This is a genomic window from Arthrobacter sp. P4_H3, from assembly GCF_056400885.1.
On record NZ_JBFUKK010000007.1, the window covers coordinates 1 to 230,686 of the forward strand.

Genomic DNA, 230,686 nt, shown 5'->3' on the forward strand with positions numbered 1-230,686 from the left:
GTCAAGAGCCTTCGACAGCTGCGACTTCTGCTTCTCAATCTCGGACGAACCAGCCTGCAGCTTGGTTCCGAGCGCCTTGAGCTGAGCAATGTCTGCACCCCAAATAGCCATTAGTTATCTCCCTTTAGTCAACGGACCCGATCCGATCGGCTCCCCAGCGGCCCCCGGCTCATCCGGAAGATCCATTACCTAGAACCTATCCCGCGGTCCAACCCATCGTCGATGGGCACCGCTCCCCATGCACCACTCACCGTGCCGCTCCCACGCGGCCCAGGTCCGGTTCGGTCTGGTTGCGGTTCTCAGGGGGCAGCGCGATTTGCAGCTTGCGGACCTTGCCCCGGCCCACAATGTAACCGCGCCCCGGAATGAAGTCCGAACTGATCTTGCCCAGTGAGGTGTTGAGCAGGCTGTCGCCTTCGATGTCGCCGGGGTTGATCAGCAGTCCCCGCCGGCCGGATTTGAACGGCTGCGACAACGACCAGGCCGAGGACCAGGTGGAGGTTTCAGACTCTCCCACCACCCACTGATCGGACTTGATGGACGTGGTGACAAGCCGCTCGATGCCGGACTCGGCGCCGGTGTCCGTGAACTCGGTAAGACCCTCGATGAAGATGGCAAGCCTGCCGGGGTTCTCCGCGGAGTAGTCCACCAGTCCGTCAATGGCCTCCTCGACGTCATCAGGGCCAACGAGTGACCGGTTCCATACCTTCAGCGACGCCACGGCGGACCGGCGGGAGCCGATGTAGATCAGTTCGGCGCCGGGGTTAGACCGGCGCAGGGCGTAGGCCATGGTGACCAGGGCAACTGTCCGGCCGGCACCTGGCGGACCGGCAACGAGCAGCGGGCCCTTGGCCATGATCTCGGCCGGCTGGAGCGTTTCGTCGTCCACACCGATGACCGGAAGGTCCTGGCTGCCGGCCGGAAGAATGTCCAGGTCAACCTGTTCGGGCAGCCGTTCGATCTGCGGCGCCTTATCCATGCCTTGGCGCAGCATGGCCTCGCTGAGCTTGTGCACCTCGCGCGCCTGCAGCGCCAGGTTCGAGTCGCCGCCGAGCACGGCAAGCTGGACCTCATGGGCTCCGAGCAGGCCGCGGCCCGGGGGCGACGCCTGGCTCAGGACGTCCTTCGGTACATCCAGCGAAATGTAATCGTCTTCGGACGAGAGCCGCAGCACCAGGCGCCGCTGGATCGACGCCAGCAGCGAGGCCGGGACGGAATTGGGCCGGTCGCCGGTGACTACCAGGTGGATGCCCAACGGCCGGCCGTCCGTGGCCAGTTGCAGGAAAATGTCCCACAGTGCGGAGAGGCGGCTGTATTCATAGGCTTCGCGGAAGCTGGACATGCCGTCCACCAGGATGAAGATCCGCTTCTCTTCCGGGTCGTTGGCCAACTTCCGGTATTCCACGATGGTGGAGGCGCGGACTTCGGAATAGCGGGCGGCGCGGTCATCGGCCACGTCGCGCAGCCACCGGAGCAGCCTTCCGACGCGTTCGACGTCGTCGCCATTGATGATCTCGCCCACGTGCGGCAGGCCGTCGAGCATCTTCAGTCCGGAGGAACCGCAGTCGATGCCGTAGACGTGGACAGGGCCTCCGCGCGGAGTGATTGCCGCAGCGATGGCGATGCCCCGCAGGGCGGCTGACTTACCCGATCCGCCCGTTCCGTAGATGGCCATGTTGCCGTCTTTGTCCGGCTCGTAGAAGACGGTGGGCTGGTCCTGGTGGGCGGGGTCGTCGGCCACACCCAGGAGGAGGCGTTCGTCCGTCCTGGGGTTGGGCAGCTTGGAGAAATCGTAGGTCTTCGCCAGCTCGTTGAGCCACGGTTTACGTGGCGGCTCGATGGAAAGCACCCCGGCTGCCTTGATGATGTTGGCCGTCATCCGCGCAATGTCGTTGGGGCCGGCAGGTTCCTCCCGCACGGGCTTCTCAGGCGCGGGCGCGGCCCAGCTGGGCCCCGATCCGAACGCCATTTCCACGATGTCCATCTGCGGAGCCTGCGGTTTTTCCGTGGTCCAGCCGCCGGCGTAGCCGGTCTGGAAGCCCTGGATCCGGCCGGGGCCGGTCTTCGCGGCACCGCGGCCCGGGATCGAGGGATCGAAGTAGGCCGCCGTGGGAACGCCGAGAATGTCCGTGGCATCCTCCTCGTCGGCCATGCGGAGCGCCACCCGCAGGTTGGTATTGGCGCGCAGGCTGTCCTTGATGACGCCGGCGGGCCGCTGGGTGGCGAGGATCAGGTGGAGGCCCAGGGAACGGCCGCGGGCTGCCACATCCACCACACCGTCCACGAACTCGGGGACTTCGGTGGCGAGGGCAGCGAACTCGTCCACGATGATGATGAGGTACGGCGGGGCCTCGGGATCCGCCTCGCGCTGGAGGCCCAGGAGGTCCTTTGCCTTCTTCCGGTTGAGCAGGTGCTCCCGGTAGTGCAGTTCGGCCCGGAGGGAGGTCAGGGCGCGGCGCACCAGGTGCTGCGAGAGATCGGTTACCAGGCCCACGGTGTGGGGCAGGTGCAGGCAGTCGGCAAAGGCGGCACCGCCCTTGTAGTCCACGAACAGGAAGCTCACCCGGTCCGGGCTGTACGCGGCCGCCATGCCCATGACCCAGGACTGCAGGAATTCGGATTTTCCGGCGCCCGTGGTTCCACCCACGAGTGCGTGCGGACCCTCGTTCTTCAGGTCGAGGTACAGCGGTTCGACGCCCTTCGATCCGACCAGGGCACGGAGCGTGCCGTTGTCCTTGCGGTTGGCGACGGCGGTGGCACGGACCGAGTTGTTCTCTTTCCAGCGGTCCGCCACCGCCTGGGGGTTGTCCATGAAGTCCTTGCCGATCAGGCTCACGTAGGACACAGCGCGGGGCAGGTCGGAGTCGTCGTCAACAGGCTTGCCCACATCCACCACCGGGGAGAGCATCCGGGCCAGTTGGGCGGCCAGTTCGGCGTCGAGGCTTTCGCAGCTGACCGGGTAGGTGTGGCGGCCCAGCCGGACCTGGCCGGTGGTGGTTCCATGGTCGCCGTCGACCACCATGAAGTCGCGGCACGCGGCCGGAAGGGACTGCGCGCTGGTGGCAACCCACATGACATGGACGCCGGAATCCGGCCCGCGTTCCACGAGCCGTGTCAGCCGTCCGCGGTCAACGGGAGCATCGTCTTCGACGATCACCAGCACGGACGGCAGGACCGGGGCAGGGATGTCGCCGTTCTCGCTGTCGACGCCTGGCCGGGGCGCGGGACGCGGCGACTGCGCGCCCGCTTCGCGCTGGTCAACGAGGTCCTCCAGCCGTGCGAGCAGTGAGGACCCGCCGGCCGGTCCCGCCGCGAGGTGGTCGCCGCTGAGCGGGCTGTGCCCCGAGCCGACGTGGGGCAGCCACTGAAGCCAGTTCCAGCGTTCCCTGGACTGGGCGGAGGTGATTGCCGTAACCACCACTTCGGCCGGGGAATGCAGCCCCACCGTCTGCAGCACCATGCCGCGCGCCACATCGTCCACCAGGCCGCGCCCGCCTGCGAGACCAAAGGCGCCGGAGGAGCGGAGCTGGGACACGATGGGAACACCTTCGATGTCCTGGAACTGTTTGAGGCAGGCCTGGATTTCCTGCATGTACTCGGCTTCGGTTTCGTTGTTGCCGGGCTCTTCGAACGCAATGCGCGACGGCGCCGTACCCAGCCCGAAGCGCAGGCCCAGGAACCCCTTGTGCTCGGGCCGGTGCGTCCAGAGCAGGGGTCCCAGTTTGTAGATGGAATCCACTGTGTCGCTGACGGAGGGAGCCTCCTGGAGGCGCACGGAACGCTCGATGTGCTGAAGTTCCGTGATGTCCTTGCGGAACACCGCCATTGCTTCGCGGAACTGCTTCAGCTGCTCCTTGCGTTCCCGCTTGCTTTGCATCTTGTGGTCCACGTAGTGGCCGATGATGAACAGCGGCATCATCATCATGAACAGCACCGACAGCACGTTGCCCGTGACGGCAAACAAGATGGCGCCCATCATGAGCGGCGCGATCAGCATGATGTAGGGGAACGGGTGGTGGTCCTGGCGTTTGGGTCCGGCCGGGAGCACGCGCTTGGGCGGAGCGAAGCGCGGCACCACACGGGGCGAACGGTTGAAGTCCACCAACGGCGACGTCGGCGCACCCCCGTGGTGGCCAAGCCCCACAACGGAAACGGTCGTGTCGCCCAGCGTCACGGTGTCCGAGGAGTTCAGGGTTGCCCGGGTGACCGGCAGCCCGTCCATGATCAGCCCGTTCGCGGAATTTGTGTCCACGATTTCCACGGTTTCCCCCACCGTGATGCGCGCGTGCCGCTTGGACGTCATGGGGTCCGACAGCCGGATGTCGACGTCACGGTCCCGGCCGATGTAGCTGGTGCCGGACGGCAGCGAAAATTCCTGCCCGACGTCGGGCCCGGACAAAACACGGAGTGTCGCCGCGGCGGGTCCGCGGCTCGCTCCGGGGGCGGCAAACTGCTCGCTGACCTGCGTCAGCGAGACGATGGATCCGGGCCGGAGCCCCGATTCAAGCAGGTTGTCCGCGCGGTTGAGGATGTTGCCGCGCATCCCGCCGGCCACGAACGCCTCATCGATGCAGAGCGAGAGGTTCTCCGGCGGCTGGGTCCCGCGCCGTTCGGGATCGGCGGCCCACAGCTGGGTGGCGATGTCCGCCACGGTTGCCAGGCCGTCAACGGTGACGGCGAGGTCTTTGGCCTCGGCCGGATCCCGGCGCAGTGTCAGTCGGATTTTCACCCTTCGTCGACCCCCCTCATTTGCTCGATCAGGTACAGGTCGTCCGCCGTCACCAGGTGCGACGTCACGGCGTGTTCAACCAGCCGCGCGCGCCGGTTGGTGGCCAGCTTCCCGCCTCCCCCGCGGAGCCCGGCCACACCGACGCGGTCCAGTTTGTCGCACACGTTGTCCAGCTTTCTGTTGAACCGGGTCAGTGCCCAGCCCAGGGTCTTGGCAGCGGCGGCCGACGACGGGATGGCACTGAAGCCGGTGCCGTCGCGCCGCAGCATGGGCTCGGCGAGCGCGACGATGAGCGCTTTTTGGGAATCGGTGAAAACAACAGGTCCGATGGTCGTGTCCCCGCCGCTCTCGTCACCGGGGACCTCCTGCCGGAAAGAGGGCGTCTTGAGGTGGACGGCAAACTCGTAGGTGGTGGGACCGGCAGTGAAGATCACGTTGGTGTGGCTGAAGACGAGCGGAATCCGTGCGCCGGGTGACAGCCAGGCCTGCATCCCGCCGGTGCCGTCCGCCACCGTCGCGGACAGCATGCTTCCGACGTTGCTGAGCCACCAGATGCCGTCGTACCGGGCAATCTGGAGGAACCGCCGATGCAGGTACGGGTTGTCGTCGACTTCGAGGTCACCCTCGCGTCCGATGCTGAAGACGTCCTCGTCCGACGGGTCGTACCACTCGCCACAGAAATCTATTGCTAGATCCCCCATTTTCCGTGCCTCCTCAGTCGGCTGTGCATTTGTTCCATGTGGCGGCTACGAGCCAAAGCAAGCAATGGAGTCAGGCCCTCCCGGTGAAGCGGCACCGTCGGCGCGGACGATGATGACCTGGACGCAGACCGGCGGGTTAAGCCCGGAAACAACGATGTTCAACGCACGCTCGGTCTCATAGGTGCCGTCGGATTGGGCGGTCTTGATTCGCCACTTGTACGTGTCGCCGTCCTTGGGCTGCGGGTTCCTCCACCTGAAGACGACGAGTCTCCCTGCCGGGTCATCACGCGCCCCGGCAAGGCCTTCGACGTCTGGAACAGTACCGCTGTCCAGCGGATCAGCGGGTGGCTTGCTCACCGTTTCGGTCGGCACCGTTTTCGGCACGGCGGAATTTGCCAGGACAATGCCGATGACGACGGCGACGGCCAGCACGGCAGCACCCGCCACCGACAACCAGAGGTTCCGCTTGCTGTGGTCAACGGGGGCCTCCGCAGGTACCTCATGCACCGGCTGCGGCCTGTTGACCGTGGCGGCGATGTCGGCGTCGCTGCGGTAGTCCCGGACCGCCGGACCGCCCTGCCAGCCTCCCTGCTTCCCCGCGGAACCCCGGTGGACCGTCGCGTCGTCGGTGACATCAGGTCCGGCGCCGGCCGGCGGTGCTGCCGCGATGCTGCCGCGCAGCATGGTGCCCTGCGCCCAGTCATCGTGTTGATCCGGACGTGCGGCCGGCCCCGGAACCGGCCCCGAAGGTGCCGGTGGTGCCGAAGGCATGACAGGAGTGAACCCGGAAGGGGACACAGGACGTGCCCTGGCCGGGAACGTCGGGGCGTGTCCCGTCTGGTCCGGATCCACGGAGGCGATGCTCCGCACCCTGGTTTCCTCGAAGCCGTCGTCCGGGTGGCTGTCGTCGCCGTGAGCCTCCTCCAGGACCTCGAAGGGGGTGACTGAAAGGTTGAGCTCCGCCTGCGTGCGCTGCAATGCCAGGGCGAAGGCATGGGCCGAGGAGTACCGGGAGGCGGCCGACTTGGCCATCGCCGTCGAGAGCGCCAGCTCCAGTGACTCGGGGACGTCCGCACGCCCCAGCCGGGGCACCGGTGAGTTGGTGATCCGGGAAATCAGTTCGCGCTGCGAATTGTCGGCACCCGGCAGGACGAACGGCGACCGTCCGGCCAGAAGCGTGTACAGCGTGGCACCTAGCGCCCAGACGTCCACCATCACGCCGTCCACCGGGCCGTCCCGGAACTGTTCGGGCGGGGACCACGGAATCGACATCCCGGCGTCCTCGTCCGCATCGCTGCCGAGGGTGCCGGAGATGCCGAAGTCCGTCAGCGCCGGACGGTTGTAGTCGGTGACCAGGATGTTGGCCGGTTTGATGTCCCGGTGGGCAATGCCGGCCCGGTGGGCGGTCTCGACGGCGGATGCCACCTGGATCCCGACGGCCAGGACTTCATCCACGCTGAACCGCTGCCGGCGGTAGCGGACGTCCAGGCTTGGCCGGGAGCAGTACTCCATGGCCAGGTAGGAATGGCCGTCCTCGGTGACTTCGGCTTCGAAGATGGTGACGATGTACGGGTGCGAGGACAGCTGGGCCATGAGGTTCGCTTCGGATTCGAAGCGGCGCCGGGCACCCTCTGTCTTCAGGTCGGACAGGAGCACCTTGACGGCAACCTTGCGCCGCGGTCTGTCCTGTTCGTACAGATAGACGTCGGAGAACCCGCCCGAACCGAGCAGGCTGATGTACGTGAAGCCGGGAATGGGCGGCGGCGGGGCTACGGGCCGCTTGGAACTCATAGAATCTCCTCGAACCGCAGCGATACATCGTCGCCGAGTTCTGCAATATCACCGTCTAGCAGGATGGCCATCTCGTTCTGGGCAAGGCGCCGGGGCGGCTGGCCTTCCCGGACCAGGACGGTGCCGTTGGTGGCCTTGAGGTCGCACAGCATCACATGCCAGCCTTCAAGGCGCACTTCAACATGTGACCGGGAAATATCGCCGCTGGGGCTTGCCACCTGGACGAGCCGCGGCATGCCGCCGCCCTGGACCCGGGACACGGAAGGCTGGCGGCCGATCACGAGCGACTGGTCCAGGTCGATCAGTTCGCCGGTGGACACCCGAACGCGCCCCAGCCGTGGGCGCCGCACCTGTACGGCGTCGGAAGCCAGGGCCATACCGCAGCCGGTGCACTGCGCGTGCGTGGGCGGGTTCGCGTGGCCTTGCGCGCAGACACGGGCCAGGACCATGGGGCCGGTGGCCGGGCCGCTTCCGGCGGCAGGGGCCGGCACCTGCGGGGCGGTTCCGAGCCCGAGGTCGCTTTTCATGATCGTTTCGCCGTCGTGGTCGCCTTCCGGCGCGGGCACAGCTGACGGGCTTTGCCGGTCCGGCGTTTCGCCTGACGACGGCGGAACGAACGACTCCGGAACGAACGACGGCGGCCCGGCCGGCCGGGCCGGCATGTCGCCGCCGGTGTTCCACGGGACGGAGTCGATCAGCCCGCCCTGCTGGGCAGGGATCAGGGGCGAAGCAGGCATGCTTGGGTGTGCGGGCACGGGCAACTGTGCACGGAAGGACGGCTGGGCGTCGACTTGCGCGGGTTCCTCCGCTGCTGCCTCCTGCTGATCGCGGTGCCCGTCGGAAGATTCCTCCGGGCCGGCCGGTTCCACGCCGGACTGGTCCCCCGGCTCCTCCTGGGGCTCATCACGCACCGCGGCGTCCTCAATGCGACGCATAACGGTCTTGTCCCACAGATGGTCGTAACTTCCCGTCAGCTCGTTCGCGGGAACCGCTTCCGGAGCCTCCGTTCCGGGGGCGGCGTCGGCAACCTCCGTGCCTGCGTCTTCCTTGGCTGCATCTTCCGTGCCCGCGCCGTCCGTGGCAGCGCCGTCCGTGGCAGCGCCGTCCGGCAGGCCGGCCCTTCCGTGGTTCGTGTAGTCGAGGTCGTCATCGGGAAGACCCATCACGGTTTCGGCGGACGCACCGTGTTCAGCAGACACCTCGCGAACGGGTTCCGGGGCGTGCGCAGGGGCTTGCGCAGGTTCCACCGGCTCCAGGGCCCCCGGCACCTCAGCGGCTGGCTCTGCCACCGGGACTTCCGCGACGGGAACTTCCGCGACGGGGACTTCCGCCGGCCCGCCCTCTTTCGTTCCGGACGTTTCCGGCATCGGCGCCTCCGGCATCGGCGCCAGGGCCGCGGCGACGCGTCCCACGGTGAGGCTCTGCAACAGCACAACGCCCTCAGCCAGCGGGAGTTCGGCTGCCCCGGCCGCGTCGCCGGGAACCGAGACCTTATAGGATTCCGGTGCGCTGAGCCTGCGCTCGGTCCAGGTGGTCACGTCGCTGCCGTTCAGCTCCACCGGTCCTGCGGCAAGCTGGGCCGTCAGCTCAATGTCACCGCGAAGGAACACCCGGAGGGAATCCCGGAACTCCACGATGCCGAACCACGGAATCTGTGCCAGCGAACCGGAGGAGGCACTGGTTACCGCGTGCAATACTTCGTGGACTTCAGGATCGCGGGCCAGCAACTCCCAGAGCGAGTCCACAAGCGCAGGCGGCGTCGCGGGCGCCAGCAACACAGCTGTCCCGGACCGGACCACCCCAAGCCAGGTTCCCGGGGTGTAGCTACTTGAGACCATCGTGGCGGTCCTCGTTTTCGTTTACGGCATCCGGAGCGTCCCCGGCCGGCGCCGGGTCCGCAGAGTCCGGTGCATCGGCAGGCTGCGCGGAACCGGGAACCTCGGGAAGTTCCTCCGTGTCCACGGCCGCGCTGTCGAGCACTTCGGTGCGCGGCAACGTGTCCTCGTCTTCGACCGCCGGACGGGGCGCGGTGTCCGTTCCGGCGTCGTTCATGACATTCCTGGCATCCACGACGATCACGGTGACGTTGTCACGGCCGCCGCTGCGGAGTGCCGCCTGGATGAGGGCGTCCACGGCGTCCTGGGGGTGGCCCACCGTGCTCAGGATCCGGAACATGTGGTCGTCGGTGAGCTCGGCGTTCAGGCCGTCCGAGCAGACCATGATGCGGTCGCCTTCCTCGACGGGCAGCAGCCAGTAGTCGGCTTCCGTCTCGTCGCCGGTCCCGAGGGCGCGGGTCACGACGTGCCTGCGGGGATGGACTGCCGCCTGCTCCTTGGTGATTTCGCCCGCGTCGACTAGCTCCTGCACTTCGGAATGGTCAACGCTGACCTGCACGAATTCGCCCTGGCTCAGCCGGTAGGTCCGCGAGTCGCCGATGTTCATGACCAGCCAATACGGGACACCCATTTGTTCCACCACCACAACACCGGAGAGGGTGGTGCCGGCGCGCGAGCCCGTGGCGGTGCGGATGCGTTCATCGGCACTGACCAGGTACTGCTGTACGACGTCGGCCGTGGCCGTCCGCTCCCCCGTGGCCAGCTGCGGCATTCCGGCGAGTGTCCGGACACAGATTCCGCTGGCGATCTCGCCGGCTTCGTGCCCTCCCATGCCGTCCGCGACGGCGAACACCGGATCCGAGGCGATGAACGAATCCTCATTGAGTTCCCGGCGCAGGCCACGGTCCGTGCCGTAGCCGCAGCTCAATTGGAGTCCGGGCTCCCGGCCCATGTCAGAGGTGGCGGCTGCCGGCTGGGAATTCATGCCTGTCCTAGGTGGAAGGTGCGGTCACCGAAGTGCACGGTGGACCCTGGGCGTACAAAGGCGGGTTCCCCGGCCTGCAAAGCAGTACGGATGCCGTCCGGTGTGGTGACGGCGCTGCCGTTGGTGGAGTTGCGGTCGGTAACCCAGACGCCGCCGTTGTCCTCGAGCAGGTGCAGGTGGGTCTTGGAGATGGAACGGCCGGGGTCGGCGACGGCGAGCAGTTGCGAGATCTGTTCGCCCGGAAGGCCGCTCGGATTCCGCCCGATAAGGACGGTTCGGTCAAGCTGGAAGTCGCGGCCATCGTCCAGCCTGATGCGTAGCACAGCCACCGGGGCCGGCACGGTTTGCCCGCGCATCTGGGTCCGGTCGTGGTCGTCGTCCGGGTGGAAAGCCCACGCCGGAACCGTCTGCGCCGGCGTGCCAGGTGCCCGCGCCGTCAGATCCTGGGCCGGCAGTGGCTGCGCAGCCGGGCCCTGGACGTCCGGGTCCGGCAGCGGCCTGGTCTGGACCGGGGCGGGCCCGGCAGGTGCCGCCGGTGGAACAGGCGCAGCGGCGGCAGGGCCGGCCCACGGCTGGGGCGCTGCCGGAGGCTGCCACTGGTTCGGGTTCAGGGGCGCCTGCGGAATTGCCACAGGAGCGTTGTCGCCCTGCACCGTCGCGCCCTGGGGGTTGATGACCTGGGCACTCGCGGGTGCTTGCGCAGGAGTTCCTTGGGCCGGCCTGCTGGCCGCGCCCGCAATCGGTGAGGAAACCTGTTGCACGGGAGGCAGGTCCACCGGGGCAAAGCTGTACGGGCCCTGGATCCCCCCGGTTGTGATGGGGTTGCGGCCGGCGTTGACGTCGAACACGAGGGTCTTGGCTGCAGTGTCGTGCCAGCCTTTGAGCCTGCCGTTCCTGTCCCAGGCGTTGGAAGCCACGACCACGAATGCCCAGGCGATGCCGAGCAGGCCCAGGGGCGCAAGGATCCACAAGGCGGCTTCGAACCATTTGAAGACCACCACGAGCACCGCTGCGGCCACCGTCAGGAGGAGACCGGCCCCGGTGATGAGGCCCCGCAGGAACACGGCTCCGCCGCCCGGGGCGTAGCCGTCCGGGTCCGTGCTGCGGATGCCCATGAGCCGGTTGCCGATGGTGTTGCCGGAGCGGCCTTCGATTCCGAGCTGCACCAGCATGTAGACCACGGTAATGCCAACGGCGATGCCGCCAAGGAGCACCAGCATCGCTGTGTCGTAAACGATGAAGCCGCCGCTCTGGGTGCGGGTGACCGTGGTGAACCCGATGGTCAGCATCACCACCAGCAACGCGGCCGGCCCCACCCAGTCGAGCACGGCGGCGCCCAGGCGTTTGCCGGGCGCCGCGGGAACCAAGTCCAGCTTGCCACCCATTCCGGTACCTCCCCCTTGTCCGTCGGCGCCTTGTACATAGGCGCCTGGCGCGTGGGCTCCGTGTACCTGGATCCCCCGTCCGTGGGCTGCTTGCCCGAAGGCGCCCGGTCCGGCGGCGTCCGCCCCCGCCTGTGCTACCGGGATACTACCGGGAATCGGGCTGCCATGCGCGGCAGACCGCTCCATCAGCTCCCGCTGCGAGTGGTCGATGTTCCGGACGTTACGGGCGGCCCTGTTGGTCAGAGGGGCACCACAGGCCGGGCAGAACGTCGCTCCGGGACGTATCAGTTGCTGGCAGCGCTGGCAGCGCTCGGCGTCGTGCATCATGGTTCGTTGCGGTTCTCTCTCAAATCGCGCCGCAGCACGGTCTGTTCGTCGTCCGTCCCGGACGCGGCCGGGCCCGACGGTGGCGGGCCCGACGGTGCCGGACCGCCATCCACCCTACCCGCGGGGTCCGTTTTCGCCGGCCGGACAGGCCGGAGTCCCCTCAGTTTGAGTGCGGTCCTGCCGTCCGACAAGAGGGAACGCGGCGAGAAACGGGCAGCTTGCCGGCCCCAGAAACCCACCGTGGCGGTCATTTCCCTGAGCGAGCCGTCCACGATTGTCCAGTACTCCTGAACGTCCGCTTCACTGGGCTGGCCGGCCCCGAAAATGGAGGCATCGGCACGGTGCGCCAGCAGCGTGGTGGTGCCCGCCGTTCCCGGGAATGCCTCGCCAAGGACGACGGCGGACTCCCGGCGCGTTGCCCGGGTATCCACGGCGGCGCCCATGTCCGTTGCGAGGCTGACTACTTCGTTCCAGCCGCCACCAACCCGTTCGGCCGGGTGTCCGTTGGAGAACCGGGCCTTGCGGCGCCTGCCCTTGAGCAGCGCGATGAGCAGCAGTGGCAACGCCAGGATCCCGATGGGGATCAGGGCGATGCCGATTGCGGTGAGGATGGGTCCCCAGAACAGCCACGGGTTGTTCTTCTTCTGGTCAGCGTCAAGCGCGTCCGGGGAAGAGTCCGGGGGCAGGTCGGCCGGCTCCTGCGGCGGGGGCGGCGGCTGCAGGACCTGGGGTTTGGGCTTGGACTTGTTTTCCGGGTCCGGCGGGATCGGGACGTTGTCCTTGGGCGGTGTGGGGTCGAAGGACACCCAGCCGACACGGTCGAAGGCGACCTCCACCCAGGCGTGGACGTCCTTGCCGGTGATTTTCACTTCTCCGGCACCGTTTTCCGGGCTCTTCGGATCCGGGTAGAAGCCCATCACCACCCGTGACGGGATACCCAGGTGCCGGAGCATCAGGGACATTGCCACGGCGTACTGCTCATCGTCGCCCAGCATCTGCTTGGCGGTCAGGAGGCTGCGGATGCGCGCTGAACCGTGCCCGGACACGCTTGGCAGTTGACCGTCGTCGATCAGTCCGTTGCTGAAGGCCCCCTTCTTCTGGAAATGGGCCTCGATCTGCCGGACCCGGTCGATCGCAGTGGGAGCATCGGCCGACAAATCGTTGGCCTGCGAACCGACCACGGGCGGCACTTCCGAAGCGTCCGGAAGGGCCACTTTGGCGAAGTCGTACTGCGTCAGCTGGCCGTGCTCAAGCTTGGCGGGGTCGGATACCTGGACGCTGTACGCATCGCCCTTCGCGAGGCCCTTGGTGGTGACCGCAGTGTCCGTCCCGGAGTTGAAGTACAGCCCCGAAGCAGCGCTGGAAGAGTCGCCGGTGAAACTGATTCCGGTGGTACGGCGGCCACCGGGCAGGAAGTACCCCTGGTAATCCTCGATGGTGATGTCCAGCGTGTAGTCGTTGCTGGGGACTATGCCGTCGGAGTCAGCAAGCGTGTTGAGGGACTTGGCATCCCCCACCTTGCTGAAGTTTCCTGAGCTGTCCGGGTCCATGTTGTAGTTGGTGCCGTTGAACGCGTCCAGCGCAGCAAGCCTGACCCGTCCGTCCCGGGGCAGGCCCTTGACGATGAAAAGGTTGTCGTCCTTCTTGTCCTTGACGAAGTTGCGGAAGCTCGCCAGCGGGGTGATGTAGTCCTTCGGGTCGAACGGGGGAACGATCGTGTTGCGGAGGACCGTCCTGTCGTCGCTGGCGGTGACCAGCGGCGAGGCCACGGCCGTAATGGCGACGCAGGCAGCGATGACCCCGGCAGCGGATCCCAGCCGGCGGACCTTGGCGCGGCGGGCGGTGGCCGCGTCCGACTCCGGCCGGTTGACGGACACTTTGCGGGTGTCGCGGCGCCGGTGCGCGTCCCGGCGGAAGGTGGCCCAGGCCACGGCCACCACCGTCAGGGAGATGCCGCGCTCCACGTTGAGGAAGCCGGCGTTGGTGCTGAACGCGATACCGGTGACAAAGAGCACGAGTACGGGCAGGAGCGGCCAGTACGGGCTCTTCAGCCGCCATGTCATCAGTCCTGCGGCCAGCGCCGTGATGAGTGCGCTGAGGAACGGGACAATAAGCATCCCGCCGGCGGTTCCCACCGGGACACCGACGGTGAGCATGTCCTTCCACGAGAAGACGACGCCCAGCAGGAGGGTCCGCAGGGACTCCAGCGTGGGCACAAAACCGGCGATGGCAGCATCCGGCACGGCAAGCACGGTGCCCAGAACCAGGTACGAGCCGAGCGCGGCGGCCGCGGTGATCAGCGTCCCGAGCCTGAGGTGGGCGTTGGCCGCGGCAATGCCGAGGCCGAGCAGGATGCCGCCGAATCCGGCGATCAGATAATACGGGTCGCCGCCGAAGCTGAGGCTGTACCCGAGGACGCCGAGCCCCAGCAGGACAACCAGAGCACCGGCGTCGAGCGCAAAGTGCCAGGCCGGCTGGCCGTCGCTGAAGACGGACGGCTGCGGCTGCGCGGGCTGCCTGCGTGGCCGGGAAGCGGGTGCGGAGCTCATGCAGCCGCCTTTCTGAGGATGATGGCGAGGTCGGACAGGTCCCCGAGCGTCAGGACTGTCAGGTCCGCGATGTTGGCGCGGGCCGGTGCTGCCCCCGCCTGAATGCGGACGGCGAGGCTGCGCACTCCCGGCGCTACCGAGGCGGCCGCCGAGCGGAGCTGGGCGGGGGTAACCCGGCTGCCCACAACGAAGAAGACCACCGAAGCATTCGGAATGGTGTCCGCCAGCGACCGGGCCAGGTCGACGGCGGTCTTCCGCAGCGGTGAACCCACGATCCGGGTCATATCGTCCAGCATGTTCCGGCCGGTCTCGCAGCGGAGGGGGCCCTTCTGGGTGAGGACATCGAGTTCGCGCTGCTCGCGGATTGCCTGGCGGCCGATGGAAGCGGCAGCGGAAATGGCCAACTCGAATTCATGCTCGGTCTCGTACTCGTCCGTGTTGATGGAGAGCGAGATGGCAAGGTGGGCGCGGCGTGTCTCTTCGAACTGCCGCACCATGAGCTTGTTGGTCCGCGCTGTGGTTTTCCAGTGGATGTGGCGGCGGTCATCGCCGGGCACGTAGTCGCGGAGGGCGTGGAACGACACGTCCGCGCTGGACAGGTCCGTGGTGGGCATGCCTTCAAGGTCCCGGATGAAACCGGCGGCGGACCCGGCCAGGGCAACGGTCCGCGGATGGACGTAGAGGTCCTCCGGCTCGGTCCACAACACTTGGCGGCGCAGCAGGTGCAGGGGGTCGGCGCGGACCGACCGCACCGGACCCACCATGATGACCGCCCGCCGGGCGGTGGGAATCGTGAACAGGTCCTCGTGGACCTGCTGCGGTTTCATCCGCGGCAGGTGGAAGACGGCGGTCGCGGCTCCCACGGGGAGCTCAAGCGCTGCCGGCAGGAGGGGACGCGTGGAGGTGTTGGACACCGCGATGCTGCCGACAGCGCTGTCCCCCACGGCAACCCTGGTTCTGGCGAGGTCCAGCACCACGCCATATGAGGAGCGGCCCAGGATGAAGCCGACGGCGAGGACGAACAGGACGAAGGCTGCCACGGCGGCGGCCTTCGCCTCCTGCCAGCCATAGGCCTGGCCGACGCTCCAGAGCAGGATGGACGCGGCGAGGACGGACCAGCCCAGGACGCTGACCACCGAGAGGACCGGCCAGGCGTACTTCAGCCAGGCCCAGCGGACTTTGGACCAGGCGGGCGCCAATGCAAGGCCTGCCGTGCTGACGGCTTCGGACCACATGGCGGCCGGGCGCAGGCGGGACGCCGCCCCTTCACCGGAAAACGGCCTCTTCAGGCGTTCAGCAAGCCGGGTCAACGGAGTGCTGCTGGACATATCTGTGCCTTTGTTCGCGCGTGGGTCTTGCCGGGATGGTGAGCGGGCACCGCTTAGACGCCGGCGCGCTGCTGCGGGGCAGCGACCTCGGTCAGGACACGGGCCAGCACGGCTTCAGCGGTGGCGCCGGAGAATTCCGCTTCCGGGTCCATCACAAAACGGTGGGTCCAGACCACGCTGGCCAGGTCCTTCACGTCATCCGGAAGAACGAAGTTGCGGCCTTGGCTTGCTGCCCAGACTTTGGCGGCACGGACCATGGCCAGGGCACCGCGGACAGAGACACCGAGCCGGGTCTCGGGGGCGTTGCGGGTTTCCTCGCAAAGCCGCGAGATGTATTCCAGGACGGCGGTGTCCACGTGGGTCGTTGCGGCCAGGTCAGCCATGTCGCCGATCGCCTGGGTGGTGATGACGGCAGTGATCTCCTTGGACCGGTCCTTGAGGTTGGCGCCGCCGAGCAGCTTCACGGTGGACGCGTGGTCCGGGTAGCCGATGGAGGTCTTGATCAGGAAGCGGTCCAGCTGGGCTTCGGGCAGGCGGTAGGTGCCGGCCTGCTCGATCGGGTTCTGCGTGGCCATCACCATGAAGGGGCGGCCGGCTTCGTAGGTGGTGCCGTCGACGGTGACCCGTGATTCCTCCATGACCTCAAGAAGCGCTGACTGCGTCTTGGGCGAGGCCCGGTTGATCTCGTCGGCCAGCACGATGTTGTTGAAGATGGGGCCCTTGTGGAACTCGAACTTCTGCGTCTTCTGGTCGTAGATTGTTACGCCCGTGACGTCGGAGGGCAGCAGGTCCGGAGTGAACTGGATGCGGTTGTTGGACCCCTGCACCGTAGCTGCCAGGGCGCGTGCCAGGGAGGTCTTGCCGGTCCCGGGCGCATCCTCGAAGAGGACGTGTCCTTCGGCCAGCATGGCCGTGAAGGTCAGGCGGATGACGTGGGCCTTGCCAAGCACGGCCTGCCCTACGTTGGCAACGAGCTTCTCGAATGTCCCTGCAAACCAGGCGGCCTGCTCAGTTGTCATAGTCATGGGTGAATCCTCTTCCGGGTTCGGGTGAAACTTCGGGCCGTTGCCCGCTTCGTCCAGCGATTAGTCTATTTGTTTTGGTCAGCATCCGGCGGGCCGGGACCCGTAGAGATCCACCGTGGTGGACTTCACGTACCAGCCGGACTTTGCCGACTCGGTCAGCCTGTACCAGGGTGTTCCGTTGCCGTAGATGTCCTTGGTGCAGTCAATGGACAACTTGCCCCAGGACCGCTCCACCCAGCCGACGCCGCAACTGGCGGGCGAGCCGGGGGTATAGCTGTCGCTCTGGCCCGGTTTCCCGGGACAGGTGCGCACGCTGCTGGCATCCACCTGGATCTGCGAGGCAGGAGGCGGCGGCGTGGGGTCAGCGCCGGAGGTTGCCCTGGCGGACCCTGCCGGGCCGGTCACCACGGTCACCGCACGTACCTCAAGGGTCCGGGTGTTGCTCCAGCCGCCGCCAGCGGCGTCGAAGCTGTTGGCCTTGCCCACGTTCTGCCAGCCGCCGCCGTCAACTCTGACCTGGTAGTGGTCCAGCGGCCGGCCGTTGGTGGGCGGGTTGTTCCAGGTCCAGTGCACCTGGCTATCGCCCTTCGCCGACGTCCCGCCATTGACGTTCGGGGCGTTCGGCGGCCCGTAGGGGTTGGCCGTGCCGATGGCCTTGGCATCCCCGGCGGTGTTGTTCTTGATGGAGGTCGCGATGATGTTGATGGTCACGTTGGTTCCGTTGGGAAGCCCGTTGATGTTCCCGCCGCCGGGGTTGATGGCGCCCTTCTGGCCGCTGGAGGCGCTGTAGCTGTAACGGATCTCATCGGCCGTGGAGCCGTTGCGCTGGGCCGCAGTCAGTTCGGTGAACGTCACCTTCAGCTGGCCGCTGACGCCGGTATCCGCCACCGTGCCGCTGTTGACGGACCCCGGCTTTCCGGCTGCCCGGATGGGGGCAGACTGGGCACTGGTGCCGCTGGTGCCGGCCTTGTTGGTGGCTGACACCGTGAACGTGTAGTTCGATTCCGAGTTGCTGACGGTCACGTTCTGCGACGTTCCGGCCGTCACCTGCTGGGTTGCCACGGCGGCGCCGCCAAGGTACGTGGTCAGCGTGTACGCCGAGATGGCGTCGCCGTTGTTGTTCGGCGCGTTCCAGCTGACCTGCAGCTGGCTCTGGTTGCCGACGGAGCCGGCGCCGGAGACGCTTGGCGCAGCCGGGGTCACGGGCACTCCGGCCGGCGTTTCCGCCGCGGAGTAGGCACTCCACTCGGACGGCTCCTTGGCATCGTTGCGCGCCAGGACCCGGACCTTGTAGGCCACGCCGTTCTGCAGGCCCTTCCAGACGTAGCTGAGCGACGTCAGGTTCTGGATCTGGGCGTTCTGCCCGGCGGGTGCCGGGGAGATCTCCAGGTCATAGGACTTGACCGGCGAGCCCTTGCTGGCCGGCGCGGACCACGCCACGGTGAGTTGCTTGTCGCCGAACTTCAGCGCCGGGGCAACAGGAGTGTCGGGTTTGACGTCCGGGCGGACCTCGGCGGAGACCGGAGACCTGTCCGATTCGCCGAACTCGTTCGTGGCCGTGACCTGGAAGTGGTACTTGGTGTTGTTGACCAGGCTGTTCAGGGTGCAGGAGTTGGCCGGGCAGTCCTGCTGGTAGCCGCCCTCGCCGTATACCGTGTACTTGGTAATCGGTGAACCGCGGTCCGCCGGTGCAGTCCAGTTCAGCAGGGCCGTCTGGTCACCGACGCTTTGGGCCTGCGGTGTGGCGGGTGCCAGCGGCTTGTCCTTCACCGTCAGGCGGATCCGGGCGGTGGCGTTCCGGGACGCTTCCCCGGTCTTGTCCTCAACGGTGTAGGACACAATCAGGGTTCCGGTGAAGCCGGAAGCGGGCGTCACATTGATGTTGCCTCCGGCCACCTCAACGCTGCCGCTGCCGGTCTCCGTTGCGGCCGAGACGATCTTCAGCGGCGTTTCCGGGAACGGGTTGGAATCGTTGGCGAGCACATCCACGGACACCGTCTTGCCGGCGGCCGCGTTGGGCTCGATATCGTCGCTGGCCACCGGCTTGGGGCGGTTCGACGCGGTGACGGCGAGCTGGAATGTGGCAGTGGTTTCCAGTCCCCGTGGATCCTTCGCCTTGACCTGGACCGCTCCGGTCGTGCCGGTGGCCGTTGACCCGTCGACCGACGTCTTCAGGGTCTTGCCGTCGATGCGGGCGCTGAAGCCGGCCGGGCTGTCCCCCACCAGTTCGTACTTCATGTTCTCCACGTCATCCCGGTCCGGGTCCGCGGTCAGCCGGCCCAGGTCGGTGTCCGCGGATTCACCCTTGGGAACGTCCACCGCGCTCCCCAGCAGGGTGGGCGGGTTGTTCCGGTTGGGGTCCGGCAGCACCTTGGTCCGGATGCTGAGGGTCGATTTCAGGCCGTCCGCATCGTCCGGGCCGGAGCCGTCGGTGACTTCGAAGCTGATGGAGCCGGGGCCCACGTAGTCCTGGCCGGCCGTGTAGTTGATCGCCGTGCCGTTTCCGGCCACGGGGTCACCGCCGTCGGCGCCGATCAGCTTGATCCGGTCGGTCTGGGTGAGGCGCGGCGAGCGGCCGTCGCGGACCTTCACCCATTCCTTCAGGTCCACAGCCACCGACTGTCCGGCAATGACTTCGAGGACCTCGTCCTTAGCCAGTGTGGGCACCTGCTGGCCGACGCCGGGCACCCAGATGATGGCGGTCGACTTCTGGCCGTCCACATCCTCGACGCTGTACGGGATCAGCTGGGGCTGCTCCGTTAGCTCCACGATCATGTTGCCGTCGGTACCTGGCCGGGCGGTGGTGGCGTCCGTCGCGATCTTGAGGTTCTCCCCCACACCGTCAGGATCCTCGTCGTTTTTCAGCACGGGAACGTCGACGGCGGTCTTGCCCATCGTCTGGGCGGAGGTCACGCGGTCATCCCTGGCGATCGGTGCCTGCAGCGGTACGTCGTTCCGGACCTTCATCCGGATGGTCGCCTGGGCCGAGGCGCCGCGGTCATCGGCAACCGTGTAGCGGACGTTGACGGTGCCCTCGCTGGCCGGAGCCTGCAGGATGATCCGTCCGCTCGCCTTGCTGACGGTGGCCTGGAGTTCCGCGGGCGCCTCGATGCCGTCGCCGGCAATGCCGATGGGATCGCCGTCGGGGTCGGTGTCGTTTCCGGTGGCGTCCACCGCGATCTGGCGTCCCGGACGGACCTGGACGTCGTCGTCAACGGGTGTTGGTTTCTGGTTCGCGTCGCCGCGCGGCGCGATGCCCACGGTGACCGTGCCGGTATTGACGGCGCCCTGCCGGTCCACCACCTTGTAGCGGAAGGTGTCGGTGCCCGCGCCGTCGCCGGCCGCAGTGAAGTCGATGAAGTTGCTGCCGACGGTGGCGGTGCCCATGTTAGGGGTGCTGTCGATGCCGGTGAGCTGGACCGAGTCGCCGTCGGGATCGATGCCGTCCAGTTCCACCGGGATGCGGACCGAGCCGGCTGCCACCACCCTCGCCGTCAGGTTCTTCGGCTGCGGCCGGGAGTTCTCGGCACCTTCCAGCGGGAGGATGTGGATGGTGACGGCCGCGGCGCTCTTCTGGCCCTGCGGGTCAACGGCGTTGTAGATGGCGCGGACCGTCTTCGGCTGCGGACCGGCGATGAACCGGAGGGTGTTTTCCGAGACGAAGCTCCTGCCGTCCGCTTCCGCCACGGCCTGCGGCAGCACCGGATCAACGGTCAGCTTTTCACCCTGCGGGTGGGTGTCATTGGCCAGCACCGGAATGGTGACGACGTCGTTGACGCGGACGTTCACTTCGTCCGGTTTCGGCTGGGGCGCCTCGACGACGGCGGGTGCCGGCACCGGCACCACGGAGACGCTGCCGGTGGCGGACTTCCGGCCGTTGGACATCGTGTACTGGAAGGTGAAGGGATCCTTCGTCCCGAGGACGTCGGTGATCCGCAGCACGCTGTGGTCGATCACGCTCACCGATGCGGTGGTGTTTTCCGGAAGCTGGACCGACTGCAGGACCAGCACTCCTCCGGAGGGATCGGAGTCATTGACCAGCGGGTCGAGGAGGACGCTTCCGCCCGTCGGCATGAGCGCCACGTCGTGGACTGCCACGGGATCGCCGGTGTCCTTGCCGGATTCCACGTCAACGCGGATGAGGCCCTGGCTGCTTTGCGGACCGTTGCTGGCGATATAGGTCAGGTAGACGGGGCCGGCAGTTTCGCTGCGGAAGGTGAACGTTCCGCCGTCGGTGACGGGGCCGAGCTCGGCAGGTCCGGATGCTTCCACCTGGGCGAGCCGCAGGGCGCCGCCGTTGGGATCGACGTCGTTCTTCAGCGGTGCGATCACAAGATCCTGGCCGACGACGGCGGTGACGTGGTCGGCGTTGACCACGGGCGCCAGCGCCCCGGGCGGCTGCACGTTGACCACTACTTTGCCGGTGGTGGTGTCGCGGCCGTCCCAAACGGACACGGTGACGGTTTTCTTGCCGGGCGCGGCCCCGGAATCCTGGTAGGTGAGCAGCCCGTCGCGGCGGACCTTGACCTGGTCCTGCTCGTTGTCTGCCTTGGCCTCCAGGAGCACCAGGTCGTCGCCGTCGGGGTCGGTCCAGTCGGTGAGGATGTTCTGGCTGACGGTTTTCCCCTGCTCCACCAGCATGGTGGTGGGATCGCCGCGTTTGAAGACCGGCGGTTTGTTCTCGTCCGGACCAACCACGTTCAGGGAGACCTGTCCGCCGGCGGAGAGCCCACGGCCGTCCGCCGCGTTGTAACTGAACGTTTCGGTGCCGGGTTTGGCGTCGGCCGGCACGGTGATCTGGAAGGCCGTGCCCCCGTAAATGTTCTGGAGCGTGCCCGAGGTGGGCCCGGAAGTGCCGACGGACGCCGTCAAAACGTCGCCGTCGGGGTCGGAGTCGTTGTCCAGGACACTGAGGATGGTGGTGCGCCCCGGCCGCACGCCGACGGCGTCGGGCTTGGTTTCCGGCGGCCGGTTGGGCTTGGTGCGGTCCGGCAGGATGTTGATGGTGTTGTTGTCCGCCGACTCCTGGTCCTGGTCATTGGACTGGTTCTTGGGCGGGACAACATCGTCCCAGTTGTTGACCAGCTGCATGTTCTGGTTCACCAGCCACACATTGCCCGAGTTCACGTCGTTCAACACCACCAGGTCCCGGTTCACCCGGAACACGTACGACGGCGACGCACTCGCCTTGGGCACGTCCACGTTCTTGTCATCGGCATCGTTCGCACAGTCGCGCACGTACTTGTTCGCCCCGGACCACGCCGCATGAATGCACCCGGCCAACTGCACCGGCGCCGCCGGAACACCCTCACCGCCAAACGACACAGTCTTTGCCGTGGAACCGTCCAGCGGCTGCTTCAGCAACGCCTTCGGCGTCGCCACAGCCACCGCGTCCGAAGCCGGACCGGACTGCTGCAGCTTCGCATCCCGCGCATCCGCCAGATCCAGCTCACGCCCGCCCGGCAGGAACAGCTTCCCCCGGCCAGCATCCAACACCACCGGCTTGTCCCCCACCACCGCCAGCTGCAGATCACCCGCACCCTTGAGCCCGCTCCAGGTGTTGGACTCGGTGGCCGTTGTCTCACCGTTCGCGTCCACGGTCGTGACGGTCACCGCGCCCGACTTGGGATCGGCACTGTAGATCCGGTTGTCGGAACCGACAGCGGACACCAGGCCTTCCGAACCGACCAGGGCGGGCTCGGTGGCCTCCTCGTCAAAAGCATTGACGGTGGACGGAGACAGGGCCCAGACCTTGCCCTTGGCTGCGTCAGTGACGGAAATAACCTCGGAACCGAAACTCACATCCGCCGAACCCGGCAGTTTCTTATCCCCGCCCAGCTGCATGTTGGCCGGAGAAACCTGGTTCAGCGTGGACCCGGTCTCGTCGTCGACGAAGACGTCACCGGCGTCCTGCAGGATGTCGAAGGTAGTGCTCGCGGGAGTCACCGCACCGTCAAGGACCCGCGACGGGTAATTCAGCCGGCCCACAGCATTCCTGGCCTTGGAGACGACCCACACGCCGCCGTCGTTCAATTCCACCTCAGTGGTCTTGAACCCGGGATAAATCACCGCACCCGCCACCAGCGCAGCACCGGCCACCGCAAAAACGGTGCCCGAAACCAACTTCCTGCGGCGCTCCCTGAGACCCAGCTTGCCGAACAGAGTTGTCACAAGTTTTCAATTCCCTCAAAATCGCAGCCGCCCCCAGGGCAGCGTTTCCAAAGACCCGGTACCGGGCTCTCTGTTTCCCGCGACAGCCTACCCAACCAGCCGCCGGACCGCGATGGGGAGCTCTCCCCAACCGCCTGACCTGCGGTTCCTTCCGTCATAGGGATCAGCATTGCGGAATCCCATGGGAGTACGGCTGACCGAGCTGTGAATGTCCCGCGACCATGTAATACCCGACGTTCCGGTTCGATCCGGGTTCAACCCGGTAGAACGGCTGATCCGGGGTGTTGGTCCACTGGTCGTTCATCATCACATAGCAGTGGACCACAATCCGCTCGCCGCTGTTGACGTAGAACCACGGCGGTGTATCGCCGTTGTTGATCCCCTGGCAGTCGAAGTAGGGTTTCGGCCGGTAGCTGGCCTTGCCGTATTCGAACGTGCAGGTGCGGACCAGATCCGTGCCCTTGACGACGGTCGTTATCCACTCTCCTTGCGCACCGGATTTGGCGGACGCCGAAACAACGCCGCTCTCTGTCCCCAGGGAGTTGACGGTTTTCACGTCGATTCGATGGGACTCACCGAATCCGCCGGTGTTGATGACCCTGCTGCCGGCTGCGGCAACGTCTTCCCAGCCGCCGTTGTCGATCCTGATCCTGGTCAAAGCAACGTCGTTGGTCGTGGTCGACGGGGAGGACCAGTTCAGGGTGAGCGACTTCTGGTTCATCGCGCCGTCCTGCCCCGACGCCGACGGTGTACCGGGCGAACCGTAGGGGGTGGCCGAAGCTCCGGTACTGGCGTTGGAGCTCGGCGCCACGGTGGAGTGTGCGATCACCGTGATGGTGGTCGCCGTGCCGTTGGCGAAGCCGCCGACCGTCTGGCCCGGCTTGACGGGACCGCTCTGGCCGGTGCTGGCGTTGTAGCTGTAGCTCACCTCGCCCTGGGCCGAACCGTTGCGTTCGGCGGCGGTCAGTTCCTTGAAGTTGATGGTCACCTGACGCCCGGCTCCCCCGGTGCCCGCGGCTGTGGCAGTAACACCGGAGACCTGGCCAAGCTTGCCGGTGGCGCGCCTGGGCGCGGACGGCAGACTGACGGCACCCTTTCCTGCTTTGTTTTCAGCCTGGACGGTGAACGTGTATTCGGCCTCGGAATTGTTTGCCGTGAAGTTGGCGGTGCGTACAGTACCGGCGATGGCCTGGGTCTGCGGGGCTCCGCCGCCTCCGCTCATCGTGACGTAGTAGTTCCTGATCGCGTCCCCGTTGGTGTCCGGTTCCGTCCAGTTCACCCGCAGCTGGTTCGTGGCTCCCACCGCGGAGGCCACGGCGGAGGTCGGGGCTGCCGGTGCGGCCGGCACTCCGGCCGGGTTGTCTTCGGAGGAGTAAATGCCCCACTCCGACGGGCCAAGCTCGTTGACTGCCTGGGCGCGCACTTTGTAGCGGACGCCGTTGGTCAGGCCCGGCCAGCTGTAGGTCAGGCCGGTCACACCGTTCTTCACGGCGACTCCGCTGGCCGGCGACGGCGAGATCTCGAGGTTGTAGCTCTTGACCGCCGAGCCCTCGGTCTTGGCCGGCGGCCAGTTAATCACCATGTTCTTATCGCCCGCCTTCACGGCAGGCGCTTCCGGCGGGGACGGCTTCTCGTCCGGCCGGATCTCATTCGAGGGCGGTGAGGTCTCGGACTCATTGACTTCATTGGTGGCGGTGACGGTGAAGACGTACTTAACGTTGTTCGTCAGGCCATTGAGCGTGCAGGTGGTGGTGGGGCAGTCCTGGCTGAAGCCTGCGGAACGCACCGTGTATTTGGAGATGGGTGCCCCATTGTCCGCGGGCGGAGCCCACTTGAGCACGGCCGTCCGGCTGCGCACGTCCGTGGCGGCGGGTGCAGCGGGTGCGTCCGGCTTCTCCCGGACCGTGATGCGGACCCGGCCGTTCGCTTGGCGGGACGGGTCGTCCGTTTTGTCCGAGACCGTGTACCGGAGCACCATAACGCCCTTGGATCCGTCCGCCGGCGTAACGGTTATGGAATCCCCGCTGATTGCCGGCTGCCCGGCGGCGGAGCCTGTTTCCACGGCGACGGAGACGATCTTCAGCGGGGCATCACTGAAGGGGTTGAAGTCGTTGGCGAGGACGTTGATGGTCTCGGCCCGGCCGGCGTTCGCCTTTTCGATGACGTCCTCGTTGGCGGTCGGGAGCGGCCGGTTGGAGGCGACGACGGCAGCCGTCACCGAGGCCTTGACCGGTCCGGAACGGCCGTCGGTGACCTTCAGCGGGATGGTTCCCTTGCGGCCGGCAGCCATGGCGGACTCGGAACTGACTTTGAGAGTTTGCCCCTCAATCGTGGCTGTGAAGCCTTCCGGCAAGGCTCCGTCGAATTCGAACTTGAGCTTCTCCTGGTCCCCGGAATCCACGTCCTTGGCCAGGTTGCCCAGCTCCAGGCCCGCAGTTTCGCCCTTGGGCACCTCAAGGTCGGTTCCGCTGAAGGTGGGCTCATGGTTGGCGTTCGGGTCCGGAATCACCCGGGTGATGACGGTCAGCGTGGATTTCAGGCCCTGCGGATCGTCCGGACCGGAGCCGTCCGTCACTTCGAAGGTGACGGAGCCGGGGCCAACGTAGTCCTTGAGCGCGGCGTAGCGCAGGGCGTTGCCGTTGCCGGCGATGACGTTTTGGGCGTCCGCTCCCTGCACCCGGACTTTGTCCGTCTGGGTGATCCGGGCTGTGCGGCCGTCCCTGACCCGGACGTACTCGTTCAGGTTCAGGGTGATTTCCTTGCCTGCCATCACTTCAACGACGTCGGCGCGGGCCAGGGTGGGGTGCTGTTCGCCCTGGCCGGGCACCCAGATGACTGCCGTGGCGCTCTGGCCGTCGACGTCGGTGACAGTGTATGGGACCAGCTGGTCCGCCGATGCAAGGCTGACCATCACGTTGCCGTCGCCACCGATGCGGGCGTTCGGATTGCCGTCCGGCAGGCTGATCTTGAGTTCGGAGGCCACGCCGTCGGGGTCGGAATCGTTCTTCAGGACCGGGACGTCGACGGCGGATTTCCCGAGCGTCTCGGCGGGGGTGATGACATCGTCCTGGGCGGCCGGTGCCTTGAGCGCGGCATCGGGGCTGACCCGGACCCGGACCACCGCACTGCCCTGGGCTTTCTTGTCGTCCTGGATCTTGTAGCTGACGCTCTCGTTGCCGGCGGCACCCGGCGCGGTGAACAGCACTTTGCCTCCGTCGGCTGACTCGACGCGGAGTTCGGGACGGGCTTCGAAGGCGTTGGAAACCAGCCCGATCGGGTCCCCGTCAGGGTCCGAGTCGTTGCTGAGGGCGTCCACAGCGATCTTGCGCCCGGGGCGGACGTCCACGGCGTCGTCCACCGCGATGGGTTTCTGGTTGTTGGCTTCCGGCGGAGCGATGCCCACAATCACAGTGCCGGTATTTTCGGCGCCGATCCGGTCCCGGACCCGGTAGGTGAAGGTGTCGGTGCCGGCAGCAGTTCCAGCGGCGGTGAATTCAAGGTAGCCGTCCTTGACCACGGCCGTGCCCATGGCGGGGGCCTTGTCCACCCCGATCAGCTGCACGGAGTCGCCGTCGGCGTCGATGCCGTCGAGCGGAACGGGGATCCGTACCACCATGCCGGAGACTACGCGAGCGGTCAGGTTCTTCGGTTCCGGACGGGTGTTCCGTTCGTCATCGCGGGCGCGGACGCGGATGGTGACCTGTTGCGAGTCCGACTGCCCTGATTCATTGGTGACCTTGTAGATCGCGTAGACCGTCTTGGGTACGTCCCCGGCAATAAAGCGCAGGGTGCCACCGGAGCGGAAGATGCGCCCGTCGGCGTCGTCGGGCTTTTGCGCCAGTTCCGGCTCGAGGGTGAGCTTGCCGCCGTTGGGGTCGGTGTCGTTCCCGAGGACCGGTATGGTGACGACGTCGCCCGCCCGCACTGACACCTCGTCCGGCTTTGCCTGCGGGGCCTGCAGCTTGGCCGGCGCGGGCACCACCAGGACTGCGATGTCGCCGCTGGCCGAGGACTTGCCGTTCGAAATCGTGTACTTGACGTTGAGCTGGCCCTGCGCCCGGATGTCGGTGATCCGGACGACGGAGTGGTCCAGCACCGAGGCACTGATCGGTTGGCCGTCGGCCGCCGTGACGGACTGGACCACAAGGACGCCGCCGGAAGGGTCTGAGTCGTTGCCGAGCACGTCCACCAGGACGCTGCCGCCGCTGGGCAGCAGGGCCGTGTCCCGCACGGCGACGGGGGCGCCGTCTCCGTTGCCGGGGACCACGTCCACGCGGACCAGTTGCTGGGCGCTGGCCGGACCGTTGGTTACGAGGTACGACACATAGTGGGCACCCTGGGCGGCAGAGTTGAACGTGAAGGTCTGCTGGTCCGCCCCCATGATGGCTGTGGAATTGCCGTCCGGCGAGACCTGGGCAAGGCGGAGCGCACCGCCCTGCGGGTCCGAGTCGTTCTTCAGCGGTGCGATGACCGTGTCCACACCGGCGACGGCGACGATGTGGTCCGCGTTGGCAATCGGCGGAAGCGCACCGGGGGCGCGTACGTCCACCGTGACCTTGCCCTCGGCGGTGGATTGGCCGTCGGAGACTGTCAGGGTGACCACCTTGCGGCCGGGTTCCGAGCCGGCGTCCTGGAAGCTGAGCAGGCCGTCGGGCCGGGCCTTGACCTGGTCCCGGGGGTCGCTGCCGGTGGCACTGACCACGTAGAGGTCGTCGCCGTCGGGGTCGGTCCAGTCGGTGAGGATGTTCTGGCTGACGAGCTTGCCGGCCTGCACCACGAGGGTGGTGTTCCGGTTCGGCTTCTGCCGCGGGGCGGAGTTCTCCCCCGGCGGAATGATATTGAGGGTGACGTCGGAGGAGGCTGTGAGGCCGCGGCCGTCGTCCACTGAGTATTTGAAGGTTTCCGAACCGGTCTTGTCGGCAGGGACGCTGACCTGGAAGCCGGTGGAACCGTAGATCGGGGCGAGGAGCCCGGACTTGATCGGATCAGGGGCACGAACGGTGAGGATGTCGCCGTCGGGGTCGGTGTCGTTGTCCAGGACGGGGAGGATGGCAGTCTTTCCGGCGCGCACCCCGAACGTGTCCGGTTTGGCGACCGGTGCGCTGTTGGGCTTGGTCCGGTCCGGCAGGACGGTCTGCTGGACTTCGTCCGCGGAGTCCTTGTCCGCGTCGTCGGAGGTCTGTTGCGGCGGGATCACGTCGTCCCAGTTGTTGACCAGCTGCATGTTCTGGTTCACCAGCCACACATTGCCCGAGTTCACGTCGTTCAACACCACCAGGTCCCGGTTCACCCGGAACACGTACGACGGCGACGCACTCGCCTTGGGCACGTCCACGTTCTTGTCATCGGCATCATTCACACAGTCGCGCACATACTTGTTCGCCCCCGACCACGCCGCATGAATACACCCGCCCAGCTGCACCGGCGCCGCCGGAACACCCTCACCGCCAAACGACACAGTCTTTGCCGTCGACCCGTCCAGCGGCTGCTTCAGCAACGCCTTCGGCGTCGCCACAGCCACCGCGTCCGAAGCCGGACCGGACTGCTGCAGCTTCGCATCCCGCGCATCCGCCAGATCCAGCTCACGCCCGCCCGGCAGGAACAGCTTCCCCCGGCCAGCATCCAACACCACCGGCTTGTCCCCCACCACCGCCAGCTGCAGATCACCCGCACCCTTGAGCCCGTCCCACGTGGTGGACTCGGTCGCCGTCACCTCACCGTTCGCATCCACGGCCGTGACAGTCACCGCGCCCGACTTCGGATCAGCACTGTAAATCCGGTTGTCGGAACCCACCGCGGACACGGTGCCCTGCGAAGCGGCCAGCACGGGTTCCGTGGATTCCTCGTCAAAAGCGTTGACGGTGGACGGAGACAGGGCCCAGACCTTGCCCTTGGCTGCGTCAGTGACGGAAATAACCTCGGAACCGAAGCTCACATCCGCCGAACCCGGCAGTTTCTTATCCCCGCCCAGCTGCATGTTGGCCGGAGAAACCTGGTTCAGCGTGGACCCGGTCTCGTCGTCGACGAAGACGTCACCGGCGTCCTGCAGGATGTCGAAGGTAGTGCTCGCGGGAGTCACCGCACCGTCAAGCACCCGCGAGGGATAATTCAGCCGGCCCACAGCATTCCTGGCCTTGCTGACCACCCACACGCCGCCGTCGTTCAATTCCACCTCAGTGGTCTTGAACCCGGGATAAATCACCGCACCCGCCACCAGCGCAGCACCGGCCACCGCAAAAACGGTGCCGCGGAGAATGCTGGCGCGCCGGCTGCCCGGCTTCGATCCTGAATCGGGCCGCACGGAACCCCGTAGCCGTTTCATTACCAGTTTTCCCCCACAAAAAATGCATTCCGGGCATGCCAGGACCCGCTGTGCGAAATAGCCGGATCAGTCCGACTATGTCATAAGACCATCAATTTTAGAAACTCACGCCGCGGTTCCCTGCGGCGGGAACCCGGGTTCGGGCATCAGTCCAGGATCAGGCCCCGGCCACTGCCGCGCTGCAGCAGGAAAGGGTGGATTTCCCCGAAGCCGCGGACCTCCTCGGCCTGCTGCGGCTCCAGCACAAACCGCTCGTCGTTTTCCAGTGCCGCGGCAGTCATCGAATCGACCAGGACGGTACCGGGATCGGCCAGCGACGTCAGGCGGGCGGCCAGGTTAACGGTGGGGCCGTAGATGTCGCCCAGGCGCGAGAGTATGCGGCCCCACACCATGGCAACCCTCGCTTGCGGAAGGATCTCATCCTCGGTGAAGGCATGCGACAGGGCGAGCGAAATTTCGGCGCCGGCCGCGGGAGTCTCGGCAATGTAAAGGACTTCGTCCCCCACCGTTTTCACCAGCCTGCCGCCACCGACCGAAATGATCTCGGCGCATTTGTTCTCAAAGCGCTGCACCAGCTGCGCGAGCGTCTTCTCGTTCATGCGCCGGGAAAGGCTTGTATAGGAAACCAGGTCCGCAAAACCCACGGCCCGTGCAAGGGGCAGCGGGGCGTCATCCTCGTCGCCCTCACGGCCCTCTTCACTGGCCTGCAGTCCGGCCTCTGCCCGCACGGCAAGACGCTGGACACCGGCATTGAGCTGCCGTCGCCAGGAGTACGTCAGCATTTCCTCAAGGGCATCCACCAGCGACGGCAGCTGGTTGACCAGCATCTTGCGGGCCACGGCGTCCGGCACACCCTGCTGGTGGACCAAATCCTCCACGAGCGCCTCGATCTGCCAAACCACCATGCGGTCAGTCATTTGCCCGATGGCACGGGTAACGGAGATGGCGGCCTCTTCGGTGAGCTTCCCCGTCCGGACAAGGTCCACGATGGTGGACAGTGCCGCCTGGTCACGTTCCGTGAAGGCGACGTCCTCATCGCCGAGGTTGGGAAACCCCAGGGCACGCCAGAGCTTGCGGGCGGACAGCAAGGACAGTCCGGCACCGGCCGCCACCTCGCGGCGGCGCAGCTTCCGTTCTCCGCCAAGGAGCCTGGCTTCGAGCGCTTTGGCTGCGAGCCGTTCGGCGGAGAGGGTTCCGGTGGGAGTGGCTTCGACAGACTCGGCGGACCGGCTTGCGTGTGCTGGATCATACGGCGCGGGGTCGTGGGGTATCGGGTGGTGCACTGCCGGCCGGGCATCGGCCGGGCGACCGGGCAGGGCTGCTCCGAGCAGCGGATCCCCCACGGAGGCAGAATCGAGCGAAACCGGATCAACGGAGGCACGGTCCACCAGTCCCGGAGCCGGGTCCAACGAGACCTGTTCGAGGGTTGCCGTATCCAGGACAGCGGCTTCGAGCGTGACGGATTCCACTACGGCGTCCGGCGGTGAAGGCAGCACAGAGGGCTCGGCCTCGTTCACAGCCCCGGCATTCTCAGCGCTCATCTCTTCCACCTTCTCTCGTATCCCACTGCTCCCCCATATCCCACGGCCGGTACTGCGACGCGTCCCCGGCGTTTCCCTGCGCCCGGTCGGCCTCAAAAACCGCGCCGTCCGGCAGCTCATCGATGGCGTCGAGGACGAAGTTTCGAAACTTCGCAGCCTCCGGAACGTCCGGGATCACGGCATCCACACCGTGCCCGGTATCCAACGATATATTCCCGGAACGCAATATGCGTTGCCACAGCGACTGGCTGACCCCGACGTGCCGCACCGATGCGAGCGAGATCTGCATGTCCCGCCTGCGCAACATGCCGTAACGGGCAACTATCCGCCTGCTGGTCAATACGTACTGGGTAGCGTGCCATCTCAGCACGCGCGGCAGGCAATACCCCAACAGTATCCACGCAACTCCGGCGACGCACACTGCGACAAGCCAAAAGGTCCATTCCCTGGTAATCAGCGGCACCAGCCTGGCCGGTTCCCCTTTCACAATCCAGGCACTCGCGAAGGCCCCCAAAGCGGGCGCCACGATGAACAGCAACCCCGGGAAAGCCAGTCTCCGGGGCTGGGGCCGGGTGACAGTGATGACCTGTTCGCCCGGCAGGAGGTCTTTACGCATATCCGCTTTCCGCGGTTCCGGTTCCCGCGCCCGGCGCGCCCGGCGGCGTCCATGGCCGGAGGTGAACCACGTCCCCGGCGGTCACCACGTGCTCGTGCTTGCCCGCATCGACCACCAGGAGGGAGCCGTATTCGTCCAGGCGGGATGCGTGGCCGATGATTTCGTGGTCCCCCGGCAACTGCGCGCGGACCTGCTTGCCGAGCGTGGACATCACCGATTCGACCCTCTTGTGCAGCGACGGCCCGCCGGCCATCCCGGCGGCGGGGTCGCCGTCGGCATTGCAGAAGTTGCGGTACAGGGCGGCAAAGCGCGAAAGGTAACTCTTGAGCAGCGTGGTCCGGTCGACGGTCCGGGCGCTCTCCAGCAGCACGGACGTCGCCGTGGGAACAGGGAGCTCCGATGCGGTCAGTGTCACGTTGAGACCGGTGCCAAGGATCACGGGCGGAACGGTTCCGTCCCCCATGGGGCCCAGCTGCGCCAGGATGCCCGCGATCTTCCGGCCCCGCACCATAACATCGTTCGGCCACTTGATCTCGGCCGGGATCCCGGCCGTTTCCAGGAGTGCCTCGCGCAAGGCAAGGGCCGCAAGCAGCGAGAACCAGGAGTAGCTGTGGGTGGGCAGCGGCCGCCCTTCCGAGTTGACCGGCCGGAGGACCACTGAGACAGACACGGAGCTCAGCGGCGGCGCCTCCCAGTGGCGGTCGAGCCGGCCGCGCGCTGCCGTTTGGTGCTCTGCCGTCAGCACGGAGAGGTCCGGCCAGGCGTGCGGGTCCACGGTCACCCCCTGCAGGAGGTCCGCGTTGGTGGACCCTGTCGAGTCCACCACAATGAGCTGCGCTATCCCGTTGGCCGCCAGGAAATCCTCGCCACTCAACTCGTTCCTGTTGAGTCCGACCCGGGCCGCGGCCTCCGGCCGGGCCGCGGAAGGCAACTCCGGCTTACTCTCGGGAGAAGGCACGTTGCTCGGGTCCTGGCCGTCGGCAGGCTGTGGGGCGTCCATAGTTGAATCCTACCGAGTTGCCGCAGCTGCGGCGGCGGCCTGCGGGGTTCTCAGAGGAAAATGTCAGGGACCAGCCGGCCCTCCGGCGCCCCGAGGCTGTACGGGGAGAAATCGGTCACGCCCGCCGCGGCGAGCACCTGTTCGTCCGTGTAGAAATTGCCGCTCCGGGAGCCGCCGGCGCTAACTGCATGGCTGCGCGTCAGCACCGCATGGGCCGCATCCGCCACGATCTCCGGACCGCGTGCGGCCTTGACCATGTTCTCGCCTCCGGGCATGTTGCGGATGGCGGCGGTATCGATCAGGGTGCAGGGCCACAGCGAGTTCACGTCGATGCCGTCTTTCCTGAGTTCCTCGGCCAGTCCGAGCGTGGTGAGGCTCATTCCGTATTTGGCCATGGTGTAGGCAAGGTGCATTCCGGCCCATTTGGGGTCCAGGTTCAGGGGCGGCGAAAGGGTCAGGATATTGGCGGCCGATGAGCGGCGAAGGGCGGGCAGCGCGAGCTTGGACAGCAGGAAGGTGCCGCGGACATTGATGTCCTGCATCAGGTCATAGCGTTTCATGTCCACGGCGTCGGTCTTGGAAAGGTCAATGGCCGAGGCGTTGTTGATCACGGTGTCGATGCCGCCGAATTGTTCGACGGCGGCGGCAACCGCACCGGCGACGTCGTCGTCATTGCGCACGTCCCCGACGATCGGGAGCGCCTGGCCGCCGGCCGCCTCCAACTGTTCGGCGGCGCTGTAAACCGTTCCTTCGAGTTTCGCGTGCGGCTGGCCGGTCTTGGCCATCAGCACGATGTTGGCGCCGTCGCGGGCGGCGCGGAGGGCAATGGCCAGTCCGATACCGCGGCTGCCGCCGGACATCAGGATGGTGCGGCCCTGAAGGGAACCGGCGGCCTGGTACGGCCCTGCGGCGGTGCCCGAAGCATCATTGCTTGAAGTCATGAAGACACTCTAGCCGAACTATGTTACTGATGGGTAACATAGCGGTCAGTGTCACTCAAAGGCAGAAAATTGTAGGGTTTCTACAGCGGTCCGGGCGAATAGCGTCACTAGACTAGCCCTCAGGGTCCTGTTTTTGTGCGGAAGCTACTTAAGCGCCGAAGCACAACGGGACCAGCGACTATCAGCTACAGAGCCGGAGACACTTGATGAGCCACGATCTGACAACGACAGCGGGCAAGATTGCAGACTTCCGCGACCGCCAGGCTCGTGCCGAGCAGCCTTCCGGCCCGGAAGCAATCGAAAAGCAGCACGCACGCGGCAAAAACACCGCGCGTGAACGCATCGACCTCCTTTTGGACGAGGGCTCCTTCGTCGAGTTCGACGCCCTTGCGGTGCACCGCTCCACGGCCTTCGGCATGGAGAAGAAGAAGCCGCTCGGCGACGGGCTTGTCTCCGGCTACGGCACGGTGGACGGCCGCCCCGTGGCGGTCTACAGCCAGGACTTCTCCGTCTACGGCGGCTCGCTGAGCCAGGTCAACGGCGAGAAGATCGTCAAGGTCCAGGAGTTCGCGCTGCGCAACGGCTGCCCGGTGGTGGGCATCCTCGACGGCGGCGGTGCCCGCATCCAGGAGGGCGTCGCGTCCCTGGCAATGTTCGCGGATATCTTCCGCAACAACGTCCACGCTTCCGGCGTCGTCCCGCAGATTTCGCTCATCATGGGCCCCTCCGCCGGCGGCGCGGCCTACTCCCCCGCCCTGACCGACTACGTGGTCATGGTGGACAAGACCTCGCACATGTTCATCACCGGCCCTGACGTGATCAAGACCGTCACCGGCGAGGACGTGGACATGGAGACCCTCGGCGGCGCCCGCCAGCACAACGCCACCACCGGAACCTCCACCTACCTGGCCTCCGACGAAGCGGACGCCGTCGAATTCGTCCGCGAGCTCCTGGACTTCCTGCCCTCCAACAACCTGGCCGAGGCCCCCGTCCTGGAGCACCAGCAGGAGCTGGAAGTCGACGACGACGACCTCACCCTGGACGCGCTGATCCCGGATTCCGCCAACCAGCCCTACGACATGCGCAAGGTCGTTGAGCAGATCGTGGACGACGGCCACTTCCTGGAGATGCAGGCCCTCTACGCGCCGAACGTGATGATCGGCTACGGCCGTATCGAAGGCCACACCGTGGGCATCGTGGCCAACCAGCCCATGCAATTCGCGGGCACCCTCGACATCTCGGCCTCGGAAAAGGCCGCGCGCTTCGTGCGGCACTGCGATGCCTTCAACATCCCCATCATCACGCTCGTGGACGTCCCCGGCTTCCTGCCCGGCAAGGACCAGGAATTCCAGGGCATCATCCGCCGCGGCGCCAAGCTCCTGTACGCCTACGCCGAGGCCACGGTTCCCAAGCTCACCGTGATCACCCGCAAGGCCTACGGCGGCGCGTACATCGTGATGGGGTCCAAGAAGCTCGGCGCCGACCTGAACCTGGCCTGGCCCACGGCTCAGATCGGCGTGATGGGCGCACAAGGCGCCGTCAACATTCTGTACCGCCGCGAGCTCGCCTCCGTTGCCGAGGCCGGCGGGGACGTCGAGGCGAAGCGCGCTGAGGTCATCCGACAGTACGAGGAAGAGCTGCTGAACCCGTACCAGGCGGCCCAGCTTGGCTATGTGGACGCCGTCATTGCCCCGTCCGAAACCCGGGTGCAGATCATCAAGGGCCTGCGCGCCCTCCGGGACAAGCGCGCCAGCCTTCCCGCCAAGAAGCACGGAAACATCCCGCTGTGACGCCGGAAGTGGAGCCAGCCGCTAACCCGGCCGGGAACGAAACGGCACCTGGCGAAACGACCGCCCAGGAGCCGCTGTTCTCCGTGGTCAAGGGCGAACCGACGGACGTGGAACTGGCGGCCCTGGCCGCCGTCGTACTGTCCCTTGGCACGTCCGTGGCAGAGGGAAAGTCGAAGCCCAGCGTCCGCCAGTGGGTCCGCCGGCAGCAGCTGCGGCTGGCCCCCACTCCCGGGCCGGGCGCCTGGAAGCGCAGCCGGGGCTAAGCGAAAAGTTCAGTGAGTCTTTCATAACTGGGATTGCCCCGTTAGTCTCGTGGGGTGACTACCGAACCCGCAGCCTCCGCGCGCCCCCACACAGCCATCGACGCCGTCGCCGACGCCTATACCGAAACCCTCATCAGGCTCGACCCGAGCCTCGCCACGACACTCGGGGTGCCGGGCAGCGAAACTGAATTCCAGGACTTCTCGCCGGCCGGATTAGCGGAGTTCGACGCCGCAGCGCGCGAAACCCTGGCGGCCTTGGACGGGCTGGAGCCGAAAGACGACGTGGACGCCGTCACGCTGGACGCCATGCGCGAACGGCTGGGACTGCAGCTGGAAATCCACGCGTCCGGCTGGGATGCCGCCGCACTGAACAACATCGAGTCGCCGGCGCAGAATATCCGCGCCATCTTTGACCTGATGCCCACCGATTCCGCGGAACACTGGGAGCACATCGCCGGCCGCGCCCACAGCGTCCCCGGAGCGATCGACGGCTACATCGAGTCGCTGCGGTCCGCCAGGAAGCAAGGAAAGGTCTCCGCTGAGCGGCAGGTGTCCATCGTCATCGAACAAGGCGCCAAGTACGCAGCCGAGGACGGCTTCTTCGCCAAAATGGCCTCCGGCGCAAAGACCAAGGAAGGTCCGCTTTCCGCGGACCTTCAGGCAAAGCTCGACGACGGCGCTGCCGCGGCCCGCGCGGCCTATGCGAAGCTGGCGGATTTCCTGTCCACTGAGCTGCTGCCCGTGGCCCCGGCCAAGGATGCCGTGGGCCGCGACCGGTATGCGCTGGCATCGCGGGAATTCCTCGGTGCCACCGTGGACCTCGACGAAACCTACGCCTGGGGTGTCCAGGAACTCGAACGGCTCATTGCCGAACAGGAACGCGTGGCCGCCGAAATCCACCCGGGCGCTTCGGTGGAGGAGGCCAAGGAGATCCTGAACAGCGATCCCGCACGTCAGCTCCAGGGCACCGACGCGCTCAAGGCCTGGATGCAGGGCCTCTCGGACAGGGCCGTGGCGGATCTCGCCGGCGTGCACTTCGAGATTCCGGACATCATGAAGACCCTTGAATGCCTGATCGCCCCCACCGACGAGGGCGGCATCTACTACACCGGACCCACCGACGACTTCAGCCGGCCGGGCCGGATGTGGTGGTCGGTCCCCGCCGGTGAGGACACTTTCACCACGTGGGCCGAGACCACCACGGTGTTCCATGAAGGAGTCCCGGGACACCACCTCCAGATCGCCACGGCCATCTACCGCCGCGAGCTGCTAAACAAGTGGCGCCGCAACGTTTGCTGGACGTCGGGGCACGGCGAAGGCTGGGCACTTTACGCCGAGAAGCTGATGCAGGAGCTGGGCTACCTGCAGGACCCGGGCGACCATATGGGCATGCTGGACATGCAGCGCATGCGTGCCGCGCGTGTGGTGTTCGACATCGGCGTCCACCTGGAGCTGGAGGTTCCGGAACGCTGGGGCAACGGAACCTGGACGCCGGACAAGGGCTACGGCTTCCTGAAGGAGAACCTGGCCATCAGCGAGGGCCAGTTGAACTTCGAGTTCGCCCGCTACCTGGGCTGGCCGGGCCAGGCACCGTCCTACAAGGTGGGCCAGCGCCTGTGGGAGCAGATCCGCGCCGAACTCGAAGCCCGCCCCGGCTTCGACCTTAAGGAATTCCACACCAAGGCCCTGAACATCGGCTCGGTTGGCCTCGACACCCTCAAACGCGCGCTGCTGGGGTAGGGCCCCGCGCACGTGGGCGAGATGTTTGCCACATGGTTGCGGGGAATAACTTCATAAACGCGCCTAAATACGCCGTTTTTCGGGGGCGCCCACCGCTGGTGACGCTTTTATTCCCGTAACATTTCTCAACGTGCGTTCGTGATGGTATGAAACCTGCGCCTAGCGTGTTCGGGTGAGCACTCAAACCAGCACCCCCTCCCCCGCAGGAAACACCGGCTTCCGGCTGCCCAAATGGGCCGGTTCGTTCGGCTTCCAGATCATCGCGGCCCTGATCGTGGGCCTTGGCCTTGGTCTTTTGGCCAAGTACACGGGCAGCACCAAGGCGAGCCCGAATGCCCTCGGCGCCACCCTGCAGACCATCGGATCGAGCTACGTCTCGCTGCTGCAGACCGCCGTGGTACCGCTCATCTTCACCGCCGTCGTCAGTTCCATCTCGAACCTCCGGCAGGTATCCAACGCCGCGAAGCTGGCGTGGAACACGCTGCTCTGGTTCGCCATCACGTCACTGATCGCCGTGCTGATCGGCATCGGCCTGGGCGTGCTGCTGCAGCCGGGTGCCAGCACCGGCATCACCCAGGAAGCCAAGTACTCGGGCAAATCCGGTGACTGGTGGGCCTTCCTCATCGGCCTCTTCCCCAAGAACTTCCTGGGCCTGGGCGCCAGCACCACCGTCACCGAGGGCGTGGCCACCACCGCCGTCAGCTTCAACGTCCTGCAGATCCTGGTGATCGCGATCGCCGTCGGTGTGGCCGCCCTGAAGGTGGGCAAGGCCGCCGAGCCGTTCCTGAACCTCAACGCCTCAGCCCTCGCCGTCATCCAGAAGGTCCTTTGGTGGATCATCCGGATCGCGCCGCTGGGTACGGTAGGCCTCATCGGCAACGCCGTAGCCGTGTACGGCTGGGACACCATCGGTTCGCTGGGCAAGTTCACGTTCGCCATCTACGTCGGCCTGGCCCTGGTCCTGTTCGTGGTCTACCCGGTCCTGGTCCGTACCCACGGGCTCTCCGTCAAGCAGTATTTCTCCGGCGTCTGGCCCGCCGTGCAGCTGGCATTCGTCTCCCGTTCCTCCGTGGGCACGCTGCCGCTGACCCAGCGCGTGACCGAGCGCAGCCTGGGCGTCCCCCGCGCCTACGCTTCCTTCGCCGTGCCGCTGGGCGCCACCACCAAGATGGACGGCTGCGCCGCGATCTATCCCGCCATCTCCGCGATCTTCGTGGCACAGTTCTTCGGCATCCAGCTCGACTTCAGCCAGTACCTGCTGATCGCCCTCGTCTCGGTACTGGGCTCTGCCGCGACCGCCGGAACCACCGGCGCCGTCGTGATGCTGACCCTGACCCTCTCCACGCTGGGACTGCCGCTGGCCGGCGTCGGACTCCTGCTGGCGATCGACCCGATCCTCGACATGGGCCGCACAGCGGTCAACGTCGCCGGACAGGCGCTCGTCCCCACTATCGTCGCCAAGCGCCAGGGCATCCTGGACGAGGCTCTGTACAACGCCCCGCGCAATGGTGATCCTTTCGCGGACGATGACGCCGACGCAGCGGCGGGTTCGGTTGCCGATCCGACGGCGGCCGCTTCCGCCGAGGACCGCCCGCTGGCAGGCGCAAGAGCCTAGTATCCGGCGTCGTCAGAACGCAGAAGTCCCCCGGGAATCTCCCGGGGGACTTCTGCGTATTGGCGTCTTCGCCGATCTCTGCGGGAGCCCGGCGGCACTGCAAGGACGGACGGGCCTAGCGGCCTCCGCCGCCGATCACGCCCTGCTCAACGGCCTTGGTGACAGCGTCCGCTTCGGCCTGCGTGAGCTTACCGTCCGCCACCGCTCTATCCAGCCGGGTCTTCAGGGCGGCTGCGCGTTCTGACTGGGCCTCGTTGCGCAACTCCTCAAGGGCGGCAGTGACCTTCGCCTCGTCGATGCCCAGGGACTCCGCGAGGGACTTGGCCAGCGCGGCTTCCATGGCGGCCCGGTCCGGCTTCGTGCCCTCGGCAGGACGCCCGGATGGCTTGTTTGCTTCACGGAACGCCTTCAGCGCGTCAGCGACCTTTGCTTCGTCGACACCGAGCTTGGCGGCGAGCTCCGATGCCCGCACACCACCTTCGTGCCCGTGCCGTCCACCTTGGTGGCCTCGGTTGTGCCCGCCAGTGCCGGCGTCAGGCGATGCACTGGCTGACGGTGTGGGCGTCGGCGTAGTGGCGGCCGACGCAATTCCGCTGACACCAATCCCGGCCCCCACAACCAGGGCCGCAGCGCCCAGGCCGAGGCCCAACTTCTTTCTGCTAGACATGGCACGTCTCCTCGATCTGCCGCGGGAACACGGCTGCTTTCCGATGGTAGTTACAGTTCGCCTACCTTCCCTAAGGCTGCGGCATCAGCATAAGGATGAGCTGTCACCAAGCTGTTAGGACGCTGTGAATCCGGCCTCTGCAGAAACTTGCACAGAGTGTAAATATGCACGTAGTGTAAGCGCATGCCCACAACCCATACCGGCGGTACCGTTCCTGATCCGCCCGCGCCGTCGCGCCGGGAACTCAACAAGGCCGCGACCCGGCAGGCCATCACCGACGCCTCCCTGCGGCTCCTGCGCAGCAAGGGACCGGGGAACTTCACCGTGGAGGACATTGCCGACGCCGCAGCAATCTCCCGCCGCACCTTCTTCAACTACTTCGGCAGCACGGAGGCGGCGCTGGCCTCCATTACCCACGGATTCCTGGACAACGCCCTGGCGCAGTTCCGGCTGAGGCGCGCCGACGAGCCCATCCTCGAATCGGCGCGCGCGGCACTGGTGCAGCTGGCCGACCCCATGACGGTGGCCCCTATGGCCGAGCTGTACAGCCTCTCGCAGTCGAATCCGCAGCTGAACCGCTCCGAACTTGAAGCCTGGGACCACTGCACCGGGCAGATCATCGAAGCGGCCCGGGAGCGCTTCGCCGGGACCCCCGGCGCCGAACTCGACGAGCTCTACCTGCGCGCACTGGCCGGTTCCGTGATCTCCTGCGGCAAGGCCGCCATGGACGTCTGGTTCGCCCGGTGCGGCGCCGACCTTTCGGCCAAGTCCCTGTCAATACTCCGTCAACTCCTGATCGACGCCATGGGCCTCCTCGGCTCAGGCTTCATGCCCACCGCCACCCCCTCCACAGATCGGCACTGACATGGCCCTCTTCCTCTACCGGCTCGGCAAGTTCTCGTACCGCCGCCGCTGGCTGGTCATATCCCTCTGGCTGGCGGTGCTTGTGGCCGTGGGCGGATCTGCCGCCGCCTTCCACGGCACTATGTCCAACAACTTCCAGATCCCCGGTACCGAAACCCAGCAGATGGCGGACAAGCTCAAGAAAGAGCTCCCCAACGCCTCCGGCGGCTCAGCGACCATTGTCTTCGAGGCCCGGGACGGCCAGTTCAGCCAGGCCGGCAAGGATGCGGTTTCCGCCGCGCTGACCAAGCTCAAGACCCTTCCCGATGTCCAGGGCACAGTGGATCCGTTCGCGACGCAGGCGCAGCTCGACAAGGCAGCCGCCGACCTCGCGGACGGCGAGCAGCAGGCCGCAGCGGGCAAGTCCCGGCTGGATCAGGCCGCCGCCGAGCTGGCTGCGGGGAAGGCGCAGCTTGAGGCCGCAGAACAGCAGATGGCCGCCGCCGGCATGCCCGCCGCAGCGATCGAGGCGCAGCTCGGGCAGCAAAAGGCGGCCCTCACCGAAGGCCAGGCAAAGCTCGACGCCGGCGCCAAAGAACTGGAGGCGGGCGCCGCGAAGCTTGCGGCCGGCAAACGCCAGCTGGAGGCATCGCAGGGAATGCGCTTCGTGTCGGAGGACGGCAAGGCCGCCATCGCCCAGGTGCAGTTCAAGACCTCTATCAACGGGCTGACCCCGGAGGCACGGCAGCAGGTCCAAGACATCGCCCGGGAAACCTCCTCCGCCGGCGTCACGGCCCTGGCCAGCAAGGAAATCACCGAAGACATCTCCGAGCTCTTCGGCATTTCGGAGATCCTCGGCATCGCCATCGCCGCCCTCGTGCTCATCGTGATGCTGGGTACCCTGATCGCCGCGGGGCTTCCGCTGCTGATGGCCGTGGTGGGCGTGGCTGTTGGGGTGGGCGCCACGTTCGCCCTCAGCGGCGCCGTGGACATGAGTTCCATCTCCCCGATGCTGGCACTCATGCTCGGCCTCGCGGTGGGCATCGACTACTCACTGTTCATCGTCAACCGGCACCGCAGCCAGTTGCTGACCGGCATGGACCCTGAGGAGTCCGTGGCCCTGGCCACCGGAACGTCGGGCAACGCGGTGTTGTTCGCAGGGCTGACCGTCATCATCGCACTGGCCGCCCTGGTGGTTCCGGGGCTGCCGTTCCTGGCAGTCATGGGCCTGTCCGCCGCCGCAACGGTGGCGGTCGCCGTCGTCGTGGCCCTGACCCTCACTCCGGCCGTACTCTCTCTGGTTGGCCGGAAACTGATCTCCAAGCGGGCGTGGGCGAAGGCCGAGCGGCACAACGCCGCCCCAGGCCACGAGACCGAGGACCGGGCACGGGAAGAACACCGCAGCAGCCACGGCTGGGGCGGCCTGGTCACCCGGCACCCGGTGATGGCACTGCTGGCAGGTGTGGCACTTCTGGGCGTCCTGGCGCTGCCCGCCAGCCAGCTCCGCCTTGCGCTTCCCGACGGCGGTTCGGAACCGGTGGAGTCCCAGGCCTTCAAGGCCTACGACGTCACCGGCCGCAGCTTCGGCGCAGGCATGACCGGCCCCATCGTGGTGGTGGGCGACTTCCCGGCCGGACTCACCGAAGCGGAAGCCCGGGCCAAACAGTTCGACGTGGCGGACATCCTCCGCGGCGTGGACAACGTCACCGCCGCGGTGCCGGTTGCCCTGAGCGAGGATCGCCGCACCGCAGTGTTCCAGGTGATTCCGAAGGAGGGCCCGGCAAGCGCCAGCACCGTTCAGGTAGTCGCGGAACTGCGGGCCAGGAACGCCGAAATCCAGGACACCACGGGCGTCGGCATCGGCCTTACAGGCCAGACGGCGGGCAACGTGGACGTCTCCACCAAACTCGGTGATGCCCTGCCTCCGTACCTGGCCATCGTGGTGGGACTGTCCCTGATCCTGCTGCTGCTGGTTTTCCGCTCCATTGTTGTGCCGCTGCTCGCCACCGGAGGCTTCCTGTTGTCCCTCGCCGCGGCCTTCGGCGCCGTGGTGGCCGTCTACCAGTGGGGCTGGCTGGGGGCGGTATTCGGCGTCGAAAATCCGGGCGCAGTACTGAGCTTTCTGCCCATCATCCTGATCGGCGTGCTGTTCGGACTGGCCATGGACTACCAGGTGTTCATCACCTCCGGCATGCGCGAATCGTTCATGCACGGGGAATCAGCGAAGCACGCCGTCCGGAGCGGGTTCAGCCATGCCGCCGCTGTGGTGACGGCGGCCGCCATCATCATGGTCAGCGTGTTCGCCGGCTTCATCTTCTCGCACCTGAACATGGTCCGGCCGCTCGGCTTCGCCATGGCCTTCGGTGTGCTGGTCGACGCCTTTGTGGTGCGCATGACAATCGTCCCGGCCGTGATGTACCTGCTCGGCGGCAAGGCCTGGTGGCTGCCGCGCTGGCTGGACCGCGTCCTGCCCGACGTGGATGTGGAGGGCGCGAAGCTGCGCAAGGATACGCCGGCCGCGGTCTCCCCGGCCGAACCCGAGGACGCGGTGGTCCCTGCCCGTTAGGCGCAGCGGCCCCGACAGGCCAGCACGCCGCACCGACCGTTTCCCGCGCCGAGCTATGCCGCGAGAGGGTCATCACTCCGTGACCGGAGGGCACGCCGGTGAATCTTGGCGTGGTGGCGGATCTCTTTCCGTTGGCGGATCTCTTTCGGATGCCCGGACTCTGTGTGGTGAAAGGAGTCTGTGGCCGGGCTACCGCGTTGAGTCCCGGGCAGCGGCGGTGCGGTGGATTGGTAGCTGTGGCCGGTGGGGGTTGTCAGTTGGATGGCATGCCTGGTTCCACCGCCGGCGCTGGTTCCGCCGAGTGCGTTTGGTCCGTTGGGCGGGTGTGCTTTCCAGCCCGGCATTTCCTTCGTGTGGTTGCAGGCCTCGCAGAGCCCGGCGCCGTTGGCCTGTGTTGTGGCGCCGCCGCCGCGCCAGGGGACGATGTGGTCCAGATGCCGGATGGGGGCGTCGCAGTAGGGTGTTCGGCACGTGTCGTCGCGCGCCTCGATGAAGCGGCGGAGCCCCGCCGGGAAAAGCCGGGCCCGGGAATCCATCCCCACCAGCTCACCCGTGGCGGGGGCCGTGTACAGACGACGGATCCACGTGTTGAACGCCCGATCAGCTGCCGCTCCTGATGGCAAAGCGCCTGGCAGGGGTCCGGCCGGCGCGGGAGCGCCGGGCAGCGAACTTGCCCGCGCCGAACCGTCCCGGCCAATGATGCTTCTGGCCCAGCCGCCGGGAACCACCCCGTAGCCGGGGAGGCGTGCGGGTTCGCTGTCGCCTTGGAAGAGGGTGCGGTCGGTCATGACGAGCTGAATTTCAATGCCGCTGATCCCGCCCGGCGTGCCCGTGATCCGTTCGACCAGGTCGTCGGCCATGATCTGCCCACTAGAGCGGGGATCCCCGCCGGCACGGAGGGAGTCCGCGTTCCGGATGAGCGCAGCCTGAACGGAGACACCGGCTGCAACGGGCAGCAGGGCAGTCAGGCAGCACATGGTGTCAGGGGCGGGACGGAGACTCACGTGCCTGCCCGTGGCGGCCTGTGCGGCGCGTTGCGTCACCGAGCGAGGATCCAGGCGGTAGGCAGCGGCCCTAGCCGTGCCAATAAGGGTCCGGTCGCCGGCTGCGGCCAGTGTCCCGGTATCCGCAGCGAGTCCCGCATCGACCGCGCACCGGTCCGCCGCGGACAGGCACGCCGTTTCCCGCACCAGCAACGTGGCCCGCCACTCATTCAGCTGACCGGTCTCCAAGGCAGCGAGCGTGTGCGGCATCTCCGTCACCAACGCCTTGGCCAGGCCCAACAACCGGCTCCCCTTCGCCGGGGACTCCCGACGGGCGAGGGCGATCTGCGCTCCTACGCCGACTCCGGGCTGGTCAGTGGGGATCCCGACGTCGGACTGCTGCCGGCGCTGCAACTGATCAAAGGCGACAGACAGCCGGGCCTGACGGGCAGCCAAAGCGGACTTCCTGTCCTCCAAGACCCGGATCTCATCAATCAACCGGGCACCGTCGTGCTCAGACGAGTCTCCGCACAGGGCGTCTCCGCATAGGGCAACGACTGCCGCATCATGCAGTGCCGGCCCCTGACCGCAGCAGCAAGCGCAACCGCGCTGCGCTGCTGCTGCCAGATCCGCTTCGGACCCCCAATTGCCGTCCATGGCTCAAGTGTCCCTCTGGGCTCTGACATTTTTGGGCACCCTCGTCCGGCTTGGGCCGTGGCCTTTCACTCCCAACGGAAGGCTCTAATGGCACTGCCAACCGGGCCGAAGGGAACTAGGCTGGAGCGGTGACCCGCCTCATCCTTGCCTCCCAGTCCCCCGCCCGCACCAAACTGCTGAGCCACGCCGGCATCCGGCACGAGATCCTGGTCTCCGACGTGGACGAAGACGCCGTCCAGGCCCGCTATGGCGTGACGGATCCGCACGACACCGCCCTGCTGCTGGCGCGCGCCAAGGCTGAGGCCGTCGCCTCACTGCCGGACGCGGACGGCGCCCTGGTGCTCGGCTGCGATTCCGTCTTCGAGTTCGACGGCGAGGCGCACGGCAAGCCCTACACGGCGGAGGTGGCAAGGGAACGGATGCGGCGGATGAGCGGCAGCATGGGCATCCTGCACACCGGCCACTGGCTGGTGGACTGCCGCGACACCGACCCCGACTCGTCGGAGAACAGCGGAGGCGAACGCGCCGGTTCCGGCGCGACGCTGGGCGCCGTGACCTCCGCCGAGGTCCATTTCATGGAGCTGAGCGGCGAGGAGATCGAAGCCTACATCGCCACGGGTGAACCGCTCCAGTGCGCCGGCTCCTTCACGATCGACGGCTACGGCGGGGCCTTCATCCGGAAGGTCGACGGCGACCCCCACACCGTTGTCGGGCTCTCCATATCCACCCTCCGCGGCCTGCTGGGGCAGGCGCAGGTGGGCATCACGGAACTGTGGACCGGCGGGGCCATTGACCCCGCTGAGGTCCGAGCTGAGTGAACCAATTCGCAGCTCTTTGTAGCTACCCTACAAAGGTTGGAAGCTTTACGCGCGGAATCCGCAAGTAATATCGGCGGAACCCTCAAAATCGCGCTAGGCTCCCTGAAGGAAAGAAGGAGACGCCTTGTCAGCAAATTCGGAGCAGTCCGCAAGTCCAGAGCAGTCCGCCGCCCCAAGCCACGCAGGTGCCGCCCTGACGAGCTCCAAGCGGCTGAGCAAAGTCCTGATCGCCAACCGCGGTGAAATCGCTGTGCGCATCATCCGCGCCGCCCGCGACGAAGGCATCACCTCGGTGGCGGTCTACGCCGACCCGGACCGCGATGCCCTGCACGTGCGCCTGGCGGACGAAGCCTACGCACTGGGCGGGAACACCGCTGCCGAGTCGTACCTGGTCATGGAAAAGCTGATCGAGGTCGCCCACCAGTGCGGCGCCGACGCCATCCACCCCGGCTACGGCTTCCTGGCCGAGAACGCCCAGTTCGCTGCCATGGTCATCGGGGCCGGCATCACCTGGATCGGGCCCTCCCCGGAGGCCATCTCCGCCCTCGGCGACAAGGTCCAGGCCCGCCACATCGCGGAGAAGGTGGGCGCACCGCAGGTCCCCGGCACCGCCGATCCGGTGGAATCCGCCGAAGAGATCCTCGAGTTCGTGGACAAGTTCGGCCTGCCCGTGGCCATCAAGGCTGCCTTCGGCGGTGGCGGCCGCGGCATCAAGGTGGCCCGCACCCGTGAGGAAATCCCGGAACTCTTCGAATCCGCCGTCCGCGAGGCTGTCGCTGCCTTTGGGCGCGGCGAATGCTTCATCGAGCGCTTCCTGGACGCGCCCCGGCACGTCGAAACCCAGTGCCTGGCAGACGCCTACGGGAACGTCGTTGTGGTTTCCACCCGCGACTGCTCCCTGCAGCGGCGCAACCAGAAGCTCGTGGAGGAGGCGCCGGCACCGTTCCTCACCGAAGAGCAGAACCGCCGCCTCTACGAGTCTTCCAAGGCCATCCTCAAGGAGGCCGGCTACCTCGGCGCCGGAACGTGCGAATTCCTGGTGGGCCAGGACGGCACCATCTCCTTCCTCGAGGTCAACACCCGACTCCAGGTGGAGCACTGCGTCTCCGAAGAAGTCACCGGAATCGACCTCGTCCGCGAACAGTTCCGGCTGGCCCGCGGTGAGAAGCTCGGCTACGACGACCCCGAGGTGCGCGGACACTCGATCGAGTTCCGCATCACCGGCGAGGACCCGGGCCGCAACTTCATGCCCGCTCCCGGCACCATCACCACATTGAAGAACCCCACCGGCCCCGGCATCAGGATCGACTCCGGCGTGGAGCAGGGCGATGTCATCAGCGGCAATTTCGACTCAATGCTCTCCAAGCTGATCGTCACCGGCGCCACCCGCGCCCAGGCACTGCAGCGTTCCCGCCGCGCCCTGGAGGAAATGGTGGTGGAGGGCATCCCCACCGTCATCCCCTTCGACCTCGCCGTTGTTACCAACCCCGACTTTGCCCCGGCAGAGGGACCGTTCAAAGTCCACACCCGCTGGATCGAGACGGCGTTCGTCAACGACATTCCCGCCTGGACCCCGACCGGCACCGACGTCGAAGCGTCCGAGGCCGGCGATCGCCAGCGCGTCGTCGTCGAGGTCGGCGGCAAACGCCTGGAGGTCGTGCTGCCCGCGTCACTCGGATCGTTCAGCACCGGTGGCGGTTCCGCCAAGCCGGCCAAGGCCAAAAAGCGCTCACGGTCCGGCGGCGCGGCTGCAGCTGCCGGCGGCAACGCGCTGACGTCCCCCATGCAGGGCACCATCGTGAAAGTGGCCGTCGCCGAAGGCGTCGTGGTTGCCGAAGGTGATCTCATCGTCGTACTCGAAGCGATGAAAATGGAGCAGCCGCTCACGGCGCACCGGGCGGGCACCATCACGGGCCTGGCCGCCGTCGCCGGCGAGACGGTGTCCGCCGGAGCCGTGATCGCAACGATCGAAGACTGAACCCGGAGCGGTCTCAGCCCACCGCTACACAGCAATGCCCGTCGCCCCCGGCGCGCCCATGGCGCACGGGGGCGGCTCCATGCAGACTTAGCGTGTGAAGCCATTTCTACTGCTAGCATCGCGCGCCGAAGACAAGGCTGCCGAGGAAGAATACGAGGCCTACCTGCGCTATGGCGGACTCGACCCCGCGCAGCTGCGGCGAATCCGGATGGAAGCCGGGCCCCTGCCCGAGCTGGACCTCTCCGATTACTCTGGGGTGATCGTGGGCGGCAGCCCTTTCACTTCCAGCGATCCTGCGCATCACAAAAGCGCGGCCCAGCACCGGGTGGAGCGTGAGTTGTCCCTGCTGCTGGACCGCATCGTGCCGGCCGATTTCCCGTTCCTCGGAGCCTGTTACGGGGTGGGCACGCTGGGCCTGCACCAGGGCGCGGTGATCGACCGGACCTATGGCGAGGGCCTGGGCGGTGCCACCATCAAGCTGACCGCCGAAGGGCTGCAGGATCCCCTCCTGCGCGGGCTGCCGGAGACCTTCACGGCCTTCACCGGCCACAAGGAAGCCTGCACCGTCCTCCCCTCGCACGCCGTGGTCCTGGCCAGCTCCGCGGCCTGCCCGGTCCACATGTTCCGCATCAGGACCAACCTGTACGCCACCCAGTTCCACCCGGAGCTCGATGCGGACGGGCTGGTCACCAGGATCGACATCTACCGCCATGCAGGCTACTTTCCGCCGGAATCGGCCGAAATCCTGATGGAGAACGCCCGGCAGTTCACCGCGACGGAACCCATGAAGATCCTGGGCAACTTCGTGGAGCGCTACGCACGGTAGCGGCGGGATACAACAATGCCCGGCACCCCGCGAAGGGGTACCGGGCATTGTGGTGAAGGGCGAAGGCCGGGTCAGGCCACGTTGTTCTCGTAGTCCAGGTCCCGGGTTTCCTTGCTCAGGAACAGCGCCACCAGGGTGAGGACCGCCATGGCGGTCAGGTAGATACCGACCAGGACGGGGCTGCCGTCAGCCTGTTCCCAGAGTGCGACGGCGATGAACGGCGCCACAGCCGCGCCCAGGATGCTGGACACGTTGTAGCTGACAGCAGAGCCGGTGTACCGGACGTTGGTCGGGAACAGTTCCGGCAGCAGCGCACCCATCGGCCCGAACGTGAGCCCCATCAGGGAGAACCCGATGATGAGGAGTGCCATGGTGCCGATGAACCCGCCGCCGAACAGCGGCACGAACAGCAGCCCGAACACGAAGATTCCGCCGGTCACCACCAGCAGCATCTTGCGGCGGCCGTACTTCTCGGCCAGCGGACCGGAAACCAGGGTGAAGATGCCGAAGAACACGACGCCGGCAATCAGCATCCAGAGGAAGTCGTTGCGGGTGAAGCCCAGCCCGGGAACGAACGCCGCGGCGGCTGCCTCGGTCATCGGCTTGCCGGCCTTCTCCGCAGCGGCCTTGGCGGCATCCAGCGACGCGGGCCGGGTGCCGTAAGTCAGCGTGAACGTGGTCATCAGGTAGAAAAGCACGTAGGTGGCGAGCATGATGAACGTGCCCAGGATGAGCTGCCGCCAGCTCGACTTGAAGACCCGCGCAAGCGGCAGCTTGGCCACCTCGTTGGATTCGAGCACCTTGGTGAAGGCCGGCGTTTCAATGAGCTTGAGGCGGACGTAAAGGCCGATGATCACCATGACGGCGCTCAGCAGGAACGGAACGCGCCAGCCCCAGGCCTCGAAGGCTGCCGGGGTAAGGACGTAGCTGGCCACCAGGAAGATCACGTTGGCGATGATGAAGCCGATGGGCGCACCGAGCTGCGGGAACGTCCCGTAGATCGCCCGCTTGTTGGCGGGTGCATTCTCCGTGGCCAGGAGGGCCGCTCCGCTCCACTCGCCGCCGAGCGCTAGGCCCTGGGCGAAGCGCATGACCACCAGGAGGGCCGGAGCCCAGAAGCCCCAGCCCGGGACCAGCGCGGTGGGAAGGCAGCCGATCAGGAACGTGGCAATGCCCATGGTGAGCAGCGAGGCCACCAAGGTGCCCTTGCGGCCGAACTTGTCCCCGAAGTGCCCGAAAACGATGGACCCGAGCGGGCGGGCGATAAACGCGACGCCAAACACCGCGAAGGAGCTCAGCAGCTGGGTGGTTTCATTCTGTCCCGGGAAGAACAACCGGGGGAACACCAGTACGGCCGCCGTGGCGTAGACGTAGAAGTCGTAGAACTCCACGGTGGTGCCGATCAGGCTGGCGACGATCACGCGCCCGCGCGAGTTAACCTGCTTGGCTGACCCCGGCTGCGGCGAAGTGGCAGTGGATGACATGTAGTAACACTTTCGTGAGAACCGGGCGTCCATCCCCAAAAAGGCTGCCCGGCTAAGGGATACATAGGTCTCAATAATAGTTCCGGAAGTCCATCGACTGGACAAAGGGTCCACCATGCGGACTTCTGAAATTGTCTCACTAACGGCGCCTCACGCCGTCGTAAAGGCCACGATAGGCAAACTTCACAGCACGTTAACAAACGGCGACGCTTCACGAAACGCGCCGACTCTACCTTGGAAGGACAACAAACCCCCAAAGGAGGTACACCGTGACTGTTGACCGCAACGCAGATGCCGGAGCCGGCAATTCCCCTGAGACTGGCTCCGAGCCGTGGCACGGAAGTGTTGCCACTTCATCCAGCGCGCAGCCCGGCACTACCCGCACCGCTGACGCCCCCGCCCTTGAAGTCCGCCCCGGCCGCTGGATCGCCAACTGGGATGCCGAGAACAAGGAGCAGTGGGAATCCCAGGGCCGTTCCATCGCCCGGCGCAACCTGAACTGGTCCATCTTCGCCGAATTCCTCGGCTTTGTCGTCTGGCAGCTGTGGTCCATCGTGGTGGTCCAGCTCCCCGGAGCAGGCTTCACGTTCTCCACCTCTGAAATCTTCTGGCTGATCTCCATGCCCAGCCTGGTGGGTGCCACACTCCGCATCCCCTACACGTTCATGGTCCCGAAGTTCGGCGGCCGCAACTGGACCATCGTTTCGGCCCTGCTGCTCCTGATTCCGTCCATCGGACTCGCACTGTGTGTCTCCAATCCTGAGACCCCGTTCGGCGTCATGCTGCTGGTGGCAGCACTTGCCGGCTTCGGCGGCGGAAACTTCGCCAGCTCCATGGCCAACATCACGTTCTTCTACCCGGCCCGCGAAAAGGGCTGGGCCCTGGGCCTGAACGCCGCCGGCGGCAACATGGGTGCCGCCGTCGCACAGCTCGCCGTCCCGATCGCCATCACACTCCTGGCCGCCGGAACCGTCAACCTTCCGGTCGCAGGCCTGATGTGGGTTCCGCTCATCCTGCTCGCAGCGTTCGGTGCCTACAAGTACATGGACAACCTCACCAGCGCCAAGGGTGACGTGGCAGGCTCGATCGCTGCGCTCAAGGAACCGCACCTGTGGATCATGGCCCTGCTGTACATCGGCACGTTCGGTTCCTTCATCGGCTTCGCCGGTGTATTCCCGAAGCTCATCAAGGACTACTTCCCCGCCTTCTCTTCCATCGGAGTGGGTACTGTGGCTCTTTCGCTGGCCTTCCTCGGCCCGCTGGTCGGCTCGCTGGCCCGTCCCTACGGCGGACGCATGGCGGACCGGATGGGCGGCGCCCGTATGACAGTTGCCGCTTTCGCCTCCATGGCGGTCATCACCCTCACCATGATCTGGACCCTGCCGCTCAAGAACTTCTGGCTCTTCCTGGTCCTCTTCCTGATGCTCTTCACCGCCAGCGGCTTCGGTAACGGTGCCACCTACCGGATGATCCCCATCATCTTCGCCACCAACAGCCGGGCAGCACGCAAGGGCGCCAGCACGGTGCAGACCCAGCGCCTGGCCTCCTCGGCCCTCGGCCTGATCTCCGCAATCGGCGCCTACGGCGGGTTCGTTATCCCGCAGGTGCTCAACGCCTCCAACACGGCCAGCGGTTCCTACACCCCCGCTTTCTACGGCTTCGTCGGGGCATACGTCCTGATGCTGGTGGTCTGCTGGGCCTGCTACATCCGCAACGCCAACCGAAATGCGATGGGACACGTCTAACATGACCAAAAGCGCCGATACGCACTGCCCTTACTGCGCCTTGCAGTGCGCCATGACGCTGAAGTCCCCAGCGGCTCTGACCCCGGCTGTCCAGCCGGGGTCAGACCCCGTGCCGGCTCCACCCGCTCCGAACGTACCCGCTGCCGCCGTTGATGCCGGCGGCGCAGCGGCTGCGCCCGTCCTGGAAGTTTCCGGACGCGACTTCCCCACCAACCGCGGCGGCCTGTGCCGCAAGGGCTGGACCTCCGCCTCGCTGCTGAGCCACCCCGGACGCGTCACCGAGCCCATGCTGAAGGGCTCCGACGGCGTCCACCGTCCCGTCAGCTGGGATGATGCCCTGAAGCTCATCACCGCTGCCGTCAAGGACACCCGCGCCCGCTACGGCGCGGACGCCGTCGGCGTCTTCGGCGGCGGCGGCCTGACCAACGAGAAGGCCTACCAGCTGGGCAAGTTCGCCCGACTGGCCCTGGGCACGTCCCGGATCGACTACAACGGCCGGTTCTGCATGTCCTCCGCAGCCGCCGCCGGCATGAGGGCCTTCGGGGTTGACCGCGGCCTCCCGTTCCCGCTGGAAGACCTCGACGGCGCCAGCACCATCCTGATGCTCGGCTCCAATGTCGCCGAGACCATGCCGCCCTTCGTGCAGCATCTCCAGGGAGCGCGCGACGCCGGCGGGCTGATTGTGGTGGATCCCCGCCGTTCCGCCACCGCTGCCTTCACGTCCGACGGCGGCGGCCTGCACCTCCAGCCCCTGCCGGGCACCGACCTCACCCTCCTGCTGGGCCTGTCCCACGTAGTCATCCACGAAGGCCTGGCGGACACCGACTTCATCCAGGCGCGCACCAGCGGCTTCGATGCCCTGGTCCGCAGCGTCAACGCCTTCTGGCCCGAACGCGTCCAGTCCCTCACCGGTGTGCCCGCGGACCTGATCCGCGAGACGGCCCGCCGCCTTGCCCACGGCGCCACCAAGGGCGGCAGCTACATCCTGACCGGCCGCGGCGTGGAGCAGCACGTGGACGGAACGGACACCGCCACCGCCGCCATCAACCTGAGCCTGCTGCTCGGGCTGCCCGGTTCCGCCCGCAGCGGCTACGGCACGCTGACCGGCCAGGGCAACGGCCAGGGCGGCCGTGAGCACGGCCAGAAGGCCGACCAGCTCCCCGGCTACCGCAAGATCACCGACCCCGCCGCGCGAGCGCACATGGCGAAGGTCTGGGGCGTGCCGGAATCCCTGATTCCCGGCCCCGGCCTCCCCGCCGTCCAGCTGCTGAAGTCCCTCGGACAGCCCGACGGCGTCCGCTGCCTCTTCGTGCACGCCTCGAACATCGCGGTGGCCTCCCCCGATGCCAACGCCGTCATCAAAGGGCTCCGCAGCCTGGACTTCCTGGTGGTCTGCGACTTCTTCGTCTCCGAGACAGCGGCCGAAGCCGACCTCATCCTGCCGGTTCTCCAGTGGGCCGAGGAGGAAGGCACACTGACCAACCTCGAAGGACGCGTCCTCCGCCGCCGCCGCGCACTGCAGCCGCCGGCCGGCGCCCGCAGCGAACTCTGGATCATGGCACGGCTCGCCGAGGCGCTCGAGGCTCCGTCCACCTACAGCGAGGATCCCGAGACGGTCTTCGAGGAACTCCGCCTGGCTTCCGCGGGCGGCCTCGCTGACTACTCCGGCATCAGCTACGCCATGCTGGACCGCGGCGAAGCGGCCTACTGGCCGTACCCCGTGGGCAGCAGCGGCACGCCGCGGCTCTTCCTCGACGGCTTCGCCCACGCCGACGGCAAGGCGGTCATGACCCCGGTGGCGCCGCGCCGCCGTCGTGCTCCTGCTGCGAACCCCGGCAGGGATGGCGCAGACCCGGCCGCCAAGACCATGACGCTCATCACCGGCCGCCTGCTGGAGCACTACCAGTCCGGGGCGCAGACCCGCCGTGTGTCCGAGCTGCTGGCTTCCCAGCCGGAGGCGAAGATGCAGATCCACCCTGCCGCCGCGGCGTCCATGGGCATCACCGACGGTTCGTTCGTTTCAGTGGCCAATGAGCGCGGCGAGGTGGTGTGCCGGGCCGAACTCAGCACGGCGATCCGGCCCGAGACGGTCTTCCTGCCGTTCCACTTCCCGGAGCTCGAGAGCGCCAACCGCCTGACGGAAGCCGCCACCGATCCCATTTCCGGGATGCCCGAGTTCAAATTCAACAAGGTGTGGGTCCGCGTGGCTGCCAACGGACTCCAGCACAGCGTTCTTCAGACATCGGAGGCCTCATGAGTGAGCAGATTGTAATTGTGGGCTTTGGTCCGGTCGCCGCGCGGCTGATCGATGAGCTGCTGCCGGCAGTGCGCAGCGGGCTCGCCCACCTGACAGTCATCGGCGAGGAGACAGACGCCGCGTACAACCGCGTGCTGGTGGCCGACCTCGGCGTGGGGCGGACGACGGCCTCAGCGCTGGCCCTCTCCGATGCCGCCGCGCTGATCGCCGACGGCGTGGACGTCCGGCTCGGCGTCCGTGTCCGACGGGTGGACCGTGCCCGCCAGCAGGTCGTCCTCACCGACGGCACGAAGCCGCACTACGACCGGCTGGTGTTCGCCACCGGTTCCCGCCCCGTGATCCCCAACCTGACCGGCCTCAACCCGGACCCGGCCCACCCCGTGCTGCCAGCCGGAGTGACCGCATTGCGCGACCTGCGCGACGCCGAGGTCCTCCGCCAGGCCGTCGCCGGCGGCAAGCGCGTGGTGGTGCTGGGCGGCGGCGTCCTTGGCCTCGAGACGGCCCTGGCGGCCGCCGAGGAAGGCGCCACGGTGACCGTGGTCCACAACGGCCCGCATCCGCTGGGCCGGAACATCGACCGCGGCGGCGGTGCGGTGCTCGCCGCCAGCATGCGCAACTGCGGCGTCCGGATGGCCGGCAACGCCCGCTCCACGGGGGTGGAACACAACGCTCCCGACGGCGGCTTCTCCGCCTTGCTGCTGGATGACGGTTCGGCGATCGACGGCGACCTGCTGGTGCTGTCCTGCGGCGTCCGTCCGCGCGTGGAGCTCGCCGAAGGCTGCGGGCTGTCCACCGCCACCGGCATCCTGGTGGACCACAAGCTGCGTGCCCACCACGAGCCGCACATCTTCGCGATCGGCGACTGCGCCGAGGTCCGCTGCCCCGATCCTTCCTGCAGCGACTGCCGGGCCGCACGCGGTCCGTCCGGCCTGGTGGGGCCGGGCTGGCGCCAGGCGGAGTGGTTAGCGGAGTACCTGACGCTCCTCGCCGAGGGATCCGCTGACGGCACCGTCGACGGTCCACCCACCGGCGATTCCGTGGACGCAGCCGAGTCACTGCCCGAGCTGCCCATGGAGAAGCCGGGCGTCGTTGTCCTCAAGGCCCGCGGCATGAACATGGCAGTGGCCGGGGACAACGCCGCGGAACCCTGGGATGAGGAAGTGCTCACCGCCGGTGCCGTGAACGGGCGCCCGCGGCTGCAGATTGCGCAGTGGGCCGATCCGGAACACGGCCGCTACGTCAAGATGACCACGCGCGGCGGCGTGCTGGAAGGCCTCGTGGCCGTAGGCATGCCGCGCACGGCTGCGGAGCTGGTATCCCTGTTCGAGCGCGGCGACGAGCTCCCCGCCGACAGGTCGCTGCTGCTGCGCCTGGACGGACCGGACCAGCTGGCTGCCGCCGGCAACAACGACCCGGAGCGCACCGTATGCCGGTGCGCCGGCGTCACCGGCACCAAGATCCAGGACGCCGTTGTGGACGGCTGCTCCACGGTGGCCGAGGTGTCCGGTGCCACCCGCGCGGGCACCGGCTGCGGCGGCTGCCACTCCGACATCAAGGACATCATCGAAAAACACTTCCAGGCGGCAGCAGCCGCCTGACATCATGTGACGCCTGGCCGGGCGCTTAGTCGGTCCCGGGCCTGCTCATGGGCGGGTGGATGTGGCGTTCCGTGGCCGTGAAAAGCGCTGCTGGCGCCCCTGTTGCGGCTTTGGATTTCCGCCCGGTGTCGTGAAGGTGGGGCAGCATCTTGCGGGTGAAATTTCCCGCTGCCAGGCGCGTGTTCCAGGTTGCCTCATAGACGGTGCGAAGCTGTGTCATGGTGAACTCTTGCGGCACCAGCCGGGCGGCGACGGTGGTGTATTCCAGCTTCCCCGAAAGCCGTTCCAGGCCATCGCCGAGGATTGAAGCATGGTCGAACGCCATCGGACTTTCCAGCGCCTCATGGACGGGATGCCACTCCGCGGCCGCCGCGTCGGAACCGGCGGACAGTGCCGGCAGTGCCTGGCCGTCGGTGGCCAGCAAGGCCAGATGTGCGACGGAGACCACCCGCATCCGGGGATCGCGGTCCGGGTCGCTGTAGGTGGCCAGCTGTTCAACGTGCACCGGCAGCCGGCCGAGGTCCAGGCCCGTTTCCTCTGCCAGTTCACGGAAGGCTGCCTGCTCTGCCGACTCCCGGACGCCGACGAACCCGCCGGGCAGCGCGAGGCCGCCCTTAAACGGGTGGACACCGCGGCGGACCAGAACCGAGTGCAGCACTCCCCCTGCCACTGCGAGAACCACCAGGTCCACGGTGAGGGCAACGGACGGGTAATCCTTTGGCGTGTAGGCGTGGAGAAATTCCTGCTCACCATTGGGTGTCCTGTTCATACCGCTGCGCCTTCCAGGACGGTGCGGGTGGCCCACGGCGGCGAGGTGAAACCGTGCTGCCGGGCCAGGATTGCGTCGATGACTTCAACCGCCGTACGCATCCGCCGATCGGGATCACCTGTGACCAGGATCCAGGAGTGCCCTTCCTCAGTGAGGGTCTCCTTGAACCATTCGGTCATTTCGGCCCGGCGGTGTTCACCTTCCCGCCAGCCGTCGTCTTCGAATGCAACACCCTCGTGATCGGTGACAAGGTACAGGTCGCGACGGGGCAGGCCCGAAGCGGCGGCAAAGGCGCCGTAGCTGCGTTCGCCCAGGTAGAAGCGTTCCCAGAGTGTGGTGGCCAGGGCATCGGTGTCGGCAATGACCAACGGACAGGCATCGGCGGCGGCGTTCTCCATCCCGTTCTGCCGGCTGCCGATGAGCCCGAAGTCGGCGGCGGTCCAGACCATCTCCTCCAGCACGGCGTCCGGCTTGTCCGCGCGCAGGGCATCGAACTTCTCGTAGGTGTACTGCCGGCCGAATTCGGGGACGTCGGCGATGCGCGGGAACCGGGGCCGGTAGTAGTCGGTAAGTGCCCTTGCCAGGGTTGTTGTGCCCGTTGATTCGGCGCCGACGACGATGATGCGGGTGCACATCTGCTGCCGGGCCGGGGCGATGATGTTGGGCCACGCAGCCCTGAGGTCGTCGCGGCACTGCGTCCCGCTAACCGGGTACGCGGACCGTGCCGGGTCAACGAGGACGTGTTCAGCACCGAAGGCGGCCGCAAGCCTGGATCCGTAGGCCTCGGAGCTGAAGACCGCGTCAATGGCTCCGACGCCGCGGGTCTTCAGGGCAAGGCGCATCAGCTCGCTTTGGGCTTTCCAGATCTCGTCGGACCCGTAGTCCTCCGGGCAATCGTTGCGCATGCCGATGACCTGCACGCCGGCGTGGCCGGAGAATTCTTCCGCGAGCCACCGCGTCCGCTCCGCGACGTCCACGGACTCAAACCGGCTGCCCAGGACCAGGACCGAAACCCGCTCCGCCTGCGCTGCGGCCGTCGCGATGAGGTGGGCGTGTCCGGCATGGGGCGGGTAGAACTTGCCGATGACCATGGCGTTCTTGTACATGTCAGGCTCCTGCGGTGACGGTCGCTGGGAAGGCATCGGGCGCTTCGGCTGTGCGGGTGCGCTTCCAGTCGATGAGCCCATAGACGCAAATGCACAGGAATCCAAGGTACAGGATGGCGGTCAGCGTCAGCCCGCGGCTGAAGTACAGCGGGATGGAGACCACATCGATGAGGATCCAGACGTACCAGTGCTGGAAAATCTTCCTGGCCTGGCCGTAGGTTGCCGCCAGGGAAGCAGTCAGGACGAAGGCGTCCGGCCAGGGCACCTGGGAGTCGGTGCCGTGGGTGAGGACCATGGCGACGACGGCGGTGCCGGCGGCCGTAGCGCCGAGGCCAATGAGCGTCTCTTTCCGTGAGGCGTCCCGGATGGGAAGGTCGTTCCTACCCACGGTCCTGGCGTTACCGCGCGCCCAGTTGTACCAGCCGTACAAAGCGACGGCGGCGAAAATCAGCTGGAGGACTGTTTCGCCGTAGAGGCCCGCACCCAGGAACAGAACGATGAAACAGATGTTGTTCAGGATGCCGAGGGGCCAGTTCCACAGTTTTTGCCGGGCGACTCCGTAGACGCACGCCGCGCCGGTCACAAAGCCGATGACCTCGATCCAGCTGACCGGAGTATCGAAGAGGGCGAAGGCTGGGGAGTTCATCCAGGCGATCAGGTGGTTCATGGCGCTTCCCGTCTTTATTATCAAGCTGATAACAAAGACGCTACCACCATTTTTATCAATCTGACAATAACTGCTTCCGGTTCCTCCGTGGGACTTTGGCCCCTTGCCTCGCCCGCGGAGCGAGGGTGTCATGGAAGCTACGGTCGGTGACGACGGAGGAGGGTTGGCATGTTTGCCGTGACGATCTTCCTGGCCGCGGCCGCACTCATCCTGGCTGCCGGGGCCATGGGCATCGTCTCCCTGCGGCAGCCCGACCGTTCCGCAAGGGCGCGCGCCCTCGTCTGGACCGCAGCCGCGATCATGGCTGCCTTCACCGTACTCGCCGGCCTGTTCATCAGCGGCTACGCCCTGGCTGATCCCGGCGGAATGGACGGGGTCATCCTGATCGTGTCGTGGACCGTTCCGATGGCCGCACTCGCTGTGCTTGCATGGCTTCGTCCCGTGTGGGCTGCACCTGCGCTGACCATGCTGACCGCATTGCTCATCGCTGCGGGCATCTGGTTCGCCGTCGACTCGGCATCGTGGCGTGCGTTTGAGAACGCGAACGGGCCCTTCCGGGCGGTGGCCGTCCTGGTCCTGGCGTTTCCGGCAGCCGTCCTGGGCCTCAAACGGACACCCGATGCGGGCTGGCTGCTGGTGGCACTCGGACTGGGACCCGTCGCGTTCTCGGCACTGGGGAGCCTCGCCGGAGTGGTGTCCCTCTCCGCCGTCAGCGTGATCCCGCTGATCACCGGGCTGCTGTATCTCGTGGCCGCCCGGGTGAGCCGCAGCCTGCTACATGTGGACGTGCAGGCGCCGGGCCGCTTCGGAGATGGAGCCGCTGAGTGACGGGTACACCGTAAAGGTGCTGGCGACGTCGTCGACGTGAAGCTTCTGGGTGACGGCGATGGAAATCGCGAAAATCAGTTCGGAGGCGTTCGGACCCACCACAACGCCGCCGATCACGGTGCCGGAACCCTTCCGGGCGAAAATCTTGACGAACCCGTCACGGTGGTTGCGCATCTTGGCCCGGGCGTTGCTGCGCAGCGACAGCTTCACCACGTCGCCCTGGTATTTGCCGGAATCGATCTCCGCCTCGGACACGCCCACGGACGCAATCTCCGGCGACGTGAAGATGTTGGAGGCCACCTGGTGCAGCTTGAGGGGCATGACAGCGTCGCCTAGGAAGTGGGCCACGGCGATGCGGCCCTGCATGGCCGCGACCGATGCGAGGGCAAGGACGCCGGTGCAGTCACCGGCGGCGTAGATGTTGGGGGCGGTGGTGCGCGAGACGCCGTCCACCTTGATGTGGCCGCTCTCGGTGACCGCCACGCCGGCTTCCTCCAGGCCGATGCCTGCCGTGTTGGGGATGGAACCGACACAGACCAGGCAGTGGCTGCCGGTCACCTTGGAGCCGTCACCCAGGGTGACGACGACGCCGTCGTCCGTCCGTTCCACCGTTTCGGCGCGGGAGCGGGAAAGCACTTTCACGCCGCGGCGTTCGAAGACGCCTTCCAGGACCTCGGCGGCGTCGGTGTCCGAGCCCGGCAGCACGCGGTCGCGGCTGGAAATCAGGGTGACCTTGGAGCCCAGGCCGTTATAGGCGGAGGCAAATTCCGCGCCGGTGACGCCGGAACCGACCACGATGAGTTCCTCGGGGAGCTCGTCCATGTTGTAGATCTGCGCCCAGTTCAGGATCCGGTCGCCGTCGGGCCGGGCGGTGGGAAGTTCGCGGGGATGGGCGCCGACCGCGAGCAGGATGGTGTCCGCTTCCACGGTCTCCGTGCCGTTAACGGTGAGGACCTCGATGGTGTGGTTGTCCAGCAGCCGGCCGGAGCCGATCAGGATGCGCACGCCCTGGTGCTCGAGTCCGCTCCGGATGTCCTCGGACTGCTTCCGCGCCAGGCCAAGCAGGCGGTCGTTGATGTGCTTCAGGTCCGCGCGCATCACCGGGGCGAAATCGCCGCCGTCGACGTCGAACTTCACGCCCAGCTCCCCCGCTTCACCGACGCGGGTCATCAGGTCCGCCGTCGCGATCAGGGTCTTCGAAGGGACGACGTCGGTGAGCACCGCGGAACCGCCGAGGCCGGCGCGTTCGATGATGGTGACTTGCGCCCCCAGGGACGCGGCCACCATGGCGGCTTCATAGCCACCGGGCCCTCCGCCAAGAATTGCGATGCGAGGTGAGCTGAAATCCGGATGCGTAGTCACAAAGATCCATTCTCTACCATCCGCCGCCGCACACCAATAAAAGGGACCTGCGCCACTGCTGGGCAGCGAACCGCAGGCACGATAGCTTGTACCAGTGAGTAATACAGAATTCCTGAACACGGACCCTTTTGATGCCGCCCGCGCGGCCGCCGATTACATCGCCGAGGAGACGGGAGTGGACAGCCACGACGTCGCGCTGGTGCTCGGTTCAGGCTGGGGCGACGCCGCCGACCTGATCGGTGAGACCACCGCCACGCTGTCCGCTGACGAGGTCCCAGGCTTCTCCGCGCCGGCAGTAGAGGGCCACGTCGGCACCATCCGGTCCGTCCTGACCAAGGAAGGCAAGCGCGCGCTGGTGCTCGGTGCCCGGACGCACTATTACGAAGGCAAGGGCGTCCGCGCAGTAGTGCACGGAGTCCGCACGGCGGCAGCGGCAGGCTGCAGGACCCTGGTGGTCACGAACGGCTGCGGCGGCCTCAATGAAAGCTGGACCCCCGGCACTCCCGTTCTCATCAAAGATCACATAAACCTCACCGCCACGTCCCCGCTCGAAGGCGCAACCTTCGTTGACCTGACAGATCTGTACTCCGCCCGGATCCGGGGGCTGGCCCGCGAAGTTGACCCATCCCTGGACGAGGGCGTCTATGCGCAGTTCACCGGCCCGCACTACGAAACGCCGGCGGAGGTACAGTACGCCAAGCGGATCGGAGCCGACCTGGTGGGCATGTCCACAGCGCTCGAGGCAATCGCTGCCCGCCATGCAGGCATGGAGGTCTTCGGCATCTCACTGGTGACCAACCTCGCCGCAGGCATCAGCCCGGTGCCGCTGAGCCACCAGGAAGTGCTGGAAGCCGGCCAGGCCGCCGGACCGCGCATCTCCAAGCTGCTCGCGGAAATCATCGCCAAGCTCTGATTACTGCTTCCTGGCGGGCATCAGCAGGCGAAGCGTGTCTTTGCGGGATCCGGGAAACTTCCGCTCAACTGAGGCGGCGATGCCTGCCACAGTCTGCCGGGACAGCGTCTGCCGCCAGGCAAGCTCGGCCTGGCGCATGGTCTGGGATACCAGGCAACTGCGGAGGTAGTCTTCGGCGGGATCCGAACCCGGCGCGTTCGCGAGGATGGACTCGCAGCGGAAGGCCGGTTCCGGACCTTCGATGGCCAGGACGACGTCCAGCACGGTGATCCTTTCCGCGGGTTTCGCTAACTGGAAGCCGCCGCGGGGCCCGGACACGGAGGAGAGGATGCCGGCCCGGACCAGTGCCTGCAACTGCTTGTTCAGGTAGGCGGCGGGCAGTTGATACAGTTCCGCGAGCCGGGCGCTGTTCACGGCCTCCCCGGCGGGGGCCCAGGACATGTTTACGCAGCAGTGCAGCGCCCACTCGACCCCCTGGCCCATCTTCATTTTTCAGACATTACGTGTCCAGAAAATTTACTGTCAAGGACTCCCCGCGGTGCTTGTCGGGCAGCGGATACCGGCGGATAGGCGATAGCTTGTTCCTATGACGTCTTCCGATGCCGAATTTCCGCAGCTGCTGAGCGACGCCCGGGACTGGGCCGCCCAGGACCCGGATCCCGCCACTGCCGCCGCTTTGACAGAACTCATCCAGCTCTCCGAGGACGGGGTTCCCTCTGCGCGCCAGGATCTGGAGGACAGCTTCAGCGGAACGCTGCAGTTCGGCACCGCCGGCCTGCGCGCGGAGCTTGGCCCCGGACCCAACCGGATGAACCGCGTTGTGGTGCGGCGCGCTGCCGCAGGCTTCGCCGCGTTCCTGACCGCCGCCGTCGCGGAGGCCTCGCCGGGCACCCGGCCCCGCGCCGTCGTCGGGTTTGACGCCCGCTACAACTCGGATATCTTCGCCGAGGAGACCGCCGCGATCTTCACGGCCGCCGGTATAGAGACCTTCCTGATGCCGCAGGCGCTCCCGACGCCACTGCTCGCCTATGCGGTGCGGTCGCTGGATTGTGACGGCGGTGTGATGGTGACTGCCAGCCACAACCCGTCGCAGGACAACGGCTACAAAGTGTACCTGGGCCGGCACGCGGTGGAGGAAAGCGGGCGCGGGGCGCAGATCGTGGCACCGTACGACGCCCGGATCGCCGCCGAAATCGGCCGGGTGGGTGCGCTGGACTCCATTGCCCTTGCCCCCACGGGCTGGACCGTTCTGGAGCCGTCCATCAGCGCCGGATACCAGGCCGCGGTGGCTGGCCTGGCACTGCCCGCGCAGTTCCCGGCCCGCGACCTGAAGATTGTCCTGACCCCCATGCACGGCGTGGGCGGCGACACCGCGGTTGCCGTGCTGAACGCGGCGGGCTTCACCGACGTAACACTGGTGGCCGAACAGGCCAGGCCGGACCCGGACTTCCCCACGGTGAACTTCCCCAATCCGGAGGAGCCGGGCGCACTGGACCTGGCGCTGGAAACGGCGGCCCGGGTGGACGCTGACATCGTGCTGGCCAACGACCCCGACGCCGACCGCGCTGCCGTTGCGGCCAAGGATCCGGACACGGGTGCCTGGCGCATGCTGCGCGGGGACGAAGTGGGCGCCTTGCTCGGTGCCCACATTGTGGCAAGGCTCGCTGCAGGCGGAGGCAGCACCACCCAGGGCGTTTTCGCGAATTCAATTGTTTCCTCGCGCCTGCTCGCGCGGATCGCGGCTGCGGCGGGGTATTCCCATGAGGAGACCCTGACCGGGTTCAAGTGGATTTCCCGCGTTCCCGGCCTGCTCTACGGCTACGAGGAAGCGCTGGGATACTGTGTGGCCCCGCAACTGGTCCGGGACAAGGACGGTATTTCCGCCGCCGTGCTCATCGCGGAACTCGCGGCAGCGGCCAAGGCGGACGGCAAGACTATTTTCGATACCCTCGACGAGCTGTACCTGGTGCACGGGCTGCATGCCAGCGACCAGCTCAGCATCCGCGTGGCGGACCTGGGCCTGCTGGACGCCATGATGAACCGGCTCCGGGTCAGCCCGCCGGAATCCTTCGGCGGCTCGGCCGTCGAAACCTTCCGGGACCTGGCCGAGGGCAGCGAGAACCTGCCGCCGACGGATGGCCTGCTCTACCTCACGAGGGACCTGAGCAGGGTGATCATCCGCCCCAGCGGCACCGAACCGAAGCTCAAGTGCTACCTCGAAGTCATCCGGAGCGTGGGCTCAGCCGCGGAGCTGCCCGAGGCGCGGCAGGCGGCCCGGGCAGCGCTCGACGGCGTGCTGGGAGATGTACGGGAGGCGCTGGGGCTTTAGCCCGGGGTGCGTTGGCAGGCACGCCCTGACTGGCGTGCTTTGGTAGGCGTGCTTAAGCGCTAGAGCTCAACCTCGACGTAACCGCCAACAACGCGGGTGCGGAACGTGGGGAGGCGGAGTTCAGCGGTGCCAAAGCACTCACCGGTTTCCAGGTCGTAGACCTCCTTGTGGAGCGGGGACGCAATGGTCTGCCGCGTACCGCGGGATCCGACGATGCCGCGGGCCATCACATGGGCGCCGGTGGCGGGATCTTCCTGGGCCACGGCAAACACCTCGGCCGGCGCGGTGCGGAACAACGCAACCTGGCGGCCCGCGATCAGTGCTGCCTCACCCCAGGCCAGCTCCAGTTCCTCCACGGCGCAGACGCGGTTCCATCCCGTCGCAAATCCGGTGGTCTGGTCATCAAGTTCAAGTATTGCGGTCATTTCCGGCCCCTCTCGCATTGCCTGCGGCCCGGCGCTCTTTGGAACGGCTGCCGGGCCCGGACCGCCGACGCGGCCACATATCCAAGCTAGGGCGGCGGTGTTTCAGCGGCGTGCAGTGAATGTGTCCGGGACGTAAAAGGCAACTCACCTGTCCCGAAATCCATTCGTGATGCAGAAGTTAAGTTCACGAAACATAAGGGAAACTGAAGCGAAACTGCGGGTACCTAGTCTGGATGGACAAGCTGCAGAGCACCGTCTGCGGCCCATGCGAAAGGCCCACAGTGACCGAACAGACTTCAAGCACAGAGACTCCGCGCCGCATCGTCGTCGCCGGCGGCGGCCCGGCGGCCCACCGTTTTGCGGACGCAATGCATGCCCGTGGCCTCGAAGGCTGGCATGTCACGGTCCTCACTGAGGAAGCCCACCTCCCCTACGACCGCGTGGCACTGAGCAAGGCCCTGACCGTCATGGACTACGACCTCACCCTGGGCGAGGCGAACATGTGGGACCACGAGGCCCTGTCCCTGAAGACCGGCGAGCGCGTCGTCAAAATCAACCACGAAGCCAAGTCCGTGGAGACGGCAGCCGGCAGCATCTTCGAATACGACCACCTCGTGGTCGCGACGGGTTCCAATGCCGCCCGCCTGCCGATCCCCGGCGCCGAGCACACACACGTCTACCGCACGCTCGAAGACGTCTGGGCCATCAACAAGGCCATTGCCGAACTCACCGAAAAGCTTGGCCGCCAGGTCAACGCCGTCACCATCGGCGGTGGCCTCCTCGGCCTCGAATCAGCCGCCGGCACGGAGCAGCTCGGCGCCAACCCGATCGTCATCGACGGTTCGCAGTGGCTGATGGCCACGCAGCTGGATGAAGGCGCGGGCCAGGCAATGGGCCGGCTCATCAAGGCCAAGGGCTTCGAAGTCCACGGTGGCGTGTTCCCCTCCGAGGTGCTGTCCGACGACAATGGCCAGGTCACCGGCGTCCTCATGGCCGACGGCCGCATCATCGACGCCGACCTCGTGATCGTCGCGATCGGTGTCCGGCCGCGCGACGAACTCTTCCGCGCAGCAGAGGGCGAGGAGCAGATCTTCTCGCTGGGCCAGCGCGGCGGCGTGGTCATCAACGACTACTGCGCCACCGAGGTCGACGGAATTTGGGCCATCGGTGAAGTGGCCAACTTCGGCGGCATGTGCCTGGGCCTGGTCGCCCCCGCCAACACCATGGCGGAGATCGTCGCTGACCGCCTCCACGGCGGAGAGGCCACCTTCCCGGGCTTCGACACCGCCACCAAGCTCAAGCTGTCCGGTGTGGACGTTGCCAGCTTCGGTGACGCGTTCGCCAAGACCGAGCACGCCCTCGAAATCGTCTACGCCGACCCCGCCCGCGGCGTGTACCAGAAGATTGTCACCACGGACGATGCCAAGACCCTCCTGGGCGGCATCTTCGTGGGCGACGCCACCCCCTACACCAGCCTGCGCCCGCTCCTGGGCCGCGAGCTCAGCGCCGAGCCCGGCGCGTACCTCACGGCAGCCGGCGGCGGCGACGCCCCGGACACCGAACTCCCGGACGACGCCATCCTGTGTTCCTGCAACAACGTGTCGGCCGGAACCATCCGCGACACCGTCAACGGCTGCGGGGCCTGCGACGGCAACGCCCCCGTCCAGGAACTCGGCGAACTGAAGGGCTGCACCCGCGCCGGCACCAGCTGCGGCTCGTGTGTCCCGATGCTGAAGAAGCTGCTCGAAACCGAACTGACCAAGTCCGGCGTCGAAGTTTCCAAGGCCCTCTGCGAACACATCGAGCTGTCCCGCCAGGAGCTCTTCGAGACCATCCGCGTCCTGGAACTCACCTCCTTCGAGGAGGTCATGGCCAAGTACGGCACCGGCGCAGGCTGCGACATCTGCAAGCCGACCATCGCCAACATCCTGGCCAGCCAGAACAGCGCCTACGTCCTGGACGCCGGCCGCGGCACCCTGCAGGACACCAACGACCGCGCCCTCGCCAACATGCAGAAGGACGGCACCTACTCGGTGGTTCCCCGCATCGCCGGCGGTGAGATCACCCCGAAGAAGCTCGGCGTCATCGCCGCCGTGGCCGAGAAGTACAACCTGTACACCAAGATCACCGGCGGCCAGCGCATCGACATGTTCGGCGCCCGGCTGGAGGAACTTCCGGAAATCTGGAAGGAACTGGTGGATGCCGGCTTCGAATCCGGCCAGGCATACGGCAAGAGCCTCCGCACGGTGAAGTCGTGTGTCGGTTCCACCTGGTGCCGCTTCGGTGTCCAGGACTCGGTGGCCATGGCCATCCAGCTCGAGCTCCGCTACCGCGGCCTCCGCAGCCCGCACAAGCTCAAGATGGGCGTCTCCGGCTGTGCCCGCGAATGCGCCGAAGCCCGCGGCAAGGATGTTGGCGTGATCGCCACCGCCGACGGCTGGAACCTCTACGTCGGCGGCAACGGCGGTGCCACCCCGGCCCACGCCCAGCTCCTGGCCAAGGACCTCGACGACGAGACACTGATCAAGTACATCGACCGCTACTTCATGTACTACATCCGCACCGCAGACCGCCTGCAGCGCACGGCGCGCTGGCAGGAAGAGCTCGACGGCGGCATCAAGCACGTTGAGGACGTTGTGGTCAAGGACACCCTGGGCATCGCCGAGGACCTCGAGGCCGCCATGGCCAAGCACGTTGACACCTACGTCGACGAATGGGCCGACACCCTGAAGGATCCCGAGCGCCTGCGCCGGTTCCGCTCCTTCGTCAACGCTCCCGACCAGAAGGACGACTCCATCACGTTCGTCTCCGACGAGCGCGGCCAGATGCGTCCGGCCACCCCTGAGGAAAAAGGCAAGGTCCTGATCGGCGCTTCCATCCCCATGAGGCCCCGCGACGAGAACGAGGTATAGGCATGCAGCTCAGCATTGATCTCACCGGCCGTGAAGTCCTGGTCACCGGCGGGGACCACGCCGCCCGGCAGGCGGTCCGCCGCTATCAGGCCGCCGGCGCCGTCGTCTCCCGCCTCAGCACCCCGCAGGGTGCGAGCCATGACGGGCCGCTGCCCGAGCGCCCGTTCCTCGTGGCTGCCGTCGACGACGGCCAGCCCGGTTGGGAGGCGCTGCTGGACCGCTGCCGCGAAACCGGCATCCCCGTTTCGATGGAACCGGCTGCCGGAGCAGTGGGCCACGTGACCCTGGTGGGCGGCGGCCCCGGCGTCAGCGAACTGCTGACCGTGGCGGCCGTGAAGGCCCTGCGCGATGCCGACGTCGTCTTCTACGACCGGCTTGCTCCCTACCAGGAGCTGCCGTCCCTGACCTCGGCCGAACTGGTGGATGTGGGCAAGCAGCCCGGCCACCACAAAGTCAGCCAGGCCGACATCGAGAAGCTGATGGTGCAGAGCGCACTGGCCGGCAACAACGTGGTGCGCCTCAAGGGCGGCGACCCCTACGTGTTCGGCCGCGGCGGCGAAGAGGTTGCAGCCTGCGTGGCTGCGGGCGTGCCCGTCAAGGTCATTTCCGGCGTCACCAGCGCCATCTCCGTCCCGGCGGCGGCGGGGATCCCCGTCACACACCGCGAAGTCAGCCACATGTTCACCGTGGTCTCCGGCCACGCCCCGCTGACGGAGAAGGAACTCACCCACCTCGCCGGTCTGGGCGGCACCATCGTGGTCCTGATGGGCATCGGAACCCTGCACCACCTCGCCGCCGGCCTGCGCCGCGCCGGGATGCGGGCAGACATGCCGATGGCCGTCGTCGAACGCGGCTACCGCCCCGGCCAGCGCACCACCATCGCCCAGCTGGGTACGATTGTCACAGCGGCCGCCGATTGCACTAACCCGGCAGTGCTGGTCATCGGCGAGGTGGTGCGGGTGGCTGAAGCCAACCGCGGGCACGCTGAGGCGGCGGCCGATCTCAACCGCCTTGCAGCGTCACTGATGGGATCGTGAAAGTAACACCATGAGCGCCATGAACACTATTGCCACCTCCGGCACGCAGGACACCCCTGTTGCCGACGCCCCCGATTCGCCCCTGGAGGGGTTCCGGATCGGCGTGACGTCGCACCGGCGTTCCCAGGACCTGATCGAGGCCCTGGAACGGCGCGGTGCCGAGGTGCTGCACGCGCCTGCACTCAAGATCGCGCCGGTGCAGGAGGACATGCGGCTCATCGACGACACCAAAGCCATCATCGCCGCCAAGCCCGATCTCTGCATCGCCACCACCGCCTACGGCATGCGCCGCTGGTGCGAGGCGGCTGACGCGTCCGGCATCGGCGATGAACTGCTGGAGACCCTCGGGGCATGCCGGATGTTCGTCCGCGGTCCCAAGGCGCGCGGTGCCGTCCGCGCCGCCGGCCTCGCCGACGTCGGGATCAGCAGCGACGAAACCACCGCCACCCTGGTGGACATGCTGCTGAAGGAAGGCGTCCGCGGCAAGACAGTGGCCGTTCAGCTGCACGGCTACACGGACGTCCGCCAGCTTGAGCGCCTCAAGATGTCCGGTGCCACCGTCCTCACCGTTACGCCCTACCGCTGGGTCAAGCCCGACGGCGAGGACAAGCTGCCGCGGCTGATCGAGGCCGTCTGCAGCGGCAACCTGGACGTCCTGACCTTCACGAGTGCCCCGGCCGTCGACGCCATGTGGAGCACCGCCCATGAGATGGGCCTCTACAAGCAGCTCGTCGAAGCCCTCAAAACCACGGTCACCACTGCCGTCGTCGGCCCCATCACGGCGCAGCCGCTGGTCGACGCCGGGCTGTCACCGCTCGTTCCGGAACGCTTCCGGATGGGTGCCCTCATCCGGCTGGTCTGCGAACACCTTGCCCTGAACCACGTGCGCCGCCTGGACACCCGATCCGGCAACGTGGAACTCCGCGGACGGTCCCTGCGGATCGACGGGGAACCTGTCGAAATGGCCCCGGCGCCGCTCCTGCTGCTGCGCGCACTCCTGGGTGCCGAAGGCGCCGTCCTGTCCCGGGAATCACTCTCCGACCTGCTGGAACTGCGCGGCTCGGTGCACGCGCTGGACATGACGGTCAGCCGGCTGCGCTCCTCCCTGCCGGACGGCCGGATGGTGGAAACCGTGGTCAAGCGCGGGTACCGGATCCGCGTCTAGCGGTTCCCGGCCCCTGCCGGTTACCCCGTATTTCGTGGACAGACCCGGTCCGCAGTGGGAACATGTCGCTAGGGTTTGCGTTTGACCGCCCCGCGGCCGCTTCCGCACCGTTCAGGTGCGCGGCTGCAGGGGCGTTCGGCGAGTCAGCTCTTCCGAGAGGAATTGCGTGGAACCGGTGGTGGAAGGCGACGATGATCCCGCGGAGTCTGTGGACGCCGTGGTGGTCGGATCCGGCTTTGGCGGTTCGGTAGCGTGCTACCGCTTGGCGGCCGCCGGCCAGTCCGTGGTCCTGATGGAACGGGGCAAGGCGTATCCGCCGGGAAGCTTCGCCCGGACGCCATCGGAGATGGGCCGCAATTTCTGGGATCCGGACAAAGGGCTCTACGGGCTGTTTGACGCGTGGACCTTCCGCGGCCTGGAAGGAATCGTCTCCAGCGGCCTGGGCGGCGGTTCCCTCATCTACGCCAACGTGCTGCTGCGCAAGGACGAGAACTGGTTCGTCCAGGAATCCCCGGTGCCCGGCGGCGGCTACGAAAGCTGGCCGTTCAGCCGGCAGGACCTCGATCCTTACTACGACGCCGCCGAGGCCATGCTCCGCCCGGTGCCCTATCCCTACCAGGACACGCCGAAGACAGTGGCCATGGAAACGGCAGCCCGGGCCCTCGGACTCAGCATCACCCGGCCGCCCATCGCCGTCACCTTTTCCCCCTCGCCCGGCGCCGCCCCCGGCAGGAACCAGGCGCTGGCCCCCGCGCCGTACGGAAGCATCCACGGGGACGGCACCGTGCGCACCACCTGCACGCTCTCCGGCGAATGCGACATCGGCTGCAACACCGGCGCCAAGAACACGCTGGACCACAACTATCTGTCCGCGGCCAAGGCCGCCGGAGCCGACATCCGGACCCGCCACGACGTCCGGGGCATCAGGCCCCTGCCCGGAGGCGGCTATGAAGTCCGCTACGTCATCCACGATCCCGACGACGGCGCACCCGGGCTCCTGCAGGAACGGGTGATCCGCTGCCGCCGGCTCATCCTCGCCGCCGGAACCTTCGGCACCACCTTCCTGCTGCTGCGCAACCGTGCGTCGCTGCCCGCGCTCAGCGCGGCGCTGGGCACCCGGTTCAGCGGCAACGGTGACCTGCTGGGTTTCGTCCTGGACGCCAAGGACCCCGACGGCGTCACACGCACCCTCTCGGGCAGCATGGGACCGGTGATCACCACGGCCATCCGCACCGCCGATTCCAGCGACGGCGGCAAGGGCCGCGGGTACTACATCGAAGACGCCGGCTACCCCTCGTTCATGAACTGGCTCCTGGAGACCGGACAGTTCCGCCAGGTGGCCAAGCGCGCCGGCAAAGTGATGGTCCAACTCCTCAAGGACAGGCTCTTCCACGCCCAGCGCTCCAACATCTCCGCCGACCTTGCTGCCGCCCTGGGCGACGGCCGGCTCTCGGCGTCGTCCGTGCCCCTGCTCGGCATGGGCCGGGACATACCGGACGGCGTGATGACCCTCCAGGGCGGCCGGCTGGCCATCAACTGGACCCTCGCCACCTCGGCTGCGTACTTCGGCCGGATGCAGGCCACGATGCAGGCGATCGCCAAGGAACTGGGCGGCAGCTTCAAGCAGAATCCGCTCTGGTGGAGCAAGCGGGTCATCACCGTGCATCCGCTGGGCGGCGCTCCGGCGGGCCGGAACAGCAGCGAAGGCGTGTGCGATCCGTACGGCGAGGTTTTTGGATACCCGGGCCTGCACGTGGTGGACGGCGCCGCGATGCCCGGACCGGTGGGGGCCAACCCTGCCCTGACCATTGCAGCCTTTGCCGAACGTGCCTGCCACCGGATCCTCGAGGGAGCCGGCGGGGACGGACAGCGGGACATGGCGCCGGGCGGGCCGGATGCCGCAGGCCTCCCAGCTCCCGGCTACGCTGCTTCCCCCTACGGCCCTGGCCCACTCCGCGCCCTGGTGCCGGACGCGACCAAGGGTGCCAGGGCGCCGGAAGAGGAACGCACGTTTGTCCCCCGCGTCGCCAGCCGCGGGCTGGGACTGCCGGGAGCCGCCGGGCCCACCGCCAGCGAAGCCTTGCAGGAGGCCGAAATCGAGGAGGAAGCCGAGGCCGCCGAAACGGGCCCCACATCCGTCAGCTTCACCGAACAGATGCACGGATGGTTCAGCGCCGGAGTGGCCGAACCCGTGACCGGCGGCAGCCTGGGCCGCGACCGCAGCCGTCGGATGATGTTCGAACTCACCATTACCGCCACGGATATTAAGGCGTTTGTCCGGGACCCGCTCCATCCGGCCACCGCGGAAGGGTATGTCCTCGCCGACCAGTTCGGCGGCCGCCTCCCGGTGGAACGCGGCTGGTTCAACCTCTTCGTCAAGGACGGTCCTGAACCTGCCGGCCGGAAGATGCTCTACCGGCTCTGGCTGCGGGATCCGGGCGGCACTCCGCTGACCTTTGTGGGCTACAAGGACGTCCGCAACGATGCAGGCTTCGACGTCTGGGGTGACACCACCACGCTGTACGTCACCGTCCTGCGCGGGCATGTTCCGCCTCCGGACCCGGTCGCTCCCACTGCCACTGCCCCGAGTTTTCGTCCAGATAACGAGACTTCCGCGCCCCGGAACCCCCTCGATGTGGACAAAAACTCGGCCACGGTGGCGGGGGCTGGAATGCTGTACATCCGACCATGGGATTTCGCCCGCCAGCTGACCACATTCCGCGCGGTGGGTCCGGCTCCGGCGAGCGCCCTTGCCGCCTTCGGCAGGCTGTTCCTGGGTGAACTCTGGCGGGTCTACGGCCGTGTCCCGTCTCCGCTGCGGGCCGGCAGGCGTTCCGCCGGCAAGGTTCCCGGCCGGCGATGAAGGGCCATGGGGCATGAAGCGGAGTGAGCTGGCGCAGCACAGCAACGGACTTGGCTTCACTCCCCGGGACGCCGTGCGCTGGCTCGCCCCGGCCCAGCTGGGCAGGACCGCGGTCAGGGTTGTCCTGGCATCCGTCTTCGCCGACTTCGGCGACAAACGCGAACTGGAGGGCGGCTTTCCCCGGTACGAACTCGACCTGGACAGACTGCCCGCGCCCGGCCAGCCCGCGCAGCCCGTGGTCCGGGACCTTGGCCTGCCCGGATCCCCTGCAGCGTTGTGGCTCGATTTCACGGCCGACCTCGGGGACGGCTTTGATTCCACCTACACAGTGGCGTCGTTGCTGGCCGAAAAGTCGCTCGTTGTGGAGGGACATGAACTGCCGCGCGGCACGGTGCTGGTACTCGGCGGCGACGAGGTGTACCCGGTGGCGTCGCCGGCCGCCTACGAGGACCGCATGGTGGGGCCCTACCGGACGGCGCTGCCCGGCGGTCGTTCCCCCGGCGGCGCCGGCGTGCTCCTGGCCCTCCCCGGCAACCATGACTGGTACGACGGCCTGACATCCTTCATCCGGCTGTTCACCCGGCAACGGAAAATCGGCGGCTGGCGGACCGTCCAGACGCGAAGCTACTTTGCCGTCCGGCTCACCGGCGGCGATGATGCCCCCGGATGGTGGCTCGTGGGACTGGACAGCCAGCTGGGCCAGTACATCGACGAGCCGCAGCTGGATTACTTCTACAACACGGTGACCACACGGCTACTGCCGGGCGACGCCATCATTCTGTGCGTGGCCGCCCCGTATTGGGTGCAGGGCGCCGAAGACTCCGATGCGTTCCGGCAGGTGCATTTCTTCGAGCAGGACTACCTCCGCCGCCGCTTCAACCGGCGTGCCGGCACCTTCGAAGCAACCGGGGCCGCGGTGCGCCTGTGGCTCACCGGGGACCTGCACCACTACTCGCGCTATGAGGAAACGACGCACGGCCAGAACCCTGAAGACGGCCCGGCCGCCGCCGCAGATCCCCGCCGGACCCAGCTCATCACCTGCGGCCTGGGCGGTGCGTTCCTGGCCGACGCGCAGGGGCTCCCGGCTGAGCTGACGCTTCCCGCCGCGGTACCGTCGGTTGCGTCGCCACCCCCGGTTCGTGCCCCTGGCACCGGCCGGCGCTTTGTCCTGGCTCCCGGGACGTTTCCGGGCCGGGCGGAGTCCCGGCGCCTCCGGGGACGCCTGGCCAATCCCCTCTCCCCGTTTTGGCTCCCGGTGCGGAACCCGGGGTTCGGCTCGGCGCTCGGCACTGCGCACGTGGTTGCTGCCCTGACGCTCTGGACTGTCTTCAGCGCGTTCCGCGGCCTGTCCTTCGTAGAAAGCCTGCTCAGCCTCAGGGCAGGCAACACCGGATTCCTCGCGCTGGCCATCACCGCCGTCCCGTTGCTGCTGCTTCTGTTGCTGTCCACCCTCGGCGCTGCACTCGGCTTCGGCCGGGAACCGCAGGAAAACGGCGCCGGGTTCACCGTTTCCCGTGGTGCGCTCTGGCAACTTTCGGCACTCGCGGCGGGGATCGCCGTCGTACTCCTCATCCCCTGGCCCGGAGACTGGCCGCCATTCCTGAGTCTCGGGCTGGTGCTCGCCATCATCTATGTTGTTGGTTTCGCGGCAGGCAGCGAGGCGTTCGCCTTCTTTATCCTGGGCACGCCCGGCGGTGAGGTGGCCGCGTGGGCAATGTCCGGCCAGGCCATCGAGGACCATAAAGGCTTCCTGCGGATCCGGATTGCCGCGGACGGCACGCTGACGGTTTATCCGGTGGCGGTGGACCGCATCTGCCGGGACTGGACCCTGACGGAAAACGACGACGGCGGCCTCCGCCCGGTGCCGGCAGCCGGCTTGCCGCCGCTCCGGCTTTTCGAACCGCCGGTGACCATTGCCAGGGAGGGATTTCCGCCATGAACAGCCCCCGCACCGTCACCCGGGCGGACCACGTCACGGAAGTCATCCCGTTTCCTGCCCGGGACGGCACGCCCCTGACTCTGGTGCACGTCACCACGGCAGTGCCGCCCGACGCCGGAGCCCCGGAGAAGGGGCCGGTGCTGCTGGTCCATGGGGCCGGGGTCCGGGCCGAGCTGTTCCGCCCGCCGCTGCCGCGGACCCTGGTGGATGCCCTGCTCGAGGACGGCTGGGACGTCTGGCTCCTGAACTGGCGGGCGTCCATCGACTTTGAACCGCTCTCCTGGACGCTCGGGGATGCCGCCGTGTACGACCACCCCGCCGCCGTCGACTACGTCCTGCAGGCGACCGGCGCCGAAACCCTGAAGGCGGTCATCCACTGCCAGGGGTCTGTCTCCTTCACCATGGCAGCCGTTGCCGGCCTCCTCCCCCGGGTGGACACCGTGGTCTCCAACGCCGTGTCCCTGCATCCCGTGATTCCGCTGTGGTCGGTGGTGAAAATCACCTACCTGGCGGAGCTGCTGAAGCCGTTCACGCCGTACCTGTCCCCGGCGTGGGGTTACAAGTCCAACGGGTACTTCTCCCGGGTCCTCAGGTCCATGGTCAAGGCCACCCACCGCGAATGCGACAACCTGGTCTGCCGGCTGGTGAGCTTCACGTACGGCAGCGGCCGGCCCGCACTGTGGTCACACGAGAACCTGGACGAGGCCACCCACGACTGGATCAGCGGGGAGTTTGCCGAGGTCCCGTTCACGTTCCTGTCCGAGATGGGCCGCAGCGTGCTGGCCAGGCGCATCGTGGCCGCCGGGAACCACCCGGAACTGCCCGCGAACTTCCTGGCCGAAGCCCCGCAGACGGACGCCAGGTTCTCCTTCCTGGCGGGCCGCAACAACCGCTGCTTCCTGCCCGAAAGCCAGGAACGGACCTTCAGCTTCTTCCAGGGCCACCGTCCCGGCAAGGACTCGCTGCACCTGCTGTCCGGCTACGGGCACCTGGACGTCTTCTTTGGGGCCCGCGCCTGGGCGGACACCTATCCCATCATCATCAAGGAGCTGAACAGATGAACAAACTCATCGGACTGGCTGCATCCCTGCTAAGGCTGGCGCCCTCCCCCGTGCCGCACCGCCAGGAGCGCCTGCGCGGACAGCATGCCACGGTGGACGGCATCAAGTACTCCATGCCCGTCAATTCGGACGATTCCCCGGTGCTGATGGCCGCATTCCCCATCAACAAGCGGGCCGCCGCGGCAATCCTGCCGGGCACGGAACTGCGGCCGTTCAGCCTCGGCGGCAAGGGTCTGCTGGTGGTTACCGTGGTGAACTACAGATCGACGGACATCGGCAAATACATCGAATACTCCTTGGCGATCGCCGTCACGCACGGCTCCCGCGCGGTGCCCCCGCTCCTGCCGCTCGTCTTCCAAAAGACGTTCGGGCTGGGCCAATATGTGGTGGACCTGCCGGTCAGCACCGAGGTCTCCGTCAAAGGCGGCAAAGGCATCTGGGGCATGCCCAAGCACCAGGCCAACCTGGACTTTGTGGTCACCGACGCCGCCGTTTCCGCGCAGTACGACGACGGCGGAAAGCTGGGCTGTTTCATCGAGATTGAACGCCCCAAGCCGATGGGCCTTCCGCTCAAGCTCGCCGCCTCCAACTACTGCGCCTTCCGCGGGATGCTGATGAAATCCGACATCTATTTCGAAGCCACCGGGGACATCGCGCTGGGAGGCGACGCCAAGGCCCGGCTGGTGCTGGGCGATGCGCCCGGTGTGGCCGCCCTCAGATCCCTCCAGCCGGCGGACAAACCGGTGTTCACCGCCTACCTCCCCGAAGCACACGGTATCCTGGACGACCACTACGAGGCGTGGTTCCTGACCGCCCCAACCGCCGGGGACGCCGCCAGGATCCCCGGCGGCGATCCCCTCGAATCGGTGGCTGGGCTGGGCCAGGGCCAGGAATGGCTGCCCGCCCCGGACCGCAGCGTCACCGCCCGGGGCGGTGGGGCCCGCGGCGAAGACACCGCCCGCAGCGGAGGCACGCCGTGAACTGGCTCCTGCTGCTGAACGCGCTGTATTTCCTGTTCGGCGCCACCATGTATGTAGGGACCATGTGGGTCCTGAAGTTCTTCCTTTATCCCACGTGGGAGTCCCTGGACCGGGGCAACGTGGACATGCACTTCGGCATCCCCACCCGCCAGGCCACCAAGTTCTTCACCGTGGTGGTGCCGCCGATGTTCATCTCCGGCATCATCCTGGTCTGGTCGGAGTGGGGGACGGTTCGGCTCATCCCGGCGGTGCTCTGCCTCGCCGGGATCATCGTCCTCACCGTGGTGGGCCAGGCACTGATCATTCCCATCAACGTCAGGATCCGCGGCGGGACCTTCGCCGACGACGCCGAGCTGCGCTCCCTGCTGCGGCGGTGGATGCTGCTCAACGACATCCGCTTCTACGTCTCCACGCTCACCTGGCTGGCCATCGTCTGGCTGCTCGTGGACAGGGGCCGGCTGTGGGAGGCCTTCGCATGAGCGGGGCTGCCCGCCCGTCCGGGGCGCACGTCCCCGGCATCGGCACGTGGATCGCGGCTGATCCGCTGCGCGCCGTCCTGGCCGCGATCGCCGTCGTCACCGTCTTTTCCGGTGCGGTCCAGATACCGTTCGGGGGCACCGTCCTGGAGTTGCTGGGAGCGGAGCCGACGACGGCGGCGCGCCAGTTGTTCGCCACGGTGGGTATGTTCATGGTGGTGGTGGGCGGACTCCTGCTGCACACGCTGCTGCGCCCGAAGCCGGCCCGGGAAGTGCTGCTGTGGTCCGGCATCCAGAAGGCGGGGGCCTGCGCCGCCGTCGCGGCCGGCGTCCTGAACGGCGTGTTCGCGGCGGTGGCGCTGGGGGTGGCGGCCTTCGACCTGGCGACGGCGGCACTCTGCCTGATCTACCTGCGCCGGATCTACTGGGAAGACGGCGCCCGTGACCACGGACCTGGGAGCCGGCAGTGAAGCGCTCGCTGGTCCTGGCGGGCGGCGGAATGCGCGTGGCCTGGCAGGCGGGGGTGGTGCGCGCACTCGCTGAAGAGGGGCTGCACTTTGACCACGTGGACGGGACGTCCGGCGGCATCCTGACGGCGGGCATGCTGCTCTCCGGGGTCTCCCCCGAGGACATGTGCCGGAATTGGTCGGGGGTCAACGTCAAGGACTTCGGCTCCGCATTGCCGCTGGGCGAGTACGTGAAGGGGCCGTGGTCCCTGCCCGCAATCGGCGACGCGGACGGCCTGCTCGGCAAGGTCTTCCCGGCCCTCGGCATCGACGACGGCGAGATCCGGCGCCGCGCCGCCCTGCCGGGCGCCGTCGAAGGCACCTTCAACGTGGTGGAGTTCACCGGGAAACGCTGCCACGCCATCGACGCACGTGACGTGGATGCCGAGCTCATGGCGGCGGGGATGTCACTGCCCATCTTCCTTACGCCGCTGCGGCGCGACGGGAAGATCTGGACGGATGCTGTCTGGGTCCGGGACGCCAACGTGGCCGAAGCCCTCCGCCGCGGGGCCGATGAGGTGTGGCTGGTCTGGTGCATCGGAAACACGGGATACTGGGGCGACGGTCCGCTGGAACAGTACGTCCACATGATCGAGATGAGCGCCATGGGCGCCCTCCTGGCCGACTTCGAAGCCGCGCAGGCGGCAGGCCGGGACTTCACCCTCCACGTGGTCAAGCCGGAGAATCCCCTGCCCCTGGATCCGGAGTTCTACCTGAACCGGATCGATGCGGACACGCTGATCGGGATGGGCTACCGGGACGCCCGCAGCTACCTCAAGGGAATGACCGCCGAAGGCCTGCCCAAGGACCCCTCCTGCACGGCCATGGCCGAACCGCCGGCCGGCATCCGCTTCACGGAGCGGTTCGGCGGCCGGGACGCTCGGCTCACCGTCACGGTGGCACTCCCCCTCGACCCTTCAGCGGCACCGGCCAGGCTCACCGGTTTCCTCGACCACGCGCCTTTCGGACCGAGGGTTTTCCTGGCGGGCGGAAGCGTGGACGTCCGGGGCGGGTCGGTGACCTACCGTGCTTCCGTCCGTGCCGGCGGCGCGTGGCACCGCTTGGCCCTGGCCCGGGTCTTCCACGACGATCCGGGGCCGGACGCTTGGGAAGACACCAGGCAGGCCCGGCTCACTGTGGGATCGCTGCTGGATATTCCGGTCACCATGGGCCTGGCGGACGCGGCTGCCCTCATCGCCTCCGTGGAGCCGGCCGGTGTCCACGGGCCCGGCGACCGGGCCGCCGTCGTCGCGAAAGTGGCCGCCGGAGGACTCCGGGAGGCGTTCCGCCGCTATGGCTGAATTGTGTGGCCGGACACGTTTGTTACCGCCCGGTAAACACCATCGAACGTAGAGGGACATTCCGGCAACAACCGGGAAACACCCGCGAAAAACCGTCAGCCTACGCTGGATCCCATCACCAACACCAGGCCAAACAAGGGTCTCACCAGCGAAAGGGCCTTCACATGTCCGCTCCGGCAGCGTCCACCTCCTCCTCCGCCACGTTCCAGGCGTCGTCCGCGTCGCCGCGGGTGGTCATCGCCGGCGCCGGACCGGCTGCCCGGGCCTTGGTGGGCCAGCTGGACCGGTCCCGCTTCGCAGGCAGCATCACGGTGCTCAGCAACCGCGACGACGCCCCGTCCGAGCTCCTGGAACTCGCGGCGCTCCCCCAGGTTTCGATCCGTTTCGGCCAGCCGGCCAGCTTCATCGATGCAGCCAACCGCATGGTGGCCACCGCGGACGGCATGGAATTCAGCTACGACCAGCTGGTGATCGCCACCGGCTCCGCCCCGGCCCTGTCTCCCGTGGACGGCGCCAGCCGCTGCCTCAGCTACTCCACCATCGACGACGCCGCCCGGATCGGCGACGCCGTCAAGGAAGTGACCCGGGTCCTAGGCCGGAGGCCGCTGGGAATCCTGGTGGGAACCGGCCCCGAGGCGGGCCAGGCGGAAGCGGTCCTGCGTGCACGGGGGGTGCGGCCCATCCGCACCACTCTCCGGCCTGCATCGGTGGTTCCGACGCTGGCCGGCTCCGCACTCCCCGCCGCCGGAATTGTCTTCGACGACGGCAGCAGCATGAACGGCGACCTGGTGGTCCTCGCCGAGGAGCGGGTGGCTCGGGACGGGCTGGCAGCCAGCGCAGGCCTTGCCACCGCAGCAAACGGCGGGATCGCCATCGGACAGGACTTCCGGACGTCCGTGCCGGGAATCTGGGCCATCGGCGATGCCGCCTCGTTCGACGGCGTACGCCTCGGGCTCCTCGTCGCATCCGGCTCGGCGGCGGGCGCCTGCGCGGCCCAGCTCATGCAGGCAACCCTGCAGGAAGCTGTCCCCGCTGCCGCCTAACGCCGTTATGGCAAGATGGTCACCTGAGAAGCCACGCCGAACACGGAGCCTGTTGCCCACGAGGCCCGGCAGGCCCACCCAGGAAGGACCACCATGAGCAACGACGCCACCGCGCCCGGAATGCCTGACGCAGCAGCAGGGGCGGCCACCGCCCCGGCAGAAATAGCCTCCTTCATCGACCACACGCTGCTGAAGCCGGAGGCCAGTGAAGCGGAGATCCTCAAGGTCTGCTCCGAAGCTGCCGAATACCATTTCAAGTCCGTCTGCGTGAACCCGGTGTGGGTCAAGACCGTCACCACCGCGCTCAAGGGCTCGGGCGTGCTGACCTGTTCGGTGGTCGGCTTCCCGCTGGGTGCAACGCCCAGCGACGTCAAGGCCTTCGAAGCCCGGGGCGCCGTGCTTGACGGCGCCGACGAGGTGGACATGGTGATCAACATTGCCGCCGCCCGCGCCAATGACAAGGGTGCGCTGGTGGACGACATCAGGGCGGTCGCCGAGGCTGTGCACGCCAGTGACGCCATCCTGAAGGTGATCATCGAGACCGCACTGCTCAGCGATTCCCAGAAGGTCCTCGCCTGCGAGGCGGCGGTGGAGGCCGGCGCGGACTTCGTGAAAACGTCCACGGGCTTCAACGGCGGCGGCGCCACGGTTGAGGACGTGGCCCTCATGCGCCGGACTGTGGGTCCCGATGTCGGGGTCAAGGCCTCCGGCGGCGTGCGTTCGCTGGCCGATGCTCAGGCTATGATTGCAGCAGGTGCAACACGTATTGGCGCCAGCTCCGGCATCGCGATCGTCAAGGGCGAACAGGGTTCGTCCGCGTACTGACAGATCCGGCTGCGCCACAGTTTATGAGCCCTTCGGGGCGTTTTGAGCCCTGCGGGGCCGAGGAGGAATGAATGTCCAAGACCGTTGATAGCCCCAAGACCCCTCAGAACGAGAACAACCCTGCAGTCAGCATCGTCATTTTCGTGATCATGATGGCCCTGTTCCTCGGCTCCATCTACTCGCTGTCCTTCCTCACGCTGGGCAACCCGTGGCCGATGGCTGTGTGCCTGGGCCTCTTCGCCGCGGCGTTCTGGATCCCGCAGACCGTCCTGGGCCGTTCGGATTCGGCCGGCGAGCACTAGGACCCACGACTGAGACAGCTGAAGCCCCCGGATCTTCCGGGGGCTTCAGCCATTTAAGCGGCAGCCAGTTCAGCGGCCAGGCAGTTGACCGGCTAGCCGGCGCCGAACAGGCCGCTCACCAGGGTGCTTCCGAACGCAAGCGCTGCCGGGTAGTGCGACTTGGCCAGTGCCCAGCCCGCCACGCACATTCCCACCATGGCGTAGGCGCTGACCGGGATCAGCACGAGCCATTCCCGCTTGGAGCCGGCCCGCCCCAGCAGCGGAATCGAAAAGGCCCCGTTCGCCTTCCAGACGTCGTTGAGCACCGGCAGTTTCCGCAGGAACTTTGGCGGCTTGATCACGATCGGCCACAACAGCGGCACTCCCCCGGTGGTGATCATGTCTCCCACGATGTGCACCACGACGCCGGTCAGCATCGAGACAGGCAGCCAGGTCCACTGGTCCGGCGCGAACCAGGTCACCAGCCCGGCCATGGCCAGGGCGAAGAGCCAGTTGCTGATGAAGCCGGCCTTCGGGAACATTTTGAGCGCCTTCGCCGCGATGTTGATCATGAACATGCAGAGCAGGCCGGCGCCCACGGACAGCAGTCCCCAGTCCGTCTGCAGCTGGATCTGCCCGGCCAGCATGGCGAGCAGTACGAAGAAGGCCGCCCCGAGCACCGAGTGTGTGCCCTGCCGGTGCCCGCCGCTGGCGTTTTCAATGCCCACGGCAATCACGTTGGACAGCGGCGGCAGCGAGTTGGCCACGGTGCTGTGCCGGTGGTCCCAGTCGCACACCAGCGCCGTTCCCGCCGTCGCCATGCCGCCGATCAGGATTCCGGTGGCGTCCAGCGGGTACCAGCCCAGGGTGTACGGCCCCGTGGACGCAATAGCTACCCACGCCGCGGCTCCCGACGCGGCGTGATGTCCTCCCATCATTCTTTTATTTCACCGCCGGTGTCGCAGATACAGGGGTATCAGCGAAGATGTTCCGGATGACGCCGTTGGCCCACTCCAGGATCTCTGCGTCCTGCAGGTCCCGGCCGCCGATTTTGGCGGTCTTCGGCTTGGGGATGAGCACCGCGTCGAGGGCAGGCTTGGACTGCGCACCGGGGTACATGCGGTTGAGCCGCATGGTCTTCGATTCGGGCAGCTGCGCCGGTGAGAACTTGATGAAGTTTCCCTGCAGGGCGACGTCGGACAGCCCGGCTTCGCGGGCTCCCACCCGGAAGCGGGCGACGGCGATCAGGTTCTGGGCGGGCAGCGGCGGTTCGCCGTAACGGTCCACGAGTTCGGCCAGGACCTCGTCGATGGCCTCGTTCGTGAGCGCGGCAGCCAGTTTGCGGTAGGCCTCGAGGCGCAGCCGCTCGCCTGGCACATAGTCGTGCGGCAGGTGGGCGTTGACGGGAAGCTCGATCTTCATTTCCGCGGCCTTTTCCTCGGCCTCGCCGCGGAAGTCTGCCACGGCCTCGCCCACCAGGCGGATGTAGAGGTCGAAGCCCACACCCTGGATGTGGCCGGACTGTTCACCGCCGAGCAGGTTGCCGGCGCCGCGGATCTCCAGGTCCTTCATGGCCAGCTGCATGCCCGCGCCCAGTTCGTTGTGCGCGGCCACGGCCTTGAGCCGTTCCAGCGCCACCTCGCCCAGGGGCTTTTCCGACGGGTACAGGAAGTACGCGTAGGCGCGTTCGCGGCCGCGGCCTACTCGTCCGCGCAACTGGTGGAGCTGGGAGAGCCCGTATTTGTCCGCGCCGTCCACGATCAGGGTGTTGGCGTTGGAAATGTCCAGGCCGGTTTCGATGATGGTGGTGCACACCAGCACGTCGAAACGCTTCTCCCAGAAGTCCACAATGATCTGTTCCAGCCGGCTTTCGGACATCTGCCCGTGCGCCACCTCCACCCGCGCCTCCGGGACCAGTTCCCGGATCTTCGCCGCGGTACGGTCGATCGTGGACACCCGGTTGTGGACGAAGAACACCTGGCCTTCGCGCATCAGTTCGCGGCGGATCGCCGCGGAGGTCTGCTTGTCCGTGTAAGGGCCCACGTAGGTCAGCACGGGGTGCCGTTCCTCCGGCGGAGTGGCCAGCGTGGAGGTCTCGCGGATCCCGGTCAGGGACATTTCCAGGGTGCGCGGGATCGGAGTTGCGCTCATGGCCAGGACGTCCACGTTGGTGCGCATCTTCTTGAGCGCCTCTTTGTGTTCGACGCCGAAGCGCTGCTCCTCGTCCACGATCACCAGGCCGAGGTCCTTGAAGCCGAAGTCCTTGGACAGCAGCCGGTGCGTGCCGATCACGACGTCCACGGAACCGCTCTTGACGCCGTCGGCGGTTTCCTTGGCCTCCTTGCCGCTCTGGAAGCGGGACAGCGGCTTCACCACCAGCGGGAAGCCGGAGAACCGTTCGGTGAACGTCTCGTAGTGCTGCTGGGCGAGCAGCGTGGTGGGCACCAGCACGGCGACCTGCTTGCCGTCCTGCACGGCCTTGAACGCGGCGCGGACCGCGATCTCGGTCTTGCCGTAGCCAACGTCGCCGGAGATCAGCCGGTCCATCGGGATCTCGCGCTCCATGTCGGCCTTGACCTCATTGATGGTGGTCAGCTGGTCCGGGGTCTCCACGTACGGGAAGGCCTCCTCCAGTTCCCGCTGCCACGGGGTGTCCGGGCCGAAGGCGTAGCCGCGGGAGGCCATCCGGGCGGAGTAGAGCCGGATCAGCTCGCCGGCGATCTCCTTGACCGCCTTGCGGGCCTTGGACTTGGTGCTGGCCCAGTCCGCGCCGCCCATCTTGCTCAGCGCCGGGGTGTCCCCGCCGACGTACCGGGTGACCTGGTCCAGCTGGTCGGTGGGCACAAAGAGCCGGTCACCCGGGGCTCCGCGCTTGGACGGGGCATATTCCAGGACCAGGTATTCGCGCACCCCGTCACCTCCGCCGGCCACCCGGCGCTGGATCAGCTCCACGAACCGGCCGATGCCGTGCTGTTCGTGCACCACGGAGTCCCCGGCCACGAGCTGCAGCGGGTCCACGGCGTTCCGCCGTTTGGACGGCATGCGGCGCATGTCCTTCGTGGAACCGGCGGACGTGCGCCCCAGCAGGTCCGCTTCCGTCAGCAGTCCCAGTTTGAGACCGTCCAGGACAAAACCGCGTCCGACGGCGGCGGTGGTCACCTCGATGATGCCGGCCTGGGGTTCGTCAGTGAGCGAGTCCACCCGGGCGCACGGGATGTCGGCGTCGTGGAAAAGTTCGGCCAGTCGCTGCGCCGGGCCGGGGCCCTCCGTGGCCACCACGATGCGCCACTGGTCCCGGACGTGCGAGCCGATGAACTCCATCATCTCGGCCACGTCGCCCTGGTAGCCGCGGGGCTCCCGGGCGTGCAGGTTGAGCACGTTGATGTCCGGTGTCAGCTCTTCGTCAGTGGCCAGCGATGTGATGGACCACCACGAGACTTCCTGGCCAAGGGCGGAGCTGCGGGTTTCAGTCAGCGAGCGGAAGCTGGCCGAATGCAGCGCGGCCGAGGCCTGCGAAGTCAGGACGGTGTCCAGCGCCAAAGGCGCGACGCCGCCGTCGGACGCCGTGGACCACGCCGCCTCGAGGAATTCCTCGTTGGTGGCCGCGAGGTCATGGGCGCGGGTGCGGACCTTCTCCGGTTCGATCACCACGGAAATGGACCCTGCGGGCAGCTGTTCCACGAAGGGGACCATGGAATCAACCAGGACGGGGGCCAACGATTCCATGCCTTCCACCGTGATGCCGCCGGCGATCTTCTCCAGCATGTCGGCAGCGGCGGGCAGCTGGGCCTTCAGCGTCGCGGCCCGGGACATCACGGAGGGGGTGATCAGGATTTCGCGGCACGGCGGGGCATGCAGTTCCGTGGGGTGGTGCAGGCCGGGCGAGGAGAGGGACCGCTGGTCGGCGACGGCGAACCAGCGCATCTGGTCCACCTCATCACCGAAGAACTCCACCCGGACCGGGTGGTCCTCGGTGGGCGGGAAGACGTCCAGGATGCCGCCGCGGACCGCGAACTCGCCGCGGTGCGTCACCATGTCCACCCGGGCGTAGGCGGCGTCGGCGAGGCTGCGCACCACGTCGCTGAAAGGGACTTCCTGGCCAACCCGCAGCGTGACGGGAACCAGTTCGCCCAGTCCGGCCACGATCGGCTGGACCACCGCCCGGACGGGAGCAACCACCACGCGCAGCGGTCCGCCGGAGGCTGTCTCGGGGTGTGCCAGCCTGCGCAGTACGGACAAGCGGCGGCCCACGGTGTCCGAGCGCGGGGACAGCCGCTCGTGCGGAAGGGTTTCCCAGCTGGGGAATTCAGCCACCGAATCGGCCGGCAGATAGGCCCGCAGGGCCGCGGTGAGGTCTTCCGCCTCGCGACCGGTGGCGGTGACGGCCAGCACCAGGGGCGCACCGCCGTCGTGGGTTCCGTCCGGGGTGCCGAGCGCCGCCAGGCCGTCGGACATTTCCGCCAGCAGGGCCGCCCGCAGGCCGGCCGGCGCGCTGATCTGGTAGTCCTCGCTGCGGGATCCAAAGCTCCGGGACGCTTCAGCCTGCACCCGGGCGAAGGTCTGGTCTCCGGCGAGCGCACGGCGCAGCCCTGTGAGTGACGGGCCGTTGAGGCTCATGGCGGAAGCTCCTGAATGATCACGGGAAAGCAGGCAACACGAAGACCCGAAATTCGCAAAGAATCCCGGGTCTTCCCAGCCTACCGCGACCGCGGAGCCGTGAGCACGTGCCCGACGGGCTTGGATTGCTAAGCTGGCTTTCCATCGATGCTTTCCAGGTACGTTCCGAGGAGATCCAATGAACGGCACCCCCAAAACAGTGCTTGTCACCGGTGCCACCGGCTATATCGGCGGCCGGCTGGTTCCCCGGCTCCTCGAGGCCGGGCACACGGTGAAAGTCGTCGTGCGGACTCCGGCCAAGATCGCCGGCGTGCCGTGGCTGGAGCAGGTTGAAGTCATTCCCGGCAGCCTCGACGACGGCGACGTGCTCCGCGCAGCGCTGGACGGCGTCGACGTGCTCTACTATCTGGTCCACTCGATGGCGGCAGGCGCCGGGTTCGAGGCCAAGGAGAAGACCATGGCCGGGATCGCCGCACAGGCCGCAGCTGACGCGGGCGTAGCGCGAATCGTCTATCTCGGCGGCCTGCACCCGGAAGGCGCCGAACTCTCAACTCACATGCGGTCCCGGGAAGCTGTCGGCAAGGTCTTCCTCACGGGTCCGGTGGATGCGGTCGTGTTCCAGGCAGGCGTCGTGATCGGGTCAGGGTCGGCGTCCTTCGAAATGATCCGGCATCTCTCCGAGACGCTTCCCCTCATGCCGGCGCCCAGCTGGGTGCGGAACCGGATTGAGGCCATCGCCGTCCGGGACGTGCTGCACTACCTCGTCGCCGCGGCATCCCTGGAAGGGCCCATCAACCGCACCTTCGACATCGGATGCCGCCAGGTGCTCTCCTACGCGGGGATGATGAAGGAGTACGCCGCCGAGGCGGGACTGCCTCGCCGCGTGGTGCTGGCGCTGCCCATCCCCGCACCCAAACTCGCTGGCATGTGGGTGGCCCTGACCACGCCCATCCCGCTGTCCATGTCCCTGCCGCTGGTCCAGTCGCTCCAACACGACGCGGTGTCAAGGGAGCACGATATCGACAAGTACATCCCGTTGCCGGAAGGCGGCCTGACCCCGTACCGGCGCGCCGTCGCGCTCGCCCTCGGCAAGGAACGCGACGCCCAGGTGGAAACCACCTGGGCCAGCGCCGGCGCGGACGCCGACCCGCTGCCGAGCGACCCGGACTGGGCCGGGCACCGCGTGTTCGTCGACGAACGGAGCTATGCCAGCCCGGTGGACCCCAAGTATGTCTGGACCATCATCGAGGGCATCGGTGGCCGCAACGGCTGGTACTCCCTGCCGCTGGCATGGCGGGTCCGTGGATGGCTGGACAAACTGACCGGCGGGGCCGGTCTGCTGCGCGGCCGCCGGCACCCGCACCTGCTTGCCGAGGGCGAGGTGGTGGACTGGTGGCGTGCCGAGCGGATCGACCGCGGCCGGCTGCTGAGGCTGCGGGCCGAGATGCGCGCGCCGGGCCGTGCCTGGCTGGAGCTGTCGGTGGAACCTGACGGCACCGGCAGCCGGTACCGCCAGCGCGCCATCTTCTTCCCGAAGGGCCTCAGCGGCCGGCTGTACTGGCTCGCCGTGCTCCCGTTCCACAGCGTCATCTTTCCGGCGATGTCGCACAACATCACGGCCGCGGCGCAAAAGCTGGAGGCGGCCGAATCGGAGGACGCGGGGCGCGCAACGTAGGATGTGTGAGGCAAAAACCATGGCCCATACCCCCAACCTATGGAGGAACAATGGCACTGAGTGCTTCCACCACCCTGCCGCACAGCGTCGATCGCGTAGCGGCGGTATTCGCCAACGAAGATTTCCAGCGCCACACCAGTGAACTGGTTGGCGGAACCCTTGAATCGTTCAAGGTCGACGGCGATGTCGCCGGCGCTTTCAGCACCACTTCGGTGCGCACCCTGCCCACCACCCGGCTGCCGGAGATTGCCCGGAAGTTCGTGGGCGACAGCCTCACCGTGACCCAGCTTGAGACCTGGGAAGCCCCCGCCGCGGACGGCTCCCGGCAGAGCAACATCAGCCTGAAGATTTCCGGTGCACCGCTGGACGTGAGCGCTGTGCAGCGGCTCGTCGCCGAGGGCGGCAGCACCCGCGTTGAGCTCGAAGGCAGCGTTACGTCCTCGGTCCCGTTCCTCGGCGGCAAGATCGCCGACGCTGCCGAGCCCATGGTGGGCAAGGCACTGAACATCCAGTCGCAGCAGGCGCAGGCCTGGCTGGAAAGCCACTAATCCCGTGCAGCTCCCGGTAGCACTTGCCTGGATCCTGATCATTGCCGGCATCTGGTCCCTGGTGGTCTGGCCCCAGTTCCTCCGCCGTGTGATGAAGGATCCGCGGGCCCGCGACGCAGCAGGCAAGGCCACAAAGTTCCTGACCGTGCACATGGTCCTGGTATCGGTCTCCATGCTGCTCGGTGCCGCCACGGCGGCTATCGGCATCGCCGGACTGGTCGCCTAGCCTGCTCACCGGCCAGGCGGACTTCGCGACCGCCTGGCCGACCGGGCACTCGAGTACTCCGCGCGGAAAATGGAGTAGGCGGGGGCATAAATGAGGTGGACAACACGCTGTTATCCGATCGTAATAAGCCATAGATTTTGTGTTATGGATGCGAACGATATGGAACGGGTTTGGCACGGCAGCCACCGTAAAAACGACCGCAGAAATTGGTCGTTATATTTCGGCCTTACGTTATTGGGGCTTATCGCGTGGGTAATTCTTGTATTTCCCCACTAATCTTCAAATTTCCACTGCACACTCAAAACTCCGGTTGGTCCCCACCTGCCGGAGTTTTGTTTGCCTGCCTGATTTCCCGCCCCGCGGCGCTACCGGACAAAGTCGGAGTAGCCGGCAACGATGGTCAGTACCGTAAGTACCACCAGCGCTATAACGCACACAATTTCCGCCCTGCGAATCCTGTGCTGCGTCTGCCGCCATTCAGCGTCGTCCTGGATATCAGCCATATTTAGAAGCTACGGGGAAGCCCCGGACGCCACTAGAGTAGTCACTACTTGTCTTTTTCCCCATTGCCGCGCGCTCTTCACATGAAGCTCACCATGCCATAAAGTAGCGGTAAGATCGGCGATCGGCTCAGCGACGTTTATCTCAGGATCCAAGTACGTCCTCAGGATTGAACTACGTCCCAGGAGAGCTGAGCACAGTGGCCGCTGAAGGTTTTTCCAATACCCGTTTCCTCACAGTTTCCGAGGTCGCAGAAGTCATGCGCCTTTCCCGGATGACCGTGTACCGGCTCGTCAAGGCGCACGATCTGCCGGCGGTCCGGTTCGGCCGGTCCTACCGGGTCCCCGAGCATGCCATCGAGGACTACGTCCAGCACCACTCCACGCTTGCCGATGACGAGCATCCGGAGGCCGGGAAGACCTAGCGGCTCGTGGATACGGCCTGCCGCAGGGCGTCCTCGGCAGCCACCCACGCCAGCATGGCGCACTTGACCCTGGCCGGATATTTCGCCACGCCCGCCAGGGCCGCCGCATCACCCAGGATTTCCTCGTCCGGCTCCAGCCGGCCGCGTGAGCGCATGAGCTCCCTGAAGTGGCCGATCATTTCGTCCAGCTCCTCCGGCGACGCGCCTTCGGACAATTCGCTGAGTATTGAGGCCGAGGCCATCGAGATGGCACAGCCGTCTCCGTGCCAGTGGATGCCTTTCACCGTCAGCTGCGCTCCGGCTGCCTCCAGCTCAAGGCGCAGCGTTATTTCATCGCCGCAGACCGGATTGAGCTGATGGCATTGCCCCACCCCCGCCTGCTCAGGCATGGCCGCGGCTTCGTCAGCCGTCAGGTCTGACCCGCTGCGGGTTTTTGCATGCTCCAGGATCAGTTGCTGGTACATCGCATCCAACGCGCTCATTTGGACTCCCCCGCGCTTCCGGCACCGAAGTAGGGCCGGACCTGGGCCACGGCTTCGAGCAGGAGGTCCACTTCGTCGGTGGTGTTGTACAGGTACGTGCTCGCCCGGGTGGTGGCGGTCAGGCCCAGCCGGCGGTGGAGCGGCTGCGCGCAGTGGTGCCCCACGCGGACGGCGATGCCCATGCTGTCCAAGTACTGTCCGACGTCGTGCGCGTGCACGCCGGCGACGTCAAAGGCCGCCAGGCCGAGCCGTTCCACGCCTGGACCCGGCCCCACGACACGGACTCCGTCGATGGCGCTCAGCCCGCGGACCAGCCGCTGGCCCAGCGAGGCTTCCCATCCCGCGATACGTTCCATGCCGGTTTCGCGCAGGTAGTTCGCAGCGGCGGCGAGCGCCACCGCCTGCGAGATGGGCTGCGTTCCGGCCTCGAACCGCTGCGGCGCAGGGAGGTACTCCGCCTTTTCCATCGTCACAGTCGTGATCATGGAGCCTCCGGTGAGGAACGGAGGCATTGCGTTCAGCAGTTCCCGCCTGCCGTAGACGCCGCCGATGCCCGTGGGGGCAAGCATCTTGTGGCCGGAGAAAACGGCGAAATCGACGTCCAGGGCCTTGAAGTCCAAGGGCAGGTGCGGCGCGGACTGGCAGGCGTCCAGCACCACCAGGGCGCCGACTTCCCGGGCCAGCCGTACCAGCTCGGCTACCGGGTTGATGGTTCCGAGGACATTCGACGCATGCGTGAAGGCAAGGATCCTGGTGCGTCCGGTAACAAGCCGGGACGCCTCGTCAAGCCGCAACCCGCCGTCGTCGTCGATGGGAATGAACTTCAGCGTGGCTCCGGTGCGCCGGCAGAGTTCCTGCCACGGAATCAGGTTGGCGTGGTGTTCCATTTCCGTCACCACCACCTCGTCCCCCGGGCCGAGGGCGAAACGGCGGGCGTCGGCGCCAACGGTGCCGATGCTGGCATTGGAGAAGGCGTACGCGAGGAGATTGAGCCCGGCAGTGGCGTTGGCAGTCCAGACAAGCTCGTCCTCCGCGGCGCCCACAAAACCGGCCACTGTGGCCCGGGCATCCTCGAACGCGTCGGTGGCCTGGACGGCCAGATGGTGCGCTCCACGGTGTACCGCGGCATTCCTCAGTTCGTAGAACTCCTGCTCGGCTTCGAGCACGCTGCGGGGGTTCTGTGAGGTGGCGCCGGAATCCAGGTAAACGAGGGGCCTGCCATTGATTTCCTGATCCAGGACCGGGAAGTCGTTGCGGATGCGCAGGACCTCGACTTCACTTAGCGCGACGCGGGTGTCTGCGGTAGCGGGAGTGGATACCATGACCAAACTGGAGCTCCTTGATAGGCAAGACCTGCCGACAGCTCACTGCAACGGCGAGGCACACCGCTTGGGTCCGCGGTGCTACTCCTCAATTGTCCCACTATTGACCGGCACGGATTCCGGGCCCGGCATCACTGCCCTGCCGCGTCCAGGCTTTTCCACAGTTCTGCGAGCTCCTGGCGGCGGGAAACCCCAAGCTTGCCGTAGATCCTCTGCAGGTGCGCGTTTACCGTGTTCACGGCTATCCCGAGTTCCGCCGCGACCCGTGCGCTGCCCAAGCCCGAGACAACAAGCACCGCCACTTCGCGCTCCCGCTGTGAAAGCTTGGCCGGATCGGCTACGGCCAGCCGGTTCTTCGCGGATCCGCCGGACCGCGTTGCGCCGGGCACGGATTGGCCGGGCAGTGTCTCGCCGGAGACCGGCCCGCTGTTCCCGTCACTCGACCACCGCCATTCGGCAGCCCCGTCGGCGGCTTGTTCACTTCCCTGCTTCTCAGGCCGTGCCGTTACGCCGAGATTGAGGAGTTCAAGAGCCCGGCGGCCCCGGCCACCGCCGCCCGGCGCCTTGGCCGGTTTCCGGAGCGTCCTCGGGGGCGGGCCTGCGGCGCCGGTAACGGCCGGCCGTGCCACGGACGCGTAGGTTTCAGCGAGCTTGGCCGCGACGTCGCTTTGGGCGGACCGGTCGCCCGCCGGCGAAGCCGCGGCGCCGGGCGCCTGCGCCAGATCCCAGGCCAGCCACTCGGCGGTGGCCTGCGCGCCAAGCGTGAGGGCCAGCAGGTCATCCGGGTCACCGGATATTCCGCCGCCCGCCCCCTGCGCGCGTACGGCTGCACGGCTGGCGGCTGCGCTCCGGCAAAACATCATGGCCCGGAAAAGTTGCAGCGGCCCTCCCGGGTAGCTCATCCATTTGGTGCCGGCACGTTCGTCCGCAGCCCCGGCGCCGGGAGCCTGCCCCAGCCTCGTCAGGTTGGAAGCGTGGATGGTGAGCACCGTGGAGTGGAAATCAACGCTGCACCGCGGCAGGCGCTCGACCGCGTTGAGCGCCCGGGCGGAAAGCGCGACGGCGTCAGCGGACTTTCCCCGCACGGACAGTCCCTGGGAGGCCAGCGCCAGCAGCAGGATTCCGGCGTGGGTTCCCGGTGCATCGTCATGGCCTGCGTGCCCGGTTTCGCAGAAACCGTCGGGACAGAGGCGGCGGAACAGTTCCCCGCCCGGACTTGGCCAGTTCCCCTCCCGTGACTCCAGGAACAGCTGCAGGACGTCCAGCTCATCCTGGACGGCGTTCTGGTAGGTATCGGCGGCCGAATCACCAACCGACGCGGCGGCCGCAAGGCTCAGGCGCCGCCTTGCCCCGTCCAGCACGGAGTTGAGCGCATCGCGGCCGGGATTCATCGGCATCAACGCCTGCAGGAGCAGTGACACCGCGCGGGCGAACTCTATGCTGAGCACGGCCGGCGTCGTTTCCACGAGGCTTCTCAGCAACTCCGCGCTCCTGCCGTACTTGCGGGAATGGAACAGGGCCCGGGCGGCCTCCGTCTGTGCCATCAGCTGGAGCTCGGGCGCCCTAACGGCTTCGGCCGCCTGCAGCGCCCGCTCACTGTCATAAAGGTTGTTCGCGGTGGTGGCCACAGCCAGGAGATCCAGGTCCGGAACCGTCCACCCGGCATCCAGCGCTGCCTCCACCCGGCGCAGGAGATCCCACAGCGGTTCCTCACCCGGGCGGCCGGAATGTGCGGACGCTGTGTCCCGCATCTCCAGCGGCTTCGTCTTACCGGGAAAATGCCGGGCCGCGCTGGCCTCAACCTCGTGGTTGAGGGTGACGTCCGCTCCGCCGTCGCTCCTGATCTGAAGGCGGATCATATGGCGCTGTTCCAATGCGGTCAGGGCCTCCGCCGGCACCACCCGGGCAAGGACGGACAGCGGAGCCGGATCGGCAGCCGCCAGGAATTCGACCACCTGGCGCTGGACCGGCGGAAGAGCCTCAATCCGCCGCCGGGCCAGGTCAAACTGACGTGCCTCCCCGGGTCCCAGCGGACGGACCATGGCGCAGCTGCCGTCATGCTCCACAATCTGCCCGCCCGCCAAGGCTTCCTCGACCAGCCAGCTGGCCGTTAACGCGTTGGCGCCGGAGGCGGCGTGGATGTCGCGCACCAGGCCGCGGCCGGGCCGGGCCGGCAAGCGGTGCTCCAGGAAGGTCCGGAGCTGCTCCAGCGTCAGTTCCTCCAAGGTCACGACGGACAGCTGCCGGGACACCACCGATTCCATCAGTTCCATCTGGAGTTGCCGGTCTGAACGGTGGCTTGCCAGCATCTTGATGTCCGGTTCCGAGAGAAGCTGGTTCAGGACCCACAGTGAGGTGCCGTCCAGGTGGTCCACGTTGTCCAGGACCATCAGGATGCCGGTTGCCCCGGGATCCTGGCTCCGCAGTGCATCGCGGCAGGCCCCGGCAATGGTCAGCGGCGACACCTTGGCCCCTGCCGGCAAGCCCGGCGCCAACACACTGCCGATGCCGAACTTCATCCGGCGGCAGGATTCGGGGATGTTGTGGGCAACAACGGTCAGCTGTCCGGAGAGCGCCTCGGCGGCGGCCCCAAGGAACCTGGTCCGGCCCGAGCCGGCAGCCCCGGTAACGATGACTCCTGAACTCCCGGAACCGGAGAGAGCGCCGATTGCCGCCCGCAGTTCGGCCTCCCGAATGACCCGGGGGAAAGATGGGTTTCCTGCCCAAACGTCCATGGTGCGTCGATTCCTTTGCCGCGGAGCGTGAAGTTCCGGACCGCCCCCAACCCACCTGCCGGCATTAGCAAGTCCTACGCTACCTAGCTACTGTTTGCGCTGGCGCGAGTAGTGACTACTCGAATATCCCGGACCGCCTCCCGCAGGCCAGTTCAGGCTACTCACAGGCATCCGTGTAAAGTAGGGCGGGTGTTAACGGTCTCTGGGTCTCTGACGGTCCTGCTGGCTGCTTCTGGGGAGTAAGCGGCACAGCTGGTTTTCACACCAGCAAATGATTCTTAGGCGCGGCCACGGCTGCGCCAATCTGGCGGTCATGACCCGTACTTGGCGTGCCCCTTTAGCGGCACCTGCCAGCCCTGTTAATGTCCCCAACAGATATGTATCCCAATAAAAATGAAACACATGACCACCCCCATCATGGCTGTGTTGATCCTCCTTGTCGGAGTATTGACCGCCGGCTGCGCCGCCCAATCGGCGCCCAGCCCGTCGGCCTCCACTAGTCCTTCATCGGCCAGCGCAGAGGCAGCGCCGGCAACACCGAAGGCCTCACCGTCACCTAGTTCGGCCCCGGCTGCGGCCCCCGTCAAGGAACCTGCACCCGCTGCGGTTCCCGCCCCGGAAGCAGCTCCTGCCACTGTGGCAGTGGCAGCCGCCGAACCCGCGGCCGCACCGGCCGCCAGCAAATACCCGCTGCACACGAATGTCGTGAGCACCACTTTCTGGGTGGGCGAAATCTTCAACGCGAACCTTGCCGACGGTTCCCAGGTCTGCTCGACGTACAACGGCCAGTGGGCCTTCCAGCACACCGGGATCAACGCCGGCACCACGCCCGATTCGGCCTCCGGCTGCCCCGGCAGCATTTACGGCGGTTGCGACGGCGTGAGCTCCGGTTCCGGTAGCTCATTCGCCTGCGCCACGGAAGCACGCGACGCCTCCAACGGGTACTTCCCCAAGAACCAGCCCGCGCCGCTGGAGAACCCGTTCTACATCGACCTGCCCTACGACGACATTAATGACAGCGTCGCGTTCCAGCAGCGCTGCCAGGTCATCCCGTGGGCTGCCGCGGACAATGCGGCCACCGGTGTGGACCACTGTGCGGACGGTAGCTACTCCTACATGAAGAACCACTGGGTGCAGATGACCGGGCCCAACGGCAACGTTTGCTACGGACAGATCGAAGATGCCGGTCCCTCCAGCGGTTCCGAATACCATGATGCCAACTACGTCTTCGGCGCAGCCGATGCGCGCCCGGCCAACACCGACTTCTCCGCCGACGGCAGTCAAGGCGCAGGAATGGATGTTTCTCCGGCCCTGAACGGCTGCCTCGGCTTTGCCGAGCTGGACGGTAGCGGCGATCACGTCTCGTGGCGGTTTGTTGACCGCGCCGCTGTCCCGGCCGGTCCGTGGCTGAACGTGGAAACCACCTCCGGAGTGAGCGGGTAACCGCAACACCGCGCTGAACGCCGAGGCGCCCCTCCCGCTGGACCACTGTGTCCTGCGGGAGGGGCGCTTTTCGTTTCCGCGCCCGGAATCCGGTGACGGCGCTAGCGGGTGATTCCCGCGCCCGCCGTGGCTTCCTCCAGCTCGAGTGCCTCCCCCTGGACCCGTCTCACCGGGCTGACCCATACCCCGGATGAGGCCGCGGAAAACGCCCGCGGCAGCACCATCAGGCAGATGACCGAGTCGAGGATACGCATGAACGGAAAGAACGGCGCCATCAGCAGGATGCCCGGCCGGCGGAGTGCCAGTGCCGCGATGACAGTCAGCAGGAAATCCGGGAGGAAAACCCCCAGGATGACGTCCTGCGGACGCATGAGTCCGGATAAGTACAGGAAGGATTCGCCGTTCTCGCCGAACGCCTGTACCTGCATGGAGGCCACGAGCGACAGCAGGAAGACCGGAATCAGCAATACAAAGAAGATGCAGCTAATGACGAGTTCGACGATGTAGAACACCAGCACGAACCAGAATTTTCCGGCCTGCAGCCGGTGCCGGCGCACCGTCTGCCAGAAGCCGAGGATCCAGCGCCGGACCTGCCTGGTGTAGTCCTGCAGGTTGTCCGGATCCTGCGTATAGGCCACAGCAGCTGAGGGGTGGAAAGCGATTCGGCCCAGCTTCTTGGCGTGGATCTCAAACGTCATGTTGAAGTCCTCGATGACCAGCCCGGGTGCAAGCACCTTGATTTTCGCGAGTGCGTTTGTCCGGTACATGCTGGCGAAGCCGGGCACGATCGACACGACGTTTGCTCCCCTGGCCGCCTGGCCGTACTTGAGCAGCAGCTGCACCACGATGTAGAGCCGCTCCCGGTAGGCCACCAGGAAACGGCCAAGCACGGTCGGGGCCGGCGGCGTCATGATGGACTTGGCCCGGCCGGCAACGGCAACCACGGAGGGATCAAGGAAGAGGGGCAGGCCGGTCTCCAGATAGTCCGGCGTGGGCCGGGTATCCGCGTCAAGCAGCATCACTACCTTGAACTTCCGGCACAGCTCGAAGTAGGCAATCCCGGCGGCGAGCGCGCCGGCTTTCCCCCTGTTCGGTTCGAGTTCCAGAACCTTGACGCCGGCTGCGCGGGCAATGGCTGCCGTGTCGTCCGTGGACATGTCCGAGATCACGTGGATGTTCCGGAGCGGCACCAGCACCGCGGCAGCCCGGATGGTCTCCCTGATGACCAGGGCTTCGTTGTGGGCGGCAATCAGTACCGCAACATTCCCCGGCAGGATCCTTGGGTCCCTTGCACGGTGACGGCCATGCTCACGCTGGACCTGCCCTCTGTGTGCACGGGGCGCCGGCAGCGTGTGGGCGCCATGGGCGCCGGAGCCAATCCTGTTGGCCAGCGGCCACCGTTGGAGGATCCTGAGCGCGCGTCCGCTCAGCGGCGGTCCCAGCGCCACCCGGCGGATGTACTGCTCATTGGCCAGGCGAAGCAAGCCAACAAACGACCAGAAGACCGTGCTGATACCGAGGACAAGGACAACGTAGACGGCTATCACAGCGACGGCGCTCCAATCGTGTCGTACATGGCGTAGTCATCCGTAGTCAGGGTGCCATTCCTGAAAAGGCTCAGCCCGAAGCTGATTGCGGTTGCGCCGGAGGGCAATGCGGGGGTGGTAAAGCTCGCCTGGGTATAGGAGCCTGCGGCAGCGAACCACGGGCTGGACGTCCAGTAGACCCATGTTCCGGCCGAGTTCCGGTAGTACACGGCGAACTGCGTCACCGCCGTTGACGTATACCAGGCGCGGAGCGAATAGGTCCGGCCGGCGACGGCGGCCGGCGCGCACGATCCGGAGTCGAGGGTCGGCAGGAGTTTCGCGTCACCGTTCACGTAGTTGCTCATCACGAGGCGTTCTGCCTTGGTCCCGGTCCTGGCCGTGGCGACCGTGCTGAAGGACGCGGTGTTCGAACCGTACCCGGCAGTTTGCCAGCACTGTGGCGTCAAACCGGCGCCCGCCGTTTCAAGGCTGGCGTTCTGCACCAGGTTCGTACCGGCCGGCGCCGGCGGCGGCGCTGTCGGTGTTGACGATGCAACGTCGATCATTTCGTAGTCGTCCGTGATGAGTGTCCCGTTGCTGAAGAGGTTCAGCCCGAAGCTGATGCCGCTGGCTCCGGCGGGCAGCGCCGGTGTCGTCCAGCTCGCTTTCTGGAAGGTTGTGGCTGGCCCGAACCACGGGCTCGAGGTCCAGTAGACCCAGGATCCAACACCGGTCCGGTAGTAGAGGGCGAACTGGGTGTTGGCAGTGGACTTGTACCAGGCGCCCAGCGTATACGTGTGCCCGGACGTTGCTGTCGGCGAGCATCCGCCGAGGTCCAGGGACGGCAGCCACTTCGCGTCGCCGTTGACGTAGCCTGTCACCACCAGGCGTTCTGCCCTTGACCCTGTCCGCCCCGGGCTCACCGTGGTGAACGTGGGCGAATTGGTGCCGTAGCCGCCGGCCTGCCAGCACTGGGGCACTCCGTTAACCATGGTCTCAAGGCTCGGATTCTTTACCAGGTTGCCGCTCGTGGGCTGCGGCGGAACGGCCGGACCTGACACGGCAGGTTTTAAGGTTCCCCCGATGACCTGGTTCACGGTCTTCACCGTGGTGGTGGCGGGCCTGGCTTTGAGCCACGCCGCGAACTGCTGGAAGACCGTGGGAGTGACGTTGAGGGGGTCCGCGCTGGAGGCCGCGATGTGGTGGAACGTGAGCTGGATCCAGCCGCCGACGGACTCGGCCTGGGTGACGGAGCGCTGGAGATCGGCCAGCGTCCATGTGTTGTCGACCTGGTCCGGGGCTGCGGTGTTGTAGGCGTTGCCTGGAGGTATGCTTTCGGCCAACGGGCAACCGGCACAGCTGAACCTGGTCCGGATGTCGCCAAGGCCGCGCGCGCTGTTGTACCCGCAGTTTCTCACGATGCCTTCGACTGCGGCGTTTGAGGACGCAAACGGGTAGGCAAAGCTCGTGACGGCAAAGCCCCAGTTTGTGAGGTTGACCCTGTCATTGCACACCTGCCGGGTGGCTTCGTCCGACGGCAGCGTGACGAGGTCCGGGTGGGTCACGGTGTGGCCGCCGATTTCATGGCCGTTCGCCGCCAGGCCCTGGAGGTTGGCCACCGTCAGGTAGTTGGGGCTGTTGATGACGCCTGAGGTGATGTAAAACGTCCCGTCGATACCGTAGTTGTTCATGATCTGGGCAGCCGTCAGCTGGTCCGCGTTGCCGTCGTCGAACGTCAGCGAAACCACCGTGGGCGCCGCCGCCTGGGCCGGGAACGCCAGCGCGGTCAGGCCCGAGACGGCCAGGGCCACGATGCCCATGGCCGTCACGGCCGTTCGCGCCCATTTTCGCAATCTGTAGCGCCCGGCATCCACGTCAGTCCGGCCTACTATTCGCCCGGAAGTTTCAAACCTCATGGCAATCGACTCGATTCTTTTTTTCGAGCCCGTGGAAGCCTCTGCGCTGGCAACGGGCGGGGCATTACGGGGCGACCGGCGCCCCCGTGTCTAACATCTCGTAGTCATCTGTAGCCAGCTCCCCGTCGCTGAACAGATTCAGTCCAAAGCTGATGCCGACGGCGTCTGCCGGCACCGGTGGTGCGGTCCACTCAGCCTGCCGGTAGGCAGAGCTGGCAGGAAACCATGGGCTGGCTGTCCAATAGGTCCAGGTGCCAACCTTGTTGCGGTAATACAACTCGAACTGCGTGGATGCCGTGGACGTGTACCACGCCCGCAGGGTGTAGCTGTGGCCGGGAACGGCGCTCGGCGCGCACGCCCCCAGGTCAAGGACAGGCAGCAGTTTCGCGTCGCCGGATACGTAGCCGGTGACATCCAGACGGCGTGCGATGCCCCCGCTGCGGCCGGGGGTCAATGTACTCAGGACGTGTGAATTCTCGCCATAGGAGGACACCTGCCAGCACTCCGGGAGTCCGTATTTCCCTGCTGTCTCCAGCCCGGGGTTCCGCAGCGCGTTGACGCCCGGCGGTGCCGGCGGAGCAGCGGGCCCGGCCACGGCCGGCTTTGCCCCTCCTCCGATGACGTCGTGGACGGTGCGGATGGCGGTGGTGCCCTCGTCGGTGCGGGTAGCCAGCCAGGAAACGAAGTCGCTGAACAGCGCCGGGCTGACGGACCGCGGGCTGCCGCTGTCATCTATGTCGAAAAAGCTCAGCTGCAGCCAGCCTCCCGCCGTTTCCGCTTGCATGACTGACTGCTGCAGATCATTGATGGTCCAGGCGGAACCGACTTCCGGCGTCGACCTGGTACTGAAGACGTCGGCCGGCCGCACCGTTTCGGACACGGCGCAATCCGCGCAGCCCAGGCGGCTACGGACATCACCCTGGCTGCGCGCACTGTTGTAGCCGCAGCCGGCCACGGTTGCTTCGGCCTCCGGTGACTTTGCGGCAAAAGGATAGGCGAACGAGGTCACTTTAAAACCCCACTCGGTCAGGTTCGTACGGTCATTGCAGACCTGCCGCTTGGCCTCGTCAGGATCCAGCGCCGTCAGGTCGGCAAGCGTTGCGGTGTGGCCGCCGATCTCATTTCCGTCGGCAGCCAAGGCATGGAGATCCTCCACGGTCATGTAATCCTTTGCCCCCAGGAAGCCTGAGTTGACGAAGAACGTCGCCCGCAATCCGTTGCTTTTCAGGACCTGGGCGGCGGCCAACTGGCTGGCCCTCCCGCCGTCGAAAGTCAGCGTGACCGTGGTCAGCGCAAGGCTGCTGTCCACTGGTGCCGAAAAATTCTTCAGTGGCCCCGGTGCATTGCCGCCCGGCGCCGTGCCGTTGTTCGGTGCCAGGGCGGCGGACCCCGTGAAGAGGGCAAGCGCCGCCAGCGACGAGACTGCCCAGAGTGTTGTCCGCTTTCGCTGCCTCGTCAACCCGGACCGGAGCGGATCGCCCTGATCCCCCAATGGTTCCAGCCGTTGCCTCATGACAGATATCCCCTCTTACATCCGTGTTGCCCGGCCGCAAGAGGATCCCCCCAGGCCGCAGTGATTCATCGATTGACACCCCGAAGGGGTCGGTGACGACTGGGGGGAAGCCTTGGTCTCAAAGGCTTGTTCGCCACCGACCCCCGATCATGGGCCCCGGGCCTGTGCGCCAGGGCTGGCTGCCTTACGGCAGCGGTGTCGGCAAGAGTGGGAGAGAAAGACATAGCCAGCACCGATGGCCGGGGCGATCCTGCCGCCTTGACCACGAACTGCCGTCCAGGGGCATGGTTGCGGGCTTTCGCCCGCAATTGTGCGTCCATTCCCATTTTGAGACCCGATTCTCCCCCGGAACTCCGTATCTATCCGACATCCAAAGCCTATTAAGGACAGTGTTCGGCGGCACGAGTGGTGCCTACCCGTCTTTCCGTCCGGCAGGTGCCGGGCAGGCCCGGTGCCACTCGTCCGCTACCTGAATTGATACTCGATGTACACCTGACAACACCCGTGTTGGCTGGCGCTCAGACAGCGTCGGTAGGCAGGCCGTGGTGAAATGGTGTCTAAGCACACCAGAGGGGGGCGTGGGATCAATATGACAGCACTTAACCGCGGCTCGGATCCGGCCGTCAGGGCGGAGGCGGAGCCCGCCCCGACGCCAGGTTCCGGCAGCTCGCGCTCCCGCCGGAAGCTGCGGCTGCGGCCGCAGCTTCGCCCGCCGTCAACGCCCCTGATGGCTGCTGTTGCCGTGACCACCATCCTGGCTTGCGTCATCTTTTTTTGGACCTGGCGGTCCGGCTTGGCCACAGGCGCCGCACAGCCGACGTGGTTCGCCGGGTATGTGGACGTCACAGTGTCGCCTCCCTACGCTTTTGAAGAGGCCTCCGGGCCGGCCAGCACGGATGTGGTACTGGCGTTCCTTGTAGCGTCTCCCCAGGACTCCTGCGTGGCCAGCTGGGGCGCCGGCTACGGCCTCGAAGAAGCAGGTACGGCCCTGCGCCTGGACAAACGGATTTCCGTGCTTCGGTCCCGGGGAGGGTCAGTCTCGGTGTCGTTTGGCGGTTCCCTGAACCGTGAACTGGCCACCGCGTGCCAGGACGAGGCTAAGCTCCGCACTGCCTACCGGGACGTTGTTGAACGCTACGAGCCTTCGTTCATCGACTTCGACCTGGAAGGCGCCGACCTCCTTGACCAGGCCTCCGGCGAGCGCCGCGCCAAGGCGGTGGCCTCCCTGCAAGGGGACCGCAATGCGTCCGGACAAAGGCTCGCCGTCTGGCTGACGCTGCCGGCTTCCCCGCGTGGACTTACCGACGCCGGCATAGCCGCCGTGGAGCAGATGCTTCATGCAGGCGTCCAGCTGTCCGGGGTCAACATCATGACCATGAATTACGGCGCCAGCCGCAGCAGTTCCCAGGGGATGCTGGAGGCCGCCACAGCAGCGGCAGACGCCACCCACGACCAGTTGGGCATCGTCTACCAGCGCGCGGGCGTCAACCTTAGCCGGGAACAGGTCTGGAAAAGGATCGGTCTCACCCCCATGATCGGGCGCAATGACCTGCCCGGGGAGATCTTCGAATTGGACGCGGCACGGGGCCTAAAAGACTATGCGATGGGACTGGGGGTCCAGCGCCTGTCGATGTGGTCGCTCAACCGCGACGCTCCCTGCCCTTCCAATGATCAGGGGCAGGACGCATCCTTCACCTGCAGCGGCGTGGACCAGGGCGCGACGCGCTTCGCCGATCTCCTGGGATCCGGGCTCCCTGGCAGGATGGGCTAAGCCTGTGCCGCTACTTCACCTGGCTGGTGGTGACCACGTCCAGCCAGGGACCCGGCGGAACGTCCTGTACATCCACGAATTGCCAGTCGACCCTGTCCGCTTCGCCGTCCAGGTCGCTGAAGCCCAGGCAGCCGTTGAGGGCCGGCGACACGTCCATGCCTGCGCCGTTGAACTCCCGGTTGACCGGCCGCGCGTCGTTCGAGCCGAAGACGTACTCCTTGTCCTGGTACTGCCCCGGGCCGGCATCCTGAATCTGGCCGTAGCACTCCTTGCCGTCCTTGCGGATCTTGACCCAGCGGTTCTTCATGTAGCTGAAGGAGCGGTTGGTGGCCTGGCCTTTGTACCCTTCGTCGTTGGCCCAGGGAATGACGTCGGCGCGCTCGCGGAAGGCTGCCGGGTTGTTGACATCGTCATAGGGAAGGTCCAGGTAGAAGGGGTTCTCCCTGGGCCTGAAGCTGCTGGGCGCGTATCCGTTTGAACCCGATCGTACCTCGGTCTCACAGGCGGTGGACGTAACCTTGCCATCACAGCCGCCGTAGCTCGCCATCCACTGCGAGTCGTAGGTGGAGAAGACCTGGCTGCCATCCTCGGCATTGGGGTTGAAGACCTCCCCCACCCAAAAGGTGGTGGCCACAATATCCGTGTGCCAGGGGTATTTGCCCTGTGGTCGCGGCTGCGGCTCCGACGGCGTGCAGGCCGTGGCAACCACGGCCAGAAGGATGACTGTTGCCACCGTTCCGCCCCGGCGGCGGTTGCGCACGGAGCCCCGATCTTTCATTTCTGATCCCCCGAATCAATGAACTGCAGTGTTGTGGACTGGACAGCGGCGAGGGCGGCCGCGCATCCGATGACTTCCTCCGGATGCACGGCCGCCCGTGCCATTTCTGGGAACCTACCTGCCGGGCGGCCCTACATGCCCTTGGGGAAGTTCAGGTTGTAGCGGTAGATGAACGCAGCCACCTGGTCGCGGTTGATGGATGCCCCCGGCTTGAAGGTGCCATCCGCGAAGCCGAAGGTGATTCCCATATCGGCCAGCCAGCGCACTTCGTTGTAGAAGCCACTACCGGCGGGCACGTCGGGGAAGACAGGGGCCGTTGCGCTCACCGCCGGGCTGCCCTTCATGCGGTACATAAACGCCGCCATTTGATCACGGTTGACCTGCTCGTAGGGGTGATAGCCACCGTCCGCGAAACCCTGCGTGATGCCCTGGGACGCCAGCCACTGGATTTCCTTGTAGAAATCATGGGTGGTGGGAACGTCCGGGAACTTTTGCGGTCCGGCCGGTACAGCAGGGCTCCCGGCAAACCGGTACAGGAAGGCCGCCATCATGCCGCGGTCCAACGTGAGGCCAGGCTTGAAGGTGCCGTCGGCATATCCGGTGGTGATCAGGTTGTTCGCCATCCAACTGATCTCGTTGTAGAAGAGGAACGTCGAAGGAATGTCCGTGAACGTCTTGACGCCTGCGGTGTCGTACAGCTCATAGTCATCCGTGACCAAGGTTCCGTTGCTGATCAGATTCAGGCCGAGGCTGATGGCCGTTGCACCGGCCGGAACCGGCGGCGTCGTATACGTTAGCTGCGTCCAAACATTATTCGTGGGCAGGTACAGAATACTGTCCGTCCAATACGTCCACGTGCCGGAGGCCGTCCGGTAGTGCAGATTGAACTGCGTGTTCCCGCCGGTTGACTTGTACCAGGCTTTGGCAAGGTAGGTGTGCCCCGGAATGGCGCTCGGCGCACACTCGCCCGTGTCCAGGGTGGGCAACAGCTTGCCGTCACCGTCGCTGTAGCCCGTGACCACCATCTGCTCCGATGCTGTTGCCGTTCCGGCGTGGCCCGGCGTCACCGTGGTGAAGGTCCGGGTGTTGTTGCCATAACCTCCGGCCTGCCAGCACCGTGGGAGGAGGGACCCGGCAAGGCCCGGAGTCTCAAGGCTCGGGTTCTTGATCAGGTTACCGGCGGTCTGCGGGGCCGGTGGCGGAACGACGGCCGGGGCAGCCTTGGTGGTGCCGCCAATAACTTCCTTGACGGTTTTGACCTGGACCGCGTTGGAGTTCTTGAGCCCTGCCAGCCAGTCGGCGAACTGGTTGAACGTATCCGTAGTGACAGTCAGCGGATCCGCAACGTTTGAGCCGATGACAATGCCGGTGCCGATGTGGTGGAAGGTCAGCTGGACCCAGCCGCCGCCGTTGGCCTGCGCCTGGGTGACCAGGGACTCGATATCAGCGAGGGTCCAGGTGTTGTCCAGCTGGTCAGGAGCACCGGTGAAATAGAGGTTGCCCGGTGGCAGCGTCTCGGCAAACGGGAAGGTCTCGGAACCCGCAACCTTGCTCCGGACATCGCCCAGCCCGCGGGCGCTGTTGTAGCCGCACGTGGCAACGGCGGCCTCGGCAGCCGCGTTTGCCGAGGCAAAGGGATAGGCGAAGCTCTGGATGTCGAGACCGTAACCCATCAGCGTGGCCCGGTCATTGCAGACCTGCCGTGCCAGTTCGTCGGGCCCGACGGCGGCGAGATCGGCGTGGGTCACGGTGTGGCCGCCGATCTCGTGTCCGGCGGCCTGCAGGGCCAAGGCCTGGGCTGTGGTCATGTAGTTCGTCTGGTTCATGTAGCCGGATGGCAGGTAAAATGTTCCGTGCATGCCCAGGGAACTGAGCTTGTCCGCTGCTACCACCTGGTCGACGTTGGCGTCGTCGAACGTCAGCGTCACCACAGTCTCACCGACCGCGTTGGCGGCAGGGGCGGTGAGACCCATCAGGGAGGCAGCCAGGGCCACCGTTGTGGAAGCGGCCAGCCAGCGTGCCTTCCGCCGGCCGGGCGGCCGTTCTGCCCTGTGCCGGGGCTCTGAGACCGCAGTGTAGCGTTGCAGTAGCGTCATGGAACTCAACTCTTTCGTCGAAGGTGCTCATAACTTTTGACGGTTGCCGCCCCCCGTCCGGCGCGGCACCTCACGGTGGGCTAGTTGGCCGCCATCGTGACTTTCCACCCGAGCGGATCGGGCGCTTTCACCGGGCGGTGGTCGGCCGCCACGTTCTGGATGATCTGGTCGAGCGTGGTCTTGGGATCAAAGCCCACCAGTTCCTTTGCTTTGCTGTTATTGGGTACCCGGCGGCGCATGTCCTCGTAACCCTCGGCGTATGCCTGCTCATAGGGCACCAGCGTGATGGGGCTTTCGCTGCCCAGCAGTTCGACGATCCTCTGCGCGAGCGTAAGGATCGAAATCTCGTAGCTGCCGCCCAGGTTGTAGGCATTGCCGTAGGCGGATTTCTCCTCAGAGATCCTGGTGATGGCCGGGACGATATCGCCCACGTAGGAGAAGCACCGTGTCTGGTTGCCGTCGCCGTAAACGGTCAGCGGCTCGCCGGCCATCGCCTGCTTGACCAGGCGCGGCACCACCATTCCGTACCGGCCCGTTTGCCTCGGACCCACGGTGTTGAACAACCGCACGATCGCCACCGGAAGCCCAAACTGCCGCCAGTAAGCGTGTGCGAACGCCTCGTCGATTCCTTTGGCAGCCGCATACGTCCACCGGGACTTGAGTGCCGAGCCGAGGATCCGGTCCGACTCCTCCGATAGGCTGTCCGAAGTGTTCTTGCCGTAAATCTCACTAGTGGAGGCCAGCAGCAGCGACGCTCCGGATTCCAGCACGGCATCCAGCACCACCTCGGTGCCGTGGATATTTGTCCGCAGGCTCTCCAGAGGGTGCTCCACGATCAGGTTTACGCCTACGGCGGCAGCCAGGTGGAAGACCCGGTCAGCGCCGGCCACCACCCGGTCTACCGCGGCGCGGTCGAGGATGCTGCCCTCGACGAAATGAAAATCCCGGTGGCCGATCACGGTCCTGAGGTTTTCCAGGCGGCCGGTAGAGAGGTCATCCAACACCGTGACTTTGTCGCCGGCCGCGAGGAGGTGCTCCACGAGATGGCTCCCGATGAAGCCGGCTCCGCCGGTGATTGCTGTTTTCACTTCTCCTACTTTCTGCTGAAGACCAGCGAAGCCGCTGGAATCACAACCGGGTGACGTTTGTGCCGGCGGGGAGCCGGTAGGTGGTGTCAAGGACGGCGGGCGCCTCACGCAGCCAGTCGATATCCATCGCGGCGTGCCTCGTGTGAAGGATCACCAGGTCCGCGTCCCAAACCGACGGATCCTCCAAGGACTCCAGTGCACCGCCCTGGCCGTCCGGAGCGGTGGGGCACCACGGATCGTGATACGCGACGTCTGCGCCATCGGCGATCATTGCGGCGATGATTTCCAGTGCCGGGGATTCGCGCAGGTCCTCGACGTCGGGCTTGTAGGCCACGCCAAGCACCAGGACGCGGGCGCCGGAGATGCCGTGGTTCCGGTCCGACAGGATCCGGCGCGCCTTTTCCACCACCTGGTGGGGCCGTCCGGCGATGCCGGCCATGGCGTGTTCGATGACGGGAGCCGTGACCCTGGCTTTCCGCAGCTGCCAGAGCAGGTAGTGCGGGTCGCAGGGGATGCAGTGGCCGCCGACGCCCGGGCCGGGGGTGAACGGCATAAAGCCGTAGGGCTTGGTCGAGGCCGCATCAATCACGTCCATGACCTCCATGCCCAGCCCGTGGCAAATATCCGCGAACTCGTTGGCCAGGGCGATGTTCACCGCCCGGAAGGTGTTTTCGACGAGCTTGGTCATCTCTGCCACGTCTGCGGACGGCACCACGTGCACCAGCTTGGTGCTGGCCTGGAGCAGCGCCTCTGCGGCTTCGCCGCAGGCCGGCGTGACTCCGCCCACCACCCGCGGTACGTCTTCGTGTGAGAAAGCGTCCACGCCGGGATTGATGCGCTCCGGCGAGAAGGCCACAAAAACATCCCTGCCGGGGATAAGGCCCTTGGCAGCCAGCGGAACGGCCAGGAGGTCCCTGGTTGAGCCCACGTACGTGGTGGACGTCAGCATCAGCAGCTGGCCCGCCACCGCGAATTCGACCACCGAAGCGCACGCCGCCCGGAGAATCCCGAGATCCGGCACCAGGTAGGGATCCACCGGGGTGGGAACACAAACAACAACCGCTGCCGCCCTGGCCAGCAGGGACAGGTCCGTGCTGATCATGAAGGACGGATCCTCGAGGGCGCTGCTGAGGCGGACCTTGTCCGAGTCGAGCAGGTCCGCCTGCTGGGACCGGATCACCGCCAGCCTGTTCTCGGACACATCCAGTCCCAGGACACGCCGTCCTGAAGCGTTGATGGCGAGGGCGGTCGGCAGGCCGACGTAGCCGAGCCCGACAATCGCCACATCGAACGTGAACGTAAGATCCTGGGCAGCCGTTTCGCTCTCGGGGGCCTGTGTCTCAACGCCGTCCGCCGCCGGTTCAGGCGCTCCGGCTCCGTTTTCCGGCCATTCCCGGGAATCCTCAAGCAGCGGAGGACGTGCTCCCCGGGTCAGCGGCGCCTTATGGGTTTTTAGCTTGGTGTTCGGTGTCATACTAAACCGACCTCCCGGTATTCGATTTGTCCCGTTTGTAAGAAAGCCGGCGACGAAGACTGGCAGATCCCGGTCTCAGAAGACGCTGCCCGGATCGTCGCCGGCTCGAATGGGGTACCCGCCGTCTGCGGGATGCTGGTCGCCCTGGAGGATCGTTCCAGGTGGATTGCCACATGAAATTCCGAAAGCCAAGTGTCAGCTGATTGATGCATTTAGAGACCCACTTCTTTCCCCAATAGTTGCCTGCGGCCCAACAAGCTACAGCGTATTAACCAACCACCTGCCGGGGCGCGAGTGGGCCCTACCCGTCTTTGCGGGTGCATCGCTGACCGGAACTGGGTGGTACGCGCCCGGCCCGCCCCCACTACTCGCATCAGTACTCGTTTGCGGGCAGCGCGAAATGGGTGGAAGCTCCGTGTTCGGCGGACGGGCGGATTTCAGGGGGTAGCCGGCGGCCCGACTACGGCCACGGGCAGCCGCTCAGGTGCTGCCGGGCAGCCGGAAACCGACGTCGGAGCGCACCTGGTCCTTGGTGGGTCCGACGTCGGCTTGGAGATGGCGTAACTACGCGGTGCCGGGCAATCCGGCGTGCCGGGCACCATAGGCAACCATCGCCAGGTCTTCCCGGTGGCTGATACCGAGTTTCGCGAACATCCGGTACAGATGCCCTTCCACAGTGCGGAGTGAAAGCCCGAGCTGAAGCGCGATCTCACGGTTGCTTGCACCGGCCTGGACCAGGGCCGCGATTTCCTGCTCGCGCCGCGTCAGCTTGTGCAGGTCCGGCGGAATCTCAGCGGCCGATGACCCGGTCTTGTTGAGTGCCGCATTGCGCTGCTTGACGAGCTTCTGGGCCTCGAACTGGCGGGGCTTGTCTCCCCTGGTCTCGAGGATCCGCAGGGCGTGGGCAGCGCATTCCGCAGCGGCCAGGTCCAGCCCGTCCCGTGCGGCGGCGTCGCTCATTTCCACAAGCCGGTTGACGTCCTTGGCGGCGAGAGCGCGGCAGTACGCCGCCACAAATTCCGCGCTGCGGCCTTCGCAGCCCTCCGCCGCGGCGGCGAGGCGCGGTACCACTGACAAATCGCCCAGCCGGAGCACCAGGGAAAGGATCTCCACCTCGTAACTGAGGAAACCGGAGGCTTCGGCGGCATCGGCGAGGACCATCAGCTTTGACGCGGCAGCCTGGACGCCGACGCGTTCGGCCCGTGCCGCCACGGCGTACGCCCGCCCCAGCAGCGAGGCATGGCGGTGGTCCGAAAGCAGCGCGTCGTAGGCGTCGGCATTGGCTTTTGCTGTGTCCGCCCGGTTGAGGATGGATGCTGCATAGGCGGTGGCCGCGAGGGCATCGGGCAAGTCGCCGCCGGCATCGGAGAGGCGCAGCACTTCGGCGGCCTGGCTCAGTTTTGGCAGGGCCGCCCCGATGGTGCCCCGCCGCAGGTCTGCGTTGCCGGCCGCCAGGTGCAACATCCCGCCAAAGTAGATCAGCGAGTTGGAGGCCTGGGCGATGTGGTTCTGCAGATAGTCATCCAGGACATCGAGTTCCCCGGCATGGAGCAGCGCCAGCAGGTAGCGCCGCATCACGAACTCGGCGTACTCAAGGCGCCGGTCCCCACTGGCGGCAAGGATGTCCTCGACCACCATCACCACCTGGAGTGCCGAAACGGCACGTCCCGTAAGTGCCAGCGACTCCGCCAGCAGGGTTCCGGCCAGCAGCCGGGACTCGTCGTCGTCCGTGGACTCCCAGATATCCTGCAGTTCCGGCTCTGCTTCCACGTGGCGTCCAGCCGCCTGGTAGCCCTCCAGGGCCAGCAGCCTGCTGCCCAGCCGTGCCGTCTCAAGCTCTTTCGCATCGAACTCCGGATGGGCCTCTTCCAGCCTGGAGACAGCTTCCGCCCAAGCATCGGCGGCGCGGAGCACAGCCTCCGGCCCGTTGCGCTGGCCGGCGGCCAGCTGCGCCGCCAGCATGGAAGCCTGCCGGACTGTCCGCAGATCGGTGGCTTGTTCCACTACGCCTTCGAGGCACAGGCTGGCTCCCAGGGGATCCCGGCCGTACAGCTTGGCGCGGGCAAGTTCCACTTGCGCTGCGAGCTTCAGGGACGGCTCCCTGATGGCGCCCACCACGCGTTCCACGTACTCGGGGATGAACAGGCGGTTCGCCAGCTGTGCGGCCTCCAGGATGTCGGCGTCGGGAACGGTTGCTCCGGACTCCAGGGCCCAGGTGACGTGCCTCAGCCTGCCGTCCAGGGTCTCCGGCCGCGAGTCCAGAAGGTCTACGATCCGCCGCCGGATGGTCACGCTGCGGGCTGTCGGCACGAGCTGCCTGATCACCTCGCCGATCAGCGGTTGCGCCAGGCGGACGTGCCTGGCGGGGTCCGCGGAAATCGCGATGAACTGGAGCTCCTTGAGCTCATCGACGGCCCGGCTGTCGCTGGCGCGCTGCAGGACGTTCAGGGGGATCGCTTCGGCAAGTGCTACTGATTCCAGGGCCTGGCGCTGTTCGGGGTTCAACTGCATGATCTGGTTCCTGACCAGGTCCATCAGCCGGACGGTGGCCGCACCGGGCTCGCCCAGGAGCACCCAGGTGTCATTGCGCCGCAGCAGGTGGCCGCGGCTCCTGGCATGGGCCAGCAGTTCCAGCAGGAACATCGGATTTCCGCCGGAGGACCTGAAAAGGACCGCACTGGCGCTGGGCACGAGCGGCGAGCCAAGTGTGCGGGTGCAGAGCTCATCGACCTCGTCCTTGGTCAGCGGCTGCAGCTCGAAGCGGTCCACCAGGCCTTCCGACCACATCGACAGCACTTCCGGCGGGGGTGACGGGTGCGGCCGGCACAACAGAACCACCCTGGCGGCTTCCGCCGCAGCCAGTTGCGCTATGACGGCGGCGCTGCTGTCATCCAGGTGGTGCGCGTCCTCGACCACCAGCACGGCCTGCGACTGATCCCTCAGACCGTCCGGATTGAGTTCCGTCACGAGCGCCTTGAGCACGGCGCGGGGCTGGTCCGTCTGGCCGGGTGTCAGCGCGGTCAGCAAGGGTGCAAGGGCTGCGTAGGGAACATCGGAGAGCGACGGCCCCGCATAGACGTAGAACGGACGGACACGGCTGCCGAGCTCAAAGAGCACCTCGTTGATGAGCGCCGTCTTGCCGATGCCGGCGTCGCCAAGGATGAGGGCGCCCGGTCCGTTGGCGTCCACCAGGCAATCAACAACCGAGGCAACCATACCGAAGCGCCCGATCAGCCGCTCCGCCGTGAGGGTGGTTTCAGTCATGGCTAGTCATCTCCTGTACTGCCAAGGGCTACCGGAAGCTCCAAGCGCTCTTCGATTTTTAGCTTGCCGTAGATCTGGTAGAGGTGGCCCTCAACCGTCCTTACCGAAACGTGCAGCTGGGCCGCGATGCTCTTGTTGCTCGCTCCGGCGGCAGCAAGCTGCGCTATTTGGAGTTCGCGTGCGGTCAGCGTGAGCCTGTCGTGGTTGCCGTCCTGGGGCGTCCGCAACCTCCGGCGGCAGGTTTCCGCCAGATGCTTGGCCTGCCGGATCAGGCTCCGCTCGAGCCGTGCCTGGTCGAGGTTCAGGACCGACTCGGCGATGTCCAGGGAAAACCTGTCATTGTGCAGCCGGGCCGCGAGGTTGGCGGCAGCCATGAGTTCGTCGGCTCCGCCGGATATGACCCCCCGCGCGTACTGCGCGCACAGTTCCGCAAAGGGTCCCTGGCTGTTTATTGCAGCTTCCAGCAGCCGCGGTGCCGCAGCGGTTTCTCCCAGCCTGACGGCCGAGCTCAGGCACAGCAGCTCATGCCCCACCGTACCGGTGGCCCGATCCTCGTCTGCCAGGCGCAGCAGCTGCGCAATTCCCGTCCGCGGACCGTCCAGCTCCGCACGCGCCAGCGCCGTGAAATACCCCTCCGCCCTGGTTACCTTCCATGTTTTCCGCCTGGCGCCGGAGGCTGTCTCTGCCAGGTAGCCAAGTGCCTGTTCGCGCTCACCCTGCAGGGCCGAGGCATAGGCCGCCGCCGCGCAGGCGAGCGTGAGGATACCGTCGCTGTCCTGGATCCGCAGCTGGCTGATGCCGGGAACGAGCAGGTCCAGTCCGTCGCGTCCGCGGCCCTGCATGCAGGCGGAGATCGCCTCGGGCACTTCGGTGGCGCTGAACCGCCGGTAGACGACGGATGAGGGGAGCCAATCCTCGCTGGGCAGCGCCTCCGTCGCCTCATCCCATCGTCCTGCCACCAGGTAGGCGAACCGCAGCCGGGAGATCACCGACTGCGCGATGGCAACCGGTATTTCCGGCCGCAGGCACTGCAGCTTCAGCTGTTCGGCGAGCTCGGCGGCATCGGACTGGCGCCCGGTCACGGCCCAGGCTTCACAGAGCCAGCTGCCTGCCTGGAGCCGGAATTCCGCGCTGTGGAATTCAGTGTTGTCCAGTGCCTCGGCAAGGCCAGCAGCCATTTCCCGGTAGGTTCCGGCGTAGCTGGCTGCTTCGGCTTCGGCCAGCGTCAGCTGTTCACGGATGTGCCTGAGGTCCGGTGCCGACATTTCGGCGACCGGACCTGTTGAGTCCTCATAAAGTACCTTCCGTGCCCGGGCCAGGGAATCAGGTGCTTCCTGCCAGGCATCCCGGGTGGCGAGGAACACCGAGCTTTCCGCCAGGAGAAGCCCGATCCATTCCGCGAGCGCGGGATTCCCCCGGGACACCTCGCGATGTCGGCGGACCACGGCCAGGGCCTCCTCCACCTCGCCGAGCGTCATCAGCGCCGTGACCTCCTCGGTGACCGCCCCGGCCAGCTCCTCGTGTCCCTTGATAGTTCGGACAAACCGAAGTGCCAGGGGCGCGTCCAGGCGTCTGTTGGCCAGGCGTGCCGCAGAGAGGGACTCGTCCGCCGACAACACTGCGCCGCAATCAAGGGCCCAGACCGCGAACGGCAGTTCCGTGGCTGGCGTCCGGAGGGACGGCGCCGCAGCTGAGAGCACCATTTCGCGGAGATCGTTGCTCCGGCCCGGCGGGACATTTTCCCGCACCACATCGGCGACCAGCTGGCTCTGGATCCTGACGCGGCGGGGCAGGGAGTCCTCGACCGCGAGAACCCCGCGCTCCTCGAGGGCGTCGACGTCGTCGGCATCAACAAGCTTGAGCAAGGTGTCCAGGGGCAGCGTCTCCGCCAGCGATAGGATTTCCAGGATTCGCCGGTCAGCCTCACCCATGCGCCCCAGCCGGGTGGCGATCAGGTCAGTGATTGCCCGTCCGTGAACGTGGTGTTCCGCCGTCAGGACCCAGACACCGTCCTGCACAACCAGGGAACCCGAATCGGCGAGCTCCATCGCAAGCATCTTCAGATAGTGCGGGTTGCCGTCGCTGGCCGCCCACAGCGATTGGACGGCGGAGTGCGAGACCTTGGCGCTGAGGCCTTCCTCCAGCCAACTGACAGCCTCGCGGAAGGACAACGGTTCGAGGTTGACGCGCGTGAGGAACCCGCCGTCGCAGAGTCCGGAGATCTCCGCCGAGAGCCGCAGCGGGTCTGAACACGTCAGGACAAGGCGAACGGCGCGGTTTCGTGCCAGCTGGGCGATTGTCACGGCCGTCAGTTCGTCAGCTTCGCCGGCATTGTCGACGAAGAGGTAGACGGTCTTCCCGCTGGCACGCTCCCGCAGGAGCCGCATGAGCCCGGACAGGACCAGCACGGGGTGGTTCAGATACCCGGGCTCGAGGTCGCTCAACAGCATGTTGAGCGCGCCGTAGGGTGAGCGGGAGAGAGCTGCGCTGCACCGGAGCGTCACTACCAGGGAATCGTCGCGGAACTGTTTGAGCGCGTGGGTGGTGAGGAAGGTCTTCCCGGTGCCCGAGGATCCGGTCACCAGGACTCCCCCGGTGGACTCGGCCAAAGCACGGGTAATGTCGCTGACAGCCTGTTTCCGACCGATCAAAGGCCATGCGGCGCCCCGTGTCATTCCGGCGGATCTGGTGGCGTGTGTACTGGCCACATTATCGGCTGTCAACATGAGTGAGACCTCTGTATTTATGAGCGATTTCTGGTACCCCAAATTAACCAGCTGGGACGCCCGCGGGCACCAGTAGTGAGTACTCGATTTTGCCCGTTACTCATACCTGTACTTGCAAGGCAAGTACCCCCGATCGCCCTGTCCGGTTACCGAGGGCGGCCGCAAGCCGCTACAAAGCGGCCAAATCAACGCCTTCGCGGCGTCGAAATGGTTAACAAGTCGCTGAGGCGGCGCCGGCCCGGCACCACCGCCGAGTAGTGCCCGGCGGTCCAGGTACTCATTTCCCGGGTGATCTGTTGGCCGGGGTCACGGCATCGTCAGCGAGCCCCGCGGCTGCGGCCAACTCGTCGCGTCCGGCGATGCCGAGCTTCAGGTAGCACCTGTACAGGTGGCCCTCCACCGTGCGAACGGAAATCTGCAGCTTGTCCGCGATCATGCGGTCGCTGAGTCCCGTGGCTGCCAGTCCCACAATGTTCCGCTCACGCTTGGTCAGGATAGGTGCCACGGTGTCCGGCTGGGCCTCGCTGCCCGCATGGCCCAGTTCTTCGTTGCACCGGGCAATGCCGGCGCGTGCCATGGCCGCCAGTTCCCGGTTCCGGCTGCGGTCCAAGGATGCCAGGGCGGCTGAGTAGGCGTCGGACGCGAGTTGGAAGACAGAAGCCGCATAAAGGGCGTCCCCGGCCCGGAGGTGCTGTTCCGCGCTCCCGTCCGAAAGTGCGGAACAGTACGCGGCCAGGGCGTCTGCCCAGGGGCCCTCTACCCCACCGGCGACGACAGCCAGCCGTTCCAGCCTGGTGGTGTCGCCAAGCGCCAGCGCCATGGCCAGGGCATTCAGTTCCAGGTAGCGGGCGTCCTGTTGGGCAGCCTCCTCCGCGCTCCTGTGCAGGGCCGCAATTCCACTGCCGTCGCCGCGCAGCTGTTCGTCCCCCGCAGCCAGGAAATCGCGGGCAAAGGCCGTCATCAGGTGGATACCGCGCTCACCCCAGGCCTCGTAGTCCTGCCTCAGCCTGTCGGCCTCCGCATTGCGGCCCTGGGTGGCCGCGACGTAATAGGCCATGGCGGCGCAAAGCCGGAACATCTGCTGGGGATCGCTGTCACGAAGGGCTTCGAGTCCCGTGGTCAGCAGCTCCAGGGCGTCGGCAAGTTTTCCCTGCCGGACTGCTATGTATCCCATCACGACATAGGCGGCACCACTGAAGGAAACCATGGCGGAACCGAACGACGTATCCGCATAGCCCGCCAGGAGCTCCTGCGCCTCCGCCCAGTCCCCGGCAGCGAGGTCGCAGGCGACGAGCCGGACCACGATGAACTCGGGGAGGAAGAAGATGTCGTTATCGGGAGGCTGTGCCTGGCCGAACGCATCCGTGGCGAGCTGGCGCCCCTGCAGCGGGTATCCCAGCGCGCACAGCCGCTCCGCCTGCAGTGCCAGCGCCATCGACCTGGTGAGGGCGCCGTCGGGTTCGGCCGCCGAAACGCCGGCTTCCAGGAGTTCCTCCAGCATAGGACCCATCTGCCGGTAGTCGCCCAACAGTGAAGACGCCATCAGTTCCACCAGGGTTGCCCGGTGTGCCGTCGCCGCGAGAATCCCGGGTGCGTCCGCGGGTTTGGCCGCAGCCTCTTCATCGCCCCATTGACGGAGCCTACGGGCATCGTCCGCGATCTCCGAGGCAGGGTGCCCGAGCGCTGTCCGTGTGGCCGATCTCAGGAGGCTGTTGACGACCATGTGCGTGAGCCCGCCACCGGCGTCCACATCAACGTTCAGCAGGGCTGCGGCTTCGTCGTAGTGCCCGAGGTTGTAATGCGACCGGGCCATCACGGCCCGGGCAGTCTGCTGCAGTTCGGGGTCCCGGACGGCCCAGGCGATGCGAAGTGCCGTCTCGCTCTGGAAAAGCTTGCAGGCAAGGACAGCGGCCCGGATGAGTAGCCGGCCGGGCACTTCGGCACCGCAGTCCAGGGACCAGGACACCATGCGGAGCAGTGACTCCGGTTTGTCCGCGGAGACTTCCATGCGGGACACGAGCTCCCGGTGCAGCTGAAGGCTGCGGGCCGCGGGAACGATCCTGCGCAGCACTTCGCCGTAGACGGGGCTGACCAGCCGAAGAGTTGGTTCGCTGTCCACGGACTGGACCACCAGCCGCTGGTCAAGCAGTTCCTTGACGGCCGGTTCGCCCGCGATTTCGCCAACAAGGGTCCTGTCCACCGGTTCCGCGAGGGCGATGAGGTTCAGTGCCTCCCGGCCGTCCGCCGAGATGCGCATGAGCTGGACCTTGACGACGGCGGTGAGTTCCAGGGTGCGGACATGCGAGGAACCGGCGTTGAGCCAGACCCCGTTCCGCTGGATCAGGTCGCCGGAACGCTGGGCTTCACGGACGAGCGTCTTGAGCAGCAGCGTGTTCCCGCCGGCCTCCTGCCAGAATTCACGCGACGTGGTGTTGAGGACTTTGCCGCCGAGCAGCGCCTCGCAGAGCTGGTGCCCCTGGTCCAGGGTCAGCGGGGCAATATCGAACCGCTCGGCAGTGCCGTCGTGCCAGAGCCGCAGCAAGGGCTGAGGTATGCCGGGCCTCGGAATGCACGTGGCCACGAGCTTGGCCCATCCTGCCTGGACCAGTTCGGAGATCATCTCGGCCGTGGCGGTATCGAGATCGTGGGCATCATCAACCAGCAGCAAGGCGGGTCCGGGATTCTTCCTGGCACCTTCGAGGTGCGCCCACAGTGCCCGCAGCACAGCCACCTTTGACGTGACATCCTCTACGGAGAGATCAGACAGGTACGGGGACAGCGCCCCATAGGGAACGGGTGCCAGTGAGGGGCTCCCGTGGACGGTCATGATTGCCGTCCGGCCGTTTCCTCCGTTGTTCAATTGCCCCAGCAGCGAGGACGCTCCCAGCCCGGCGTCGCCAACGATGAAAACAGCCCAGCAGTCATCCGATGCAAGGGCGTCCTGCACCGATGACAGCATGTCACCCCGGTCTATCCAAGGCTCACCAGCATTCTGACGCTGGGTCCCGGCGCGCGGCCGCGCCGAAGCCTTCCCATCAGACTTGAGCGGATCCTTCAAGCTCACTCCTCGATGAAATCCCCATTTTCGTGAAGATTTGGTAGAGATGGCCTTCCACAGTTCGTATGGAAAGCTGCAGCCGGTTGGCAACCTCCTTGTTGCTCAACCCCTGACTGGCCATCCTGGCAACCTGCCGCTCCCTTTCGGTCAATTCCGGCCCTACCGTATGCGGCATCAGCGGCAGCACCGGCAGGGTCTCCACGAGCCGGTCCAGACGATGCTGGGCCGCCCGGGCGGACTGGGAATCTCCCTTCTCCCTGGCAATGTCCAGCGCCAGCACCACGCACCGCGACTCCACCGCATCGAGGTGGAGCTCTTGGGCCAGGGACGCCGCCTGAAGCAGGACCTTGGAGTCCTTCTTTCTGCTCCCCTCCCCGACCAGACGGTTGATGCTGGCCATTTTTCCTTGCCGGCGGGAGGAAATTTCGATCAGCAGGGCCAGTTCTTCCTCCGTTCCATGCACGGTAGCACCGAACAGGCTGATGGAGGCAGTGGTTGTCCGCCCTTTGGAAATGTCTTCGTGGGCCGACTCGATCAGCTTCTGCTTGGCTCCCGGATCCTTGAGCCACCGCCGGGCCATCCGGACGCAGAAGTCGGTCATCCACGAAGTGAACCAGGCGACGTGCTGCTCCTCCTGCGCGGCCAGGTCCAGGAAATTGCGCGACTCCTGGACGTCACCGGCCTGGGCATAGGCGAAGGCAAGTGCCGAGCAAGCCAGGGCCGGCCCGTAGTAGCTCCGCCTGATTTCCAGCTGCGCCTGGGCACCAAGCAGCGTGTCAATGGCGAGGTCGGCCCTTCCGGCGTAGGTGTAGGCCACACCGAGTGCGAGTTCGGCGGCGCCGCCGAGGTACTGCATGATTTTCGGCTTCTGGTCCAGGGCCTCGGTGAGTATCCTGACGCAGTCCTCCCATTGGCCGCTGCAAAGGAGGGCAGCGAACAGGCCTTCCGCCCGCCAGCTCAGCATGCCGGGCACTACGTGGGACTGCTCCGTCCTTTGCTGGATCTCGGCAGCCAGGGCCATTGCGTCCGCTTCCCTGCCCAGGACTGCCCAGGCCATGGTCAGCAGGCAGGCGCAGTTCAGGACATACAGCGGGTCGCCGCCTTCCTTGTAGGCCCGCTCCAGGTCTTCGGCAACAGCTTCGTAGTCCCCCTGATGGACCATCTGTTCGAATTCGGCGAGCCTGATTTGCTCATGCGCCCGTGCAAAGTCGGCTGCTGTCTCATTGCCGATTGATGCCCTCTCCCGACGGGCCAGTTCGTGCCGTGCCGCGGACAGGATGCCGCCGATCCGGCTGTATCCGCCGTGGACCCAGAGCAGCGAACTGCAGAAATCCAGGATGTAGTTCGCGTAGGCGGCGGCCGGAAGCCCGGAAAGCTGTTCGGGGGTGACTTCCTCCAGGACGGCCACGGCGGATTCGTGCTCCGCCAGTGTCATGTAGGCGGCCGCCCGCTGCTGGGCTGCCTCGGCCCAGTGCGGGTCTTCAACGCGGACCTGGGCCAGGGCTTCCAGGGCGAACATCGGGTCGAAAAGCCGGTTTGCCGCGACAGCCGCGGCCAGCGCGAAGGCCGGCTCCACGGGTTCGCCGCAATCGAGCGTCCAGGCCACGTAGCCGAGGAGTTCTTCGACGTCCATCTCCGCCGGGGTGGCTCCCACAACCCTCGCCACCAGCTGGTGCAGTTCCTTCCGCCGCGGAAGGTCCATCCAGCCCCGGATGACTTCGCCGACGTAGTCGTCTTTCAGGCTGACCCAGCGCCGCCCAGTCTCTCCGACCTGCAGGTAGCCGGCCTTTTCCAGGTCGGCGACGACGGCGGGATCCAGGACGTCCAGGAGGACAAACAACGGCACGCGTCGGATCAAGGCAAGCCACTCCAGCCCCTCCCTGACCTTTGGCGACTCCCTTGCCAGCCTCGACCGGACGAGATCCACCAGGGCGTCGGCTTCCGCCAGGTTGATTTCCCCCCTGAGCGCCCAGACTTTCCCGGCCAGGTGGAGGTTTCCCGCACGCAATTGTTCAATAACGATGGCCTGCAGCACCAGTGGATTTCCGCCGCTCGCCGCGTAGAGCGAGCTGGCGGCTGTGGCGGTCACGGGGCGGCCCAAAACTCCGGCAAGCAATTTGCTCACTTCCGGACGGGAGAAAACCTCGAGCCGCACTTCCTCCAGTGAATTGTTGCGGAGGAGCCGGATCAGGTCTTCGGGCATGTCCGTGACATTCCGGACGGTGACTATGAGCTTTGCGGCGCCGCTCAGGATGAGGTGCATAAGGACGGCAGTGCTCATGCTGTCGATCGCCGGCAGGTCCTCCAGCACAACGAGGACGGGTCGTCCGGCGGCATCCTCGCGGATTAGCCGGGAAATACCGTGGACAATTCCGCCCGGTGAATCGAGCGCGTGGCCGGGTAGCCGGGCCACCAGAAACGCCAACTGGCCGAACGGAATGGCAGGATCAGTCGGCGTCCCGTGCAGGTGGATGACGTGCGTCTTTCCCGCCAGTTTGGCTTCGACCGCCCGCGTGAAGGTGGATTTTCCGACGCCTTGGGCGCCAACCACAACGACGCCGTGAAGGTCGCTTTCCTCGAGGATGGAAACAACGGTTGACTGAAGATCCTGCCGCACCAGGGACGACCACTTGCGACGCTCGGAGGCGCCCATGCCCCGGCGTTCAGTCTCCAGCAGCCCCCCATTTTCAGAGCCGTGTGATGCAAGCACGATCGATCACGCTACCTTCGTGGCTCCAGCTGATGCGACTTGGCTGAGCCGTCGGGTTTTTAGTTTTCCGATGCCGCCAAACCAGGCAACAAGACCTTGAATGTGAAAATTACCATAGCAGATATGACTAAACAATTAGGCGACTTAATTGACTTTGGTTAACCAATTGCCAGGTACTAACCGGAGCGTGTCCCCCACCCGCACATTACCGCCATTAGGGCCGGGTGCATGGGAAAGTTACTGAACTGCAGTGTGAAATTTCTGCTGTGCTGCCGTCAATCCGTCCTTGACCACAGTCTCCACGGCATCCGCGGCGTCATCCAGGAGGAACGGGAGCTCCTTTTTCTCGGCGGTGGCGAAGTCCTTGAGGACGTAGTCTGCAGTGTCCATCCTGCCCGGTGGGCGTCCCACCCCGACGCGGACCCGCAGGTAGTCCTTGGTGGCCAGGGCCTTCGAAATGTCGCGCAGGCCGTTGTGTCCGCCTTCGCCCCCGCCGACTTTCAGCTTGACAGTATTAAAGGGAATGTCGATCTCGTCGTGGACCGCCACCACGTGCTCGGGATCGATGTCGTAAAACTTCGCCAGCGCGGACACGGGACCGCCGGAGACGTTCATGTAGCTCATCGGCTTGGCCAGCACCACGCGGGGTCCGCCGATGCCGAGCCGGCCCTCCAGCACGTGGGCGCGCGCCTTGTGCACTTTGAAGCTGCCCCCTACCCGGCGCGCCAGTTCGTCCAGCACCATCTGGCCGACGTTGTGCCGGTTGTTGCTGTATTCGGTGCCGGGGTTGCCAAGGCCTACGATCAGCCAGGTGTCAGTCATGCGTCAATCCTAGAGTGGTCCGGGGTCCGGCCGCTAAGGCAGTGCGCCGGTTGTGCCGGGCGTGCCTCATTGCGGCTGGGGTTGGTGCTGGAGGGCTTTTAAGACGGCAGTGGCCGGGCCCCGCCAGGGACCCGGCCACCGGAGAATTCCTCGGAACTACTCGGCGGCCGAGGATCCTGCCGTGGTGTCGGCTGAAGCCTCTTCTTCAGAGACCTCAGTGGCCTCGGAGATGTGAACGACGAGAGCCTCTGCGTCGGCCAGCAGGACGGAGCCCTTCGGCAGGACCAGGTCGGAGGCGTGGATGTGCTCGCCGGCGGTGCGGCCTTCGATGCTGACCTCGACGGAGGTGGGCAGGTGCGTTGCCTCGGCTTCGAGGGAGACGACCGTCATTTCCTGGTTGTAGACGTTGCCCGGGGCAAGCTCGCCGGTCAGGTGGACGGGAACGTCCACGGTGACCTTCTCGCCGGTGCGGACGGTCAGGAGGTCAATGTGCTCGATGATCTGCTTGATCGGGTTGCGCTGGATGTCCTTGACCAGCGCGAGGTGCTGTTCGCCGTTGATGTCCAGGGTCAGCAGCGCGTTGGCAGCGCGGACGGCCAGCGTGGTGGCCTTGGCCGGCAGGGTGATGTGGATCGGCTCTGCGCCGTGGCCGTAGATGACAGCCGGGATCAGGTTGGACATCCGTGCGCGGCGGGCGAAGCCCTTGCCGAATTCGGTGCGTACTTCTGCTGCGAGCTTCTGCTCAGACATGTAAATCTCCTTGAAATCTAAACGGTGTTCAGCAAGGGCGGAGGTCTGTTTGCGACCTTCAACGCCGGGCGGCCCGTGGCCGGCCCTTCAAGAAGGGAGATTCAGACCCAGTCGATAACGGAGACTGCTCTCCCTCGCCAAGGTATCGTGGACCAGCCTACCAGCGTCGGGCCCGGTTACTGAAAACGGGCCCGACGCCGGATGGATCCCCACCAGCTCCCTAAGCTCGCAAGCTCGCTCAGGGAACCCCGCTGGCGTGGGACCTTCCTCAGGCGTTGCCGTCGAAAAGGCTGGTGACGGATCCGTCGTCGAACACTTCACGGATGGCGCGTGCAATCAGCGGAGCGATGGACAGCACAGTCAGCTGCGGGAAGCGCTTGTCGGCCGGGATGGGCAGCGTGTCGGTGACCACCACTTCGCGGGCGCCCGATTCGGACAGCCGGCGGGCCGCCGGATCGGAGAAGACGGCGTGGGTCGCTGCGATGATGACATCCTTGGCGCCGGCGTTCTTGAGCACCTGGACGGCCCCGGAAATGGTTCCGCCGGTATCGATCATGTCGTCGATCAGGACGCAGGTGCGGCCTTCGATCTGGCCCACGACGGTCTTGGACACGGCCTGGTTCGGAACCGTGAGGTCGCGGCTCTTGTGGACGAACGCCAGCGGGGCACCGCCGAGGCGCTCAGCCCACTGTTCGGCCACACGGACGCGGCCGGTGTCCGGTGAGACAACGGTGATGTTGTCCGCTGCGACGCGGGTGCGGATGTAGTCAGCCAGCAGCGGAATGGCCATCAGGTGGTCCACCGGGCCGTCGAAGAATCCCTGGATCTGCGAGGTGTGCAGGTCAACGCTCATGATGCGGTCGGCGCCGGCAGTCTTGTACAGGTCGGCCACCAGGCGGGCGGAAATCGGCTCGCGGCCGCGGCCCTTTTTGTCCTGGCGGGAGTAAGGGTAGAAGGGCGAGACCACGGTGATGCGCTTGGCGGATGCCCGCTTCAGCGAATCAATCATGATCAGCTGCTCCATGAGGTGGTTGTTCAGCGGTGCCGGGTGTGCCTGGATGACGAAGGCGTCGGTGCCGCGGACGCTCTCCCCGGCACGCACGTAGATTTCCCCGTTGGCAAAATCGTAGGCATCCACCGGCAGCAGTTCCGTGCCCAGCTCCTTGGCGATCTCCCGTGCAAGCTCGGGGTGTGCCCGCCCAGCGGCGAGAACCAGTTTCTTCTCGCCGCGTGCCGTAATTTCGGTCATGATTGCTTGCCCTCTTCTGTAGGTGCCGGGGTGCTTGAGGAATCCAGGGGCGGCTGTGCCGCGGCTGTTTCGCTGACCGGCGCCGTTGCCCCCGCGGCTTCGGCCAGTACTGCTGAGATGGAGCCGGGCCGGTGCGAGATGACCCATCCTTCGGCGTTCCGCTGCTTGGCCACCGAGATGGCCAGGGCGCCTGCGGGAACGTCCTGGCGGATCACTGCGCCGGCGCCGCTGTACGCGCCGTCGCCCACTTGGACCGGAGCGACGAAGACGGTGTTGGAACCCGTGCGGACGCCCGAGCCGATCACGGTGCGGTGTTTGTTCTCGCCGTCGTAATTGGCAGTGATGTTGCCGCAGCCGATGTTGGTGTCCTCGCCGATCTCGGCGTCACCGGCGTATCCGAGGTGCGACAGCTTGGAGCCGCGGCCGATCGTGACGTTTTTCGTCTCGTAGAAGGCGCCGATCTTGCCCGTCTCCCCCAGCACCGTGCCGGGTCGGAGGTAGGTAAAGGGCCCGACGCTGGCGTTCGCGCCGATCGTGGAACCGGAGCCGTGCGTCCGGGTCACTTTGGCGCCTTCGCCGACGGTGACGTCCGTCAGCGTCGTATCAGGGCCGACGACGGCGTCCCTCGCCACTGTCGTGGCGCCGTGCAGCTGGGTGTTGGGCAGGATGCGGACGTCCTCTGCCAGCGTCACCGTGGCGTCGATCCATGTGGTGGCGGGGTCCACGACCGTGACGCCGGCCCGCATCCAGGCTTCGACGGTGCGGCGGTTGTGTTCGGCGCCCAGCGCCGAAAGCTGCACGCGGTCGTTGGCGCCCTCGACCTGCCAGCGGTCGTTGGTGACAACCGCGGCAACCCGTCCGCCGGCCGAGCGTGCCAGCCCAAGAACGTCGGTGAGGTACATCTCGCCCTGCGCGTTGTCCGTGGTGACCTGGACCAGGGCGTCGCGGAGCACGGCGGCGTCAAAAGCGTAGATCCCTGAATTGATCTCGCGGATTTCACGTTCCTCGTCGGACGCGTCCTTGTGCTCCCGGATGCCCGTGACGGTGCCGTCTGCCGCGCGCAGGATCCGGCCGTAGCCGGCGGCATTGTCCAGGACGGCGGTCAGGACGGTGACTGCGTTGCGTTCGTGTTCGTGGATCAGCACCAGTTCGGCGAGCAGCTCCGCCGAAAGCAACGGCACGTCGCCGTACGTGACCACAACGGTGCCGTCGAGGGGACCGCCGGCGTCGAGCGCATCGAGCGCCGCCTGCACGGCGCGGCCCGTGCCGGGGACTTCATCCTGGTCGACGATCAGCGCCGCGGGGTCGAGCCCGGACACATGCGCGGCCACCAGGTCGCGCTCGTGGCGGACCACAAGGGCAAGCTGGCGGGGGTCGATGGTGCGGGCGGCACGCAGGGCGTGGCCAACCAGCGACAGGCCGCCGATTTGGTGAAGGATCTTGGGGGTCCGGGACTTCATCCGGGTACCCGCACCTGCAGCTAGGACGATGACGGCGGCCGGGCCGGTTGTCTCGGGGCTCACGTACAGGCTCTCCTTGCTTGGTGGATCTCAGTTGCGCGCACTTTCACACCCTGCCAGCCTGTTCCGGAAATAGCACCCGGTCAACAGCGGCAGTTCCGCCCATAGGATTCGAACCTATACTCCACGGCTCCAAAGGCCGGGGTGCTGCCATTACACCAGGGCGGACCGTGCCCGGACCCGAAGCCCCGTGGCACGAGAACCAATTCTGCCACGAAGGTCGGCGCTCTTGCGACTCGGTGCTCTCTCCTAAGACATTCCCGTTAAGGCATGATTGGACGGTGAGCAAGATCAACGGTGCACCCGACGGTGCCGGAAACCATCCAGGCAGGCCCGTCAGGGCTCCCGGGTACGTGCCCCGGCCGCGCATGACCGGGGCGCAGCGCCGCTCACAGCTGATCGACATCGGACGCGGCCTCTTCGCCATCCGCGGCCTGGACGGCACCACCATCGAAGACATTGCGGCCGCCGCCGGCGTGTCCAAGCCCGTGATCTACGAGCACTTCGGGTCCAAGGAGGGCCTCTACACCCAGGTGGTGGAATTCGAGTTCCGGATCCTGCTGGCAGCCATCAACGACGCCCTCACGGATGAAGCGAAGCCACGGGTCCAGGTGGAGCGGGCGGCACTGGCACTGCTGACGTACATCGAGGACCGCACGGACGGTTTCCGGATCCTGATGCGCGACGCCCCGCCGTCGCAGCCCGAAGGCGCCTTCTCCACCCTGCTCTCCCATGTCACTGCACGGGTGGAACACATCCTGTCGGACGAATTCGCCCGCCGAGGCTTCAGTGCCGCCGACGGCGCCATGTACGCGCAGATGCTGGTGGGGATGGTCGCCATGACCGGGCAGTGGTGGCAGGACAGCCGGACCCCGGACAAGCGCGCCGTGGCCGCCCACCTGGTTAACCTCGCTTGGAACGGCCTCACCGGCCTGCAAAAGGAACCCGAGCTCCGCAGCGAGCCTTAGCCCTTCGCCGTGGTCACCTTCGCAGCGCAGCGGACCTTCGCCGTCGCTTAGACACACCGCATAGGTGACATTGCGGTCGCTGGGCGACCTTCACGCCACGATGCCTCGCGATGCGCTCCTACGCGAAGGTCCCCCGCACCGCTACTGAAGAAGGTTCCGTTCGTGTCAAAGCGACGGCGAAACGCCGCTGACCGCCCTCCTCAAGCCCCTTACTCGCCGAGGACTTCGAGCGCTTCCAACCATTCGAGTTCCAGGGCTTCGCGTTCTTCGGCCAGGGTCTTGAGCTTCTTGTTGAGCTCGGCCATGGTGTCGAAGTCGTTGTCGGCCGTGCTCTTGACCATCTGGGCGTGGATCTTGTCTTCCTGCTGTGTGAGTTTGCCCAGCTGGCGATCGATCCTGTTTTTCGCTTTGCGGGCGTCGCGCTTTTCTGCTTCGGAGGGGCCGGCGGCGGCGGGTTCTGAACTGCCGCTGGCGGCGGTGACAGGGTTGCCGCCGCCGGTGATGGTGGAGCCGGCCAGGGCCCCTTCGCGCAGTTCGAGGTACTGGTCAACGCCGCGCGGCAGGGCGCGGATCTTGCCGTCGCCAAGCAACGCCATCTGGTGGTCCGTGACGCGCTCCAGCAGGTAGCGGTCGTGGCTGACCACAACCAGCGTGCCCGGCCAGCCGTCCAGGACGTCTTCGACGGCGGCCAGGGTGTCCGTGTCGAGGTCGTTGGTGGGCTCGTCGAGCATCAGGACGTTCGGCTCGCCCACGAGGAGTCGCAGGAGCTGGAGCCGGCGGCGTTCGCCACCGGAGAGGTCCTTGACCGGGGTCCACTGCTTCTCGTTGGTGAAGCCAAGCTGTTCCACGAGCTGGCCGGCGCTGAATTCCTTACCGCCAACGTTGAAGGACCGCTTTTCGCGCTCGATGACTTCGATGACGCGCAGGTCCTTGACGTCGTCGAGCTCCTTGACCTCCTGGGTGAGGACGGCGGTGACAACTGTCTTGCCGCGCTTGACCTTGCCGGAGGTGGGCTGGATCTCGCCGTTGAGGAGCTTCAGCAGGGTGGTCTTGCCGGCGCCGTTGACGCCCACGAGCCCCAGCCGCTCACCCGGCGCGAGGCGGAGGGTGATGTTGTCGAAGAGCTTCTGCCCGGGGTCGCCGCCGAGGAAGTCCAGCGAAACGTGCTCAAGGTCCAGCACGTCCTTGCCCAGGCGTGCCGTGGCCATCTTGCTCAGCGCCATCGAATCGCGAGGCTCCGGGACGTCGGCGATCAGAGCGTTGGCTGCCTCGATGCGGAACTTGGGCTTGGCCGTGCGTGCGGGGGCACCGCGGCGCAGCCAGGCGAGTTCCTTCTTAACGAGCTGCTGGCGCTTGCCTTCCATCACCGAAGCCGAGCGGTCTCGTTCAGCCCGGGCCAGGACGTAGGCCGCGTAGCCACCCTCGAACGGGTCCATGATCCCGTCGTGGATTTCCCAGGTCTTGTTGCAGACTTCATCGAGGAACCAGCGGTCGTGGGTAACCACCAGGAACGCGCCCTGGTTGGCCCGCCAGCGGGTCTTCAGGTGGCGGGACAGCCAGGCGACGCCCTCGACGTCGAGGTGGTTGGTGGGCTCATCGAGCATGATCACGTCATGGTCTTCGATCAGCAGTTTCGCCAGGGCCACGCGCCGTTTCTGGCCGCCGGAGAGCGCGTGCACATTGGCGTGCCAGTCGACGTCGGACACGAGTCCGCCCATGACTTCGCGGATCTGCGGGTTGCGGGCCCATTCGTAGTCCGCCTGGTCGCCGACGATTGCAGCACCGACCGTCAGGTCGCCGTCGAGCACGTCGCTCTGGTCCAGGTAACCGATGTTGACCTCGCTGCGCTTGGTGACCCGCCCCGAATCAGGAGTGGAGCGCATCGCCAACAGACGCATGAGGGTGGACTTGCCGTCGCCGTTGCGGCCCACCATGCCGATCCGGTCACCCTCTTCAAGGCCGAGGGTAACGCCGTCGAGGACGGTGCGGGTTGCATACGAGACCGTAAGGTTCTCGCCGCCGAGCAGGTGAGCCACTGGGAACTGCTTTCTTCGGTGGAAATTTGTAAGGAAGTACTGGTCAAAAGCTACTAAAGGAGCGTATCGGAGATGATGCGTGCCCCGTGCACCGGGCCGTGGACGGCCAGGGCATTCAGGCCGTGATGGCCGAGGTCTTCGGCGAGCCCGGCCGCTGCAGCGGGGCTGTGTGTGAGCAGGGCGACCGTGGGACCGGAGCCTGAAATCAGTCCTGCGATGGCTCCGCACGATTCACCAAGGCCCAGCGTATCGCGCAGACCCGGCGCCAGTTCAATGGATGCGCGCTGGAGGTCGTTGACCAGGACCCGGCTCAGGGCGTCCGCGTCGCCGCTCCGCAGTGCCTGCAGGATCTTCGGATCCACTGCGGTGGGCTCCTCGGCGGTCACGCCTTCGGCGAGGCGGAGCCTGTCCAGGGTACGGAAGACGTCCGGCGTCGAGAGCCCGTAGTCGGCGGTGACCAGTACCCAGTCCATTTGCGCTTTGGCCAGCGCGGGTGACAGGTCATCGCCCACCCCAAGCCCGACGGCGGTGCCGCCGAGGAGCGAAAACGGGACGTCGGCCCCGAGCTCTGCGGCCAGGTGGGCCAGCTCGTCGCGGGACAGCCCGCTGTTCCACAGGGCGTCACAGGCGAGCAGCGTGGCAGCCGCATCGGCTGAGCCGCCGCCCATGCCGCCGGCCACCGGGACACGCTTGGTGATCTCCAGGTGCACGCCGGTGGAGTGCTCGGACACGTCGGCCATGATGGCGGCCGCCTTGTAGGCGAGGTTCCGTTCGTCGAGCGGAATGTCCACGTCCTCGAGGTCCAGCGTGCTGGACGGACTGATGCTGACCGTGATTCCGTCCGCGGCGGTGCTGGTGGCGGCCACTTCCTCGTAGAGGGACACCGCCAGGTAGACACTGGCAACGGAATGGTAGCCGTCCTCACGCAGCGGGCCCACATCCAGCGAGACGTTGATTTTGCCGGGAGCCTTGACCCGGACCGTCCTCGCGGCAAAGCGCCCTCTCACTGCGTTCATGAGTCCAAGCTATGGCATGGCAGCGTCAGGCTCCAAGCATGCACGCTGGCAGCGACGCACAATGCGGGAGCGGCATCCGGCCTCAAACCTGCTGGGCCTGGCGGGCTTCGGCGATCCGTGCGAACGCTGCGATATCGATCACTTCGCCCCGGGCGGTGGGATCAACGCCCGCCGCCAGCAGGCAGCGCTCGGCAACAGCCGCGCTTCCGGCCCATCCGGCCAGGGCGGCCCGCAGGGTCTTCCGGCGCTGGGCGAAAGCGGCGTCGATCACGGCGAAGACCTGTTCGCGGGTCGCCGACGTCACCGGCGGCTCCCGGCGCGTGAAAGCCACAAGCCCTGAGTGGATCTTGGGCGCCGGCCAGAAGACGTTCATACCGATGACGCCGGCCTTGCGCATGCTGCTGTACCACGCGGCCTTCACGGACGGCACACCGTACGTTTTGGATCCGGGGCCGGCAGCGAGCCGGTCCGCCACCTCGTCCTGGACCATGACCAGGCCGTGCCGGAGGCTCGGGAAGTGCTGCAGGAGGTGCAGGACCACCGGCACCGCCACGTTGTACGGGAGGTTCGCCACAAGCGCTGTCGGCTCAACGGGAAGTTCTGTCACCCTCATGGCGTCCGCCAGGACCAGGTGGAAATCCTTGACGGCGTCCGGCCGCCACTGCTGCACGGTGTCCGGCAGCTTGGCCGCAAGGACCGGGTCAATTTCGACGGCGACAACAGACTTGGCGGCGTCCAGTAGTCCCAGGGTGAGTGATCCCAGCCCGGGACCGACTTCCAGGACGGTCTCATCGGAGTGGATGTCCGCTGCGGCCACGATCCGGCGGATGGTGTTCCCGTCGATGACGAAGTTCTGGCCCAGGGTTTTCGTGGGGCGGACTCCGATCTCCTCGGCGAGCCGGCGGACATCGGAGGCGCCCAGCAGTGGTGCGGGCGCGGTGCCGGAGGCGGCGGGAGTCGGTTCAGTCACCTAGGTATCCTATCCCGTGGGCCTGCGGCGGCTGTGCCGGTCGAGTACTACAGTGGATGCATGGCTGCCAGCCGCAATCCGCTCGACGACCTGCGCGAAACCATCGGCCATCTGACCGATCAGCTCAGGCTGCACGGTTCGGAGCGCGTCGACGACCTGGTCGGCGATCTCCTCGGTGCGAGGCCCGGGCCGGCCCGGCCGCTGTCCGAGGTGCAGGCCGAGCTCGACGCGCTGGTCGGACTGGAGACCGTGAAGGAACAGGTGCGGGCCCTCGTCGCACTGCTCCAGGTCCAGGCCCGCCGTAAGACGCACGGCCTGCCGGAGGTGGCCACATCACAGCATCTGGTGTTCCTGGGAAACCCTGGCACGGGCAAGACCACCGTGGCGCGGCTCCTGGCCGAGATGTACCGCGCGGTCGGTCTGCTGCAGAAAGGCCACCTGGTCGAAGTCGACCGTTCGGGCCTGGTGGGGCAGTACGTCGGCGCGACCGCCATCAAGACGGACCGGGTGATCCGGCGTGCGCTGGACGGCGTCCTGTTCATCGACGAAGCCTACGCGCTGGCCCCGGAGGACGGCCGGACGGACTTCGGCCCCGAGGCGATCGAGGTCCTGCTCAAGCGGATGGAGGACCACCGCCACCGCCTGGTCGTGATCGTGGCCGGGTACCCGCGGCTGATGGAGTCCTTCTTGCTCTCGAACCCCGGGCTGCGCTCCCGGTTCGCCCGCGAGATCACGTTCCCCGACTACTCCGTCGACGCACTCCAGACGATCTTCCACCAGATGCTGGCCCAGCACGAGTACACGCTGGAGCCGGGCGCGGACCAGATGCTGCGCCGCATCCTCGCCGGGCTCCACGCGGGCGAGGACTCCGGCAACGCACGGTTCGCCCGCACGCTGTTCGAGCAGGCGCTCAACCGCCAGGCGCTGCGGCTGTCGCTCGACGAGGAACAAAGTCTAGACGCGCTCGATCGTGAGGCCGTCATGACGCTCACCGCGGACGACATCGCCGAGGCCGCGCTGGCCTTGGGCGAGGAGCCGGAGCCGGAAGCGACGCCGGAACCGGAGCGGTCACGCTGGTGGCGCTGGCTGGTCTGACCGGATCTGCGGCGGCTGCCAGGCGAAGGCCCGTCGCGCCCCCGAGCGTGCTGCTCCTCAGGCAACGAACCGCCCTTTAACCTGAAACTGCTCCCCGTACGTTGGAACTGAATTTTCAGTCCAACTTACGGGGAGCAGTTCAATTCCGGACCCGGCCTTCGATTCCCCCGTGGCGGTGGTCAGCTGCCGCGGCGGAGTGCTGGACTGCGGGGACGGCTGCTAGCTGCTTGCTGCCCAGCCGCAGCCCCAGGGCGAGAGGCCGCGCTGCGCGTAGACGCGGTTGGCGATATCGATCTGCTGGGCCTTGGTGGCGAGGCTGGCGTTGGGTGCGTACGCGCCGCCGCCGGCACCGATCCAGGTCTGGATGTCGAACTGCAGTCCGCCGTAGTAGCCGTTGCCGGAGTTGATGGACCAGTTACCGGTGGATTCGCACTGCGCGATCTTGTCCCACATGGCTTCGTTCATCATGGTGGGTGCTGCTGCACCGGTGTTCGCACCGGCGGCTTCGGCCGCGGGCTTTTCCTTGGTCCCGACCGCCACTTTTTCGGTCACGGGCTGCACGGAAACGGTCTCGGAGACCAGGGTCCGGGAGGCTTCGCGGCCGTCCACCAGCACCAGTTTGAAGTTCTTGTCCACCTTGCCGGGGACACCGGCCTGGGTGACCTTCTTCTCGCCCACGAACAGGTCGGCGCTTTCGGAACTGAGCGTCTCGAAAGGAACCTCTTCCGTGGTGGCGGCGGTCTTCGAGGAATCAACCCGGGAAACCTTGATCGCCATGTCATTGACCACATGGGCGTTGCGGGGCTGGGAGAGCCGGTCGCCGGCACCGACGGTGACTCCCGCGTCCTTGAGGACATCGGCCACGGTGGCTGCAGTGGTGGTGGTCTTGGATGCCTTGCCGTCCGCCAGGATACTGACGGTCTTCGGCGTGGAAATGGACACGAAGGATCCGGAGACGGCCAGCTGGGCATCCTTGGGCACGGACACTTCCGAGGCGCTGGCGACGCCCAGTTCGGTGACGAGTCCTTCGACGTTGGCCGAGGTGGTGTTGATCGTCTTCTCAGCGCCGTCGAGGCTGATCTTCACGGCCTTGGCGAGGTTGACGTTGATTACTGAGCCGTTCTCCACGCGGGCGTCCGCCGACGGGGATACCCGGTCTGCGCCCTGCAGCTCCACCTTGGCACTCTTGACCACTTCGCCCACGGTCCCGCCGAAGGTCTGGACGGAACTGACTTTTCCGTCCACGTTCAGGGTGACTGTCTTGTTGTTGCCTACGAAGGCCACGAGGCCCAGCACGAGTGCGGAGAGCACAACCAGCTGGGCGCCGACCTTGACGAAACTGAATTTGCCGCCCGAAGTGAAGAAGTTGACCACGATTGCCCGTAACTCTAGGACCATCCGGGCACGGGGAAAAACGCACATCACCCACCGACGCAAACACCCTCAGGGCAACTCCGGACATGGTCCGGATGTTTGCAGCAGACGTGTGCGCCGCCATACTCAGCACTGCATGGGCCCGCCGCTTTCGCAGGCCCGGAACTGAGTCAAATTATCCGAAGGCCTTCCCCGACCCCGGCTAATAGTTATCCACTGTAACCGAAGCGTTATAAAGCAACCAAGATTTTGTGCATACCTGGTATTCCTGACTGTTGCCTGAGCGGGGCCGCGGTCAGTCCCAGGATCCGTATGCCCGCAGGGAATTTTCGGCGATTTGGGCGCAAAGGCCGGACAGCTCGGTGCTTGTCAATTCCGCCATGGTCCGGACCGTGTGAGGGATCAGGTAACTGGCATTGGGGCGGCCGCGGAACGGATGCGGGGTCAGGAAAGGCGCATCCGTCTCCACCAGGACCCGGGCGGGGTCGGCAATTGCCAGCGCAGCACGCAGGTTGGCCGCGTTCTTGAACGTCACAGTGCCCGCGAAGGACATGTACCAACCTTCGCTGTTGCACGTCCGGGCCAGTTCCTCGTCGCCGGAGAAGCAGTGGAACACCACCCGTTCCGGGGCGCCCTCTTCGCGCAGGACCTGGACGACGTCGTCATGGGCGTCGCGGTCGTGGATCTGCAGCGTCAGGTCCAGCCGCTTGGCGATGTCGATGTGGCGGCGGAACGAATAGCGCTGATGTTTCAGCCCCTCCCCCTCCGTACGGAAGAAATCAAGGCCCGTCTCGCCAATGGCGCGGATCCGGGGATGCGAGGCCAGCTCTTCGATCTCGGCGAGCGCATCCTCCAGTTCGCCGCGCTTCGCGTAGTCCGGAGCGTCGTTGGGGTGGATCGCCACGGCGCCGAGCAGCCGCGAATCCAGCTCGACCGCCCGCACCGTGAACCTGGAGGATTCAAGGTCGCAGCCAACCTGCACGGCACCCTGGACGCCCACCGACGCGGCGACGTCCAGTGCCGCGGACACGTCCACGGCCACGTCGGCGTTGGGAAAGTCCAGGTGCGTGTGGTTGTCCATGACCGGGACGGGCAGCGGCTCCGGCGCCGGCGGATAGCCGTGCCGGCCGGAGCCGTCGCTTCCGGGCGCACGAAACGGGACTGGCGTCAACGGGGTGTTCATCCTTCTACCCTAGTCGTCCAGGGCCCCCGGCTCCTGCCCGGGAAATACCGGAACTCTCTGTCAGGTCCGGCAGTTGTGTTAGTAGTCTGGTAGGCATACGGGCGAACGCCCGGCGGCGGGCGCCAGCAGTTACTTTGCCAACCCGTCCAGGCTTCCCCAGGGCTGAAAGGCTGTCGATGGATTCCCACAGACGCACCACAGTAGACGAAGCACTCCCGGAAGGGCAGAGCTTCCCTGGCGGTGCGGGAATTGTCGGAAACCAACTGAACGGACTCAAGCCGCCGGCCATGGAAGCCGAAGCCTTCCACAACGCCAGCGAGCGCATCCTGTCCGCCATCAACACCGTGATCGATGGCAAGGCGGAGGCCGCGAAGCTTGCCCTCACGGTCCTCCTGGCCCAGGGGCACCTGCTGCTGGAGGATGTTCCCGGCGTGGGAAAGACCCTGCTGGCAAAAACACTCGCCCGCACCATCGACTGTTCGGTCAGCAGGATCCAGTTCACTCCGGACCTCCTGCCGTCCGATGTCACCGGCGTCTCCATCTACAACCAGGCGTCGCGGCTGTTCGAGTTCAGGCCCGGCGCCGTGTTCGCCAACATCGTCATCGGTGACGAGATCAACCGCGCCTCGGCAAAAACCCAGTCGGCGCTCTTGGAATGCATGGAGGAACACCAGGTCACCGTGGACGGGGACTCGTACAAGCTGGATGAGCCCTTTATGGTGGTGGCCACGCAGAATCCCATCGAGATGGAAGGGACATACCCGCTGCCTGAGGCGCAGCGGGACCGGTTCATGGCCCGGATCTCCATGGGCTATCCGGACAAGGACTCAGAGATTGAAATGCTGGAGACGCACCAGGCGACGTCGCCGCTGACCCGGGTGACCGCCGTCGTCACCTCGGCCGATGTGGCGGCCATGATCGCTACCGTCCAGCGGGTCTACGTTTCGCAGGCGGTCAAGGAATACACCGTGTCCATCGGACGCGCGACGCGCGAAAGTGCCATGCTCCGCCTTGGCGCCAGCCCGCGGTCCATGCTCCAACTCCTGCGGGCGGCGAAGGCCACCGCTGCCTTGGAGGGCCGGGACTTCGTCCTCCCCGACGACGTCGTCAGCGTTGCCGAATCCGTGCTGGCCCACAGGATCATCCTTGACCGCAAGGCCGCCAGCACGGGGGAAACCCCCCACAGCGTCGTCCGCAGCATCCTGGCCAAGCTTCCGGTGCCGCAGGATATGTCCATGCAGTCGCGGGGTGCCGGCCAGCGCAGCGGCCCGGACCTGCGGCACACCCGTTAGCCGAAGGCGCCACGATGGCCCTGACGGACAGGCTTCCGGCACACCTCTTCAGCCCGCGCGGCTGGGGGCTGCTGGCCGCGGGCGTGGTTTCGCTCCTCGCGGCCCAGGTGATGGGCCGCCGGGACCTGCTCACGCTCGGCATCCTCCTGATCGTCCTGCCGATGGTCTCCCTCGCGGGGATCCGCGTCCTCAAACCCAGGTTCAAGGTGTACCGCGAGTTCAACCCCGCCAGCGTGGAAACGTCCTCCACCACCACCGTGCGGCTCGCCGTTGCGCGGACCGGAATGGCCACCGGCCAGGTGATCATGGAGGAACACCTTCCGCCGCGGTTCGGCGACTCGCCGGCCTTCCGGTTCCCGGCCCGCTCCGCCGTCGGCGGGACCAGCCGCTATGAATACCACCTCCGTTCCGGCAAACGGGGGCAGTTCGTCATCGGCCCGGTGACGGCCGAGTTCACGGACCCCTTCGGGCTCTCGCTGCACCGCCACGCGATCGACGACGGCGACACGCTGACCGTGACGCCCGCCGCCGTCGAGCTCCCTGCGACCGGGCTCGCCGGCGCGCGCGGCAACGACGGCGTCACGGCCACCCGGATCCGTGCGAATCCGAGCGACGACGACGTCATGACCCGCGAATACCGCCACGGAGATCCGATGCGCCGGGTGCACTGGGCTGCGACGGCCAGGCACGGCGCCCTGATGGTGCGGCAGGAGGAGTCGGTGACCACACCGGAGGCCACCATCATCCTCGACCAGCGGTGGGCGGCGTTTGCGCGCGGACCCGGGGCCGCCTTTTCCGCCACCTCCGGCGAGGACGGCCACGACCTGGTGACCAGCGACACGTTCGAATGGGCCGTTACAGCGGCCATGTCCGTCAGCGCCCACCTGGCGGAACGCAATTATGCCCTGCGGTTCCTCGATCCCGCGGGAGAACCGGCCTTCCTGCACTCGCCTTCGGCGCCCGAACCCGAAGCGGAGGAATACACCGGGTCCGGCGGCCTGCAGTCCATTGCGGAGAGCCTGGCCGCCATCCAGCTGACCGGCGCCCATCATGGTCCGGCGCCTGAATCAGGCCTGCACCCCTTCGACGACAGGCTCATCGACAAGCTCTCCGCCCACCGGCAGCGGGGCCCCATCCTGGCCATCCTCGGACATCTGCAGGCCGCAGAGGCACGCTCCCTGTCCGCCGGCGCGGGGTTCGGGGCCAACGCGTTCGCGATTGTCGTCACAGACCATCCGGGCGAGTGCCAGGCCGCCCTGGAATCGCTGCGGTCCGGCGGCTGGCGGGCTGTGGCCGTTGCCCCCGGCACATCAGTGCCGGCGGCGTGGTCCTACTTCGACCAGCGCGATGCGGCAGCTGCCACGGCCGCCGCGGATGTCCGCCGCGGCACGGGAGTGAGCCGATGACCCTGGCTCCCCAGCGGCGCTCCGGTACGGACACGGGCCGTACCCCTGAAGTCCTGGCACCGTCACCGGCCCCGTCCGCACAGTCGCGCCGGGTTGGCGCGCACCCCTGGGTGATGGCGGCCGCCGTCGCCGTATCTGTTGCCGGCGCCGCGCTCTCCCTCAACGGGGTACTCCGGGGCTGGGCCTGGTACGTGCCGGTGCTGACCACCGTCTGCGTTGTGGCCCTGGCCATGGCGGTCCTGCGGTCGCTGCGCGCCCAGCCCTTCCTGGTGGCACTGGGAGGCTTTGCCTCCCTCGTCTTCATCCTGACGTTCACGTTCTTCCGCAGGGACAGCATTGCCGGCTTCATCCCCTCCGGGGACACCATGGCGCAGCTGGGCCGGTACCTGCGGCGGGCAAGCGAGACCGTCCTGGCTGAAAGCTCCCCGGTCGCGCCCAACGCCGGCATCGTGCTGGTCACGTGCGCGGTCCTCGGGCTGGTGGTCATCCTGGTCGACGCCCTCGCCGTGCCGCTGGCCCTGCCGGCAACCAGCGGGCTGGGTCTCCTTGCCGTCCTGGTGGTGCCTGCCATGGTCAAGCCGCAGAGCGTCGGCCCGTGGGGGTTCGCCGCTGCCGCCGCAGGGTACCTGATGATCCTGGCCTGCAGCCAGTGGTTCGCCCCGGACAACCGGACCACGGCCGACACCGCCCGCAACCCCGGACAGTTCCGCCGGGCGGCACTCACCGGCGGCATGGCGCTGGTCATCCCCCTCCTCCTCCCCCTCGCCGTTCCCGGCTTCGACCAGGGCACCTTCCCGCAGGGTTCCCGGCTGAATCCGTGGGGTTCGTCCACCGGGCTGAACCCGATGATCAGCCTGGGCAACAGCCTGCGGAGTCCGTCCGGCGACGGGCGCATCACTTACGCCTCCAACGCCAGCCGCCCGCAGTACCTCCGCTCGGTCACCGTGGACCGGTTCGACGGCGATTCCTGGTCACCGGACGACCGTGACGCTTCCCGCCGGGTGGGGGTTGGCCGGATGGACGTCGGCTACGAGGTTCTCGCTGACGAGCAGGTCCGCACGGTGACGGCGATCGACACCGGACGTTTCACCAGCCCGTACCTGCCGGTGCCCTACGCTCCGGACTCGGTCAATGGCCTTGACGGACGGTGGAGCTGGGATCCGGCCACGTTGAGCATCAAGGGCGTGGACACCAACACGCGCAATCAGCAGTACGTGGTGCAGTCAACTTCCCCGCGGCTCACGCCGGAGCTGCTGGCCGGGTCATCGGCGCCCGTGCGCGGGATCTCGGAGGAGTTCATCCGCCCGCCCAACAACGTGCCGGACATCGTGCGCACTACGGCGGACACCGTGACGCAGGGAAGCCGGACTGCGTACGCCAAGGCCATGGCCATCCAGAACTACCTGCGCTCCGTGGAGTTCACCTACTCCCTGCAGTCCCCCGTCCAAGGCGGCTACGACGGCAACGGCCTCTCCGTCCTGGCGGACTTCCTGACGCAGAAGAGCGGCTACTGCATCCATTTCGCCTCTGCCATGGCCGTCATGGCCAGGCTGGAAGGAATTCCGAGCCGCATCGCCGTGGGCTACGCCCCCGGCAGGTCCACCGGTGCCACGGTTTCGGTTCCCGGGCAAGGGGCCCTGACTGAATACGAAGTTGATTCCAGGGACGCCCATGCCTGGCCCGAACTCTACTTCCAGGGCCTCGGCTGGGTTGCGTTCGAACCCACCCCGTCGCGTGGCGTGGTGCCGGACTACGCGTCTCAGGCCTCCACGCCGGGCGGAGCCAGCACCAACGAAAACAACGACGGCCTCATTCCGTCCAACGCCGCAACCCCGGGTGCAACACCGGGCGCCACGCCCGTGCCGCTGCCCGGGCTGGACTCCTCCGGTGAAGCCGGACACACGCTGAGGCTGCCGCTCTATGGGGCTGCCGGCATCCTGCTCCTGGCCCTGCTCGCCGCCTCACCCCGGATGGTGCGGGCCGGGCTGCGCTCCCGACGGCTCAGGGGCCCACCGTCCCCCGGCGGCAGCATGGCCGCCTCGGCCTGGGCTGAACTGCGGGACCTCGCCACGGACTACGGCCTGGCTCCCGGCATCAGCGAAACGCCCCGGCACTTCTCCGGCAGGCTTCGCGAATCGGGTGCACTGGGCGGGCCTGATGGAGCGGACGACGCCGGTGCACGGGCGGTTGCCTCGATCACCGCTGACTTTGAACGCCAGCAGTACGGCCGGCCTGCCGGCATTCCCGAAAGTGCCGGATTGGCCGGCGAACCTGCCGCCGCGGTTTCGGCTGCCGACAGGATAGCCCGGACGCAGGCGTCCCTACGGCGGCACTCCCGGCTGCCCCAACGGCTCCGGGCGGAGTGGCTGCCGCCCTCGGTCATGAATCGCTGGGGCCTCATAGCCTCGGCGCCCTTCCGGGCAATCTCGCGTCCCGCCGCCAAACTGGGGCAGGCCGCCGCGCGGTCCTGGCGGACGGTGCGCGACGGCCTGCGACGCCTGCGACAGGGCTAGCCTGCGCCGGAGAACTGCTTAGCCAGCGAACTGCCTAGCTGGCGTAGGGGTCGGCGATGCCGATGTACTGGGTGTAGAGGTATTCCTCGATGCCCTCGAGGCCGCCTTCGCGGCCCAGGCCGGACTGCTTGACGCCGCCGAACGGTGCAGCAGCGTTGGACACGACGCCGGCGTTCAGGCCCAGCATGCCGGTCTCGAGGCGTTCGCCCATCCGGATGCCGCGGTTCAGGTCCTTCGTGAACACGTAGGCGACCAGGCCGTATTCGGTGTTGTTCGCCAGCCGGATCGCGTCGTCCTCGGTGGAGAAGGTGATGATCGGCGCGACGGGTCCGAAGATTTCCTCGGACAGGATCCGGGTGCCTTCGGTGACGCCGGTGAGGATGGTGGGCTGGTAGAAGTAGCCCGGCCCGTCCACCGGCCCGCCGCCGGCCACGGCCACGGCCCCGGCGGCCACGGCATCGGTGACGAGCTCGTGGACCTTGTCCCGGCTCTTCGCGTCGATCAGCGGACCGACCTTGGAGTTCGCTTCAGTGCCGCGGGCGGTGGTCATCTCCGCCATCTTCGCGGCGAACTTCTCCGCGAACTCGGCCGCGACGGACTCGTGCACAATGAACCGGTTCGCCGCGGTGCAGGCCTCGCCCATGTTCCGCAGCTTCGCCAGCATCGCCCCGGCGACGGCGGCGTCAATGTCGGCGTCCTCGAAGACCACGAACGGGGCGTTCCCGCCGAGCTCCATCGAGGTCCGCAGCACCGTCTCGGAGGCGTCCGAGAGCAGCCGGCGGCCTACTTCGGTGGACCCGGTGAAGGAGAGCTTCCGCAGCCGCTGGTCCTTGATCAACGGCCCGGTGGTGGCGCCGGCCGTCGAGGTCGGGATGACGTTCAGGACACCGGCGGGCAGGCCGGCTTCCTGCATCACGGCGGCGAACAGCTGCGAGGTCAGCGGGGTCAGGTTCGCGGACTTGAGGACCATGGTGCAGCCGGCGGCCACCGCGGGGGCGATCTTCCGGGTGGCCATGGCCAGGGGGAAGTTCCACGGGGTGATCAGCAGGCACGGGCCCACCGGTTTCTTGGTGACCAGGAGCCGGGATTTGCCGTCCGGGGAGACCGAGTAGCGGCCGAACGCGCGGACGGCTTCCTCGGAGAACCAGCGCAGGAACTCGGCGCCGTAGGTGACCTCGCCGCGGGCCTCGGCCAGCGGCTTGCCCATCTCCATCGTCATCAGCAGCGCGAAGTCCTCGGCACGGGCGGTGACCATTTCGAAGGCGCGGCGCAGGATCTCGCCGCGTTCACGGGCCGGGACCTGCGCCCAGGAATCCTGCGCGGCGGCGGCCGCATCCAGGGCGGCCCTGCCGTCCTCCGGGCCCGCGTCAGCGATGCTCAGCAGGACCTTCCCGGTGGCGGGGTCCTCGACGTCGAACGTCTTACCGGACGCCGCCGGGCGCCACTCGCCGTTGATCAGCAGTCCGGTCGGAACAGAAGCGAGCAGCTCGCTCTCGCGCTCCGCAGTAACGGTGGGCTGTGCAGTTACAGTCACGATGACTCCCTCGTCAGCAATTGGTGTTGGGGATGGGTTCAGCTCTCGGCTGCTTTAAAGCCACGGTACTGCCGCGCGCTCCGGAGCGTCTATGCATGCGCGCACTATGCACTTCAGGCTTTGCTGTGCAGCTGCACAAGCTCCGGCCCCGGATTCTAGCGGGCGGCCAGGACCGCGGAGTAGAGCTCCCGCTTGCTGACTTTGGCGTCCTCGGCCACGGCAGCCACGGCCTCCTTCAGCCGGATTCCCTGCGCAATCAGGCCGTTGACGGCGGCCACATGGTCCTCGGGTTTGCCGGGTTCCCGCTCCGGCGCGCCGCCCACCACGACGGCTATTTCACCGCGCACTTCGTTGGTCTCTGCCCACAGGAGAAGTTCACGCAGCGAGCCGCGGATTACCTCTTCGTACGTCTTGGTCAGCTCACGGCACACGGCAACCGGGCGGTCCGGTCCGAAGCGCTCCCGGAGCGCGCGCAGCATCGGTTCAAGCCGGTGGGGCGCCTCGAAGAACACCATGGTCCGCCGCTCGGCGTCGAGATCGGACAGGCGGGAGGCGCGTTCCCCCGCCTTGCGGGGAAGGAACCCTTCAAAACAGAACCGGTCCGTGGGCAGGCCGGACAGCGCGAGGGCCGTCAGGACCGCGGACGGTCCCGGCACCGCGGTGACCGTCAGTCCGGCCGCCACCGCACCTTCAACGAGCCGGAAACCCGGATCCGAGACGGCGGGCATTCCGGCGTCGGTCACCATCACGATGGTTTTCCCGGCGCGCACCTGGTCCAGGAGTTCGGCGGTCTTCACCGCTTCGTTGTGCTCGTGGTAGCTGATCACCCGCCCGCCCACAGTGACCCCCAGGTTCTGCACCAGGCGGTGCAGGCGCCGGGTGTCCTCGGCGGCGACAATGTCCGCCGTGGCGAGGAGTTCAACCAGGCGCGGGGACGCATCGCCAACGTTGCCGATGGGGGTCGCCGCAAGCACGATCCTGCCGGGCTGCCCTGCCGCGGAGCGGACCGCCGGTTGACTGGCCGCCTCCACGGCTTCCTCCGCGGGACTCGCCGCGGCACCCTCCGCGCCGGACAGTGTCGCGGACTGTGTCGGACCTGCTTCTTCGGAAGTGCTGACGTCATCGGAGCCGCTGGCGCGGGAAGTGCTTAGTTGTTGATCCACACGACCAGCCTACTGCTGGCGGGCTCTTCCAGCCCCAAAAGGTAGCATGGGCACGTGACGCAGACCTCCGTACCTCCTGTCGAGGCCGACTCAGCCGGCCCGGCGCAGCCGGCATCCGGGACATTGGGACGAAACCTCGAGGGGCACCGGTGGATCCGCCGGCCGCGGGAGGCCTTCACGGAATGCGCCCTCCAGGAACGGCTGCTCGGAACCATCCGCAGCTGGCGGGACTATCCGCCGTCGCTGCGGCTGTGGTTCTGGCTGATTCCGGCCATCACGGCGGCGATCGGCGGCGTCCTTCGTTTTGTCCGCCTGGAGGTTCCCCGGAACCTGGTGTTTGACGAGACGTACTACGTCAAGGACGGCTATTCGCTCCTGGTCAGCGGCTACGAGCGGAGCTGGCCGGACAAGGCCAACGAATCCTTCGTGGCAGGGAATCCTGAAGTCATCCTGCCCTCCCCGGAGTACGTGGTGCACCCGCCCGTGGGCAAATGGATGATCGCGGCAGGAATGTGGCTGTTCGGCCCGGACAACCCCTTGGGCTGGCGGTTCGGCGCGGCGCTGACCGGGACCCTGTCTATCCTCCTGATCGCCCTGATCGCGCAGAAACTCTTCCATTCGCTGACCTTGGGGGCCGTGGCCGGCCTCCTGCTGGCAGTGGACGGCCACCACCTGGTGATGTCCAGGACCTCCCTGCTGGACATCTTCCTGATGTTCTGGATCCTCGCTGCTTTCGGTGCGCTCCTGATGGACCGCGACGACGGCCGGCGGCGGCTGGCCGCGAAGCTGGGCCTCGAGTCCGCCGCTGCCTCGGACGGCAGGCCCTCGGTGCTTCAGCTGGTTTCCGGACCGTGGCTAGGTGTCCGCTGGTGGCGTGTGACGGCCGGGATCTGCCTGGGCCTGGCCGTCGGCACCAAGTGGTCCGCCCTGTTCTTTATGGCTGCCTTCGGGCTGCTGACCGTCTTCTGGGACCTGAGCGCACGCCGGATCGCGGGGATCCGGGGCTGGATCAGCGGCGGCATCATCAAGGACGGAATTCCCGCCTTCCTGAGCATCGTCCCGGTTGCCGCCCTGGTGTACGTGTCCACGTGGGCCGGCTGGTTCCAGTCGAAGGATGCGTACTTCCGCCACTGGGCCGACACCAACCCCTCGGCCCAGTGGGGCTGGATCCCGGGGCCGCTGCGGTCCCTGGCCCACTACCACCTGGAAGCCTACAAGTTCCATCAGGGGCTCAGCTCCGACCACCCGTATGAGGCCAGCGCCTGGAGCTGGCTGGTGATGGGGCGCCCCACGTCGTTCTTCTACGAGTCCCCCAAGCAGGGAAGCCCGGGCTGCGACGTTGCCAGTTGCACGTCGGCCATCCTCTCGGTGGGCAATCCCCTGATCTGGTGGAGCGCCACGGTTTCGCTGGTGGTCCTGCTCTTCTGGTGGGCAGGCCGACGCGACTGGCGGGCCGGTGCCGTCCTGGCGGGGGTCGGCGCGGGCTACCTCCCGTGGTTCATGTATCCCGAACGGACCATGTTCACTTTTTACGCCGTGTCCTTCGAACCGTTCCTGGTGCTCGCCCTGACGTATTGCCTGGGCCTGGTTCTGGGACGACGGGAGGACCCGTTATGGCGCCGACGCTCCGGGCTGTACCTGGTGGTGCTGTTTGTGGCCGGCGCCGTGGTGCTCTCGGCATTTTTCTACCCCATCTGGACGGCGGAAATCATTCCTTACCAGGACTGGCGGTTCCGGATGTGGATGCCGTCCTGGATCTAGGGCAGGATTGCAGGGGTGCCGCGTGCGGCGGACCCACGAACGAGGGAACGCGGCACCGGGAAATCGAACCACGGATCCGGAACGGAGACTGGCTGTGAGAGAAGCAAGCACTGAACTGCTCGTGGAGCTGGATCAGGACAGCAACGTCACGGACCTGCTGCTCGGGCAGCAGGCCAAGGACCCTTCCCACGCCGTGTACTCCCGCAAGGGCCCCAACGGCTGGGTTGACGTCCCGGCCGGGCAGTTCCTGGATAAGGTCAGGGCACTTGCCAAAGGACTGATCGCCGGAGGCCTGGCACCGGGCGACACCGTGGCCGTGATGTCCGGAACACGGTACGAGTGGACCCTCGTGGACTTTGCCATCTGGTTTGCCGGCGGCGTGACCGTTCCCGTTTATGAGACCTCCTCGGCTAGCCAGGTCGAGTGGATCCTGCACGACTCCGGCGCCCGCAGGGTGTTCGTAGAGGACCGGGCCAAGGAGGAACTGGTGGCCGGCGTCCTGGCGGACTCCGAGCTGCTCGGCAACGCTGTGCTGACGGTTGTGCGGATGGACGACGACGGCGGCGCACCCAACCTGGCGAGCCTCGCCGCGGCAGGCACCGGGGTCACCGACGCGGAGCTGGAGCGGCACCGCAGCACAGCAGGCCTGGCCGACGTGGCCTCGCTGGTTTACACCTCCGGGACCACCGGCAAGCCCAAGGGCTGCGAGATAACGCACGGCAACTTCGCCCTCGTGGCCGCCAACATTGTGGAATTCCTGCCTGAGCTCCTGCGGCAGGAGGGTGCCCGGACGCTGATGTTCCTCCCGCTCGCCCATGTCCTGGCCCGCGCCGTCCAGGTGGTGTGCCTCAGCGCCGGAGTAACGCTGGGCCACACTTCCGGTGCCGCCCAGCTGCTGGAGGATCTGGCCACCTTCAAGCCCACCTTCCTGCTGGTGGTGCCCAGGATTTTTGAAAAGGTCCATGCGGGTGCCAGCCATAAGGCAGACCTCGCCGGAAAGACGCGGCTGTTCGCCGCCGCTTCCGCTGTGGCCATCGATTATTCCAAGGCCCTCGACGCTGCGGCCCGCGGAAAGGGCGCCGGGCCCGGCCTCGTGCTCCGCACCAAGCACGCTGTCTTTGACCGGCTGCTCTACCCCAGGCTCCGCCAGGCATTCGGCGGCCAGGTCAGGTACACCGTCTCCGGCGCCAGCCCGCTGGGCTCCAACGACGCGCACTTCTTCCGCGGCGCAGGAATCCCCGTGCTCGAGGGCTACGGCCTCACCGAGACCACGGCCCCGTGCACCGCCAACACCCCGTCGCTGACCAGGGTAGGCACGGTGGGCATCCCCGTGCCCGGGACCACCATCCGAGTCGCGGACGACGGCGAGATCCTGGTCAAGGGCATCGGCGTCTTCAAGGGCTACCACGCCAACGAGGCCGCCAACGCGGAAGCGTTTGTGGACGGGTTCCTCCGCACCGGGGACCTCGGTTCGCTGGATGAGGACGGATTCCTCACCATCACCGGCCGCAAGAAGGATCTCCTCGTGACCGCCGGCGGCAAGAACGTGGCACCCGGACCGCTGGAGGAAAAGATCCGGGAGCATCAGCTCGTGGCGCAGGCCGTGGTGGTGGGCGACGGTCGACCGTTCATTTCAGCGCTGGTCAACCTCGATCCGGAAGGCCTGGAAAACTGGTGCTCGGCCCGGAAGATTCCGGTCATGGGAGTTGCCGAAGCCACCTCCGATGACCAGGTCCGCGAAGCTGTGCAGGGCGCGATCGACCAAGCCAACCAGCTGGTGTCCAAGGCGGAGTCCATCCGCAGCTTCGCTCTGCTGGATACTGCATTCACGGTTGAGTCAGGCCACCTGACGCCGTCGCTGAAACTCAAGCGGGCCGCCGTCGTCAGCGACTTCGAGGAGCACATCGACAGGCTGTACCGCTAACACCGGGCAGTCCGCGGCACCCGGCACGGCGGCGGACAAAACGGAACGGGGCACAAGACAACGGAAGGCGACCGGCACGGGTGCCGGTCGCCTTCACCTTTGTGTTCTGCGCCGTTTCACACAGCGCGGCTGCCTACACCGCGGCTGTTTCGTCCTGGGCTGTCCCGTCCTTGGCAATGCCGCGGCGCTTCCTGGTGGGCCAGGTAAGGACCAGCGTCACCACGGAGGCGATCAGCACGAGGGCTCCGATTACGATCCCGGCATCAACCCAGAACTGTCCCGGGAAGAGCCGGATGAGGGTGTCTTCCAGGGCGAACGTCCAGGTCCCGCTGGCGAAGAAGATCCGGTGGAATTCCGTAAAGAACTGCTGCCAGCCCAGCGCTGCAAGTGTGCCCAGCCCAAGGATGATCACGAGGGTGGTGATGGAGCCGGCGAACAGGCCGCGCCGGACTCCCCCGGTGCTGCGGCGCCGGAGGTAGATGATGGCAATAATGGCCAACAGGATCAGCAGCGTGCCCCCGGCAAAGGCGGACAGGATGACCAGTTTGACGTCGGCCATGTGGCTGACTTCGCCTTCCTGGAACAGCGGATCGCCGCTGCGGTTGACGAGCTCGCCGAGATACCGCGGACCGGACCAGTTGCTGAGGTAGTCCACCGCATAGGACCCGTACGTCATGCGGTCATCGGTGCTGAAGCCGTAACCATCGCCGGGGAAACCGGGCCGGTTGTATTCCACCCACAGGAACAACGGGCTGGTGACAGCGCGCACGGCAAGGACCAACAGGATCACCGGGTAGAAGGCAGCCAGCAGGACCTGCATCACGCGGGGCAGGACGGGCTTGGTGTTGGCAGCGTGCTCGCGCTCAGCGTTCCGGCGCTCCACCTCATCCTGCGGCGGGCGCACCTGGAGCGCCGAGGTGGGGAGTGGTTCCCGGAAGTGCGTCCCCCTCCCCTGCGGCTCGGAGACTGCGGGCTCGCCGGCGGCCTCCGCTGCTTTGCGGTCCGCGCGGCTTCCGGCCTGGGGCGGCGCGGCAGCCGGCGGCGTTCCGGTCCGGGATGTAGCGGCCTGGCTTGCAGCGTTCGGGGATGCAGCGGTCTGGGCCGTCCCGCCCTGGGAAGGCCCGCCCTGGCGTACCGAGGTACCGGCGGACGCTGCCGGCTGGTCCTTGGCAGCGTCAGGGGCCGTCTTTCCGGCCGGGGCTGCTCCCTTTGCCGTTGCCGCTGTGCCTGCCCCCGCAGCGGCGGGCTTCATCCAGTCGAACGCGGGTTCGTCAGTGTCATCGGCGGGATCCAGATGCGGATCCTGCCGATTCGGCGGGGTGGGAGTCTTCTCAGTCACTGCAGCTTCACTTCCGTAGGCGTCCGCGCTGCCCTGACACCGCCAGGCAACGCTACTTTATCTCCAGATGAGCCTACCGTCAGGCACTGCATGGCGGGAGGTGCCACCCCGTTCCGCACCGGATTCAGGCGGCGGGATTCAGGAGCGGGAATCAGGCAGCCAGGGCGGTGTAGCCGGCATCCGCGCTGTCCAGGTCGCCACTGGCCCCGGAACGGTAGGCGCGCCGGCCCCAGACAAGGACGTAGGTCCAGTACGCAGCGAGCACCGCGGCGCCGATTCCGATCTTCGCCCATACGGGAAGGCCGCTGGGTGTGACGAACCCTTCCACGAGGCCGGAGACGAACAGCACCAGGACAAGTCCCAGTGCCACGGTGATCAGGGAACGTCCTTCCGCCGCGACGGCCTGGCCCCTGGTCCGCGGCCCCGGCGAAACCAGCGCCCAGAAGATCTTCAGCCCGGCCGCGCAGGCAATGAACACCGCGGTGAGCTCCATCAGCCCGTGGGGAAGGATGTAGCTGAAGAACACATCCGATTTGCCGACGGCGGCGAAGACGCCTGCCGCGACACCCACGCCCTGGGCATTGCCAAACAGGATCATGGGAACCCAGAAGCCGGTGATGCCGAGGGCCACTGCCTGGGCTGAGATCCACGCGTTGTTGGTCCAGACGGCACCGGCAAATGAAGCGGCTGGATTCTCCGAGTAGTAGTCGATGAAGTCTTTTTCGACGTACTGCTTGATGGTGGAGTCCGATCCGAGGGCCCGGAGCGCTTCCGGTGACGTGGCGATCCACAGCGCGTACGCGCCCGCGATCAGGCAGAACGCCAGACCGCACCAGACGGTAAGCCAGCGGAGCCGGTAGAACGCCGCCGGCAGCGCGATAACGAAGAACCGGGCCAGGTCGTCCATGAAGTTGGACCGTGCCCCGGTGAAGCGGGTGCGGGCCTGGGCAAGGGTGGCCGACAGCGTGGCGGAGAGCCCGCTCTCCGGTGCAACGGAGCGCAGCAGGGACAGATGCGAAGACGTGGCCTGATAAAGGCGCAGCAGTTCGTCGGCCTCGCTCCCGTTGAGCCGCCGTTTGTACGCCAGCACGTAGAGCCGCGCCCATTTGTCCCCGTTGACCGCGGAGAACGCATCGATGTCCACGGCACTACCCTAGCGCGCCCGGATTAGACTGTGAGCGTTCGTAGGTGGCGTGTAGGGACGGGGACCCGGCTTGAGCTCAATCATCACAGGTGAAGCAGTTGTACTGGAGCTGCGCCCGGCGTCGTTCGCGGCACGGGCTCTGGGCGTGATTCTGGACGTCATCGCCAACATAGTCCTCCTCCTTGGAATGATGGCAGTGATTGCGTCCGCCTACAGCGACCTGGACGGAGCGGCGGCGCGCACTTTGGTGCTGGTCAGCGTGGTTTTCTGCTTCGTGATCCTCCCCGTGGCGGTGGAGACCCTCACCCGGGGCCTGTCGCTTGGCAAGCTGGCCGCCGGGCTCCGGATCGTGCGGGACGACGGCGGCGCCATCCGCTTCCGCCACGCACTGATCCGTGGCCTCATTGGATTCCTGGAGATCTACATGACGTTCGGCGGGCTGGCCATCGCCGTCGCGCTGTTCAATGACAAGTCCAAGCGGCTCGGCGATGTTGTCGCAGGAACCTACTCGCTCCGGCGTCGGGTGCCCGCGGAACCGCCGTTCGTCCCGTTCGTTCCTCCGCATCTGAGGTCTTGGGCAGCGCTGGCTGACATCGGCCGGATACCGGACGCCGTAGCCCGCCGGGCCGCGCAGTTCATCCGCCAGGGCGGCCGGATGTCGCCGTCGTCGCGCGCATCAATGGCGGCGTCGCTGGCCAACGAGGTTTCAGCCTGTGTGGCCCCGCCGCCGCCGGTCGGCACAGGCCCGGAAGAATACCTGGCGGCAGTCCTGGTGGAGCGCCGCGAGCGTGAACTGACGAGGCTGAGCCGGGCGCGGGCACGCAGTACCGGTGTGGGGGAACGGCTAAACCGCATCCCCTATGGCCGGGACACGCTCTAGGCCGCAGGCGCTATCGCTTGGCGTACTGCGCCCAGGGAATGTTCCAGTCGCCGTAGCCCTCGAGCGGCTCCACCGGCGGGGCGCCCGTATTCAGGGTCTGAACGACGTCGCCCGTCTTCATGTTGTTGAAGAACCAGGCCGCGTCCGCCGGCAGCAGGCCGACGCAGCCATGGGAGACGTTGGCCCTGCCTACGTAGCTCCAGGCAGACTCCAGCGCCTGGTGGACGTAAACGCCGGAGGAGGTCAGCCTGTTGGCGTATTCCACGGTCAGCGGCGGGTAGTAGCCCTTGTCACCGGGCTTGAGGCCGATGCTGCCGGCATTGAACTTCGAGTGGCGTTGCTGTTCCATGATCACCGCGTACCCGGTGGGTGAGAGCCACTCCGCGTCGCCCAGGGTCACGGGGGCGGTCTTCACCAGCTGGCCGTCAAAATATACGTTCATGGTTTTGGTGACATCATCCACGACGGCCACGCGCTGCGGGCCGACCTTGAAACTGACTTTCGTGTCGACGTTGCCGACCATCTTGTTCCCGAAATCCACTCCGAACAGCTTCAGGTCCACAGTGACCTGGCTTCCGGAGGCCCAGAATGCCTCCGGCCGGATGCGTACGCGCTGGTCGGAATACCAGCGCCAGGCGACCGCCTGGCCCGAAGACGCCGTGACAGTAACGGCCTTCTCCATGGCTTCCTTGTTCAGGACCGGCTCGGAAAAGACGATTTCGATAGGCTGGCCCGATCCCACGGTGGATCCGTTTTGCGGGTACACGGCGGCGTCGGCCTCGTTGGCCGTGGCCACCGTGGTGAACGTCTGGGTCTTCTTGGTTTCGCGGCCCGCCTGGTCCACGATCGTGAACGCGTACTCGTAGTCGGCGTCGAACTCCAGGGGGTCCATGGCGGTCCAGGTGGAACCGTCGGCGCTCAGGGTGCCCTTGACCGGCTCGCCGCCTGCGGTTGCCAGGACGACGTCCTTCACCGTTCCGTTGACCGCTTTGACGGACGGTGCGACGGCGGGGTTGACTCCCGCAGCGCCGTCCGTGGGGGTCACGCCGAGCTCCACGGCCTTGACGACCGGCGCAGCCAGTCCCGGTTCGTTGCGGATCGGGCTTGAAGACTCGGGCTGGAAAACGGTCTCAGCCCAGCTGGGGGCCGTGGCAACGCCGATGCCGCCGGCAGCCACCGCTGCGCAGATGGCGGCGACGCCGAGTATCTTCATGGTTTTACGCTTGCGGACTTCAGTCATGACCTTCTCCATGTCCCCCGACAGGCCTCTGATCAGCCCCATACCGTCTCGGTCTCATTCAGTGGAGCGCCCTTCAGCTCCCAGCACTGACCAGACGATTTTACCGCACGGCGGGCGGGTCAATTGGCGTACTGGGGCCAGGGGATGTTCCAGTCGCCGAATCCGTCGTCGAAGTTGGCGTTCTCGCCCTCGGTGTTGACCACTTGGACGACGTCCCCGGTGGTCATGTTGTCGAAGACCCATTTGGCGCCGTCCGGGCCCAGCCCGATGCAACCGTGCGACAGGTTGGCCACACCGAGGTAGGGCATCGCGGAGTCCGTGGCCTGGTGGATGAACTCTCCGCTGGGCGTGAGGCGCGTGGCGTAATTAACGTCAAGCTCGCCGTAGTAGGCCGGGTCGTCCGGCTTCAGCCCAATGCTGGAGGCAGACATGTGCTCCACGCGGTACTTCTCCATGAACACAAGGAAACCCCGGGCCGACGGGAACCGGGTGTCACCCATGGTCGCGGGCCACGAGCCCGCCGGTTTGTCATTAACGCTCACCGAAAAGGTATGTGCCGTCGCGTCGGCGACGGCGACTTTCTTGTCGCCGACGTGGACCGTGACCTGCTTGTTGAAGTTTCCGATCTGCCCGTTGCCGAAATCGATGCCGAACAGCTGCATGTCCATGGTCACCGTGCTGTTGGCGGCCCAGAAATTCTCGGCCCGGTACCGCACCATGCTGTCGCTGAACCAGTGGAATGCGCCCGCCTGGCCGGACGTCGAGGAGATCTTGATGGCCTTCTCCACTGCATCCTTGTTCAGCACGGGTTCGCTGAACGTGATCTGCAGTGGCTGCGCTACGCCAACCTTCATGCCGTCCAGCGGGTAGACGGCGGCATCCGCTTCGTTGGCCGTCGTCACAGTGGTGAACGTGCGGGTGTCATTGGTCTTGCGGCCTGCAGCGTCGGTCACCACGAAGTTGTAGGTGTAGCTGCTGTTGAACTGCAGGGGGCCGGCGGCTGACCAGCCGGTTCCATCCGGGCTGAGGCTCCCCTCGACGGCTTCCCCGTCGCTGTCCGTCAGGGCCACGCGATCAATGCTTCCGTTGGTGACGCGGAGCGACACCGGCGCTGCCGGGTTCACCTGCTGTGCACCGTCTGCCGGGGAGGCCGCAAGCTGCACCGGCGCCACCACCGGTGCCGCCAGTCCCGGCGTCGAACGTTCAGCGGAGCCGGCCTCGGATTCAAAGGCGGCGCGGCCGGAACCCGGGGCGACGGCCGCGAAAACTCCCCCACCCGCGGCCAGCAGGCAGAGTGCTCCCAACAGGAGCACCTTCCTGGTGGTGGTCCGGTGTTCCCGTGCCGTCACGGCCCGGGGACCAATGCAGTCGTCATGGTTCCAGCCTAGGCCACCCACCTTGGAGTTCACGGGGAAACCGGCAACACAAGGGTCACGAAGAAGGGCCCCGGATCTCGATCCGGGGCCCTTCGGGTTCAGCCTTCTGCCGGGATGGCAGCCTCAGTCCTAGTAACGGTAGTGTTCCGGCTTGTACGGGCCCGCAACGTCCAGGTCCAGGTACGAGGCCTGCTCCTTGGACAGTTCCGTCAGCTCGACGCCCAGGGCATCCAGGTGCAGCCTGGCGACCTTCTCGTCGAGGATCTTCGGGAGTACGTAAACCTGGTTTTCGTACTCCCGCTCCCCTTCGGGCTGGTCCCGCTTGGTGAAGAGTTCAATCTGCGCGATGGTCTGGTTCGCGAACGAGTTGCTCATCACGAAGGACGGGTGGCCGGTGGCGTTGCCCAGGTTCAGCAGGCGGCCTTCGGAGAGGACGATGATGGACCGCTCGTCCGCAGTATCGGCGTCGAGGACCCACTCGTGCACCTGCGGCTTGATTTCAACCTTCTTGATGCCCGGAATCCGCGCCAGGCCGGCCATGTCGATCTCGTTGTCGAAGTGGCCGATGTTGCCGACGATCGCCTTGTCACGCATGCCGGCCATGTGCTCGGCCATGATGACGTCCTTGTTCCCGGTGGTGGTGATGAAGATGTGTCCTTCGCTGAGGACGCTCTCCAGCTTGGCCACCTGGTAGCCGTCCATGGCTGCCTGCAGCGCACAGATCGGATCGATTTCGGTGACAATCACGCGGGAGCCCTGCCCGCGGAAGGCCTCCGCGGCGCCCTTGCCGACGTCGCCGTAGCCGCAGACGACGGCGACCTTGCCGCCCATCAGGACGTCCGTGGCGCGGTTGATGCCGTCCGGCAGCGAGTGGCGGATGCCGTACTTGTTGTCGAACTTGCTCTTGGTCACCGAGTCGTTGACGTTGATGGCCGGGAAGAGCAGCTTGCCCTGCTCAGCCAACTGGTACAGGCGGTGCACGCCGGTGGTGGTCTCTTCCGTGACACCGAGCAGGCGGGAGCCGATGCGGGTCCACTTCTGCGGGTCCCGTGCGAGGGAGGCCGTCAGCACGTCAAGGAAGACGCGGCCCTCGTCGGACTCATCCTCCCCTGCGGCCGGCACGGATCCGAGGGCTTCGAACTCGACGCCCTTGTGCACCAGCATGGTGGCGTCGCCGCCGTCGTCGAGGATCATGTTCGGGCCAAGGTCCGGGTTGCTGTCGGCGCCGGGCCAGGTGAGGATCTGTTCGGCGGTCCACCAGTATTCCTCGAGGGTCTCGCCCTTCCACGCGAACACGGGAACACCCTGCGGGTCCTCAACCGTGCCCTTGCCCACCACAACGGCGGCTGCGGCTTCGTCCTGGGTGGAGAAGATGTTGCAGGAAGCCCAGCGGACCTCGGCGCCCATCGCGGTGAGGGTTTCGATCAGCACGGCGGTCTGGACCGTCATGTGGAGGGATCCGGCAATCCGGGCGCCCTTGAGCGGCTGGCTGGCACCGAACTCTTCGCGCAGGGACATGAGGCCGGGCATCTCGTGTTCCGCAAGGCGGATCTGGTGGCGGCCGGCCTCGGCCAGGGAGATGTCGGCAACCTTGTAGTCGAAAGTCATGTGAGTCCTTGTGTTGTATCCGGGGAAATTTTGGAACGGAGGGAAGACGCGGCCCTTCGGCGAACTATGGGAAGTTCGGTGCCGGGCGGGCGCGCGATGGGCCGGCCGGTCAGTTATTCGGCGCTGGCGGGGCCCGCCGCGGTGGAACCGGAGGACGCGGAACCGGACGCGGCGGAAGCGGGACCGCCGTCGTGCTGGTCCGAAGATGCGGCGGTAGCGGCGGAAAGCAGTTCCGGCGGCAGGAGCAGCGGGATGCCGTCCTCGATGGCATAACGCAGCTTTTCCCCGGACTCACCGGCGGCGGTCGAGACGAGTTCTTCGCCTTCCTGGACGAGCGTGGAGCCGGTCACGGGGCAACGCAGGACAGACAACAGGTCAGGACTGATCTTTGGCATAGTGGATGCTCCTGATGGGCGCCGCAGCAGGCGCACCGGTGGCCGATGGATTTGCAACTTCCAGCGTACAAGCTTCCCGGCGGTGCCGCGCTTCGGGACGGGCGCGGCTTAGGACGGTTCGCGGAGGATGCGCAGGTGTCCGCGCCGGGTACCTTCCCCCACGGGAGGGGCTTCGAGTGCGGCGTGCGCGGACCGCTGGCCCGGAACCGCGTCTGCGGCGGAAGGCCGCAGCGCCGCCTCCCGGACGGCGTTGGCGAGGGCCAAAAGGTCATCGGGGCCCGGCTGCGGCGGCGTGGCCGGCATGGCCAGGCGCAGGACTTCCCAGCCTCTCGGCACCGTCAGCGACCCGGCGTGCTGTTCGCACAAATCGTAACAATGCGGTTCCGCGTACGTGGCCAGCGGACCCAGAACAGCGGTGGAGTCCGCATATACGTACGTCAAAGTTGCCACCGCTGACTTGCGGCAGGCCGATCTTGAACATTGACGAATAGCACCCACGACATCACAGACTACTCCCCGTTTAAGGCGTCGCCGTGCATTCCGGTCCGTGGCGCCGTATGCACTCCCGATGGCCCGTGTGGCGTTTCGGGTTATGTCGCGTATTTCAGGCGGCGGGTTTAGAGTCAATGTATGCAGCAATCGCACCACGTTCCGGGTTTTACGGTCCGGTTGGCTGACCCGGGAGCCGGCCAGCCGGCGGACAGCGCCACGCCCGCGGAAGCGGTCCGCGGGAAGAGCTTTCGAGAGCGCCGCAGGAACCGCCATGGGCGTGGCCTGCGCGGCGAACTGATGCTGCCCACCCTGCCCGGATACCGCACCCGCTCGGACCGCTTCGACGAGATGGTCATGGACTCCGCCCAGCGTCTGCATGACATCTGGGGAAAGCCGCTGGACGGTGTCCGGTTCGCCGTTGACGAGATCCCGCAGGGCCTCGAACAGCTGGTTGCGGACCGCTCCCCCGCACCCATGGGCCTGTATGAACCCGCCACCGCCGGTGAAGGTCCGGTGATCACGCTCTACCGCCGGGTCATCGAGAACGCCTGCTCCGGCCGGGAGGAGCTCCAGGACCTGGTGCACGACGTCGTGGTGGAACGCACCGCCGAAATGCTGGGGGTCGCGCCGGAGACACTGGACCCCGTGTACCGGCGCCGCTACTAACCTTCCGCTAGTAGCCCAGTTTTACCGCGACCTGCTCCTGGCCAGCTGCCCCGGGGGCCACTGCCACCGTGGCGACGTCCGCGCGCCCTTCCTGCTCCAGCAGCACGGCGCCGTAAGCGGCATCCCCGGATGCTGACACAACGTATCCGAGCACGGGCGCCCCGCCCACGTCGTCCGGCACCTTGACGAGCGCCGTTGTACCGCCGGCAAGGTCAGCGGTGGCGGCTGCACGGAGCTTGCCGTCGGCCGTGATCGGCGTATAGGTGATCTTGGCCCGGTCATCGGGGGCCCCCAGGACCAGGTACCGCTCTCCGCTGCGCGGCACGGCCACCACATGCTGGCTGCCGAGCCTGGCTGACGACGGCGACCACGCGAAGTCCGTGGCGCCGTCCGACTTCAGCCCGCGGGTGACCCGGGCAGCTGCGGCGAACGAAACGTCGGCGCTGGCTGCCACGGTGTACTGGCCGGCCGGGACACCGGCGAGGGAGACCTCGGTCACGGACCCGCCCTTGGCCGTGACCACGCCGCCGCCCGGCAGTGCCTTTTGGCCGTCGCGCCCGTAGAGCTTGATTTCGACCACGGCATCGGCCGGACCGGGAACAGCAATCTGCAGGGCCGCTGCGGCGTCGGCAAAACCCTGTTTGGCAGCGAGGGCCCTGGCCGAAGCCGGATCCTGGATGTCCACCCCGGACATCACCTGCCGGGTTGCCGGGGCCGCCCCGGGCACAATGAAGTCCACGCCGCCCGGAGTGAGTCCCCGAAGGGTGCTTTGCTGGACGACGGCCGTGACCGGCCCCCCGGCACTGCGTGCGTGGATGCTCAGCTTCTCCTGGTCCGGAACCAGCCCGGCCAGCACGATTGAACGGGTAGTCCCCGGTGCGACCAGGAGCCCCCTGCTGCCGGGCGCCTGGATCTGGCCCTGCGCGCCGTACAGGTCCAGGCTGACGGTTGCCGGGGTGCTGGAGGCGTTGCTGAGGTTCAGTACCGCTGTCCGCCCCAGCGCAGTGTTCGCCCCGACCAGCCACAGATCGTTTGCCGGCTGCTGGCAGCCGGCGGCGGCCGAGCCCCGGAGGTCGCCGTCGGTGGCGGTGTAGCTCATGACGGCTCCGGCCGTGGCCTGCTGGTTGCCCACAGCGTCCGCGCTCAGGACACTGACGGAGTCCACTGCCCGTTGGGACACGACGCCTGCCAGCAGCGGGGCAGGTCCGGCCGCGGTGGTGGGCGTGCCGGGGTCCTTGGCGATTTCGGTGAGGGCGGTGCCGTTCAGCTCGGCCAGCCTGCTGCCGGGCAGCACACCGGTATTGGTGCTCAGCACGGCGGCGTCGACCAAACTCCTGGCCGTGGCCGACTCCGGGCTGAACTGCGGGTCTGTACCCACGGGAGTGCCTTCCAGAAGCCGGGCCGGGCCGGGGCAGATGCCCACATTGCTTCCCGCGGGGACCGCCGCCAGCGGCGCTTCGAGCTTGCGGCTGCCGGCGCTTTGCGGCGCCATCGACGCCGCCGCCACCAGGCTTCCCGCGGCGGCCACGATCACCACTGCGGAGGCGAGTCCGGCAACCGTTCCGCGGACAGAAGTTCCGCGGGCAGAAGTTCCGCGGACGGATTTTCCACGTCCCGTGAACCGCTTCAGGCGGACGGCCGCCGGAGCGGGCACCGCCTCGTTGGCGCCTGCGTCAGGGCCGTCCGCCGGGACGTCTGCACCCGCCGCGGCGGTCACGCCGTCCCGGTTTGCTTCCGGTACGCCGTCGTTCTCGTCCTTATGCATGCTGATGTTCCTTACGCAGGGAGCCTTCGTCCCGGGAGAGGCCGGTGTTCGGCCGGCGGGCAGGCATGGGGACGGCCAACAGGACCGTCAGGCCGATGACCACTGCCTGGACGACCGCGGTCCACACCGCCCACTGGTTTTCGTAGCGGATGGTGAGCTGGCCGGCCTGGGCGGGGAGCGTGAATGCCTGGGACCAGCCGGATGTGGTGGACGTCAGGCGACGGCCATCCATCCACGCGGACCATCCCGGGTCGGCGCGTTCGGCGAGGACCACGAGCCGGCCTTCCGGTCCTTCTGGAACAGCGGCGTCAACGGTTTCGAGGCCGGACGGGACGAGCCCGATCGCGGCACCGGAGCCGTCAACGATGCGTACCCGGTGGGCAACGTCCGCGGCGTCGATGACCGGCTGGTTCAGCGGGCTGATCCGCCAGAGCCAGCCGACGTTGGTCTGCCCGACAGCCACCAGTCCGGGCACGGCATCCATCCGGCTCGCGGTCAGCTGCGCGGCGGTGTCCGCGGCCCGGAGGACAACGAATCCGGCTCCGAGGCGTTCCAGCTCCGGGCGCGGATCAACGCCCTGGCCGGCGACCACGGTGGCCACGACGCTCCGCAGGGCTGCCGTGACGGCGTCGTCGTCCCTGACGGTTTCCGCGCCGGGGTCGCCCATGATGTTGCGGGCGGCCGCGATGGTGGACAGGCCGTCCAGGGTGGTGCCGGCGCCCCTCACGATGGAGGCATCAAAGGTGCCGTCCTCCACCGTGTCGATAACCAGCGTCCTTGCCTGCTCCGGCCCCTGGCCGCGGTCGATGGCCGTGGCGGGAAGAGTGCGGGCGGACGTGGGAACGATCTGCCGCGGGGTTCCCAACGGTGAGGTTCCCGCCGCTGCAGGCGCAGCCCCGGATGCTGACTGCAAAAGGTTCTGCGCGGCCCAGGCGGTCAGGCCGGCCAAGGGTCCGGCGAGGAGCAGCACCATGGCAAGGACGGAGATTGACTTGAGCGCGATCCTTCGGGCGGTCGGAGCGGCGGCCGGCTGCTCAGCGAAGCAGAGCAGCCCGTCGGCCCCGATCAGGGCGGCGCCCAGCAGCGCGAATCCGGCTGCGGACACGGCAGGTCCCGTGAAAGGCGTGACGAGCATGTCGGCGCTGGCGCCGGTGGCGACGTGGCCGGCGAGCCAGCCCCCGGCCAGAACGATCAGTCCGGCTACCCACAAGGCGCGGGCCACGCGGGTGCGCTTACCCGGGACAAACAGCGCCGCCGTCGCGAGGGCCAGGACCGGAGCCCCGACCAGCAGGGCCAGGAGCAGGGCCCACGGGACGGCGGATCCGTCGAACATCGGAAGGCCGGCCAGGCCGCCGTCGGTATCGAATTTGAGGGGCTGTCCCAGAATCTGCTGCCACAACGGCGCGCCATCAAAACCGAGCGGCACGCCCGGGTCTGCCAGCAGCGCACGGGGACGGTCGATCACGGAAAGACCGAACGGAATAAAAAGTGCGGCACTGGGAAACAGCGCCCACCATACGGTGCGGCCGCGCCTGCCCAGGAAGATCCCGGCCAGGACAACCACGAGAGCGGACGGAAGCAGCAGCGACGGCGCTGCTGCCGCCACAACGGCAAGTGCCAGGCCTGCCGCCGCAGCGGCCGTCCAGGACGGTGTCCCGTTGACACCCGGCTTGGTGGGAGGCTTTTCCGTGAACCGCCGGTCCCCTGCTTCGGGAACAGCAAAGCGTCCCTGACCGCGGGCGGTGCCGGTGGCACGCAACAGCGCCAGTACCAGCAGCGGCATCATGATGTGCGCAACGAGTGCTCCCAGCCGCCCCTGGTTCAGTGCGATCTGCAGGGCGGGCGCGCCGCCCCAGACGAGGGCTGCCACGAGGCGGAACCGCCGGCGCGTGGTCACGCCGCCGGCCGCGAACCACGCAGCGAGGCCGGAGAGCGGCATGGCCAGCAGCAGAAGCCAGGCCAGGGCGCTGTTCGCGTCGCCTCCGCCGGCAAGGCCGAGGATCCACAGGAGGAAAGCGAAAGGGTCCCCGTGGCCGGGCAGTCCGGCACCCAACCCGATCCACCAACCGGTGGCGTGGTGCCAGATGTCCGAGACCTTTGAGGAGAGCGGAATCAGCGCTCCGCCGGAGACGGCTTCGGCCCGGAAGAATCCGGAGAGCCCAATCAGCGAGGCCGCCGCCGTCAGGAACACAGCGAGCAGGGCACCGCTGCCCACCCAGCCGCGCTCGGAGGTGGTCAGTGCCGCGAAATCGTCCGTGGAGTCACCGCTGGGCTGTTCGGCCAGCGGATCGGTCCTGGCGGCGTCCTCGGACGAATCGTCGGCGCCCAGGGCTTCGATGAGGGAACGCCGGTGCGCCCAGACCTCACGCCGCGGGGTCTGGAGTCCTTTGATGACAGAGCGGCGGATCTTCCGGGTCCGCGCCGCCTCGCGGCGTCCGCGGATCACGGCACCGGGCCGGCCCAGTGCCACAAACGTCGCCATGAGCTGGGAGAATCCGTGGCCGGGGTCCTTGACTGCAATACTCAGGACGAGCTTGAAGAGGCTCCCCAGCAGCGCTCCCGCCGCGTGCAGCGGCACCTTCCACCACACGGCGTGCTTGAGGCGCAGGTGAACCTGGGCTTTGCGGGCGGCGCTGGCGCTCCCCAGCGCATGCGGCCGGTGCGAAACGTGGAACATCCCTGCGGTCGGCACCACCACCACGCGGTGCCCGGCCAGCCGGTTGCGCCAGCAGAAGTCGACGTCGTCCCCGGTGCCGGGCAGTCCGGGGTCAAAGCCGCCCAGTTCTTCCCAGACGTCCCGGCGCACCAGCATGCCGGCGGAGTTGACCGCAAAGGTATCGCTGCGGCCGTCGTACTGCCCCTGGTCAAGTTCGTCCGCTTCGATGAGGGTCAGCCGCTCAGCCCAGCGGCTGGTGGAAAGCCCGACGTCGATCAGGCGGCGCCTGGCGTTCCAGTCCAGTTGCTTGCAGCCTGCCACTGTCACCGACGGTGCCCGCTCCACGGCATGCAGCAGTTCGGCGAGGGCCTCCGGGGCGGGTGCTGCATCGTCGTGCAGCAGCCAGACCCACTCCGTGCCGGCCCCGGGGCGGTCAGGATCCCAGGGGTCCAGAGCGGCCAGGCCGGCCTTGACCGCGTCCCCCATCCCGCTCCTCCCCTGTTGGAAGGTGGTGACATTGGCTTCGCCGAACGCGTCGTCAAGCAGAGCCACGGAATTGTCCCGCGAGCCGGTATCGACGCCGATAAAAGCGTCCGCCGGACGGGTCTGCTCCGACAAAGCCGCCAGGGTCATGGGGAGATAGTCACCGCCGTTGTGGGCGACCACAACGGCAGTGACATGTACTACTTGAAGAATTAGACTGCCCGCTTCCTCAGCCGACGGCGCTCGCGCTCGGAGAGGCCTCCCCAAATGCCAAAGCGTTCGTCATTCGACAGCGCGTATTCCAGGCACTGTGAGCGAACGTTGCAGGCGCCGCAGACCTTCTTGGCGTCACGGGTGGAGCCTCCCTTTTCGGGGAAGAAAGCCTCCGGATCGGTCTGTGCGCACAGCGCGTCCGTCTGCCATCCAAGTTCGCCTTCGTCGTCGAAGTCCTGTTGGAAGGGAAGGCCGATCCAGACCGGCTGCGCGGTGGTTTCCGAATGAAGGGTCTGCAATTCCATCGGAGGATCGTGCAGATCATTGTCCTGGTCCGGGTTGCCAGCCAGCAGCGCCTCGTGCGCGGCCAGGAAGGCCGTGGCCTGGTCCTGCAGTGAATCGTTGGTGCTTTGGTTGTACCGCTCGGCAGCATCCGGATCGGCCGGATCTACATACCAATCGCTTGGCACCCCCCGCGAACGGTACTTTGCCGACGCCTGACCGGCGACGACGGCATCTTCATGGATACGCTCAACTTGCCCCATTATGGCGTCCCTCCTGATGTTGCTGCCCCTGCTGTGAATACCTGGACACTCGGTTGTGTGGCCTGTATTTGCGCAATGGCTTTCGATAACTAATTACACGTGTGTAAGTCGTCGGGAGTCAAGCGGCAGCGGGATAATAATCAACTCGAGAGACAATCAGCCGCCACGCCACGCCCGGGGTTTTTTGGCCGACTCGCCGCAATCACCGCGATTTTGACAGCCTACTGACTAGTTTTCTGGGAATTTCCCGGGAATCCCGGGGCCTACGCCCTCCGCGCTTCATTTAGGCTAACAAAGTTAGTTATCGGCACGTGTCGGAGATCACATGAGGCCGGACGTTGCGCTCCGGCCCCCGGGCTTCCTGCCCGCCCCCGGATGCACCTCCCGCGCCCGCGGGCGCCGTGGCAAGATGTTGGCATGAGCATCCCCGCGATCGACTTGATGACTGCACTGCGTTCCGGCCACTCCACGTCCCCGCGGCTGACCTGGTACGGACCTGACGCCGAGAGGGTGGAGCTGTCCGGCCGCGTCCTGGACAACTGGGTCGCCAAGACCAGCAACCTGCTGCAGGACGAACTCGACGCGGAGCCCGGGATGCGGCTGCGGCTGGACCTTCCGGCGCACTGGAAGTCCATGATCCTGGCCCTTGCCGCCTGGCAGCTTGGCATGGAGGTTGTCCTTGACTCCGGTGACGCCGAACTGCTCGCCACCCACTCACCGGAATCCGCTCACCAGGAGTCGGGGTTCGACGCCGTTATTGCAGTGCCGCTTCCGGCGCTGGCAATGCGCTGGCCCGGGGAGCTGCCGGCCGGCGTCGTGGACTTCGGCGCCGAGGTCCGCTCGCACGGTGACGTTTTTATGGCCCATGTCGATCCGGAAGCTTCCGGGCAGGCGGTCATGTCAGCAGCCGGCACGGCCCATGTGCACTCTGACCTGCTCACAGGCTTCGCTGCGGCCCACGACGCCGGAGTGCGGCTGCTGGTCCGCGCCGCCGACGGCCTCGAGGCTGCCCTTGTCCAGGCGCTGGGCGCCTGGCACAACGACGGCTCGGTTGTGCTCGTCCACCCTGACGTCAAGGTGACCGACAAGCTCCTTAGCGACGAACGGGTAAAGGGAGCGTAGGCCCCGCTAGTTCATCCGGTCCGGGCTCCGGTCCGGGCTGGGGAGGTCCGGGTCATTGAGCTTCGCTTCCGGCTCGCTGCCGGGAACGTGGACTGCGTGCTTGTTCTGGTGGTGGTGCAGCTCGATGATCTCGTGGTCGTGCGAGAATGCCGGCTCTTCGTCGAGTTCCTTGTTGAAGACGAGGAAGCGGTAAGCGAAGAAGCGCACCACCGTGGCCACCAGGATGCCCGCCACACCGGCCAGGAACAGCATGTTCTTGTCCGTGATGCCGAAGGAATACTTGGCCAGGGCCGTGAACCCGGTGGAGATGCCGATACCGATGCCGTTGATCAGAATGAACATAAAGAATTCACGGATCACGTTGTCCTGGCGGCGATGCCGGAAGGTCCAGAAGCGGTTGGCGATCCAGGAGAAAATCGTGGCGACAGTGGCGCCCACAAACCTGGCTTTGGCCTCGCTGTCCGTCATCGGGCCGTGCATCAGGTAGTAGGTCAGGCCGTTATCGATAACGAAGGCGACACCGCCGACGGCGCCGAACTTTGCCACCTCACGCCAGAAGAGTGAGGCGAGCCCGCGCAATCGTTCTGCAAGTGTGTAAATCATGACCCTCCATGGCCGTCTGAGATTTCAGGCCACAGGGCCAAGGACCCATTTTAGCCCGTAAAGCTGGGAGGAGTCCCGACGGCCGTGCAGGGCAGCCGGGCACGGGGACCGAAATGACGCAAAATCCGGGCCGAAACGATGCGAAAGCCCGGAACACCCCCGCTCTTCTGTAGGCTGGCTCTTGTGACTTTTCCAGTAATCGGCGTAGTTGGCGGCGGCCAACTTGCCCGCATGATGGCCCCCGCCGCAACGGCCTTGGGCTTTGAACTCCGTGTCCTGGCCGAAGGCGAGGACGTATCCGCAGTCTCCGCTGTGCCGACGTCGCCGGTAGGTGACTACAAGGACCTTGACGCCCTGCTGGAGTTCTCCAGAGGGCTGGACGTCATGACGTTTGACCATGAACACGTCCCCAACGACCACCTGCGGGCGCTGCAGGAGGCCGGCGTCAATGTACAGCCCGGCCCGGACGCCCTGGTCCACGCGCAGGACAAGCTGGTGATGCGCGCGGCCATCGACCGGCTGGAACTGCCGAACCCGGTGTGGGCCTCGGTTGCCGACGTCGACGCACTGGTTGCCTTCGGCGAGGACACCGGCTGGCCGGTGGTGCTGAAGACGCCCCGCGGCGGTTACGACGGCAAGGGCGTCCGCATCGTCGGGTCCGTTGCGGAAGCCGAGGACACCGCGGACTGGTTTTCGGCCATGACTCCCCTGCTGGCGGAGGCCAAGGTCGAGTTCAGCCGTGAGCTGTCTGCGCTCGTTGCCAGGACTCCGGACGGCGAATCCCGTGCGTGGCCCGTTGTCCACACCATTCAGGTGGACGGCGTCTGCGACGAAGTGATCGCCCCCGCCCAGGACATCCCCCTCGAAGTGGCGGCAGCTGCCGAAGACGCGGCGATCCGCATTGCCAACGAACTCGGCGTCACCGGCGTCATGGCCGTGGAACTCTTCGAGACTCCTGGGGTTGGCTCCGGCTTCCTGATTAACGAGCTCGCCATGCGTCCGCACAACACCGGCCACTGGACACAGGACGGATCGGTGACGAGCCAGTTCGAGCAGCACCTGCGCGCAGTGCTGAACCTGCCCCTCGGCGCCACGGACGCCTTGGGCCCGGTGGTAGTAATGAAGAATTTCCTCGGCGGCGAGAACCAGGAGCTGTACTCCGCCTTTCCGCAGGCCATGGCCACCGAACCCGCCGCGAAGATCCATTGCTACGGCAAATCGGTCCGGCCCGGACGGAAGATCGGCCACGTCAACCTGGTGGGCGCCTCGGCCGCTGACGTCGATTCCGTCCGGCAGCGTGCCACGACCGTCGCCAGCATCATCCGTGACGGCCGGGCACCGGCCCGGACATCGCAAGACTCCGAGGAGACCGCATGAGCACACGCACAGCATCAATCCACGCCGCTGACACGGATTCAGCCGCGCCGATCGTGGGCCTCGTCATGGGGTCCGACTCGGACTGGCCGGTCATGGAAGCTGCAGCGGAGGCCCTGGCCGAATTCGGCATCCCCTTCGAAGCCGATGTGGTCTCGGCCCACCGGATGCCTACCGAAATGATCCGCTACGGCCAGACCGCCCACGAGCGCGGGCTGCGCGTCATCATCGCCGGAGCCGGCGGCGCGGCCCACCTGCCCGGCATGCTGGCTTCCGTGACGCCGCTGCCGGTCATCGGCGTCCCCGTCCCGCTGAAGACGCTCGACGGCATGGACTCGCTGCTGTCCATCGTCCAGATGCCCGCCGGCGTGCCGGTGGCCACCGTGTCGATCGCGGGCGCACGAAACGCCGGCCTGCTGGCCGTCCGGATGCTGGCCTCCGGGACGGACGACCTCGCCGTCCGCCTGCGCGGCGAGCTGATCGAATTCGCCCAGGAGCTCAACGACGTGGCCACCCGCAAGGGCGCGAACCTGCGCCACAAAGTCAGCGAAGTGTTCTCCGACGGCAACGTCGTTCTCCGGGGCAGCCGTTAGGAATCAGCAGATGACCACCAGCCAATCCCGTCCCCAGGCCCCGCAGCAGGCCCTTACGGACCCCGTCCGTAACCCCGTGAACGCTCCGGCGCCCGTCAGGACGAAACGTGCGTTTGTCCTGCTGCTGCTGACCCTGTTTGTCCCCGGCAGTGCCCAGATCGTGGCCGGCGACCGCAAACTGGGAAGAATCGCGCTGCGGGTGACACTCGCTGTCTGGAGCCTCGTGATCGTGGCACTGGTGCTGCTGCTGGCAAACCGCACCCTCCTGATCGGGATCCTCACCAACTCGGTGGCGTCACTCCTGATCATCGTCATCCTCGTTGCCCTCGCCCTCGGCTGGGCAGCGCTGTTCGTCAACACGCTCAGGCTTATCCGGCCGGTCCTGCTGGCTCCCGGGATGCGGCCCATCGTCGGCGTCGCCCTGGTCCTGGCGATGGTGCTCAGCAGCGGCACCCTGGGCTATGCGGCCTACGTGCTGAACGTGAGCCGGAACGCCATCGACAGCATCTTCGCCGGAGGTCCGGCGATCGACCCGGTGGACGGCCGCTACAACTTCCTGATGATGGGCGGCGACGCGGGCGATGACCGCACGGGCCGCCGTCCGGACAGTCTCTCCGTCCTCAGCGTCGATGCCAAGACCGGACAGACCGCCATCATCTCGGTGCCCCGCAACCTGCAGAACGCCCAGTTCAGCGAGGGCTCCCCCATGCGTCAGATCTACCCTGACGGTTACAACTGCGGCGACGAATGCCTGATCAACGCCATCAACACCGAAGTGACCAATGAGCACACGGATCTCTACCCCGGAGTGGCCGATCCCGGGGCCCAGGCAACGCTCGAGGCCGTGTCAGGGTCCCTGGGCATCACCGTCCAGGCCTACGTCCTCGTTGACATGGAGGGGTTCGCGAAGCTCATCGATGCCATGGGCGGCATCAGGATCAAGGCCGGCGGCTGGGTGCCGCTGAGCGGCGACATGGTGGATGAGGCCAACGGGATCCACGGGATGCCAACCGGCTGGATCCCGGCCGGCGATCAGCATCTGGACGGCTACCACGCCCTTTGGTACGGACGCTCCCGGGAGTTCGTGGACGACTACGCGCGTATCCAGCGGCAGCAGTGCGTCCAGCAGGCCATGCTGAAGCAGCTGGACCCGGCAACACTGCTCTCCAAGTTTGAGGACATCGCGAACGCGGGCACCAAGGTGGTGGACTCCAACATTTCCGCTGGCCAGCTCGGCAGCTTCGTGGACCTGGCCATGAAGGCCAAGGGCAAGGAAGTCAGCCGGCTGACCATCGGGCCGCCGGACTTCGACGCCTCGTTCTCCACTGTGCCGGACTTCGACCAGATCCACGAGAAGGTTGACCAGCTGCTCGCCGCCCAGTCCGAAAAACCGGCGGGAGCGGCCGGGGATGCCGGCGGGGATGACAGCATCGTGCAGCCCGGAACGGCCGCAGGCCCGGTGATGGCGGCCCCACCGCTGGCTCCCCTGACCCAGCCGGCTCCGTCGCCGTCGGCGTCGGACTTCACACCGGTGACCACCACCCCCGATGGCGAGCCCATCACCGAAGAGATGCTCAACCAGTTCAAGCGTGAGGGCAACGAGCAGGCAATCCGGGACCTCGTGGCCACGAACGGCCAGTGCCGCCCGCTGTAGGTGCATGGCTCCACCCCTTCCTTCCGCCGTCCAGGCGGCCCGCACGCATCGATGAATGCAGCAACCAACCTGCTGCAACGAGATAAGGACACCAGGCTGTGTACGAAATTGAGAATGTCCTCCGGCCCTACGCCTGGGGATCAACCACCGCCATCGCCGGCCTGCTGGGCAGGCAGGCCTCCGGCGGCCCGGAAGCGGAACTGTGGGTGGGCGCCCACCCGGACTCGCCGTCCGTAGCCACCGCGGCCGACGGCGGGCCGCTGGCTTTGGATGAACTGATCAGTTCCGATCCCGAACACCACCTGGGCAGCGCCAGCGTGGCCGAGTTCGGCCCCCGCCTGCCGTTCCTGCTCAAGGTCCTGGCCGCCGAGAGCCCCCTGTCCCTCCAGGTGCACCCCACACTGGAACAGGCGCGGACGGGGTTTGCCCGCGAGGAGGCTGACGGCGTCGACCGTTCCGCCGCGGAGCGGAACTACAAGGATGACAACCACAAGCCGGAGATGATCTTCGCCCTCACGCCCTTCGAGGCACTGTGCGGGTTCCGCCCGGCGGCGTCGTCCCGCGCGCTTTTTGAACACCTGACGGCGTCCATGCGGGAGATGTCGGCTGAAGTTCCGCAGGTGTTCCTGGAGGTGGTGGAGGATCTCTCCGCCCCGGTTGAACACGATGCCCTGAAGGCTGCTTTCACCAGGCTCATCGGCGGTGGCCACGCCGTCTCGCATGCGGTGCGGGAACTCGTGGCGGCCCTCAAAGCCGGGCTGCCGATGACCCCGTACCAGACCGAGCTGTCGACGGCGGCCAGCCTGCATGGCCACTACCCAGGAGACCCCGGTGTGCTCATCTCGCTGCTGCTGAACCGGATCTCGCTGGCGCCCGGCGAGGCCGTATACCTCCCGGCAGGCAATATCCACGCCTACCTGCACGGCCTCGGAATCGAGGTGATGGCCTCATCGGACAACGTCCTCCGCGGCGGCCTGACGCCCAAGTTCGTGGACGTTCCCGAACTGCTGGCCACTGTTGAGTTCGAATCGGTGGGAGTGCCGATGCTGGACGCTGAGGTGTCTGCACTGGGCCAGGAACTCTACCGTCCGCCGTTCCGCGAATTCCAGCTGCAGCGGATCGTGCTGGAGCCCGACGGCGCCACCGTTCCGTTGGCGCAGTCCGGTGCAGCCGTGATCATCGTGGTGTCCGGCTCGGTCCTGCTGGACTCCCCCAAGGGCGACCTTCACCTGGACCGCGGGTCCAGCGCCTTCCTCCCTGCAGCGGAGGCTCCGGTCAACGTACACCCGGTTGCCGGCGCCACCGGGCGGGCCGTTGCCTTTGCCGTGACCACCGCCGTCGGGTCCTGATCCGGTGGAGTACTTCCTGCAGACCCCGCAGTGGGCGGATTTCCAGCGGTCGCTCGGGCGCACGGTCCACAAACAGTCAGGTCCCGGCTGGAGCTTCCTGGCCGTTGAGGAGAAGAACCCGGCAGGGAAGGTCCTCTACGCCCCGTACGGTCCGGTAGCGGCTTCCCTGGAAGCGTTCGACGACGCGCTGGCGGCTCTCGTGGCCGTGGCCCGGAAAAGCGGTGCAGCGTTTGTCCGGATCGAACCAGTCAGCGCCGGATTCGACGCTGCTGCGTCCGAAACCGTGCTGCGGAGCCGCGGCCTGCAGCCCGCTCCGGTCAGCCAGCAGCCGGAACTGAGCTGGATCGTGGACCTGGAGCAGGACTTCAAGGACGTCCTCGCCGCCATGAAACCCGTGAACCGGAACCTCTACCGGAACATCCACAAGAAGGACGTTACTTTCCGGTCGTCGCAGGATCCGGAGGACATCCGGGTGCTGTTGAACTTCCTGCACATGACGGCCAAAAGAAGCGGGTTCAAGCCGCAAAGCGACGAGTACCTGAGCCAAGTGGCCCGTTCCCTCATGCCTGCAGGTGCGGCCACGCTGTTCATCGCCGAACGCCACGGCGGCCCCATCGCCGCGGCCCTGGCCTACGATTCCGCCGACACGCGTACCTATGCTCACGCGGCCCTGGACGACTCCCACCGGAAGCTCAGCGCCGGCATACCACTCCTGGTCACGCTCATGGCGGATGCCAAGGAAAAGGGCCTGAAATACGTGGACCTGTGGGGTGTGGCACCGGAGGACCAGCCGAACCACAAATGGGCCGGGTTCACGGCGTTCAAGAAGTCATTCGGGGGGCGCGAGATCGCCTACCCGGGCACCTGGGACCTGCCCGTGAAGAAGTTCCGCTACGGCGCCTACCAGTTGGCCCGGAAGGCCCGCGAAAAACTCCGAGCCCTCCGCAACTGACCCACCCCTGCCGACCAGCGCGAACGGACACTTGAGTCCCTGCCTGCCAGCGCGAACGGACACTTGAGTCCCCCCTGCCAGCGCGAACGGACACTTGACTCCCCCCTGCCAGCGCGAACGGACACTTGACTCCCTCGGAGCACTGCGGACCAGTCCTCAAGTGTCCGCTCGCGCATCTCCAAAAAGTCCCCCTGTGGAGAACGTGTTCGAGCACGTTTGACCGTTGCAGACTGGAGTGTGCCCAGAACACCTCTGCCGCAGGAACTGCTTAGCGGGTCCTTCACTGATCACGCTGCCAGGGACCTCGGCGTCACCAGAAAGCGGCAGCGGCATCCCGACGTCGTCATCCCGTCCCGTGGTATCCGCATCCCGTTGACCGGAAATAGTGGCCCCGCGGCCAACCTCCGTGCCTACACGGAACTGGACGGCGCTTCAGTGCTGACCCATCATTCGGGCGCCCGCGTTTGGAGGTGCGGACTTCCGGCCTGGATGCAGGAGGATTGGCGCATCCATGTTGCCCGGGAACGGGAGGGCAGCAAGCCGCGGCGCCGTAACGTCGTCGGTCACCGGATGACTTTCAAGGAAGGAGAAGTTGTAATGCACGACGGCGTCCGAGTCACCTCGCCGGCGAGGACGTGGCTTGACCTCGCCTCACTCATGACGGTCGACGAACTGGTCGCGGCCGGTGACTCATTGGTCTGTGCACACGGCCCAGACTTTCCACGACCGAAAACGGCACTTTGCAGCATTGAAGAGCTGCGCCGGATGGTTGCTGCGCACCCGGGAATGCGCGGGATGAAGACGGCACGCCTCGCGCTGCCTGAAATCCGGGTGGGTGCCGACTCCCCGCAGGAAACCCGGATGCGGATGATCCTGGCCGGTTCCCGTCTCGGTGAACCCACCCTCAATTACATCATCGCGAATGCCTGGGGACAGCCCGCCGTTTGGCCTGATGCGGCCTATCAGCAGCAACGAATCGCCTTGCAGTACGACGGCGGCCATCATGCCGATCCGCGCCAGGTCCGCAGCGATGCACGCCGACTGGACGTAACGGAGCAATTGGGCTGGCGGGAAGTCAGGGTCTTCAAGGAGGATCTTGACGGCGACAAACCGTTTCTGCTCGAAAAGGTCAAGGCAGCAATGAACTTCCGGGATGAACGGCAATCATCAGCGCCGACAGGCACCTGAGGCCCCGAATCGCCAGGATTCAGGGCCTCAAGTGTCCGCTCGCGCTGAACGAGGATAAAACGGAGGGACTAGCTCTTGCGGGCGTAGCCTTCCCACTTGCTGGCCTGGTGCTCGCCGTCCACAAAACGGATGGTGCCGGACTTGGACCGCATGACGATCGACTGGGTCAGGACCTTGTCCTTGGAGTAGCGCACGCCCTTGAGCAGGTCGCCGTCGGTGATGCCCGTGGCTGCGAAGTAGCAGTTGTCGCTTGAAACGAGGTCGTTCGTGGAAAGCACACGATCGAGGTCGTGCCCGGCGTCGATGGCCTTCTGCTTCTCGTCATCGCTCGTGGGCCAGAGGCGGCCCTGGATGACGCCGCCGAGGGACTTGATGGCGCAGGCCGCCACGATGCCTTCCGGCGTTCCGCCGATGCCCATGAGCGCGTCAACCCCGGTGCCGGAGCGGGCCGCAGCAATAGCGCCGGCGACGTCGCCGTCCATGATGAACTTGGTCCGGGCACCGGCTTCGCGGATTTCCTCCACGAGGGGACGGTGGCGGTCCCGGTCCAGGATCATGACGTTCAGCTGGTTGACCTTAACGCCCTTCGCCTTGGCGATTAAATGCAGGTTCTGCTTGACGGGGAGTCGCAGGTCGACCATGTCCGCCGCTTCCGGGCCCGTGACGAGCTTCTCCATGTAGAACACGGCGGACGGGTCGAACATGGAGCCGCGCTCGGCGACGGCCAGGACGGCGAGGGCGTTGTTGATGCCCAGGGCAGTCAGGCGGGTTCCGTCAATGGGGTCGACGGCGACATCGCACTCGGGGCCGGTGCCGTCACCTACGTGCTCTCCATTGAAAAGCATGGGAGCTTCGTCCTTCTCACCTTCACCGATGACCACAACACCATTGAAGTGGACGGTCTGGAGGAAGGATCGCATGGCGTCGACTGCTGCGCCGTCAGCCTTGTTCTTATCGCCGAAGCCCACCCAGTGGCCACCGGCAATTGCGGCGGCTTCGGTGACGCGGACAAGTTCCAGGGCCAGGTTGCGGTCCGGTTCGTCAATGCCAACGGCAAGCGACGGGGAAATCGTGGAATACTGCTGGGTCATAGGCGCTGGTGACACGTGAACCTCTTCTTCGAGTGGCGATCATTGAACCCGTACGGCCGGTATCAGTCCGTCACGGTGATTCCTCTGGTACTGATCATAGTCGCGGGAGCATCCGAAGGTCATGGGATGACCACCCCGTGAAACAGGGTGTTCCCTCACCGAAGGAACGGCACGAATGTGAGAACCGCGTTCACATGGGCGACTATAGAAGCGTGAGCGAAACGCAGGACAAGTCCACCCCCCACACCCAGACGCCCGGCACCGGCTCCCCCGCGGGCACCGCCGGCGCTGCCGATGCACCCGCGGTTAAGCCAGTTATCCGCGCTGCGGCGGCGAAAAGGGCCAACGCCTCGGTCATCGGCATGATCGTCGCGCTGGTCGTGAGCGTCGCGGCGTTTCTCCCCATCGTCTTGATGAACCCCTCGCCGAAGACGGAGGGCTACCGGCCCAACGTCAACGTCAGCGCCGTCGCCCAAAACGCGGCCGGTGTGGCAGGATTCACACCGGTAGCGCCCGAGACCGGCGACACATTCAGTCCGAATTACGCCCGCTGGGAGTCCGGAACCGGCAGCGGGGTGCCCGTATGGGAGGTCGGCTACCTCACGCCCAAGGAATCATTCATCGGCCTCGTCCAGACCGCCCGGGCAAATCCCACCTGGCTGCTCCAGCAGACGAAGAACGCCCCGGTCACAGGAAACCGTAACGCCGGCGGCCTGGACTGGGAACTCCGGGATACCGGCAAGGGCGAGAAAAGCATGGTGCTCGAACACAAAGGCACCACCGTTGTCCTGACCGGCACGGCGCAACTCGACGAGTTCGCGGTCCTGGCTGACGCCGTCGTGAAGTCGCTGGAAAGTAACCCGGCCGCCACGGTTTCACCCTCGGCCGCCCCTTCACCGTAAAGTAGCCCCGTGGCTACTTACCTGACTCCCGCACTGGCTTGGCGGCGACTGCGCGAAGGAAATGAACGCTTCGTCGCCGGTGAATCCTCCCACCCCAACCAGGACGCGTCCCGGCGTTCCTCGCTCGTGGAGAACCAACACCCCTTCGCGGTCATCTTCGGCTGTTCGGATTCCCGCCTCGCGGCAGAAATCATCTTCGACCTCGGCCTGGGCGACGCTTTCGTCGTCCGCACCGCCGGCCAGGTGATTGACGACGCCGTGCTCGGCTCGCTCGAATACAGCATCAGCGTGCTGGGTGTTCCGCTGATTGTGATCCTGGGGCACGACAGCTGCGGAGCGGTCAGCGCGACGAAGTCCGCCGTCGAAACCGGCCAGATGCCGGTCGGCTTCATCCGCGACCTCGTCGAGCGGATCACGCCGTCCGTCCTGACCTCCCTCCGCAACAACGAGACCGAAGTCAACGAGATGGTGGTCGAGCACGTCAAGCAGACCTCGCAGCGGCTGGTGGACAGCTCGCGTGTGATTTCTGCCGCAATCGAAACGGGCCGCGCCGCAGTCATTGGATTGTCGTACAGCCTCGCGGACGGCCGGGCGGACCTCGTTTCGGGAATCGGCGAGCTCTAACGAGCTCTAAAGTGACGGCCCGGGGCACTTCACGGTTTTAGCCCCGGCCGTCAATCGCCCTAAGCTAGCCCCATGACTTCCACTGAAGAATTCCGCATTGAACATGACACGATGGGCGAAGTCCGCGTCCCCGTGAACGCCCTGTACCGTGCACAGACGCAGCGTGCAGTTGAAAACTTCCCCATTTCCGGCAAAACCCTGGAACGCGCACACATCGAGGCCCTCGCCCGGGTCAAGAAGGCTGCCGCCCAGGCCAACGCAGAACTTGGAGTGCTCGACGGCGAGCTGGCCAAGGCGATCGCGGATGCCGCCGATGAGGTAGCCGCCGGGAAGTACGACGGCGATTTCCCCATCGACGTCTTCCAGACCGGCTCCGGCACGTCCTCGAACATGAACACCAACGAGGTCCTCGCCGAGCTTGCTTCCCGTGCCCTCAAGGCTGCCGGCAGCGACAAGGTGGTCCACCCCAACGACCACGTCAACGCTTCCCAGTCCTCCAACGACGTCTTCCCCACCTCGGTCCACGTCGCAGCCACCTCGGCCCTGATCAACGACCTCATCCCGGCCCTCGGCTACCTGGCCGAGTCGCTGGAGCGCAAGGCCGTGGAGTTCAAGGACGTCGTCAAGTCCGGCCGCACGCACCTCATGGACGCCACCCCGGTGACCTTGGGCCAGGAGTTCGGCGGCTACGCCGCGCAGGTCCGCTACGGCATCGAGCGCATCAACGCCTCCCTTCCCCGAGTGGCTGAAGTTCCCCTCGGCGGAACCGCTGTGGGCACCGGCATCAACACCCCGGCCGGCTTCCCGGAGCGCGTCATCGAACTGCTCGCCACCGACACCGGCCTGCCGCTGACCGAAGCACGCGACCACTTCGAAGCCCAGGCCAACCGCGACGGCCTCATCGAAGCCTCCAGCCAGCTGCGCAACATCGCGATCTCCTTCATGAAGATCAACAACGACCTCCGCTGGATGGGCTCCGGCCCCAACACCGGCCTCGGCGAAATCGCCATCCCGGACCTCCAGCCGGGCTCCTCGATCATGCCGGGCAAGGTCAACCCCGTCATCTGCGAGGCGTCCATCATGGTGTGCGCCCAGGTCATCGGCAACGACACCGCCATCGCCTGGTCCGGCACCAACGGCGCCTTCGAACTGAACGTCGGCATCCCCGTCATGGCCGCCAACCTGCTGGAATCCGTGCGCCTGCTGGCCAACACCAGCCGTGTCATGGCCGACAAGATGATCGACGGCATCACCGCCAACGTCGAGCGCGCACGCTTCCTCGCCGAGGCCTCGCCGTCCATCGTCACCCCGCTGAACAAGTTCATCGGCTACGAGAACGCCGCCAAGATCGCCAAGAAGGCCGTGGCTGAGGGCCTCACCATCCGCGAGACCGTCGTCGCCATGGGCTTCCTGGAACGCGGCGAACTGACCGAAGAGCAGCTGGACACCGCCCTGGACGTCATGTCCATGACCCGCCCGCCGCACAAGGCATAAGTCCCCACCGCCTAAGTACGACGGCGGCCGCCCACCTTCGCAGCGAAGGCGGGCGGCCGCTGGCGTTTAAGGGAGCTGCGGTGGGTTGGGTACTCAAGTGTCCCCTCGCGCTACAAATTGCACTATTTCAGAATTGGTGCAAAACTTTACTTTGTGAACAATAGTGCAATTAGCGACGGCGGTCTGCGGGAGCGCAAACGGGCAGCCACCCGCGGTTCCATCAGCGCCATCGCGCGGTCGCTGACGGCCGAGCGGGGCCTCAACGGCTACACCGTCGAGGAAGTGTGTGAACAGGCGGGCATCTCGCGCCGGACGTTTTTCAACTACTTCCCGTCCAAAGAGGACGCCATCCTCGGCCACGTGGACGACGAACTCCCCGAGGAGGTCTTCACCGACTTCATCCGCGGGGGTGCCGGCTCCCGTTCCGGCGAGATCTCCCCCACCCTCCTCCAGGACCTGGTGGGGCTGGCACTGAAAATGTCGGAACGGATGAGTTCCTCCGAAGAGGAGACCCGCCAGCTGATCGGCGTCATCAAGAAAGAGCCCCAGCTGATGCTCAAAATAATCGGCGCCACGGAGGAACGGGAAGCCCACTTTGCCCGCGTCCTGGCCGCCCGCGAAGGTGTGTCCCCGGAGCATCCGGTAGTCCGGATGGCGGTGGTGGCCCTGGGCAGCATCGCCCGGCACACCAGCATGGCCTATTTCTCCGAAGGCAACGCCCGTTCCTACCAGGACCTGCTGCTGGAAAACATCTCCTCCGCCCGCCTGCTCTTCTCGCAGCCCCTCAACCTCCCTGAACAACTCTTCGCCGAAGGACACCAATGAGCACCGCCGTCAGCCCCAAGGCAGCAGCCGAGCCGCTGCTGCTGACCCAGAAACGCATCTGGATCATTTTCTCGGCCCTGATCGCCGGGATGTTGCTCTCCAGCCTGGACCAGACCATCGTCTCCACTGCGATGCCCACCATCGTGGGCAAGCTCGGCGGCGTGGAACACCAGGCCTGGATCACCACCGCCTACCTGTTGGCCACCACCATCGTGATGCCCATCTACGGCAAGTTCGGTGACGTCCTGGGCCGCCGCAACCTGTTCCTCGTCGCCATCGCACTGTTCACCCTCGCCTCGGTGGGCTGCGCCTTCGCCACCGATTTCTGGGGCTTCGTGATCTTCCGCGCCATCCAGGGCCTGGGCGGCGGCGGCCTGATGATCCTCTCCCAGGCCATCATCGCCGACATAGTCCCGGCCAAGGACCGCGGCAAGTACATGGGTCCGCTCGGGGCCATCTTCGGCCTCTCCGCCGTCGCCGGCCCCCTGCTGGGCGGCTACTTCGTTGACCACCTGACCTGGGAATGGGCCTTCTACATCAACATCCCCATCGGCATCGCCGCCTTCACCATCGCGTGGTTCACTTTGACCCTGCCGAACAAGAAGGCTGAGAAGCGGATCGACGTCCTCGGCGTCCTGCTGCTCTCCGCGGCCACCACATGCCTGATCTTCTTCACCGACTTCGGCGGCAAGAAGGACGAAGGCTGGGATTCGCCGCTGACCTGGGCGTTCGGTGCCGGCCTGGTCGTGGCCGCTACCGCGTTCGTCATGGTGGAACGCCGGGCCGAGGATCCCATCATTCCGCTTGGCCTGTTCAAGAACCGGATCTTCGTGAACTCCACCGCCATCGGCTTCACGCTGGGCCTGGGCATGTTCGCAGCCATCGCGTTCGTCCCCACGTTCCTGCAGATGTCCTCCGGGACCTCAGCTGCCGAATCCGGGCTGCTCATGCTGCCCATGATGGCGGGCCTGATGGGCATGGCCATCTACTCGGGCATCCGGATCTCCAAGACCGGCAAGTACAAGATGTTCCCCATCATGGGCGCTGCCCTCACGATGGCCGCCATGCTGTGGCTGACCACCCTGACCGCCGACACCCCCATCTGGGTCATCTGCGTGCAGCTGTTCGTCTTCGGCGCCGGCCTCGGGTCCATCATGCAGGTCATCGTCCTGGTGGTGCAGAACTCCGTGCCCGCCGGGCAGATCGGCACGGCCACCAGCACCAACAACTATTTCCGCGAAGTGGGCGCGTCCCTGGGCGTGGCCGTGTTCGGCTCCATCTTCACCTCGCGGCTGGCCGAGTCCCTGACCAACGCGTTCACCGGGGCCGGCGCTTCCGCCGAGCAGGCCGCGCAGTCCACGCAGAGCCTGGATCCGCAGGCCCTGAGCCAGCTGCCGGAACAGCTCCGGGACGCCATCGTGAACGCCTACGCCGACTCGCTGGCACCAGTGTTCTGGTACCTCCTGCCGTTCCTGGGCATCGCGCTGGTGCTGGCTCTGACCCTGAAGCAGATCCCGCTCTCCGACACGGCCGGCATGGTGGCCCGCGGCGAGGCTGTGGGCGGCGAAGAGGCGGAGCGCCTCGAAGCCGAGAGGCAGGCCGCCGCAGTCTAGAAAACCACCGCAGGACGGCGCTGCCGGGGGGCTCAGGGTTCGTAGTGGACGGCGTCCTCCGGCTGCAGCGCCCGCCGGATGCATTCCCGGTCTCCGGGCCTGAGTTCCGGCAGCCCGTCCAGCGGGAACCAGCCCACCGCCAGGGATTCGTCGTCGTTCACCCGCGCTTCACCGGAGACGTGGCGGCAGCGGAACACGATGTCCAGGAAGTCGCACACATCGCCATTGGGGAAGGTCACGGGGCCCACGACGCCGACCGACAGCATACGCTCCGTTTCGGCCACGACGGCGGTCTCTTCGAAGATCTCCCGCACCAGCCCGGGCGCGGGGTGCTCGCCAGGCTCCAGCATTCCGGAGATCAGGGCCCACCTGCCGTTGTCTGAACGCTGGCCCAGCAGGACGTGGCCGTCGCCATTGAAGACAACTCCCCGCACGGCGGGAACCCACAGCGGGTCATGGCCTATTTTTTCGCGGAGTTTGAGGACGAAGTCAGGTGCTGGCATAGCTTCAGCCTAACCGCAGCAAAGCCGGTGCAGGCTCTCAGCCCGCAGGCAGGAGCAGCATCACGGCGGCGGATCCGGCCAGCATGAAGGGACCGAACGGGATGTCGGATTTAAGCGTGCCACGGCGTGCAGCGAGCAGGCCAAGGCTCCAGAGCCCGCCAAGGAGAAAGGCTGCGAAGGTCCCGGCGAACACGTGGCCCCAGCCGAGGTAGCCGAGGTACATTCCCAGCACACCGGCGAGTTTCACGTCACCGAACCCCATTCCCGGCGGATAGACCAGGCGCAGGATGAAGTAGAAGAGCCACAGCACCGCTCCGCCGGCCAGGATGCGGACCCCCGGGATCCCGAAAAGCCGGGCGGCGCCGTCGGGCACTGCTTCGACGTCCGCGCCGGCCACCAGGACGGTGACTGCCGCCGCCAGCAGCAGCACGCCGCCCACGGCGTAGGACGGGAACACAATCCTGTTGGGCAGCAGGTGGTGCCGGACGTCGATGACGGTAAGCCGTACGGCCATCACGCCGAAGTAGGCGCAGGCCGCCAGCACCAGCCAGAAGGCCAGCGGAGTGGATTCCCAAAGTTCGCCCAGTCGTTGGATCACCCTCGGATGCTACTGGATTTTCCCGCCCCGCCGCTGGGCCCGCGCGTAAACTGTGGATATGTCGACATGGGACGCGAGGCGCCAGGGGGAAACCGGTCAGCAGAATGGGCCCGCAGACATGGCCACGAAGTTCCGGAACCTCTGCCGTTCGTCGCCCTGGAAATGGCAAACCCTCCGGTTCGAGTACGTCGACGGGCCCGGCGCCGACCCTGACAACACCGTGCGTGCGTGGCTTCGCCGGCCCGGCGCCCTCCGGCTGGAGTCCGCTGCCGGTGTGGTGCTGCACAGCACCACGGGCATCAACGACTCCAAGGACGGGTTCTACGTCAGTTCCACCCGGAAGTCGTGGCTGTTGCCTCCGCATCTGGTCACCCCCGTGTACGACGACGGCGGACTGGTCCGGCGCCGCCCGGAGGCTGCCTACGGCGAACCCTGCTTCGGAAACGGACGCTTTGCCGCGGCGCTGGACCCGGTGGAGCTGGCCGGCAACGCCCCCGTCCCGATCGAATTTCCGAACACAAACGCGGTGGAACTCGGCACCATCACCGCCGTGGACCACGAGGGCCGCCCTGCGCTGGAAACCGTGGTGATTCCCAACGCCGCCTACACGCCTTCGGACCGCGACGCGCCCCTATGCCGGCCCGGACGCAACCTCATAAGGATCGACCTCGGCACCGGAGTGTGCGTTTCAAGCCGCTCACTGGAGGACGAATCCAAGGACCTAGGCCATTGGCTCCGGATCCTGGCCGTGGATGAGTACATGCTGGATGACCTTTTCCTCGCGGAATCCATGAACCTGACGGACGTCCGCCGCCACATCAGCTGGGACATCTCACCGCGGCACGTGACCGGCTGAGCGCAGCCCGGAGGCTAAGCTTCCCTGATGACCGACCTCACCGCCATCTGGCCACCCCTGGGCCTGACCCTGACCACGCCCCGGCTTGTGCTGCGGCCGATCCGGGACGACGACATCCCTGCCGCCGTCGAAGCCGCGCTCTCGGGCATCAGCGAACCGGGCCGCAGCCCCTTCAGCACGCCGTGGAACGAATTTCCCGCTGAGAAGCTGGGCGCCAACATGGCGCAGTGGTACTGGCGCTGCCGTGCCGGGATTTCCCCCGACGCCTGGACGATGCTGCTTGGCATCTGGCACGACGGCGGGATTATCGGCTGCCAGGACATCGAGGCCAAGGATTTCGCCACCCTGCGGACAGTCACCACGGGCTCCTGGCTCCGGAAGTCCGTGCACGGCCGGGGCCTCGGCAAGGAAATGCGCGCCGCCGTCGTCAGCTACGCCTTTGACCACCTGAAAGCGGAGGTCGCCGAGTCCGAGGCAGCCGCCTGGAACGAAAAATCCCTGGGCGTCTCCCGCTCCCTTGGTTACCAGCTGAACGGTGTCACCCGCACGGCCTGGGGCGGCGTCAGGCAGGATGTGCAGAAGGTCCGGGTGACCCCGGAAACCTTCAAGCGCCCCGACTGGACGCTGAAAGTGGAAGGCCACGAAGCCACGGCCAGATACCTGGGGCTGTAGGCGACCGGCCGTGGCGGGGCGGGGCGCACCCGGCCACGGCCCTTCACAGGTGCTGGTGCTAGATTTCCGCCCCTTCAAGCAGTTCCGTGACGAGTGCCGCGATCGGCGAGCGCTCGGACCGGGTCAGGGTGATGTGCCCGAAGAGCGGGTGCCCCTTAAGGGTTTCGACGACGGCGGCAACACCGTCGTGCCGGCCGACCCGCAGGTTGTCGCGCTGGGCGACGTCGTGGGTCAGGACGATCTTCGAGTTCTGGCCGATCCGGCTCATCACTGTCAGGAGCACGTTCTTCTCGAGCGACTGCGCCTCATCGACGATCACGAACGCATCATGGAGCGAGCGGCCGCGGATATGGGTCAGCGGCATGACTTCCAGCATGCCGCGGTCCATGACTTCCTCGACGACTTCCTGGCTGACCAGGGCTCCGAGGGTGTCAAAGACGGCCTGCGCCCACGGGTTCATTTTTTCCGCTTCGGAGCCGGGCAGGTAGCCGAGCTCCTGGCCGCCCACCGCGTACAGCGGCCGGAAGACGATCACCTTGCGGTGTTCGCGGCGTTCCAGCACGGCCTCGAGGCCGGCACACAGCGCCAGCGCCGACTTTCCGGTGCCCGCACGGCCGCCGATCGACACGATGCCGACGGACGGGTCCATTAGCATGTCGATGGCCAGCCGCTGTTCCGCGGAACGGCCGTGCAGCCCGAACACGTCACGGTCCCCCTTGACCAGCCGGACCTGTTTGTCCGCGCCCACGCGGCCCAGGGCGGAACCCCGGTTGGAGAGCAGCACCAGTCCGGTGTTGACGGGCATCTCTGCCGCCGCCGGAATGAAGACGGGTTCGTGGCCGTAAAGGGTGGAGACCTCCTCTTCGCTCGCTTCGACCTCGGCCACGCCGGTCCAGCCGGAGTCCTTCACCAGTTCGTTGCGGTACTCATCGGCGAGCAGTCCCATGGCCGAGGCCTTGACGCGCATTGGCAGGTCTTTGGAGACCACCGTGACGTTGCGGCCCTCGTTGGCGAGGTTCTTGGCGACGGCGAGGATTCGGCTGTCGTTGTCCCCGCCGCGGAAGCCTGCGGGCAGCACCTCAGCGGAGATGTGGTTCATCTCCACCATGAGGGTGCCGCCGTCGTCGCCCAGCGGAATGGGGTGGTCGAGCCCGCCATGCTGGACCCGGAGGTCATCCAGGAGCCTCAGCGCCTTGCGGGCGAAGTATCCCAGCTCGGGGTCGTGCCGTTTGCCCTCAAGCTCCGTAATGACCACGATCGGGACAATGACTTCGTGTTCCGCGAAACGCAGCAGCGCGCGGGGGTCCGAGAGCAATACCGAGGTGTCGATGACGAAGGTCCACAGAGTGTCGTCTGTCCCGGCCTTTTCGCCGGATACAGCAAGACCGGCCGCAGCGTGATGATTCGCTGCACCGGTCTGTGAGGTGGCTCGCTTGGCGCGAGAGGTAGCTTTCTCTCCCTGGTCGGAAATGACGTCGGGCAGTTGTTCAGAAATAGCCACATCGACTCCAGCCCCGGGGCGCACGCCCGGATATTTTATAGGTGAGGCGGATCGGCCACGAGGCCGGTTCCGGCCTCCCATACATCCGGTGCGAAAATCCGCTCCATGTACTGGCCTCCCCGATTAGCCGGCATTTTGCCTGCTAATGGACTCAACGTAATTCCCCGCGGCTTTGTTTCCCAAACCATTCGTCGGCGATTCTTATTGCGGTCACGTGAACTCCGCGTGAACCGGCCATGACGGGCCTTCCATGCAGGCAGGCCGCTGTCAGGAGCCGAAGCGCCGCTGCCTGCCGGCGTAGTCGCGCAATGCCCGGAGGAAGTCCACTTTGCGGAAGGCAGGCCAGAGCGCCTCGCAGAAGTAGAACTCGCTGTAGGCGCTTTGCCACATCAGGAAACCGGACAGCCGCTGCTCTCCCGATGTACGGATCACCAGGTCCGGGTCCGGTTGCCCCCGGGTGTACAGGAACCGCGAAATGTCATCGACGCTAAGTTCATCCGCGAGCTTGCCGATGTCCTTGCCCCTGGCCACGGCATCGTGGAGGAGTTCCCGGACGGCGTCCACGATTTCACGGCGTCCGCCGTAACCCACAGCGACGTTGACGTGGATCTTTTCATGTGCCGGGGTCCGGGCCGTGAGCTTGTTGAGCCGGTCGGCCAGGTAGTCGGGAAGGAGTTCCGGTGCGCCCATCGCATGGACGGAGATGTCCGCATCCTCATCCAGCCGGTCAAGGGTGTTCGCGATGATGCCCATCAGCAGGTCCAGCTCCTCGCCGGAGCGGTTCATGTTGTCGGTGGAGAGCATGTAGAGCGTGACCACTTTGACGCCCAGTTCCTGGCACCAGCCGAGGAACTCGTGGATCTTGTCGGCCCCTGCCTGGTGTCCCTGGCTGGTGGGCGCATTGAACTGCTTGGCCCAGCGGCGGTTGCCGTCCACCATCACGCCGATGTGTCTGGGGATTCGGTCCTTGTCCAGCGAGCGCAGGAGCTTGCGTTCGTAGAAGCCATAGAGGATCCCGGGCCACTCCATCCGGAGACTCACCTGACTTCCTTGATGTACGACGGCAGTGCATTCCTAGGCTACCTGCCCGCAACCGGCACCCGGTGCACGGAGTGCCACCTTTCGGTCAGCCCAGGGAGTTACTGAAAAGTAACTTACTGGAACGTAGTTTATTCTTGAGCAATGGAAAGCAATACTCCCCACTCGGGGTCGGGAGCAGGCCGCGGCCGGAAATCAAGCCCGATGGACGATGCGGCAGTCCGCCTCGCGGAACTCCTGATGATCAAGCCGAAATGGCGTGGCTGGATCCACACCGTTACCGCACCGTTGGCTTTCGCGGCGGGGCTTGTCCTGATCCTGCTGGCCCCCACTGCCGACCTGAAAATCGCCTCTGCCGTCTACGCCGTGACCGGGGTGCTGCTGTTCGGGATCAGCGCCGTGTACCACCGCGGCAACTGGTCGCCCGGCGTCAAGATCGTCCTCAAGCGCCTGGATCACACCAACATCATGCTGGTGATCGCAGGCAGCTACACGCCCTTGGCGTGGGCCCTGCTGGAACGTCCCAAGGCAGTAGTGCTGCTGTGGGTCATCTGGTCCGGCGCCATCCTGGGGGTTCTGTTCCGGCTGCTGTGGACCCATGCGCCGCGCTGGCTCTACGTGCCCATCTACATCGCCCTGGGCTGCGGTTCACTGTTCTACCTGCCGGACTTTTTCGCGGCCAGCATTGCCGCCGCCGTCCTGATCTGTGTGGGCGGCGCCCTCTACATAGCCGGGGCCGTTTTCTACGCGCTCAAGAAGCCAAACTTCAGTTACCAGCACTTCGGCTTCCACGAGCTCTTCCACGCGTTCACGGTGTTCGCTTTTGCGGCACACTTCATCGCCATCGCCATCGCGGTCCTCGGCCGGCCAGCCTAGCGGCTGCCTGCAACGATGAGGCCCGTGCGGCAGCGTCGTCATCCGGCCATCGCAGCCAGCCGCTCCAGTAGTTCGGCCACGGTTCCCACCGGGCGGTCACACACCATCCCGCGGCAGAGGAACACCTGCGGCGAGCCGTCGGGCGCCGCTGTCCTGCCCTCCAGCAGCGGCACGGCGGACGGGACAGGACCGGCAGGCGGCCCCCCGGCGTCGGACGTCACGGCAACCACCAGCCCCGGGCTGGCGGACAGCAGCACCGCGTGGTGGAGTGCCGCCCGCGCCGGACCGTCAGGTCCGACGACGGCGGCCTCCACCGGGCCTGCCAGCGCGGCCTGCGCCGTGGCCAGGAGCCATCCTGCCGCCCGGGGCGCACGAGTCGCCAGGGGCGGGAGCAGGGAGAGTATGTTTCCCGCCATGATCCGGTGGTCGGCGGAACCGGAGAGTGCCGAGTAGCTCAGCAGGGCACCGGCAAAGGCGGCCGCGCCGCTGGGTGTGGCGTTGTCGAAGGGCTCAAGGCCGGCCCGCTGCCCCTGTGCGTTGAAAACCTGGGAGGACTCCCCGGCAGTGTCCACCAGCGTTCCGTCCGCACCAAACCTCAGGCAGGCGGCCTCCAGGATGGCTTCTGCCAGCTGGTACCAGCGCTCGGCACCCGTGACGCCGTACAGGGCCAGGAGTCCGTCGACGCAGAAGGCATAGTCTTCGAGCAGCCCGCCGATCCCCCTCGCCTGGCCGGCATGCGACACCCGCACCAGGGTGCCGGGCCCGGCGCCCTGGCCCCCTGCGCCCGGAGCCCGCCAGTGGACCCGCTCAAGGTAAACGGCAGCCTGCCCGGCCGCAGCCACCAGGTCGGGCCGGTTCAGGACCGCCCCTGCTTCGGCCAGCGCGGCGACGGCCAGCCCGTTCCAGCCCGCCACCACTTTGTCGTCCCTGGCGGGCTGCGGACGCCCGGAACGCACGGCCAGGAGGCGCGGCCGGATCCGGTCCCACAGGGCGCTCCCGGCATCGTCGAGCCGGCGCCCCGGATGCAGCGGAGAAGCCGCCGCCGTCACGGTACCCTCGGCCCGGACATTCATCAGCCGCGCCGCAGCGGCGCCGTCGTCAGGTCCCAGGACGTCCTGCAGTTCCGCCGGAGTCCAGAGGTAGCTGGCCCCCTCGTGGTGCTGGCCGTCCACCACCGTGTCGGCGTCCAGGGATGAGGCGAACGCCTCCGCTTGCCCAGCGCCGGCGACGCCAAGTGCCTCGATCATCCAGTCCGCAGTGCGGGCGGCAACATCCCCCGCCTCGCTGGCGGGGAACACGGAATCGCCGCCGAGCCGGACCCAGTGGACATAGGCGCGCAGCAGCTGGGCATTGTCGTAAAGCATTTTTTCAAAGTGCGGCACGGACCAGTCACGGGTCACGGAGTACCGGGCAAAGCCGCCGTCCAGCTGGTCGAAAAGCGCCGAACGGGCCATCGCGGCGAGCGTCCGGCCCGCCATGTCCCTGGCCGCATCCGAGGTATCCGATGCCACCGCAGCGTGCCGGACCAGGAATTCCAGCACGGGCGACGGCGGGAACTTCGGCGCGGTGCCGAATCCGCCGTCGTCCGGGTCTTCGGAACGGGCCAGGACGCGGACTGCTTCGGTGAGCAGTTCCGCATCCACAGGATCCGGCGAACCGGTCAACTGGACGGCAGCCGCAAGTTGGGATTCGGCCATCCCCCGCGCCAGGGACTCGGCGTTTTGTTCGACGCCTTCACGCCGTTCCAGCCAGGCATCGCGGACCGCCTCGAGCACCTGGCGGAACGACGGCCGTCCGGGCAGGGGCCGCGGCGGGAAGTAGGTCCCGGCATGGAAGGCGCGTCCGTCCGGCATGAGGAAAACGGACATCGGCCAGCCGCCTTCGCCGCTGATGGCCTGGGTTGCGGCCATGTACACGGCGTCCACGTCCGGACGCTCTTCCCTGTCCACCTTGATGGCCACGAAGTTGGCGTTGAGGAAGTCCGCTGTCTCCTGGTCCTCGAAGGATTCGTGCGCCATCACATGGCACCAGTGGCACGCGGCATAGCCGATGGACAGGAAGACGGGGACGTCTCGCTCCGCTGCGAAGCCGAACGCCTCATCGCCGAAGGGCCGCCAGTGGACCGGGTTGGCGGCGTGCTGCCTCAGGTACGCGGAAGGTTCCCCGCCCAGGGCATTGGCTGCCCCGGGCCGGGCTGTGCCGGCTCCGCCGCTAGCTGCGTCCGCGGCCTTCATCACCGTTTGATTCCGTCCGGAGGCCGGCACCGCCCTGGGTGTCGGCAGTCTGGGTGCCGGAGGACTGGGTGCCGGAAGTCTGCGTGCCGGAAGTCTGCGTGCCCGAATCGCCGGTTCCCGGCGCCTCCAGCGTGTCCTGATCCCCGGCAGTCAATGCAGCCATACGTTCTTCCTCGACCTGTGCGCGGTAGCGGACGCGGCGGATGCGCCGCACCATGTCCACGATCAGCAGCGTGGTGGCCAGGACGAAGAAGGCCGTCATGATGAAACCCCACATGCCCGGAGTCACCTGGTCTTCTGAGAGGCCCGGGCGCAGGGACGGCGTGGGGCTGGGTGCCGGGGCCGTCGCGAGGGCGATGAGCAAGTGATGCACGGTTAAACCTTCTGTGGAACGTAATGATGGCCCTGACTTCTACGGGTCATAGAAATGGGCTTGGCTCTATCTTAGCCCTGCGAAGAGATCCTTTTCCGGCAGTTCCACGGGCACCCGGGACTGGATCAGGGTGTAGTCCTCCCAGGGCCAGGCGCGGCGCTGCATGTCCGGGGACACGGCGAAGAAGAATCCCAGCGGGTCCACCTGGGTCCGGTGGGCGCGGAGCGCATCATCCCGGGCTTCAAAATAGTCGCCGCAGTCAATCTGCGTGGTGGTGGGATGCGTCGGGGCCGGCAGCGTGTGGCCCTCGGCATCGGTCTCGAGCCAGGCTGCCAGCCGCTGGGCGTACGGCGACTGCAGCCCTGCCTCTTCCAGCGCAAAGTGGAGTGCGCGGAAGCGGTCGGGGCTGAAGGCGCGGTCATAGTAGAGCTTGCTCGGCGCCCAGGGCTCGCCGATGCCCTGGTACCGTTCCGGATCGCCGGCGGCTTCGAACGCCTCGACCGCCACGCGGTGGGCCATGATGTGGTCGGGGTGCGGATAGCCGCCGTTTTCGTCGTAGCTCACGATGACCTGCGGCTTGAACTGGCGCACCAGCCTGACCAACGGGGCAGCCGCCCGTTCCAGCGGCTGAAGGGCAAACGAGCCTGTCGGCAGCGGCGGAAGCGGGTCACCCTCGGGCAGGCCGGAGTCCACAAACCCGAGCCAGCGCTGGCGGATTCCCAGCACCTTGGCGGCGTTTTCCATTTCCAGGCGCCGTGCGCCGGCCATGTCGCGCTTGGGGTGAGCCTCGTTTTCCACGGCAGGGTTCTGGATGTCGCCCCGCGATCCGTCCGTGCAGGTGGCCACCATGACGTCGATTCCTGCCGTGGCGTACATTGCCATGGTGGCTGCGCCCTTGCTCGATTCGTCGTCAGGGTGAGCGTGAACGGCCAGCAGGCGGAGCGGCTTTGACTGGCTTGCGGACGCTGTCATCTGAAACGGCTCACTTTCTTCGGATTTTCAAGGTTGCGGGTCAGGGGTGCCGGGACGGAATTTTCCCGTTTGGATCCACACTAAACTGGAATGGTGACTTCCGAGGATCAACCGGCCACTTCGCCCCCGGCAACTACCACCCTAGCCAATCGATACGGGGGCCAAAAGCGCGCCCTCTCCCGGAAGGCCAAGAGGAACATCGGAATAGCTGCACTCGCTGCCGGGATAGCTTTCATGGCATGGATCTCCACTTCCCTGAACAGCGAAACCGTGACGTTCAAGGACATCGGCTACAGCACCACGGACGCCACCCAGGCGGAGATCGATTTCCAGGTCACCAAGGATCCCGCCACCGGCGTCAAATGCGCTGTCAAGGCACTGGATTCCAAATTCGCCGTGGTCGGCTGGAAGGTAGTGGATATCGGGCCGAACCCGGCTGACGCCACCGCCGACGGCGGACGCACCACGGTCCACCGCGCGGTGGTGCGCACGGAGTCCCTCTCAGTTTCCGGTGTGGTGGACAGCTGCTGGATTCCGGACGCGGACAAGTAGCCGGCCGCAGTTCCCGTCCCGCTTCCGGAGTACAGCTGTGACCCACACCGCAGGCCTTCTTTGGTTTGTCCACTGCATTGACTACAATGGACCAATACCTTTACCCCGCTGAGCTGGTTACTGAGTCCCACAAGTGGCCACCGTGGCGGGGTCTTTGCTTGTTTGATCTCAAACTTGTTTGACCACGAAAAAGGAGAAGTCCGTGTCTACCACCAACAGCGCAACTGCAGCTTGGCTTACCCAGGAAGCTTTTGACCGCCTGAAGGCAGAGCTGGACCACCTCTCCGGCGCCGGCCGGGCGGAAATCGTCCAGAAAATCGAAGCTGCACGCCAGGAAGGCGACCTCAAGGAAAACGGCGGATACCACGCCGCCAAGGAGGAGCAGGGCAAGATCGAGGCCCGCATCCGCCAGCTCACCGCACTTCTCCGCGACGCCCACGTGGGCGAGTCCCCGGCCGACGACGGAATTGTCGAGCCCGGAATGATCGTCGTGGCAAAGATCGCCGGCGACGAGGAGACGTTCCTTCTCGGCTCACGCGAGATCGCGGGCGACTCGGACCTTGATGTCTTCAGCGAAAAGTCCCCCCTGGGTTCCGCCATCGTTGGCCACAAAGAGGGCGACAAGCTCAGCTACACCGCACCTAACGGCAAGGACATCACGGTGGAGATCATGTCCGCCAAGCCGTACGCAGGCTAGGGGCTTCAGCTCCGGAACCGCGGTAACAGCCTTTCAACGAACGACGCCGGCCCTCCCCTTCGCGGGGACGGCCGGCGTCGTTCGTTAAGGCTTATCTTTCCGTCGCCGGGCGTTCCTGCGGAAAGCGCCGGGGCTTCAGCAGCATGGCCGCGGCGACGCCGCCGAGGGCACCGCCCAGGTGGGCCTGCCACGAGACAAAGCCTGCCACCCCGGGGAGGACGCCGAACAGGATTCCGCCGTAGGTAAGGAACAGGACCACCGACAGCGCTATCTGCCACCAGTTGCGGTTGAAGAACCCGCGCACCAGCAGGAACGCGAAAAGGCCGAAGACCAGGCCCGAGGCGCCAACTGTGATCCCCCAGCCGCCGATCAGCCAGACCAACAATCCTGAGCCGAACCAGCTGAAGGCCACTGCCGTGAGGAAGACCCTGAGCCCGGACAGAAAAACGAGGAAGCCGAAGATCATCAGCGGCAGTGCGTTGGAAACCACATGGCCGAGGTTGGCGTGGAACAGCGGGAACGTGAGGATGTCCAGCAGGCCGTCGGCGCTTCGCGGCCGGAGGCCGAACGTCCTGTTCAGGGAATGGAACGTGGCAGCGTTGACCAGTTCGATCGCGAACAGCAGCGCGACGAAGAGCCCCAGTACCAGCAACCCGCCCTGTGCGCGTGCGGCAGGCGTATGCCTCGTTTGCGCCCGTCCCCCCGAAGCGTCAAGCACCATGGCCCCTAGTGGACCACGATCGGCTGGAAACCCTCGGCACGGAGTGCGCCCAGGACCTGCTCACAGTGCTCGTGGCCCTTGGTTTCCAGGTTGACGGTGATGGACACGTCTCCCATGCTGATGGAACCGCCCACGCGGGTGTGGTCCAGGCCTGTGACGTTGGCATCGTTCTCGGCGATGATCCGGGCGATGGTGGCCAGCGAACCGGGCCGGTCATCGAGCATCATGCGCACCGTCATGAACCGGCCTGCAGCGGAAAGGCCCCGCTGGATCACCTTGAGCATGAGCATGGGGTCGATGTTGCCGCCCGAGAGGATCACTGCCGTGGTGCCGGGATTCTCGATCTTCCCGTCCATCAGGGCGGCCACGCCCACGGCACCGGCCGGTTCCACCACCATCTTGGCGCGTTCGAGCAGGAAGATCAGCGCGCGGGCCAGGGAATCCTCGCTGACGGTCACGACGTCGTCCACGAGTTCCCTGATGATGCTGAACGGCAGCTGCCCGGGACGGCCCACGGCAATGCCGTCGGCCATGGTGGAGACCTTCTTCAACGGCACCAGGGCGTCCGCGGCGAGCGACGGCGGGTAGGCCGCAGCGTTTTCGGCCTGGACCCCGATGATCCGGATGTCCCGGCCCAGCTCCCGGGCCCGTGCCTTCACCGCAACCGCCACGCCGGCCAGCAGCCCGCCGCCGCCGACGCCCATCAGGATGGTGTCAACATTGGGGATCTGCTCCAGGATTTCCAGCCCCACCGTACCCTGGCCGGCAACGACGTCCACGTTGTCGAACGGGTGGACAAAGACCGCGCCGGTTTCATCGGCATAGCGCTGGGCTTCGGCGAGTGCTTCGTCCACGTTATGCCCGTGCAGGACCACTTCGGCGCCGTGGCTGCGGGTGGCCGCCAGCTTGGGCAGGGCAACACCCAGCGGCATGTAGATCCGGGCCTTGATGCCCAGGCTCTTCGCTGCCACGGCAACGCCCTGCGCATGGTTTCCGGCCGAGGCCGCCACCACGCCGCGCTTTTTCTCCTCGGCCGACAGTTTGGCCATGCGGACGTAGGCGCCGCGGACCTTGAACGAGCCGGCCCGTTGGAGGTTTTCGCACTTGAAGAAGACGTCGCCGCCCACCATGCTGCCCAACGCCCGGGACGATTCCACCGGGGTCCGGGTAATGATCCCCTCAAGCAGCTTTTGCGCCTCCAGGACATTGTCCAGCGTGACGGGCAGGCTATTGAGGGTTTTCACGTACTAGTCTCCTTTGGGGAATTCGGCTGGGGCGTCCGGGCCGGCATGTCCGGCGGGAGTACCCGTTGACTGTGCGGCTCCATTGCCGCGGCCCGGATGCGCACCGGGAAGGTAGACATCCTTGAAGGTGTTGTCTTGGCTGGATCCGGAGTCCCCGGTTACATCCGGGCCCGCCGCAGCCAGCACACCTTCATGTTCCCACGTTCTGGCAGCAATATATCGAATCGCCGAGTTTGCTACGGCAAGGATGGGCACCGAGAAGAGTGCGCCCGGGATTCCGGCGAGGTAGGAACCGGCCGCCACGGACAGAATGACCGCCACCGGGTGCAGGGCCACGGCCTTGCCCATAACGAGCGGTTGCAGGATGTGGCTCTCCAGCTGCTGGACCAGCAGCACGATCCCCAGCATGACCAGCGCGTTGACCCAGCCGTTCGCCACGAGGGCAAGGAGCACCGCCACGGCTCCGGTGACCAGGGCGCCCACGATGGGGATGAAGGAGCCTATGAAGACCAGAACTCCCAGCGGAAGCGCCAGCGGCACTCCGATGATGGCTGCGCCCACGCCGATACCCACGGCGTCCACAAAAGCGACGAACATCTGGATGCGGGCGTAGCTGACCATGGACGTCCAGCCCTTGCGGCCTGCACCGAAGGTGGCGGCGCGGGCTTTCCGTGGCAGCAGACGGACCAGGAAACCCCAAATCCGGTCACCTTCAAGGAGGAAGAAAATCAGGATGAACAAGGCGAGGATGAGTCCTGCAGCAAAATGCCCGGCCGTGCTTCCGAATGAAAGGGCGCCGCTGAGGATGCTGCTGCTGTTGTTCTGCAGTGCGGCCGTGACGTCCTGCAGATACTGGTCGATTTGGGCGGCCGTCAGGTGCAGCGGACCGTCCGCCAGCCAGCCCTGGATCTGCTGGATCCCGGTCAGTGCTTCGCTCCACAGCTCGCTGAATCCCCGGACAAGCTGCCGTCCCACGAGCGCCAGGGAGCCGCCGATGAGGCCGAGGAAGCCCAGCACGGTGATGGCGACGGCGCCGCCGCTCGGGACCCGCCGGGCCTTGAGCCATCGTGTGATGGGACTCAGCAGGCCGGCCAGCAGGGCTGCCACCATCACGGGGATGATGAGGAAGCTGATCTTACTCAGCAGCCAGATCAGCGCGGCGCTGACCAGGAGAATGAGCCCCAGCCGCCAGGCCCACGAGGCGGCGATCCGCACACCGTAGGGAATGTCCTGGTCCAGTTCGCGGTCCGTGAGCACCCGCAACGGAGGTGCAGATGCGGCTGCCGCAGGCGCAGCCGCTGCGGCGTCGGGCAACCCTGCTGTTTTAGCATCGGGTTGAACGTCGGGGCTATGGTTTGGTGCGGCGTCCTCTGCTGGCGTCATAGCCTTATACTTCCCCAGCTGAGCCCCGATGGGAAACCGCCACGGCCACCAGCCGCCGGGCCCCGGCACGGGCCAGACACGGTTAGTGGAAGTGCCGGACTACAGGGACGCGCTGATGCCCCAGGTCATGGTAAAGGACTCCCCCGCTGCCAGCCAGCGCAGGCCGTCGCCGCTGTTGAACGCATTTGCCGGGCCGGTCATGGGCTCGATGGCCACAGCCTTTGGCCTGCCGGGGAACTTGTCCGTGACGAAGACATGGACGTAGCCGCACGATTCGTCCTGCCAGAGGCTCACGCTGCGGCCATCGGACGCCTGCAGCGTTTGCCGCGCCACGCCGCCGTCGAGCACCAGGTCCGTGTAGGCGACGTCGATGTCCAGTTCGGCAACGGTCCGGCCGCCGCGCAGGTCCAGTTCCCCGCTGACGGGCTCCGCGCTGCGGGGTATGAGGCGTTCGTCCGCAATAAGCCGGCTGCCGGCGTCCACCGTGAGGACTAAATCCTCGGCAGGCACGTCACCTAGCCTGAGGTAGGGGTGGGAGCCGAGGACGAAGGGTGCGGATGACTGGGAATCGTTCAGGAGCGTCTGGCGGACCACCAGGCCCAGGTCCTCAGCCAGCTCGTACTGCACCCGATGCCGGACCAGGAAGGGGTATCCGTGCTGGGGGAAGATCGGGGCTTCCAGCGTCACCGAAAACTCCGACTCGTCCACGAGCGCGTACGAGGCGTTGCGCAACAGGCCGTGGCTGGCGTTGTTCCGGGAAACTTCGGTGATGTCCAGCTGCTGCTTCCTGCCGTCCAGGTACCAGACCCCGTCCTCAACCCTGTTGGCCCAGGGCGCCAGCGTGATCCCGGTGGCTCCCGGCGGGATGTCCGCGTCCCCGTACGTTTCGGTCAGCTGGACGCCGCCGCGGGTGTAGAGCCGCAGGCCCGCGGCCAGCTCCGTAACCACTGCCAAGGCATCATCGCGGCGGAGTTCGTACTGGCCGCCGGATGCGTAGCGGCGGGAATGAGGGATGCTCGAAGTCATGGGCACCACCGTACCTGCTTACGCCTACCGCCTCCCCTGCCGAAACCACACAACGCAGATATGTTAACTTTTGTTCGAAACTATTTCTTTTTGATCGTTTTATGGGAGAATTGGAAATGCCAGCCGTTCCGCCCCGAGGGCGGGGCTCCGATGGCAGCCGCTCGCAAAGGACAAGACGCATGACACACATCACCAGCACCAACCTCGCCGACGGCCGGGAGCTGCTCTATTTCGATGACGCCACGCCCGGAAAGAGCACCCGCAGGCCGGAGGAGACCCCCGACCGCCGCGAGCTGCCGGCCAGGAGCGAGCCGGGCGAAGTCAGGTTTGATGCACTGACCGGCGAGTGGGTGGCCGTGGCCGCGCACCGCCAGAGCCGCACGCACCTGCCCCCGGCGGACCAGTGCCCCATCTGCCCGACGACTCCGGCCAACCCCTCGGAGATCCCGGCGCCGGACTACGACGTCGTCGTCTTCGAGAACCGTTTCCCCTCCCTGGGGCCGGCACTGGGACCGGTTCCCGGCAACGCCGGCTGGGGAACCACCGGCACCGCCTTCGGCCGCTGCGAAGTGGTGTCCTTCACTCCCGACCACACCGGGTCCTTCAGCGGGCTGGGCGAAACGCGGGCACGCACCGTTGTGGAGGCCTGGGCGCACCGCACCAGGGCGCTTAACGCGCTGCCGGGCATCCAGCAGGTCTTCCCGTTCGAGAACCGCGGCGCTGACATCGGTGTGACCCTTCACCACCCGCACGGCCAGATCTACGCCTACCCCTACGTCACGCCGCGCGCAGCAGTGATGGGCGCTGCAGCCCGGAAATTCTACGACGACGCCGACGGCCGGCAGACGCTGACCGGCTCGCTCCTGCGGTCGGAACGCGAGGACGGAAGCCGCATGGTCCTGGAAGGCGAGAATTTCAGCGCGTACGTCCCGTTCGCGGCCCGCTGGCCGCTGGAAGTGCACCTGGTTCCGCACCGCCAGGTGCCCGACCTCGCAGCCCTCAGCGGAGAGGAAAAAGACGAACTGGCGCACGTGTACCTCGATCTGCTCAAACGGCTCGATGCCCTTTACCCCACGCCCACTCCGTACATCTCCGCCTGGCACCAGGCCCCGCTCGATGAGCTCTTGCGCCCGGCAGGCTACCTCCACCTGCAGCTGACCTCCCCCCGCCGGGCGGAGGATAAGCTCAAATACCTGGCCGGCTCCGAAGCGGCCATGGGTGCTTTCATCAACGACACCACCCCCGAACTGGTGGCGGAGCGGCTACGCACCGTCACGGTTCCCGCATCAGCACTCAACCCACTCCCGGAAGGCGCACACGCATGACCGCCCCACTCAGCAACGGCGACCTGGGCAGCAGTGACCTCGCGGCACGGTTCCAGGACGCCTTCGGTTCCGCCCCGGACGGTGTCTGGCAGGCGCCGGGCCGCGTGAACCTGATCGGCGAGCACACCGACTACAACGACGGCTTCGTCCTCCCGTTCGCCATCGACAGGACAGCCCGGGTGGCGGTCCGCGTCCGCCCCGATTCAACCGTTCGCCTGCTGTCCACATACGGCGACCAGGGCATGACGACGGCGGACACCGCGTCGCTGGACGGCTCACGGGCCAAGGGCTGGACCAAGTACCCCCTCGGCGTCATCTGGGCCCTGCAGGAGCGCGGCATCAAGGTGCCCGGCCTTGACCTGCTGCTGGACTCCAACGTTCCCCTCGGCGCCGGGCTCTCCTCCTCCCATGCCATTGAGTGCGCCGTGATCTCCGCCCTCAACGACCTGACGGGCGCCGGACTCAAGGACGAGGAAATGGTCCTGGCCACCCAACGCGCCGAGAACGACTTCGTCGGAGCCCCCACCGGCATCATGGACCAGTCCGCCTCGCTCCGCGGCGCCAAGGACCACGCCGTCTTCCTCGACTGCAGGGACCAAAGTGTCCGGCTCGTCCCCTTCGAGACCGAACCGGCCGGGCTGGTCCTGCTGGTGATCGACACGAAGGTCTCCCATTCACACTCCGACGGCGGCTATGCCTCCCGCCGCGCTTCATGTGAGCTCGGGGCCGAAGTCCTGGGCGTCAAGGCGCTCCGCGACGTGGGCGTTGAGGACCTTGACGAAGCCGCCGGCCTCCTGGACGAAGTCACCTTCCGCAGGGTACGCCACGTCGTCACCGAGAACGACCGCGTCCTGCAGACCGTGGAACTGCTCGGCAGTGCCGGACCGGGCGCCATCGGGCCCCTGCTCGATGCCAGCCACCGTTCCATGCGGGACGATTTCGAGATTTCGTGCCCCGAACTGGACCTGGCGGTGGACACCTCCCGCAGCAGCGGAGCCATCGGTGCGCGCATGACAGGCGGCGGCTTCGGCGGCGCGGCGATCGCCCTCACGCCGCTGTCGGCGGAGCAAGAGGTGCGCACCGCCGTCGAACAGGCCTTCGCCCGCGCGGGATACCGGAAGCCGGACATCTTCACGGTGACTCCGGCGGCCGGGGCGATGCGGCTCGTGTAGCTCGGGCGTAGGCTGGGCGCATGTCAGAAGCTGTCATTGTTTCCGCCGCCAGAAGCCCGATCGGACGCGCTTTCAAGGGATCCCTGAAGGACGAGCGGCCGGATGACCTGGCCGCGGCGATGGTCACGGCCGCGCTGGACAAAATCCCCTCCTTCAATCCGCACGGCACGGACGGCAGGGGCCTGGACGACCTCTACCTGGGCTGCGCCGAACCGAGCGGTGAAGCGGGCTCCAACATGGCCAGGGTGGTCACCATCCTCGCTGGCCTGGACGGCGTTCCGGCCGCCACCATCAACCGGTTCTGTGCCTCCAGCCTGCAGACCATCCGCATGGCCTTCCATGCCATCAAGGCGGGTGAAGGTGACGCGTTCGTGGCTGCCGGCGTCGAGGCCGTGTCCCGGTACCCCAACTGGGCCGGCGCGGGCGAAACCGACGCCGGCACGCACAACCCGCTCTTCGACTCAGCACGGCGGCGCACCGCGGCGCGGGCTGCATCCAACACGCCCTGGACCGATCCGCGGCTGGGCGGGCGCCTGCCGGACATCTATATCGCAATGGGACAGACCGCGGAAAACGTTGCCACCACCTACGGGATCAGCCGGGCCGAGCAGGATGCCTGGGCGGTCCTGAGCCAGAACCGCGCGGAGGCTGCCATAGCCTCGGGTTTCTTTGCCCGCGAGATCACTCCGTACACCCGCCGTGACGGCACGGTCGTGGCGCTGGACGACTCCCCGCGCGCAGGAGTCACCCTCGAGGCAGTTGCCGCGCTTCAGCCGGTGTTCCGCAGCGAGGGGACGGTGACCGCCGGCAATGCATGCCCGCTGAATGACGGGGCGGCCGCCGTGGTGGTGATGAGCGCCAACCGGGCCAGTGAACTCGGGCTGGAGCCGCTGGCACGGATTGTGTCCACAGGTGTCAGCGCACTCTCCCCAGAACTCATGGGCATGGGCCCCGTGGAAGCCACCCGCGTGGCGCTGGAGCGGGCGCGGCTGGCCATCGGGGACATCGACCTCGTGGAACTCAACGAGGCGTTCGCCGTGCAGGTGGTGGCCAGCGCCCGTGAACTCGGCATCGACCATGCACGGCTCAACGTCCACGGCGGGGCCATTGCCCTCGGGCACCCGTTCGGCATGACCGGAGCCCGCATGACCACCACACTGTTGAACGGACTCCGGGAGCGCGATGCCACGCTCGGGCTCGCCACACTCTGCGTTGGTGGCGGCCAGGGAATGGCAGTGGTGTTCGAGCGGCTTAGCTAAGCCGAAAGGAAACTCGCCGCCAAAGGGAAAGGCCCCGCCGATTGGCGGGGCCTTTCCAACTACAGCACGACGACGTTCGCCGGCTTGGGTCCTAATCGTCGCCGCGGAGGATCGCCAACAGGCGGATGATCTCCACGTACAGCCAGACCAGGGTGACAGTGAGGCCGAAAGCTGCGGTCCAGGAGAACCGTTCCGGGGCTCCGTTGCGGACACCTTCATCGATGCTGGTGAAGTCCATGACCAGCGAGAACGCGGCCAGGCCGATCGCCAGGATGCCGATGGCGACGCCAATGATTCCACTGCGCAGGCCGAACGGTTCAGTCGTCAGACCCGTCATCATCATGACCAGGTTCACCACGGAGAACAAGGCGTAGCCGGCCATGGCGATCATGAAGAACTTCATGGCCTTGGGCGTGGCACGTACCTTGCCGCTCTTGAACAGGAGCAGCGTCACCGCGAAGACGGACAGCGTGCCGACGACGGCCTGCAGGCCGACTCCCGGGTACATCGTGTCCAGGACGCGGGTGAGTCCGCCGAGGAAGAGTCCTTCCAGCCCTGCGTACGCCAGGATCAGCGCCGGCGACGGCTGCTTCTTGAAGGTGTTGACGAGCGCCAGGACGAAGCCGCCCAGGGCGCCGACGATCATCAGCAGCGAGGCCAGCGGCATGCTCACGAACAGCGTCACAGCCGCACCGGCAATCAGCACGCCGAGGCACGCGGCCGTCTTGATGATGACGTCGTCAAAAGTCATCCGCCCGGTATCCGCCGGGCCGGCTGCCGGCTGGTTGTACATCTGCTGCAGCTGATCATGGGTCATGTTCTGCTGCTGGGCCATCCAGCCGCCCTGCGCGTCCATGACCTGACCGGGGGCGCGGCCAGGGGCCTGGCCGTACTGCTGACCGTAGGGGTTCTGGCCGTACTGAGCCTGCGGAACAGGCGGTGCCTGGGTGGCTCCACGGAAATTCTTTCCGTTGAAGATCGGGTTTCCGCCAAGTGCCATTGCGGGTGTCCTCCAAATAAAGGGGGTAGGTGGTGATCCTTATAGTTCAAGGTACCAATTTCCACGTACGGGCGGCAGGGATAGTTCCCCCCGCGGGGCACCCGAAGCCCAACCGTGACATGGGCCACCGCCGCCAGGGGAGGTTTCCCGCGCCCGGCCCCAGCCCCCGGCACGCGGACGACTGTTTAGGGACACGCAGACTCAACAAAAGTTTTCTTTAGCTGAACTGAATTAATTCTCAGGCTGGGCTTCACGGTTGTTATCCGATCGCTATCTTAGGCGTGCCTACGCGGGGCTTCTTTGGGGCCTGCTGGCTGTAACATAAGCCCAAGCAGGGTGACCAACATCACAAGATATTCGGTTTGTCTACCGCATATTTGGCGCCATGATCGGTCTCCTGCTCCGTTCGCAGTGGTTGTAAAGGCGCAACCCAGACCACCCCCATGTGGAGGTTTTCATTTTGAGAAGCACACCGAGAGGCCTGTCGCTCAGACGGCGCGGCGGATTGCTGAAGGCTGTGGGGGCTATTTTCGCCGCCGTCGTCGCAATTCTGCTCGTCGTTGCCCCGGCATCGCAGGCCACCACCCCCTCGCCGACACCATCCCCGTCGAACCAGCAGTTCCAGAACAGCATCAGCGGCTTCCTGCGGGACGATGCCCGCGCCCCTATCGCTGACGTTACGATCACCGCCAAAAGCGGCGATTTCACCGGGACCGCAAAATCAGGCGCCAACGGTTCCTGGACCATCGGAGTCCCGGTCCAGGGCACCTATGAAGTGGAATTGGACGAATCCACGCTCCCCGAAGGCATCAAGCTCGCCGACGGCCAGGAAAATCCCCGCACCGTCACCTTCAGCCAGACTTCCAATCTCTCCGTGATCTTCGCCTTCGGCAAAGGCATCGTCGTCCAGCAACAGGACTTCGGCCAGAACCTGCTCAACAGGCTCGTGGCCGGTCTCAGCTTCGGCCTTTTGCTGGCGCTGGCCTCCGTCGGACTCTCGCTGATTTTTGGAACCACGGGGCTCACCAACTTTGCCCATGGCGAAATGGTCACCTTCGGCGCAGTCCTGGTCTTCGCCTTTAACGCCATGAGCCTTCCGTTCTGGCTGGCGATCATCCTGGCCCTGCTGGGCGGCGGTCTGTTCGGCTACGTCCAGGATGCCGGCCTGTGGAAGCCGTTGCGCCGCCGCGGGACCGGCCTTGTGCCGATGATGATTGTCAGCATCGGCCTCGCACTGGCAGTCCGCTACGTCATACAGTTCTACTTCGGCGGATCCACCCAGCAGCTGCCGTACGCACAAAGCGCCGAGATTCAGATCGGGCCCGTATCCATCTCGCCCAACAATCTGTGGTCGCTCATCATCAGTGCCGTCGTCATCGCCCTGATCGGCATCATCCTGCTGAAGACCCGGCTGGGCAAGGCGACGCGTGCGGTCGCCGACAACCCGGCCCTCGCGGCAGCCTCCGGCATCGACGTCGACAACGTGATCCGGATTGTCTGGGTCGCCGGCGGCATGCTGGCATCCCTCGGCGGCATCCTCTGGGCCTACTACCGGCCGGGCGTTACGTTCGACATGGGTTCACAGATCCTGCTGCTCATCTTCGCGGGTGTGACCCTTGGCGGCCTGGGCACCGTCTTCGGTGCACTGATCGGATCCGTTATCGTCGGCATCTTTGTGGAGCTGACCACCGTGTTCGGCCTTGCAGCCGACCTCAAATACGTGGGAGCACTGTTCATCATGATTGTTGTCCTCTTGTTCCGGCCACAGGGCATCCTCGGCCGTCGCGAGCGCGTGGGTTAGGAGACAGCCATGGACTTCGGATTTATTTTCTCCAGCGCTGCCGGTGAACTGTTCAGCCCGACGACGGCGGCGTACGCGCTTGCCGCCCTCGGCCTCGCCGTTCACTTCGGCTACTCCGGCCTGTTGAACTTCGGCCAGGCCGGCTTCATGGCGGTGGGCGCCTATGGTTTCGCCATCTCCACCCTGACCTTCGGCGTGCCGTTCTTCATCGGCCTGCTCATCGCCGTCCTCTGCTCGGCGATCTTCGCCCTGCTGCTGGGTATACCAACCCTGCGCCTGCGCGCTGATTACCTGGCCATCGTCACCATCGCGGCAGCGGAAATCGTCCGCTACATCGTCACCACCAACCAGCTGACCTCCGTGACCGGTTCCGCCAACGGCCTGGCCGCCTTCGAAGGCGGGTTCTATTCCATGAACCCCTTCCCCGAAGGCTCCTACCTCGGCATGAACAACAGGGACTTCTTCATCCGTGTAGTCGGGTGGGGACTTGTGATCGTCTGCTGCGCGCTGGTATGGCTCCTGATGCGGAGTCCGTGGGGACGCGTCCTCAAGGGCATCCGCGAGGACGAAAACGCTGTCCGTTCACTCGGCAAGAACGTGTACGCCTACAAGATGCAGGCCCTGGTCATCGGCGGCGTCCTCGGCGCCCTGGCCGGCATGATCTTCACGCTCCCCCGCGGCGCTGTCCAGCCTGCCAACTACGGCACCGAGCTGACATTCTTCCTCTACACCTGCCTGCTGCTGGGCGGTCTCGGGACCGTGCTGGGCCCGGTGGTCGGCGCCATGATTTTCTGGGTGGTGCTGTCACTTACCCAGGGCATCCTCTACGGCCTGATTGAATCCGGCGCCGTGACCTGGCTGAACACCGTCCAGGCCGGCCAGCTGCGCTACATCCTCGTGGGTGTCGCACTGATGCTGCTGATGATCTTCCGGCCACAGGGTGTCTTTGGCAACAAGAAGGAGCTGGCATTCGCATGAGCGAACAACTCAATGTGCCGACACAAGGCAATACCGAAAAAATCGACTACATGACGGACTCCCGGCCGATCGCTGCCGGGGAAACGGCTCCCGGCTGCAAAAAGCGGGACCCCATCGTCGTGGCCGAAAACGTGACCCGCACCTTCGGCGGCATCAACGCGGTGGACGTCGAGTACCTCGAGATCCCCCGGCACAAGATCACTGCCCTGATCGGACCCAACGGTGCAGGCAAAACCACGCTGTTCAACCTCCTTACCGGGTTCGACATGCCGAACTCGGGCAAGTGGCAGTTCGAAGGCAACAGCCTCGCCGGGGTCTCCCCCTACAAGGTGGCCCGAATGGGGATGGTCCGCACGTTCCAGCTGACCAAGGTCATGGGCAAACTCACCGTGATGGAAAACATGCGGCTGGGTGGCTCGGAACAGCCCGGGGAGCGGCTCTCAAAGGCCCTGTTCAAGGGCCTGTGGGGCGGCCGGGAAAAGGAGATCACCGCCCAAGCGAACGTCCTGCTGGCGAAGTTCAAGCTGGACGCGAAGAAGGACGACTACGCGGCGTCGCTGTCCGGAGGCCAGCGCAAGCTCCTTGAAATGGCGCGTTCACTGATGGTCAGGCCCAAGCTGGTCATGCTGGATGAGCCCATGGCAGGCGTCAACCCGGCCCTGACCCAGTCCCTCCTGGACCACATCAAGAACCTCAAGGCGGAAGGCATGACCGTGCTATTCGTGGAGCACGATATGAACATGGTGCGCCACATTGCCGACTGGGTAGTGGTCATGGCAGAAGGCAAGATCGTTGCCGAAGGCCCGCCGGTCGACGTCATGAAGAACCCCGCAGTGATCGACGCATACCTGGGCGCCCACCACGACGTGGACCTGGGCGACGCGGAAGGCATCAAGGAGCTGGCAGCCGAACTGGTGGCCGACGAGGAGTCGATCGTCGGCACCGAAGACGCCGGCATCATTGCCATCGACGTCGTTGCCGCCGAGAGCGATGAGACCGAACCCAGGAAGAAGGAGACCGAATGAGTGCCACCAGCGCGGCTGCGGCCGCCACACCGGCCGCAGCGGAACAAGCGGTCGTCAAGGTCACCGACCTGGTGGCGGGCTACATTCCCGGCGTCAACATCCTCAACGGCTGCAGCATCGAAGCCCGCAAAGGCGAACTGATCGGCATCATCGGCCCCAACGGCGCCGGAAAGTCCACGCTGTTGAAGGCGATGTTCGGCCTGGTGAAGGTGCACTCAGGCTCTGTTGTAGTCCGGGGCCAGGACATCACCGGGCTCAAGGCCAACAAACTCGTGTCCAAGGGCGTGGGCTTCGTCCCGCAAAACAACAATGTGTTCGCGACCTTGACCATCGAGGAGAACATGCAGATGGGCATGTTCCAGCGGCCCAAGGATTTCGCCGAACGGTTCGAGTTCGTCGCCAGCCTGTTCCCTGAGCTCGCCAAGCGGCGCGCCCAGCGGGCCGGTTCACTCTCCGGTGGTGAACGCCAGATGGTGGCCATGGGACGTGCACTGATGATGGAGCCCGCGGTCCTGCTACTCGACGAGCCGTCGGCCGGCCTCTCCCCCGTCAAGCAGGATGAGACCTTCCTGCGGGTCCACGAGATCAACCGGGCCGGTGTTTCGGTGATCATGGTGGAGCAGAACGCCCGCCGCTGCCTGCAGATCTGCGACCGGGCCTACGTGCTGGACCAGGGCAAAGACGCGTACACGGGCACGGGCCGGGAGCTCATGAAGGATCCCAAGGTCATCCAGCTCTACCTAGGCACCTTGGCGGACGAAGTCTAAGCCGCCTCCAGGAGCTTGCAGAAGGGCCGCCACCGCATGGTGGCGGCCTTCCGCTGCGCCGGTCGCCCCCCGGCTTCCTCCGGGCGCCTCCGCAGGTCCTTGCGCGGCGCCTGCGCTCGTTTTTCACGCAACAGAAAGCCCCCGTCCGGCTGGACGGGGGCTTCCGTGCTGTCTAGGTGGAGGCGGCTTTACAGCTTGCCGAATTCTTCCTTGGACGGCTTGTAGGTGTTGTCATCCTGGTACTCGTAGATGCCAATGTAGGCTTCCGTCGGGTCACCGGCGTCTGAGAAGGTCACCGGACCGGACTGGCCGTCGTAGTCGATGTCCTTGCCGTTGCGGAGCAGCGTGACGCAGGATGCGAAGTCGGTGCACTTCTCGCCGGCTTCGGAGACTGCCTTGAGCTGCTTGGCGATGTCCGTGCCCTTGGTGCTCTTGGCGGCCTCGGCTGCCAGGGCGATCAGGTTGACGGCGTCGTAGGACTCGCCTGCATAGCTGTAGTCCTTCAGGGCCGGGTCAATGGCCAGCAGCTTCTTCTTGAAGTCATCCTTGGCGAACGTGCCCGGGATGGTGCCCTGGGCGCCCTTCAGCGTCCCGGCCTGGAAGTCCTTGCTGTAGTCAGACGTGTTGCCGTCCACCATGAACATCTGGGTCGCCTTGATGCCCTTGCCTGTCATCAGGGGAACGATGCTCTTGGCCTGGTCGAAGGTGATCAGGGCAATGGCGTCGGGCTTGGCAGCAATGACCTTGTCCACCTGGCTGCTGAACTGCGAGTCGCCTTCGTTGAAGAGCTCCTCGGCCACAACCTTGCCGCCGGCAGCTTCGAAAGCGGACTTGACGTTCTTCGCCAGGCCGGTGCCGTACGCATCGTTCAGGACAATCATGCCCACGGTCTGTGCGCCACAGGTCGCCATGTAGTTGCCGAGGACCTTGCCCTGCAGCACGTCCGAGGGAGCCGTGCGCCAGTAGAGGCCCTTGTCATCCCAGGTGGTGAAGTCAGGGGACGTGTTCGCCGGCGAGAACTGAATTACGCCTGCACCGGTGATCTGGTTGATGACTGTCTTGGAAACACCGGATGAAGCGGCACCGATGACGGCGCTGACGCCGCTTCCGAGCAGCGCAGTGGTGGACTGCGTGGCGATGTCCGTCTTGGTGTCGCCGGAGTCGCGGTGGATCACCTCAACGGGCTTGCCCAGTACGCCGCCTGCGTCATTGACTTCCTTGATGCCAAGGTTGACACCGGCAATTTCGGGCGGGCCGAGGAACGCCAGCGACCCCGTTGTCGGCAGGAGCGATCCAATCTTGAGCGGTGTTTCGGTGGTGGTGGTCGAGGCGGGAACCGAGCCGCCGGCGCCTGCCGTGGTAGTGGCGCCGCCGCTGGCGCTGGGCGCCGGGCACGCAATACCAGAGGCTGCCGGGGTGGTGGAGCCTGTCGAACTCGGGGTGGACGAGCCGCCACAAGCCGTAGCCAGAAGGGCGACGCCGATGCTAAGCGCTGTCAGCTTAGCGACTCGGGGCGCCGCCTGGGGGAGTGAAATCATTTAGAGTCTCCTCGATCGAAAGGTGCGAACGGCCTTTGATGCGAATTACCAGGTGTTCCTGATTTAACTTCAAGCTAGTGCAATTTTCCCGCGAACATAAGTGACTATGGTCACATCCTTATAACAGTCGTTGCATATGGGAAACCACGATGCGGAGGTGCAGAAAAGCGGCAAGATCATGCCGGAGGAGGGCGCACGGAAGGACGGCGCGTAAGGAAAGGAAAGTACCCCAGGTGGGACTCGAACCCACAACACGCGGATTTTAAGTCCGCTGCCTCTGCCAATTGGGCTACTGGGGCGCCCGGTCAATGGTATCCCGTCAGAGCCGTTCGAAGGGCCCGGCATACCGGAACCTTCCATGGACACCTCCGGGCCAAACGGCCAGCGGGAGCAGCTGGAAGTGTTCCCCCCACCGGTCCTCCGGCGGTTCGATGCCCAGGGAGACCGACGGCACGAATCCGAAACGGGAGTAATACTCCGGGCCGCCCAGCAATGCAATCCCCCTCTCCCCCGCGGCATTGGCACGCGCCACGGTTTCCTGCATGAGTGCGGAGCCGATCCCGTGGCGCTGAAGCCGGGGCACCACTCCGATGGGGCCAAGCCCCAGCAGCTCGAGGTCACCCACCCAACCCCGCGTGCTGATGACATGGCCCACCACTTCGCCTGCCTGTTCGGCAACGATGCTGAACTGGGGCAGGTACTCCTCGCAGTCGAAAAGTTCCTTCAGGAGCCCGACCTCAACGGGTTCGCCGTCGACGGGGAGCCCGGTCGCCGGCGAGACCGAGAAGGCCGCCGCCGTCAGCTCCAGGATGGCCGGCCTGTCTTCCGGCCGCTCACTGCGCAGGACAAGTTCGGGCGCGGGCTGGTCCGAGCTTTCGGCCGCAAGTTCGTGGAGTATTTCCAGGGCGCGTTCTGCGTCGGCCACCGGAACCAAGAGATGATCGTGGTGGAATCCGGCCAGGACGTTGCAGCTGATGCGGGCGTCCGTGAGCGCCCCGCTGACTGCGGCCGTGAGCCCGATGGCCTCGAGGGATGAATGCACCTCGAGCGTGATCCACGCGGCAACAAAGTCGTAGGGAAGCTCCAGCTTGTCCGCTTCCGCCCGCGGCAGCACCACCGTGAGGCCTTCCGCTTCCCGGACCGCGGCTTCGATGCCGGCAACAAGCGGCCTGCCGTACGGCCAGAGGGCGTAGACGTACTCACCCTCCCGCAGGATGGGGTGGATGGATGCCAAGAGGGTCCGGATGTCCTTTTCACCAGTCATGGGGCCATTAAACAGCAACGGCGGCCGTTCCCCCGGGGGAACGGCCGCCGTCGACGGCTTTCGCGTGCTACTTGTTGTCAGCCGACACGGTCTGCTTCTGCTGGCTGGTGCTTCCGGCGCTGCCGGACTCCGCCGGCTTTTCAGCAGCCGGTGCGGCCGGAGCTGCAGCCGGCTTGGGTGCCGGAGCGGCGGCGGCGACGAATGCGCCGCGCGGGTTGTCCAGGTCGATCAGCTGCGTGGTGTCGCGGCCCATGATGAAGGACAGGATCCAGCCGAAGATGACGCGGATCTTGCGCTCAACCGTGGGCATGGCCATTCCGTGGTAGCCACGGTGCGCCAGCCAGGCCAGGGGGCCCTTGAGGCCGATGCGGCCCAGGAGGTTGATGTTGGCAACGCCCTTCCATTCGCCGAAACCGGCAACGGCGCCCAGGTTCTTGTGCTTGTAGTCCTTGAGCTCCTTGTCCCAGCGGGAGGCCCACAGGTTCTTGGCGAGGCGCTTGGCCTGGCGAAGGGCGTGCTGCGCGTTCGGTACGCAGGTACCGTCCGGCAGGCCGCTGCCCGTGAGGTCCGGCACGGCGGCGATGTCGCCGGCAGCCCAGGCGTTCTCGATGATGCCTTCGTCACCCGCGACGCGCAGGTCCGGAAGGACACGGACGCGTCCGCGCGGCTCGAGCGGGAAGTCGGTGGAGCGGACCATCGGGTTGGCCTGCACACCGGCAGTCCAGACGAGGGTGTCTGCTTCGAATTCCTGTGCCGGGGTCTTGTCCGGAAGGTTGATGAGCTTCAGGGAGCCCTCGGCGCTGTCCAGCGAGGTGTTCAGCAGTACCTCGATGCCGCGGCTGCGCAGGTGCTCAACGACCCAGTCGGCCTGCTTGGCCGTAACCTCGGGCATGATGCGGCCCATGGCTTCAACCAGGACGAAGCGGACTTCCTCCTGCTTGACGCGGGGGTTGTTCTTGACTGCAGCGCGGGCGAGGTCTTCCATCTCGGTGATGCACTCGATGCCGGCGAAGCCGCCGCCAACCACCACGAAGGTGAGGGCACGGGCGCGTGCTGCGGGATCGGTGATGGTGGAACCGGCTTCGATCCGCTCGAGGACCTTGTTGCGGAGTGCAACGGCTTCCTCGATGGTCTTGAGGCCGATGCCCTTGTCCGCCAGGCCCTTGATCGGGAAGGTGCGGGTAATGGCGCCAGCGGCAATGACGACGTCGAAGTACGGCACCTCAAAGTTCGGGCCGCCGTCGGACGGGGCAACCACGGCTGTCCGGTTCGCGTGGTCAATCGACGTGACGCGGCCCTGGATGAGTTCCGTCTGCTTCAGGTGCTGGCGGTGGGAGACGACAGCGTGGCGCGCCTCAATGTTTCCGCCGGCTACTTCCGGCAGGAAGGGCTGGTAAGTCATGTAGGGCAGCGGATCAACGACAGTGACGATGCCACCGGCATTCGCGATCTTGTTCTGCAGTTTGAGGGCTACGTACAGGCCGACGTACCCGCCGCCGACGACGAGTACCCTGGGACGGTCCTGGAGCTGTGGGGTTGTTGCCATGATTTAAGAATACAGTAGTTTGTGAAAATCTTCACTAACTACTGGCAGGCCGTTACGTTCCGCCGGAGTCCACCGCGTCCAGTACTCCGCTCTCCGGCTCGTCGCGCACGCGCCGGGGATTACGGGATGCCCTTCGAAGCTGGAATGCGGCACCTGCGACGATGGCCGCGAACAGCAGTCCGAAGCCGATAACCACCATCGCCGGCACGGCACTGTCCAGCGGGGACGGAGCCTCGGCCACGGGTATCGTGGCGGCGGGAAGCGTGGGCGGGGCACTCGTAGGGCTGTCACCGGGTGCTACAGCGGGCGTGCTGGCGACGGGCTCGCCGCGGCGGTGGACCCTGATCCAGTCAGCTACGGTGCCCAGCGGGTTCACCTTGGTTTCCGGCACGTCGTCCTTCAGCGCCGCCTCGGCGTTGAGCACGCCATAACCGTAGATGGGGTCCTTGCCCGGCGCACCGGCGTCCTTGGCCGTGGTGACAATCCTGTTGATGACCTGGCTGGCCGTCATTTCAGGCCACTTGGAGCGGATCAGCGCCGCCACGCCGGACACGATGGGCGTGGAACCGGAGGTCCCGGCCCATTCCGCATAGTCGCCGCCGGGCATGCCTCCGATCAGGTTTTCCGCCGGCGCCGCCACGCCGATACTGATGCCCTGGGATGAGGCGTCCACACTGGCAGCACCCTTGCGGTCCAGCCCTGCCACCGTCAGTACGCCGGGGATGGTTGCCGGCGCCCCCACCTGGACGTTGCCGCCCACGCGGTTGCCGGCGGCCGCAACGATGACCACGTCTTTTTGTTCGGCGTAGAGGAACGCCGCGTCCCAGCTCTGCGGCCACTCCGGCGAGGTGCTGCCCAGCGAAATGTTGATCACGCGGGCGCCGTTGTCGACCGCCCAGCGGACGGCGGCGGGAATCTGTTCCTGGTCACTCTTCCCGCCGGGATTCGAAGATCCAAGCCAGGTGGAAACCGAGAGGATCTGCGCCTCGGGGGCGACGCCCACTATGCCGTCCGGGCCGGGTGCCGGTTTGGCCCCGGGACTGGCGGTGGACTTCGGCGGCTGGTGGCCGCGGCCCGCCAGCATTGTTGCCACCAGCGTCCCGTGCTCCGGCTTTGAACCGATGCTCTTCTGCCCGTCGGCGCTGCCGGCCCCGGAAGCGTCGCTTCCCCCAACAACGACGCCTTTCAGGTCAGGGTGCTTGGCGTCCACGCCGCTGTCGATGACAGCCACCTTGACGTTGGCGCCCTTGGAGACCTCCCACGCCTTGGTGATGCCGGACTCGGCCAGCCAGTATTCCTTGTCCCGCCATGAATCGGCGCGGGCTTCCGGCGCCGCGATCAGCGACGTCGCCAGGCTTCCTGCGGCAAGGGCCACCGCAGTCACGGCGGAGGCCGTCCGGCCCCAGCGGGCTGTTGCTCTGGTCATTCGGGTCCAATCGGCTCTACATCTGGCGGCCCGGCACGGTGGCAGGCTGCGGTCGCGTGGTACCGGCGGGATGGTGAATCCGGCCGGCGCGTCTTCATTGGCTGATGCCACGTCACGATCTGATACTCAGGGCAATTCCGTCGAGAATATCGTGTTCACTGGCCACAGCCGAAGTGATCCTGCCCTCCGTCACCTCGGCCAGGCGCTCCAAGACACGGCGCCAGACCAGGCCGCCGGCGCCGATGACGTCAACCCGGCCAGGGTGCATGTACGGCAGTCCGGCACGGTCGGCCTTGGACATCTCCAGGAGATCCGTGCAGGCTTCGCCAAAAGTGCCAAGGGGAAGTTCCGTACCGTGGATGATCCCCGGCGAGTATTCCGGCAGCCGCAGCGCATGGGCGGTAATAGTGGTGACCGACCCTGCCACGCCAACGACGGCGGTGGCGCGGTCCAGCGGAACGGCCAGCCCCGCCTCGCTGATGGCGGCGTCGACGTCGGCCTCCGCCGCAGCGATCTGCTCCGCCGATGGCGGGTCGTTACGAAGGTGGCGTTCCGTCATCCGGACGCAGCCGACGTCCACGGATTTGGCGGCGATGACGCCGCTGGCGTCGCCGAGGACAAATTCGGTGCTGCCGCCGCCAAGGTCCACCACGAGCACGGGGGCGGCGCCCCGGGACGGAAGCACGCTGCTGGCGCCGGCGAAGGAAAGCGCGGCTTCCTCGTCGCCTGTAATGACTTCGGGTTCCACGCCCAGGATCTCGCGGATGCCGTCCACGAACACCTTCCGGTTGCGGGCGTCGCGGGTGGCGGAGGTGGCGACGAAGCGGACCTTCCCGGCTCCGTGCTCACGGATAAGTTCGGCGTAGTCGGACGTTGCCGCAAAGGTCCGGTCGAGGGCCTCCTGGGCCAGTTCGCCTGTTGCGTCCACGCCCTGGCCCAGCCGGACCACACGCATTTCACGCACGACGTCGGTGAGCGTGGAACTGCTCCCGTTTCCGTCCACGTCCGCGATTAGGAGTCGGATCGAGTTGGTTCCGCAGTCGATGGCGGCAACCCTTGTCACTTGGCGGCCTCCGTGGAGTCTTCGGTGGTCTCTTCAGCGTGCCGCTGGGTGTTGCGTACGGGAGCCGGGCGGCCCACGATGTCCGGAAGTCCCTGCGGCCCGTGGCGGCTGAGGTCCTTTGAGGGCACCTCTCCCCCGGTGTCCCAGGCGCCGTCGCAATAGCAGCGGTCCGCTGTCCACCATTCGCTGATGGCAGCAACGGCTTCGTCGCCCAGCGGATTGACTCCGGGGCCGGCAGCGAGGGAATGGCCCACCAGGACGTGGAGGCACTTCACGCGGGCGGGCATCCCGCCGGCGGAGATCCCGTCGATCTCGGGGACGGCTCCAATGCCTGACCGCTCGCCAATCTCCGCCCGGGACACGAGATAGGCCTCGTGTGCCGCGCGGTAGTCCGCGGCGAGGCCGGAGTCTGCGGAGAGGCGCTCGTTCATCCGGTTCATCAGGCCGGCGGCTTCGAGGCGGGACACGGCCGACGTAATGACCGGGTGGGTCAGGTAGAACGTGGTGGGGAACGGTGTTCCGTTGCTGAGCCGGGGTGACGTCGCCGCGACCAAGGGGTTGCCGCAGACGCAGCGGGCCGGGATCTCGACGACGTCGCGTACGGGACGCCCCAACTGGCGGCTCAGGACGTCCAGGTCGCGGGCAGACGGGTGGCTGGAAGCCGACACGGTTGGTGCGTCTTCCTCGACAGGGTTCCCGTCCAGGGCATTTTCGCCCACTGCATGCTGGTCCACTGGCGCGGCCGCCTTCCTGCCCTTGGAGGCTGACCCGTGGGACAGCCGGCGGAGGGCACCGCCTCTAGTCTGTTGCCGAACGCCTGATGGACTCCCAAAGCGAGTCCACCCATGGCAGGTTGGCCGGGTCCTGTGCTGATCCTGTTCCGGCCTGGCCACTGGCGGTCCCGGCCGGCAGATCGCTGCCAAACACCCAGTAGCCGGTTTCTCCCGGCATAACCATGTTAATGCGATCGCGGGCCTGCTGTTTCACGTAGTTCGGATCCTGCCAGCGGGAGACCTGGAGTTTCAGGTTGTCCCGTTCGGCCTGCCGTGCCGCAATATCCGCCTCAAGCGCGGCGATCTCGGCCCGTTTGTCGATGAAGATCTTGACTGTGGGGGCAAGCATGATGGTGATGGCAATCATGACCACGGCCAGGGCAAGCATCCGTCCGGAAAAGGCCTTGGCGGGGACGGGATCCTGGTTTTCCGAGGCATTTGTCCCGGACGCCTGGGTGGATTGGCCCGCTGACTGGCTGCGGGACGGACGGCCCGCGGCCTGCTTGCCGGCAGCAACCCCGGCTTTGACCGACGCCCCCAGACGGCCTGCCGTGGTGGCTTTCCCGGGGGCAGCGGGCGCCTTGGCCTCGGCGGCGGGCAGGTGCCGCGTCGCGCCGAAATCCGCGCGGATGACTTCAGCGCCGTCGTCGGCGTCCTTGGACTGACGCGCCGCGGGCGTGGCCCGGGGAACCTTGGGACGGCGGGTGGCCATGACACTCCTGTAATGAATGGTCCGTGCTGTGCTCAGTTCTGGCCGCGAACCGGTCCTTGGCACAAACAGAACCGGTGGCCATGGTCTTTCAACCATAGCCACCGGTCAGCTGTTTCTTTGGAGGCTAGCCCTTGAAACGCGGGAATGCGCTGCGTCCGGCGTAGCGTGCGGCGTCGTCGAGTTCCTCTTCGATGCGCAGCAGCTGGTTGTACTTGGCAACGCGCTCGGAGCGTGCCGGGGCACCGGTCTTGATCTGGCCCGCGTTGGTGGCAACGGAGATGTCAGCAATCGTGGTGTCCTCGGTTTCGCCGGAGCGGTGCGAGGTGATGGTGGTGTAGCCGGCACGCTGGGCCAGCGACACTGCATCCAGCGTCTCGGTCAGGGAGCCGATCTGGTTGACCTTGACCAGGAGCGAGTTGGCGGTCTTGGTGTCGATGCCGCGCTGCAGGATGGCCGGGTTGGTGACGAACAGGTCGTCGCCCACGAGCTGGACCTTGTCGCCGATGGAGTCGGTGAGGGTCTTCCAGCCTTCCCAGTCGTTTTCATCCAGCGGGTCCTCGATGGAAACCAGCGGGTAGTCGGCCACGAGCTCGGCGTAGTACGCGCTCATCTCGGTGGCGGAAAGTGCCTTGCCTTCGAACTGGTAGGCACCGTCCTTGAAGAACTCGGAGGAGGCAACGTCCAGTGCCAGGGCAATGTCCTTGCCCGGGGTGTAGCCGGCGTTCTTGATGGCTTCCTGGATCAGGTCCAGGGCGGCACGGTTGGACGGCAGGTTCGGAGCGAAGCCGCCCTCGTCGCCGAGGCCGGTGGAGAGGCCCTTGGCCTGCAGGACGGACTTGAGGTTGTGGTAGACCTCAACGCCCCAGCGCAGGCCCTCGGAGAAGGTCTCGGCGCCGATCGGGACAATCATGAATTCCTGGATGTCCACGTCGGAGTCGGCGTGCGAGCCACCGTTGAGGATGTTCATCAGCGGAACCGGCAGGACGTGCGCGTTGGGGCCGCCCAGGTACTTGTACAGCGGCAGGTCAGCGGAAGCTGCAGCGGCGTTGGCCACGGCCAGGGAAACACCCAGGATGGCGTTGGCGCCGAGCTTGCCCTTGTTCGCGGTGCCGTCCAGGTCGATCATGGCCTGGTCGATGCTGCGCTGGTCGGTGGCGTCGAAGCCGGTCAGGGCCGGAGCGATCTGGTCGATGACAGCGTCAACGGCCTTCTGGACACCCTTGCCGAGGTAGCGTCCCTTGTCTCCGTCGCGGAGTTCAACGGCCTCGTGTTCGCCGGTGGAAGCACCGGAGGGGACTGCTGCGCGGCCGATCTGGCCGTCGGACAGCAGAACTTCGACTTCTACGGTCGGGTTGCCACGGGAATCGAGGATCTCGCGGGCGTGGATGGCATCGATAAGCGCCATGAATATGCTCCTTATGGTGAAGCGATTTACTGGGAAACTAGCGGAAAAACTCGACGTCCTCGTCAGGGACTAGCGTAGTCGAGAGTGGTGCACGTTACGGAAACCTATCCAGAACCCGGACGTCATGATCCCGTCCGGGGCGTAGCCGGGTGACCAGGGCGGTGGCTGTCCTGGTAACGCCGGACGGCCCCGCGGAGGGCGCGTTCGGCGTCGAAATCCCTGGTTCGGGCGGCGGCGGCGAGCTCGAAGAGAAACTCCCCGAGCTCATCCTCAGTGGCGAAGGCGCCGACGAGCTGACCCACTGAGGGGACGGGTGCGGCCGCAGTGATGCCTGCCCGCCCGGCCCGGTCCAGTGACTTTTGGGCCCGGGCGAGAGCCGGAAGTGCCTGCGGGATTCCTTCGAAGGGATCACCGCGTTCCGGCTTCTCGGCCCGCTTGATGGAGTCCCATTTCCGGACGATCTCCGCCACGCTGGCGGGGAAGGTGTCCTGCAGCGAGCCGTCCGGCCGGAACACGTGCGGATTCCGGCGGATCAGCTTCGCCTCAAGCCCCTGGACGACGTCGTCGAAGCCGAAGCTCCCGCGTTCCTCTGCGAGGCGGGCGTGCAGCACCACCTGGAGCAGCACATCGCCCAGCTCATCGCGGAGCTCTGCCTCGTCGGCGCCGGTTTCAATTGTTTCGGCGACCTCAAAGGCTTCCTCGAGGAGGTACTCCACGAGGGACTCGTGGGTCAGTGCCCCCATCCAGGGGCAGTGTTCCCGGAGGGCGGCTATCCTTGCCGCCAAAGAGTCGACCCCTGAGGCGGCCTGGCCCGGACCGTCCTTAGGCAAGATTGGCGTAGGCGTCGTTGATGTACTCAACGAGGGCTTCCTTTTCCTCCAGCGGCAGGAACGCGGCCTCGGCGGCGTTGAGTGTCAGCTCAAGGAGATCGTCCAGGTCGTAGTCAAAGGTCTCCACAAGCAGTTCGAACTCGTCGGTGAGGGTCACGCCGCTCATCAGCCGGTTGTCGGTGTTGATGGTGACGTTGAAGCCGATCTGGTAGAGCATGTCCAGCGGGTGGCTTTCGATGCCCTCGCCGAAGCCGGCGATGGCGCCGGTCTGCAGGTTGGAGGACGGGCAGATCTCCAGGGCGATGCCGCGGTCGCGGACCCAGCTGGCAAGCTCGCCAAGGGTCACCATGCCGATGTTGTCGTCGGCGTCGTCTCCCTCTTCTGCGTCTTCGTCGTCGAATTCGACCGTGATGTCCTCGGCGATGCGCACGCCGTGGCCCAGGCGCAGGGCACGGCCGTCAACAAGGGCTGACTGGATGCTTTCCAGGCCGGCGGCTTCGCCGGCGTGGACCGTGGCGGGGAAATTGTGCTGGGCCAGGTACGTGAAGGCATCCCGGAAGCGGGCCGGCAGGAAGCCGTCCTCGGCACCGGCAATATCGAAGCCCACGGCTCCGTTGTTGCGGTGCCGGACTGCCAGTTCGGCAATCTCCTGGCCGCGGTCCGCGTGGCGCATGGCCGTGATGAGCTGGCCCACCTGGATTTCCCGGCCGGTTTCGGCGACGGCGTCCACGCCGGCGTCGAGCCCTTCCTGGATGGCTTCGACCACTTCGTCCAGCGTCAGCCCCTTCTGCAGGTGCTGCTCGGGCGCCCAGCGCACTTCGCCGTACACCACGCCGTCGTCGGCAAGGTCCTCGACGAATTCCTTGGCCACCCGGAAGAGGCCCTCTTTGGTCTGCATCACGGCGATGGTGTGGTCGAAGGTCTCGAGGTAGCGGACCAGGGAGCCGGAGTCGGCGGACTCGCGGAACCATTCCCCCAGCGCCACCGGATCGGTGGAGGGCAGGGTGTGTCCGACGGCCTCCGCCAGTTCGATGATGGTGGCCGGGCGCAGGCCGCCGTCCAGGTGGTCGTGCAGGGATACCTTGGGGAGGCTCTTGAGGTCGAAGTCGATGGCAGGGGCAGCGTCAGGAATAGGCTCAGTCACGGTTCCCACCTTAGGGTCGGCGGCCGCGTAATGCCAGCCGTCAGGCTTCCCTGGCCTCGGCTTCTCCGGCGGGGGCGGCGAGCACTGTCCCGTGGCCGTGGACAGCCGCCGGGGCGGTGCCGGTTCCGCCGTCCAGCCACTCATCCACGACTTCGGCGTCGTGGCGGCCGAGCCGCTTGTGCCACCAGCGCAGCAGGTGGTCGATGATGATCCCGAGAATGATGGCGAACACCACGGCAATGCCGGCGCCGAGCAACGGGTTGTCATGCAGCAAGGGGAAGGAACTGGCCAACAGGCCTATCCCGATCGAGTAACCCACCCAGGTAAAGCAGGCAAAGGCATCCAGGATGAAGAACCTGCGGTGCGGAAAAGCGGTGGTGCCGGCCACGTAATTGACTGCCACGCGGCCCCAGGGAATATACCGGGCCGTGAAGATCAGCACCGCGCCGCGCTTCTCCAGCTCATAATTGGCCCACGCGAAGACTTTCTGCACCTTGGGTTTGCGCATCCAGCGCCACCGTTCCAGCCCGATCTTCCGACCCAGCATGTACGCCATGTTGTCGCCGGCAATGGCGCCGACCAGCGCGGTGGCCCCGAGAATCCAGAGGTTGGGTTCGCCGCTCTGGCGTGAGAACGCAGCGAGCGCGACGATGAGCGTCTCGCTGGGTACCACCATCGCGAAACCGTCGACAAAAAAGAACACCAGCAGTATGGGATAAATCCACCATTGGCCTGCGGCATGGAGCACTGCCTCATTGATAAATTCCACGCGGGGCCCTGCTCCTATGAAGTGATGGAAATCCTATTTAGTGTCGCATGTCAGAAGCATGATTCGCTACGCTCCGGTGGGAGAAAAACAATTCACTGGAGCCTCCTCCGGGCAGGCGCTGCTTGTACGCCGGCCGCTGCATGGCCCCTGCTAGGGACCTGATGCGGGCTCCTCCGCAGGTTCTTCGGGCAGCCGGCCACGGAAGCGGCTGATCATGATGTCAACAATGATCCCGAGCAAGATGGCGCAGACAATGGCAATGGTGGCACCGAGCAGGTGGTTGTCCTCGAACCACTGCCCGAAAAACAGGCCGATCGCTACGGAATACGAGGACCACAGCGCGGCGGACAGCACGGTCAGCCCCACGAACCGCAGGTGCGGAAAATGCGTGGCGCCGGCGGTGAGGTTCACTGCCACCCGGCCGATCGGAACGAAACGGGCCACGAGGACCAGGGACGCCGGCCGCTTCCTCAGTTCATTCCCGGCCCAGTGGAAGGCCGTCTGCATCCGCGGTCCGCGCATCCACCGCCAGCGCCGCGTACCTACCCTGCGTCCGATCAGGTAGGCGATGTTGTCACCGCCGAATGCACCCAGCGCGGCCATGAGCATCAGCAGCCAGGGGTTGGGCACGTCGGCGGTTGCTGCCACGGCCGCCAGGCCAACAACCACCGACTCGCTGGGGATCGGCGGGAAGAACCCGTCGATCACGCAGCAGGCCAGCACCAGGAGGAGAACCCAGGGCTGCCCCGCCGCCGCGAGAATGAAGTCGTTGATAGCCTGCACAGTTTCCTAACGGCCGGGGCCACCCGTTTTCTCCCCGGCCGGTCCGCGGACGGCCCGTGCCGCCACCGCAGGGACCCTGCCGGAGAGAACCCGCGTGGTCAGGCGATGCGGTCGATGATGAGTTTCTGCGCCGGCCGGGAGCCTTCCGGCGCAACCACCACGGCACCTTCAAGGGCCTCCTTGGCACGTCCGAACTTCTCCGGGGTGTCCGTCAGCAGTGTCATCAGCGGCTCGCCGGCACGGACCACGGCACCGGGCTTGGCGTGCAGCCTGACCCCGGCTCCTGCCTGGACCTGGTCCTCCTTGCGGGCCCGGCCCGCGCCCAGCCGCCAGGCCGCCACGCCCACGGCCAGGGCGTCCAGCTCCACGAGGACACCGTCGGCCGGCGCGTAGACAACTTCGGATTCCCTGGCAACGGGGAGCTTGGCCCGGGGATCCCCGCCCTGGGCCTCGATCATGCGGTTCCACACGTCCATGGCCCGGCCGTCCTTGAGCGCGGCGCGCGGGTCGGCGTCATGCACGCCCGCGCAGGCCAGCATTTCCTCCGCCAGGCGGACGGTCAGTTCGACGACGTCCTCCGGGCCGCCGCCGGCCAGCACCTGCACCGATTCGTCCACCTCGATGGCGTTTCCGGCCGTGAGTCCCAGTGGCGTGTCCATATTGGTCAGCAGGGCAACAGTGTTGACCCCGGCGTCCTTGCCCAGGGCGACCATCGTCTCGGCCAGTTCCCTCGCGCGGGCCTCGTCCTTCATGAAGGCGCCGCTTCCCACCTTGACGTCCAGGACCAGCGACCCCGTGCCTTCGGCGATTTTCTTGCTCATGATGGAGGACGCGATGAGCGGGATGGCCTCCACGGTTCCGGTGACGTCCCTGAGGGCATAGAGCTTCTTGTCCGCAGGTGCCAGCCCGGCGCCTGCGGCACAGATCACTGCCCCGACGTCCTGCAGCTGGGCCATCATCTCGTCGTTGCTCAGCGCTGCGCGCCACCCCGGGATTGACTCCAGTTTGTCCAGCGTGCCGCCGGTGTGGCCGAGCCCGCGCCCCGACAGCTGCGGGACGGCCACGCCGAAAACAGCAACCAGCGGTGCCAGCGGCAGCGTGATCTTATCCCCCACTCCCCCGGTGGAGTGCTTGTCCGACGTCGGCTTCACGCTGCCGTCGGCACGCCTCAGTCCGGAGAAGTCCATCCGTTCGCCGGATGCGATCATCGCGGCGGTCCAGCGCGATATTTCCGCGCGGTCCATCCCGTTGAGCAGGATGGCCATGTTCAGGGCGGCCATCTGTTCGTCGGCGATCGCACCGCGGGTGTAGGCGTCGATGGTCCAGTCGATCTGCGCCGGGCTCAGGACGCCCCTGTCCCGCTTGATGCGGATGATGTCGACGGCGTCGAACGCTTCAGTGTTGCTCGGGGTTGGGGTCACCGGGGTTCCTCCAGGTGTTGGGGACCAAAGGCGTCGGGTAGCACCTGGTCCATGGTTTTGATTCCCTGCGTTGTCATCAGCTCCATGTCGGGAGCCCGGAATTCGTACAGCAACTGGCGGCAGCGTCCGCACGGCATCAGGATGTTGCCGCCGGCGTCCACACAGTAGAAGGCGCGCAGCAGCCCGCCTCCGGTCATGTGCAGGTTGCCCACCAGGGAGCATTCCGCGCACAGTGTCAGGCCGTAGCTGGCGTTCTCGACGTTGCAGCCGCTGACGATCCTGCCGTCCGCGGTGAGGGCAGCTGCCCCCACCGCGAACTTCGAATACGGCGCATACGCGTTCTTCATGGCGGACACGGCGGCGGCTTCGAGGGCCGGCCAGTCCACGTCCGCGGCCGGGTGGAGCGGACCCTCCGGGCGCGAAGCGTCTTCCACGGCCGTCAACCCTTGACGTAGGGTATGCCGTCAGCCGCCGGCGGCCTGGAGCGGCCAACCAGTCCAGCCACGGCGAGTACCGTCACCAGGTAGGGCAGCATGGCCATGAACTGGCTCGGAACCGGTGTGCCGATGATGGTCACGATGCTCTGCAGGTTGTCCGCGAAGCCGAACAGCAGTGCGGCGAAGAAGGCACCGATCGGGTTCCACCGGCCGAAGATGAGCGCGGCCAGGGCGATGAAGCCGCGTCCGCCCGAAATCTCCTTGGTGAAGCTGTCAATCGCCACCAGCGTGAAGAAGGAACCGCCGATGCCTGCCACGGCACCGCCGAGCGTGACGTTCCAGAAGCGCGTGGCATTGACTTTGATGCCCAAGGTATCGGCGGCCTGCGGGTGTTCCCCGACGGCCCGGACGCGCAGGCCCCATTTGGTCTTGAAGAGGCCGACCCACACCACGATGACCGCGATGTACATCAGGTAACCCACCACGGACTGCTTAAACAGGATGGGGCCGATCACCGGGATGCTGGACAGCACGGGGATGTCGATAATGGGCAGGCGGCCCGGTGAATTGAACAGGGCTTTGTTGGCCTGCATCACGGTACTGAACAGGAAACCGGTCAGGCCGGAGACCAGAACGTTGAGGACCACGCCCACGATGATCTGGTTGACCAGGTACTTGATGCTGAAGACAGCCAGCACCATGGAGACGACGGCGCCGGCGACGGCCGCCGCCAGCAGCCCGATGAAGGGGCTCCTGGTCAGGGTGGCGACCATTGCCGCCGTGAAGGCACCGCCAAGCAGCTGGCCTTCAATAGCGATGTTGACGACGCCGGCGCGTTCGCAGAGCACGCCCGAGAGGGAGCCGAAGACGAGGGGAACAGCGAGCGTCACGGAACCGGCGATGAGACCGGCCAGCGAGATGCTGGGTGTGCGGGCGCCGCCCACCACCCAGATCAGGAAGGCTGCCACGAAAAGGACGATGAAGACGATGGGAAGCCAGCCGGGCGAGGGTTCGTTCCGGGTTTTCCGGTACACCGCGTATGCGGCGAGGCCCAGCATCAGGACCGAAAGCGCGATGCCGCCGAGGAAGGCGGGCACCTGGATGGCCGGAAGCTGGAAGAAGTCACCGCTCGACGAGATCCCGAAACTTGCCGTCTGGTTGGGTCCCATGACCCCGAAGAAGACGAACGCCACGACGCCGAGGACGGCCAGCAGGACCGGCACCTTCCAGGTCACGGGCTTCGCTGAAATTGCGGGGGCCTTTTCCTTGGCCGACTGCGGCGTCCCCTGCTGCGGTGCGCCCGGAACAGGCGATGTTGCTGTTGTGCTCATGCTGCACCTCCGGTGGTTGCTGCCGTCCTGGACTTGCCGGGCCTAGCGGCCTTCCTTTTGCGGGGATTGAGCCCGAAGATGGCACGCACCAGCGGCGGGGCCGCGATGAACAGGACGATCAGCGACTGGACCACCAGCACGATGTCGATGGGGGTTCCGGTCTGGATCTGCATCTGCACCGCCCCGGCGCGGAAGGCGCCGAACAGCAGGCCGGCCGCGAAGGTGCCCCACGGCGTCGAGCGTCCCAGGAGTGCAACGGTGATGGCGTCGAAGCCGTAGGTGGCGGCGACGCCGTCGGTCAGGACCTTTTCGGTTCCCGCCACCTGCGCCACGCCGGACATGCCGGCCAGGGCACCGGCGATTGCCATGACCAGGACGGTGGCCCGGGGAACGTTGATGCCGGCGGTCAGTGCCGCCTTGGGGTTCGCCCCGATGGCCCGGAATTCGAATCCGACGGTGGACCGGTTGAGCAGCCACCAGACGAGGACGGTGGCCGCGATGGCCAGGACGAAGCCCAGGTGCAGCCTGTACTGGGTCCCGAAAATCTGCGGGTACACAGCGGAGGGATCCAGGATCGGCGAGATGGGGTTGGACTCCCCCGGCCGCTGGAACGCCGGGGTGTTCAGCAGGTAGCGCAGGAAGTACAGGGCGATGTAGTTGAACATGATGGTCAGGATGACCTCGTGGGCTCCTGTGCGTGCCTTCAGCAGGCCCACCAGTCCACCCCAGATGGCACCGCCCACGATGCCGGCGACGAGGACCAGCAGGAGGTGCAGGCCCACGGGCAGGTGCAGCGCGAAGCCGGCCCAGGCGGCAAGGATGCCGGCCATGATGATCTGGCCCTGGGCGCCGATGTTGAACAGGCCGGCTCGGAATGCCAGTGCCACGCCCAGGCCCGCGGTGATGAGCGGTGTCGCTATGGTGAGGGTCTCCATCAGCGGCGCAAATTGCACCGCGACACTCGAGCCCCGGGGATTGAACACCGAACCCTGGAACAGCGCGACGTACGAACGCGTCGCAGCGGTCCAGAGAGCCGAGAGGAAGTCCGAGGGCCGGGCAAAGAGGTAGCTTGCCGTGGCTCCCACCTGCTTGTCCGTGCTGGCGATCAGCAGTCCGCCGAGGATCAGGGCGAGCAGCACCGCAAGGACCGAGACCATGCCGCTGCCCGTGAAGATCCGCCGGACCAGGGTGTCCGGTCCGCCCGGGACGGTGCCGCTCTGGGCCGAGACGGGAACGGCCGAGGGCTGCATGGCGCCGCCGGCTGTGTCCAGCGAGGCGGCGGCTGCTGCGTCGTCGGCCGGCGCCTGGGGTTCGGCAGGCTGCGCGTCGCGGTTTTCCTCCGCGTTTTCGTCAGCCACGTGTTTGGGCTTGTCCTGTTCAGTCATGGTCGCCTCCTTCGGCGCCGGAGGTGGAAGTCTGTGCCGGCTTGTGCGGGCGGGCGGTGTCAGCGTGGGTGGTGACCGTGGTGTCCGCGTGGGCGTCTTCCGGGGAAAGCCCGGCCATCATCAGGCCCAGGACGTCGCGGCCGGTGCCGGCCGGGACGATGCCCACCAGCTTGCCCTTGTAGAGCACTGCGATGCGGTCGGCGAGCTCGATCACTTCGTCGAGTTCGGTGGAGACGATCATCACCGGGGTGCCCTGGTCGCGTTCGGCCACGATGCGTTTGTGCAGGAACTCGATGGACCCCACGTCCACGCCGCGGGTGGGCTGGGAGGCGATGAAGAGGCGCAGCGGCCGGGACAGCTCCCGGGCCATGACTACCTTCTGCTGGTTTCCGCCGGAGAGTGTGCCCGCGGCCAGTGACCCGGACGGTGTCCGGACGTCGAACTCGTCGATCCGGGACTTGGCGTTCTCCAGGATCCTGGCGGGGCTCATGCTGATGCCCTTGGCGAAAGGCGGCTGGTCGTAGCGGTCCAGCACCAGGTTTTCCGCGATGGAGAACGTGCCGATGAGCCCGTCAACGGTCCTGTCTTCGGGGACAAAGCCGACGCCTGCATTGAGGACTTCCTTGACGCTGTGGCCCAGGAGTTCTTCGCCGTCAAGCAGGATTGATCCGTGGCAGCGCTCCTGCAGGCCCAGGATGGCTTCGGTCAGTTCAGTCTGGCCGTTGCCCTGCACGCCTGCGACCGCCAGGATTTCGCCGCGGGCGATGTCGAAGCTGAGGCCGTCCACAACGTGCTGGCCTGTCGGGGCGATCACGGTGAGGTCCTTGACCTGGAACGTGGTTTCCTGCGGTTTGGCCGCTGCCTTGTCCAGCGTCAGGTTGACCGCGCGGCCCACCATCATGGAGGCAAGCTCGGTGGTGGACGCACCGGGGTCCGCCGTACCCACCACTTTGCCGCGCCGAATGACGGTGATCGTGTCGGACACCGCCTTCACCTCGCGGAGTTTGTGGGAGATGAAAACGATCGACGTGCCGCTGCTTTTCAGCTGGCGCATGATGTCCAGCAGCTCATCGGTGTCCTGCGGTGTCAGCACTGCCGTGGGCTCATCGAGGATGAGCACCTTCGCATCGCGGACCAGGGCCTTGATGATTTCAACGCGCTGCTGGACGCCTACCGGAAGGTCCTCGATCAGGGCGTCGGGGTCGACGTCGAAACCGTATTTGTCGGAAATTTCCTTGATCTTCCGGCGCGTGTCGTCCAGGTCGAGGAAGCCGCCCGCTTTGGTAGTCTCGGCGCCGAGCGCCACGTTCTCCGCGACGGTAAATACCGGGACCAGCATGAAGTGCTGGTGCACCATGCCGATGCCTGCAGCCATGGCATCGCCCGGGCCGCGGAAGGTGACGGCTTTGCCGTCCACCAGGATTTCGCCCTCGCTGGGCTCATACAGTCCATACAGGACATTCATTAGCGTGGACTTGCCAGCGCCGTTTTCACCGAGCAGGCAATGAATTTGCCCGGGTTCAACAACCACATCGATGTGATCGTTGGCAATTAGGGAGCCGAAGCGTTTGGTGATCCCTCTGAGTTCAAGTTTCAAAACTCTGACCAATCTCGAAGCGTCCGGAAAATGTGCCCGGACGGGATATGTGGCTGCAGCACCAGCCTAGTGCCTGCAGCCATTGACGGAACGGGAAGAGCCCGCTGGAAGAGCCGACACCCAACGCAAAGCGCCACCGCCCGGAAGTCAATGACCAACCGGGTGGTGGCGCTCTGCGGAGGGAACTAAGCCTTCGGGCTTGCTGCCGACTCGACCTTCAGCTTGCCGTCAACAATGTCCTTCTTGATCTGGTCCAGTTCAGTCTTCAGCTCCGCGGAAACCTGCGACTCCAGGTCGTGGAACGGGGCCAGCTGGACGCCGTCGTTCGCAAGGGTGCCGACGTACGGCGTGTTGGTGAATTTGCCGTCCTTGTCTTCCTTCACAACCGTCTCAACGGCCTCGCCCATCTGCTTCATCACGGAGGAGAGCATGATTTCCTTGTAGTCCGGGGCGGTCAGGAAGCCGTCGGAGTCAACCCAGATGAGCTTGACGTCCTTGCCTGCTGCCTTGGCTTCCTTCAGGGCCGCGCCGGCGCCCTTGCCCACGGGTCCGGCAACGGGCATCACGATGTCCGCCCCCTGGTCCAGGAAGTTCTGGGTCAGCTGCTTGCCCTTGTCCTGCTTTTCGAAGTCACCGGTGAAGCTGCCGTCCTGCTTCGCCTTGTCCCAGCCAAGGACCTTGACGTCCTTGTCCTTCTTTTCGTTGTAGTACTTCACTCCGTCGGCGTAGCCGTCCATGAAGATGGTGACCGTGGGGATCTTGATGCCGCCGAACGTGGCGACCGTCCCGGTTTTGGTGGTCGCGGCGGCGAGGTAACCGGCCATGAAAGCAGCCTGGGCCGTGTCATAGATAATCGGCTTGACGTTGGTGATGGGGGTATCGTAGCCGAAGTCGATGATGGCGAAGTGCTTGTCCGGGTTGGCGGTTGCCTGGGCCTTGGTGGCATCGCCCAGCAGGAAGCCAACAGTGATGGTCAGGTTACAGCCGGCGGTGACCATGGCGCGGAGGTTCGGTTCAAAGTCGTTGTTGGTCTTGGATTCGACCTGGTTGACCTTGATTCCAAGGTCCTTCTCGGTCTTCTTCAGTCCTTCGTACGAGGACTGGTTGAACGACTGGTCGTCGAATCCACCGGAGTCGGACACGATGCAGCCGGTGTAGTTGCTGGCGGTGGCGCTTGCGGTGCTTCCGGATTCCGGGGGAGCCCCGCAGCCGGACAGTAGCAGGGCGGCCGCACCCGCGGTGGCGGCACCGGCCATTGAACCGCGCTTCAGGGTTGCACGCAGTGAGTTCTTCAATTTTCCTCCAGGAACAAAGAGATAGGCGCTACGACGGGGGTTCAATGAGTGTCCGTTTCGAATGCTCCACACTGAAATTCTGTTTTCACTGATGGGTTCGCAGCACTGCGCCGAGGCGCACTGATGTCAGCTACTGTAGTGGCCTGGGACACGTCCTGATACCACGCCGGCGCACCTTCCGGGAGATTGTTGAGAACTTGTTACCTATCGGTAGCCGCCACCGCAAGTCACGTCCATTTCCTAGATCCGGACCAGCATTTTCCCGGTGTTGGCGCCGTCGAGAAGGTCCATAAAAGCCTGCGGGGCGTTCTCCAGGCCGTCCACGACGGTTTCGTCGTAGCGGACCGTGCCATCAGCAACCCAGGCGGACACAGCTTCGACGAACTCGCCCATATACTGCCAGTAGCCGCCGACCAGGAAGCCCTTGAGGGTCAGCTGCTTGCCGATGGCCTGCATGAGGTTGCGGGGAGCCGGAGTGGCCTCGGTCGAGTTGTACTGCGCAATGGCGCCGCACATGGCTACACGGCCGCCGACAGTCAGCGCGGAGAGCGCCGCTTCAAGGTGTTCACCGCCGACGTTGTCGAAGTACACGTCGATCCCGCGTTCACCCGCTGCCGCGGCGAGCTGGTCAGCCACCGGGCCGTCGTTGTAGTTGAAGGCGGCATCGAAGCCGAGCTCCAGCAGCCGTGCCACCTTTTCCGGGGATCCTGCGCTGCCGATCACGCGGGAGGCACCCATGGCCTTGGCGATCTGGCCGACCAGGGACCCGACGGCACCCGCGGCTCCGGAAACGAAGACGACCTCTCCGGGCTTGAACTCGGCTACTTTCAGCAGGCCGGCGTAGGCGGTCAGGCCGGTCATGCCCAGCGCTCCCAGGAACGCCGATGCCGGTGCCAGGTCGGTGCGGGCCAGGGAGGTGGCGGAGGCGTCCAGCACGGCGTATTCACGCCAGCCAAGGGAATGCACGACGACGTCCCCTACCTTGCGTTCCTCCGACCTGGACGCGATCACCTCGCCGACAGCGCCGCCGTCGAGCGCTGCATCCAGCGCAAACGGCGCGGAGTAGGACTTGACGTCGTTCATGCGGCCGCGCATGTAAGGGTCAACGGAGATGAAACGGTTGCGGACCAGCACCTGACCGTCCTGCAGTTCCGGGAGCTCCGACTCGGCGAGGCGGAAGTTCTCCGGGACGGGCCGGCCGTGCGGACGCGACACCAGCTGGATCTCGCGGGTGGTGACGGGAAGGGTTACGGTGTTGGCGCTCATGCGGCCACCTCCAGGATTTTGATGTCTACGTTGATGTTGCCGCGGGTGGCATTGGAATAGGGGCAGATCCGGTGTGCCTTGGCCACGAGGGCCTCCGCTGTGGCCAGGTCCAGGGCGGGCAGGGCGATTTCGAGCTCGGCGGCCAGGCCGTAACCCACACCGTCCTCGAGGGCGCCGAAGTGGATCTTCGCCGCGACGGCGGAATCCGTGAGGTCGGCTTTTTCCTTCCGGCCCACCAGGCGGAGGGCCGAGTGGAAGCACGCCGCGTAGCCGGCCGCGAAGAGCTGTTCCGGGTTGGTGCCCTGGCCGTCGCCGCCCAGTTCCACGGGGCTGGCCAGGGTCACGTCGAGTTTGCCGTCCTTGGTGCGGGCAGTGCCGTCCCGGCCCTCGCCTGAGGCGAGTGCTTCTGCTGTGTAGAGAGTCTTCACGTGGTTCCGTTCTGTTGGATGGAAAGTCTGTCTAGCGGGAGGAATGGAGGGCGGCTGTGAGCCGGCCGAGGGTCTCCCGGAGCTGGTCGAGCTCGGCCGCGGAAAGGCCTGCCGCGTCTGCGAGCTGCTGGGGTATTGCCCTGGACTTGGCGCTGAGGGCCGTACCGGAGTCCGTGAGGAAGACCTCAACCCGGCGTTCATCCTCGGCCGAACGCCGGCGCTCCACCAGCCCCAGCGACTCGAGCCGCTTCAGCAGCGGGGAGAGCGTGCCGGAGTCCAGGCCCAGCTCCTCCCCCAGTTCGCGGACACTGCGCGGCTGATCCTCCCAGAGCACCAGCATGACGAGGTACTGGGGATAGGTCAGTCCCAGCTCGTCAAGCATGGGCCGGTAAACGGCGGTGGCTGCCTTCGACGCGGAATACAGCGCGAAGCACACCTGGCGATTGAGTCTGGGAGCGTCGGTCATAGAAAAACAATAACGCACAATTGAATTGTGCACAACTTATCGGGGCAAAGGGAGGGCGCGAACGGACAGTTGAGGCCCTGGTGCGGGCCTTAACTGTCCGTTCGCGCCCTGGTGCGGGGCTTAACTGTCCGTTCGCGCTCTGGTGCGGGGCTTAAGTGTCCGTTCGCGCTGTGGGGCGTTGCTTAGAGGTCGCGGATGGTGCGGAGGGCCGCGGCGGTCAGGACCTGGATGCCGTAGCCCAGGGCACGCTCGTCCAGGATGTAATCGCCTCGGTGAAGGTCGTATTCCTCGCCGCCGGGCGTCTTGGTGCCAAGCCGCATCATCGCCCCTGGAAGTTCAGCCAGGAACCAGGCGAAGTCCTCGCCGCCCATGGACTGCGGGGTGAGGACCACGGCACTTTCGGCGATTTCAGCGCGCGCGGCTGCCTCGATCAGGGCCGTCTCATGTTCGGAGTTGACCACCGGCGGAACGCCCCGGGTGTGCTCCAGCCGGACGTCCACGTTGTAGGGCCCAGCAACCTGATGGACCACTTCGTCCAGGAGTTCGCCTGCGCTGTGCCAGGCATCGCGGTCCAGGCACCGCATGGTTCCGGCCATGTAGCCCGTGCCGGGAATGGCGTTGGGTGCCGAGCCGGCGGAAATGTGTCCCCAGACCACCGAGACGCCGCTGCGGACGTCCACCCGGCGGGACAGCACTGCCGGCACGTTCACGGCGATCTGCGCCAGCGCGAAGACGAGGTCCTCGGTCAGGTGCGGGCGGGAGGTGTGGCCGCCGCGTCCGGAAAGCTCGATCCGGATGGTGTCCGAGGCCGAGGTGATGGCCCCGATCCGCGTGCCGATCTTGCCCACGTCGATGCGCGGATCGCAGTGCAGGGCCAAGATGCGCGGCACGCCATCGAGCACGCCCTGCTCGATGCAGGCGTGCGCTCCGCCGGGCATGGTTTCCTCGGCCGGCTGGAAAATGATGCGGACACTGCCGCCCAGCGGCGATTCCTGGTGCATGCGGTGCAGCACCAGGGCAATCCCCAGCATGGTGGTGGTGTGGACATCGTGGCCGCAGGCGTGGGTGACGCCGTGGTTCTTCGACGCGAACGGCAGGCCGGTTTCCTCGATGATGGGGAGGGCGTCGATGTCTCCGCGCAGGGCCGTGGCGATGGGGCCTTCGCCGACGTCAACGGTGAGGCCGGTACCTTCGAGCCGGCGCGGCTTCAGGCCGGCAGCTTCCAGCCGCTCCGCCAGCTTGTTGGTGGTCCGGAACTCCTTGAAGGACAACTCCGGATGCGCATGGAGGTCACGGCGGAAATCGATGAGTTCCGGCAGCAGCGGCTCCAGCCACGGCCCCACAAGGGCGGTTGGCTCGGCTTCAGTAGTGTAATTGCGCACGGAACAACTCTAGCGATGGTGCCGCGAATACCCGCATCAGGGTCTGCGGGTTACGGATCCCGGAGCCGGCTTCCGGCACCGGACACAGATCAGCCCAAGCTCCCCGGCGGCGCCGGAAAGCTTGGGCTGGGTCCGAAATCAGAGGACGTCGGTGTCGCCGCTGGCCTTGAGCGCATCAACGGCGGCCTTGACACGCTGCGAGTGCGCCATGGTGGTCACCAGCAAAGCATCCGGGGTGTCAACGATGACAACGTCCTTGATGCCGATCAGCGCGATGACACGCTTGGTGTCCGTGACCACAACGCCGCTGGCGTTTTCGGTGAATACACGGGCGCCTTCGCCGAGGACCGTTACATCGTCCACTTCCCTGGCGCTGTTGAGCCGGCCCACGGAGGCGAAGTCACCGACGTCGTCCCAGCGGAAGGCACCGGGCACGACGGCGACGTCCCCGGCAGCGGCGGCAGGCTCCGCCACCGCGTAGTCGATGGCGATCTTCGGCAGCGTGGGCCAGACACGGGCCGTGACCTCGTCACGCTCCGGCGTGTCCCAGGCCTCGGCGATCTCCGTGAGTCCCTTGAACAGTTCAGGCTGGTTTGCTTCGAGATGCTTGAGCATCAGTGACACGGGAGCAACAAACATACCCGCGTTCCATACGTACTCGCCGCTGTCCACGTACTGCTGGGCAACGTCCTCGCTGGGCTTCTCCACGAACTCCACCACGGCCTGCGCGCTCGGCGCCTTCGCGATGGAAAGGTTCTCGCCGGAGCGGATGTACCCGAACCCGGTGGACGGGTGGGTGGGCTTGATGCCGATGGTGACGATCTTGCCGGCAGCGGCCGTATGAATGGCTTCCCGTACGGCGTCCTGGAAGAGATCGTCGGGGCTGATCACCTGGTCCGCGGCGAAGGAACCCATGATGATCTCCGGATCCCGCTGGTAAAGGATGGCCGCCGCGAGGCCGATAGCCGCGCCGGAGTCCTTGGGCTCGCTTTCAAGCACCAGATCGGAATCCTGGATCTCGGGAAGCTGGCTGCACACCGCGTTCCGGTGCGCGACACCGGTAACAACCAGTACGCCCTTACCGGCCAGCGGTTCCAGGCGGTCGTAGGTCGCCCGCAGCAGTGTGCTGCCGGAACCGGTGAGATCGTGGAGGAATTTGGGGGCTGCTGCACGTGACAGGGGCCAGAGGCGGGTCCCCACTCCGCCTGCAGGAATTACCGCAATAAAACGGTCCAGCGGTGAATCCCGGCTTGTCGCTATGTCTGTAGTCATCAAGGCCTACTTTAGCCGACCACCGCCCTGATACGGGCAGATGCCGTCCCTCCGGCGCCCCTTCGGGTGCCTTAATGTGGCGTTCGTCTCAAATAAGGACAAAAACCGCGCAGGCAGGCGACACCAAGGAGTTCCTAAATTGAATAAGCTGTGAGCGAAGCCTAGATTTAGGCTTGAGCTTACGAGTGCTCTCGCAGCAGGCGTTCCCCCCGCGTGGATCCCATGCCAGCGCCGCTGTGTTGCAGGGAGGTTTATTCAGTGCCGACAAAACCAGCTGGCACCTTGTACCGCGGCCGTGAAGGCATGTGGTCCTGGGTTGGACACCGCATTACAGGTGTAGTGATTTTCTTCTTCTTGTTGGTCCATGTGCTGGACACCTCATTGGTGCGCGTGTCCCCAGAGGCATATACCGCCGTGATCGGCGCCTACAAGAACCCCCTTATGGCCCTGGGTGAAACGGGCCTTGTCGCAGCGATCGTCTTCCACGCCTTCAACGGCCTGCGGATCATCGCCGTCGACTTCTGGAAGAAGGGCGCGAAGTACCAGCGCCAGATGCTGTGGACGGTCCTGATCCTCTGGGTCATCGTCATGGTCGGCTTCTCCATCCGCCACCTTTCCCTCGCCTTCGGAGGTCACTAAGCCATGACTGCTACCCAGATTCAGAACCCGCGAAGTGGACAAAACAGCAGCGGCAAGCCGGGCGCCGGACTGATCGCCCCGAAGTACCGCCGGACCGGCGGCTCGAAGGGCAACTTCGAGATGGCGGCCTGGCTGTTCATGCGGTTGTCGGGCGTCGTCCTGGTGGTCCTGATCTTCGGCCACCTCTTCATCAACCTCCTGGCCGGCGAAGGCATCCACGCCATTGACTTCGGCTTTGTGGCCGGCAAGTGGGCAGATCCGTTCTGGCAGTTCTGGGACCTGGCCATGCTCTGGCTTGCCATGCTGCACGGCACCAACGGCGTCCGCACCATCATCAACGACTACGCCGAGAAGGACTCGACGCGTTTCTGGTTGAAGACCGTCCTCTACGCCGCCACCACCGTCATCATCATCCTGGGCACCCTGGTGATCTTCACCTTCAACCCGTGCCCGCTGGACGCAAGCGGCGTACCGCTGCCGGGCGGCTTCTGCCCGGCCCCTTAGCGGCACCTTCCCCGTCAGGGGATCAGCTGCGCCCGCACGGTGTGCGGGCATCGGTTTTACGGAGCAGGCTCCGCCCGCCCGTGGTTTTATAGCGAATTTTGAGAGAAAGAGCGTCTGGTATGCAGGTCCATAAGTACGACGTCGTCATCGTCGGTGCCGGTGGCGCTGGCATGCGCGCCGCGATCGAATCCGGTCAGCGCGCGCGCACAGCAGTACTGACCAAGCTCTACCCCACCCGCTCGCACACCGGTGCGGCGCAGGGTGGCATGTGTGCAGCACTGGCCAATGTCGAGGAAGACAACTGGGAGTGGCACACCTTCGACACCATTAAGGGCGGCGACTACCTGGTGGACCAGGACGCAGCCGAGGTCATGGCGAAGGAAGCCATCGACGCAGTGCTGGACCTGGAAAAGATGGGTCTGCCGTTCAACCGCACGCCGGAGGGACGGATTGACCAGCGCCGCTTCGGCGGCCACACCCGTGACCACGGCAAGGCCCCGGTCCGCCGGGCCTGCTACGCCGCCGACCGCACGGGTCACATGATCCTGCAGACGCTGTACCAAAACTGCGTCAAGCACAACGTCGAGTTCTACAACGAGTACTACGTCCTGGACCTCCTGACTGTCGAGGAAGACGCTGTCCGCGAAGACGGCACGCCGTACAAGCAGAAGCGTGTTGCCGGCGTTGTGTCCTACGACCTCGCGTCCGGCGAACTGCACGTGTTCCAGGCCAAGTCCGTGGTGTTCGCCTCCGGCGGTGCTGGCAAGGTCTTCAAGACCACGTCCAACGCACACACCCTGACCGGTGACGGCATGGGCATCGCGTTCCGCCGCGGCATCCCGCTGGAGGACATGGAATTCTTCCAGTTCCACCCGACCGGTCTTGCCGGCCTGGGCATCCTGCTTTCGGAAGCCGCACGCGGCGAAGGCGCCATCCTTCGCAACTCTGAGGGTGAGCGCTTCATGGAGCGCTACGCCCCCACCATCAAAGACCTTGCACCCCGTGACATCGTGGCCCGCTCCATGGCCAACGAAGTCCGCGAAGGCCGCGGCTGTGGCCCGAACAAGGACTACGTCCTCCTTGACCTGACGCACCTTGAGCCGGCGCACATCGATGCGAAGCTGCCGGACATCACCGAGTTTGCCCGCACCTACCTCGGTGTTGAGCCGTACACGGAGCCGGTCCCGGTTTTCCCGACGGCGCACTACGCCATGGGCGGCATCCCCACCAACATCACCACTGAAGTGCTGCAGGACAACGACACCGTGGTGCCGGGCCTCTACGCGGCCGGTGAAGTGGCCTGCGTGTCGGTTCACGGCTCGAACCGTCTAGGGACCAACTCGCTGCTGGACATCAATGTGTTCGGCAAGCGCGCCGGCATCGCCGCCGCGGAGTACGCCAAGACGGCTGACTTCGTGGAGCTCCCGGAGGACCCGGAGGCGTACACCATCGAACTGCTGGATATCGCCCGCAACGGCAACGGCGACGAGAAGGTGGCCGTGATCCGCAAGGAACTCCAGGACACCATGGACGCCAACATGCAGGTGTTCCGCACGGCCGACACGCTGAACCAGGTCCTCAAGGACATCGCGTCCTTCGAAGAGCGGTACAAGCGCATCAGCGTCCAGGACAAGGGCAAGCGCTTCAACCTGGACCTGCTCGAAGCCGTTGAACTGGGCTTCCTGCTGGAACTGGCCAAGGTCATGACGGTTGCTGCCCTGCACCGTGAGGAATCCCGCGGCGGACACTTCCGCGAGGACTTCCCGGACCGCGACGACGAAAAATTCATGAAGCACTCCATGGCGTACAAGGACGACCACGCCCCGGCTGACGGATCGGCCGAAGCAATTGCCGGCATCCGCCTGGCCACCAAACCGGTTGTCTTTACCCGCTACGAGCCGATGGTGAGGAAGTACTAAGATGACCGCTGAACTCGCTGAGCCAGCCTCCAAGATCGAGCTGCCCGCGCACATCGGAGGCGGCGGAGAGATCCCCACGTTCGACGTCACCCTGCGCGTGCGCCGTTACAACCCCGAGGTTTCCGAGGACGCCACCTGGGACGATTTCAAGGTGACCATGTACGGAACCGACCGCGTGCTGGATGCCCTGCACAAGGTCAAGTGGGAGATTGACGGCAGCGTCTCCTTCCGCCGTTCCTGCGCCCACGGCGTCTGTGGTTCCGATGCCATGCGCATCAACGGCCGCAACCGCCTCGCGTGCAAAACCCTGCTGAAGGACCTTGACACGACCAAGCCCATCACGGTGGAACCCATCAAGGGCCTGCCGGTGGAGAAGGACCTGATCGTGGACATGGAGCCGTTCTTCCAGTCCTTCCGTGAAGTCATGCCGTTCCTTATCAACAAGGGCCACGAGCCCACCAAGGAACGCCTGCAGTCCGCCGAGGACCGTGAGCGCTTCGACGACACCACCAAGTGCATCCTGTGCGCCGCGTGCACGTCCTCCTGCCCGGTCTTCTGGACCGACGGCCAGTACTTCGGCCCGGCAGCGATCGTCAACGCCCACCGCTTCATCTTCGATTCCCGTGATGACGCCGGCGACATGCGCCTGGAGATCCTCAATGACAAGGAAGGTGTGTGGCGCTGCCGCACCACCTTCAACTGCACCGAAGCATGCCCCCGCGGCATCCAGGTAACGCAGGCAATTGCCGAGGTCAAGCAGGCAATCCTCTCCCGCAAGATCTAGCGCCCGTTTACGAACGGACGGTAACAGCCGACGGCGTCGCTCACCTTACGGTGGATGGCGCCGTCGTCGTTTTAACCACGACAGCCACAACGAAAGGGGACGCCGTGTCCCGCTCCGAAAAAATCTCGTTCGAAGGTTCCACCGGAGAACTGCTCTCCGGCATCCTGGACCGCCCCGACGGGCCGGTGAGGGGCTGGGGTGTCTTCTCGCACGGCTTCACCCTCGGCAAGGACCATCCTTCCGCGTCACGGATGTGCAGGGCGCTGGCGGAGAACGGCGTGGGAATGCTCCGCTTCGACAACCTTGGCCTGGGCGAGTCGGCAGGGCTGTGGTCTGAAGGCTCGTTCAGCCACAAGGTGGCCGACACGGTCCGGGCGGCGGAATTCATGCGCGCCGAGGGCAGGGAAATATCGCTGCTGGTGGGGCACTCCTTCGGCGGTGCCGCCGTCCTGTCCGCGGCCCGGCACATTCCCGAACTCGACGCCGTCGCCACCGTGGGAGCCCCGTTCTCGCCGAAGCACGTGGCCCACGTCTTTGATGCGGCCCTGGACCGGATCCTGAGTGAAGGCAGCGCGGAGGTGGACCTCGGCGGCAAGCGTGTTGAGATCCGCCGGCACTTCGTCGAGGACCTGGAAAACGCCGACCTGACCGACTGCATCAGGCGCCTGCACAAGCCCCTGATGGTGCTGCACTCCCCCACCGACAACACCGTGGGGATCGAGAATGCCAGTACCATTTTCCAGACTGCCCGGCACCCGCGCAGCTTCGTCTCGCTGGAAGGCAGCGACCACCTGCTGACAGGGAAAGGCCAGGCCGCCCGCGCCGCGCTGATTATTTCCGCGTGGGCCGCTCAGTACCTCGACGCCGGACGCTAGCTGCCTGCCGCTCCCGCTCGACGGGCGTTTTTCCCGGCTGCACCTGGCGTGAACCCCAGCCGGTCGCCTTGGGCGCGGGGGCGTTCTTGAGGTCTTCTTCCCTGACAGCGGACCACGCGGCCGAAACCAGGTAGACCTGGCTGACCAGGTTGAACCAGATGAGCAGGCCGATGATGATGGCAAAGGGCGCCAGGATGGGGTTGCGGCCGGCGCTGGCGAGGAGCTCCGTGCTGAAGATCTGCAACACCGTGGTTCCCACCGCAGAGAGGATAGACCCTTCCAGCAGTGCCCGGCGTGACAGCTTCAGCCCTGCGGCTACACGGAACATGATCACGGCCGTGACCCACCCAAGGGCCAGTGGGACACCGACCTTGATGGACGTGGTCAGCGGCCATGACAGGACCGGATCCAGCTGCAGCTGCTCAGTGACCCAACCGGCCGCAGTGCCGAAAATCAGGGACGCACCCGCGCTGAGCACGAGTGCCACGCCGAGCAGCAGCAGGGTGCCGGCGTCGCGAAGTATCTGCAGGACCGGGTTGATCCCGCGCGGGCCGAGCCGCATCATGCCCCGGACACCGTCGCGGATGCCGCTGATCCAGCCCAGTGCCGTGAAAACCGTCACCGCAGCGGCGATCACTGCGGTCCAGCCGAGGCCGGCGGGATTCAGCAGATCCCGCGGGTCGACCAGGCCGTCGCCGTCACCGACTTTTAGGAGGCCCGGCGCGGTCACGACCACGCTCTTGATGATTTGGTCCAGCAGCGCAGGCTGTCCGCTCAGGAAGAGGCCAGCCAGGGAGAACCCGGTGGCCAGCAGGCCCGTGATGGAGAAGAACATCCGGAAACCGATGCCGGCGGCCATCAGCGGCCCGTGCTGCAGGTTGTAGTGCTGGAACGCCCGCATGGGCCGGAACGCGTTCAGGCGGGCAAGCAGCCACTGGAACATGGCCGGGAGCCCGGCGGCCGCCCCGCTGCCGGACCTGCGGGCCTTGCTCCACTCGACCTTCTTCCGGCTCACTTCCAGCTTTAGCCGGGCGCGCTCTGTGGGAAGCGGAGGCTCAGCGCCGTTCTGCGCCGGATTTGCCTCGGGCGTGGTCAGTTTCGATGCCAAAGTCGAGTTCTTCCCTTAGCTGCCAAATGCCGTTGATGTCGTGCTCGTACAGCCCCATGCTAACCACAGGGAACGTGGCCCGGTAATCCTTGAGCACCGTTTCGGCCTCGTCCAGGCTCTCCGGCGCCACATCATGGGCAATGGTCACATGCGGGTGGTAGGCAAAGGGCAGTTCCCGTTCCAGTGGGCCGGTCTGCAGCTGTTCGTGCAGGCTCACGCAGTCGCCGAAGCCGTCTTCGACGTTCAGGAAGACCACCGGGGAAACAGGCCGGAACGAGCCTGTTCCGGCGATGGTGACAGTGAACGGCTGCTGCTTGCGCGCCACCTCGCGGACATGGCTGCGGGTGGCTTCCCAGTCCTTGGTGGGCGTGGTGGTGACCAGCGTGATGTGCGCGGGGATCACCCCGGCCATGGGGTCGCCGAAGGAGGCCCGCCAGCGCTGCAGTTCCTCGGCGATGTCAGGCGGGAAACCCAGGATGACGCCGACGCTCATGCCGTCGGTCCTGGCCTGGCGGCTACCCGGCGCGGTGCCACGGACCACGGCAGCGTTATCATCGGCGTCCACGAATTGTCCCTCTCCGCGGTATGCAGGGGAGTTTTCGCTTGCGGTGACTTTGCTGGCGGATGACATGGGGCTAGCGGACTCCGGCGAGGCTGAGGGACGGCAGGAAGCCCATGCGCTCATAAACCTGGCCGAGGGTCACGGACGCGATTTCCCGGGCGCGTTCGGCGCCCTGGGCCAGGAGCCTGTCCAGCTCCGCCGGGTCCGCCATCAGTTCGTTGGTCCGGTCCCGGAGGGGCGTGATGAAGTCGACCATGACTTCCGCGAGGTCCTTTTTGAGGTGGCCGTACATCTTGCCCTGGTATTCCGCCTCGAGCTCGGCCACGGACTTCCCGGTAAGGGTCGAATAGATGGTGAGCAGGTTGGACACGCCCGGCTTGGCTTCGGCGTCGAACCGGATCTCCGTTCCGGTGTCAGTCACAGCGGACTTGATGCGCTTGGCCGCGAGCTTGGGGTCTTCCAGGAGCTGGATGGAACCGTGGGGCGACCCGCCGGTCTTCGACATCTTGGCAGTCGGGCTCTGGAGGTCGTAGATCTTGGCGGTGGCCTTGAGGATGGTGGCCTCGGGGACCGTGAACGTGTGGCCGAAGCGGGTGTTGAAGCGCTGGGCCAGGTTCCGGGTCAGTTCCAGGTGCTGGCGCTGGTCCTCGCCGACCGGCACAAGGTCGGTCTGGTACAGGAGGATGTCCGCGGCCATGAGGGTGGGGTAGGCGAACAGTCCGAGGGTTGCGGCGTCCGCTCCCGACTTCTGTGTCTTGTCCTTGAACTGCGTCATACGGGAGGCTTCGCCGAAGCCGGTGATGCAGTTCAGGGCCCAGGCCAGCTGGGCGTGCTCGGGCACATGGGACTGGACGAAGAAGATGCTCTTGTCCGGGTCGATGCCTGCGGCAATGTACTGCGCGGCGACCACGCGGGTGCGCTTGGCCAGCTCGGCGGGTTCGAAGTCCACCGTGATGGCGTGGAGGTCGGGGATGAAGAACACGGCGTCATATTCGGCCTGCATGTCGACCCAGTTGCGGACCGCGCCAATGTAGTTGCCCAGGTGCAGCGAGTCCGCTGTGGGCTTGGCACCGGAGAGGATGCGTTTCTTGGTCACGGGGGAAGTCGAGCTAGTCATTGTGAGAAAAACCTTCGGGGCTCAGAGCTGGTAGTCCACTACCAGCGGTGCGTGGTCGGAGAAGCGGGTGTCCCATGACGGCGCCCGGTCCACCACTGCCGAAATCGCGGCGGCAGCAAGGGCGGGGGTTGCCATGTGGTAGTCGATGCGCCAGCCTGTGTCATTGTCAAAGGCTTTGCCGCGCTGGGACCACCAGGTGTAGGGGCCGTCGACGTTTCCCGCCAGGCCCCTGTGGACATCCCTCCATCCGATTTCTTCGCCGAAGAAGCGGTCGAAGTAGGCACGCTCCTCCGGAAGGAAGCCGGCACGCTTGACGTTGCCCTTCCAGTTCCTGATATCCAGTTCGGTGTGGCCCACGTTCAGGTCGCCCACCACGAGGGCATGGTCACTGTGCTTGGCCAGCTCCGGAAGACGGTTGACCATAACGTCGAGGAAACGGAACTTGTCGTCCTGTTTGGGCGTTCCTGCCTCGCCGGAGTGCACGTAGGCGCTCACCACTGTCAGTGTGGCGGCGGCACCGGCGGCGTCCGTCACCCGGAAGTCCGCCTCGACC

At 66.4% G+C, this 230,686-nt stretch carries 175 protein-coding genes and 2 tRNA genes (1 of these 177 cut by a window edge); 72 read left to right on the top strand and 105 right to left on the bottom strand.

The genetic code is table 11. The features are described 5' to 3' along the window. Positions 1 to 247: 247 nt before the first annotated feature. From AC1DRE_RS11410 to AC1DRE_RS11480, 15 genes are all read right to left on the bottom strand, one after another. Positions 248 to 4,729: an FtsK/SpoIIIE domain-containing protein gene (locus AC1DRE_RS11410; RefSeq protein ID WP_476984745.1), complete on the bottom strand. Its 4,482-nt coding sequence runs from the start codon at positions 4,727 to 4,729 to the stop codon at positions 248 to 250. Then, positions 4,726 to 5,430 carry a hypothetical protein gene (locus AC1DRE_RS11415; RefSeq protein ID WP_364120313.1) on the bottom strand — a complete coding sequence of 235 codons (705 nt, stop codon included), beginning with the start codon at positions 5,428 to 5,430 and terminating at the stop codon, positions 4,726 to 4,728. Before AC1DRE_RS11415 ends, AC1DRE_RS11410 begins: the two co-directional genes overlap by 4 nt. Positions 5,431 to 5,475: 45 nt before the next feature. Next, complete coding sequence (locus tag AC1DRE_RS11420; protein ID WP_476984746.1) at positions 5,476 to 7,221, bottom strand: serine/threonine-protein kinase; 1,746 nt, start codon at positions 7,219 to 7,221, stop codon at positions 5,476 to 5,478. Beyond that, entirely contained in the window at positions 7,218 to 9,059 is a 1,842-nt protein-coding gene (locus AC1DRE_RS11425) for an FHA domain-containing protein (protein WP_476984747.1), read from the bottom strand. Before AC1DRE_RS11425 ends, AC1DRE_RS11420 begins: the two co-directional genes overlap by 4 nt. Continuing rightward, positions 9,046 to 10,041, bottom strand: coding sequence for a PP2C family protein-serine/threonine phosphatase (locus AC1DRE_RS11430; protein ID WP_476984748.1), 996 nt, complete (start codon positions 10,039 to 10,041; stop codon positions 9,046 to 9,048). The genes AC1DRE_RS11425 and AC1DRE_RS11430 overlap by 14 nt, the downstream gene beginning before the upstream one ends. Continuing rightward, the gene (locus tag AC1DRE_RS11435; RefSeq protein WP_476984749.1) at positions 10,038 to 11,753 is read right to left on the bottom strand and encodes an RDD family protein; all 1,716 of its coding nucleotides are present in this window, start codon (positions 11,751 to 11,753) and stop codon (positions 10,038 to 10,040) included. Before AC1DRE_RS11435 ends, AC1DRE_RS11430 begins: the two co-directional genes overlap by 4 nt. Then, positions 11,750 to 14,302 (bottom strand): transglutaminase TgpA family protein, encoded by a 2,553-nt coding sequence (locus AC1DRE_RS11440; protein ID WP_476984750.1) that lies wholly within the window; start codon positions 14,300 to 14,302, stop codon positions 11,750 to 11,752. Before AC1DRE_RS11440 ends, AC1DRE_RS11435 begins: the two co-directional genes overlap by 4 nt. After that, entirely contained in the window at positions 14,299 to 15,630 is a 1,332-nt protein-coding gene (locus AC1DRE_RS11445; protein ID WP_476984751.1) for a DUF58 domain-containing protein, read from the bottom strand. Before AC1DRE_RS11445 ends, AC1DRE_RS11440 begins: the two co-directional genes overlap by 4 nt. Before the next feature lie 53 nt (positions 15,631 to 15,683). After that, complete coding sequence (locus AC1DRE_RS11450; RefSeq protein WP_104172632.1) at positions 15,684 to 16,655, bottom strand: AAA family ATPase; 972 nt, start codon at positions 16,653 to 16,655, stop codon at positions 15,684 to 15,686. Between the two features lie 78 nt (positions 16,656 to 16,733). Beyond that, positions 16,734 to 22,826, bottom strand: coding sequence for an Ig-like domain-containing protein (locus AC1DRE_RS11455; protein WP_476984752.1), 6,093 nt, complete (start codon positions 22,824 to 22,826; stop codon positions 16,734 to 16,736). Positions 22,827 to 22,989: 163 nt separating this feature from the next. Further along, positions 22,990 to 29,148, bottom strand: coding sequence for an Ig-like domain-containing protein (locus tag AC1DRE_RS11460; protein ID WP_476984753.1), 6,159 nt, complete (start codon positions 29,146 to 29,148; stop codon positions 22,990 to 22,992). A 146-nt stretch (positions 29,149 to 29,294) separates the two neighbouring features. Then, positions 29,295 to 30,689 (bottom strand): adenylate/guanylate cyclase domain-containing protein, encoded by a 1,395-nt coding sequence (locus tag AC1DRE_RS11465; RefSeq protein ID WP_476984754.1) that lies wholly within the window; start codon positions 30,687 to 30,689, stop codon positions 29,295 to 29,297. Further along, a complete protein-coding gene (locus AC1DRE_RS11470) occupies positions 30,679 to 31,305 on the bottom strand; it encodes a PH domain-containing protein (protein WP_476984755.1) in 627 nt (208 codons plus the stop codon). The genes AC1DRE_RS11465 and AC1DRE_RS11470 overlap by 11 nt, the downstream gene beginning before the upstream one ends. Beyond that, positions 31,298 to 32,305, bottom strand: a complete 1,008-nt coding sequence (locus tag AC1DRE_RS11475) for a biotin--[acetyl-CoA-carboxylase] ligase (protein WP_476984756.1) — start codon at positions 32,303 to 32,305, stop codon at positions 31,298 to 31,300. Before AC1DRE_RS11475 ends, AC1DRE_RS11470 begins: the two co-directional genes overlap by 8 nt. Positions 32,306 to 32,355: 50 nt before the next feature. Further along, complete coding sequence (locus AC1DRE_RS11480; RefSeq protein ID WP_476984757.1) at positions 32,356 to 33,246, bottom strand: SDR family oxidoreductase; 891 nt, start codon at positions 33,244 to 33,246, stop codon at positions 32,356 to 32,358. A gap of 206 nt (positions 33,247 to 33,452) precedes the next feature. On the opposite strand from AC1DRE_RS11480, the gene AC1DRE_RS11485 reads away from it, so the two are divergent. The 4 genes from AC1DRE_RS11485 to AC1DRE_RS11500 all read left to right on the top strand — a co-directional run bounded on the left by AC1DRE_RS11485 (position 33,453) and on the right by AC1DRE_RS11500 (position 38,654). Next, entirely contained in the window at positions 33,453 to 35,036 is a 1,584-nt protein-coding gene (locus AC1DRE_RS11485; protein ID WP_476984758.1) for an acyl-CoA carboxylase subunit beta, read from the top strand. Beyond that, positions 35,033 to 35,299: an acyl-CoA carboxylase subunit epsilon gene (locus tag AC1DRE_RS11490; RefSeq protein ID WP_476984759.1), complete on the top strand. Its 267-nt coding sequence runs from the start codon at positions 35,033 to 35,035 to the stop codon at positions 35,297 to 35,299. Before AC1DRE_RS11485 ends, AC1DRE_RS11490 begins: the two co-directional genes overlap by 4 nt. 54 nt (positions 35,300 to 35,353) lie before the next feature. After that, positions 35,354 to 37,039, top strand: coding sequence for a DUF885 domain-containing protein (locus AC1DRE_RS11495; RefSeq protein ID WP_476984760.1), 1,686 nt, complete (start codon positions 35,354 to 35,356; stop codon positions 37,037 to 37,039). Between the two features lie 172 nt (positions 37,040 to 37,211). Further along, the gene (locus tag AC1DRE_RS11500; RefSeq protein ID WP_476984761.1) at positions 37,212 to 38,654 is read left to right on the top strand and encodes a dicarboxylate/amino acid:cation symporter; all 1,443 of its coding nucleotides are present in this window, start codon (positions 37,212 to 37,214) and stop codon (positions 38,652 to 38,654) included. A 115-nt stretch (positions 38,655 to 38,769) separates the two neighbouring features. Here AC1DRE_RS11500 and AC1DRE_RS11505 read toward each other — a convergent pair whose 3' ends face one another. After that, entirely contained in the window at positions 38,770 to 39,321 is a 552-nt protein-coding gene (locus AC1DRE_RS11505) for a hypothetical protein (RefSeq protein WP_476984762.1), read from the bottom strand. Between the two features lie 183 nt (positions 39,322 to 39,504). Here AC1DRE_RS11505 and AC1DRE_RS11510 point away from each other — a divergent pair, with 183 nt between their 5' ends. After that, a complete protein-coding gene (locus AC1DRE_RS11510; protein ID WP_476984763.1) occupies positions 39,505 to 40,185 on the top strand; it encodes a TetR/AcrR family transcriptional regulator in 681 nt (226 codons plus the stop codon). Between the two features lies 1 nt (position 40,186). After that, a complete protein-coding gene (locus tag AC1DRE_RS11515; RefSeq protein ID WP_476984764.1) occupies positions 40,187 to 42,730 on the top strand; it encodes an MMPL family transporter in 2,544 nt (847 codons plus the stop codon). Between the two features lie 53 nt (positions 42,731 to 42,783). On the opposite strand, the gene AC1DRE_RS11520 is transcribed toward AC1DRE_RS11515, so the two are convergent. Continuing rightward, the gene (locus AC1DRE_RS11520) at positions 42,784 to 44,370 is read right to left on the bottom strand and encodes an HNH endonuclease (RefSeq protein WP_476984765.1); all 1,587 of its coding nucleotides are present in this window, start codon (positions 44,368 to 44,370) and stop codon (positions 42,784 to 42,786) included. 128 nt (positions 44,371 to 44,498) lie between these two features. On the opposite strand from AC1DRE_RS11520, the gene AC1DRE_RS11525 reads away from it, so the two are divergent. The 3 genes from AC1DRE_RS11525 to AC1DRE_RS11535 all read left to right on the top strand — a co-directional run bounded on the left by AC1DRE_RS11525 (position 44,499) and on the right by AC1DRE_RS11535 (position 47,992). Continuing rightward, entirely contained in the window at positions 44,499 to 45,188 is a 690-nt protein-coding gene (locus AC1DRE_RS11525) for a Maf family protein (protein WP_476984766.1), read from the top strand. 124 nt (positions 45,189 to 45,312) lie between these two features. Next, the gene (locus AC1DRE_RS11530; protein ID WP_476984767.1) at positions 45,313 to 47,166 is read left to right on the top strand and encodes an acetyl/propionyl/methylcrotonyl-CoA carboxylase subunit alpha; all 1,854 of its coding nucleotides are present in this window, start codon (positions 45,313 to 45,315) and stop codon (positions 47,164 to 47,166) included. 94 nt (positions 47,167 to 47,260) lie between these two features. Further along, a complete protein-coding gene (locus AC1DRE_RS11535; protein ID WP_476984768.1) occupies positions 47,261 to 47,992 on the top strand; it encodes a glutamine amidotransferase in 732 nt (243 codons plus the stop codon). 71 nt (positions 47,993 to 48,063) lie between these two features. Here the strand turns inward: AC1DRE_RS11535 and AC1DRE_RS11540 are convergent, their stop codons facing one another. Next, positions 48,064 to 49,476 carry an MFS transporter gene (locus AC1DRE_RS11540; RefSeq protein WP_476984769.1) on the bottom strand — a complete coding sequence of 471 codons (1,413 nt, stop codon included), beginning with the start codon at positions 49,474 to 49,476 and terminating at the stop codon, positions 48,064 to 48,066. Between the two features lie 269 nt (positions 49,477 to 49,745). Between AC1DRE_RS11540 and AC1DRE_RS11545 the strand changes: the two genes are divergently transcribed. Genes AC1DRE_RS11545 through AC1DRE_RS11555 form a run of 3 tightly spaced genes read left to right on the top strand, consistent with a single transcriptional unit; the run spans position 49,746 to position 55,076 of the window. Next, positions 49,746 to 51,221: an MFS transporter gene (locus AC1DRE_RS11545; RefSeq protein ID WP_476984770.1), complete on the top strand. Its 1,476-nt coding sequence runs from the start codon at positions 49,746 to 49,748 to the stop codon at positions 51,219 to 51,221. Position 51,222: 1 nt separating this feature from the next. Next, positions 51,223 to 53,478 carry a molybdopterin oxidoreductase family protein gene (locus tag AC1DRE_RS11550; protein WP_476984771.1) on the top strand — a complete coding sequence of 752 codons (2,256 nt, stop codon included), beginning with the start codon at positions 51,223 to 51,225 and terminating at the stop codon, positions 53,476 to 53,478. After that, positions 53,475 to 55,076: an FAD-dependent oxidoreductase gene (locus AC1DRE_RS11555; RefSeq protein WP_476984772.1), complete on the top strand. Its 1,602-nt coding sequence runs from the start codon at positions 53,475 to 53,477 to the stop codon at positions 55,074 to 55,076. The genes AC1DRE_RS11550 and AC1DRE_RS11555 overlap by 4 nt, the downstream gene beginning before the upstream one ends. Before the next feature lie 25 nt (positions 55,077 to 55,101). Here AC1DRE_RS11555 and AC1DRE_RS11560 read toward each other — a convergent pair whose 3' ends face one another. Genes AC1DRE_RS11560 through pnuC form a run of 3 tightly spaced genes read right to left on the bottom strand, consistent with a single transcriptional unit; the run spans position 55,102 to position 57,618 of the window. Continuing rightward, positions 55,102 to 55,845 (bottom strand): NUDIX hydrolase, encoded by a 744-nt coding sequence (locus AC1DRE_RS11560; RefSeq protein WP_476984773.1) that lies wholly within the window; start codon positions 55,843 to 55,845, stop codon positions 55,102 to 55,104. Then, on the bottom strand, positions 55,842 to 56,951 hold the full coding sequence (locus AC1DRE_RS11565) for an AAA family ATPase (RefSeq protein WP_476984774.1): 1,110 nt from the start codon (positions 56,949 to 56,951) through the stop codon (positions 55,842 to 55,844). The genes AC1DRE_RS11560 and AC1DRE_RS11565 overlap by 4 nt, the downstream gene beginning before the upstream one ends. 1 nt (position 56,952) lies before the next feature. After that, on the bottom strand, positions 56,953 to 57,618 hold the full coding sequence (gene pnuC, locus AC1DRE_RS11570) for a nicotinamide riboside transporter PnuC (RefSeq protein ID WP_476984775.1): 666 nt from the start codon (positions 57,616 to 57,618) through the stop codon (positions 56,953 to 56,955). A gap of 168 nt (positions 57,619 to 57,786) precedes the next feature. On the opposite strand from pnuC, the gene AC1DRE_RS11575 reads away from it, so the two are divergent. Further along, complete coding sequence (locus AC1DRE_RS11575) at positions 57,787 to 58,446, top strand: hypothetical protein (protein WP_476984776.1); 660 nt, start codon at positions 57,787 to 57,789, stop codon at positions 58,444 to 58,446. Here AC1DRE_RS11575 and AC1DRE_RS11580 read toward each other — a convergent pair. Next, positions 58,393 to 59,808: an NAD(P)H-quinone dehydrogenase gene (locus AC1DRE_RS11580; RefSeq protein ID WP_476984777.1), complete on the bottom strand. Its 1,416-nt coding sequence runs from the start codon at positions 59,806 to 59,808 to the stop codon at positions 58,393 to 58,395. The genes AC1DRE_RS11575 and AC1DRE_RS11580 overlap by 54 nt on opposite strands. Before the next feature lie 94 nt (positions 59,809 to 59,902). Here AC1DRE_RS11580 and AC1DRE_RS11585 point away from each other — a divergent pair, with 94 nt between their 5' ends. After that, entirely contained in the window at positions 59,903 to 60,721 is an 819-nt protein-coding gene (locus AC1DRE_RS11585; protein ID WP_476984778.1) for a purine-nucleoside phosphorylase, read from the top strand. Here the strand turns inward: AC1DRE_RS11585 and AC1DRE_RS11590 are convergent, their stop codons facing one another. Continuing rightward, positions 60,722 to 61,210: an RrF2 family transcriptional regulator gene (locus AC1DRE_RS11590; protein WP_476984779.1), complete on the bottom strand. Its 489-nt coding sequence runs from the start codon at positions 61,208 to 61,210 to the stop codon at positions 60,722 to 60,724. Between the two features lie 97 nt (positions 61,211 to 61,307). On the opposite strand from AC1DRE_RS11590, the gene AC1DRE_RS11595 reads away from it, so the two are divergent. Next, on the top strand, positions 61,308 to 63,050 hold the full coding sequence (locus tag AC1DRE_RS11595) for a phospho-sugar mutase (protein ID WP_476984780.1): 1,743 nt from the start codon (positions 61,308 to 61,310) through the stop codon (positions 63,048 to 63,050). Positions 63,051 to 63,109: 59 nt separating this feature from the next. On the opposite strand, the gene nirD is transcribed toward AC1DRE_RS11595, so the two are convergent. After that, entirely contained in the window at positions 63,110 to 63,475 is a 366-nt protein-coding gene (gene nirD, locus AC1DRE_RS11600; protein ID WP_476984781.1) for a nitrite reductase small subunit NirD, read from the bottom strand. 281 nt (positions 63,476 to 63,756) lie between these two features. Here nirD and nirB point away from each other — a divergent pair, with 281 nt between their 5' ends. From nirB to AC1DRE_RS11665, 13 genes are all read left to right on the top strand, one after another. After that, on the top strand, positions 63,757 to 66,387 hold the full coding sequence (gene nirB, locus AC1DRE_RS11605; RefSeq protein ID WP_476984782.1) for a nitrite reductase large subunit NirB: 2,631 nt from the start codon (positions 63,757 to 63,759) through the stop codon (positions 66,385 to 66,387). Between the two features lie 2 nt (positions 66,388 to 66,389). Continuing rightward, on the top strand, positions 66,390 to 67,424 hold the full coding sequence (cobA, locus tag AC1DRE_RS11610; RefSeq protein ID WP_476984783.1) for a uroporphyrinogen-III C-methyltransferase: 1,035 nt from the start codon (positions 66,390 to 66,392) through the stop codon (positions 67,422 to 67,424). A gap of 19 nt (positions 67,425 to 67,443) precedes the next feature. Then, the gene (locus tag AC1DRE_RS11615; protein WP_476984914.1) at positions 67,444 to 68,589 is read left to right on the top strand and encodes a uroporphyrinogen-III synthase; all 1,146 of its coding nucleotides are present in this window, start codon (positions 67,444 to 67,446) and stop codon (positions 68,587 to 68,589) included. Between the two features lie 166 nt (positions 68,590 to 68,755). Next, the gene (locus tag AC1DRE_RS11620; protein ID WP_476984784.1) at positions 68,756 to 71,452 is read left to right on the top strand and encodes a GMC oxidoreductase; all 2,697 of its coding nucleotides are present in this window, start codon (positions 68,756 to 68,758) and stop codon (positions 71,450 to 71,452) included. 13 nt (positions 71,453 to 71,465) lie between these two features. Next, complete coding sequence (locus AC1DRE_RS11625) at positions 71,466 to 73,391, top strand: hypothetical protein (protein ID WP_476984785.1); 1,926 nt, start codon at positions 71,466 to 71,468, stop codon at positions 73,389 to 73,391. Further along, positions 73,388 to 74,452 (top strand): alpha/beta fold hydrolase, encoded by a 1,065-nt coding sequence (locus AC1DRE_RS11630; protein ID WP_476984786.1) that lies wholly within the window; start codon positions 73,388 to 73,390, stop codon positions 74,450 to 74,452. The genes AC1DRE_RS11625 and AC1DRE_RS11630 overlap by 4 nt, the downstream gene beginning before the upstream one ends. After that, positions 74,449 to 75,432, top strand: a complete 984-nt coding sequence (locus tag AC1DRE_RS11635; protein ID WP_476984787.1) for an acetoacetate decarboxylase family protein — start codon at positions 74,449 to 74,451, stop codon at positions 75,430 to 75,432. Before AC1DRE_RS11630 ends, AC1DRE_RS11635 begins: the two co-directional genes overlap by 4 nt. Beyond that, positions 75,429 to 75,911, top strand: a complete 483-nt coding sequence (locus AC1DRE_RS11640; protein ID WP_476984788.1) for a hypothetical protein — start codon at positions 75,429 to 75,431, stop codon at positions 75,909 to 75,911. Before AC1DRE_RS11635 ends, AC1DRE_RS11640 begins: the two co-directional genes overlap by 4 nt. Continuing rightward, positions 75,908 to 76,378, top strand: coding sequence for a hypothetical protein (locus AC1DRE_RS11645; protein ID WP_476984789.1), 471 nt, complete (start codon positions 75,908 to 75,910; stop codon positions 76,376 to 76,378). Before AC1DRE_RS11640 ends, AC1DRE_RS11645 begins: the two co-directional genes overlap by 4 nt. Next, complete coding sequence (locus AC1DRE_RS11650; RefSeq protein WP_476984790.1) at positions 76,375 to 77,715, top strand: patatin-like phospholipase family protein; 1,341 nt, start codon at positions 76,375 to 76,377, stop codon at positions 77,713 to 77,715. Before AC1DRE_RS11645 ends, AC1DRE_RS11650 begins: the two co-directional genes overlap by 4 nt. Before the next feature lie 164 nt (positions 77,716 to 77,879). Then, the gene (locus tag AC1DRE_RS11655; RefSeq protein ID WP_476984791.1) at positions 77,880 to 78,758 is read left to right on the top strand and encodes an FAD-dependent oxidoreductase; all 879 of its coding nucleotides are present in this window, start codon (positions 77,880 to 77,882) and stop codon (positions 78,756 to 78,758) included. 93 nt (positions 78,759 to 78,851) lie between these two features. After that, positions 78,852 to 79,583: a deoxyribose-phosphate aldolase gene (gene deoC, locus AC1DRE_RS11660; protein ID WP_364120197.1), complete on the top strand. Its 732-nt coding sequence runs from the start codon at positions 78,852 to 78,854 to the stop codon at positions 79,581 to 79,583. Between the two features lie 71 nt (positions 79,584 to 79,654). Beyond that, entirely contained in the window at positions 79,655 to 79,885 is a 231-nt protein-coding gene (locus tag AC1DRE_RS11665) for a hypothetical protein (RefSeq protein ID WP_104172667.1), read from the top strand. A 92-nt stretch (positions 79,886 to 79,977) separates the two neighbouring features. Here the strand turns inward: AC1DRE_RS11665 and AC1DRE_RS11670 are convergent, their stop codons facing one another. Next, positions 79,978 to 80,802: a metal-dependent hydrolase gene (locus AC1DRE_RS11670; protein ID WP_476984792.1), complete on the bottom strand. Its 825-nt coding sequence runs from the start codon at positions 80,800 to 80,802 to the stop codon at positions 79,978 to 79,980. Between the two features lie 4 nt (positions 80,803 to 80,806). Then, entirely contained in the window at positions 80,807 to 84,481 is a 3,675-nt protein-coding gene (gene mfd, locus AC1DRE_RS11675; RefSeq protein WP_476984793.1) for a transcription-repair coupling factor, read from the bottom strand. A 178-nt stretch (positions 84,482 to 84,659) separates the two neighbouring features. On the opposite strand from mfd, the gene AC1DRE_RS11680 reads away from it, so the two are divergent. Genes AC1DRE_RS11680 through AC1DRE_RS11690 form a run of 3 tightly spaced genes read left to right on the top strand, consistent with a single transcriptional unit; the run spans position 84,660 to position 86,930 of the window. Further along, the gene (locus AC1DRE_RS11680; RefSeq protein ID WP_476984794.1) at positions 84,660 to 86,156 is read left to right on the top strand and encodes an SDR family oxidoreductase; all 1,497 of its coding nucleotides are present in this window, start codon (positions 84,660 to 84,662) and stop codon (positions 86,154 to 86,156) included. Positions 86,157 to 86,206: 50 nt separating this feature from the next. Further along, entirely contained in the window at positions 86,207 to 86,704 is a 498-nt protein-coding gene (locus tag AC1DRE_RS11685) for a DUF2505 domain-containing protein (RefSeq protein WP_476984795.1), read from the top strand. Between the two features lie 4 nt (positions 86,705 to 86,708). Beyond that, on the top strand, positions 86,709 to 86,930 hold the full coding sequence (locus AC1DRE_RS11690; protein ID WP_476984796.1) for an SCO4848 family membrane protein: 222 nt from the start codon (positions 86,709 to 86,711) through the stop codon (positions 86,928 to 86,930). A 365-nt stretch (positions 86,931 to 87,295) separates the two neighbouring features. On the opposite strand, the gene AC1DRE_RS11695 is transcribed toward AC1DRE_RS11690, so the two are convergent. Further along, positions 87,296 to 87,433, bottom strand: a complete 138-nt coding sequence (locus tag AC1DRE_RS11695) for a hypothetical protein (RefSeq protein WP_214952588.1) — start codon at positions 87,431 to 87,433, stop codon at positions 87,296 to 87,298. A 197-nt stretch (positions 87,434 to 87,630) separates the two neighbouring features. On the opposite strand from AC1DRE_RS11695, the gene AC1DRE_RS11700 reads away from it, so the two are divergent. Next, positions 87,631 to 87,855, top strand: coding sequence for a helix-turn-helix domain-containing protein (locus tag AC1DRE_RS11700; protein ID WP_011691098.1), 225 nt, complete (start codon positions 87,631 to 87,633; stop codon positions 87,853 to 87,855). Here the strand turns inward: AC1DRE_RS11700 and sufU are convergent. The 3 genes from sufU to AC1DRE_RS11715 form a co-directional block, all read right to left on the bottom strand. Then, positions 87,852 to 88,337: a Fe-S cluster assembly sulfur transfer protein SufU gene (gene sufU / locus AC1DRE_RS11705; RefSeq protein ID WP_476984797.1), complete on the bottom strand. Its 486-nt coding sequence runs from the start codon at positions 88,335 to 88,337 to the stop codon at positions 87,852 to 87,854. The genes AC1DRE_RS11700 and sufU overlap by 4 nt on opposite strands. Beyond that, complete coding sequence (locus AC1DRE_RS11710; RefSeq protein WP_476984798.1) at positions 88,334 to 89,665, bottom strand: SufS family cysteine desulfurase; 1,332 nt, start codon at positions 89,663 to 89,665, stop codon at positions 88,334 to 88,336. The genes sufU and AC1DRE_RS11710 overlap by 4 nt, the downstream gene beginning before the upstream one ends. Positions 89,666 to 89,790: 125 nt before the next feature. After that, entirely contained in the window at positions 89,791 to 92,394 is a 2,604-nt protein-coding gene (locus tag AC1DRE_RS11715; RefSeq protein WP_476984799.1) for a helix-turn-helix transcriptional regulator, read from the bottom strand. Between the two features lie 402 nt (positions 92,395 to 92,796). On the opposite strand from AC1DRE_RS11715, the gene AC1DRE_RS11720 reads away from it, so the two are divergent. Continuing rightward, positions 92,797 to 93,837 carry a hypothetical protein gene (locus tag AC1DRE_RS11720; RefSeq protein ID WP_476984800.1) on the top strand — a complete coding sequence of 347 codons (1,041 nt, stop codon included), beginning with the start codon at positions 92,797 to 92,799 and terminating at the stop codon, positions 93,835 to 93,837. A gap of 101 nt (positions 93,838 to 93,938) precedes the next feature. On the opposite strand, the gene AC1DRE_RS11725 is transcribed toward AC1DRE_RS11720, so the two are convergent. The 3 genes from AC1DRE_RS11725 to AC1DRE_RS11735 form a co-directional block, all read right to left on the bottom strand. Beyond that, positions 93,939 to 95,384, bottom strand: coding sequence for a glycosyltransferase family 2 protein (locus AC1DRE_RS11725; protein ID WP_476984801.1), 1,446 nt, complete (start codon positions 95,382 to 95,384; stop codon positions 93,939 to 93,941). Continuing rightward, entirely contained in the window at positions 95,381 to 97,279 is a 1,899-nt protein-coding gene (locus tag AC1DRE_RS11730; protein WP_476984802.1) for a polysaccharide deacetylase family protein, read from the bottom strand. The genes AC1DRE_RS11725 and AC1DRE_RS11730 overlap by 4 nt, the downstream gene beginning before the upstream one ends. 64 nt (positions 97,280 to 97,343) lie before the next feature. Then, on the bottom strand, positions 97,344 to 98,792 hold the full coding sequence (locus AC1DRE_RS11735; RefSeq protein ID WP_476984803.1) for a polysaccharide deacetylase family protein: 1,449 nt from the start codon (positions 98,790 to 98,792) through the stop codon (positions 97,344 to 97,346). Positions 98,793 to 99,381: 589 nt separating this feature from the next. On the opposite strand from AC1DRE_RS11735, the gene AC1DRE_RS11740 reads away from it, so the two are divergent. Beyond that, positions 99,382 to 100,563 (top strand): chitinase, encoded by a 1,182-nt coding sequence (locus AC1DRE_RS11740; RefSeq protein WP_476984804.1) that lies wholly within the window; start codon positions 99,382 to 99,384, stop codon positions 100,561 to 100,563. 10 nt (positions 100,564 to 100,573) lie between these two features. Here the strand turns inward: AC1DRE_RS11740 and AC1DRE_RS11745 are convergent, their stop codons facing one another. The 13 genes from AC1DRE_RS11745 to AC1DRE_RS11805 form a co-directional block, all read right to left on the bottom strand. Then, positions 100,574 to 101,341, bottom strand: coding sequence for a hypothetical protein (locus tag AC1DRE_RS11745; RefSeq protein WP_476984805.1), 768 nt, complete (start codon positions 101,339 to 101,341; stop codon positions 100,574 to 100,576). Between the two features lie 131 nt (positions 101,342 to 101,472). Next, the gene (locus AC1DRE_RS11750) at positions 101,473 to 103,437 is read right to left on the bottom strand and encodes an S-layer homology domain-containing protein (protein WP_476984806.1); all 1,965 of its coding nucleotides are present in this window, start codon (positions 103,435 to 103,437) and stop codon (positions 101,473 to 101,475) included. Between the two features lie 80 nt (positions 103,438 to 103,517). Beyond that, positions 103,518 to 104,525: a dTDP-glucose 4,6-dehydratase gene (locus AC1DRE_RS11755; RefSeq protein ID WP_476984807.1), complete on the bottom strand. Its 1,008-nt coding sequence runs from the start codon at positions 104,523 to 104,525 to the stop codon at positions 103,518 to 103,520. 40 nt (positions 104,526 to 104,565) lie between these two features. Then, complete coding sequence (locus AC1DRE_RS11760) at positions 104,566 to 105,999, bottom strand: nucleotide sugar dehydrogenase (RefSeq protein ID WP_476984808.1); 1,434 nt, start codon at positions 105,997 to 105,999, stop codon at positions 104,566 to 104,568. Between the two features lie 564 nt (positions 106,000 to 106,563). Next, positions 106,564 to 109,263, bottom strand: a complete 2,700-nt coding sequence (locus AC1DRE_RS11765; RefSeq protein WP_476984809.1) for a helix-turn-helix transcriptional regulator — start codon at positions 109,261 to 109,263, stop codon at positions 106,564 to 106,566. Between the two features lie 2 nt (positions 109,264 to 109,265). Next, a complete protein-coding gene (locus AC1DRE_RS11770; protein WP_476984810.1) occupies positions 109,266 to 111,989 on the bottom strand; it encodes a helix-turn-helix transcriptional regulator in 2,724 nt (907 codons plus the stop codon). A 277-nt stretch (positions 111,990 to 112,266) separates the two neighbouring features. Further along, positions 112,267 to 114,948, bottom strand: a complete 2,682-nt coding sequence (locus tag AC1DRE_RS11775; protein WP_476984811.1) for a helix-turn-helix transcriptional regulator — start codon at positions 114,946 to 114,948, stop codon at positions 112,267 to 112,269. A 76-nt stretch (positions 114,949 to 115,024) separates the two neighbouring features. Then, complete coding sequence (locus AC1DRE_RS11780; RefSeq protein ID WP_476984812.1) at positions 115,025 to 117,757, bottom strand: helix-turn-helix transcriptional regulator; 2,733 nt, start codon at positions 117,755 to 117,757, stop codon at positions 115,025 to 115,027. A gap of 237 nt (positions 117,758 to 117,994) precedes the next feature. Beyond that, entirely contained in the window at positions 117,995 to 118,579 is a 585-nt protein-coding gene (pth, locus tag AC1DRE_RS11785) for an aminoacyl-tRNA hydrolase (protein ID WP_476984813.1), read from the bottom strand. Positions 118,580 to 118,735: 156 nt separating this feature from the next. After that, positions 118,736 to 119,329 carry a 50S ribosomal protein L25/general stress protein Ctc gene (locus AC1DRE_RS11790; protein ID WP_364120133.1) on the bottom strand — a complete coding sequence of 198 codons (594 nt, stop codon included), beginning with the start codon at positions 119,327 to 119,329 and terminating at the stop codon, positions 118,736 to 118,738. 268 nt (positions 119,330 to 119,597) lie between these two features. Next, positions 119,598 to 120,578, bottom strand: coding sequence for a ribose-phosphate diphosphokinase (locus AC1DRE_RS11795; RefSeq protein WP_011691079.1), 981 nt, complete (start codon positions 120,576 to 120,578; stop codon positions 119,598 to 119,600). Then, positions 120,575 to 122,101 (bottom strand): bifunctional UDP-N-acetylglucosamine diphosphorylase/glucosamine-1-phosphate N-acetyltransferase GlmU, encoded by a 1,527-nt coding sequence (gene glmU, locus AC1DRE_RS11800; protein WP_476984814.1) that lies wholly within the window; start codon positions 122,099 to 122,101, stop codon positions 120,575 to 120,577. The genes AC1DRE_RS11795 and glmU overlap by 4 nt, the downstream gene beginning before the upstream one ends. 93 nt (positions 122,102 to 122,194) lie before the next feature. Next, positions 122,195 to 122,266, bottom strand: a tRNA-Gln gene (locus tag AC1DRE_RS11805). A gap of 200 nt (positions 122,267 to 122,466) precedes the next feature. On the opposite strand from AC1DRE_RS11805, the gene AC1DRE_RS11810 reads away from it, so the two are divergent. Beyond that, on the top strand, positions 122,467 to 123,066 hold the full coding sequence (locus tag AC1DRE_RS11810; protein WP_476984915.1) for a TetR/AcrR family transcriptional regulator: 600 nt from the start codon (positions 122,467 to 122,469) through the stop codon (positions 123,064 to 123,066). Between the two features lie 209 nt (positions 123,067 to 123,275). Here the strand turns inward: AC1DRE_RS11810 and AC1DRE_RS11815 are convergent, their stop codons facing one another. The 3 genes from AC1DRE_RS11815 to rsmA all read right to left on the bottom strand — a co-directional run bounded on the left by AC1DRE_RS11815 (position 123,276) and on the right by rsmA (position 127,088). Next, positions 123,276 to 125,102, bottom strand: coding sequence for an ABC-F family ATP-binding cassette domain-containing protein (locus AC1DRE_RS11815; RefSeq protein WP_476984815.1), 1,827 nt, complete (start codon positions 125,100 to 125,102; stop codon positions 123,276 to 123,278). A gap of 53 nt (positions 125,103 to 125,155) precedes the next feature. Continuing rightward, a complete protein-coding gene (locus AC1DRE_RS11820) occupies positions 125,156 to 126,118 on the bottom strand; it encodes a 4-(cytidine 5'-diphospho)-2-C-methyl-D-erythritol kinase (RefSeq protein WP_476984816.1) in 963 nt (320 codons plus the stop codon). An 82-nt stretch (positions 126,119 to 126,200) separates the two neighbouring features. Next, on the bottom strand, positions 126,201 to 127,088 hold the full coding sequence (gene rsmA, locus AC1DRE_RS11825) for a 16S rRNA (adenine(1518)-N(6)/adenine(1519)-N(6))-dimethyltransferase RsmA (RefSeq protein WP_476984817.1): 888 nt from the start codon (positions 127,086 to 127,088) through the stop codon (positions 126,201 to 126,203). A gap of 60 nt (positions 127,089 to 127,148) precedes the next feature. Here rsmA and AC1DRE_RS11830 point away from each other — a divergent pair, with 60 nt between their 5' ends. After that, entirely contained in the window at positions 127,149 to 128,183 is a 1,035-nt protein-coding gene (locus AC1DRE_RS11830) for an AAA family ATPase (protein ID WP_476984818.1), read from the top strand. A gap of 219 nt (positions 128,184 to 128,402) precedes the next feature. Here the strand turns inward: AC1DRE_RS11830 and AC1DRE_RS11835 are convergent, their stop codons facing one another. Together AC1DRE_RS11835 and AC1DRE_RS11840 are read right to left on the bottom strand one after the other, a co-directional pair. Beyond that, on the bottom strand, positions 128,403 to 129,581 hold the full coding sequence (locus tag AC1DRE_RS11835; RefSeq protein WP_476984819.1) for a ubiquitin-like domain-containing protein: 1,179 nt from the start codon (positions 129,579 to 129,581) through the stop codon (positions 128,403 to 128,405). Positions 129,582 to 129,852: 271 nt separating this feature from the next. Further along, the gene (locus AC1DRE_RS11840) at positions 129,853 to 130,740 is read right to left on the bottom strand and encodes a TatD family hydrolase (protein ID WP_476984820.1); all 888 of its coding nucleotides are present in this window, start codon (positions 130,738 to 130,740) and stop codon (positions 129,853 to 129,855) included. A gap of 176 nt (positions 130,741 to 130,916) precedes the next feature. Between AC1DRE_RS11840 and AC1DRE_RS11845 the strand changes: the two genes are divergently transcribed. Genes AC1DRE_RS11845 through AC1DRE_RS11855 form a run of 3 tightly spaced genes read left to right on the top strand, consistent with a single transcriptional unit; the run spans position 130,917 to position 135,951 of the window. Continuing rightward, on the top strand, positions 130,917 to 132,032 hold the full coding sequence (locus tag AC1DRE_RS11845; RefSeq protein ID WP_476984821.1) for an AAA family ATPase: 1,116 nt from the start codon (positions 130,917 to 130,919) through the stop codon (positions 132,030 to 132,032). Between the two features lie 14 nt (positions 132,033 to 132,046). Beyond that, on the top strand, positions 132,047 to 133,438 hold the full coding sequence (locus tag AC1DRE_RS11850) for a DUF58 domain-containing protein (RefSeq protein ID WP_476984822.1): 1,392 nt from the start codon (positions 132,047 to 132,049) through the stop codon (positions 133,436 to 133,438). Beyond that, complete coding sequence (locus tag AC1DRE_RS11855) at positions 133,435 to 135,951, top strand: transglutaminase TgpA family protein (RefSeq protein WP_476984823.1); 2,517 nt, start codon at positions 133,435 to 133,437, stop codon at positions 135,949 to 135,951. The genes AC1DRE_RS11850 and AC1DRE_RS11855 overlap by 4 nt, the downstream gene beginning before the upstream one ends. Before the next feature lie 34 nt (positions 135,952 to 135,985). On the opposite strand, the gene AC1DRE_RS11860 is transcribed toward AC1DRE_RS11855, so the two are convergent. Further along, positions 135,986 to 137,485, bottom strand: coding sequence for an NAD-dependent succinate-semialdehyde dehydrogenase (locus tag AC1DRE_RS11860; RefSeq protein ID WP_476984824.1), 1,500 nt, complete (start codon positions 137,483 to 137,485; stop codon positions 135,986 to 135,988). A gap of 155 nt (positions 137,486 to 137,640) precedes the next feature. Further along, positions 137,641 to 138,516, bottom strand: a complete 876-nt coding sequence (rsmI, locus tag AC1DRE_RS11865) for a 16S rRNA (cytidine(1402)-2'-O)-methyltransferase (protein WP_476984916.1) — start codon at positions 138,514 to 138,516, stop codon at positions 137,641 to 137,643. Positions 138,517 to 138,702: 186 nt separating this feature from the next. Between rsmI and AC1DRE_RS11870 the strand changes: the two genes are divergently transcribed. Beyond that, positions 138,703 to 140,409 carry a dolichyl-phosphate-mannose--protein mannosyltransferase gene (locus tag AC1DRE_RS11870; protein ID WP_476984825.1) on the top strand — a complete coding sequence of 569 codons (1,707 nt, stop codon included), beginning with the start codon at positions 138,703 to 138,705 and terminating at the stop codon, positions 140,407 to 140,409. A 94-nt stretch (positions 140,410 to 140,503) separates the two neighbouring features. Then, positions 140,504 to 142,333, top strand: coding sequence for an AMP-dependent synthetase/ligase (locus AC1DRE_RS11875; RefSeq protein ID WP_476984826.1), 1,830 nt, complete (start codon positions 140,504 to 140,506; stop codon positions 142,331 to 142,333). Positions 142,334 to 142,466: 133 nt separating this feature from the next. Here AC1DRE_RS11875 and AC1DRE_RS11880 read toward each other — a convergent pair whose 3' ends face one another. Further along, complete coding sequence (locus tag AC1DRE_RS11880; RefSeq protein WP_476984827.1) at positions 142,467 to 143,672, bottom strand: TIGR01906 family membrane protein; 1,206 nt, start codon at positions 143,670 to 143,672, stop codon at positions 142,467 to 142,469. A gap of 151 nt (positions 143,673 to 143,823) precedes the next feature. Then, complete coding sequence (locus AC1DRE_RS11885; RefSeq protein WP_476984828.1) at positions 143,824 to 144,816, bottom strand: stage II sporulation protein M; 993 nt, start codon at positions 144,814 to 144,816, stop codon at positions 143,824 to 143,826. Between the two features lie 70 nt (positions 144,817 to 144,886). On the opposite strand from AC1DRE_RS11885, the gene AC1DRE_RS11890 reads away from it, so the two are divergent. Next, the gene (locus tag AC1DRE_RS11890; protein WP_476984829.1) at positions 144,887 to 145,696 is read left to right on the top strand and encodes an RDD family protein; all 810 of its coding nucleotides are present in this window, start codon (positions 144,887 to 144,889) and stop codon (positions 145,694 to 145,696) included. Positions 145,697 to 145,706: 10 nt separating this feature from the next. Here the strand turns inward: AC1DRE_RS11890 and AC1DRE_RS11895 are convergent, their stop codons facing one another. The 5 genes from AC1DRE_RS11895 to AC1DRE_RS11915 form a co-directional block, all read right to left on the bottom strand. Then, positions 145,707 to 146,936: a L,D-transpeptidase gene (locus AC1DRE_RS11895; protein ID WP_476984830.1), complete on the bottom strand. Its 1,230-nt coding sequence runs from the start codon at positions 146,934 to 146,936 to the stop codon at positions 145,707 to 145,709. A gap of 119 nt (positions 146,937 to 147,055) precedes the next feature. Next, positions 147,056 to 148,300 carry a L,D-transpeptidase gene (locus tag AC1DRE_RS11900; protein WP_476984917.1) on the bottom strand — a complete coding sequence of 415 codons (1,245 nt, stop codon included), beginning with the start codon at positions 148,298 to 148,300 and terminating at the stop codon, positions 147,056 to 147,058. A gap of 141 nt (positions 148,301 to 148,441) precedes the next feature. After that, the gene (gene ahcY, locus AC1DRE_RS11905; protein WP_476984831.1) at positions 148,442 to 149,920 is read right to left on the bottom strand and encodes an adenosylhomocysteinase; all 1,479 of its coding nucleotides are present in this window, start codon (positions 149,918 to 149,920) and stop codon (positions 148,442 to 148,444) included. A gap of 113 nt (positions 149,921 to 150,033) precedes the next feature. Further along, positions 150,034 to 150,315 (bottom strand): Trm112 family protein, encoded by a 282-nt coding sequence (locus AC1DRE_RS11910; RefSeq protein ID WP_476984832.1) that lies wholly within the window; start codon positions 150,313 to 150,315, stop codon positions 150,034 to 150,036. 108 nt (positions 150,316 to 150,423) lie between these two features. Next, positions 150,424 to 150,813: a DUF3499 domain-containing protein gene (locus AC1DRE_RS11915; RefSeq protein WP_476984833.1), complete on the bottom strand. Its 390-nt coding sequence runs from the start codon at positions 150,811 to 150,813 to the stop codon at positions 150,424 to 150,426. A gap of 132 nt (positions 150,814 to 150,945) precedes the next feature. On the opposite strand from AC1DRE_RS11915, the gene AC1DRE_RS11920 reads away from it, so the two are divergent. Continuing rightward, positions 150,946 to 151,473, top strand: a complete 528-nt coding sequence (locus tag AC1DRE_RS11920) for a metallopeptidase family protein (RefSeq protein WP_476984834.1) — start codon at positions 150,946 to 150,948, stop codon at positions 151,471 to 151,473. A gap of 7 nt (positions 151,474 to 151,480) precedes the next feature. Here the strand turns inward: AC1DRE_RS11920 and AC1DRE_RS11925 are convergent, their stop codons facing one another. Genes AC1DRE_RS11925 through AC1DRE_RS11935 form a run of 3 tightly spaced genes read right to left on the bottom strand, consistent with a single transcriptional unit; the run spans position 151,481 to position 157,135 of the window. After that, positions 151,481 to 153,238 carry a DUF5719 family protein gene (locus tag AC1DRE_RS11925; protein WP_476984835.1) on the bottom strand — a complete coding sequence of 586 codons (1,758 nt, stop codon included), beginning with the start codon at positions 153,236 to 153,238 and terminating at the stop codon, positions 151,481 to 151,483. Continuing rightward, complete coding sequence (locus AC1DRE_RS11930) at positions 153,231 to 156,560, bottom strand: glycosyltransferase (protein ID WP_476984836.1); 3,330 nt, start codon at positions 156,558 to 156,560, stop codon at positions 153,231 to 153,233. The genes AC1DRE_RS11925 and AC1DRE_RS11930 overlap by 8 nt, the downstream gene beginning before the upstream one ends. Positions 156,561 to 156,589: 29 nt before the next feature. Continuing rightward, positions 156,590 to 157,135, bottom strand: a complete 546-nt coding sequence (locus AC1DRE_RS11935) for a WhiB family transcriptional regulator (protein ID WP_104172713.1) — start codon at positions 157,133 to 157,135, stop codon at positions 156,590 to 156,592. A gap of 417 nt (positions 157,136 to 157,552) precedes the next feature. Here AC1DRE_RS11935 and AC1DRE_RS11940 point away from each other — a divergent pair, with 417 nt between their 5' ends. After that, positions 157,553 to 158,257 carry a TIGR03089 family protein gene (locus tag AC1DRE_RS11940; protein WP_476984837.1) on the top strand — a complete coding sequence of 235 codons (705 nt, stop codon included), beginning with the start codon at positions 157,553 to 157,555 and terminating at the stop codon, positions 158,255 to 158,257. 6 nt (positions 158,258 to 158,263) lie between these two features. Here the strand turns inward: AC1DRE_RS11940 and AC1DRE_RS11945 are convergent, their stop codons facing one another. After that, on the bottom strand, positions 158,264 to 158,860 hold the full coding sequence (locus AC1DRE_RS11945; RefSeq protein WP_476984838.1) for a GtrA family protein: 597 nt from the start codon (positions 158,858 to 158,860) through the stop codon (positions 158,264 to 158,266). A 231-nt stretch (positions 158,861 to 159,091) separates the two neighbouring features. Between AC1DRE_RS11945 and AC1DRE_RS11950 the strand changes: the two genes are divergently transcribed. The 6 genes from AC1DRE_RS11950 (at position 159,092) to AC1DRE_RS11975 (ending at position 165,970) form a co-directional block, all read left to right on the top strand. Next, complete coding sequence (locus tag AC1DRE_RS11950) at positions 159,092 to 160,237, top strand: 5-(carboxyamino)imidazole ribonucleotide synthase (protein WP_476984918.1); 1,146 nt, start codon at positions 159,092 to 159,094, stop codon at positions 160,235 to 160,237. After that, positions 160,234 to 160,827, top strand: a complete 594-nt coding sequence (purE, locus tag AC1DRE_RS11955; RefSeq protein WP_104172717.1) for a 5-(carboxyamino)imidazole ribonucleotide mutase — start codon at positions 160,234 to 160,236, stop codon at positions 160,825 to 160,827. The genes AC1DRE_RS11950 and purE overlap by 4 nt, the downstream gene beginning before the upstream one ends. Positions 160,828 to 160,837: 10 nt before the next feature. Beyond that, positions 160,838 to 162,481, top strand: coding sequence for an LCP family protein (locus tag AC1DRE_RS11960; RefSeq protein ID WP_476984839.1), 1,644 nt, complete (start codon positions 160,838 to 160,840; stop codon positions 162,479 to 162,481). A gap of 98 nt (positions 162,482 to 162,579) precedes the next feature. After that, on the top strand, positions 162,580 to 163,830 hold the full coding sequence (gene manA, locus AC1DRE_RS11965; RefSeq protein ID WP_476984840.1) for a mannose-6-phosphate isomerase, class I: 1,251 nt from the start codon (positions 162,580 to 162,582) through the stop codon (positions 163,828 to 163,830). Between the two features lie 4 nt (positions 163,831 to 163,834). After that, positions 163,835 to 164,782, top strand: coding sequence for a lipid II:glycine glycyltransferase FemX (locus AC1DRE_RS11970; RefSeq protein ID WP_476984841.1), 948 nt, complete (start codon positions 163,835 to 163,837; stop codon positions 164,780 to 164,782). Positions 164,783 to 165,439: 657 nt separating this feature from the next. Further along, positions 165,440 to 165,970 (top strand): hypothetical protein, encoded by a 531-nt coding sequence (locus tag AC1DRE_RS11975; RefSeq protein ID WP_476984842.1) that lies wholly within the window; start codon positions 165,440 to 165,442, stop codon positions 165,968 to 165,970. 68 nt (positions 165,971 to 166,038) lie between these two features. On the opposite strand, the gene glpX is transcribed toward AC1DRE_RS11975, so the two are convergent. Beyond that, positions 166,039 to 167,061 carry a class II fructose-bisphosphatase gene (gene glpX, locus AC1DRE_RS11980; protein ID WP_476984919.1) on the bottom strand — a complete coding sequence of 341 codons (1,023 nt, stop codon included), beginning with the start codon at positions 167,059 to 167,061 and terminating at the stop codon, positions 166,039 to 166,041. Positions 167,062 to 167,255: 194 nt separating this feature from the next. Here glpX and AC1DRE_RS11985 point away from each other — a divergent pair, with 194 nt between their 5' ends. The 5 genes from AC1DRE_RS11985 to AC1DRE_RS12005 all read left to right on the top strand — a co-directional run bounded on the left by AC1DRE_RS11985 (position 167,256) and on the right by AC1DRE_RS12005 (position 172,519). After that, positions 167,256 to 167,963, top strand: coding sequence for a DUF4245 domain-containing protein (locus AC1DRE_RS11985; RefSeq protein WP_476984843.1), 708 nt, complete (start codon positions 167,256 to 167,258; stop codon positions 167,961 to 167,963). A 9-nt stretch (positions 167,964 to 167,972) separates the two neighbouring features. Beyond that, the gene (locus tag AC1DRE_RS11990) at positions 167,973 to 168,587 is read left to right on the top strand and encodes a carbonic anhydrase (protein ID WP_476984844.1); all 615 of its coding nucleotides are present in this window, start codon (positions 167,973 to 167,975) and stop codon (positions 168,585 to 168,587) included. Positions 168,588 to 168,659: 72 nt separating this feature from the next. Continuing rightward, entirely contained in the window at positions 168,660 to 170,081 is a 1,422-nt protein-coding gene (locus AC1DRE_RS11995) for a class II fumarate hydratase (protein ID WP_104172724.1), read from the top strand. A 153-nt stretch (positions 170,082 to 170,234) separates the two neighbouring features. Beyond that, positions 170,235 to 170,906, top strand: coding sequence for a TetR/AcrR family transcriptional regulator (locus AC1DRE_RS12000; RefSeq protein WP_476984845.1), 672 nt, complete (start codon positions 170,235 to 170,237; stop codon positions 170,904 to 170,906). Beyond that, a complete protein-coding gene (locus AC1DRE_RS12005; protein WP_476984846.1) occupies positions 170,903 to 172,519 on the top strand; it encodes an MDR family MFS transporter in 1,617 nt (538 codons plus the stop codon). The genes AC1DRE_RS12000 and AC1DRE_RS12005 overlap by 4 nt, the downstream gene beginning before the upstream one ends. Before the next feature lie 32 nt (positions 172,520 to 172,551). Here AC1DRE_RS12005 and AC1DRE_RS12010 read toward each other — a convergent pair whose 3' ends face one another. Next, positions 172,552 to 173,022, bottom strand: a complete 471-nt coding sequence (locus AC1DRE_RS12010) for an NUDIX hydrolase (RefSeq protein ID WP_476984847.1) — start codon at positions 173,020 to 173,022, stop codon at positions 172,552 to 172,554. Between the two features lie 37 nt (positions 173,023 to 173,059). Next, entirely contained in the window at positions 173,060 to 173,620 is a 561-nt protein-coding gene (locus tag AC1DRE_RS12015; protein ID WP_476984848.1) for a prepilin peptidase, read from the bottom strand. Positions 173,621 to 173,678: 58 nt separating this feature from the next. On the opposite strand from AC1DRE_RS12015, the gene AC1DRE_RS12020 reads away from it, so the two are divergent. Together AC1DRE_RS12020 and AC1DRE_RS12025 are read left to right on the top strand one after the other, a co-directional pair. Continuing rightward, entirely contained in the window at positions 173,679 to 174,476 is a 798-nt protein-coding gene (locus AC1DRE_RS12020) for a hypothetical protein (RefSeq protein ID WP_476984849.1), read from the top strand. Positions 174,477 to 174,503: 27 nt separating this feature from the next. Next, complete coding sequence (locus AC1DRE_RS12025; RefSeq protein ID WP_476984850.1) at positions 174,504 to 175,148, top strand: GNAT family N-acetyltransferase; 645 nt, start codon at positions 174,504 to 174,506, stop codon at positions 175,146 to 175,148. A gap of 58 nt (positions 175,149 to 175,206) precedes the next feature. Here the strand turns inward: AC1DRE_RS12025 and AC1DRE_RS12030 are convergent, their stop codons facing one another. Further along, complete coding sequence (locus tag AC1DRE_RS12030; protein ID WP_104172731.1) at positions 175,207 to 176,649, bottom strand: PhoH family protein; 1,443 nt, start codon at positions 176,647 to 176,649, stop codon at positions 175,207 to 175,209. Between the two features lie 267 nt (positions 176,650 to 176,916). Continuing rightward, positions 176,917 to 177,678 (bottom strand): isoprenyl transferase, encoded by a 762-nt coding sequence (locus AC1DRE_RS12035; RefSeq protein ID WP_364120620.1) that lies wholly within the window; start codon positions 177,676 to 177,678, stop codon positions 176,917 to 176,919. Positions 177,679 to 177,891: 213 nt separating this feature from the next. On the opposite strand from AC1DRE_RS12035, the gene trhA reads away from it, so the two are divergent. Beyond that, the gene (gene trhA / locus AC1DRE_RS12040) at positions 177,892 to 178,563 is read left to right on the top strand and encodes a PAQR family membrane homeostasis protein TrhA (RefSeq protein WP_476984920.1); all 672 of its coding nucleotides are present in this window, start codon (positions 177,892 to 177,894) and stop codon (positions 178,561 to 178,563) included. 38 nt (positions 178,564 to 178,601) lie between these two features. Here the strand turns inward: trhA and AC1DRE_RS12045 are convergent, their stop codons facing one another. The 3 genes from AC1DRE_RS12045 to mca all read right to left on the bottom strand — a co-directional run bounded on the left by AC1DRE_RS12045 (position 178,602) and on the right by mca (position 182,142). Further along, positions 178,602 to 180,797 carry a thioredoxin domain-containing protein gene (locus tag AC1DRE_RS12045; RefSeq protein ID WP_476984851.1) on the bottom strand — a complete coding sequence of 732 codons (2,196 nt, stop codon included), beginning with the start codon at positions 180,795 to 180,797 and terminating at the stop codon, positions 178,602 to 178,604. After that, positions 180,775 to 181,170, bottom strand: a complete 396-nt coding sequence (locus AC1DRE_RS12050) for a hypothetical protein (protein ID WP_476984852.1) — start codon at positions 181,168 to 181,170, stop codon at positions 180,775 to 180,777. Before AC1DRE_RS12050 ends, AC1DRE_RS12045 begins: the two co-directional genes overlap by 23 nt. Positions 181,171 to 181,236: 66 nt before the next feature. Then, positions 181,237 to 182,142, bottom strand: coding sequence for a mycothiol conjugate amidase Mca (gene mca, locus AC1DRE_RS12055; RefSeq protein WP_476984853.1), 906 nt, complete (start codon positions 182,140 to 182,142; stop codon positions 181,237 to 181,239). Between the two features lie 90 nt (positions 182,143 to 182,232). Between mca and AC1DRE_RS12060 the strand changes: the two genes are divergently transcribed. Together AC1DRE_RS12060 and greA are read left to right on the top strand one after the other, a co-directional pair. Continuing rightward, complete coding sequence (locus tag AC1DRE_RS12060) at positions 182,233 to 182,694, top strand: DUF4307 domain-containing protein (RefSeq protein ID WP_476984854.1); 462 nt, start codon at positions 182,233 to 182,235, stop codon at positions 182,692 to 182,694. A 202-nt stretch (positions 182,695 to 182,896) separates the two neighbouring features. Further along, complete coding sequence (gene greA / locus AC1DRE_RS12065; RefSeq protein ID WP_104172736.1) at positions 182,897 to 183,391, top strand: transcription elongation factor GreA; 495 nt, start codon at positions 182,897 to 182,899, stop codon at positions 183,389 to 183,391. A gap of 91 nt (positions 183,392 to 183,482) precedes the next feature. Here greA and AC1DRE_RS12070 read toward each other — a convergent pair whose 3' ends face one another. From AC1DRE_RS12070 to AC1DRE_RS12085, 4 genes are all read right to left on the bottom strand, one after another. Then, on the bottom strand, positions 183,483 to 184,112 hold the full coding sequence (locus tag AC1DRE_RS12070) for a rhomboid family intramembrane serine protease (RefSeq protein WP_476984855.1): 630 nt from the start codon (positions 184,110 to 184,112) through the stop codon (positions 183,483 to 183,485). 5 nt (positions 184,113 to 184,117) lie between these two features. After that, positions 184,118 to 185,356 carry a threonine ammonia-lyase gene (ilvA, locus tag AC1DRE_RS12075; protein ID WP_476984856.1) on the bottom strand — a complete coding sequence of 413 codons (1,239 nt, stop codon included), beginning with the start codon at positions 185,354 to 185,356 and terminating at the stop codon, positions 184,118 to 184,120. Positions 185,357 to 185,359: 3 nt separating this feature from the next. Continuing rightward, positions 185,360 to 186,739 (bottom strand): AI-2E family transporter, encoded by a 1,380-nt coding sequence (locus AC1DRE_RS12080; RefSeq protein WP_476984857.1) that lies wholly within the window; start codon positions 186,737 to 186,739, stop codon positions 185,360 to 185,362. Between the two features lie 99 nt (positions 186,740 to 186,838). Continuing rightward, a complete protein-coding gene (locus AC1DRE_RS12085) occupies positions 186,839 to 187,765 on the bottom strand; it encodes an aldose 1-epimerase family protein (protein WP_476984858.1) in 927 nt (308 codons plus the stop codon). Positions 187,766 to 187,944: 179 nt separating this feature from the next. Between AC1DRE_RS12085 and galT the strand changes: the two genes are divergently transcribed. Genes galT through AC1DRE_RS12100 form a run of 3 tightly spaced genes read left to right on the top strand, consistent with a single transcriptional unit; the run spans position 187,945 to position 191,521 of the window. Beyond that, positions 187,945 to 189,090, top strand: a complete 1,146-nt coding sequence (gene galT, locus AC1DRE_RS12090; protein ID WP_476984859.1) for a galactose-1-phosphate uridylyltransferase — start codon at positions 187,945 to 187,947, stop codon at positions 189,088 to 189,090. Then, positions 189,087 to 190,262, top strand: coding sequence for a galactokinase (galK, locus tag AC1DRE_RS12095; RefSeq protein WP_476984860.1), 1,176 nt, complete (start codon positions 189,087 to 189,089; stop codon positions 190,260 to 190,262). The genes galT and galK overlap by 4 nt, the downstream gene beginning before the upstream one ends. Positions 190,263 to 190,282: 20 nt before the next feature. Further along, positions 190,283 to 191,521, top strand: a complete 1,239-nt coding sequence (locus AC1DRE_RS12100; protein ID WP_476984861.1) for an acetyl-CoA C-acetyltransferase — start codon at positions 190,283 to 190,285, stop codon at positions 191,519 to 191,521. A 91-nt stretch (positions 191,522 to 191,612) separates the two neighbouring features. Here the strand turns inward: AC1DRE_RS12100 and AC1DRE_RS12105 are convergent, their stop codons facing one another. Further along, on the bottom strand, positions 191,613 to 192,521 hold the full coding sequence (locus AC1DRE_RS12105; protein WP_476984862.1) for a Bax inhibitor-1/YccA family protein: 909 nt from the start codon (positions 192,519 to 192,521) through the stop codon (positions 191,613 to 191,615). A gap of 517 nt (positions 192,522 to 193,038) precedes the next feature. On the opposite strand from AC1DRE_RS12105, the gene AC1DRE_RS12110 reads away from it, so the two are divergent. From AC1DRE_RS12110 to AC1DRE_RS12125, 4 genes are read left to right on the top strand one after another with little or no spacing between them, the layout of a single operon-like run. Continuing rightward, positions 193,039 to 194,322, top strand: a complete 1,284-nt coding sequence (locus AC1DRE_RS12110) for a branched-chain amino acid ABC transporter permease (protein WP_476984863.1) — start codon at positions 193,039 to 193,041, stop codon at positions 194,320 to 194,322. A 9-nt stretch (positions 194,323 to 194,331) separates the two neighbouring features. Beyond that, complete coding sequence (locus AC1DRE_RS12115; protein WP_476984864.1) at positions 194,332 to 195,300, top strand: branched-chain amino acid ABC transporter permease; 969 nt, start codon at positions 194,332 to 194,334, stop codon at positions 195,298 to 195,300. Further along, positions 195,297 to 196,325 (top strand): ABC transporter ATP-binding protein, encoded by a 1,029-nt coding sequence (locus AC1DRE_RS12120; RefSeq protein WP_476984865.1) that lies wholly within the window; start codon positions 195,297 to 195,299, stop codon positions 196,323 to 196,325. Before AC1DRE_RS12115 ends, AC1DRE_RS12120 begins: the two co-directional genes overlap by 4 nt. Continuing rightward, positions 196,322 to 197,092, top strand: coding sequence for an ABC transporter ATP-binding protein (locus tag AC1DRE_RS12125; protein ID WP_476984866.1), 771 nt, complete (start codon positions 196,322 to 196,324; stop codon positions 197,090 to 197,092). Before AC1DRE_RS12120 ends, AC1DRE_RS12125 begins: the two co-directional genes overlap by 4 nt. A 188-nt stretch (positions 197,093 to 197,280) precedes the next feature. Here the strand turns inward: AC1DRE_RS12125 and AC1DRE_RS12130 are convergent, their stop codons facing one another. The 24 genes from AC1DRE_RS12130 to AC1DRE_RS12245 all read right to left on the bottom strand — a co-directional run bounded on the left by AC1DRE_RS12130 (position 197,281) and on the right by AC1DRE_RS12245 (position 222,625). Further along, positions 197,281 to 198,630: an ABC transporter substrate-binding protein gene (locus AC1DRE_RS12130; RefSeq protein WP_476984867.1), complete on the bottom strand. Its 1,350-nt coding sequence runs from the start codon at positions 198,628 to 198,630 to the stop codon at positions 197,281 to 197,283. Between the two features lie 225 nt (positions 198,631 to 198,855). Next, a tRNA-Leu gene (locus tag AC1DRE_RS12135) sits at positions 198,856 to 198,929 on the bottom strand. Positions 198,930 to 198,949: 20 nt separating this feature from the next. Continuing rightward, positions 198,950 to 199,894, bottom strand: coding sequence for an N-acetyltransferase (locus tag AC1DRE_RS12140; RefSeq protein ID WP_476984868.1), 945 nt, complete (start codon positions 199,892 to 199,894; stop codon positions 198,950 to 198,952). Between the two features lie 67 nt (positions 199,895 to 199,961). Beyond that, complete coding sequence (locus AC1DRE_RS12145) at positions 199,962 to 201,440, bottom strand: NAD(P)/FAD-dependent oxidoreductase (protein WP_476984869.1); 1,479 nt, start codon at positions 201,438 to 201,440, stop codon at positions 199,962 to 199,964. A 52-nt stretch (positions 201,441 to 201,492) separates the two neighbouring features. Beyond that, positions 201,493 to 202,866, bottom strand: coding sequence for a S8 family serine peptidase (locus AC1DRE_RS12150; protein ID WP_476984870.1), 1,374 nt, complete (start codon positions 202,864 to 202,866; stop codon positions 201,493 to 201,495). A 112-nt stretch (positions 202,867 to 202,978) separates the two neighbouring features. Next, complete coding sequence (locus tag AC1DRE_RS12155; protein ID WP_476984871.1) at positions 202,979 to 203,929, bottom strand: Ppx/GppA phosphatase family protein; 951 nt, start codon at positions 203,927 to 203,929, stop codon at positions 202,979 to 202,981. Next, positions 203,926 to 204,597: a DUF501 domain-containing protein gene (locus tag AC1DRE_RS12160; protein ID WP_476984921.1), complete on the bottom strand. Its 672-nt coding sequence runs from the start codon at positions 204,595 to 204,597 to the stop codon at positions 203,926 to 203,928. Before AC1DRE_RS12160 ends, AC1DRE_RS12155 begins: the two co-directional genes overlap by 4 nt. 130 nt (positions 204,598 to 204,727) lie before the next feature. Next, complete coding sequence (locus AC1DRE_RS12165) at positions 204,728 to 205,414, bottom strand: FtsB family cell division protein (protein ID WP_476984872.1); 687 nt, start codon at positions 205,412 to 205,414, stop codon at positions 204,728 to 204,730. A 124-nt stretch (positions 205,415 to 205,538) separates the two neighbouring features. After that, entirely contained in the window at positions 205,539 to 206,819 is a 1,281-nt protein-coding gene (gene eno / locus AC1DRE_RS12170) for a phosphopyruvate hydratase (protein WP_104172754.1), read from the bottom strand. A 122-nt stretch (positions 206,820 to 206,941) separates the two neighbouring features. Continuing rightward, positions 206,942 to 207,562: a MazG nucleotide pyrophosphohydrolase domain-containing protein gene (locus tag AC1DRE_RS12175; protein ID WP_476984873.1), complete on the bottom strand. Its 621-nt coding sequence runs from the start codon at positions 207,560 to 207,562 to the stop codon at positions 206,942 to 206,944. Positions 207,563 to 207,641: 79 nt separating this feature from the next. Beyond that, on the bottom strand, positions 207,642 to 208,793 hold the full coding sequence (locus AC1DRE_RS12180; RefSeq protein WP_476984874.1) for an adenosine deaminase: 1,152 nt from the start codon (positions 208,791 to 208,793) through the stop codon (positions 207,642 to 207,644). A gap of 40 nt (positions 208,794 to 208,833) precedes the next feature. Continuing rightward, entirely contained in the window at positions 208,834 to 209,562 is a 729-nt protein-coding gene (locus tag AC1DRE_RS12185) for a DedA family protein (protein WP_476984875.1), read from the bottom strand. 150 nt (positions 209,563 to 209,712) lie between these two features. Continuing rightward, entirely contained in the window at positions 209,713 to 210,345 is a 633-nt protein-coding gene (locus AC1DRE_RS12190) for a DedA family protein (protein WP_476984876.1), read from the bottom strand. A gap of 98 nt (positions 210,346 to 210,443) precedes the next feature. Continuing rightward, entirely contained in the window at positions 210,444 to 211,766 is a 1,323-nt protein-coding gene (locus AC1DRE_RS12195) for a thymidine phosphorylase (protein WP_476984877.1), read from the bottom strand. Continuing rightward, positions 211,763 to 212,200 carry a cytidine deaminase gene (locus AC1DRE_RS12200; RefSeq protein ID WP_476984878.1) on the bottom strand — a complete coding sequence of 146 codons (438 nt, stop codon included), beginning with the start codon at positions 212,198 to 212,200 and terminating at the stop codon, positions 211,763 to 211,765. The genes AC1DRE_RS12195 and AC1DRE_RS12200 overlap by 4 nt, the downstream gene beginning before the upstream one ends. 5 nt (positions 212,201 to 212,205) lie before the next feature. Next, a complete protein-coding gene (locus tag AC1DRE_RS12205; protein ID WP_476984879.1) occupies positions 212,206 to 213,534 on the bottom strand; it encodes an ABC transporter permease in 1,329 nt (442 codons plus the stop codon). Continuing rightward, positions 213,531 to 214,919: an ABC transporter permease gene (locus AC1DRE_RS12210; RefSeq protein ID WP_476984880.1), complete on the bottom strand. Its 1,389-nt coding sequence runs from the start codon at positions 214,917 to 214,919 to the stop codon at positions 213,531 to 213,533. Before AC1DRE_RS12210 ends, AC1DRE_RS12205 begins: the two co-directional genes overlap by 4 nt. Continuing rightward, positions 214,912 to 216,516, bottom strand: a complete 1,605-nt coding sequence (locus AC1DRE_RS12215; RefSeq protein WP_476984881.1) for an ABC transporter ATP-binding protein — start codon at positions 216,514 to 216,516, stop codon at positions 214,912 to 214,914. Before AC1DRE_RS12215 ends, AC1DRE_RS12210 begins: the two co-directional genes overlap by 8 nt. 185 nt (positions 216,517 to 216,701) lie before the next feature. After that, complete coding sequence (locus tag AC1DRE_RS12220) at positions 216,702 to 217,811, bottom strand: BMP family lipoprotein (protein WP_476984882.1); 1,110 nt, start codon at positions 217,809 to 217,811, stop codon at positions 216,702 to 216,704. Positions 217,812 to 218,051: 240 nt separating this feature from the next. Next, a complete protein-coding gene (locus AC1DRE_RS12225; RefSeq protein ID WP_476984883.1) occupies positions 218,052 to 219,077 on the bottom strand; it encodes an NADP-dependent oxidoreductase in 1,026 nt (341 codons plus the stop codon). Further along, entirely contained in the window at positions 219,074 to 219,505 is a 432-nt protein-coding gene (locus AC1DRE_RS12230; protein WP_476984884.1) for an organic hydroperoxide resistance protein, read from the bottom strand. Before AC1DRE_RS12230 ends, AC1DRE_RS12225 begins: the two co-directional genes overlap by 4 nt. Positions 219,506 to 219,536: 31 nt before the next feature. Next, complete coding sequence (locus AC1DRE_RS12235; protein WP_476984885.1) at positions 219,537 to 219,971, bottom strand: MarR family winged helix-turn-helix transcriptional regulator; 435 nt, start codon at positions 219,969 to 219,971, stop codon at positions 219,537 to 219,539. 182 nt (positions 219,972 to 220,153) lie between these two features. Then, complete coding sequence (locus AC1DRE_RS12240) at positions 220,154 to 221,353, bottom strand: amidohydrolase (protein WP_476984886.1); 1,200 nt, start codon at positions 221,351 to 221,353, stop codon at positions 220,154 to 220,156. Between the two features lie 138 nt (positions 221,354 to 221,491). Next, on the bottom strand, positions 221,492 to 222,625 hold the full coding sequence (locus AC1DRE_RS12245) for a mannose-1-phosphate guanylyltransferase (protein WP_476984887.1): 1,134 nt from the start codon (positions 222,623 to 222,625) through the stop codon (positions 221,492 to 221,494). Positions 222,626 to 222,883: 258 nt separating this feature from the next. On the opposite strand from AC1DRE_RS12245, the gene sdhC reads away from it, so the two are divergent. The 5 genes from sdhC to AC1DRE_RS12270 all read left to right on the top strand — a co-directional run bounded on the left by sdhC (position 222,884) and on the right by AC1DRE_RS12270 (position 227,346). After that, on the top strand, positions 222,884 to 223,264 hold the full coding sequence (gene sdhC / locus AC1DRE_RS12250; RefSeq protein WP_081818859.1) for a succinate dehydrogenase, cytochrome b556 subunit: 381 nt from the start codon (positions 222,884 to 222,886) through the stop codon (positions 223,262 to 223,264). A 3-nt stretch (positions 223,265 to 223,267) separates the two neighbouring features. Then, on the top strand, positions 223,268 to 223,768 hold the full coding sequence (locus AC1DRE_RS12255) for a succinate dehydrogenase hydrophobic membrane anchor subunit (protein ID WP_214955521.1): 501 nt from the start codon (positions 223,268 to 223,270) through the stop codon (positions 223,766 to 223,768). Positions 223,769 to 223,887: 119 nt separating this feature from the next. Beyond that, on the top strand, positions 223,888 to 225,687 hold the full coding sequence (gene sdhA, locus AC1DRE_RS12260; RefSeq protein WP_214955519.1) for a succinate dehydrogenase flavoprotein subunit: 1,800 nt from the start codon (positions 223,888 to 223,890) through the stop codon (positions 225,685 to 225,687). A 1-nt stretch (position 225,688) separates the two neighbouring features. Continuing rightward, positions 225,689 to 226,471: a succinate dehydrogenase iron-sulfur subunit gene (locus tag AC1DRE_RS12265; RefSeq protein ID WP_476984888.1), complete on the top strand. Its 783-nt coding sequence runs from the start codon at positions 225,689 to 225,691 to the stop codon at positions 226,469 to 226,471. 104 nt (positions 226,472 to 226,575) lie between these two features. After that, complete coding sequence (locus AC1DRE_RS12270; RefSeq protein WP_476984889.1) at positions 226,576 to 227,346, top strand: alpha/beta hydrolase family protein; 771 nt, start codon at positions 226,576 to 226,578, stop codon at positions 227,344 to 227,346. Here AC1DRE_RS12270 and AC1DRE_RS12275 read toward each other — a convergent pair. From AC1DRE_RS12275 to AC1DRE_RS12290, 4 genes are all read right to left on the bottom strand, one after another. Beyond that, positions 227,303 to 228,454: a YihY/virulence factor BrkB family protein gene (locus tag AC1DRE_RS12275; protein ID WP_476984890.1), complete on the bottom strand. Its 1,152-nt coding sequence runs from the start codon at positions 228,452 to 228,454 to the stop codon at positions 227,303 to 227,305. The two genes, AC1DRE_RS12270 and AC1DRE_RS12275, sit on opposite strands and share 44 nt — an antisense overlap. After that, complete coding sequence (locus tag AC1DRE_RS12280; protein WP_476984922.1) at positions 228,402 to 228,947, bottom strand: 2'-5' RNA ligase family protein; 546 nt, start codon at positions 228,945 to 228,947, stop codon at positions 228,402 to 228,404. The genes AC1DRE_RS12275 and AC1DRE_RS12280 overlap by 53 nt, the downstream gene beginning before the upstream one ends. Before the next feature lie 142 nt (positions 228,948 to 229,089). Then, positions 229,090 to 230,133, bottom strand: coding sequence for a tryptophan--tRNA ligase (gene trpS, locus AC1DRE_RS12285; RefSeq protein WP_476984891.1), 1,044 nt, complete (start codon positions 230,131 to 230,133; stop codon positions 229,090 to 229,092). A 21-nt stretch (positions 230,134 to 230,154) separates the two neighbouring features. Continuing rightward, positions 230,155 to 230,686, bottom strand: the 3' portion of a protein-coding gene (locus AC1DRE_RS12290; RefSeq protein ID WP_476984892.1) for an exodeoxyribonuclease III. Its footprint extends 302 nt past the window's final position; the window shows 532 of its 834 coding nt (coding positions 303-834); the start codon falls outside the window, past its right edge; the stop codon is at positions 230,155 to 230,157.

Excerpts from the sequence above, each read along its gene's own strand:
- AC1DRE_RS11480 (WP_476984757.1), bottom strand. The coding sequence starts at position 33,246 with ATGACTTCAAGCAATGATGCTTCGGGCACCGCCGCAGGGCCGTACCAG.
- AC1DRE_RS12115 (WP_476984864.1), top strand. The coding sequence starts at position 194,332 with ATGGACTTCGGATTTATTTTCTCCAGCGCTGCCGGTGAACTGTTCAGC.
- AC1DRE_RS11715 (WP_476984799.1), bottom strand. The coding sequence starts at position 92,394 with ATGGACGTTTGGGCAGGAAACCCATCTTTCCCCCGGGTCATTCGGGAG.
- AC1DRE_RS11625 (WP_476984785.1), top strand. The coding sequence starts at position 71,466 with ATGAAGCGGAGTGAGCTGGCGCAGCACAGCAACGGACTTGGCTTCACT.
- nirD (WP_476984781.1), bottom strand. The coding sequence starts at position 63,475 with ATGACCGCAATACTTGAACTTGATGACCAGACCACCGGATTTGCGACG.
- AC1DRE_RS12085 (WP_476984858.1), bottom strand. The coding sequence starts at position 187,765 with ATGACTTCGAGCATCCCTCATTCCCGCCGCTACGCATCCGGCGGCCAG.
- AC1DRE_RS12225 (WP_476984883.1), bottom strand. The coding sequence starts at position 219,077 with ATGAGCGCCAACACCGTAACCCTTCCCGTCACCACCCGCGAGATCCAG.
- AC1DRE_RS11770 (WP_476984810.1), bottom strand. The coding sequence starts at position 111,989 with ATGTTGACAGCCGATAATGTGGCCAGTACACACGCCACCAGATCCGCC.
- AC1DRE_RS11750 (WP_476984806.1), bottom strand. The coding sequence starts at position 103,437 with ATGACGCTACTGCAACGCTACACTGCGGTCTCAGAGCCCCGGCACAGG.
- AC1DRE_RS12010 (WP_476984847.1), bottom strand. The coding sequence starts at position 173,022 with ATGCCAGCACCTGACTTCGTCCTCAAACTCCGCGAAAAAATAGGCCAT.
- AC1DRE_RS11850 (WP_476984822.1), top strand. The coding sequence starts at position 132,047 with ATGGCCCTGACGGACAGGCTTCCGGCACACCTCTTCAGCCCGCGCGGC.
- AC1DRE_RS11435 (WP_476984749.1), bottom strand. The coding sequence starts at position 11,753 with ATGATGCACGACGCCGAGCGCTGCCAGCGCTGCCAGCAACTGATACGT.
- AC1DRE_RS12045 (WP_476984851.1), bottom strand. The coding sequence starts at position 180,797 with ATGAAGGCCGCGGACGCAGCTAGCGGCGGAGCCGGCACAGCCCGGCCC.
- mca (WP_476984853.1), bottom strand. The coding sequence starts at position 182,142 with ATGACAGCGTCCGCAAGCCAGTCAAAGCCGCTCCGCCTGCTGGCCGTT.
- AC1DRE_RS12070 (WP_476984855.1), bottom strand. The coding sequence starts at position 184,112 with ATGGTGCTTGACGCTTCGGGGGGACGGGCGCAAACGAGGCATACGCCT.
- AC1DRE_RS11845 (WP_476984821.1), top strand. The coding sequence starts at position 130,917 with ATGGATTCCCACAGACGCACCACAGTAGACGAAGCACTCCCGGAAGGG.
- galT (WP_476984859.1), top strand. The coding sequence starts at position 187,945 with ATGACACACATCACCAGCACCAACCTCGCCGACGGCCGGGAGCTGCTC.
- AC1DRE_RS11985 (WP_476984843.1), top strand. The coding sequence starts at position 167,256 with ATGGGCGACTATAGAAGCGTGAGCGAAACGCAGGACAAGTCCACCCCC.
- AC1DRE_RS12105 (WP_476984862.1), bottom strand. The coding sequence starts at position 192,521 with ATGGCACTTGGCGGAAACCCGATCTTCAACGGAAAGAATTTCCGTGGA.
- AC1DRE_RS11830 (WP_476984818.1), top strand. The coding sequence starts at position 127,149 with ATGGCTGCCAGCCGCAATCCGCTCGACGACCTGCGCGAAACCATCGGC.
- AC1DRE_RS11950 (WP_476984918.1), top strand. The coding sequence starts at position 159,092 with ATGATGGCCCCCGCCGCAACGGCCTTGGGCTTTGAACTCCGTGTCCTG.
- AC1DRE_RS11565 (WP_476984774.1), bottom strand. The coding sequence starts at position 56,951 with ATGTACAAGAACGCCATGGTCATCGGCAAGTTCTACCCGCCCCATGCC.
- AC1DRE_RS11895 (WP_476984830.1), bottom strand. The coding sequence starts at position 146,936 with ATGACTGAAGTCCGCAAGCGTAAAACCATGAAGATACTCGGCGTCGCC.
- AC1DRE_RS11430 (WP_476984748.1), bottom strand. The coding sequence starts at position 10,041 with ATGAATTCCCAGCCGGCAGCCGCCACCTCTGACATGGGCCGGGAGCCC.
- AC1DRE_RS11595 (WP_476984780.1), top strand. The coding sequence starts at position 61,308 with ATGACGTCTTCCGATGCCGAATTTCCGCAGCTGCTGAGCGACGCCCGG.
- trpS (WP_476984891.1), bottom strand. The coding sequence starts at position 230,133 with ATGACTAGCTCGACTTCCCCCGTGACCAAGAAACGCATCCTCTCCGGT.
- AC1DRE_RS11720 (WP_476984800.1), top strand. The coding sequence starts at position 92,797 with ATGACCACCCCCATCATGGCTGTGTTGATCCTCCTTGTCGGAGTATTG.
- AC1DRE_RS12140 (WP_476984868.1), bottom strand. The coding sequence starts at position 199,894 with ATGACTGGTGAAAAGGACATCCGGACCCTCTTGGCATCCATCCACCCC.
- AC1DRE_RS11510 (WP_476984763.1), top strand. The coding sequence starts at position 39,505 with ATGCCCACAACCCATACCGGCGGTACCGTTCCTGATCCGCCCGCGCCG.
- AC1DRE_RS12080 (WP_476984857.1), bottom strand. The coding sequence starts at position 186,739 with ATGACGCCAGCAGAGGACGCCGCACCAAACCATAGCCCCGACGTTCAA.
- AC1DRE_RS11685 (WP_476984795.1), top strand. The coding sequence starts at position 86,207 with ATGGCACTGAGTGCTTCCACCACCCTGCCGCACAGCGTCGATCGCGTA.
- ahcY (WP_476984831.1), bottom strand. The coding sequence starts at position 149,920 with ATGACTTTCGACTACAAGGTTGCCGACATCTCCCTGGCCGAGGCCGGC.
- AC1DRE_RS12210 (WP_476984880.1), bottom strand. The coding sequence starts at position 214,919 with ATGACTGAACAGGACAAGCCCAAACACGTGGCTGACGAAAACGCGGAG.
- sufU (WP_476984797.1), bottom strand. The coding sequence starts at position 88,337 with ATGAGCGCGTTGGATGCGATGTACCAGCAACTGATCCTGGAGCATGCA.
- AC1DRE_RS12120 (WP_476984865.1), top strand. The coding sequence starts at position 195,297 with ATGAGCGAACAACTCAATGTGCCGACACAAGGCAATACCGAAAAAATC.
- AC1DRE_RS11740 (WP_476984804.1), top strand. The coding sequence starts at position 99,382 with ATGACAGCACTTAACCGCGGCTCGGATCCGGCCGTCAGGGCGGAGGCG.
- AC1DRE_RS11735 (WP_476984803.1), bottom strand. The coding sequence starts at position 98,792 with ATGAGGCAACGGCTGGAACCATTGGGGGATCAGGGCGATCCGCTCCGG.
- AC1DRE_RS12125 (WP_476984866.1), top strand. The coding sequence starts at position 196,322 with ATGAGTGCCACCAGCGCGGCTGCGGCCGCCACACCGGCCGCAGCGGAA.
- AC1DRE_RS11940 (WP_476984837.1), top strand. The coding sequence starts at position 157,553 with ATGAGCATCCCCGCGATCGACTTGATGACTGCACTGCGTTCCGGCCAC.
- AC1DRE_RS12150 (WP_476984870.1), bottom strand. The coding sequence starts at position 202,866 with ATGACCAGAGCAACAGCCCGCTGGGGCCGGACGGCCTCCGCCGTGACT.
- AC1DRE_RS11485 (WP_476984758.1), top strand. The coding sequence starts at position 33,453 with ATGAGCCACGATCTGACAACGACAGCGGGCAAGATTGCAGACTTCCGC.
- AC1DRE_RS12165 (WP_476984872.1), bottom strand. The coding sequence starts at position 205,414 with ATGGCCACCCGCCGTCCCAAGGTTCCCCGGGCCACGCCCGCGGCGCGT.
- AC1DRE_RS11760 (WP_476984808.1), bottom strand. The coding sequence starts at position 105,999 with ATGACACCGAACACCAAGCTAAAAACCCATAAGGCGCCGCTGACCCGG.
- AC1DRE_RS11645 (WP_476984789.1), top strand. The coding sequence starts at position 75,908 with ATGAGCGGGGCTGCCCGCCCGTCCGGGGCGCACGTCCCCGGCATCGGC.
- AC1DRE_RS11670 (WP_476984792.1), bottom strand. The coding sequence starts at position 80,802 with ATGATGGGAGGACATCACGCCGCGTCGGGAGCCGCGGCGTGGGTAGCT.
- AC1DRE_RS11505 (WP_476984762.1), bottom strand. The coding sequence starts at position 39,321 with ATGTCTAGCAGAAAGAAGTTGGGCCTCGGCCTGGGCGCTGCGGCCCTG.
- AC1DRE_RS11475 (WP_476984756.1), bottom strand. The coding sequence starts at position 32,305 with ATGGACGCCCCACAGCCTGCCGACGGCCAGGACCCGAGCAACGTGCCT.
- AC1DRE_RS11630 (WP_476984786.1), top strand. The coding sequence starts at position 73,388 with ATGAACAGCCCCCGCACCGTCACCCGGGCGGACCACGTCACGGAAGTC.
- galK (WP_476984860.1), top strand. The coding sequence starts at position 189,087 with ATGACCGCCCCACTCAGCAACGGCGACCTGGGCAGCAGTGACCTCGCG.
- deoC (WP_364120197.1), top strand. The coding sequence starts at position 78,852 with ATGAGCAACGACGCCACCGCGCCCGGAATGCCTGACGCAGCAGCAGGG.
- AC1DRE_RS11935 (WP_104172713.1), bottom strand. The coding sequence starts at position 157,135 with ATGGGGCAAGTTGAGCGTATCCATGAAGATGCCGTCGTCGCCGGTCAG.
- AC1DRE_RS12255 (WP_214955521.1), top strand. The coding sequence starts at position 223,268 with ATGACTGCTACCCAGATTCAGAACCCGCGAAGTGGACAAAACAGCAGC.
- AC1DRE_RS11790 (WP_364120133.1), bottom strand. The coding sequence starts at position 119,329 with ATGTCTGAGCAGAAGCTCGCAGCAGAAGTACGCACCGAATTCGGCAAG.
- AC1DRE_RS11415 (WP_364120313.1), bottom strand. The coding sequence starts at position 5,430 with ATGGGGGATCTAGCAATAGATTTCTGTGGCGAGTGGTACGACCCGTCG.
- AC1DRE_RS11615 (WP_476984914.1), top strand. The coding sequence starts at position 67,444 with ATGAACACTATTGCCACCTCCGGCACGCAGGACACCCCTGTTGCCGAC.
- AC1DRE_RS12130 (WP_476984867.1), bottom strand. The coding sequence starts at position 198,630 with ATGATTTCACTCCCCCAGGCGGCGCCCCGAGTCGCTAAGCTGACAGCG.
- AC1DRE_RS11465 (WP_476984754.1), bottom strand. The coding sequence starts at position 30,689 with ATGAGCGCTGAGAATGCCGGGGCTGTGAACGAGGCCGAGCCCTCTGTG.
- AC1DRE_RS11425 (WP_476984747.1), bottom strand. The coding sequence starts at position 9,059 with ATGGTCTCAAGTAGCTACACCCCGGGAACCTGGCTTGGGGTGGTCCGG.
- AC1DRE_RS11520 (WP_476984765.1), bottom strand. The coding sequence starts at position 44,370 with ATGGACGGCAATTGGGGGTCCGAAGCGGATCTGGCAGCAGCAGCGCAG.
- glpX (WP_476984919.1), bottom strand. The coding sequence starts at position 167,061 with ATGACCCAGCAGTATTCCACGATTTCCCCGTCGCTTGCCGTTGGCATT.
- AC1DRE_RS12175 (WP_476984873.1), bottom strand. The coding sequence starts at position 207,562 with ATGGGGGCACTGACCCACGAGTCCCTCGTGGAGTACCTCCTCGAGGAA.
- purE (WP_104172717.1), top strand. The coding sequence starts at position 160,234 with ATGAGCACACGCACAGCATCAATCCACGCCGCTGACACGGATTCAGCC.
- AC1DRE_RS12100 (WP_476984861.1), top strand. The coding sequence starts at position 190,283 with ATGTCAGAAGCTGTCATTGTTTCCGCCGCCAGAAGCCCGATCGGACGC.
- AC1DRE_RS12205 (WP_476984879.1), bottom strand. The coding sequence starts at position 213,534 with ATGAGCACAACAGCAACATCGCCTGTTCCGGGCGCACCGCAGCAGGGG.
- AC1DRE_RS12235 (WP_476984885.1), bottom strand. The coding sequence starts at position 219,971 with ATGACCGACGCTCCCAGACTCAATCGCCAGGTGTGCTTCGCGCTGTAT.
- AC1DRE_RS11560 (WP_476984773.1), bottom strand. The coding sequence starts at position 55,845 with ATGAACAGGACACCCAATGGTGAGCAGGAATTTCTCCACGCCTACACG.
- AC1DRE_RS11795 (WP_011691079.1), bottom strand. The coding sequence starts at position 120,578 with ATGACCGAAATTACGGCACGCGGCGAGAAGAAACTGGTTCTCGCCGCT.
- AC1DRE_RS11835 (WP_476984819.1), bottom strand. The coding sequence starts at position 129,581 with ATGGTCCTAGAGTTACGGGCAATCGTGGTCAACTTCTTCACTTCGGGC.
- AC1DRE_RS11855 (WP_476984823.1), top strand. The coding sequence starts at position 133,435 with ATGACCCTGGCTCCCCAGCGGCGCTCCGGTACGGACACGGGCCGTACC.
- trhA (WP_476984920.1), top strand. The coding sequence starts at position 177,892 with ATGGACGATGCGGCAGTCCGCCTCGCGGAACTCCTGATGATCAAGCCG.
- AC1DRE_RS11555 (WP_476984772.1), top strand. The coding sequence starts at position 53,475 with ATGAGTGAGCAGATTGTAATTGTGGGCTTTGGTCCGGTCGCCGCGCGG.
- sdhA (WP_214955519.1), top strand. The coding sequence starts at position 223,888 with ATGCAGGTCCATAAGTACGACGTCGTCATCGTCGGTGCCGGTGGCGCT.
- AC1DRE_RS12060 (WP_476984854.1), top strand. The coding sequence starts at position 182,233 with ATGGTGACTTCCGAGGATCAACCGGCCACTTCGCCCCCGGCAACTACC.
- AC1DRE_RS11420 (WP_476984746.1), bottom strand. The coding sequence starts at position 7,221 with ATGAGTTCCAAGCGGCCCGTAGCCCCGCCGCCGCCCATTCCCGGCTTC.
- AC1DRE_RS11975 (WP_476984842.1), top strand. The coding sequence starts at position 165,440 with ATGACGGTCGACGAACTGGTCGCGGCCGGTGACTCATTGGTCTGTGCA.
- AC1DRE_RS11775 (WP_476984811.1), bottom strand. The coding sequence starts at position 114,948 with ATGCTGTCATCGGTGCAGGACGCCCTTGCATCGGATGACTGCTGGGCT.
- AC1DRE_RS12005 (WP_476984846.1), top strand. The coding sequence starts at position 170,903 with ATGAGCACCGCCGTCAGCCCCAAGGCAGCAGCCGAGCCGCTGCTGCTG.
- AC1DRE_RS11745 (WP_476984805.1), bottom strand. The coding sequence starts at position 101,341 with ATGAAAGATCGGGGCTCCGTGCGCAACCGCCGCCGGGGCGGAACGGTG.
- AC1DRE_RS11445 (WP_476984751.1), bottom strand. The coding sequence starts at position 15,630 with ATGTCCAGCAGCACTCCGTTGACCCGGCTTGCTGAACGCCTGAAGAGG.
- AC1DRE_RS12280 (WP_476984922.1), bottom strand. The coding sequence starts at position 228,947 with ATGAGCGTCGGCGTCATCCTGGGTTTCCCGCCTGACATCGCCGAGGAA.
- AC1DRE_RS11550 (WP_476984771.1), top strand. The coding sequence starts at position 51,223 with ATGACCAAAAGCGCCGATACGCACTGCCCTTACTGCGCCTTGCAGTGC.
- AC1DRE_RS11840 (WP_476984820.1), bottom strand. The coding sequence starts at position 130,740 with ATGAACACCCCGTTGACGCCAGTCCCGTTTCGTGCGCCCGGAAGCGAC.
- pnuC (WP_476984775.1), bottom strand. The coding sequence starts at position 57,618 with ATGAACCACCTGATCGCCTGGATGAACTCCCCAGCCTTCGCCCTCTTC.
- AC1DRE_RS11820 (WP_476984816.1), bottom strand. The coding sequence starts at position 126,118 with ATGAACGCAGTGAGAGGGCGCTTTGCCGCGAGGACGGTCCGGGTCAAG.
- AC1DRE_RS12020 (WP_476984849.1), top strand. The coding sequence starts at position 173,679 with ATGTCGACATGGGACGCGAGGCGCCAGGGGGAAACCGGTCAGCAGAAT.
- mfd (WP_476984793.1), bottom strand. The coding sequence starts at position 84,481 with ATGAGCCTCAACGGCCCGTCACTCACAGGGCTGCGCCGTGCGCTCGCC.
- AC1DRE_RS11945 (WP_476984838.1), bottom strand. The coding sequence starts at position 158,860 with ATGATTTACACACTTGCAGAACGATTGCGCGGGCTCGCCTCACTCTTC.
- AC1DRE_RS12035 (WP_364120620.1), bottom strand. The coding sequence starts at position 177,678 with ATGGAGTGGCCCGGGATCCTCTATGGCTTCTACGAACGCAAGCTCCTG.
- eno (WP_104172754.1), bottom strand. The coding sequence starts at position 206,819 with ATGGCGCTTATCGATGCCATCCACGCCCGCGAGATCCTCGATTCCCGT.
- AC1DRE_RS11695 (WP_214952588.1), bottom strand. The coding sequence starts at position 87,433 with ATGGCTGATATCCAGGACGACGCTGAATGGCGGCAGACGCAGCACAGG.
- AC1DRE_RS11960 (WP_476984839.1), top strand. The coding sequence starts at position 160,838 with ATGACCACCAGCCAATCCCGTCCCCAGGCCCCGCAGCAGGCCCTTACG.
- AC1DRE_RS11575 (WP_476984776.1), top strand. The coding sequence starts at position 57,787 with ATGTTTGCCGTGACGATCTTCCTGGCCGCGGCCGCACTCATCCTGGCT.
- AC1DRE_RS11730 (WP_476984802.1), bottom strand. The coding sequence starts at position 97,279 with ATGAGGTTTGAAACTTCCGGGCGAATAGTAGGCCGGACTGACGTGGAT.
- AC1DRE_RS11540 (WP_476984769.1), bottom strand. The coding sequence starts at position 49,476 with ATGTCATCCACTGCCACTTCGCCGCAGCCGGGGTCAGCCAAGCAGGTT.
- AC1DRE_RS12245 (WP_476984887.1), bottom strand. The coding sequence starts at position 222,625 with ATGACTACAGACATAGCGACAAGCCGGGATTCACCGCTGGACCGTTTT.
- AC1DRE_RS11655 (WP_476984791.1), top strand. The coding sequence starts at position 77,880 with ATGTCCGCTCCGGCAGCGTCCACCTCCTCCTCCGCCACGTTCCAGGCG.
- cobA (WP_476984783.1), top strand. The coding sequence starts at position 66,390 with ATGCAGCTCAGCATTGATCTCACCGGCCGTGAAGTCCTGGTCACCGGC.
- AC1DRE_RS11810 (WP_476984915.1), top strand. The coding sequence starts at position 122,467 with ATGACCGGGGCGCAGCGCCGCTCACAGCTGATCGACATCGGACGCGGC.
- AC1DRE_RS11765 (WP_476984809.1), bottom strand. The coding sequence starts at position 109,263 with ATGACTGAAACCACCCTCACGGCGGAGCGGCTGATCGGGCGCTTCGGT.
- AC1DRE_RS11440 (WP_476984750.1), bottom strand. The coding sequence starts at position 14,302 with ATGAGCTCCGCACCCGCTTCCCGGCCACGCAGGCAGCCCGCGCAGCCG.
- AC1DRE_RS11995 (WP_104172724.1), top strand. The coding sequence starts at position 168,660 with ATGACTTCCACTGAAGAATTCCGCATTGAACATGACACGATGGGCGAA.
- AC1DRE_RS11515 (WP_476984764.1), top strand. The coding sequence starts at position 40,187 with ATGGCCCTCTTCCTCTACCGGCTCGGCAAGTTCTCGTACCGCCGCCGC.
- pth (WP_476984813.1), bottom strand. The coding sequence starts at position 118,579 with ATGACTGACACCTGGCTGATCGTAGGCCTTGGCAACCCCGGCACCGAA.
- AC1DRE_RS11925 (WP_476984835.1), bottom strand. The coding sequence starts at position 153,238 with ATGCATAAGGACGAGAACGACGGCGTACCGGAAGCAAACCGGGACGGC.
- AC1DRE_RS11920 (WP_476984834.1), top strand. The coding sequence starts at position 150,946 with ATGCAGCAATCGCACCACGTTCCGGGTTTTACGGTCCGGTTGGCTGAC.
- AC1DRE_RS11665 (WP_104172667.1), top strand. The coding sequence starts at position 79,655 with ATGTCCAAGACCGTTGATAGCCCCAAGACCCCTCAGAACGAGAACAAC.
- AC1DRE_RS11460 (WP_476984753.1), bottom strand. The coding sequence starts at position 29,148 with ATGAAACGGCTACGGGGTTCCGTGCGGCCCGATTCAGGATCGAAGCCG.
- AC1DRE_RS12145 (WP_476984869.1), bottom strand. The coding sequence starts at position 201,440 with ATGGCAACAACCCCACAGCTCCAGGACCGTCCCAGGGTACTCGTCGTC.
- AC1DRE_RS11910 (WP_476984832.1), bottom strand. The coding sequence starts at position 150,315 with ATGCCAAAGATCAGTCCTGACCTGTTGTCTGTCCTGCGTTGCCCCGTG.
- AC1DRE_RS11450 (WP_104172632.1), bottom strand. The coding sequence starts at position 16,655 with ATGACTATGACAACTGAGCAGGCCGCCTGGTTTGCAGGGACATTCGAG.
- AC1DRE_RS11470 (WP_476984755.1), bottom strand. The coding sequence starts at position 31,305 with ATGCGTAAAGACCTCCTGCCGGGCGAACAGGTCATCACTGTCACCCGG.
- AC1DRE_RS11590 (WP_476984779.1), bottom strand. The coding sequence starts at position 61,210 with ATGAAGATGGGCCAGGGGGTCGAGTGGGCGCTGCACTGCTGCGTAAAC.
- AC1DRE_RS12265 (WP_476984888.1), top strand. The coding sequence starts at position 225,689 with ATGACCGCTGAACTCGCTGAGCCAGCCTCCAAGATCGAGCTGCCCGCG.
- AC1DRE_RS11680 (WP_476984794.1), top strand. The coding sequence starts at position 84,660 with ATGAACGGCACCCCCAAAACAGTGCTTGTCACCGGTGCCACCGGCTAT.
- AC1DRE_RS12025 (WP_476984850.1), top strand. The coding sequence starts at position 174,504 with ATGACCGACCTCACCGCCATCTGGCCACCCCTGGGCCTGACCCTGACC.
- AC1DRE_RS11635 (WP_476984787.1), top strand. The coding sequence starts at position 74,449 with ATGAACAAACTCATCGGACTGGCTGCATCCCTGCTAAGGCTGGCGCCC.